Annotated in this window: 216 protein-coding genes, 2 tRNA genes, 1 other RNA gene, 4 pseudogenes and 1 riboswitch (2 of these 224 only partly in view); of the genes and pseudogenes, 127 read left to right on the top strand and 96 right to left on the bottom strand. The window is 66.9% G+C overall.

From position 1 onward, the window contains the following. The 6 genes from NNX35_RS04300 to NNX35_RS04275 form a co-directional block, all read left to right on the top strand. A protein-coding gene (locus NNX35_RS04300) for a fumarylacetoacetate hydrolase family protein (RefSeq protein ID WP_255867071.1) crosses the window boundary here: on the top strand, positions 1-545 show its end. The gene continues 928 nt to the left of window position 1, outside the view; 545 of the gene's 1,473 nt are visible here — the last part of the coding sequence; its start codon lies off the left edge, out of view; it ends in the stop codon at positions 543-545. After that, positions 542-1,258, top strand: coding sequence for a GntR family transcriptional regulator (locus NNX35_RS04295; protein WP_255867070.1), 717 nt, complete (start codon positions 542-544; stop codon positions 1,256-1,258). The genes NNX35_RS04300 and NNX35_RS04295 overlap by 4 nt, the downstream gene beginning before the upstream one ends. Positions 1,259-1,279: 21 nt before the next feature. Beyond that, the gene (hpaE, locus tag NNX35_RS04290; RefSeq protein ID WP_255867069.1) at positions 1,280-2,797 is read left to right on the top strand and encodes a 5-carboxymethyl-2-hydroxymuconate semialdehyde dehydrogenase; all 1,518 of its coding nucleotides are present in this window, start codon (positions 1,280-1,282) and stop codon (positions 2,795-2,797) included. Positions 2,798-2,846: 49 nt separating this feature from the next. Then, positions 2,847-3,944 carry a 3,4-dihydroxyphenylacetate 2,3-dioxygenase gene (gene hpaD, locus NNX35_RS04285; protein ID WP_255867312.1) on the top strand — a complete coding sequence of 366 codons (1,098 nt, stop codon included), beginning with the start codon at positions 2,847-2,849 and terminating at the stop codon, positions 3,942-3,944. Positions 3,945-4,013: 69 nt separating this feature from the next. Next, positions 4,014-4,799, top strand: a complete 786-nt coding sequence (hpaH, locus tag NNX35_RS04280) for a 2-oxo-hept-4-ene-1,7-dioate hydratase (RefSeq protein ID WP_255867068.1) — start codon at positions 4,014-4,016, stop codon at positions 4,797-4,799. Next, the gene (locus NNX35_RS04275) at positions 4,784-5,584 is read left to right on the top strand and encodes an HpcH/HpaI aldolase/citrate lyase family protein (protein ID WP_255867066.1); all 801 of its coding nucleotides are present in this window, start codon (positions 4,784-4,786) and stop codon (positions 5,582-5,584) included. The genes hpaH and NNX35_RS04275 overlap by 16 nt, the downstream gene beginning before the upstream one ends. A 66-nt stretch (positions 5,585-5,650) precedes the next feature. Here the strand turns inward: NNX35_RS04275 and NNX35_RS04270 are convergent, their stop codons facing one another. Next, complete coding sequence (locus NNX35_RS04270; protein ID WP_255867065.1) at positions 5,651-6,337, bottom strand: M23 family metallopeptidase; 687 nt, start codon at positions 6,335-6,337, stop codon at positions 5,651-5,653. A 223-nt stretch (positions 6,338-6,560) separates the two neighbouring features. Between NNX35_RS04270 and bsh the strand changes: the two genes are divergently transcribed. The 3 genes from bsh to NNX35_RS04255 are packed head-to-tail and all read left to right on the top strand — an operon-like array spanning position 6,561 to position 8,905. Next, entirely contained in the window at positions 6,561-7,508 is a 948-nt protein-coding gene (gene bsh / locus NNX35_RS04265) for a choloylglycine hydrolase (RefSeq protein ID WP_255765274.1), read from the top strand. Between the two features lie 48 nt (positions 7,509-7,556). Beyond that, positions 7,557-8,453, top strand: a complete 897-nt coding sequence (locus NNX35_RS04260) for an alpha/beta fold hydrolase (RefSeq protein ID WP_255867064.1) — start codon at positions 7,557-7,559, stop codon at positions 8,451-8,453. Beyond that, positions 8,402-8,905, top strand: a complete 504-nt coding sequence (locus NNX35_RS04255; protein ID WP_255867063.1) for a MarR family transcriptional regulator — start codon at positions 8,402-8,404, stop codon at positions 8,903-8,905. Before NNX35_RS04260 ends, NNX35_RS04255 begins: the two co-directional genes overlap by 52 nt. Here the strand turns inward: NNX35_RS04255 and NNX35_RS04250 are convergent. Next, positions 8,902-9,327, bottom strand: a complete 426-nt coding sequence (locus NNX35_RS04250; protein WP_255867062.1) for a hypothetical protein — start codon at positions 9,325-9,327, stop codon at positions 8,902-8,904. The two genes, NNX35_RS04255 and NNX35_RS04250, sit on opposite strands and share 4 nt — an antisense overlap. 22 nt (positions 9,328-9,349) lie before the next feature. Then, entirely contained in the window at positions 9,350-9,550 is a 201-nt protein-coding gene (locus NNX35_RS04245; RefSeq protein ID WP_255765270.1) for a hypothetical protein, read from the bottom strand. 105 nt (positions 9,551-9,655) lie between these two features. Between NNX35_RS04245 and NNX35_RS04240 the strand changes: the two genes are divergently transcribed. The 5 genes from NNX35_RS04240 to NNX35_RS04220 all read left to right on the top strand — a co-directional run bounded on the left by NNX35_RS04240 (position 9,656) and on the right by NNX35_RS04220 (position 15,404). After that, the gene (locus tag NNX35_RS04240; protein ID WP_255867061.1) at positions 9,656-10,213 is read left to right on the top strand and encodes a GNAT family N-acetyltransferase; all 558 of its coding nucleotides are present in this window, start codon (positions 9,656-9,658) and stop codon (positions 10,211-10,213) included. A 248-nt stretch (positions 10,214-10,461) separates the two neighbouring features. Further along, on the top strand, positions 10,462-11,634 hold the full coding sequence (locus tag NNX35_RS04235; protein WP_255867060.1) for a substrate-binding domain-containing protein: 1,173 nt from the start codon (positions 10,462-10,464) through the stop codon (positions 11,632-11,634). Beyond that, entirely contained in the window at positions 11,634-13,307 is a 1,674-nt protein-coding gene (locus NNX35_RS04230; RefSeq protein WP_255867059.1) for a sugar ABC transporter ATP-binding protein, read from the top strand. The genes NNX35_RS04235 and NNX35_RS04230 overlap by 1 nt, the downstream gene beginning before the upstream one ends. Next, positions 13,307-14,377: an ABC transporter permease gene (locus NNX35_RS04225; RefSeq protein ID WP_255765266.1), complete on the top strand. Its 1,071-nt coding sequence runs from the start codon at positions 13,307-13,309 to the stop codon at positions 14,375-14,377. The genes NNX35_RS04230 and NNX35_RS04225 overlap by 1 nt, the downstream gene beginning before the upstream one ends. Positions 14,378-14,447: 70 nt before the next feature. Then, positions 14,448-15,404 (top strand): LysR family transcriptional regulator, encoded by a 957-nt coding sequence (locus NNX35_RS04220; protein ID WP_255867058.1) that lies wholly within the window; start codon positions 14,448-14,450, stop codon positions 15,402-15,404. A gap of 32 nt (positions 15,405-15,436) precedes the next feature. On the opposite strand, the gene NNX35_RS04215 is transcribed toward NNX35_RS04220, so the two are convergent. The 12 genes from NNX35_RS04215 to NNX35_RS04160 all read right to left on the bottom strand — a co-directional run bounded on the left by NNX35_RS04215 (position 15,437) and on the right by NNX35_RS04160 (position 27,409). Next, a complete protein-coding gene (locus NNX35_RS04215; protein ID WP_255867057.1) occupies positions 15,437-16,441 on the bottom strand; it encodes a fumarylacetoacetate hydrolase family protein in 1,005 nt (334 codons plus the stop codon). Continuing rightward, the gene (locus NNX35_RS04210) at positions 16,434-17,552 is read right to left on the bottom strand and encodes an amidohydrolase family protein (RefSeq protein WP_255867056.1); all 1,119 of its coding nucleotides are present in this window, start codon (positions 17,550-17,552) and stop codon (positions 16,434-16,436) included. The genes NNX35_RS04215 and NNX35_RS04210 overlap by 8 nt, the downstream gene beginning before the upstream one ends. Continuing rightward, complete coding sequence (locus tag NNX35_RS04205; protein WP_255765262.1) at positions 17,549-18,676, bottom strand: FAD-dependent monooxygenase; 1,128 nt, start codon at positions 18,674-18,676, stop codon at positions 17,549-17,551. Before NNX35_RS04205 ends, NNX35_RS04210 begins: the two co-directional genes overlap by 4 nt. Positions 18,677-18,720: 44 nt before the next feature. Then, positions 18,721-19,701, bottom strand: coding sequence for a cyclase family protein (locus NNX35_RS04200; RefSeq protein WP_255765728.1), 981 nt, complete (start codon positions 19,699-19,701; stop codon positions 18,721-18,723). A gap of 26 nt (positions 19,702-19,727) precedes the next feature. Further along, positions 19,728-20,702: a fumarylacetoacetate hydrolase family protein gene (locus NNX35_RS04195; protein WP_255765261.1), complete on the bottom strand. Its 975-nt coding sequence runs from the start codon at positions 20,700-20,702 to the stop codon at positions 19,728-19,730. A gap of 4 nt (positions 20,703-20,706) precedes the next feature. Continuing rightward, positions 20,707-21,726, bottom strand: a complete 1,020-nt coding sequence (locus NNX35_RS04190; protein ID WP_255765726.1) for a VOC family protein — start codon at positions 21,724-21,726, stop codon at positions 20,707-20,709. A gap of 83 nt (positions 21,727-21,809) precedes the next feature. Beyond that, a complete protein-coding gene (locus NNX35_RS04185) occupies positions 21,810-23,069 on the bottom strand; it encodes a glycosyltransferase 87 family protein (RefSeq protein ID WP_255765260.1) in 1,260 nt (419 codons plus the stop codon). Between the two features lie 128 nt (positions 23,070-23,197). Beyond that, positions 23,198-23,989, bottom strand: coding sequence for a GNAT family N-acetyltransferase (locus NNX35_RS16150; protein ID WP_370646947.1), 792 nt, complete (start codon positions 23,987-23,989; stop codon positions 23,198-23,200). Positions 23,990-24,175: 186 nt separating this feature from the next. Then, a complete protein-coding gene (locus NNX35_RS04175; protein WP_255867055.1) occupies positions 24,176-25,141 on the bottom strand; it encodes a hypothetical protein in 966 nt (321 codons plus the stop codon). 138 nt (positions 25,142-25,279) lie between these two features. Continuing rightward, positions 25,280-26,308 (bottom strand): hypothetical protein, encoded by a 1,029-nt coding sequence (locus NNX35_RS04170; protein WP_255867053.1) that lies wholly within the window; start codon positions 26,306-26,308, stop codon positions 25,280-25,282. Next, entirely contained in the window at positions 26,305-26,643 is a 339-nt protein-coding gene (locus NNX35_RS04165) for a PadR family transcriptional regulator (protein WP_227919600.1), read from the bottom strand. Before NNX35_RS04165 ends, NNX35_RS04170 begins: the two co-directional genes overlap by 4 nt. A 289-nt stretch (positions 26,644-26,932) precedes the next feature. Continuing rightward, complete coding sequence (locus NNX35_RS04160; RefSeq protein WP_255862389.1) at positions 26,933-27,409, bottom strand: MarR family winged helix-turn-helix transcriptional regulator; 477 nt, start codon at positions 27,407-27,409, stop codon at positions 26,933-26,935. A gap of 45 nt (positions 27,410-27,454) precedes the next feature. Between NNX35_RS04160 and NNX35_RS04155 the strand changes: the two genes are divergently transcribed. Next, entirely contained in the window at positions 27,455-28,369 is a 915-nt protein-coding gene (locus NNX35_RS04155) for an EamA family transporter (protein WP_255867052.1), read from the top strand. A gap of 11 nt (positions 28,370-28,380) precedes the next feature. Continuing rightward, positions 28,381-29,274 carry a dihydrodipicolinate synthase family protein gene (locus NNX35_RS04150; RefSeq protein WP_255765255.1) on the top strand — a complete coding sequence of 298 codons (894 nt, stop codon included), beginning with the start codon at positions 28,381-28,383 and terminating at the stop codon, positions 29,272-29,274. Positions 29,275-29,598: 324 nt separating this feature from the next. Here the strand turns inward: NNX35_RS04150 and NNX35_RS04145 are convergent, their stop codons facing one another. The 4 genes from NNX35_RS04145 to NNX35_RS04130 all read right to left on the bottom strand — a co-directional run bounded on the left by NNX35_RS04145 (position 29,599) and on the right by NNX35_RS04130 (position 35,405). Beyond that, positions 29,599-32,568, bottom strand: a complete 2,970-nt coding sequence (locus tag NNX35_RS04145) for a molybdopterin cofactor-binding domain-containing protein (RefSeq protein ID WP_255765254.1) — start codon at positions 32,566-32,568, stop codon at positions 29,599-29,601. Further along, positions 32,565-33,431 (bottom strand): xanthine dehydrogenase family protein subunit M, encoded by an 867-nt coding sequence (locus NNX35_RS04140; protein WP_255765253.1) that lies wholly within the window; start codon positions 33,429-33,431, stop codon positions 32,565-32,567. Before NNX35_RS04140 ends, NNX35_RS04145 begins: the two co-directional genes overlap by 4 nt. Positions 33,432-33,440: 9 nt before the next feature. Next, positions 33,441-34,586, bottom strand: a complete 1,146-nt coding sequence (locus NNX35_RS04135; protein ID WP_255765725.1) for an XdhC family protein — start codon at positions 34,584-34,586, stop codon at positions 33,441-33,443. Positions 34,587-34,874: 288 nt separating this feature from the next. Continuing rightward, complete coding sequence (locus NNX35_RS04130; protein WP_255765252.1) at positions 34,875-35,405, bottom strand: DUF3995 domain-containing protein; 531 nt, start codon at positions 35,403-35,405, stop codon at positions 34,875-34,877. Positions 35,406-35,643: 238 nt separating this feature from the next. Between NNX35_RS04130 and uraD the strand changes: the two genes are divergently transcribed. From uraD to NNX35_RS04085, 9 genes and pseudogenes are all read left to right on the top strand, one after another. Beyond that, positions 35,644-36,171 carry a 2-oxo-4-hydroxy-4-carboxy-5-ureidoimidazoline decarboxylase gene (gene uraD, locus NNX35_RS04125; RefSeq protein ID WP_255765251.1) on the top strand — a complete coding sequence of 176 codons (528 nt, stop codon included), beginning with the start codon at positions 35,644-35,646 and terminating at the stop codon, positions 36,169-36,171. Beyond that, on the top strand, positions 36,168-36,509 hold the full coding sequence (gene uraH / locus NNX35_RS04120) for a hydroxyisourate hydrolase (protein WP_255765250.1): 342 nt from the start codon (positions 36,168-36,170) through the stop codon (positions 36,507-36,509). Before uraD ends, uraH begins: the two co-directional genes overlap by 4 nt. Positions 36,510-36,512: 3 nt before the next feature. Then, positions 36,513-37,460: a factor-independent urate hydroxylase gene (pucL, locus tag NNX35_RS04115; protein WP_255765249.1), complete on the top strand. Its 948-nt coding sequence runs from the start codon at positions 36,513-36,515 to the stop codon at positions 37,458-37,460. Then, positions 37,460-38,974: a nucleobase:cation symporter-2 family protein gene (locus tag NNX35_RS04110; protein WP_255867050.1), complete on the top strand. Its 1,515-nt coding sequence runs from the start codon at positions 37,460-37,462 to the stop codon at positions 38,972-38,974. The genes pucL and NNX35_RS04110 overlap by 1 nt, the downstream gene beginning before the upstream one ends. Then, positions 38,958-40,286 carry an aldolase gene (locus NNX35_RS04105; protein WP_255867049.1) on the top strand — a complete coding sequence of 443 codons (1,329 nt, stop codon included), beginning with the start codon at positions 38,958-38,960 and terminating at the stop codon, positions 40,284-40,286. Before NNX35_RS04110 ends, NNX35_RS04105 begins: the two co-directional genes overlap by 17 nt. After that, positions 40,286-41,110 carry a bifunctional allantoicase/(S)-ureidoglycine aminohydrolase gene (locus NNX35_RS04100; protein WP_255867048.1) on the top strand — a complete coding sequence of 275 codons (825 nt, stop codon included), beginning with the start codon at positions 40,286-40,288 and terminating at the stop codon, positions 41,108-41,110. The genes NNX35_RS04105 and NNX35_RS04100 overlap by 1 nt, the downstream gene beginning before the upstream one ends. Beyond that, positions 41,110-41,898: pseudogene (locus NNX35_RS04095) on the top strand (hydroxypyruvate isomerase family protein); the annotation flags it as partial. The gene NNX35_RS04100 and the pseudogene NNX35_RS04095, both read left to right, overlap by 1 nt. Before the next feature lie 33 nt (positions 41,899-41,931). Next, positions 41,932-43,299 (top strand): allantoinase AllB, encoded by a 1,368-nt coding sequence (gene allB / locus NNX35_RS04090; protein ID WP_255867311.1) that lies wholly within the window; start codon positions 41,932-41,934, stop codon positions 43,297-43,299. A gap of 80 nt (positions 43,300-43,379) precedes the next feature. Then, positions 43,380-44,225, top strand: a complete 846-nt coding sequence (locus NNX35_RS04085) for a CoA ester lyase (protein ID WP_227919561.1) — start codon at positions 43,380-43,382, stop codon at positions 44,223-44,225. Here NNX35_RS04085 and NNX35_RS04080 read toward each other — a convergent pair. The 3 genes from NNX35_RS04080 to NNX35_RS04070 form a co-directional block, all read right to left on the bottom strand. Continuing rightward, entirely contained in the window at positions 44,222-44,809 is a 588-nt protein-coding gene (locus NNX35_RS04080; protein WP_255867047.1) for a dienelactone hydrolase family protein, read from the bottom strand. The genes NNX35_RS04085 and NNX35_RS04080 overlap by 4 nt on opposite strands. Positions 44,810-44,817: 8 nt before the next feature. After that, on the bottom strand, positions 44,818-45,285 hold the full coding sequence (rraA, locus tag NNX35_RS04075; RefSeq protein ID WP_255765244.1) for a ribonuclease E activity regulator RraA: 468 nt from the start codon (positions 45,283-45,285) through the stop codon (positions 44,818-44,820). Positions 45,286-45,486: 201 nt separating this feature from the next. Further along, positions 45,487-46,053 carry a TetR/AcrR family transcriptional regulator gene (locus NNX35_RS04070; protein WP_255867046.1) on the bottom strand — a complete coding sequence of 189 codons (567 nt, stop codon included), beginning with the start codon at positions 46,051-46,053 and terminating at the stop codon, positions 45,487-45,489. 115 nt (positions 46,054-46,168) lie between these two features. Between NNX35_RS04070 and NNX35_RS04065 the strand changes: the two genes are divergently transcribed. Then, positions 46,169-47,707: an MFS transporter gene (locus NNX35_RS04065; RefSeq protein WP_370646944.1), complete on the top strand. Its 1,539-nt coding sequence runs from the start codon at positions 46,169-46,171 to the stop codon at positions 47,705-47,707. 95 nt (positions 47,708-47,802) lie between these two features. Here the strand turns inward: NNX35_RS04065 and NNX35_RS04060 are convergent, their stop codons facing one another. Further along, positions 47,803-48,243: a universal stress protein gene (locus NNX35_RS04060; RefSeq protein WP_255765242.1), complete on the bottom strand. Its 441-nt coding sequence runs from the start codon at positions 48,241-48,243 to the stop codon at positions 47,803-47,805. 221 nt (positions 48,244-48,464) lie between these two features. On the opposite strand from NNX35_RS04060, the gene NNX35_RS04055 reads away from it, so the two are divergent. Next, entirely contained in the window at positions 48,465-49,373 is a 909-nt protein-coding gene (locus tag NNX35_RS04055; protein ID WP_255862401.1) for an SDR family oxidoreductase, read from the top strand. Positions 49,374-49,821: 448 nt separating this feature from the next. Here NNX35_RS04055 and NNX35_RS04050 read toward each other — a convergent pair whose 3' ends face one another. Next, complete coding sequence (locus NNX35_RS04050) at positions 49,822-51,015, bottom strand: hypothetical protein (RefSeq protein WP_255867045.1); 1,194 nt, start codon at positions 51,013-51,015, stop codon at positions 49,822-49,824. A gap of 296 nt (positions 51,016-51,311) precedes the next feature. On the opposite strand from NNX35_RS04050, the gene NNX35_RS04045 reads away from it, so the two are divergent. Further along, the gene (locus NNX35_RS04045; protein ID WP_255867044.1) at positions 51,312-51,812 is read left to right on the top strand and encodes a DUF456 domain-containing protein; all 501 of its coding nucleotides are present in this window, start codon (positions 51,312-51,314) and stop codon (positions 51,810-51,812) included. A 62-nt stretch (positions 51,813-51,874) separates the two neighbouring features. Here the strand turns inward: NNX35_RS04045 and NNX35_RS04040 are convergent, their stop codons facing one another. Further along, positions 51,875-53,356 carry a S10 family peptidase gene (locus NNX35_RS04040; protein ID WP_255867043.1) on the bottom strand — a complete coding sequence of 494 codons (1,482 nt, stop codon included), beginning with the start codon at positions 53,354-53,356 and terminating at the stop codon, positions 51,875-51,877. Positions 53,357-53,531: 175 nt separating this feature from the next. Between NNX35_RS04040 and NNX35_RS04035 the strand changes: the two genes are divergently transcribed. Continuing rightward, positions 53,532-54,413 carry a manganese catalase family protein gene (locus NNX35_RS04035; protein WP_255765237.1) on the top strand — a complete coding sequence of 294 codons (882 nt, stop codon included), beginning with the start codon at positions 53,532-53,534 and terminating at the stop codon, positions 54,411-54,413. Positions 54,414-54,478: 65 nt separating this feature from the next. On the opposite strand, the gene NNX35_RS04030 is transcribed toward NNX35_RS04035, so the two are convergent. Continuing rightward, positions 54,479-55,915, bottom strand: a complete 1,437-nt coding sequence (locus tag NNX35_RS04030; RefSeq protein WP_370646977.1) for a DHA2 family efflux MFS transporter permease subunit — start codon at positions 55,913-55,915, stop codon at positions 54,479-54,481. A gap of 311 nt (positions 55,916-56,226) precedes the next feature. On the opposite strand from NNX35_RS04030, the gene NNX35_RS04025 reads away from it, so the two are divergent. Next, positions 56,227-57,588 carry an MFS transporter gene (locus tag NNX35_RS04025; protein WP_255867042.1) on the top strand — a complete coding sequence of 454 codons (1,362 nt, stop codon included), beginning with the start codon at positions 56,227-56,229 and terminating at the stop codon, positions 57,586-57,588. Between the two features lie 4 nt (positions 57,589-57,592). Here the strand turns inward: NNX35_RS04025 and NNX35_RS04020 are convergent, their stop codons facing one another. The 5 genes from NNX35_RS04020 to NNX35_RS04000 form a co-directional block, all read right to left on the bottom strand. Continuing rightward, positions 57,593-57,982 carry an META domain-containing protein gene (locus NNX35_RS04020; protein WP_255867310.1) on the bottom strand — a complete coding sequence of 130 codons (390 nt, stop codon included), beginning with the start codon at positions 57,980-57,982 and terminating at the stop codon, positions 57,593-57,595. After that, on the bottom strand, positions 57,982-58,977 hold the full coding sequence (locus tag NNX35_RS04015) for a magnesium and cobalt transport protein CorA (RefSeq protein ID WP_255862805.1): 996 nt from the start codon (positions 58,975-58,977) through the stop codon (positions 57,982-57,984). The genes NNX35_RS04020 and NNX35_RS04015 overlap by 1 nt, the downstream gene beginning before the upstream one ends. Positions 58,978-59,011: 34 nt before the next feature. Beyond that, a complete protein-coding gene (locus tag NNX35_RS04010; RefSeq protein WP_255867041.1) occupies positions 59,012-60,937 on the bottom strand; it encodes a heavy metal translocating P-type ATPase in 1,926 nt (641 codons plus the stop codon). 74 nt (positions 60,938-61,011) lie between these two features. Continuing rightward, entirely contained in the window at positions 61,012-61,728 is a 717-nt protein-coding gene (locus NNX35_RS04005; protein WP_255765233.1) for an IclR family transcriptional regulator, read from the bottom strand. Between the two features lie 77 nt (positions 61,729-61,805). Then, a complete protein-coding gene (locus NNX35_RS04000; protein WP_255765232.1) occupies positions 61,806-62,030 on the bottom strand; it encodes a hypothetical protein in 225 nt (74 codons plus the stop codon). A gap of 147 nt (positions 62,031-62,177) precedes the next feature. Here NNX35_RS04000 and NNX35_RS03995 point away from each other — a divergent pair, with 147 nt between their 5' ends. Next, a complete protein-coding gene (locus tag NNX35_RS03995; protein ID WP_255765231.1) occupies positions 62,178-62,687 on the top strand; it encodes a DinB family protein in 510 nt (169 codons plus the stop codon). Here the strand turns inward: NNX35_RS03995 and NNX35_RS03990 are convergent. Then, positions 62,684-63,091: a four-helix bundle copper-binding protein gene (locus NNX35_RS03990; protein ID WP_255765230.1), complete on the bottom strand. Its 408-nt coding sequence runs from the start codon at positions 63,089-63,091 to the stop codon at positions 62,684-62,686. The genes NNX35_RS03995 and NNX35_RS03990 overlap by 4 nt on opposite strands. A gap of 222 nt (positions 63,092-63,313) precedes the next feature. Between NNX35_RS03990 and NNX35_RS03985 the strand changes: the two genes are divergently transcribed. From NNX35_RS03985 to NNX35_RS03950, 8 genes are all read left to right on the top strand, one after another. Further along, positions 63,314-63,386, top strand: a tRNA-Ala gene (locus tag NNX35_RS03985). 164 nt (positions 63,387-63,550) lie between these two features. Next, complete coding sequence (locus tag NNX35_RS03980; RefSeq protein ID WP_255867039.1) at positions 63,551-64,105, top strand: hypothetical protein; 555 nt, start codon at positions 63,551-63,553, stop codon at positions 64,103-64,105. 156 nt (positions 64,106-64,261) lie between these two features. Next, complete coding sequence (locus tag NNX35_RS03975) at positions 64,262-64,549, top strand: hypothetical protein (protein WP_255862411.1); 288 nt, start codon at positions 64,262-64,264, stop codon at positions 64,547-64,549. A gap of 125 nt (positions 64,550-64,674) precedes the next feature. Next, entirely contained in the window at positions 64,675-64,815 is a 141-nt protein-coding gene (locus NNX35_RS03970) for a hypothetical protein (RefSeq protein WP_255862412.1), read from the top strand. A 206-nt stretch (positions 64,816-65,021) separates the two neighbouring features. Beyond that, positions 65,022-65,198 carry a hypothetical protein gene (locus NNX35_RS03965; protein ID WP_255765228.1) on the top strand — a complete coding sequence of 59 codons (177 nt, stop codon included), beginning with the start codon at positions 65,022-65,024 and terminating at the stop codon, positions 65,196-65,198. A gap of 24 nt (positions 65,199-65,222) precedes the next feature. After that, positions 65,223-65,768 (top strand): GNAT family N-acetyltransferase, encoded by a 546-nt coding sequence (locus NNX35_RS03960; RefSeq protein ID WP_255862413.1) that lies wholly within the window; start codon positions 65,223-65,225, stop codon positions 65,766-65,768. 25 nt (positions 65,769-65,793) lie between these two features. Beyond that, the gene (locus NNX35_RS03955) at positions 65,794-66,723 is read left to right on the top strand and encodes an ABC transporter ATP-binding protein (protein WP_255867038.1); all 930 of its coding nucleotides are present in this window, start codon (positions 65,794-65,796) and stop codon (positions 66,721-66,723) included. Further along, on the top strand, positions 66,720-67,595 hold the full coding sequence (locus NNX35_RS03950) for an ABC transporter permease (protein ID WP_255867037.1): 876 nt from the start codon (positions 66,720-66,722) through the stop codon (positions 67,593-67,595). The genes NNX35_RS03955 and NNX35_RS03950 overlap by 4 nt, the downstream gene beginning before the upstream one ends. Before the next feature lie 15 nt (positions 67,596-67,610). Here NNX35_RS03950 and NNX35_RS03945 read toward each other — a convergent pair whose 3' ends face one another. From NNX35_RS03945 to NNX35_RS03935, 3 genes are read right to left on the bottom strand one after another with little or no spacing between them, the layout of a single operon-like run. Next, entirely contained in the window at positions 67,611-68,168 is a 558-nt protein-coding gene (locus NNX35_RS03945; protein ID WP_255867036.1) for a GNAT family N-acetyltransferase, read from the bottom strand. Continuing rightward, entirely contained in the window at positions 68,165-68,626 is a 462-nt protein-coding gene (locus NNX35_RS03940) for a hypothetical protein (protein ID WP_255867035.1), read from the bottom strand. Before NNX35_RS03940 ends, NNX35_RS03945 begins: the two co-directional genes overlap by 4 nt. Before the next feature lie 24 nt (positions 68,627-68,650). Beyond that, positions 68,651-69,175 carry a GNAT family N-acetyltransferase gene (locus NNX35_RS03935; RefSeq protein ID WP_255765222.1) on the bottom strand — a complete coding sequence of 175 codons (525 nt, stop codon included), beginning with the start codon at positions 69,173-69,175 and terminating at the stop codon, positions 68,651-68,653. Positions 69,176-69,281: 106 nt separating this feature from the next. Between NNX35_RS03935 and trxB the strand changes: the two genes are divergently transcribed. Beyond that, complete coding sequence (gene trxB, locus NNX35_RS03930) at positions 69,282-70,259, top strand: thioredoxin-disulfide reductase (protein WP_255862419.1); 978 nt, start codon at positions 69,282-69,284, stop codon at positions 70,257-70,259. Positions 70,260-70,261: 2 nt separating this feature from the next. On the opposite strand, the gene NNX35_RS03925 is transcribed toward trxB, so the two are convergent. The 7 genes from NNX35_RS03925 to NNX35_RS03895 all read right to left on the bottom strand — a co-directional run bounded on the left by NNX35_RS03925 (position 70,262) and on the right by NNX35_RS03895 (position 76,625). After that, complete coding sequence (locus tag NNX35_RS03925; RefSeq protein ID WP_255862420.1) at positions 70,262-71,518, bottom strand: Nramp family divalent metal transporter; 1,257 nt, start codon at positions 71,516-71,518, stop codon at positions 70,262-70,264. Positions 71,519-71,679: 161 nt separating this feature from the next. After that, positions 71,680-72,171, bottom strand: a complete 492-nt coding sequence (locus NNX35_RS03920) for a DUF5684 domain-containing protein (protein WP_255765219.1) — start codon at positions 72,169-72,171, stop codon at positions 71,680-71,682. Positions 72,172-72,232: 61 nt separating this feature from the next. Next, positions 72,233-72,595, bottom strand: coding sequence for a DUF1622 domain-containing protein (locus NNX35_RS03915; RefSeq protein ID WP_255765218.1), 363 nt, complete (start codon positions 72,593-72,595; stop codon positions 72,233-72,235). A gap of 161 nt (positions 72,596-72,756) precedes the next feature. Next, complete coding sequence (locus NNX35_RS03910; protein WP_255867034.1) at positions 72,757-73,053, bottom strand: hypothetical protein; 297 nt, start codon at positions 73,051-73,053, stop codon at positions 72,757-72,759. A 62-nt stretch (positions 73,054-73,115) separates the two neighbouring features. Further along, entirely contained in the window at positions 73,116-73,556 is a 441-nt protein-coding gene (locus tag NNX35_RS03905; protein WP_255862422.1) for a hypothetical protein, read from the bottom strand. Between the two features lie 121 nt (positions 73,557-73,677). Further along, on the bottom strand, positions 73,678-75,144 hold the full coding sequence (locus NNX35_RS03900; protein ID WP_255867033.1) for an amino acid permease: 1,467 nt from the start codon (positions 75,142-75,144) through the stop codon (positions 73,678-73,680). Between the two features lie 125 nt (positions 75,145-75,269). Then, positions 75,270-76,625, bottom strand: a complete 1,356-nt coding sequence (locus NNX35_RS03895; protein WP_255765214.1) for a GntP family permease — start codon at positions 76,623-76,625, stop codon at positions 75,270-75,272. A gap of 250 nt (positions 76,626-76,875) precedes the next feature. Between NNX35_RS03895 and NNX35_RS03890 the strand changes: the two genes are divergently transcribed. Further along, positions 76,876-77,895, top strand: coding sequence for a GTP pyrophosphokinase family protein (locus NNX35_RS03890; RefSeq protein ID WP_255867032.1), 1,020 nt, complete (start codon positions 76,876-76,878; stop codon positions 77,893-77,895). 19 nt (positions 77,896-77,914) lie between these two features. On the opposite strand, the gene NNX35_RS03885 is transcribed toward NNX35_RS03890, so the two are convergent. Next, complete coding sequence (locus NNX35_RS03885; protein ID WP_255867031.1) at positions 77,915-78,835, bottom strand: SMP-30/gluconolactonase/LRE family protein; 921 nt, start codon at positions 78,833-78,835, stop codon at positions 77,915-77,917. Between the two features lie 103 nt (positions 78,836-78,938). After that, complete coding sequence (locus NNX35_RS03880; protein WP_255867030.1) at positions 78,939-79,601, bottom strand: nucleoside/nucleotide kinase family protein; 663 nt, start codon at positions 79,599-79,601, stop codon at positions 78,939-78,941. A gap of 249 nt (positions 79,602-79,850) precedes the next feature. Here NNX35_RS03880 and NNX35_RS03875 point away from each other — a divergent pair, with 249 nt between their 5' ends. The 6 genes from NNX35_RS03875 to NNX35_RS03850 all read left to right on the top strand — a co-directional run bounded on the left by NNX35_RS03875 (position 79,851) and on the right by NNX35_RS03850 (position 84,676). Beyond that, a complete protein-coding gene (locus NNX35_RS03875; RefSeq protein WP_255867028.1) occupies positions 79,851-80,147 on the top strand; it encodes a hypothetical protein in 297 nt (98 codons plus the stop codon). Positions 80,148-80,293: 146 nt separating this feature from the next. Then, positions 80,294-80,663: a transfer-messenger RNA gene (gene ssrA, locus NNX35_RS03870) on the top strand. A gap of 140 nt (positions 80,664-80,803) precedes the next feature. Then, positions 80,804-81,856, top strand: coding sequence for a glucose 1-dehydrogenase (locus NNX35_RS03865; RefSeq protein ID WP_255867027.1), 1,053 nt, complete (start codon positions 80,804-80,806; stop codon positions 81,854-81,856). Positions 81,857-81,954: 98 nt separating this feature from the next. Beyond that, entirely contained in the window at positions 81,955-82,242 is a 288-nt protein-coding gene (locus NNX35_RS03860; protein ID WP_255765208.1) for a hypothetical protein, read from the top strand. Positions 82,243-82,410: 168 nt separating this feature from the next. Continuing rightward, a complete protein-coding gene (locus NNX35_RS03855) occupies positions 82,411-83,169 on the top strand; it encodes a trimeric intracellular cation channel family protein (RefSeq protein WP_255862426.1) in 759 nt (252 codons plus the stop codon). Between the two features lie 127 nt (positions 83,170-83,296). Continuing rightward, positions 83,297-84,676: an NAD-dependent succinate-semialdehyde dehydrogenase gene (locus NNX35_RS03850; RefSeq protein WP_255765206.1), complete on the top strand. Its 1,380-nt coding sequence runs from the start codon at positions 83,297-83,299 to the stop codon at positions 84,674-84,676. A gap of 44 nt (positions 84,677-84,720) precedes the next feature. On the opposite strand, the gene NNX35_RS03845 is transcribed toward NNX35_RS03850, so the two are convergent. The 13 genes from NNX35_RS03845 to NNX35_RS03785 form a co-directional block, all read right to left on the bottom strand. Further along, complete coding sequence (locus tag NNX35_RS03845) at positions 84,721-85,764, bottom strand: ABC transporter substrate-binding protein (protein ID WP_255765204.1); 1,044 nt, start codon at positions 85,762-85,764, stop codon at positions 84,721-84,723. Between the two features lie 26 nt (positions 85,765-85,790). Next, the gene (locus NNX35_RS03840) at positions 85,791-86,684 is read right to left on the bottom strand and encodes an ABC transporter permease (protein WP_255862428.1); all 894 of its coding nucleotides are present in this window, start codon (positions 86,682-86,684) and stop codon (positions 85,791-85,793) included. Further along, on the bottom strand, positions 86,681-87,448 hold the full coding sequence (locus NNX35_RS03835; protein ID WP_255765202.1) for an ABC transporter ATP-binding protein: 768 nt from the start codon (positions 87,446-87,448) through the stop codon (positions 86,681-86,683). The genes NNX35_RS03840 and NNX35_RS03835 overlap by 4 nt, the downstream gene beginning before the upstream one ends. Beyond that, positions 87,445-88,410: a DUF6282 family protein gene (locus NNX35_RS03830; protein ID WP_255867025.1), complete on the bottom strand. Its 966-nt coding sequence runs from the start codon at positions 88,408-88,410 to the stop codon at positions 87,445-87,447. Before NNX35_RS03830 ends, NNX35_RS03835 begins: the two co-directional genes overlap by 4 nt. A 164-nt stretch (positions 88,411-88,574) precedes the next feature. After that, entirely contained in the window at positions 88,575-89,051 is a 477-nt protein-coding gene (locus tag NNX35_RS03825) for a GtrA family protein (protein ID WP_255867023.1), read from the bottom strand. A 142-nt stretch (positions 89,052-89,193) separates the two neighbouring features. Further along, a complete protein-coding gene (locus NNX35_RS03820; RefSeq protein WP_255765199.1) occupies positions 89,194-90,756 on the bottom strand; it encodes an ATP-binding protein in 1,563 nt (520 codons plus the stop codon). Between the two features lie 7 nt (positions 90,757-90,763). Further along, positions 90,764-91,579 carry an alpha/beta fold hydrolase gene (locus NNX35_RS03815; RefSeq protein WP_255867022.1) on the bottom strand — a complete coding sequence of 272 codons (816 nt, stop codon included), beginning with the start codon at positions 91,577-91,579 and terminating at the stop codon, positions 90,764-90,766. Between the two features lie 221 nt (positions 91,580-91,800). After that, positions 91,801-92,343, bottom strand: a complete 543-nt coding sequence (locus NNX35_RS03810) for a dihydrofolate reductase family protein (RefSeq protein WP_255862432.1) — start codon at positions 92,341-92,343, stop codon at positions 91,801-91,803. Between the two features lie 77 nt (positions 92,344-92,420). Next, a complete protein-coding gene (locus tag NNX35_RS03805) occupies positions 92,421-93,878 on the bottom strand; it encodes a benzaldehyde dehydrogenase (RefSeq protein ID WP_255862433.1) in 1,458 nt (485 codons plus the stop codon). Between the two features lie 63 nt (positions 93,879-93,941). After that, positions 93,942-94,976: an ABC transporter permease gene (locus tag NNX35_RS03800; RefSeq protein WP_255765195.1), complete on the bottom strand. Its 1,035-nt coding sequence runs from the start codon at positions 94,974-94,976 to the stop codon at positions 93,942-93,944. Between the two features lie 45 nt (positions 94,977-95,021). Then, positions 95,022-96,581: a sugar ABC transporter ATP-binding protein gene (locus tag NNX35_RS03795; protein WP_255765194.1), complete on the bottom strand. Its 1,560-nt coding sequence runs from the start codon at positions 96,579-96,581 to the stop codon at positions 95,022-95,024. Positions 96,582-96,664: 83 nt separating this feature from the next. Further along, positions 96,665-97,783: a sugar ABC transporter substrate-binding protein gene (locus NNX35_RS03790; protein ID WP_255765193.1), complete on the bottom strand. Its 1,119-nt coding sequence runs from the start codon at positions 97,781-97,783 to the stop codon at positions 96,665-96,667. Between the two features lie 143 nt (positions 97,784-97,926). Then, entirely contained in the window at positions 97,927-98,931 is a 1,005-nt protein-coding gene (locus NNX35_RS03785; RefSeq protein ID WP_255765192.1) for a helix-turn-helix domain-containing protein, read from the bottom strand. 205 nt (positions 98,932-99,136) lie between these two features. Between NNX35_RS03785 and NNX35_RS03780 the strand changes: the two genes are divergently transcribed. After that, positions 99,137-100,930 carry a thiamine pyrophosphate-requiring protein gene (locus tag NNX35_RS03780; RefSeq protein ID WP_255867021.1) on the top strand — a complete coding sequence of 598 codons (1,794 nt, stop codon included), beginning with the start codon at positions 99,137-99,139 and terminating at the stop codon, positions 100,928-100,930. 84 nt (positions 100,931-101,014) lie between these two features. Here NNX35_RS03780 and NNX35_RS03775 read toward each other — a convergent pair whose 3' ends face one another. The 3 genes from NNX35_RS03775 to NNX35_RS03765 form a co-directional block, all read right to left on the bottom strand. Beyond that, a complete protein-coding gene (locus NNX35_RS03775; protein ID WP_255862437.1) occupies positions 101,015-102,301 on the bottom strand; it encodes an ammonium transporter in 1,287 nt (428 codons plus the stop codon). A gap of 243 nt (positions 102,302-102,544) precedes the next feature. Further along, the gene (locus NNX35_RS03770) at positions 102,545-103,141 is read right to left on the bottom strand and encodes an HdeD family acid-resistance protein (protein WP_255862438.1); all 597 of its coding nucleotides are present in this window, start codon (positions 103,139-103,141) and stop codon (positions 102,545-102,547) included. A gap of 160 nt (positions 103,142-103,301) precedes the next feature. Continuing rightward, positions 103,302-103,979 (bottom strand): phosphoribosyltransferase, encoded by a 678-nt coding sequence (locus tag NNX35_RS03765; protein ID WP_255867020.1) that lies wholly within the window; start codon positions 103,977-103,979, stop codon positions 103,302-103,304. 136 nt (positions 103,980-104,115) lie between these two features. On the opposite strand from NNX35_RS03765, the gene NNX35_RS03760 reads away from it, so the two are divergent. From NNX35_RS03760 to NNX35_RS03740, 5 genes are all read left to right on the top strand, one after another. Beyond that, positions 104,116-104,868: an SDR family oxidoreductase gene (locus tag NNX35_RS03760; RefSeq protein ID WP_255867019.1), complete on the top strand. Its 753-nt coding sequence runs from the start codon at positions 104,116-104,118 to the stop codon at positions 104,866-104,868. Between the two features lie 117 nt (positions 104,869-104,985). Then, positions 104,986-105,951, top strand: a complete 966-nt coding sequence (locus NNX35_RS03755; protein ID WP_255867018.1) for a RimK family alpha-L-glutamate ligase — start codon at positions 104,986-104,988, stop codon at positions 105,949-105,951. An 81-nt stretch (positions 105,952-106,032) separates the two neighbouring features. Continuing rightward, positions 106,033-107,721, top strand: a complete 1,689-nt coding sequence (locus NNX35_RS03750) for a long-chain-fatty-acid--CoA ligase (RefSeq protein WP_255867017.1) — start codon at positions 106,033-106,035, stop codon at positions 107,719-107,721. 217 nt (positions 107,722-107,938) lie between these two features. Continuing rightward, entirely contained in the window at positions 107,939-108,889 is a 951-nt protein-coding gene (locus NNX35_RS03745) for a DUF2382 domain-containing protein (RefSeq protein ID WP_255867016.1), read from the top strand. Positions 108,890-109,566: 677 nt separating this feature from the next. Next, positions 109,567-110,370, top strand: a complete 804-nt coding sequence (locus NNX35_RS03740; protein WP_255867015.1) for a hypothetical protein — start codon at positions 109,567-109,569, stop codon at positions 110,368-110,370. 37 nt (positions 110,371-110,407) lie between these two features. Here the strand turns inward: NNX35_RS03740 and NNX35_RS03735 are convergent, their stop codons facing one another. Next, positions 110,408-111,304 carry a LysR substrate-binding domain-containing protein gene (locus NNX35_RS03735; protein ID WP_255765182.1) on the bottom strand — a complete coding sequence of 299 codons (897 nt, stop codon included), beginning with the start codon at positions 111,302-111,304 and terminating at the stop codon, positions 110,408-110,410. A gap of 140 nt (positions 111,305-111,444) precedes the next feature. Between NNX35_RS03735 and NNX35_RS03730 the strand changes: the two genes are divergently transcribed. Then, positions 111,445-114,912 carry a bifunctional proline dehydrogenase/L-glutamate gamma-semialdehyde dehydrogenase gene (locus tag NNX35_RS03730; RefSeq protein ID WP_255867014.1) on the top strand — a complete coding sequence of 1,156 codons (3,468 nt, stop codon included), beginning with the start codon at positions 111,445-111,447 and terminating at the stop codon, positions 114,910-114,912. Here the strand turns inward: NNX35_RS03730 and NNX35_RS03725 are convergent. Next, on the bottom strand, positions 114,909-116,579 hold the full coding sequence (locus NNX35_RS03725) for an AMP-binding protein (protein WP_255867013.1): 1,671 nt from the start codon (positions 116,577-116,579) through the stop codon (positions 114,909-114,911). The two genes, NNX35_RS03730 and NNX35_RS03725, sit on opposite strands and share 4 nt — an antisense overlap. A 176-nt stretch (positions 116,580-116,755) precedes the next feature. Here NNX35_RS03725 and NNX35_RS03720 point away from each other — a divergent pair, with 176 nt between their 5' ends. Further along, on the top strand, positions 116,756-117,520 hold the full coding sequence (locus tag NNX35_RS03720; protein WP_255867011.1) for an SDR family NAD(P)-dependent oxidoreductase: 765 nt from the start codon (positions 116,756-116,758) through the stop codon (positions 117,518-117,520). 18 nt (positions 117,521-117,538) lie between these two features. Here NNX35_RS03720 and NNX35_RS03715 read toward each other — a convergent pair whose 3' ends face one another. Next, the gene (locus NNX35_RS03715) at positions 117,539-117,772 is read right to left on the bottom strand and encodes a hypothetical protein (protein ID WP_255862447.1); all 234 of its coding nucleotides are present in this window, start codon (positions 117,770-117,772) and stop codon (positions 117,539-117,541) included. Positions 117,773-117,885: 113 nt separating this feature from the next. Between NNX35_RS03715 and NNX35_RS03710 the strand changes: the two genes are divergently transcribed. The 4 genes from NNX35_RS03710 (at position 117,886) to NNX35_RS03695 (ending at position 123,321) form a co-directional block, all read left to right on the top strand. Next, on the top strand, positions 117,886-118,212 hold the full coding sequence (locus NNX35_RS03710; RefSeq protein ID WP_255867010.1) for a DUF6221 family protein: 327 nt from the start codon (positions 117,886-117,888) through the stop codon (positions 118,210-118,212). A gap of 65 nt (positions 118,213-118,277) precedes the next feature. Next, on the top strand, positions 118,278-120,464 hold the full coding sequence (malQ, locus tag NNX35_RS03705) for a 4-alpha-glucanotransferase (protein ID WP_255867009.1): 2,187 nt from the start codon (positions 118,278-118,280) through the stop codon (positions 120,462-120,464). A gap of 282 nt (positions 120,465-120,746) precedes the next feature. Further along, a complete protein-coding gene (locus tag NNX35_RS03700; protein WP_255862449.1) occupies positions 120,747-121,757 on the top strand; it encodes an ABC transporter substrate-binding protein in 1,011 nt (336 codons plus the stop codon). Positions 121,758-121,761: 4 nt separating this feature from the next. Then, positions 121,762-123,321 (top strand): long-chain fatty acid--CoA ligase, encoded by a 1,560-nt coding sequence (locus NNX35_RS03695; RefSeq protein ID WP_255867008.1) that lies wholly within the window; start codon positions 121,762-121,764, stop codon positions 123,319-123,321. A gap of 81 nt (positions 123,322-123,402) precedes the next feature. On the opposite strand, the gene NNX35_RS03690 is transcribed toward NNX35_RS03695, so the two are convergent. From NNX35_RS03690 to NNX35_RS03675, 4 genes are all read right to left on the bottom strand, one after another. Continuing rightward, complete coding sequence (locus tag NNX35_RS03690; protein WP_255867007.1) at positions 123,403-124,632, bottom strand: ABC transporter permease; 1,230 nt, start codon at positions 124,630-124,632, stop codon at positions 123,403-123,405. Further along, positions 124,629-125,510, bottom strand: a complete 882-nt coding sequence (locus NNX35_RS03685) for an ABC transporter ATP-binding protein (protein WP_255765172.1) — start codon at positions 125,508-125,510, stop codon at positions 124,629-124,631. The genes NNX35_RS03690 and NNX35_RS03685 overlap by 4 nt, the downstream gene beginning before the upstream one ends. A gap of 107 nt (positions 125,511-125,617) precedes the next feature. Then, positions 125,618-126,376, bottom strand: coding sequence for a response regulator transcription factor (locus NNX35_RS03680; RefSeq protein ID WP_255862452.1), 759 nt, complete (start codon positions 126,374-126,376; stop codon positions 125,618-125,620). A gap of 70 nt (positions 126,377-126,446) precedes the next feature. Beyond that, complete coding sequence (locus tag NNX35_RS03675) at positions 126,447-127,850, bottom strand: sensor histidine kinase (protein ID WP_255867006.1); 1,404 nt, start codon at positions 127,848-127,850, stop codon at positions 126,447-126,449. A 233-nt stretch (positions 127,851-128,083) separates the two neighbouring features. Here NNX35_RS03675 and NNX35_RS03670 point away from each other — a divergent pair, with 233 nt between their 5' ends. From NNX35_RS03670 to NNX35_RS03630, 9 genes are all read left to right on the top strand, one after another. Next, complete coding sequence (locus NNX35_RS03670) at positions 128,084-129,259, top strand: M20 family metallopeptidase (RefSeq protein ID WP_255862454.1); 1,176 nt, start codon at positions 128,084-128,086, stop codon at positions 129,257-129,259. 66 nt (positions 129,260-129,325) lie between these two features. Further along, on the top strand, positions 129,326-129,784 hold the full coding sequence (locus NNX35_RS03665) for a hypothetical protein (protein WP_255867005.1): 459 nt from the start codon (positions 129,326-129,328) through the stop codon (positions 129,782-129,784). Between the two features lie 384 nt (positions 129,785-130,168). Continuing rightward, positions 130,169-131,611 (top strand): amino acid permease, encoded by a 1,443-nt coding sequence (locus tag NNX35_RS03660; protein ID WP_255867004.1) that lies wholly within the window; start codon positions 130,169-130,171, stop codon positions 131,609-131,611. Positions 131,612-131,711: 100 nt separating this feature from the next. Beyond that, positions 131,712-132,158 (top strand): hypothetical protein, encoded by a 447-nt coding sequence (locus tag NNX35_RS03655; RefSeq protein ID WP_255765163.1) that lies wholly within the window; start codon positions 131,712-131,714, stop codon positions 132,156-132,158. A gap of 754 nt (positions 132,159-132,912) precedes the next feature. Beyond that, complete coding sequence (locus tag NNX35_RS03650; protein ID WP_255867003.1) at positions 132,913-133,554, top strand: ABC transporter permease; 642 nt, start codon at positions 132,913-132,915, stop codon at positions 133,552-133,554. Beyond that, on the top strand, positions 133,547-134,830 hold the full coding sequence (locus NNX35_RS03645; RefSeq protein WP_255867002.1) for an ATP-binding cassette domain-containing protein: 1,284 nt from the start codon (positions 133,547-133,549) through the stop codon (positions 134,828-134,830). The genes NNX35_RS03650 and NNX35_RS03645 overlap by 8 nt, the downstream gene beginning before the upstream one ends. Further along, entirely contained in the window at positions 134,827-135,606 is a 780-nt protein-coding gene (locus NNX35_RS03640) for an ABC transporter permease (protein WP_370646940.1), read from the top strand. Before NNX35_RS03645 ends, NNX35_RS03640 begins: the two co-directional genes overlap by 4 nt. Then, positions 135,606-136,607 (top strand): glycine betaine ABC transporter substrate-binding protein, encoded by a 1,002-nt coding sequence (locus NNX35_RS03635; protein WP_255867001.1) that lies wholly within the window; start codon positions 135,606-135,608, stop codon positions 136,605-136,607. Before NNX35_RS03640 ends, NNX35_RS03635 begins: the two co-directional genes overlap by 1 nt. A gap of 10 nt (positions 136,608-136,617) precedes the next feature. Next, the gene (locus NNX35_RS03630; RefSeq protein ID WP_255867000.1) at positions 136,618-137,304 is read left to right on the top strand and encodes a DUF6308 family protein; all 687 of its coding nucleotides are present in this window, start codon (positions 136,618-136,620) and stop codon (positions 137,302-137,304) included. 29 nt (positions 137,305-137,333) lie between these two features. Here NNX35_RS03630 and NNX35_RS03625 read toward each other — a convergent pair whose 3' ends face one another. After that, positions 137,334-137,630 carry an EthD family reductase gene (locus tag NNX35_RS03625; RefSeq protein ID WP_229950574.1) on the bottom strand — a complete coding sequence of 99 codons (297 nt, stop codon included), beginning with the start codon at positions 137,628-137,630 and terminating at the stop codon, positions 137,334-137,336. A 140-nt stretch (positions 137,631-137,770) separates the two neighbouring features. Here NNX35_RS03625 and NNX35_RS03620 point away from each other — a divergent pair, with 140 nt between their 5' ends. From NNX35_RS03620 to NNX35_RS03605, 4 genes are all read left to right on the top strand, one after another. After that, the gene (locus NNX35_RS03620; RefSeq protein ID WP_255866999.1) at positions 137,771-138,862 is read left to right on the top strand and encodes an NAD(P)-dependent alcohol dehydrogenase; all 1,092 of its coding nucleotides are present in this window, start codon (positions 137,771-137,773) and stop codon (positions 138,860-138,862) included. A 106-nt stretch (positions 138,863-138,968) separates the two neighbouring features. Then, positions 138,969-139,517 carry a thioesterase family protein gene (locus NNX35_RS03615; RefSeq protein WP_255866998.1) on the top strand — a complete coding sequence of 183 codons (549 nt, stop codon included), beginning with the start codon at positions 138,969-138,971 and terminating at the stop codon, positions 139,515-139,517. Positions 139,518-139,613: 96 nt separating this feature from the next. Beyond that, a complete protein-coding gene (locus tag NNX35_RS03610) occupies positions 139,614-140,243 on the top strand; it encodes a dihydrofolate reductase family protein (RefSeq protein WP_255765157.1) in 630 nt (209 codons plus the stop codon). An 80-nt stretch (positions 140,244-140,323) separates the two neighbouring features. Then, positions 140,324-141,079 (top strand): IclR family transcriptional regulator, encoded by a 756-nt coding sequence (locus NNX35_RS03605; RefSeq protein ID WP_255765156.1) that lies wholly within the window; start codon positions 140,324-140,326, stop codon positions 141,077-141,079. 132 nt (positions 141,080-141,211) lie between these two features. Here the strand turns inward: NNX35_RS03605 and NNX35_RS03600 are convergent, their stop codons facing one another. Then, entirely contained in the window at positions 141,212-142,849 is a 1,638-nt protein-coding gene (locus NNX35_RS03600; protein ID WP_255866996.1) for a hypothetical protein, read from the bottom strand. Positions 142,850-143,166: 317 nt separating this feature from the next. Between NNX35_RS03600 and NNX35_RS03595 the strand changes: the two genes are divergently transcribed. Both NNX35_RS03595 and NNX35_RS03590 read left to right on the top strand, forming a co-directional pair. Then, complete coding sequence (locus NNX35_RS03595) at positions 143,167-144,573, top strand: OFA family MFS transporter (RefSeq protein WP_255866995.1); 1,407 nt, start codon at positions 143,167-143,169, stop codon at positions 144,571-144,573. Between the two features lie 124 nt (positions 144,574-144,697). Then, positions 144,698-145,132: a DUF5956 family protein gene (locus NNX35_RS03590; RefSeq protein ID WP_255866994.1), complete on the top strand. Its 435-nt coding sequence runs from the start codon at positions 144,698-144,700 to the stop codon at positions 145,130-145,132. Here the strand turns inward: NNX35_RS03590 and NNX35_RS03585 are convergent. After that, the gene (locus tag NNX35_RS03585; RefSeq protein WP_255866993.1) at positions 145,126-145,632 is read right to left on the bottom strand and encodes a hypothetical protein; all 507 of its coding nucleotides are present in this window, start codon (positions 145,630-145,632) and stop codon (positions 145,126-145,128) included. The genes NNX35_RS03590 and NNX35_RS03585 overlap by 7 nt on opposite strands. 114 nt (positions 145,633-145,746) lie before the next feature. Between NNX35_RS03585 and NNX35_RS03580 the strand changes: the two genes are divergently transcribed. After that, positions 145,747-146,784 (top strand): NAD(P)-dependent alcohol dehydrogenase, encoded by a 1,038-nt coding sequence (locus tag NNX35_RS03580; RefSeq protein ID WP_227919338.1) that lies wholly within the window; start codon positions 145,747-145,749, stop codon positions 146,782-146,784. 49 nt (positions 146,785-146,833) lie between these two features. On the opposite strand, the gene NNX35_RS03575 is transcribed toward NNX35_RS03580, so the two are convergent. From NNX35_RS03575 to NNX35_RS03565, 3 genes are read right to left on the bottom strand one after another with little or no spacing between them, the layout of a single operon-like run. Beyond that, a complete protein-coding gene (locus NNX35_RS03575) occupies positions 146,834-147,931 on the bottom strand; it encodes a phosphotransferase family protein (RefSeq protein ID WP_255866992.1) in 1,098 nt (365 codons plus the stop codon). 5 nt (positions 147,932-147,936) lie between these two features. Further along, on the bottom strand, positions 147,937-149,202 hold the full coding sequence (locus NNX35_RS03570) for an acyl-CoA dehydrogenase family protein (RefSeq protein WP_255866991.1): 1,266 nt from the start codon (positions 149,200-149,202) through the stop codon (positions 147,937-147,939). 31 nt (positions 149,203-149,233) lie between these two features. Continuing rightward, a complete protein-coding gene (locus NNX35_RS03565; protein ID WP_255866990.1) occupies positions 149,234-150,022 on the bottom strand; it encodes an SDR family oxidoreductase in 789 nt (262 codons plus the stop codon). A gap of 119 nt (positions 150,023-150,141) precedes the next feature. Between NNX35_RS03565 and NNX35_RS03560 the strand changes: the two genes are divergently transcribed. Beyond that, complete coding sequence (locus NNX35_RS03560; protein WP_255866989.1) at positions 150,142-150,753, top strand: TetR/AcrR family transcriptional regulator; 612 nt, start codon at positions 150,142-150,144, stop codon at positions 150,751-150,753. Positions 150,754-150,756: 3 nt separating this feature from the next. Here the strand turns inward: NNX35_RS03560 and NNX35_RS03555 are convergent, their stop codons facing one another. Further along, positions 150,757-152,730: an acyl-CoA dehydrogenase family protein gene (locus NNX35_RS03555; RefSeq protein WP_255866988.1), complete on the bottom strand. Its 1,974-nt coding sequence runs from the start codon at positions 152,728-152,730 to the stop codon at positions 150,757-150,759. A gap of 186 nt (positions 152,731-152,916) precedes the next feature. Here NNX35_RS03555 and NNX35_RS03550 point away from each other — a divergent pair, with 186 nt between their 5' ends. The 13 genes from NNX35_RS03550 to NNX35_RS03490 all read left to right on the top strand — a co-directional run bounded on the left by NNX35_RS03550 (position 152,917) and on the right by NNX35_RS03490 (position 164,775). After that, positions 152,917-153,561, top strand: coding sequence for a TIGR03085 family metal-binding protein (locus tag NNX35_RS03550; RefSeq protein ID WP_255862473.1), 645 nt, complete (start codon positions 152,917-152,919; stop codon positions 153,559-153,561). Positions 153,562-153,670: 109 nt separating this feature from the next. After that, a complete protein-coding gene (locus tag NNX35_RS03545) occupies positions 153,671-154,177 on the top strand; it encodes a MarR family winged helix-turn-helix transcriptional regulator (RefSeq protein ID WP_255866987.1) in 507 nt (168 codons plus the stop codon). 53 nt (positions 154,178-154,230) lie between these two features. Continuing rightward, positions 154,231-154,575 (top strand): bifunctional 3-phenylpropionate/cinnamic acid dioxygenase ferredoxin subunit, encoded by a 345-nt coding sequence (locus tag NNX35_RS03540; RefSeq protein ID WP_255765144.1) that lies wholly within the window; start codon positions 154,231-154,233, stop codon positions 154,573-154,575. Beyond that, the gene (locus NNX35_RS03535) at positions 154,572-155,816 is read left to right on the top strand and encodes an NAD(P)/FAD-dependent oxidoreductase (protein ID WP_255866986.1); all 1,245 of its coding nucleotides are present in this window, start codon (positions 154,572-154,574) and stop codon (positions 155,814-155,816) included. The genes NNX35_RS03540 and NNX35_RS03535 overlap by 4 nt, the downstream gene beginning before the upstream one ends. A gap of 158 nt (positions 155,817-155,974) precedes the next feature. Continuing rightward, on the top strand, positions 155,975-157,024 hold the full coding sequence (locus NNX35_RS03530) for an iron-siderophore ABC transporter substrate-binding protein (RefSeq protein WP_255765142.1): 1,050 nt from the start codon (positions 155,975-155,977) through the stop codon (positions 157,022-157,024). Positions 157,025-157,167: 143 nt separating this feature from the next. Further along, positions 157,168-158,403: a mechanosensitive ion channel family protein gene (locus NNX35_RS03525; RefSeq protein ID WP_255765141.1), complete on the top strand. Its 1,236-nt coding sequence runs from the start codon at positions 157,168-157,170 to the stop codon at positions 158,401-158,403. A gap of 110 nt (positions 158,404-158,513) precedes the next feature. Beyond that, the gene (locus NNX35_RS03520; RefSeq protein ID WP_255866985.1) at positions 158,514-158,825 is read left to right on the top strand and encodes a PRC-barrel domain-containing protein; all 312 of its coding nucleotides are present in this window, start codon (positions 158,514-158,516) and stop codon (positions 158,823-158,825) included. Between the two features lie 60 nt (positions 158,826-158,885). Continuing rightward, on the top strand, positions 158,886-159,995 hold the full coding sequence (locus NNX35_RS03515; protein ID WP_255765139.1) for a YihY/virulence factor BrkB family protein: 1,110 nt from the start codon (positions 158,886-158,888) through the stop codon (positions 159,993-159,995). Between the two features lie 178 nt (positions 159,996-160,173). Then, a complete protein-coding gene (locus tag NNX35_RS03510) occupies positions 160,174-160,728 on the top strand; it encodes a TRAP transporter small permease (RefSeq protein WP_255765138.1) in 555 nt (184 codons plus the stop codon). Further along, positions 160,728-161,999, top strand: coding sequence for a TRAP transporter large permease (locus NNX35_RS03505; RefSeq protein ID WP_255866984.1), 1,272 nt, complete (start codon positions 160,728-160,730; stop codon positions 161,997-161,999). Before NNX35_RS03510 ends, NNX35_RS03505 begins: the two co-directional genes overlap by 1 nt. A 51-nt stretch (positions 162,000-162,050) precedes the next feature. Next, positions 162,051-163,079 carry a DctP family TRAP transporter solute-binding subunit gene (locus tag NNX35_RS03500; protein ID WP_255866983.1) on the top strand — a complete coding sequence of 343 codons (1,029 nt, stop codon included), beginning with the start codon at positions 162,051-162,053 and terminating at the stop codon, positions 163,077-163,079. A gap of 32 nt (positions 163,080-163,111) precedes the next feature. Further along, positions 163,112-164,074 (top strand): phosphotriesterase-related protein, encoded by a 963-nt coding sequence (locus tag NNX35_RS03495; protein ID WP_255866982.1) that lies wholly within the window; start codon positions 163,112-163,114, stop codon positions 164,072-164,074. 5 nt (positions 164,075-164,079) lie between these two features. Beyond that, positions 164,080-164,775 (top strand): TetR/AcrR family transcriptional regulator, encoded by a 696-nt coding sequence (locus tag NNX35_RS03490; RefSeq protein ID WP_255866981.1) that lies wholly within the window; start codon positions 164,080-164,082, stop codon positions 164,773-164,775. An 85-nt stretch (positions 164,776-164,860) separates the two neighbouring features. Here NNX35_RS03490 and NNX35_RS03485 read toward each other — a convergent pair whose 3' ends face one another. Next, complete coding sequence (locus tag NNX35_RS03485; RefSeq protein WP_255862481.1) at positions 164,861-166,243, bottom strand: APC family permease; 1,383 nt, start codon at positions 166,241-166,243, stop codon at positions 164,861-164,863. A gap of 66 nt (positions 166,244-166,309) precedes the next feature. Here NNX35_RS03485 and NNX35_RS03480 point away from each other — a divergent pair, with 66 nt between their 5' ends. Next, positions 166,310-167,284 (top strand): NAD(P)/FAD-dependent oxidoreductase, encoded by a 975-nt coding sequence (locus NNX35_RS03480; protein ID WP_255866980.1) that lies wholly within the window; start codon positions 166,310-166,312, stop codon positions 167,282-167,284. Between the two features lie 7 nt (positions 167,285-167,291). Here NNX35_RS03480 and NNX35_RS03475 read toward each other — a convergent pair whose 3' ends face one another. Further along, entirely contained in the window at positions 167,292-168,338 is a 1,047-nt protein-coding gene (locus NNX35_RS03475) for an NAD-dependent epimerase/dehydratase family protein (protein WP_255862482.1), read from the bottom strand. Positions 168,339-168,499: 161 nt separating this feature from the next. On the opposite strand from NNX35_RS03475, the gene NNX35_RS03470 reads away from it, so the two are divergent. The 9 genes from NNX35_RS03470 (at position 168,500) to NNX35_RS03430 (ending at position 178,425) form a co-directional block, all read left to right on the top strand. Next, positions 168,500-169,558 carry a glutathione S-transferase family protein gene (locus NNX35_RS03470; RefSeq protein ID WP_255866979.1) on the top strand — a complete coding sequence of 353 codons (1,059 nt, stop codon included), beginning with the start codon at positions 168,500-168,502 and terminating at the stop codon, positions 169,556-169,558. A 155-nt stretch (positions 169,559-169,713) separates the two neighbouring features. Then, complete coding sequence (locus tag NNX35_RS03465) at positions 169,714-170,802, top strand: FecCD family ABC transporter permease (protein WP_370646976.1); 1,089 nt, start codon at positions 169,714-169,716, stop codon at positions 170,800-170,802. A 95-nt stretch (positions 170,803-170,897) separates the two neighbouring features. Continuing rightward, positions 170,898-171,872: an iron chelate uptake ABC transporter family permease subunit gene (locus NNX35_RS03460; protein WP_255862806.1), complete on the top strand. Its 975-nt coding sequence runs from the start codon at positions 170,898-170,900 to the stop codon at positions 171,870-171,872. Position 171,873: 1 nt separating this feature from the next. Then, positions 171,874-172,791, top strand: coding sequence for an ABC transporter ATP-binding protein (locus NNX35_RS03455; RefSeq protein WP_255765129.1), 918 nt, complete (start codon positions 171,874-171,876; stop codon positions 172,789-172,791). A gap of 110 nt (positions 172,792-172,901) precedes the next feature. After that, positions 172,902-173,903: a siderophore-interacting protein gene (locus NNX35_RS03450; protein WP_255867308.1), complete on the top strand. Its 1,002-nt coding sequence runs from the start codon at positions 172,902-172,904 to the stop codon at positions 173,901-173,903. Positions 173,904-173,976: 73 nt separating this feature from the next. Beyond that, positions 173,977-175,005, top strand: coding sequence for an iron-siderophore ABC transporter substrate-binding protein (locus NNX35_RS03445; protein WP_255866978.1), 1,029 nt, complete (start codon positions 173,977-173,979; stop codon positions 175,003-175,005). 13 nt (positions 175,006-175,018) lie between these two features. Beyond that, a complete protein-coding gene (locus NNX35_RS03440; protein WP_255866977.1) occupies positions 175,019-176,092 on the top strand; it encodes an iron ABC transporter permease in 1,074 nt (357 codons plus the stop codon). After that, positions 176,089-177,174 carry an iron chelate uptake ABC transporter family permease subunit gene (locus tag NNX35_RS03435; RefSeq protein ID WP_255765126.1) on the top strand — a complete coding sequence of 362 codons (1,086 nt, stop codon included), beginning with the start codon at positions 176,089-176,091 and terminating at the stop codon, positions 177,172-177,174. The genes NNX35_RS03440 and NNX35_RS03435 overlap by 4 nt, the downstream gene beginning before the upstream one ends. Positions 177,175-177,471: 297 nt before the next feature. Next, the gene (locus tag NNX35_RS03430; RefSeq protein ID WP_255866976.1) at positions 177,472-178,425 is read left to right on the top strand and encodes a M23 family metallopeptidase; all 954 of its coding nucleotides are present in this window, start codon (positions 177,472-177,474) and stop codon (positions 178,423-178,425) included. 32 nt (positions 178,426-178,457) lie between these two features. Here the strand turns inward: NNX35_RS03430 and NNX35_RS03425 are convergent, their stop codons facing one another. Then, positions 178,458-179,420, bottom strand: a complete 963-nt coding sequence (locus tag NNX35_RS03425; protein WP_255765124.1) for a diacylglycerol kinase family protein — start codon at positions 179,418-179,420, stop codon at positions 178,458-178,460. A 128-nt stretch (positions 179,421-179,548) separates the two neighbouring features. Between NNX35_RS03425 and NNX35_RS03420 the strand changes: the two genes are divergently transcribed. From NNX35_RS03420 to NNX35_RS03375, 10 genes are all read left to right on the top strand, one after another. After that, the gene (locus NNX35_RS03420; protein ID WP_255765123.1) at positions 179,549-180,325 is read left to right on the top strand and encodes an SGNH/GDSL hydrolase family protein; all 777 of its coding nucleotides are present in this window, start codon (positions 179,549-179,551) and stop codon (positions 180,323-180,325) included. 212 nt (positions 180,326-180,537) lie between these two features. Next, a complete protein-coding gene (locus tag NNX35_RS03415; protein ID WP_255765122.1) occupies positions 180,538-182,124 on the top strand; it encodes an MFS transporter in 1,587 nt (528 codons plus the stop codon). A 136-nt stretch (positions 182,125-182,260) separates the two neighbouring features. Continuing rightward, entirely contained in the window at positions 182,261-182,755 is a 495-nt protein-coding gene (locus tag NNX35_RS03410) for a MarR family winged helix-turn-helix transcriptional regulator (RefSeq protein WP_255765121.1), read from the top strand. A gap of 98 nt (positions 182,756-182,853) precedes the next feature. Beyond that, on the top strand, positions 182,854-183,996 hold the full coding sequence (locus tag NNX35_RS03405; protein ID WP_255866975.1) for a glucose-1-phosphate adenylyltransferase family protein: 1,143 nt from the start codon (positions 182,854-182,856) through the stop codon (positions 183,994-183,996). A 374-nt stretch (positions 183,997-184,370) separates the two neighbouring features. Next, positions 184,371-184,607 carry a 50S ribosomal protein L28 gene (rpmB, locus tag NNX35_RS03400; RefSeq protein ID WP_146360594.1) on the top strand — a complete coding sequence of 79 codons (237 nt, stop codon included), beginning with the start codon at positions 184,371-184,373 and terminating at the stop codon, positions 184,605-184,607. After that, positions 184,607-184,774 carry a 50S ribosomal protein L33 gene (gene rpmG / locus NNX35_RS03395; RefSeq protein WP_255866974.1) on the top strand — a complete coding sequence of 56 codons (168 nt, stop codon included), beginning with the start codon at positions 184,607-184,609 and terminating at the stop codon, positions 184,772-184,774. Before rpmB ends, rpmG begins: the two co-directional genes overlap by 1 nt. A gap of 2 nt (positions 184,775-184,776) precedes the next feature. After that, complete coding sequence (gene rpsN, locus NNX35_RS03390) at positions 184,777-185,082, top strand: 30S ribosomal protein S14 (RefSeq protein ID WP_146360596.1); 306 nt, start codon at positions 184,777-184,779, stop codon at positions 185,080-185,082. Between the two features lie 846 nt (positions 185,083-185,928). Next, a complete protein-coding gene (locus NNX35_RS03385) occupies positions 185,929-186,216 on the top strand; it encodes an HU family DNA-binding protein (protein WP_269440137.1) in 288 nt (95 codons plus the stop codon). A 178-nt stretch (positions 186,217-186,394) separates the two neighbouring features. Then, the gene (locus tag NNX35_RS03380; RefSeq protein ID WP_370646938.1) at positions 186,395-188,605 is read left to right on the top strand and encodes a cytochrome c oxidase assembly protein; all 2,211 of its coding nucleotides are present in this window, start codon (positions 186,395-186,397) and stop codon (positions 188,603-188,605) included. Next, positions 188,605-190,557: an NHL domain-containing thioredoxin family protein gene (locus NNX35_RS03375; protein ID WP_255866973.1), complete on the top strand. Its 1,953-nt coding sequence runs from the start codon at positions 188,605-188,607 to the stop codon at positions 190,555-190,557. The genes NNX35_RS03380 and NNX35_RS03375 overlap by 1 nt, the downstream gene beginning before the upstream one ends. A gap of 99 nt (positions 190,558-190,656) precedes the next feature. On the opposite strand, the gene NNX35_RS03370 is transcribed toward NNX35_RS03375, so the two are convergent. The 11 genes from NNX35_RS03370 to NNX35_RS03320 form a co-directional block, all read right to left on the bottom strand. Beyond that, positions 190,657-191,634 carry a hypothetical protein gene (locus NNX35_RS03370; protein WP_255866972.1) on the bottom strand — a complete coding sequence of 326 codons (978 nt, stop codon included), beginning with the start codon at positions 191,632-191,634 and terminating at the stop codon, positions 190,657-190,659. Between the two features lie 102 nt (positions 191,635-191,736). After that, on the bottom strand, positions 191,737-192,996 hold the full coding sequence (locus NNX35_RS03365; protein WP_255866971.1) for an ABC transporter ATP-binding protein: 1,260 nt from the start codon (positions 192,994-192,996) through the stop codon (positions 191,737-191,739). Between the two features lie 41 nt (positions 192,997-193,037). After that, positions 193,038-193,880, bottom strand: coding sequence for a carbohydrate ABC transporter permease (locus NNX35_RS03360; protein WP_255765114.1), 843 nt, complete (start codon positions 193,878-193,880; stop codon positions 193,038-193,040). Continuing rightward, positions 193,881-194,843 (bottom strand): carbohydrate ABC transporter permease, encoded by a 963-nt coding sequence (locus NNX35_RS03355; protein ID WP_255765113.1) that lies wholly within the window; start codon positions 194,841-194,843, stop codon positions 193,881-193,883. Beyond that, entirely contained in the window at positions 194,840-196,162 is a 1,323-nt protein-coding gene (locus tag NNX35_RS03350) for an extracellular solute-binding protein (RefSeq protein ID WP_370646937.1), read from the bottom strand. The genes NNX35_RS03355 and NNX35_RS03350 overlap by 4 nt, the downstream gene beginning before the upstream one ends. A 140-nt stretch (positions 196,163-196,302) precedes the next feature. Next, complete coding sequence (locus NNX35_RS03345) at positions 196,303-197,229, bottom strand: AEC family transporter (protein ID WP_255866969.1); 927 nt, start codon at positions 197,227-197,229, stop codon at positions 196,303-196,305. 9 nt (positions 197,230-197,238) lie between these two features. Next, on the bottom strand, positions 197,239-197,700 hold the full coding sequence (panD, locus tag NNX35_RS03340) for an aspartate 1-decarboxylase (RefSeq protein WP_227919251.1): 462 nt from the start codon (positions 197,698-197,700) through the stop codon (positions 197,239-197,241). 113 nt (positions 197,701-197,813) lie between these two features. Continuing rightward, a tRNA-Gly gene (locus tag NNX35_RS03335) sits at positions 197,814-197,887 on the bottom strand. A gap of 117 nt (positions 197,888-198,004) precedes the next feature. Beyond that, entirely contained in the window at positions 198,005-198,283 is a 279-nt protein-coding gene (locus tag NNX35_RS03330; protein WP_255765110.1) for a protealysin inhibitor emfourin, read from the bottom strand. Next, a complete protein-coding gene (locus NNX35_RS03325) occupies positions 198,280-199,347 on the bottom strand; it encodes a M4 family metallopeptidase (protein WP_255866968.1) in 1,068 nt (355 codons plus the stop codon). Before NNX35_RS03325 ends, NNX35_RS03330 begins: the two co-directional genes overlap by 4 nt. Positions 199,348-199,484: 137 nt before the next feature. After that, a complete protein-coding gene (locus NNX35_RS03320; protein WP_255866967.1) occupies positions 199,485-199,967 on the bottom strand; it encodes an SseB family protein in 483 nt (160 codons plus the stop codon). 69 nt (positions 199,968-200,036) lie between these two features. On the opposite strand from NNX35_RS03320, the gene NNX35_RS03315 reads away from it, so the two are divergent. Further along, entirely contained in the window at positions 200,037-200,891 is an 855-nt protein-coding gene (locus tag NNX35_RS03315) for a tryptophan 2,3-dioxygenase (protein WP_255765107.1), read from the top strand. A gap of 22 nt (positions 200,892-200,913) precedes the next feature. Further along, the gene (gene dcd, locus NNX35_RS03310; protein ID WP_227919236.1) at positions 200,914-201,534 is read left to right on the top strand and encodes a dCTP deaminase; all 621 of its coding nucleotides are present in this window, start codon (positions 200,914-200,916) and stop codon (positions 201,532-201,534) included. Positions 201,535-201,705: 171 nt separating this feature from the next. On the opposite strand, the gene NNX35_RS03305 is transcribed toward dcd, so the two are convergent. Next, complete coding sequence (locus tag NNX35_RS03305; RefSeq protein WP_255866966.1) at positions 201,706-203,082, bottom strand: MFS transporter; 1,377 nt, start codon at positions 203,080-203,082, stop codon at positions 201,706-201,708. Positions 203,083-203,283: 201 nt separating this feature from the next. Here NNX35_RS03305 and NNX35_RS03300 point away from each other — a divergent pair, with 201 nt between their 5' ends. The 6 genes and pseudogenes from NNX35_RS03300 to mnhG form a co-directional block, all read left to right on the top strand. Further along, positions 203,284-206,310 (top strand): Na+/H+ antiporter subunit A, encoded by a 3,027-nt coding sequence (locus NNX35_RS03300; RefSeq protein WP_255866965.1) that lies wholly within the window; start codon positions 203,284-203,286, stop codon positions 206,308-206,310. Then, the gene (locus tag NNX35_RS03295; RefSeq protein WP_255765104.1) at positions 206,307-206,792 is read left to right on the top strand and encodes a Na(+)/H(+) antiporter subunit C; all 486 of its coding nucleotides are present in this window, start codon (positions 206,307-206,309) and stop codon (positions 206,790-206,792) included. Before NNX35_RS03300 ends, NNX35_RS03295 begins: the two co-directional genes overlap by 4 nt. Beyond that, the gene (locus NNX35_RS03290; RefSeq protein ID WP_255765103.1) at positions 206,789-208,399 is read left to right on the top strand and encodes a Na+/H+ antiporter subunit D; all 1,611 of its coding nucleotides are present in this window, start codon (positions 206,789-206,791) and stop codon (positions 208,397-208,399) included. The genes NNX35_RS03295 and NNX35_RS03290 overlap by 4 nt, the downstream gene beginning before the upstream one ends. Continuing rightward, entirely contained in the window at positions 208,396-208,992 is a 597-nt protein-coding gene (locus NNX35_RS03285; RefSeq protein WP_255765102.1) for a Na+/H+ antiporter subunit E, read from the top strand. The genes NNX35_RS03290 and NNX35_RS03285 overlap by 4 nt, the downstream gene beginning before the upstream one ends. Then, entirely contained in the window at positions 208,989-209,249 is a 261-nt protein-coding gene (locus NNX35_RS03280) for a monovalent cation/H+ antiporter complex subunit F (RefSeq protein ID WP_227919225.1), read from the top strand. Before NNX35_RS03285 ends, NNX35_RS03280 begins: the two co-directional genes overlap by 4 nt. Before the next feature lie 4 nt (positions 209,250-209,253). Beyond that, positions 209,254-209,622, top strand: a pseudogene (gene mnhG, locus NNX35_RS03275) (monovalent cation/H(+) antiporter subunit G); the annotation flags it as partial. A gap of 209 nt (positions 209,623-209,831) precedes the next feature. Here the strand turns inward: mnhG and NNX35_RS03270 are convergent. After that, on the bottom strand, positions 209,832-210,095 hold the full coding sequence (locus tag NNX35_RS03270) for a DUF4235 domain-containing protein (protein ID WP_227919224.1): 264 nt from the start codon (positions 210,093-210,095) through the stop codon (positions 209,832-209,834). Between the two features lie 91 nt (positions 210,096-210,186). Continuing rightward, positions 210,187-210,321: riboswitch (TPP riboswitch) on the top strand. A 90-nt stretch (positions 210,322-210,411) separates the two neighbouring features. Here NNX35_RS03270 and NNX35_RS03265 point away from each other — a divergent pair. The 3 genes from NNX35_RS03265 to NNX35_RS03255 are packed head-to-tail and all read left to right on the top strand — an operon-like array spanning position 210,412 to position 213,445. Continuing rightward, a complete protein-coding gene (locus tag NNX35_RS03265) occupies positions 210,412-211,029 on the top strand; it encodes an ECF transporter S component (protein ID WP_255866964.1) in 618 nt (205 codons plus the stop codon). Positions 211,030-211,031: 2 nt separating this feature from the next. Then, positions 211,032-212,645, top strand: a complete 1,614-nt coding sequence (locus NNX35_RS03260) for an ABC transporter ATP-binding protein (RefSeq protein ID WP_370646935.1) — start codon at positions 211,032-211,034, stop codon at positions 212,643-212,645. Beyond that, complete coding sequence (locus tag NNX35_RS03255) at positions 212,642-213,445, top strand: energy-coupling factor transporter transmembrane protein EcfT (protein ID WP_255866963.1); 804 nt, start codon at positions 212,642-212,644, stop codon at positions 213,443-213,445. Before NNX35_RS03260 ends, NNX35_RS03255 begins: the two co-directional genes overlap by 4 nt. 20 nt (positions 213,446-213,465) lie before the next feature. On the opposite strand, the gene NNX35_RS03250 is transcribed toward NNX35_RS03255, so the two are convergent. After that, entirely contained in the window at positions 213,466-214,353 is an 888-nt protein-coding gene (locus tag NNX35_RS03250) for an aminodeoxychorismate lyase (RefSeq protein WP_255866962.1), read from the bottom strand. Between the two features lie 84 nt (positions 214,354-214,437). Here NNX35_RS03250 and cls point away from each other — a divergent pair, with 84 nt between their 5' ends. Then, entirely contained in the window at positions 214,438-215,913 is a 1,476-nt protein-coding gene (cls, locus tag NNX35_RS03245) for a cardiolipin synthase (RefSeq protein WP_370646934.1), read from the top strand. 3 nt (positions 215,914-215,916) lie between these two features. On the opposite strand, the gene NNX35_RS03240 is transcribed toward cls, so the two are convergent. Continuing rightward, the gene (locus NNX35_RS03240) at positions 215,917-216,507 is read right to left on the bottom strand and encodes a hypothetical protein (RefSeq protein WP_255862499.1); all 591 of its coding nucleotides are present in this window, start codon (positions 216,505-216,507) and stop codon (positions 215,917-215,919) included. A 63-nt stretch (positions 216,508-216,570) separates the two neighbouring features. After that, positions 216,571-217,374, bottom strand: a pseudogene (locus tag NNX35_RS03235) (methyltransferase domain-containing protein). Between the two features lie 256 nt (positions 217,375-217,630). On the opposite strand from NNX35_RS03235, the gene dnaK reads away from it, so the two are divergent. From dnaK to NNX35_RS03210, 5 genes and pseudogenes are all read left to right on the top strand, one after another. Continuing rightward, positions 217,631-219,517 (top strand): molecular chaperone DnaK, encoded by a 1,887-nt coding sequence (gene dnaK, locus NNX35_RS03230; protein ID WP_255765094.1) that lies wholly within the window; start codon positions 217,631-217,633, stop codon positions 219,515-219,517. A gap of 2 nt (positions 219,518-219,519) precedes the next feature. Further along, positions 219,520-220,164, top strand: a complete 645-nt coding sequence (locus NNX35_RS03225; protein WP_255765093.1) for a nucleotide exchange factor GrpE — start codon at positions 219,520-219,522, stop codon at positions 220,162-220,164. A gap of 137 nt (positions 220,165-220,301) precedes the next feature. Continuing rightward, on the top strand, positions 220,302-221,300 hold the full coding sequence (locus tag NNX35_RS03220) for a DnaJ C-terminal domain-containing protein (protein ID WP_255866961.1): 999 nt from the start codon (positions 220,302-220,304) through the stop codon (positions 221,298-221,300). Between the two features lie 69 nt (positions 221,301-221,369). Further along, positions 221,370-221,768 (top strand): annotated as a pseudogene (locus tag NNX35_RS03215) (heat shock protein transcriptional repressor HspR); the annotation flags it as partial. Positions 221,769-221,919: 151 nt separating this feature from the next. Further along, on the top strand, positions 221,920-222,654 hold the full coding sequence (locus NNX35_RS03210; protein WP_255866960.1) for an MOSC domain-containing protein: 735 nt from the start codon (positions 221,920-221,922) through the stop codon (positions 222,652-222,654). 228 nt (positions 222,655-222,882) lie between these two features. Here NNX35_RS03210 and NNX35_RS03205 read toward each other — a convergent pair whose 3' ends face one another. Genes NNX35_RS03205 through trmB form a run of 3 tightly spaced genes read right to left on the bottom strand, consistent with a single transcriptional unit; the run spans position 222,883 to position 225,400 of the window. Continuing rightward, positions 222,883-223,533, bottom strand: a complete 651-nt coding sequence (locus NNX35_RS03205; RefSeq protein WP_255862504.1) for a bifunctional 2-polyprenyl-6-hydroxyphenol methylase/3-demethylubiquinol 3-O-methyltransferase UbiG — start codon at positions 223,531-223,533, stop codon at positions 222,883-222,885. Continuing rightward, a complete protein-coding gene (locus tag NNX35_RS03200) occupies positions 223,530-224,528 on the bottom strand; it encodes an NYN domain-containing protein (protein WP_255866959.1) in 999 nt (332 codons plus the stop codon). Before NNX35_RS03200 ends, NNX35_RS03205 begins: the two co-directional genes overlap by 4 nt. A 5-nt stretch (positions 224,529-224,533) precedes the next feature. After that, positions 224,534-225,400, bottom strand: coding sequence for a tRNA (guanosine(46)-N7)-methyltransferase TrmB (gene trmB / locus NNX35_RS03195; protein ID WP_255862505.1), 867 nt, complete (start codon positions 225,398-225,400; stop codon positions 224,534-224,536). A 287-nt stretch (positions 225,401-225,687) separates the two neighbouring features. Here trmB and NNX35_RS03190 point away from each other — a divergent pair, with 287 nt between their 5' ends. Next, a protein-coding gene (locus tag NNX35_RS03190) for a DEAD/DEAH box helicase (RefSeq protein ID WP_255765086.1) crosses the window boundary here: on the top strand, positions 225,688-226,001 show its beginning. 1,312 nt of this gene lie beyond the right edge of the window; only the first 314 of its 1,626 coding nucleotides appear in the window; it begins with the start codon at positions 225,688-225,690; its stop codon lies beyond the right edge, outside the window.

The following is a 226,001-nucleotide window of genomic DNA, read 5'->3' as shown; positions in this document are numbered from 1 at the left end:
GCTTTGTCCCCAACCGTGAGGACCTCTTCAAGTCCCACGGCGGCGGCTACAACGCGCAGAAACGCGCCATCGACTCCGTGGGCGAGGGCGAAATCCTCGTGATGGAAGCCCGCGGCGAAAAGAGCACCGGCACCCTGGGCGACATCCTCGCCCTGCGCGCCAAGCACAACGGCGCCGCCGCCATCATCACCGACGGCGGCGTCCGCGACTACTCCACCGTCGCCGGCATCGACCTGCCCGTCTACTGCGCCAACCCGCACCCCGCCGTCCTCGGCCGCAAGCACGTCCCCTGGGACACCGACATCACCATCGCCTGCGGCGGTGCCACCGTGCAGCCCGGCGACATCATTGTGGCCGACGACGACGGCATCCTGGTCATCCCGCCGGCCCTCGCCGAGGAGCTGGTGGAGGCGTGCATTCGGCAGGAACACCAGGAAGAGTTCATCGCCGAAATGGTGAAGGCCGGCCACGGTGTGGACGGGCTGTACCCGATGAACGCCGCCTGGAAGGAAAAGTACGAGGCCTGGGCAGCGGAACAGGCATGAGCAGCGTGAGCGGGACCGCCAGCAGCACCGGGCAAGCCTCCAGCACCGCTCCGGGCACCGGTTCCAAATCGGAGCAGGCCTACACCCAGCTCAAGGAGCGCATCCTCGGCGGCGAAATGAGCCCGGGCTACCGCCTGGTGCTCAGCAGCATCGCCACGGAGATGGGCTGCAGCGTGGTCCCCGTCCGGGAGGCCATCCGGCGGCTCGAAGCCGAAGGGCTGGTGCACTTTGTCCGCAACGTCGGCGCCACGGTGGCCGGCATTGACCCGGATCTGTACCTGCACACCATGCAGACCCTCAGCATCATCGAAGGCGCCGCCACCGCCCTGGCGGCCCCGGACATCAGCGCCGAAGAACTGGCGAAAGCCCGGGAACTCAACAACCAAATGCGCGAGGTCCTGGCCAACTTCGACCCGGTCCGCTTCACGCAGCTGAACACCGAGTTCCACGCCCTGCTCTACGCCCGCTGCCCCAATCCGCACATCCTGGAGTTGGTCCACCGCGGCTGGAACCGGCTGGGCCGCATGCGCTCCTCCGTCTTCCGGTACGTCCCGGACCGGGCGCACGCCTCTGTGCAGGAACACGACGCGCTGCTGGACCTGATCGAGACACAAGCAGCACCGGCCGACGTCGAGCACGCCGCCCGCGCGCACCGGACCAACACGCTCAACGCCTTCCTGGGCCAGAGCCACCAGCCGCCCTCCCCGATCTAAAACGCAGAAAGAGGAACACCCATGACGACGCACTTCGTCCCCGAGAACCTCCCCACCCACATCCAGCACTTCATCAACGGCAAGTTCGTGGACTCCGCCAACGGCGCCACCTTCGATGTCCTGGACCCGGTCACCAACAAGACCTACGCCACCGCCGCCGCCGGGCAGAAGGAAGACATCGATGCCGCCGTCGCCGCCGCCCGGGAAGCCTTCGTCAACGGCCCGTGGCCCAAGATGAAGCCGCGCGAACGTGCCCGCATCCTCAATCGGATCGCCGACGCGGTCGAGGCTCAGGAAGACCGCCTGGCCGAAATGGAAACCTTCGACACCGGCCTGCCCATCACCCAGGCCAAGGGCCAGGCCCTGCGCGCCGCGGAGAACTTCCGCTTCTTCGCGGACCTGATCGTCGCCCAGTTCGACGACGCCATGAAGGTCCCCGGCGCCCAGATCAACTACGTGAACCGCAAACCCATCGGCGTCGCCGGGCTCATCACCCCGTGGAACACCCCGTTTATGCTCGAATCCTGGAAGCTCGCCCCGGCCCTGGCCACCGGCAACACCGTGGTGCTCAAGCCGGCCGAATTCACCCCGCTCTCCGCCTCGCTCTGGGCGGACATCTTCACCGACGCCGGCGTTCCGGCCGGTGTGTTCAACCTGGTCAACGGCCTGGGCGAGGAAGCCGGCGACGCGCTGGTGAAGCACCCGCAGGTCCCGCTGATCTCCTTCACCGGCGAAACCACCACCGGGCAGACCATCTTCCGCAACGCCGCGGAAAACCTGAAGGGCCTGTCCATGGAGCTCGGCGGCAAGAGCCCCTGCGTCATCTTCGCCGACGCGGACCTGGACGCCGCCATCGACTCCGCCCTGTTCGGCGTCTTCTCCCTCAACGGTGAACGCTGCACCGCCGGCTCCCGCATCCTGGTCGAACGCCCGGTCTACGACGAGTTCTGCGAACGCTTCGCCGCGCGCGCCAAGACCATCGTCGTCGGCGACCCGCACGATCCGAAGACCCAGGTGGGCGCCCTGGTTCACCCCGAACACTTCGAAAAGGTCGCTTCCTACGTGGAAATCGGCAAGACCGAAGGCCGCCTGCTGGCCGGCGGCGGACGCCCCGAAGGCCTCGAAGAAGGCAACTACATCGCTCCCACCGTCTTTGCCGACGTCGCCCCCGACGCGCGGATCTTCCAGGAGGAAATCTTCGGCCCCGTCGTCGCCATCACCCCCTTCGACACCGAAGCCGAAGCCCTGGACCTGGCCAACAACACCAAATACGGCCTCGCCGCCTACATCTGGACGCAGGACCTCACCCGCGCGCACAACTTCGCGCAGAACACCGAGGCCGGCATGGTCTGGCTCAACAGCCACAACGTCCGCGACCTGCGCACCCCGTTCGGCGGTGTGAAGGCCTCCGGCCTGGGCCACGAGGGCGGCTACCGCTCCATCGACTTCTACACCGACCAGCAGGCTGTGCACATCACCCTGGGCAAGGTCCACACCCCCAAGTTCGGGACCGACGACGCCGCCAAGGTCGACGGCTAACCCTTCCCCGACACTTCCCCGCCTTTTGCAAAGGAGCAAAACCATGGAGATCCAAAACCGCATTCCCACCCCCAGCATCGCCCCGCCGGACATCGTCCGCTGCGCCTACACGGACCTGGTGGTCACCGACCTGGAACGGTCCCGGAAGTTCTACGTGGATGTCCTGGGCCTGCACGTCACCGAAGAAGACGGGGACGCCATTTACCTGCGCTCCCTGGAGGAGTTCATCCACCACAACCTGGTGCTGCGCAAGGGCCCGGTGGCCGCCGTCGCCGCCCTGGCCTACCGCGTCCGCACCCCCGAAGACGTGGACGTGGCCGAGGCGTATTACAAGGAACTGGGCTGCCGCACCGAGCGCCGCAAGGACGGCTTCGTGAAGGGCATCGGCGACTCCGTACGCGTGGAGGACCCGTTGGGCTTCCCCTACGAGTTCTTCTACGAAGTGGACCACGTGGAGCGTCTCACCCAGCGCTACGACCTCTACTCCGCCGGCGAGCTGGTCCGCCTGGACCACTTCAACCAGGTCACCCCGGACGTGCCCCGCGGCCGCGCCTACCTGGAGGACCTGGGCTTCCGCGTCTCCGAGGACATCAAGGATTCCGACGGCGTCACCTACGCCGCCTGGATGCACCGCAAGCACACCGTGCACGACACCGCCCTGACCGGCGGCGACGGCCCGCGCATGCACCACATGGCCTTCGCCACGCACGAAAAGCACAACATCATCCAGATCTGCGACAAGATGGGCGCCCTGCGCATCTCCGACCGGATTGAACGCGGCCCCGGCCGGCACGGCGTCTCCAACGCCTTCTACCTCTACATCCTGGATCCGGACGACCACCGCATCGAGATCTACACGCAGGACTACTACACCGGCGACCCGGACAACCCCACCATCACCTGGGACGTCCACGACAACCAGCGCCGCGACTGGTGGGGCAACCCCGTGGTCCCGTCCTGGTACACCGAGGCCTCCCTGGTCCTGGACCTGGACGGCAACCCGCAGCCGCTCACCGCCCGCACCGAAACCTCCGAAATGGCGGTCACCATCGGCGCCGATGGGTTCTCCTACACCCGCCCCGACGACGACGCCGGCAACTCCTCCGGCGAGCCCGCGAAGGGCTTCAAGATCGGCACCCAGCTCTAGACCGCGCCCGACGACGGCGCTGAAGCCGGCGCCGTCGTCGTCCCACCCTCCGAACCCAAAGGAATCGCCGTGCTAGATAACCAGACTCTCCGGGCGGTGGCCGATGAGCTGCTTGAAGCCCAACGCACCCGCACCCCGGTGCCGCGCCTGACCACGCGCTACCCGGACATGACCATCGATGACTCCTATGCCGTGCAGAACCTGTGGCGGGAACGGATGATCGCCTCCGGGCGGTCCCTGGCCGGCCACAAGATCGGCCTCACCTCCAAGGCCATGCAGGCCGCCACCGGCATCACCGAACCGGACTACGGCGTCATCCTCGACGACATGGTGCTGGAGAACGGCTGCACCCTGGAGTGGGACCGGTACACGCACCCGCGGATCGAGGTGGAGCTGGCGTTCGTGCTGGGCAAGCCGCTCTCCGGGCCGAACTGCACCCTGTTCGACGTCCTGGACGCCACGGACTACGTGGTGCCCGCACTGGAAATCCTGGACTCCCGGATCGAGATGGAGGGCCGCACCATCGTGGATACCATCGCGGACAACGCGGCGATGGGCGCCATGGTGGTCGGCGGGAACCCGGTCCGACCGGCCGACGTCGACCTCCGCTGGGTGTCGGCGCTGCTCTACCGGAACCAGGGCATCGAGGAAACCGGCGTCGCCGCCGGGGTGCTCAACCACCCCGCCGCCGGCGTGTACTGGCTGGCGAACAAGCTCGCCGTGCACGGCACCTCGCTGGAGGCCGGGGAAATCATCCTCGCCGGCTCCTTCACCCGCCCGATGTGGGTATACAAGGGCGATACCGTCTTTGCCGACTACGGACCGTTGGGAACCATCACATGCCGCTTCGAGTAGAAGAAACCTTCGCCGCCCGGCTGGCCGCTGGGGGCCGGCAGACCGGCATGTGGGTCTGCTCCGGCAGCCCGCTGGTCGCCGAAATCTGCGCCGGCTCCGGGCTGGACTGGCTGCTGATCGACGCCGAGCACAGCCCCAACGGGATCGAGTCCCTGTTGGCCCAGCTGCAGGCCGTGCATGGCTATCCGGTCACCGCGGTGGTCCGCCCGCCGATTGGGGACGCGGTGCTGCTCAAGCAGTACCTGGACCTGGGCGCGCAGAACCTGCTGATTCCCATGGTGGACACCCCGGAACAGGCCTCCGAGCTGGTCCGTGCCGTCCGGTATCCGCCGCTGGGTATCCGCGGGGTGGGCAGCGCCCTGGCCCGGGCCTCGCGCTGGAACCGGATCGAGGGGTACCTGGAGAACGCCGCCGAGTCCGTGACGCTGCTGGTGCAGATCGAGACCGCCACCGCTGTCGAAAACGTGGAGGCGATTGCCGCCGTCGACGGGGTGGACGGGCTGTTCATCGGGCCGGCGGACCTCGCTGCGTCCATGGGCCACCTCGGCCAGCAGGAGCATCCCGACGTTATTGCCGCCGTCGAGCACTGCATCCGGATGGTGAAGGCTGCCGGGAAACCGGTGGGCGTGAATGCGTTCGCCGAGGCCACTGCCCGCCGGTATATCGACGCCGGCGTGGATTTCATTCTGGTGGGCGCCGACGTCGCACTTCTGGCCCGCGGCAGCGAGGCCCTGGCCGCGAAGTTCATTTCAGCTGCGGACGACGGCGCCCGGGCGAGTTACTGACAGAAGTCCGGCCCGACAAGTCCGGCGGCGCCGGCCTCGGCGGCTGATCTCGCACGCCCCTGCCCCCTAGGGCGCTTCCACCGTCGAAGCCTCCTGCGGCAGCATGTTCTCGCGGGGGATGAACGTGCGGCCGCGGGCGGGTTTCTCACCGAAGGACCGGAAAACCAGCGGCAGTCCGCGGGCGGTCCACGGATTCGCCCCGTCCATGGCCTGCACATGCACGTGCGGCTGCGTGGAGTTGCCCGAGTTTCCGCAGTCCCCGAGCTGCTGGCCTTCGCGGACCTGCTCACCGGTGCCAACCCGGATCGAGCCGGACCGCAGGTGCATCACCCCGACCACCGGGCCGCCCTCGGACGTCTCGACAAGGACGTAGTTCCCGGCAATCGCCCCGGCGCCCTGTCGCAGCCGGGCCTGCTGGCCGAGCACATACGGGATGAGGGCCAGCTGCGACCGGCGGGCCTCGTGGTCCGCTTCGCCGTCGTGCACGGTAACCACCCGTCCGCTGACCGGAGCCAGGATCGGGCGACCGAAGGCGAAGAACAGCTCCGGAGGCTCGGTGCCGAACGCGGTACGCCAGCTGACCGCGGGAGCCGACCGGCCGGCGTCGTCCACATCCACGAAGTCGATGGCGTAGGTGGTGGCGAGCAGATGCGTGCCGTGGCTGGGCACCCGCCGCAGGGGACTGTTCTGCACCTTCCATTTCCCGGTGAAGGGGAGGGAGACCTCCAGCGGGGCCTCGGGGGTGTTCATCATGGTTCCCTTTATAGGCACGCCGCCCTTCGCGCACGATGACCTGCGCGGTTTCGGGTTCGAGAAGGGCGGGGAGACTGCCGCGGACACGGGGTTCGGACCTAACCTGAAAGCGCACGGAGGGTGCGGGCTGGTTGGCACCGTAACTCCTGGGCAACTTCTCCGGCATAGGTCCACCGAACAGGCGAAGCACCGTCAGGGCTTCGCCGCAACAGGGAGCATCCATATGTGCACAGGAATCAGGTTCTCGGACGGCAGCGGCAACCTCTATTTCGCGCGTAACCTCGACTGGACGTCTGACTTCGGGGAGCGGGTGGTGGTGACGCCCACCGGGTACGCCACGAAGTCGCCCTTCGGGGCGGTGCCGAAGATCCAGCATGCGGTCATCGGCATGGGCATCGTTCAGGAAGACACGCCCCTGTACTTCGACTGCGGCAACGACGCAGGTCTGGCCGTCGGCGGCCTCAACTTTCCGGGGTACGCGGAGTACGCCTCCGAACCGGCCTTCGGCGCGGTGAACGTTGCCGCCTTCGAGTTTCCGCTCTGGGTGGCCTCCCAGTTCTCCACCGTGGACGAGGTCGAGGCCGCACTGGACGACGTCGTGATCGTAGACAAACCGATCAACGAGAAGTACCCGAGCTCGCTGCTGCACTGGCTGATCGGCGACTCGACGCGATCCATCGTGGTGGAGTACACACACGACGGCATGCACGTCTTCCACGACGACGTTGACGTCCTGGCCAACCAGCCCGGCTTCGGCTGGCACCACGAGAACCTGCGCAACTACCTCAATGCCTCGCCCGATTTCCCCGAGGAGGTTGTGCTCAACCAGGCACACTTGGCCCCGTTCGGCTCAGGGTCGCTGATGCGGGGGATCCCCGGCGACTACTACTCGCCGTCGCGGTTTGTGCGCGCGGCCTACGTCCACGCGCACTACCCGCCCAAGACGACCGAAGAGGACAATGTCAGCCGCGCGTTCCACACCCTGCAGGGGGTTGCGATGGTGGACGGCAGTGCGGCCATGGGCTCGGGCGAGTTTGAGAAGACCACCTACACCGGGCTCTTCTCGTCCCGGACAATGACCTACTACTGGAATACCTATGAGGATCCGGCGATCCAGAGCGTCGCGCTGGCCGACCATGCGGCCGACGGAACGGAGCTTGTGGTGGTGTAGGGCTTCGAGGGGTACCCGAAACCCGCTGTCCCGTGTAGATTACTTCGCATGCGAAATAATAGTGTGTCAGCCGTCACGTCCGAACGGATCAGCATCCCCGTCCCTGCGGGCGGCGCGCTCGCCGGCACCCTGCGCCTGCCGGACGACGACGCGCCCCGCGCCGCCGTCGTCATCCACCCCGCCACGGCGGTGGCCGAGCGGCTGTACACCGGCTTCAGCGAGTACCTGGCCGAAAACGGCTACGCCGTCCTGACCTACGACTACCGCGGAACCGGTGCCTCCGGCAGCCCAAAGGCCAACCGGAAGCTGCGGATGCGCGACTGGATGGGCCAGGACGTGCCCGCCGCCGCGGACTGGATGGCCGCGCGGTTCCCGGACCTGCCGCGCCTGGCCGTAGGACACAGCATCGGCGGACATGCGATGGCCCTGAACAACGGCACCGACGGACTGCTGGGGTTCGTGGCCGTGGCTTCGCACGCCGGTGTCACCCGAGCCATCCAGGATCCGAAGGAACGGCTGCGCGTGGGACTGGTCCTCCGGGTCCTCGGTCCGGTCACCGGTCGGCTGCTCGGCGCCGTGCCCGGCCGGAAAATGGGCCTGGGCGAGGACATGCCCGGCGGCGCCATGCTCGAGTGGAGCTCCTGGTCCCGCCGGCCCAACTACTTCTTCGACGATCCCAGCGTGGACGCCGCCGAACGCGCAGCCCGGGTCAAGACCGAGGTGCTGTCCATCGGCTTCACCGACGACCTCTGGGCCACCCCGGGACAGATCAACGCCATCTACAGCCGGCTCACCAACGCCCCGCTGGAGCGGCGTACCTACTCGCCCGACGACGCCGGGGTACCCACCATTGGGCACATGGGCTTCTTCCGACGCGGCGTCAAGGACAAGCTGTGGCCCGAAGTCCTCGCCTGGCTGGACGGGCGGATCGCGAACCGGACATGACCGCGGGCGGCAACGGCGGAACGGGTGGCGCTGGCCGGCGTCCGCCGCGGCTGATCTTCCTGACGCTGACCGCCGAGCGAAGGCTGCGGCGGTGGATCGGACGCCGGGGCGAGGACCGCGGACTGAGCGCACCGGCCGCCGGGGTGCTGCTGTATCTGGCCACCCGTCCCGGCGCGAGCACCGGCGAGGTGGCCGAAGCAGTGGACGCCTCGCCGGCCGGGCTGAGCGGGCTACTGTCCCGGCTGGAAAAGGCCGGACTCATCACCCGTGCACCGGATCCGGCCGACCGCCGGACCATCCGGGTGAACCTGACCGCCGACGGGAAGGCCGCGCTCGGCGTCGTGCAAGCGGCCCTAAGCGAGTTGAACGGGAAGATTACCGACGGGTTCAGCGCCGAGGAGCTGGCCGTCGTCGCGCGCTGGCTGCAGCATGTGGGCCGGGTGCTGGACTAGGCCGGGTCCGCGAGTGACAGCCCGCTGTCTGCAACGTCCTGGGCAAGCCGGATCGTCGCCTTCCACCCCCACACGGAGGTTGTCCTGCCCACATAGAGCGGGCCGTACCACCGCTCCTGCCCTGCATCGTTCGGCTCTGCATTCCCGATCACCTGCAGGTGACCTTCGGTGAAGATCTCGATCCGGGTCAACGCCCGTTCCAGCGGGACGAGTCCCGCCACCTCGGCGGTGCCGGGCGCCGATCCGCCGCGCCAAGGCAGCAGGGCCACGATGAAATTCTTGCGCTTCAGAGGCCGGACTTCCACGACCTGCAGGCACGCCCAATTGCCGGACAGGCCCTGTACGGGGACCAGGTCGCCGACCATGAGCGAGGTGGCGGAATGCGGCGAGAAAGGGAACGTTCTGGGGGTAATTGGGGTCATTGAAGGCTCGGGCCGATCGGGCTCAGACCGCTCCCGGGCGGAAACCCCGGTAGCCAAGTGCCGCGGCGAAACCGAGCCAAATGGCACCGGAAACGTAGTCGAACCATTCGGACGCGTTTCCGAAAGCGAGTATTGAGAACATCAGCATGGCGACCGCACCACAGAAATACGTGACGGCGTCACTTGAGCGGTTGTCGGATTCGGTACCCCCGGGAATTGTCATGCTCGGAAGAATACCTTGCTGCCCATGATCGGGTGACAGGTCAGGGGGTCGATTCCCCTAAGCCTGTTGAACGGAACCGGGGGAGGCCCCGCTTAGGATGGGCGCATGCGCCAAGACCCGAGCGACTGGACTCCCGTGAGCACCGAGCGCCTGCTGCTGCGCAGGCTTGAACGGGCGGACTACGATGCCGCCGTCCGGATCCACACGGACCCCCGGACCAACCGGCACAATCCGCATACCCCCACCGTGGAATCCGTGACAAGGAGCCTGCAGGATTTCCTGGACCACTGGGACCGGGAGGGCTTCGGCTACTGGGCGGTGGCCGAACACGAGGCGCCGGAGACCGTCGTCGGTTTCACCGGACTGCAGCGCGCCGTGGTGGACAGCCGGACCATCCTGAATCTGTACTACCGCTACGACCCGGCGGTCTGGGGCAGGGGCTACGCGAAAGAGGGAGCGGTCGAAGGGGTGCGCCTCGGCCGGAAGCTGATGCCGGAGCTGCCGATCCTGGCCCGCACGACGACGACGAACACCGGCTCCCAGCGAACCGCCCTCGCCGCCGGGCTGGGGCACCTTCCCGGGTTGGACCGGGAGTATGCCGGGGTGCCGGAGATGTACCTGGCCCTGGGCTGGCCTGGGATCTCCGGCGGAGACCCGTCCTAGCGGTTGGGAAGACTGCGGCCGGTCCTGCCTCGGTTCCTGGTTTCCATTCCCGCAGCGTTTCTGGATACCCGCAGAGTTTCTGGTTAACAGCCGGGCCAGGCGTTCCTTTGTTGGGCCCGCACACGTGGTTATCCGTTTCGCAAATACGAGGTATCCCAATTAGTCTCTTCCTCACATAGTCCGGCTCCTTCACAGTGGTTGCAACGTGATGTACGTCACGTTCAACTTTGACTGTCAATGGAGACCCGATGAGAAGCACGAAGCCGAGAACGAAGGTCCCGGGCGCACTCAGCGCCTTGCTGATTGCCAGCCTCGCTCTGGCATCCTGCAGTACGGCAACTGCAGAGAATGAACCCGCTGACACACAATCCGCTTCGGCAGCCACCTCCGGGAACACCGACGCTTTGGCCGCCGCTTATGAAGGTACGGTTGGCACCCCGCCCACCGAATCGGTTCCAGTCCCTGAAGGCCTCACGGCCTGGATTGTCTCCTGCGGGCAGTCACAGGTGACCTGCTCGACACCTGCCCAGGCAGCAGCGGATGCAGCGGAAGCCATCGGCTGGCAAAGCAACATCTGTGACGGCCAACTCAATCCCAACGGCTGGGCCAGCTGCATCCGTCAGGGTGTGGGTGCCAACGCGGACGTCATCCTTGTGATGGGCCAGGACTGCTCCAGTTTCCAGGGACCACTCGAGGAAGCCCGCGCGGCAGGAATCACTACGGTCGGGGTCGGTGCAAACGACTGTGACATCGACGGCGGTGAGCCGCTGTACTCCGGCATAACCCAGAAGCTGGACGGACTGGACAACGAGCAGTGGTGGAACATGGTCGGCCAACTGCAGGCAGACTGGCTGATCGGCCAGACCGACGGCGATCTGAAGCTGCTGGAAGTGACGTTCGCCGACGCCAGGTTCGGGCCCTGGATCAGCGACGGCCTGAACGCCGAACTTGCGGACTGTGACACCTGCGAAGTCGTGGGAACACTGCAGCTGAGCAACCAGGACGCAGCGACCGGCACCATGGCGCAGAAGCTCTCCACCGCCCTGCTCCAGGCGCCGGACGCCAACGCCATCTCCGTTCCGCTGGACGGCTGGTTCCTGGCAGGTCTCTCGCAGGCCATTGTGTCTTCCCAGCGTTCTGACAAGCTGGCCGTCATCGGGACCTTCGGCCAACGCAGCAACCTGGACCTGATTGCGGCAGGCGAAGGCCAGGATGCATCAGTTACCTTCAGTCTGGAGTGGGACGGCTGGTCCGGTGTGGACACCGCTCTGAGACTGCTGGCTGATCAGGAGATTGCCGCCTCCGGCGTCGGGCTCCAGGTGGTGGACGCGGAAACCAATATGCCCGCCGACGGCACCTCCTTCACGTACAACCCGGAAATCGATTTCAAGCAGGCCTATCTGGAGGCTTGGGGCAAGTAGTGGCTGCTCATAACGAAAACCGCCGTTCCGTGCCCGCGGCAGCCGCGGGCACGGAACGTGCGGATGACCAAGCAGGGACCGTTGCCTTGGCCGCACACGGGCTGGTGAAGTCATTCGCCGGCGCCAAAGCGCTCTCGGGTGTGGACCTGACGGTCAACGGCGGAACCATCCATGCGCTGCTCGGGGGCAACGGGTCGGGCAAATCGACACTGATCAAGTGCCTCGCCGGCGTCTACCAGGCCGATGCAGGCACGATCAGCATCCACGGAGAAAACCTTCCGGCCAGGCAGGTGACCCCGCGCCGCGCCCGTGCCGCCGGACTGAGATTTGTTCATCAGGATCTTGGCCTGTTCGACTCCCTGAGCGTGGCGGAGAATTTCGCGCTGGACGCGGGTTTCCCCACCAATCCGCTGCACGGAATCCGTTGGCGCGAATTGCAGAACCGGGTGGACGGGTTGCTGGCGCACTACGCCATAGCGGCCCGGGCAACCGACAGATTGGGTTCGCTGCGGCCCAGCCAAAAAACCATGGTGGCCGTGGCACGAGCCCTCGCCGACCAGCAGGACAGCGAATACACGCTGCTGCTGGACGAGCCGACGGCGTCTCTCGCTGAGGACGAGTCCAGGGAACTGATGGCGGCACTGCGCTCCCGTGCCAACCACGGGCAGACAATCGTGCTGGTGACGCACCGTTTCCGTGAAATCGAGGAAGTTGCAGACCACGTAACAGTGCTCCGCGACGGCATCGTTGCCGGCGGCGGACCCGTGGCCGATACGTCCATCGCTGCCATCGTGGAGATGATGTCGGGCGCCGGACCCGCCGGACCCGCCGGACCCGCCGGACCGGCCAGCGCCGCCAGCGATGAGGCGGTGCTTCGAACTCCCGCGCCGCCGGCCCCGGGTGCCGGCGCGCGGAGCCCCCTCTTCGAAGGCAGGGACCTTTCCCGCTACCCGTTGACAGACGTAAACCTTTCCGTGGCATTCGGTGAAATCGTGGGCCTGGCCGGCCTGGCCGGGTCAGGCCGCTCCACCGTCCTGCGCGCGATTTTCGGAGACACCTCCCTGACCGGAGGAAGCATGAGCCTGGCCGGTGCACCCCATGAACCGTCCTCTCCCGCGGACGCAGTCCGTTCCGGCGTCGTCTTCGTACCGGAAAACCGCCACCGGGACGCAGCCTTCCTGGACCTCGGAGTACGGGAAAATGCCTCCGCCACCGTCATCGGGCGCTACTGGCGCAGGCTCGTGATGAACCTGCGGATGGAACGCGATGAGACCCACCGGCTGCTGGCCGACCATTCGGTTCGCGCTGACGGAATAGAGATCCCGATCAGCAGGCTCTCCGGCGGCAACCAGCAGAAGGTGGTCCTGGCACGCTGGTTGCGGCGAAAACCCCGGCTGCTCCTGCTCGACGAACCAACACAGGGAGTCGATGTGACCTCCCGTCGGGATATCTACCGGTCCCTGCGGGACATCGCGGCACAAGGGTGCGGAGTGCTGGTGGCCTCCAGCGACCTCGACGAACTCGCCGAGCTGTGCGACCGGATCCTGGTCCTGGTGGAAGGCCGTATCGTCGCCGATCTTGACCCCGCGGACACCGGACGCAGCGCGCTTGCCGCTGCCGTGATGGCCGCAAATCACCCCGTCCGTGCCCCTCAAGAAGGATCAGAAGACTAATGGACAGCAGCCACGCACCGGCAGGATCCCTCGAGGCCCGGAAGGCCAAAGTTTCCGGCCAGGCCGGGGCGGAAAGCTCCCGGTCCCGGCCACAACGCAGGGAGGGAAGCCGGCTTCTGGGCGCGCACCTGGAACGTTTCGCCCTGCCGCTGCTGCTGGTCCTGATCATCGCCTTCTTCGGCGTTTTCCCGGCCAGCTCCTCCATCTTTCTCAGCGGAGCCAACGTCTCCGTGGTGCTGGCCAACCAGTCCGTCGTTACCCTCGTCGCCCTCGCCCTGATATTTCCCCTTGTCGCAGGACACTTTGATTTCTCGGTTGGCGGTATCGCGGTCCTGAGCAGCGTAGTTACCGCGGCCTCCATGGCGCATTTTTCGCTGCCGCTGTGGCTGTCCTGCCTGCTCGGAGTGGCAGTCGCTGCGGTGGTGGGAGCGGTAAACGGGCTGCTTGTGGCACGGTTTGGGATGAACGCCTTCGTCTCCACCCTTGGCATGGCCACACTCCTGGGCGGACTCATCCAGTGGTACACCGGCGGGCTGGCCATCATCGGCGTGGATCCGGCGTTCACGACGTTCGGCAGCAGCAGCTGGCTGGGCCTGCCGCGGGTGGTGTTCGTGGTGGCAGTGCTGGCTTTCCTGGCCTGGTATCTCCTGACACATACTCCCTTCGGCCGCGCCCTCTACGCCATTGGGTCCAACAACCGGGCCGCCGTCCTGGTGGGCCTGCCGCTGCGCCGGTACACCCAGACCGCCTTTTGCCTCTCCGGCACTCTGGCCGGGCTGGCAGGAGTCATCCTTGCGGCACGAACGGGCGGGGCCAATGCGGACAATGGAACCTACCTGCTTTTCCCTGCCCTGGCAGCTGTCTTCCTGGGAGCAACCGCCATACTGCCCGGCCGCTTCAACGTGGTTGGAACCGTGTTCGGAGTGCTGTTCGTGGCGGTCAGCGTCAGCGGCCTGACACTGAGCGGCGCTGCCAACTGGGTGGACCAGGTCTTTAACGGCGTGGCGCTTCTTGTCGCCGTCGGGCTGTCCAGTTATCTCGGCCGGCGCCGTTCGGGCCAAGGGACGTAGTGGAAGGACGGCCCAACCGCCCCGATGGGAAGAAGACGAGCCAAGTAGCCGCTCGCCTATGCTGTCCCGCATGAAGTCCATCGATCTGAACCTCCTGCCGACGCTTCAGGCCCTGCTCCGGCTGCGCAACGTCTCGAGGACGGCGGAACACCTGCAGCTGAGTCAACCGGCTGCAAGTGCCGCCCTTTCCCGGCTGCGCCGCTATTTCGACGACGAGCTGCTCGTCCGTTCCGGCAGGCACTTCGAGCTGACCCCGCTGGCGCAGGATCTGGTCCCGCTGGTGGACGAAGCGCTGCAGGGCCTGGACCGGGTCACCGGCATCCGGAGCAGGTTCGATCCCTTCACCAGCGACCGCGAGTTCACCATCGCAGCGTCGGACTACGCAGCAACGGTGATTCTGGAACCGCTGCGCGGCATCCTGCAGGTCGAGGCACCCGGTGTCAGCGTGAACGTTGTCTCGGGGGATGCGATGCCCCTGCATCAGGCCGATTTCACCCGCTGCGACCTGATGGTCGGACCCACCGGGTACTCCCTGCCCGGGGAGAAAAAGGCGGTCTTCCGGGACAGCTTTGTGGCGGTGGTCGATTCCGGGAACCCCATCCTGCAGGCGGACCCCCTCCGTGCGGAGGACCTGGGCCGGCTCCCGCACGCGGTGGGCAACTTCGGCGCATCGATCAAAACCCCTGCGGACCTCTTCTGGGAAACGCTGGGAATTCAACGCCGGGTCGCTGCGCAGGTATCCGGGTTGCTTGCCCTCCCGCTGCTCGTCGAAGGGACGGACCTGGTGGCGGTGGTTCCGAAAATGCTCGCCCTCAAATCGCAGCGGGGAGCAGGGATTTCGATCATCGAATTTCCCGCGGAAACGGAACCTGTGCTGGTGGAGGCCATGTTCTGGCACCCCAGCCGAGCCGAAGACCCGGCGAGCCTGTGGCTCCGTTCCGTGGTCCAGCGCGCCTGCGCCCAGCGGCACCCGGAGAGCACCGTCGTGACCCGCCTGGCGGAGGTCGGCGGTCCACCGCAGCCCTGACGTTCAGCCCCGCGCCGCCGCGGCCCTGACGTTCAGCCCCGCGCCGCCGCGGCGCCGTCGTAACTGCGCGGCAGGCGCTGCCGGGGCCGGGCACGCACCAGGGTGGATGCTTCACGACGGGGTCCCACGGTGTTCGTGATGGTGCCGATGCCCTCCACCGTCATGCTGACGCTGTCCCCCGTCTGCAGGGGAGGCGGAGCCTGATCACCGAGGCGTCCCCACAGTTCGGCAAGACAGCCGCTGCCGCAGGTGCCGGACCCCAGCACGTCGCCCGGAAGCACCCGGGAATCCTGCGACGCGTAGGCAACCAGCTCGGCAAACGGCCAGCCCATATTGGACAGCAGATCCTCTCCGACCCGAGACCCGTTAACGTCCACGCTCATCTGCAGGGCCAGGAAACCGTCGGAGTCGTACCGGTGAGCGAATTCGTCGGCAGTGACAATCCACGGACCCAGGGTGCCGGCGAAGTCCTTTCCCTTGCACGGACCCAGGCTGACCTTCATCTCCCGGCGCTGCAGGTCCCGGGCGGACCAGTCGTTAAAGACGGTGTAACCGAAGATGTGCTGCTGCGCCTGCGCTGCGCTGAGGTTGCTGCCGCTGCTGCCGGGAACCCGCCCGATGACGGCGGCGACCTCCGTCTCGAAATCCAGTTGGCTGCAGCCGGCCGGGATGGGAATCTCCTCACCCGTGGCCCGGATGGTGTGCGGATTGCTGAAGTAGAACGTGGGGGCCTGGTACCACTCCTCCATAACGCCGGGCGCGCCGTCGATGCTGATCCGCATCCCCTCCACGTGTTCCTCGAAGGCAACGAAGTCGCGCAGGGTGGCCGGCACCAGCGGAGCCAGCAGCACCACGGCGGACAGCGGCGCGGACGAGGCGGCTCCGATGACCCGTTCCGCGGTTGCCAGGGTCTCGTCCAACCCGGCCTCGAGCAGGTCGTTGGCAGTCTGTCCTCCGGGAAGCCCGTAGGCCCGGTCCTCATGGATGAAGCCGGAGCGGACCTCACCGCCGTCGTTCCAGCGTGCGAGCTTAACCATCGATTTCAATTCCTTCCCTGGGTGCGGCACTACTGGCGCCGGCCTCGGCACGGCCGGCCCGGATCCCGAGCGCTGCGGCATTGCCGGCGAGGAGTGCCTGTTCCTCCCCGAGGGAAAGACCGGCGGCCCGGACGTCCCCTACGGGGTCTTCCGAGCCCATGTCGAACGGGTAGTCGGAGCCCAGCAGGATCCGGTCCGCCCCGGCGGCCCCGGCCAGTGCGCGCAGTTCAGCAGGACTGTGGGTGAGCGAGTCGAACCACAGGCGGCTGATGTACGACGACGGCGGGGCAGCGCACACGCGTGCGTCCGGCCTGACCCGCCAGGCATGGTCGGACCGGCCGAGCGTGCTGGGCAGGTAGCCGCCGCCGTGCGCCGCGATGATCCGCAGCTCCGGGTAGCGGTCCAGCACCCCGGCGAAGATCAGGTGGGAAAGGGCGACGGCGTTCTCCGCCGGCTGCGAGACGGTATTCGCCAGGTAGAACCGGTCCAGCCGCTCATCCAGCGAGCAGCCGAAAGGGTGCAGGAAAACGAGCGCTCCGAGTTCTTCGGCCCGGGCCCAGAAAGGCTCCAGGCGGGCGTCGGACAGTTCCACGGTCCCGGCGTTCGGTTCCTGCCCGGGGAGACGCCCGAATCCGGGGGCGTAGGACCCGATTTCCACCCCCAGCAGGCCGCAGTCCAGCACCGCATGCTCCAGGGCCGCGACCATGGCCTCCGGGTGCTGCAACGGAACAAGTCCCAGCCCCGCAAGCCGGCCGGGGGCGGACGCCACCAGCTCCATGACCGCGGTGTTGGCGCGGCGGGCGATTTCCCCGCCGAGCTCCAGGCCGGCGAAATAGTAATAGTGCGACGGCGAGGGAGAGACCAGCTGCACGTCGACTCCCGCGGCATCCATGTCCGCGAGCCGCCGGGACAGGTCCACCAGCCGCGGCCAGCGTTCCCGGATCATGGCGCCGGAGATTTTCACCGATTCGGGTCCCTGCCGGCGGGCATCGAGTTCCTGCGCGGCAGCAAACTCCGCCGGAGCGCAGGCCGCCACATACTCCTGCAGCGCCGGCAGGACCACGTGGGCATGGACGTCCACCACCGCGGGCAGGGACTCTTTTCCGGTCATGCGGGCTGGCTCACGGTTGCCGCTACGGTGGCGATCACGCCCGGGACGTCGGCGTCCCGCATCCGTCCTTCGAGCATCCACTGTCCCAGCTGCACCGATCCGCGGATGACGGTGCGGGCCCGTTCCAGCCGTCGCTGCGTGAAGGCCGTCCAGAGGGAGTCATCCAGCGTTTCCCGGCTGGTCAGCAGATCCGCCAGGACGGCTCCGTCTTCCACGGCCATGGCTGCCCCCTGGGCGATGGTGGGCGGGCAGCTGTGGGCGGCATCGCCGATAATCACGGCCCTGCCGCGGTTCCAGGGTCCGTCCACCAAGTGCGCAGTGAACCGGGTGTAGTTGATCCGCGCACTGTGGTCCAGGCCGGCCCGGATCTCCGTCCACGGCCCGCCGTAGGCTGCCGCGAGTCCGGCCATGATCTCCGGTCCGTCCTCCACCCTGCGCTCCTGGGCGTCCTCGACCAGATAGGCGTACATGCTGTCCTGGCCGGTGGGGCAGTACCCGGCAATGTAGCAGGGCCCGCCGTAGGTCAGATCGGTGCGGACCACATCGGCCGGCCGGTCCACGAACGCCCGCCAGATTCCCATTCCGGTGGGCTCCGGTTCGGTGGTGATCCCGATCGCGGCCCGCACCGCCGAGTGCAGTCCGTCGGCGCCGATCAGCAGGTCATAGGGAAGGCGGTCGCCGTCGTCGGTAATGACGGTGACTGAACCCGTGTCCTGTTCCACCCCCTTGAGCCGCCTGCCGTAGCTGATCCGTACTCCGGCATCGGCGGCGCGGCGCCGGAGCGCGTCGGTAAGGTCCGGCCGGTACATGCCCAGGGTGGCGGGCAGGTCCGGCCCGCCGGTCCGGACGTCGTCAACCACGGACAGCACGGTTCCTGCCGGATCCGGTGCGCGGAAGCCGAGCTCGCTGAAGGCGAAGCCCTTGGCGGCAATTTCGTCCCAGATGCCGAGGTGCCGGAAGATCCGCAGGGCGTTGCCCTGCAGGGTGATGCCGGAGCCGAGCGGGGACGGGGCCGCTTCCTTCTCCAGGACTTCCACGTCCACGCCGGCGTCGGCCAGCAGAATCGCCGCCGTTAATCCGGCTGCGCCCGACCCGACAATGCCTACCCTGTTCACAGCTGCCATGATGCAAACTCCTTTGTTTTCATTCCGGCGGATTATGTATCGGCTTATTTCACGGCGATGGGATTGACCGGCGAGCCGACGGCGCCGGTGATGGGCAGCGGGGCCGCCGTCAGCAGAAAGTCATATTGGCCGTCCGCCGCGCAGGACGCGGCAAGCTGCTCCGGATCCCACATTTCGCCCAGATAGAGGCCCAGGTTGGGGATGGCGATCTGGTGCAGCGGCTGGAACGCGGTGTCGAATTCGTTCGGCCGGACCTCGAACCCCCACGTGTCGGTGGCGATTCCGGCGATCTCGCTGCGGTGCAGCCAGGGCGCCATGCTGAAGGACAGTCCCGGCGCCGGCCCGCCTGCGTAGTCCCCCCACCCCTGCCTCAGGGTCCGGGCGTATTGGCCGGTGCGCAGCACCACGATGTCACCGCGCCGGATCTCCGAGCTGGGCCCCTGCTGCTCGATGGTGGCCTCGATATGCTCGGCGGTGATGGCGAATCCGTCCGGCAGCTCCCCGTCGCCGCTGCCCGCGCCGGGTCCCAGTGCCCGGCCGACGTCGAGCAGCACGCCCCGGGTGACGATCCGGGCCGCCGCGGTCTGGATTCCGGTGAGCTGGTCGCCTTCGCTGGTCACCACCGCACCCGCCCGCCGGCCGTTCCAGGCCTTTCCCCGGTCGAAAATGTGGCCGAGCCCGTCCCACTGCGTGGAGCACTGCAGCGGCATCGCGATGAAGTCGTCGGCGCCTCCGATGCCGTGCGGAAAGCCCTGGTTGCCGAACTCCGCTTCCGTGCCGGTGTCGGTCATGGTGTGGACGGGGTTGATCCGGCGGCGCCAGCCCTTCTGCGGACCGTCGGTATTGAACGGCTGGGACAGGGAGAACGTCTGGCCGGTGCGGACCAGCCGGGCTGCCTCCACCCGCTTGGCCTCATCGATGAAGTTCAGGGTGCCCAGGACGTCATCCGGCCCCCAGCGCCCCCAGTTGTTGTGCGCAGCAGCCATCGCCTCGATGCTTCCCAGCGCGTCGTCGCGGCGGATCATCTCCTGGTCTTCGGCATTGATTCCGGTCACGGTGCCACCTCATCCCTGCAGCGCACGAGCTGCGTTCCCAACCCGGTAATCGTGCCTTCCATAACGTCGCCGTCGCGGAGCATCCGTCCCCAGTGGGCCCCGTTGCCGGCGGGGCTGCCGGTCAGGATCAGGTCCCCGGGCAGCAGCGGCATCTGCTGGGAGGCATGCGAAACCAGCTGGGCCACGGTGAAGATCATGTCGGCGGTCGATTCTGCCTGCATGGTTTCGCCGTTGAGCCGCAGCGTCACCATGAGGTCCTGCGGATCGGCCACGAACTTTGCCGGCAGCACCAGCGGTCCCGTCGGCAGGAAACCCGGGGCGTTCTTGGACCGGTACCAGTCACTGCCGATGGCCGGCATGTCCTTGCGGAAGACGAGGTCACGGGTCGTGATGTCGTTGACCATCGTGTAGCCGAAGACGTACTCCAGGGCATCTTCGGGGCTCACGCGGAAGGCCCGCTTGCCGACGACGGCGGCGAGTTCCAGCTCCCAGTCATGGGCCTGGCTGTAGCCGGGGAGCACCAGGTCCTCGGTGGCGGAGGCCATCGCCGTCGGGAGGCCGATGAAAAAGTACGGGGTACCCTCGGCGGCCCGCCGGTCCATCGTGGCGGCGGTCCGTTCCCGGATCTCCTCGTCCGTGCCTTCACCGTCGCGGTGCGCCACTGCCAGGTCAATGACGTGCTGGCGGTAATTGGCCCCGGCCTGCAGGACCTGCTGCGGCCGCAGCGGCGCGAGCACCGTGAGGTCCGCGTAGTCGAGCCAGCCGGCGGCAGCACCGGCGGACTCTTCCGCGAGCCGGTCCAACTGGCCCTCGGCTTTGTCCCAGTGTTCGACCACCGCTTCCAGGGTGACCCTGTTTCCGGGCAGGTCCAGGTTCGCGTCCGTCAGCGGCAGGACGCGGCCGCCGGTTTCCAGTCCGGCCCGGGGCTCGCCGGTGCCCGGGTCCCGAAACGTGATCAGCGAGTAGGTCATCGATTCAGCCCCTGCCGTGCTTGGCGTAGGGGTTGAGCAGCGCTTGTTTCATTTCCTCCGAGGCGCCTTCCTCCGTGGCGGTGAACCCGTCCGCCAACGGGAAGGATTCGGTCAGCGAATGCGGCATGGCCCCGTTGCGGTAGAAATTGTTTGATCCCTGAGAGGGTGTCCAGGTGCGCGGCTCCCAGTCGGGGACGTAGTTGCGGTAGCCGCCCGAGTTCAGTTCCACCCGCAGAGCGCTCGGCTCCCGGAAGTACAGGAAGTTCTGCTCACCGATGCCGTGGATGGAGGGTCCGTATTCCATCGGGGTGCCGTTTTCCATCAACACGTCCGCGGCGCGCAGCAGGTCCTCATGGGTGTCCACCCAGAACGCGATGTGGTTGACGCGTCCGGCCCGGCCCGAGGTGTCCATGACCACCCCCAGATCGTGCGATTTTTCATTGGTGGTAAGCACGGAGAAGACCGTGATCGGTGCTTCGTCCAAGGTGGTGAAAGCCATGATCCGGAAGCCCAGGGCGGCGCTGTACCAGTCGGCGAACCCGGTGACGTCGCTGCTGGCCACGGTCACATGGTCCAGGAATCGCGGTGCCGCGGCGTGGCTGCTCCGGCGTTCGGGCCGGTCCGGGTAGATGGATGTCCAGCCGGGTTCCGCTACGTACGGCTCCACCTCGTAGAACAGTTTCATCGGGTGCCCGTAGGGGCCGGTGAACTGATAGGCCTTGCCGTGCGCGTGCCCGCCCGGAATCCATTCGCCCTGCACCCCGGCGGCTTCCACATTTGCCGCCGCCGCCTCGAGTGCCTCAGCGGACGCCGTGCGCCAGGCCATGTTCGCCAGGGACGGTTCTTCCCCCGGCCGTACCACCAGGCTGTACCGGTAATGGTCGCCCCAGCAGCGCAGATAGGAAACGCCGTCAAGGGAATCAACCAGGCGCATGCCGAAGTTCTCGACATAGAACCGGGTGGAGGCCTCGACGTCGGGGCTGGTGATCTCCAGATGTGCCAGATGGGAGAGGAGTCGTTCCACGGGCATTCTCACATTCGCTAGGTGCTGAGCTTTTCAGAACCTAACTGTGATCGCCATCACGTAGTTGTGGAAGCAGTCTTTTCCTATGGCAGGTATCCATGCAACGAATGGTCACGCGCCGGCACCGGCGCGGTGGCCCAGAACGCCAGTGCCGCGACCGGCAGCACCACGCCCAGGCCCGTGAACAGCTCCAGCGCCGCCGGGCCCTGGCCGCTCACGACGCCGGTCAGCATCATGGTGACGGTGATCGAGGACAGCATAAACACCGGCACCATCACCACCAGCAGGGCGATGCCCGCGCCGCGGACCCCGGCCCGCCGTCGTCGCACCGCCACCCACAGCGCCGGCAGCACCAGCGCAATCCAGACCCAGTGGTGGAACCAGGAAATCGGCGAGATCGCGAGCATCACCACGGCGTTCGCACTGATCGCCGCCACCGTGTCACCGCGGGCGTCCGAGCGGCGGATGGCGAAGAAGCCCAGCACGACGACGGCGGCCGAGGCCAGCAGCCAGAGCGGACGCTGCAGCGCCTCGGGTGTGCCCAGATGCGTGAGCAGCGAGTTCAGCGACACGTTGTACATGTCCGTGGTGTCCCCGACACGGTCGGAATCGAAGAGCGAGTCGAGCCAGAACACGCGGGACTGCTCCGGGGACGCCAGCCAGCCGACGGCAATGGTGGCGGCGAAAGTGAGGCCCATGGTGAGGATGGCCCGCCAGTCCTTCCGGACCAGGAAGATCAGCCCGAACGCCAGCGGGGTGAGCTTGATGCCCGCGGCCAGGCCGATGAGGATGCCGCGCGGAAGCTTTGACGACGGCGGCCGGAGCAGGTCCGCGACGATCAGGAGCATCAGCATCGGGTTGATCTGGCCGAAGCCCAGGCCCTCGCGCCACGGGCCGAGCACGCCGATCAGCAGGGTGGCGAGGACGGCAACGCCTGTGCTGCCGCCCAGGGCGGTGTGCAGCCGCGGCGGCAGCACCTTGTTTTCCGTGAGGTAGCGGGCGACCAGGAAGGCGGTCAGCACCAGGCAGGCGCACGACGTCGCGGTGAGCAGGACCAGCCCCACGGCCTCGGGCAGGACCGCGAACGGTGTCAGCAGCAGGGCGGCGAAGGGCGGATACGTGAACGGCAGGCCGCGGGTGTCCGTTTCGACCAGGCTCGGGTCATACAGGCGATGCTCGCCCAGGCCGAGGAACGCCCGGGCTCCTTCGCGGTACACGGTGAAATCCAGGCCGTGGATCTGGGCGCCGAGGACCACCAGGAGCAGCGCAACCGGAAGGCCGAGCGCGAGCCAGAGGATCCGGGTGCGGGTGCGGGACGCCGGGTCCGCCGTTGATATTGCCATGCCTGCCAGTTTAGACGGCGGAGTTCCGGCGGCTTTGAGTTGGCAGGCTGGTCCGGCCGTGACGATGCGCCCACACAGCGCCCGGCGTCGTCGTACTCCTTATTCTTCGGATGTTTCGCGCGTGCTGATCAGCGGCGTCTCGGGTTCGGGATCGGGGCCGCCGCCAGGGCTCGCTGTGCTGCAAGAATTTCGGTCAGGGTCCCGGGCTTGGCATAGACCTTGCCCTCCGGGGAGGCATCCGGGACGGCGGCGGCTTCCGCCGGTCCCGTCGCGGCGGCCCGCAGGTCCAGGCACATGAAGGTGCTGTTGGGGTCGGCGCGGTAGCTGCCGAACGGCGGGCACGGGGTGAAACCCGAACGCTGATACAGCCGCCTGGACGAGGCAAAGAACTCCTGGGTTCCGGTTTCCAGCAGCAACGCGATGTAGCCGCGGGCGCGGGCGTTCGTGATGATCTGCTGCAGGAGCATCTGGGCAACGCCCCGTCCACGGGCGGACTCGACCGTGCGCATCGAGGTGATTTCGCCGTATTCACCTGCTGCGCCTCCGAACAGGGGAGGAAGTTCCTTCAACGCGCCGCAGCCCAGCAGGGTGCCGTCCTCGCGGACCGTCCAGAAAGTGACGGAGGGGTCCCGCAGGGACGGAGGAGTCAGGCCGGCGGCTACCGTTCCCGCGGGATACAGCAGGTCGCGGTTCTCTGCGAGCAGGGCCCGGACATCCCCTTTGCCCGGATCGTCCCGGATGACGCTCACCCGGTGCGCCTCCAGGGCGCGCGGGCCGGCCTGCCCTCCCCGGACGGCGGGGCGCGTGTCGCGGAGGTCGGGGATAAGGGGTAGGGCCGCCGTCGTCGCCTGGCCCGCTCCGGCGAACGGGACCGGACCCGGAACGCGGATCGGCGGCGGCGTGGGGATGTAACCGGGCATTTCTACTTCTTCCAACTCTGAAACGGAGACGGGCTCCCGAATGTCTTCCGGGACGTCGACTGTTGTCCCGGCAGAACCCGTCCGGCGACGCCGCCGGAGTGCAGCTGCGGGGACCCGCCGCGTCTTCTCAGCCAGAGTCTAACCGGTGCCCGCCGTGACGGCGGACACCGGCATAGCTGGGTCGGGTTAGCGGACCGTGAGCTCCCGCGCGGCGGCGGCAAGCTCGGCGATCCGGGGGTTGGCCTTCTCCAGCTCGGCTGCGTGCTCGGCGACAACCTCTTTCTTGGTCTCAAGGATCAGGGCGTCGAATTCATCCCGCACGCCCGTTTCCACGGAGCAGTTGTAGTACTTCACGGCCAGGGCCGCTTCGGAGGGAGTGGGTGTATACGTGATTTCAACGTCGGCGGGAATGATCTCCACCCCGGAGGCCTGCTTCGGGCCGCTGCGTTCGGGGTATTCCACCGCCGTACCGAGCTCGACGTCCGATGTGAAGCCGTACAGCTCGCCGGACGCCGGCGTCACCGGCACCCCGGCGTCGACCAGGCACTGGACCACTTCCTGCTGGAGGGGGGCCAGGGCCTCAAACGTCCGGTCGGCCAGGCCGCCGGCCAGTTTGCTGCTGAGCCGGTTGTAGTCGATCAGGCTCTGCTCGGCGTCGTCTCCCAGTGCAGCCCAGGCTTTTGTGTTGCAGGCTTCGGATACTGCCTCGAAGGCGTCGTCATGCACAAAGACCTTGGCCGGTGACGGGCCGAACTGTTCACCGCGGAGCCCGCTGGCCGTAGCGTCCTGCACGCTTTCGAAGAACGCGTCATCAACGGTGAGCTGGTCCAGCAGATCGGCGCGCCACTGCACTGCCGGTTCCTCCGGGATGAACGCCTCGTATTCGGGATAGCCGTTGTCCGCGTAGCACTGGAAGCGGAGGGTGTCCTGGGCAAGGTGGATGGCGTCCATATCTTCGGCCAAATAGATTTCGAACGGGTCGGCCGAGGACTCCGAAACCGGTGCCAGGCCGGAATCGGCGGCACAGCCGGCGAGAGCGGCGGCTCCGAGGGCGATGACCCCGAGGCCGGCAAGATAACGACGACGCCGGACCGGTGCGGCGGGGTCGGAGGCCGGTGCAGGCGCAGCGGGGGAGAGTCGGTTGCGGTTCATGGTGTGCCTTTCGAGACTGGATCCAGGGTGCGGTGCCGGACCAGCTCATCGGGAGCATGTCCGTAGAACGACAGCAGTAATCAGGTGGAACAGGCAGTGCTGCTGGGGCGGGTGGTGCAGGGAAGCTGAGGACGCGGGTTAGGCGGTTCGGAGCCGCCGGGACCGGATCTGCCGGTCCGCGGCGGTCAGTGCTGCCGTGGCCAAGGCCAATCCGAGGAACGCCCATTCCCAGTGGGCGGTAACTGGGCCGGGTAAGCCCGAGGCGGCAAGCCAGGTTTCGAGGGAACCTCCGGACCAGAGCCGTACCAGCAACGGCATCGATGCCACGGCCAGGCCAACAGTCCAGGGGATCATCCGGCTTCCGCTGACCAGGACCATTCCGACGGCCAGCATCAGCGCCGCCGCTGCCAGCGTCAGGGACCGGGCATCAACGGCAAGCACGCTCGCCGCGTCGTAGAAGAACAGGGCAGCGCCGCCGGACAACCGGCTGACGGCCAGCCATAGACCCGCCAACGAGACACCGGCCGTGACGGTCCCCAGCAGGACGCGGCGGGAAGCACTGGCCGCGGGATTGCCGATGAGGGCCAGCAGCGCCAGGCCGCTGAGCACGAGCATGGGAGTAAGCGGCGGTGCGAGGATTCCCGCAACGGCGCCGGAGAGGGGAATCAGCGGAGCTGCCACTGCCGCGCTGAGATGCAGTGTCCGGCGCAGGGAGTGCCGACCGGCCAGCGCAGCAACGAATCCGGCGAGCAGTGCCAGGTAAACCGCCGCGGCCGCCGTCGTGAACGGTCCCGCGGCCAGGAACGCCTCACCGAACCCCTCGCCCGTGGGCCGCCAGCGCAGCGTGCCCGGCCGGACCCACGGACCCCATTCGCCCAGCAGTGTCAGGGTGAGCGCAAGGTAGGTGGCCAGCACGGTGGCGGTGAAGGCGATGCCGTTGCGTCGCCGCCGGCCCACGCTGCCAAGCAGTTCCAGGCCGCGGGTAGCCAGGCCGTTGCCTACGAGGTTGAGCAGTTCGGCCGGGGTGGCCTTGGTGCGGTGCTCGGAACGGGCGACGTAGAGCAGTACGCCGATCAGTTCCTCGCCCTGCTCCCGGCGCCAGCGGCGCGGGTAGGCTCCCAGCGCCCGGGTGTAGGTGGCCTCCAGTTTGGAGGCTCCGCCGTTCATGCTCCGGCCTGCGCTGCGCGCAGTCGCAGCTTCGACATGGCCTGCCGGGCGTTGGCTGCCAGGCGGTCCGCTTCCTTGGCGAGGGTGGCGGCGCCGCCGTCGGTAATCCGGTAGTAGCGGCGGGCTCGGCCGTCCACCACGTCCTCGCCGGAAATCTCCACCAATCCGTCTTCCCGCAGCCGGTCCAGCACCCCGTAGAGGGTGCCGGGCTGCAGCTTCACCCGGCCGCCGGAGAGGTCCTTCGTCTCCGCGATCAGGGCGTAGCCGTGCTTGGGTCCGTCAGCCAGGGCCGAGAGGACCAGGAAGGTCGGCTCGCGCATCTCATGCTTGCTCATGCCCTGAACGATAGTCAGAAAAACTGAATATAGGGAAGAAATGAATATAACGGTTAAGTCACGGTTGTTTCAGTGCTGCCTGGGCTATGGGATCCGGGCCGATTTCCTGCGGTTTGTGGCAATCCCTGCGCTTTTGTGGCAATCCCTGCGTCGCGCGCCGCAGGGATCCGGACAAACCGCAGGGATCCGTACAGGCCGCAGGATTTTCCGGGTCCGACGGCCATGCCAGCAGGGAAGTCGTGAATGTGGAAGGGCCTGCAGCAGCCGACCCGCAAGCGGAAGGGAACCGTCAGCTGTCCAGCTTGGCCAGCAGTGCTGCCAGCGCCTCCCGCTCGCCGTCGCCCAGGGCGTTCAACAGCCGGTGTTCGGTGGCCACATGGTCCGGAAGGGCGGCGTCGACGGCGGTCCGGCCGGCGTCGGTCAGGGTCACCTGCTTGCCGCGCCGGTCCGCGGAACTGGGGGAGCGCAGGACGTATCCCTGCGCCTCCAGTCGGTTCAACCGCTGCGCTATGGCGCTGGAGGTGACCATGGACCCTGCGGAGAGGTCCTTGGGGCTGAGCGTGTAGGGCGGACCGGAACGGCGCAGCGTGGCCAGCACGTCGAAGGAGGCCGCATCCAGGCCGTGCTTGGCGAAGGTTGCAGCAAGCTGTTCATCGAACCGGCGGGCCACCCGGGACAGCCGGCCGACCACGGCCATGGGGGAGACGTCCAAGTCCGGCCGTTCCGCTGCCCACTGCCGGAGAACCATGTCCACGTGATCGCTCATGGAAGCACCCTAGCAATTAACTAAGCACTTAGCTATATTGGCTAAGTGCTTAGCAAAACTGGACTTCTGACTATGACGACGGCCCTGGCGCCGATCGTCTGGGGCACCACCTACATCGTGGCCGCCGAGCTGCTGCCGCCGGACCGGCCGCTGCTGGCCGCCCTCCTGCGCTCGCTGCCCGCGGGCCTGCTGCTGCTCCTGCTGGTCCGGCGGTTGCCCCGCGGCAGCTGGTGGTGGCGCTCGGCAGTATTGGGGGTGCTGAACATCGGACTGTTCTTCGCGCTGTTGTTTGTGGCCGCGTACCGGCTGCCCGGCGGCGTCGCTGCCACTGTTGGTGCGGTGCAGCCGCTGCTGGTGGCGCTGTTTGCCTCGCGGTGGATCGGTGAACGCCTCACCGGACGGAAGTTAGCGGCAGGCGTGGCCGGGCTGGCCGGCGTCGGGCTGCTGGTGCTGCAGGCGCAGGCGCGGCTGGATGCGCTGGGAGTGGCCGCCGCGCTCGGAGGAGCGGTGGCCATGGCGGCCGGGGTGGTCCTGACCAAAAAGTGGGGCACCCCGGACACGCTGCTGGCGGCCACATCCTGGCAGCTGGTCGCCGGCGGGTTGTTCCTGCTGCCGGTGGCCCTGCTGGTGGAGGGTCCGCCGCCCGCACTGACCGGCGTCAACCTGGCGGGGTACGCCTACCTCGGCGTGATCGGCACGGCGCTGGCCTACTGCCTCTGGTTCCGCGGCCTGCACCGGCTGCCCGCCTCAAGCACGGCACTGCTGGGGCTGCTTAGCCCGGTGGTTGCGGCGGCCGCAGGCTGGCTGCTCGCCGGGCAATCGCTCAGTCCCGGCCAGTGCCTGGGTGCGGCGATGGTTCTTGCCACCCTGGTGCTGGCGGGGCCGGCCGGACATCGGCGTGCCACGGCCGCGGCGGTGCGCCCGCATGATGTGCTGGACCGGTCGGTTTCCCCACGCTGAAACGAGCTCCCGTGTTCACAGGTCTGTCCGCCTTTCCCCTGACACCCGTTATCCACGACACGGTGGATGAGGACCTCTTTGCCGCGCTGGTCCACCGTGCGGTGGAGGCCGGGGTGGATTCCATCGGTGCGTTGGGGTCCACCGGCAGTTACGCCTATCTGTCCCGGGAGGAACGACGCCGGGTGGCAGCGGCCGCGGTGCAGGCGGCCGGGGAGGTGCCGGTGATCGTGGGGATCGGGGCGCTGCGGACCTCCGATGTCCTGCGCGGAGCCGAGGATGCCCAGAACGCCGGTGCCGCCGGCCTGCTGCTCGCGCCGGTGTCCTACCAGCCGCTGACGGAGGACGAGGTGGCGGGCCTGTTCGAGTCCGTCTCCGCCGCCAGCTCAGTGCCCATCTGCATCTATGACAATCCGACCACCACCCGGTTCACGTTTACGAACGAGCTTTATGCCCGGCTCGGCGCCCTTCCGCAGGTGGAGGCCGTGAAGATTCCGCCCCGGCCGGTGGACGAAGCGGACCAGCGGATCCGTGAGGTGCGGGCCGCGCTGCCGGACCGGATGGCACTGGGGGTCAGCGGCGACGAGTTTGCCGCCCCGGCCCTGCTCGCCGGCGCGGACGTGTGGTTCAGCGTGCTGGGCGGCACCCTCCCGGACCTGGCGCTCGCCATCACCCGCGCCGCTCAGGCCGGGGATGCCGAGACTGCCCTGCGTTTGTCGGCACAGCTGGCACCGGTCTGGGACCTGTTCCGGGATTTCGGCAGCCTGCGCGTGACCTCGGCATTGGCGGCGGAGCTTGGCCTGCTGCCGGTGGAGAACCTGCCCGCCCCGCTGCGGCCCCTGTCCGCGGACGTTCAGCGGAGGATCGGCGGGGTGCTGCGGACGCTTCGGGGCTCAGCGGCCGGTTAGCCCACGGCGCATCCCGCCGCAGGACGCAAAACTCCTCCGCTTCGGGAAAACCCCTCGGTTTGTGACAAATCCTGCCTCGCGCGGCGCAGGGATCCGGACAAACCGCAGGGAATCGGACAGATCGCAGGGATTCGCTCCTGATCTCCGGGCTACAGACGTCGGGCTACACCGTCGGAGCCTCCCGCTCAGCCGGAGCCGCCGCAGGACGCAGAACCCCTCCGGTTTGGGAAAACCCTGCCGGTTTGGGAAATCCCTGCCACGGCGCAGCGGAGGGATTTCCCAAACCGGAGGGAAAATGCACAAACCGTAGGGAAACCAGTCGACCTACACGGCAGGAGCCGGCGCAGCCTCCGGTTCCGCAGGCGCGGCAGGAGCCGGCGCAGTCTCCCGCTCAGCCGCAGCCTCCGGTTCCGCGGCAACCTCGGCCGGAACCCGGACAGCCCGCAGCCCCAAATACACCCGGTCCCGGGCGAACGGTGTCCGGGCGAACCGGATTCCGGTGGCATCCCGAAGCGCATTGGCCAGCGCCGGCGCCACGGGGTTGAACGGGCTTTCGCTCATGGACTTGGCGCCCATCGGTCCCAGCGAATCGTCCGTCTCCGCGAAGAAGATCTCTGTGCGCGGCACGTCGGCGAATGTGGGGACGTGGTATTCGCGCAGGATCCGGGTCTCCACCGTGCCCTCGGCGTCAATGCGCACCTCCTCGAACAATGCCGCCCCGAGAGCCTGGGCAATGCCGCCCTCGATCTGGCCGCGGCACTGCATCGGATTCACGACGACGCCGGCGTCCGCAGCGTGCACGCTCTGCAGGATCCGGATCTCCCCGGTCCCGGCGTGCACCGCCACCCGGAAGCCCTGCACGTTGAAGGCGACCGACCGCGGGGTGCCGCCCCACCGGCCCTCCGCGGACAGGTCGATGCCCTCCTCGCGGGCCCGGACGGCGACGTCGGCCAGCGGGATCCGTTCGCCGCCGCACTCCACGGCGTCCGCCAGCAGATGCACCTGCGCCGAGGTGGAGCTAAACAGGGACGCGGCGAAGCCCTTGAGCAGGGTGGCCAGTTCCTCCGCAGCGGCCAGCGACGCCTTGCCCGCCACCACCGTGCCGGTGGAGCCGTACGCACCGGTGTCGTGGTCCACCAGATCGGTGTCCGCCTGCCGGATCAGCACCCGGTCCGCGGTGGTGTGCAGCGCCGTCGAGGCCAGCTGCGCGTGCACGGTGGTGGTGCCGTTGCCGAACTCAGCAGTGCCGACGTCGAGCCCGTACCGGCCGTCCTCACGCAGGGAAATCTTCGCGTGGCTGATGTGCCCGCGCGGCGGCACGGTGTCGATCATGGCGACGGCGCTGCCCTCACCGATCAGCCACCCGCCGTCGTCGGCCGCGTCGGACGGGTCGGCCGCCCCGGACGGCCCGGCTGAAACAAGCTCCGCCCCGGAGGTCTCCGGCTGCTCCCGCCCCGCAGCCAGCGCACCGGACACCAGCTCCAGGCATTGGTCCAGGCCGTAGCTGCCGTAATGCACGTCTTCGGCAGGTTCGGGGGAGGTGGAGACCATGCGGTCGCCGTGCGCCACCACGTTGCGGCGGCGGAAGTCCAGCGGATCCATGCCCAGGTCCCGGGCCAGCTCATCCATGGCGGATTCGATCGCGTAGATCATCTGGCTCAGCCCGTAGCCGCGGAACGCCCCGGAGGGCAGCGTGTTGGTGTAGACGGAGCGGGCGTCCACTTTCTTGTTGGCGCACCGGTAGACGGCCACGGATTCCCCGCAGCCGTGGAACATCACGCCGGGGGCGTGGTTGCCGTAGGCGCCGGTGTTGGCGGTGACATCAAGGGCCAGCGCGGTCAGGGTGCCGTCCGCGGAGGCTCCGGCGCGGACCTTCACGGCGAAGGGGTGCCGGGTGGTGGTGGCGGTGAACTGCTCCTCGCGGGTCAGTTCCAGCTGCACCGGGCGCTTCAGCTTCAGCGCGGCCAGCGCGGCAAGGTCCTCGGTGAGCACTTCCTGCTTGCCGCCGAACCCGCCGCCCACCCGGCCGGCGAGCACGCGCACCGAGGCAAGCTTCAGCCCGAAGATCCGGCACAGCGTCCGCCGGACGAGGAACGGCACCTGTGTGGAGGTCCGCACCACCAGGCGGCCCAGGTCATCGAAGTACGCGATCGAGCCGTGCGTCTCCAGTGCGACGTGCTGCAGGCGCTGGCTGTAGTAGGTGTTTTCGTGCACGACGTCGGCCGCTGCGAGGCCGGCGGCAACGTCGCCGACCTCGGAGTGCAGTTCCGCCACGACGTTCCCGGCGGTACCGGGGTGGACCTCCGGAGCGCCGGGCGCCAGGGCCGCCTCCGGATCCAGCACCGCGGGCAGCAGCTCATACTCGACCTTCAGCGCACGCACGCCTTCGGCCGCAGCGCCCACGGTGTCGGCGACGACGGCGGCCACCCGCTGGCCGCGGAACCTGACCACATTGTCCAGGACCCGGGTGTCGTCGGGGTCGTCGGTGTGCAGTTCGTGCTGGGCGGTGGAGAAGAGCTGGTCCGGGGCGTCCTCGTGGGTGAGCACCGCTTCAACGCCGGGCACGGCCAGGGCGGCGCTCGCATCAATGGACAGGATCCGGGCATGTGCGTGAGGGGAGCGCAGGATCTTCAGGTGCAGCAGCCCGGGCAGGTCCTTGGCCGGGACATCCAGGGTGTAGCGGGCGCGGCCGGTGACGATGTCCGGTCCCGCCGGAGCGGCCACGTTGACGCCGACAGTCCGTGCATCGCCGGTCTGCGCGGGGGTCGCTCCGCCGGAGGACGGCTCGGCGCCGGCGGTGCTCGTTTCAGTGTGCCGGTGCCCGCAGACAGCATCTTCGATGCTCCGGTAACCGGTGCAGCGGCAGAGGTTTCCCTTGAGGTTCCGGGGCAGGTTCTCCTTCTGCTGATCGTCGAAGGTCGCTGCGGTCATCACCATGCCGGCGGTGCAGAACCCGCACTGGAAGCCCTGCGCGTCCAGGAACTGCTGCTGCATCGGATGCAGGGCAGCGCCGTCGGCCAGCCCCGCGCCGTCGGCCAAGCCCTCGCCGCCAGCCAGCCGCGCCGTGTCGGCCAGCCCCTCGATGGTGGTGATCTCCCGGCCCTCGGCCCGGACCGCGGGGTAGATGCAGCTGTGCACGGGTTTTCCGTCCACATGCACGGTGCACGCGCCGCAGTCGCCGGCGTCGCAGCCCTTTTTGACGCCCAGGTTGCCCTGTTCGCGGAGGAAGGTGCGCAGGCACTGCCCGGGGAAGGGCTGGGCTTCCACCTCGGCGTTGTTGATCCGGTAGGTCACAGGGAGCCGTCCTCGGGTGCGGGTGCGGGTGCGGGTGCAGGTCCGGCAAGTTCGGCGCGGATTTCCTCCGCCAGCCGGTAGGTCATGTCCTGCCGCCATTCGGGCAGCCCGTGCACGTCGTCGTGCCAGAGCCCGGCATCAATCGCATCCTCCAAGCCGGCGCGCAGGTCGGCGGCGTCCGGCACCGCGGAAAAACGCAGCTGGACCGGACGCTTTGTGGCCGCAGTGACGGTCAGGACAAAGCAGTCGTCCTCGTCGACGCGGCCGATCAGGAGCACCCCGGACCGGCCCAGATTGGTCAGCGAGAGCCGCCGGAATGCAGTGCGTGCCCGCAGCGCGGCGGCCGGGAGCGAAATGCTGCGCAGCAGTTCCCCCGGCGCCAGCGCGGTACGCCCGTCGCCGGTCACGAGTTCGGCCACCGGCACCCGGCGGGAAGTGCCGCCGGGGGAGTGGATCAGTCCGACGCCGTCCAGCGCCGCGGTCAGCGAGGTCATGGGCCCGGCGGGCAGGCCGGTGCAGATGTTCCCGCCCACAGTGGACACGTTCCAGACTTTGAAGGAGGCCACGAAGGAGTCGCAGCACGGCTGCACCAGGTCCAGTGCCGGCCAGGCCTGCCGCAGTCCGGGTGCGGCGGCGTCCGGGAATCCATACAGTTCGGCGATGGTGCAGGTGGCGGCGACCTCGAGTCCGTCGTCGTTCAGCACCAGCGGCTCCCAGTCAGCGGCCGTGACATCCAGCAGCCGCTGCAGGGTTTCACTGCCGTAGGAGAACAGCACAGTGCCGCCCGCGAGCCAGGCGTCTCCGGGACGCCAGCGCTGCGGGTCCGCGGTGCGGATCAGCTCGGAAACGGTGGGTAGGTCCATGGGATTTCCTCAGCTGGCGCGGAGCCTGTTGGTCGGATGGATGGGGCCGGAAACATCGCGCAGCGGTTGTCCGCTGGCGGCGGCTCCGGACCGGGCAGCCACGATCTCCGCGAAAACGGATACTGCGGTCTCCTCGGGGGTGGCGGCACCGATGTCGAGCCCGATGGGGGAGTGCAGCTTCGCCAATTCGGGTCCGGCCAGCCCGGCTGCGTGCAGTGCAGCCAGCCGCGCGTCGTGGGTCCGGCGGGACCCCATTGCCCCGACAAAGGCCAGCTCCAGACGCAGGGCCTCGGCCAGGACCGGGACGTCGAACCTGGCGTCGTGGCTGAGTACACAGACCACGCTGCGGGCATCCAGCCGCCCGGCCGACGCCTCCCCGCGCAGGTACGCGTCCGGCCACTGCACGTGCACCTCGTGGGCATCGGGAAACCGCTCCGGCATGGTGAACGCAGGCCGCGCGTCGCAGATGGTCACGTGGTAGCCGAGCATCCGTCCCTGCCGGGCAAGGGCGGCGGAAAAGTCGTTGGACCCGATCAGCACCAGCCGCGGCGGTGCCAGCCGGGACTCCAGGAACAGGACGGCGCTGCCGCCGTCGCACTCCGGACCGCCGGGCTCTCCCAGTTCGACGACGCCGGTGCGGCCGGCCGCCAGCAGCGGAGCGAGGCGGGCTGCGGCACGCGCCGGGTCGAGGCCCAGCATCGCGGCCAGCGCGGGGCCGTGGGCGGAAAGCAGACCTGCAGGCGTGGCCCCTGCCGGGTCCCCGATCAACAGCGGAACGGAAGCCGCGCCGTCGTCGATCCTCCGGAGCAGTGCGCAGGGCTCGCCGGGCGGCGGAACGGCGGGGACCGTGCCGGAGAACACCGGGGAGATGAAGACTTCCAGGGTGCCGCCGCAGCTCAGCCCGACGGCGAACGCGTCGGAGTCGCTGTAACCGAAGGACTCGAGCCGCGGGCGGCCGTCGGCGAGGACCTCCTCGGCAGCGGCGACGACGGCTGCCTCCACGCAGCCGCCCGAAAGGGAACCGGAAATCACCCCGGTGCCACTGACCAGCATGGTGGTGCCGACCGGCCGGGGAACAGAGCCGGAGGCGCGGACGATGGTCGCCGCGGCGCAGGGAATCCCCCCGGCCGTGGCGGCCGCCAACTCTTCCAACATGTCCAGCACTGCGGCCTACCCTCCGGCAACCCGGCGGCAACCGCCACCGGCTAGCCCAGCAACCAAAGCGGTGAGTTCCCCCTGCGGGATAGAACGGGCAGGGGCCTTAATTCCGCAAAACAATGAAACATTTCAAAAGCGCATTACTTTGTACCTGCCGGCCGCAAAAGAATGTTCTTTCCGGCACCGCAAATCCGATCCAAAACCTCCAGGGCTCCGGTAATTGCAGGGAAGCGTACCACGCGGTTCTTTCCGGCGGGATACCCCGCCGGAAATGGCGTGCTGTCCTCAGCGGGCGCGTTCCCGCGGGTTATCCAGTCCGGTACGGGACAGTACGAGATAGCCGAGCAGGGCTCCACCCCACAGCAGGAACAGCGGGTCCCAGAGCCAAGCATGCCCGATCGTCGCCATGCGGTCATACCCGGTGTCCGGGCGGATCAGCCCGGCCAGCACGGCATTGCTCACCACCGTGTTCGCACCCCCGTACAGCACCAGCACCACGGCGCCGATCCAGCTCAGCGTCCGCCAGAGGCCCGGCTTCGGCACCCTGCCGTACGCCGCCGCCGCGGGAATCAGTGCGGCCGCGGCCTTGAAAGCGGCCACGGCTCCCAGCAGCACCCCGGTCCGCAACGGCGCCTCAGTGGATTCCTGTACGGCCCACTGGCCCACGGTATCCAGCAGCCAGCGGCCACCCAGGGCCCAGTAGAAGCTGAAGCCGGCGTGCAGCAGGCCAGCGGCGCACGCCGTCCAAAGACAGGCACGGCCGAGCCCGGTCGGGGCCTGCCGGCGGCCTGCCTTCCGTTCACCGGAGGAGTCCATGGAAGTCATTGTGGAAGCCGGCCGGCCGGACAGGAAGCACCCGCGGAACAGCGCACAAATTAACCTGCAGTAATACTGCAGGTTTAATAACGGGCAGTTCCTTGACAGATACTGCGGGGGCGCACAGACTGTCCCAAATATAAATTCCGTTCCGGAACATCGAATCAAGTCGGCGTCGCCGATGGTCAAGGGTGTCCAGCGCCGGCGGCGGATGAGTTCTGACTGAAAGCTGACACCCGTGCCCCCAGAAGACACGCCTCCAGAAGCAGCGGACTTCCTTGCCGCCTTCAACGCCGCGTCCCGGCCGGATGCCGAAGCGATGCTGCGGCCCTGCGTGGACATTCCCCGCTGGTGCAACGAGGTGGCCGCCGCCCGGCCGTTCGCCACGCCCGGGGAGCTGCTGAGTTTCGCCGAACTGGCCGCCCCGGATTTCACCCAGGCAGAGATCGACGCCGCCCTGGCCCACCACCCGCGCATCGGTGACCGCGCCGACGGCACCGGCGCTGAAGCCCGATTCTCCCGCGGCGAGCAGGCGTCCGTGAGCGGGCTCGAGGGGATCCAGGACCGGCTGCGGGCCGGCAACCGCGCGTACGAAGACCGGTTCGGCCGCGTCTTCCTCATCCGCGCAGCCGGCCGCAGCGCGGAGGAAATCCTGGCCGTCCTCGAAGAACGGCTGCAGAACACCGACGCCGAAGAACTCCCGGTCATTGCAGCCCAGCTGCGCGACATTGCCATCCTCCGACTCGAAGGACTGTTGAACGCATGACCCGCAGCCACGTCACCACCCACATCCTGGACACCGCCGCCGGCAGGCCCGCCGCCGGCGTCGCCGCCTCCCTCTGGTCCCTGCACGACGGCGGCGAGACGCGGGTGGGGGAGGGAACCACGGACGGGGACGGCCGGATCGGCAGCCTCGGCCCGGCGGAATTGGAGCCGGGCACGTACCGGATCGACTTCGCCACCGGCGACTACTTTGACGCCGCCGGAACGGACACGTTTTTCCCCAGCGTCTCCCTGACCTTTAGCCTCACCGACCCGGCCCAGCACTACCACGTGCCGCTGCTGCTGAGCCCGTTTGCCTACTCCACCTACCGAGGAAGCTGAGCCATGACCGAAGCAACGCAGGCCCCCGCGGGGGTCAACACCTCCACCGCCAGCACCGAATCGAAGATCGTGCTCGGCCGCAACCAATACGGCAAGGCCGAAGTCCGGCTGGTGAAGGTCACCCGCGACACCGCCCGGCACTCCCTCGAGGACCTCAGCGTCACCTCCCAGCTGCACGGCGACTTCGAGGCCGCCCACACGCAGGGGGACAACTCCTCCGTGGTGGCCACCGACACGCAGAAAAACACCATCTACGCCTTCGCCCGCGACGGCGTCGGCTCGCCCGAGGCGTTCCTGCTGCGCCTGGAACAGCACTTCACGGGCGGGTTCGGCTGGGTCACCGGTGGACGCTGGGCCGCGGAGCAGTACTTCTGGAACCGGATCAGCGACCATGACCACGCCTTCGCCAAGGACAAATCCGAAATCCGCACCGCCGTCCTGCTGTCCGAAGCCGGCAGGCAGCACCTGGTCTCGGGGATCAGCGGCCTGACGGTGCTCAAATCCACCGGCTCGGAGTTCCACGGTTTCCCGCGGGACCGCTACACCACCCTCGCCGAAACCACGGACCGGATCCTCGCCACGGACGTCACCGCCAAATGGCGCTACGCCCCGGAGACGGACCTGGCCGCCCTGGATTTCAACGCCCTCTACGCCTCCGCACGGACCCTGCTCCTGGACGCCTTCGCCGCCACGCACTCCCTGGCCCTGCAGCAGTCCATGTATGAAATGGGCAAAGCCGTGATTGCTGCCCACCCGGAAATCGTGGAAGTGCGCCTCTCCCTGCCGAACAACCACCACTTCCTGGTGGACCTGGCACCTTTCGGCCTGGACAACCCCAACGAAGTCTTCTTCGCCGCGGACCGGCCCTACGGGCTGATCGAGGCGTCCGTGCTGCGCGAGGGCACGGACCCGGAAGCGCCGGTCTGGAACACCGTAGGCGGGTTCTGCTGATGAGCCGCGCGCACCGCGCCGCGCCGGCGCGGGCCGCCGCCCGCCCCGAGGACGCCCGGCTGCCGCTGGGCAGCACGTTCGCGTATGGCTTCCAGCACGTGCTGACCATGTACGGCGGGATCATCGCCCCGCCGCTGATTGTCGGCACCGCCGCCGGCCTGGATTCCACCGACGTCGGCATGCTGGTGGCCGCCTGCCTGTTTGTCGGCGGCCTGGCAACCCTGCTGCAAACCGTCGGCATTCCCTTCTTCGGCTCCCAGCTGCCCCTGGTCCAGGGCGTGTCCTTCGCCGGAGTGGCCACCATGACCGCCATTCTCGACGGCGGCGGCGGGCTGCAGTCCGTCTTCGGCGCCGTGATCGTCGCGTCCCTGATCGGGCTGCTGATCACCCCGGTGTTCGCCAAGGTGATCCGCTTCTTCCCGCCGGTGGTCACCGGTGTCGTGATCACCACCATCGGACTGACCCTGATGCCCGTGGCGGCGAACTGGGCCATGGGCGGCAGCAGCGCCGCGCCGGACTACGGCAGCGTCTCCAACATCGGCCTGGCCGGGCTGACCCTGCTGCTGGTGCTGCTGCTGAGCAAACTGGGCAGCTCCACCATTTCCCGGCTGTCCATCCTCATCGCCATTGTCCTGGGCACGGTCTTCGCCCTCATCACCGGCAAGGCCGATTTTTCCGGGGTGGGCACCGGCCCCGTGTTCGCGTTCCCGCAGCCCTTCGCTTTCGGGCTGCCCACCTTCGAGGCAGCGGCCATCATTTCCATGGTGATCGTCATCCTGGTGACCCTCACCGAAACCACCGCGGACATCATCGCCGTGGGGGAGATCGTGGACACCAAGGTGGACGCCAAGCGGATCGGCAACGGCCTGCGGGCCGACATGCTTTCCAGCGCCCTGTCCCCGGTGTTCAACTCCTTCACGCAGAGCGCCTTCGCCCAGAACGTGGGCCTGGTGGCCATCACCGGAGTCAAGAGCCGCTTTGTGGTCAGCGCCGGCGGATTGATCCTGGTCATCCTTGGCCTGTTGCCGATCCTCGGGCGGGTAGTGGCAGCCGTGCCGACGCCGGTGCTCGGCGGCGCCGGAATTGTCCTGTTCGGCACGGTGGCGGCCAGCGGTATCCGCACCCTGGCCAAGGTGGACTACCGGGACAACATGAACTTCATCATCGTTGCCACGTCCATCGGCTTCGGCATGATCCCGATTGCCGCCCCTACCTTCTACGACCGGTTCCCCACCTGGTTCGGCACCATTTTCCACTCCGGCATCAGCTCCGCCGCCGTCATGGCCATCCTGATGAACATCCTGTTCAACCACATCCGCTCGGGAAACCCGAAGGACCCCTCCGTCTTCGCCGAAGGCGCCGACCGGATTGTGCGGGTCGAGAACCTGGCGGCGCTGAAGGAGGGCGACCATGTGCAGGGCGGCAAGCTGCTGGACGCCGACGGCCAGGAAATCCCGCTGACCACCACCGGAACCGAACCCCATGAGGATCTCCACCGTGACACCAACCCTTGAGTACGACCCCGTCCTCGGCGCCGAGCACCTGGCCCGGCTGGACGCCGTCCTCGCGGACACCGACCGGCTGCTCGCAACGGCCTACCCCGGCGACGACGGCAGCCGCCAGCCCGTGCACACCGTCTACATCCCGGCAGACCGCTGCGTGCCCGCACTCCCCGGAACCTGGGGCGAGGAGGGGCTGGCCGCGGTGGTGGAGCACGGCAGCCTCGCCGGACTGGCGGACCAACTGGGGATCGGCGCCGGCACGGCCGCCGCCGTCGTCCCGCTGGTCGAGGCGAAGCTGCGCACCGAACCGATCGAGGACCTACGTCTGGATTTCGAGGACGGCTACGGTGTCCGGCCCGACGACGAGGAGGACGGCCATGCCCGGCAGGCGGCCGCCGCCGTCGCCGGGGCGGTGGCTGCCGGGACCGCGCCGCCGTTTGTCGGCATCCGGTTCAAGTCCTTCGAAGCTGCCACCCGCGCCCGCGGCGTCCGCACGCTGGACCTGTTCCTGGCCGGCCTGCTGGCAGCCGGGCCGCTGCCGGACGGACTGGTGCTGACCCTGCCCAAGGTCTCCACCGTGGAACAGGTCGAGGCCATGGTTTTCATCTGCGAACTGCTGGAGGACGCCCACGGGCTGCCCGCAGGACGGCTCCGGTTCGAGGTCCAGGTGGAAACCCCGCAGCTGATCCTGGCCGCCAACGGCACCGTGCCCGCCGCGCAGCTGATCCACCGGGCCAAGGGCCGGGTTAGCGCCCTGCACTACGGCACCTACGACTATTCCGATTCGGTGCAGATCGCCGCCGCCTACCAGTCCATGGAGCATCCGGCCGCGGACTACGCCAAAGCCGTGATGCAGGTGGCCGCCGCCGGCACCGGCGTCCGGCTCTCCGACGGCTCCACCAACATCCTGCCGCTGGGTACACCCGCCGAGATCGTCTCGGCCTGGCAGCGGCACGCCCGGCTGGTGCGCCGATCCCTGGAACGCGGCTTCTACCAGGGCTGGGACCTGCATCCGGCGCAGCTGCCCACCCGCTTCCTGGCCACCTATGCCTTTTACCGGGAGGGGTTCGACGCCGCCGCGGTGCGCCTGCGCAATTACGTGCAGAAACGCGGCGGCAGCGTCCTCGACGAGCCGGCCACGGCCCGTGCGCTGGCCCGGTTTGTCCACCGCGGGCTGCTGTGCGGAGCACTCACCGAAGCCGAGATTGCAGGGGACACCGGGCTCACCGGCGTCGAACTTGCCGCCCTCGCCCATCCAGCCGCCCGGCCCACCCCCACCCCCACGGCCACCCCCGCCGCCACCACCGAAGAAAAGGTCCGATAGTGAACACGCCCCGCTACTACGCCCCCGAGGGCGGCCTGCCCGCACAGACCGATCTGCTCACCGGACGGGCCGTGGTCACCGAGGCCTACACCGTGATTCCCCGCGGCGTGCTGCGGGACATCGTGGTCAGCGTGCTGCCCGAATGGACCGATACCCGCGCCTGGATCCTCAACCGGCCGGTCGCCGGCGGGGCCACCACCTTCGCCCAGTACCTGATGGAGGTGGCCCCGGGCGGCGGCTCCCGCGCCCCCGAGCCGGAACTTGAAGTGCAGTCCTTCCTTTTCGTCCTCGAGGGCACCCTGACCGTCCGCCGCCTGGGCCGGGACCATGTGCTGACTCCGGGCGGGTTCGCTTATCTGCCGCCGGAAACGCTGTGGGGAGCGTTCAACGAGGGGCAGGAAACGGTGAAGTTCGCCTGGATCCGCAAGGCCTACCAGCCGCTGGTCGGGCATACTCCGGCCCCGGTATTCGGCAACGAGGCGGACATTGCGCCGACGCCGATGCCCGGCACGGACAACAAATGGCGCACCACCCGGATGATCCCGGTGGACGACGTCGCCTATGACATGCACGTGAACGTGGTGACCTTTGAACCCGGCGCCGTGATTCCCTTCGCCGAAACCCACGTGATGGAGCACGGGCTGTACGTGCTTGAGGGCAAGGCGGTGTACCGGCTCAACCAGGACTGGGTGGAGGTGGAGGAAGGCGACTACCTGTCCCTGCGCGCGTTCTGCCCGCAGGCCTGTTACGCCGGCGGCCCCTCGAACTTCCGCTACCTCCTTTATAAGGACGTGAACCGCCAGGTCCTGCTGGGGGGCCGGTGATGCACGACGGCGCCCGCTCCGGATACTCGGTGAACTGCTCCATCCTGTTCACCGAACTTCCCCTGCTGGAACGTCCGGCCGCCGCGCGCGCTGCGGGCTTCGACACCGTGGAGTTCTGGTGGCCGTTTCCCGAACCGGTCCCGCCGCAGGCGCAGGTGGCCGAGTTCGAGGCAGCCATCCGCGACGCCGGGGTGCGCCTGGGCGCTTTGAACTTCGACGCCGGGGCAATGCCTGCGGGCGAACGCGGCCTGCTCTCCCTGCCGCACCGGGGAGCTGATTTCCGGGCCAACGTGCAGGTGGTGGCGGGAATCGGGGAACGGCTGGGCTGCCGGCTGTTCAACGCCCTCTACGGCAACCGCAATCCCCGCTTCAGCCCTGAGGAGCAGGATGCCGAAGCCGAGCGGAACCTGCTCGAGGCGGCCCGCGCCGTCGCACCCTTCGGCGGAACCGTGCTGCTGGAACCGCTCAGCGGCGCGCCGGACTATCCCCTGAAAACGGCTGCGGATGTCTTCGCGGTGCTGGACCGGATGCACCGCGCCGGGGCGGCCAACATGGCGCTGCTCGCCGATTTCTACCATCTGGCGGTGAACGGCGACGACGTCGCGGCGCTGGTGGCGGCCGATGCCGGCCGGTTCGGGCACGTCCAGATTGCCGATGCTCCCGGCCGCGGAGCGACCGGAACCGGAAGCCTGCCCCTGGCGGAGTGGGTCCGGGCGAGCCGCAGCGGCGGCTACCGGGGGGATATAGCGCTGGAATACGCGGCACCGGCTTCCGGGGCTTTTGACTGGCTGGATCCGGAGGCGAAGTCAGCGTCGGCCCCCGTGGCGCCGTCGAAGGCATCCGCCGCGACACCGGAGGCAGACCGCTACGACCTGGTGATCCGCGGCCAGGCGGTCCTCACCCCGGAAGGAATTGTCCCGGCGGAAGTGGCCGTGCACAACGGCTCGATTGCCGCCGTCGTCCCGCTGGGCACCGGGCTGGCAGGGGAGCGGCAGCTGGAACTGGCCGAGGACGAAACCCTGCTGCCCGGACTGGTCGATACCCATGTGCACGTGAACGAGCCGGGACGCACCGAGTGGGAGGGATTCGCGTCGGCCACCCGGGCGGCAGCGGCCGGCGGGGTCACCACGCTGATCGACATGCCGCTGAACAGCATCCCACCCACCGTGAACGTGGAGGCGCTGGAGACCAAGCGGGCCTGCGCCGAGCCGCAGGCCGCCGTCGACGTCGGATTCTGGGGCGGAGCCGTCCCCGGGAACGAAACGGACCTGCGTCCCCTGCATGACGCCGGCGTGTTCGGCTTCAAGTGCTTCCTGGTCCACTCCGGCGTCGACGAATTCCCGCACCTGGAACCGGCGGAAATGGAAACCGTCCTCGCCGAACTGAAAACCTTCGACGCCCTGCTGATTGTCCACGCCGAAGACCCGGACAAGATCCAGGACACCCCGGCCGGCTCGCGGTACGCCGGCTTCCTCGCCTCGCGGCCGCCGGAAGCGGAAAACACCGCCGTCGGACAGGTCATCGAGGCCGCACGGCGCACCGGGGCGCGGGCGCACATCCTGCACCTCTCCTCCGCCGAGGCGCTGCCCCTGATCCGCGCGGCGAAGGACGACGGCGTCCGCCTCACCGCCGAGACCTGCCCGCACTACCTGACCCTGACCGCCGAGGAGATCCCCGACGGCGCCACGGCGTTCAAATGCTGCCCGCCCATCCGCGGGGACGCGAACCGGGAACAGCTCTGGGCCGGGCTGGGGGACGGAACCATCGACTGCATCGTCTCGGACCACTCGCCCAGCACCCAGGACCTGAAGGACCTGGTGCGCGGGGACTTCGGCGTGGCCTGGGGAGGGGTGTCCTCGCTGCAGCTGGGCCTGCCGCTGATCTGGACCGAGGCCCGCAGCCGGGGAATCCCGCTGGAACGGGTGCTGCACTGGATGTCCACGGCGCCCGCAGCGTTGGCCGGCCTGGACCGGAAGGGCGGCATTGTTCCGGGCAAGGACGCCGACTTTGCGGTCTTCGCGGCCGGGGATACCTTCACCGTGGATCCTGCCGCCCTGCAGCATAAGAATCCGGTCACGCCGTACGCGGGGAAGCAGCTCAGCGGCGTCGTGCGGCGGACGCTGCTGGCCGGCGTCGACGTCGACCCCGCCGCTCCTGCCGGCCGGCTGCTGCGCCGCGGCGGGGCGTAGCCGGACCGTTTGCGTGACGGTGCCCACATGACGCCCGTCGCATTTACGCAACCGCCGACCCTGAAAGTAATGTCTTCTGTATGGCCCCTTTCCGAAACAGCCGAGCCGCTGCCCTTCCCGCGAAACTGTCCCGTTCCTGGCTGCTGGCGTCCGCCGCAGACGAAGCGAACTTTGCGCCGGCGCTGGCGTCCGAAGCTGATTCGGTGGTCTTCGACATGGAAGACGCCGTTCCGGCCGGCGGCAAGGCCGAAGCCCGTGAACGGGTTGTCGAGGCCCTGTCCACCGGCATGACCGCGTGGGTGCGCGTCAACGGCATCGAAACCGAGTACTGGGCCGATGACCTCGCTGCCCTCTCCAAGGCCCCGGGCCTGCGCGGCGTGATGCTCGCGATGACCGAGAAGCCCGAGCAGGTCACCCACACGGCAATGCGGCTGCAGGCCGGCACCCCGGTGCTCGCCCTCGTGGAATCGGCCCTCGGCATCGAGAACGCCACCGCCATCGCCAGCGCGCCGGGCACGTTCCGCCTCGCGTTCGGCGTCGGCGATTTCCGCCGCGACACCGGCGCCTCGGATGATCCGATGGCCCTGGCCTACGCCCGCTCCAAGCTCGTTGTTGCGTCCCGCGTCGGCCAGCTGCCCGGCCCTATCGACGGTCCCACCGTCGGCGCACTGGGCGAGAAGCTGCTGGACGCCTGCAAGGTCACCCAGAGCATGGGCATGACCGGCAAGCTGTGCCTGATGCCCGAGGCGACGGACTTCATCAACCAGGGGCTCTCGCCGAGCGGCTCGGAAATCACCTGGGCCCACGAGCTGCTGGAAGCGCACGCAGCCGGTGCTGTGGTGGGCGACGGCTCCTACCTGCCGCGCCTGGCCCGCGCCCAGAAGATCTCCTCGCTGGCGGACTCCTACGGACTCTGGAACGCCTAAGCGGGGTTGTCCGCCCGCTCCAGCAGCTGGAGCACCAGCCGGGTGAGCGTGAACGCCGCGTCCATGTCGTAGTCCGGCAGGCTGATGTCAGCGAACAGGTGCGAGGCACCCATATAGAGGAAAAGGTCGGCGTCCGGCGTGGACGCGGCCAGGTTCTCCGCGGCGTCCAGGTCCCCGCTGTCCACGAATTCCTCATCGGCGTCCATGCCGTGGATCTGCACCGGCACACCGGCCGGCCAGGTATCACCGAAGGGACCAAGCGGCACACAGGCGCTGACCAGCACCGCGCCACGTGCGCCGGGGCGGGTCTGCGCCAGCCGCTGGGCCGGGATCACGCCGAGGGAGAAGCCGATATAGACCATGTCCTCCGGGAACCGGTTTGCAATGCTGACACCCAGTTCTTCGATGGTGTCCATGCCGATCTCCTGGGCATAGGCCACTCCGTCCTCCAGGTCGGTGAACGTACGTCCGTCATAGAGATCGGGCACCGTCACCGTGTGGCCGGCCTCGCGCAGGACCTCGGCGAAGGCATCCATGCCGGAGGTCAGGCCGAGCGCGTGGTGGAAGAGCAGGACGTTGGCCATCGGGACTCCTAGGGTTCGACGAGGATCCCGTCCTCATCGGCGTAGAGCACTGCGCCGGGACGGAAGGTGACGCCGCCGAACTCTACGGGCACATCCACCTCGCCGACAGAGTTTTTGGCGCTCTTGCGCGGATTCGAGCCCAGTGCCTTCACGCCCAGGGGCAGCTTGGCGACGGCGGCACGGTCACGGATGGCGCCGTTGATGACGACGCCGGCCCAGCCGTTCTCCACGGCGGCGCCGGCAATCAGATCTCCCATCAGTGCGGTGTTCAGCGACCCGGCGCCGTCGACCACCAATACCGCGCCCTCGCCCGGGGAGTTCAGCAGGGACTTGATGATGCCGTTGTCCTCCAGGCAGCGGACGGTGCGGATGGGGCCGGTGAAGCCCACATGCCCGCCCAGGTCCTGGAACTGCAGGGACACCGAGGCCAGCTCGTCGCCGCGTTCGTCGTACAGGTCAGCTGTGCTTGTGTTCATGGCACCACTGTGGCAGACGGCACAGCAGTGAATCATCCTGCCACGCCGAGGGTTGGCCCTACGCCGGCCCTCGGTTTGTCCGGATCCCTGCAGTTTGTCCGGATCCCTGCGTTGCGCGGCGCAGGGATTGTCACAAACCGCAGGGTTTTTCCCAAACCACGGGGAATTCCGCGCCGGACACTGTCGGGTGTCGCCGGAAGGTTACGTCTGCGCCTGCTGGGCGTGGGATTTCAGGACATCCACGATTTCCAGCAGGTCGGAGACGGAATGCGTGCGGCTGTCGCGGGTGGCCTGCGGCCAGCCGCCGGGCAGGCCCTCGTTGTAATACAAGCCGTCGGCCAGCAGGGTGATGGCACGGGCAATGCCCGGATCGCCCACCTCGTCATGGACCAGGTCGAACCAGCTGCGGTGGATGTCCTGCAGCAGCTCCGAGGCTACGGGATCGGATGCCTGCGCCAGGCGGACGACGCCGATCAGTGCCCGGTCCAGCTCGCTGCCGACGTACACGGAGCTGCGGACCAGGTACCGCGCCGGCCCTTCCGGATCCTCGCGCATGGTCTGCAGGTCTGCCGCGGCGAGGCTGCGGAGCTTTTCGATCAGGGCCCCGGCCATCGCTTCCTTGTTCTTGAAGTGATACAGCAGGCCGCCTTTGGAAACCTCGGCGCGGGCGACGACGGCGTCCAGGGTGGCGCCGCGGGGGCCTTCATTGATGAGGAGCTCCTCATAGGCATCGAGGATGCGGTCCCGGGCGGGACGAGTGTTGGGCATGCTTTTACGCTACGCCATCAGCGGACGAAACAGCCGCAATTTGGCTACCATACAGTCTAGACGGTACAGTACTTCGGTGGGGTTTTCCCTGCCCAGAATCCGTGAAAGATCAACCTTGAAGGAGGAAGCCGTGCTGGCGGTCCAGGAAAAACCCGCAGTTACGCGTGCAGGAACGCGTGAATGGTGGGGACTCGCAGTCCTGATGCTGCCCGTTCTGCTCATCTCCATCGACAACAACGTCCTGAGCTTCGCCATCCCGTCGCTCTCGCAGGCGCTGGCACCCACCGGCGTCGAACTGTTGTGGATCGTGGACGTCTACGCCCTGGTCCTTGCCGGCCTGCTGGTGCCCATGGGCAGCCTCGGTGACCGGATCGGCCGGCTCCGCCTGCTGATGATCGGCAGCGTGGGCTTTGGTGTCTTCTCCCTGGTGGCCGCGTTTGCGCCCTCCGCGGCGCTGCTGATCGTGGCCCGTGCCCTGATGGGCGTGTTCGGTGCCATGCTGATGCCCGCCACCCTGTCGCTGATCCGCAACATCTTCACCGACCCGTCCCAGCGCCGGATCGCGGTGGCCATCTGGGCCGCCGGCTTCTCCGGCGGCGCGGCCCTCGGCCCGATCGTGGGCGGCGTGCTGCTCGAGCACTTCTGGTGGGGTTCGGTGTTCCTGCTGTCCATCCCGGTGCTGCTGCCGCTGCTGATCTTCGCCCCGATACTGCTGCCCGAATCCAAGGACCCCAGCCCCGGCGCCGTCGACATTCTCGGCGTTGTCCTGGTCATGGGCGCCATGCTCTCGGTCACCTACGGCATCAAGGAGTTCGCGCACGACGGCGCCGCGGCCGGCCTGCCGTTCATCGCCGCCGGCCTGGTGTTGGGCTTCTTCTTTGTCCGCCGCCAGCTGTCGCGGGAAAAGCCGATGCTCGACGTCCGGCTGTTCCGGAACCCGGTCTTCAGCGGCTCCATCGCCGCGAACCTGCTCAGCCTGTTCGCCATGGTGGGCTTCATCTTCTTCCTCTCCCAGCACCTGCAGCTGGTGGTGGGACAGACGCCCATCGAAGCCGGCCTGACCATGCTGCCCGGACTGGTGCTCACCATCATCACCGGCCTGGCCGTGGTGCCCCTGGTGAAACGGGTCCGCCCTGCGGTTGTGGTGGCCGGCGGGCTGCTCTTCAACGGAGCCGGCTATGCCCTGGTCTTTGCCGCGGGGGAGTCGGTGACCGTGCTCCAGCTGATCATCGCGTTCCTGCTGCTCGGCGTTGGCGTTGGGGCTGCGGAAACCATTTCCAACGACCTGATCCTGGCCAGCGTTCCGCCGTCCCGTGCCGGATCCGCCTCGGCCATTTCCGAGACGGCCTACGAGATCGGGTCCGTCCTGGGCACTGCCGTGCTGGGCAGCATCCTCACCGCGGCCTACCGCAACGGCGTCCAGGTCCCGGCCGGTTTGACCCCGGAGCAGACGGCTGCCGCCGGGGAAACCCTGGGCGGCGCCGTCGAGGCTGCCCGGGACCTGCCCGCAGATGCTGCCTCGGCGCTGCTGCACTCCGCGCAGACGGCCTTCGACTCCGGCGTCAACATCACCTCGCTGATCGGCCTGGTCACCATGGTGGTGGCCGCCGCGGGTGCGGCCGTGCTGCTGCGCCGGGTTCCGGCTCACCGGTAGTTCTGGTCCGGTAGCTCCGGCCCCGGTCCGCCCCCGGTCCGGGGCCGGGGCCGTCCGGGCGTCCCGCGCCTTCCGTATAGACGATGCTGGCTGGTTTAGTCCCGGTGGGGGCGGGCAATCAGCACCGGGCAGTAGGCGTGCGCGGCCACAGCGGTGCTGACCGAGCCAAGCAGCAGCCCGGCAAAACCGCCGCGTCCTCGGTTGCCCACCACCAGCATCTCCGCCCCGCGGCTGGCTTCCATCAGCACCCGGGCGGTTTGGCCGGCCACCGCTGACTGGGTGAGACCCTCCGGAATGCCCTTCCCTTCGAAGGCTGCTTCCACCGCCTCGGCCAGGCCCCGCTCGGCTTCCACCCGCGGGGACCATTCGGTGGTGGGAAACGGCGTGGCCAGCATTGCCGGAAACTCCCACACCGAGATGGCCTCAATGCGGCATTCCAGCAGGTCCGCCAGTCGACGGGCCAGGCGCAGCGCCTCCAATGACTCCTCTGAGCCGTCCACGCCAACGACAATCCGCTTCCGGGTTCCTTCAGTCATGATGTTCCTTCCAAGGCAGTTGGATATGCAGCAGTTTGCGCCCCCGGCAGCGGGCAGGGCCATAGCAGCGGCGATTTGTGCGGCGGAACCGCAGACTTGAGCAGAAGCGCCAATCGGGCATAGGGTAATAAGCATGCTTACGTTAGCGTGAGCGACCGCCTTTCACGGCGGCCCTAGCCGGACCGCCCGAATGGACTGACCTACCGAAAGTGGGAACTTCTATGACAAACGGCAACAAGTCGGACCAGTACACGTTCCAGAACCCCGTGGACCGCTACCCGTCCATCGCACCGCCCATCCAGGACCAGCCCGAGCCGGGCCTGGACAAGGACATGACCCCGCACGTGGACCACGGCGAGGACACCTACCGCGGCACCGGACGCCTGGAGGGCCGGAAGGCGCTTATCACCGGCGGCGATTCCGGCATCGGTGCGGCTGTGGCCATTGCGTTCGCCCGTGAGGGGGCCGACGTCGCCATCTCCTACCTTCCCGAGGAGGAGCCGGACGCCCAGCACATTGCCGAGGTGGTCGAGAAGACCGGCCGTAAGCTGGTGAGGCTTCCCGGTGACCTCAAGGATCCCGAGTACTGCCGCCAGCTGGTCGAGGATGCCGTTTCGGCCTTGGGTGGGCTGGACATCCTGGTCAACAACGCGGGCAAGCAGATTGCCGTGGAGAACCTTGAAGATCTCTCCGACGAGCAGCTGGACCATACGTTCAAGACCAACATCTACTCGTTCTTCCGGGTCACGAAGGCTGCGCTGAAGCACCTGCCGGCCGGATCGACCATCATCAACACGACCTCGATCCAGGCCTACGAGCCGTCCGCCGACCTGCTGGACTACGCCAGCACCAAGGCGGCCATCAACAACTTCACCAAGGGCCTTGGCCAGCAGCTTGCACCCAAGGGAATCCGTGTGAATGCCGTGGCGCCGGGTCCGTTCTGGACCCCGCTGCAGCCGTCCGACGGACAGCAGAAGGAGGCGCTGACGGAGTTCGGCCAGAGCACCCCGCTGGGCCGTGCGGGCCAGCCCACCGAACTGGCTCCGGCCTACGTCTTCCTGGCGTCGCCGGAATCCAGCTACGTGATCGGCGAAACGCTGAACGTCAACGGCGGCACCCCGTCCCCGTAACGTCTGCGGTTTCATCCCGTTAGAGCTGAGGCCCCGCAGATGCGGGGCCTCAGCGTGTTTAAGTTGTCGGGCATTGATTCCTGCTCGCCTGGCACTGTGGCCCGCACGGCATCCCACTACGTGGCGCCGGTGTTGCTGGCGGGGTCTCAGGCGCCACTTCCGCACCGAAGCGTGGGACGTCCTGCTCGTCGCGGACACAGCATCCCACGACGTGGTGCAGGTGTTGCAGGTGAGGTCACAGGAGCCACTTCCGTACCGGATGGTGGGACGTCTTGATCCTGACGGACACGGCATCCCACGATGTGGTGCAGCTGTTGCTGGTGAGGTCCCAGCCGTCGCTTCCGCACCGGAGCGTGGGACGTCCTGCTGGGTGAGGGGACCAACAAAAAACGGCCGCTGCAATCCCCGGAAACCGGCGGTTGCAGCGGCCGTTAGGACCGACAACGTCTTAGCGGACGACGGACTCTTCCGTGCGGAAGTCTGCACGGTCAATACGGCGGTGGTAACGCATACCGGCCAGGCCGCCCAGGATGGCGCCGAGCAGGGTGGCCAGCAGGCTGGCAGCGACGGCAATCCAGGTGCCGGCCTCCATGCCTTCCAGGTTCTCGGGCAGCGGCGCAACCGAGTTGAGCTGGCTGATGCTGCGGATGTCGTTGCCGAAGATCAGGCCCAGGACGATGACGACGGCGGCCGCCACCAGTGCCCAGAGCCATACGGCCAGGCCCTGCTTGGCGCCGTTGAAGCGGGCCATGCGCCCGGCGACGTATCCACCGGCAAAGTAGGAGAGCAGCAGGACCAGGAGCATGATGATCGCGCCGATGATCCCGGCGGACTGGTTGGCTGCTGCAGATTCCAGCGCCTGGCCGAGGTTGGTTTCAGCCGAGAGGCCCACTGCAGCGCCAATCGCCGCAGCCAGCGCCGAAAGCAGAACCACCATTCCGGTAGCGGTCAGCCAGCCGAAGAACGCCGCACCGAACTTGAAGCCGCCGAAGCGTTCCTTCTCCCGGGCCAGCAGTGCCTCACGGTTGGGCAGGGCGGCCTCGCGGGTGTGCACGGCGTTACGGTCATCAATTCGGCCGTCCCGGTCCTGGTCGCGTACGACGCCGCGGTCATCGTTCCGGTCGTCGCGGGCGTCGCGTCGATCATCTGTCGTGTCGCCGGAGTTCATGGCGTGCCGGTTCTCGGCGTCGCGGTCAGAATCGCGCTCAGTATCTGCGTCACGGTGGTCACGCACGGCAGATACCGATGTTGCGCCGCGGTGCTCGCCGGTGCCGTCGGTATCGGGGGAGCGGGTGGCGGTGACCGGTGCAACCCGGGTGTGCGTATCTTCGGAGCCGGAATCGGCGCCCGAACGGGAATCGGAGACCGGCATCGCGCGGCCGGCGGCGTCGTCGTTTGCGGTGCCCGCTACCGGCTCGGCGGCATGGCTGCCTGCGCGGCGTCCGGTGGCATGCGACGGAGAAGAGGAGGCGGTGTCGGTGTCCATGGCCCGGGTGGCGGTGTCCTCCCGGTGACCGTCCACGGGAATAGCCTGGCTGTCGTCGACGGGCGCCGGCCGATCGGACCGGTCCCGGAACGGGCCGCCGTCAGAGGCTCCGCGTCCGGTGTTGGAAGCGTTTGTGTTCCCTGGTTCGGTGCTCATTTACTGCTCTCCTGTTTTCCGTCCGGTGAATCGGGCTGAAGATGCCACCTTATAAGCATCCTTAGTAGTTTCTCCACCCGGCGGTCCGAGCCACGCCGGGGATTTCGGGCCCGGCGGACCGGGTAAAGGCTCCAGTTTGGGAAAACCCGACCGGTTTGGGAGATCCCTGCCACTGCGCAGCGGAGGGATTTCCCCAACCGGCAGCGGAATCCCCAACCGGCAGCAGAATCGCAAAGGCCGAACCGCCCCGGCGGGCAAATACGAGGGGAGTGGACAGCTGGTGGAACACTGGGGGAATGGATCCGGACCTTCTTGTAACCATTGCCGCAGCCCTGGTGATCGCCGTGGGCCTGATCGGCATTGTGGTGCCCGTGCTGCCGGGCAGCATCCTGATCCTCATTGCCCTGCTGGGCTGGGCCCTCGGAGTGCAGAGCGCACCGGCCTGGTGGTCCTTCGGGATCGGTGCCGTGCTCCTGATCGCCGGAATGCTGTCCAGTGCCTTCCTCACCGGACGGCGGCTCAAGGAACGGGAAATCCCCAAGCGCTCCATCGTGGCGGGCGTGGCTGTGGGCATCGTTGGAATGTTCACCATTCCTGCCGTGGGCCTGTTCATCGGGTTCGCCGTCGGCCTGCTGCTCAGCGAGTGGCTGCGCAAGCGGGACCTGCCCGCCGCCTGGTCATCCAGTGTGGCCACCCTGAAGGCCATGGGCATCGGGATCCTTGCCGAACTGGCGCTGGCGCTGACCGCAGGCGGACTCTGGGGCGGGGCTGTCTGGCTGCACTTCGCCACCCGGTAAGCCGCCCACCCGGTAAGCAGGGATGACGGGGCCGACGGAACACACCGCCAGACCCCTGACCTCTAGGCCCCGGTCACAAACCCCGCGAGGTTCCGCAACTGGTCGGCACGGCAGCCGGGGTTCACGTACATCATGTGCCCGGCCTCGTAGTAGTGGTGCGTGAATCGGGACCGTGCTTCATCGCTCAGCCGCATGTGCGCCCACACGTACTCCGCAGCGAAATGCGGCGTGGCGCCGTCGTAGTAGCCGTAGTCCACGTGCACGCGCAGGGCCGGGTTGTGCACCAGCAGCCGTTCCAGGGTGCCGGTGACATCCACGGGCACACCCTCGAAGGTCTTGTAGCTCCACGGCTGGACCCGGCCGCTGAGGATTTCGTAGGGGAGATCGTTCTCGTAGCCGAGCTCGGCGCGGACGTAATGGTTGATGGCCGCTGAATAGGGCCCGTTGATGGCCACCAGGCTGGGATCGTCCCAGTTGATCCAGTCCTGCTGGTGCGCCGGCGCGGCGGTAAACCGGCCGTCAATGCGCCCCACGGCCAGGTTTTCCTCCCGCAGCAGCTCCGCGGAGAACATCGCGTAGTCCCAGCGCAGGTTGGTACGCCGGATGAAGCCCTCGCTCAAGGTGGTGATGGCGGCGAGGCAGGCGACGACGTCGTCGTACTCCTCCGCGCTCAGCCGGGACCCCTGGGTCAGCGCATATCCGTACTCGCGCGCGGCGTAGGCTTCGGCTTCGCGGACGACGTCGGCCAGCTCGCGGCCCGGAAGCCGGCCGTGGAAGTGCGCGATGGCGGCGTAGGTCGGCAGATGCAGCGCATAGGGAGTGTCCCGCCCGGGTGCGAAATCCAGGGTGGCCAGGTTCAGGACAGTCGAAATCAGGCCCAGACCGTTGACCGCCAGTCCGTAGGCGTCGAACAGCTTCCCGGCCACGGCCACCGCGCGCAGGGTGCCGTAGGACTCACCCACCAGGTACTTCGGGCTCAGCCAGCGGTTATTGCGCGTGGTCCAGAGCCGGATCACCTCGGCCACCAGATCCCGGTCCTCCTCGAACCCGTGGAACTCCGCGGCGTCGTTGCCGTTCACCACCCGGGAGAAGCCCGTGTTCACCGGATCGATCAGCACCAGGTCCGCGTGTTCCAGCAGGGTCTGCGGGTTGTCCACCAGGTCGAACGGGGGAGGAGTCAGGGAACCGGCGTCGCCCGAGTCCACCATCCGCGGGCCCAGCAGTCCCATATGGAGCCAGACGGAGGAGGAACCCGGCCCTCCGTTGAAGGCAAACACCACAGGGCGCCGGTTGGGGCCGGTCTCCGGCGCGTCCGCCGTGTAGGCGACCAGGAAGATCTCCGCCTTGGGCCGGAAGCCGTCCGACTTTCCGTCGCTGACTTCTTCCTTGCGGAAGACCATCCGTCCGGTGGTGGTGGTGTACCCCAGGCCCGAGGGCAGGGTGTGCCGGCGGACCGCGAAGTCGTCGGTGACGTCCGACGCCGGGCTCGCTTCCGGATCGGCGGGGGCGGAGGCAGCGGTGTCGGGGCGTTCCTGGGAGACCATGGCAAGGACACTACCCGTGTCTCGGCCGATTACCCGGGAGGTGGGTCCGGCAAGTGCACTGCCTACTCTTCCGCGGATTCCGGTGCGGGTCTACGTTGGAAACACCGTGACCGGCCACGGCACCCCGCAGAGGGAACGCCGATTCCGGCGCCGGTCCACAAGGTGCGGAGGCATTATGTTTTTCCATAAACAGGAACTCCAGTTCAAGTCCACCCCGGAGAAGCCGGATGCGGTGTTTGCCCGGAAGCTTCAAGAGGCACTGGGCGGCCAGTACGGCGAAATCACGGTAGCCATGCAGTACGGATTCCAGTCCTGGAATGCGCACATTCCGGGTAAATACCGGGACCTGCTGTACGGCATTGCCGCAGAGGAAATGGGCCATGTGGAAATGCTGGCCATCATGATTGCGCAGCTGCTGGAAAAGGCTCCGCTGGGGGTTACCGACGACGCCGTCCAGAACGATCCCACGGTTGCAGCGGTGATGGGCGGCATGGACGTGCAGCACGCCATCGTGGCCGGTGCCGGCGCCCGCCCGGTGGACAGCAACGGCAATCCCTGGACCGGCGGCTACATCACGGCCAGCGGCAATATGCTGGCGGACTTTACGTCCAATGCCAACATCGAAATGCAGGGCCGCATTGCCGTTGCCCGGCTCTACCACATGACCGATGACCACGGGGTGCGGGACCTGCTGGCGTTCCTGCTGGCCCGGGACACCATGCACCAGAACCAGTGGACCACCGCGGCCCTGGAACTTCAGGCGGAGAACATGGAACAGCTACCGGTACCCAGCAACTTCCCGCTCAACAAGGAACACCGCGAGGTGTCCTACCAGTACCTGAACTTCTCCGACGGCGAGCACGCCAAGGAAGGGTCCTGGGCCAAGGGGCCGACGCCGGACGGCAAGGGCGAATTCAGCTACCACGACGGTCCCACCACCCGGGCCCCGATGCCGCCGCCCACCCGCCCGGACGCCCGGTACTACGGGACCACGGACATCCCCAACCCGGTCGAGAAGGCAGCCGGAGCCGTGCAGGACAAGCTGAACAAGGAATAACAACTGCCGGATACAAACCGGGCGGAGCCGCAGAGGCTCCGCCCGGTTTTGCGCTGTCCGGGGGTTTAGCCCTTCGAGGAGGTCCGTGCCGCTTCCCGGGCCCCGCCCGAGGTGAGTTCAGGAGCAGGCTTGGCGTAGAACAGCGAGGCCAGCAGGGCAAGGAGGATGACGGCCGCGGGCAGGTACAGGGACTGCCCCATGGCCTCGGAGTAGCCGGCTTTGAGGGCTTCCGGGAACACACCGCCGGCCGGAGCGGTGCCGCCGTCGGCCGCACTTCCGCCCAGGTGCGCCGTCAGCCGCGACTGCATGACCGCGGCGATGGCGCTGCTGCCGATTACCGCGCCGAACTGCCGGGTGGTGTTGTAAACGCCGGAACCGGCACCGGCGACGTCGGCCGCGAGGTTGCGCGTGGCGGTCAGCGACACCGAGGGCCAGATGCATGCGTTCGCCAGCCCCATGAGGGCCATCGGCAGGAGAAGGTGCCAGTAGGGGACGTCCGGGCTGAGGATGGAACCGAGCCAGATGAGGGATGCCGCCATGGCAGCGAACCCGAACACCGCAATGAACCGGGGGTTCCCGCGCTGGACGATTTTGCCCGCAGCCGGGGCGAGGACTCCGGCCAGGACTGCCATCGGGGCCAGCAGCAGAGCCGCCTGCGTTGGGCTCAGCCCGCGCACGTTCTGCGCAAAGAGGATCACCGGCAGCGAGAACGCGGTGACGGCGAAGCCCATGCCGGTGATGGAGATGTTGGCCAGGGAGAAGTTGCGGTCCCGGAAGAGCTTCAGCGGCAGGAGCGGCTCGGCGCGGTTCAGCCGCTGCCAGAGGACAAAGAGCCCCAGCAGCACCACCCCGGCAATGATCAGGGACCAGACGGACAACGGTCCGGCAATGGTTCCCCAGTTGTAGCTTTCGCCTTCCTGGATGCCGAAGACCAGGCAGAACATCCCCGCCGCGCTGAGCAGCACGCCCAGGTAATCGAAGCGGTGCACGGCGGTGGGGAGCTGCGGCACCAGCCGGTAGGCCAGGATGAAGCCCAGCACGCCCACCGGCACGTTGATGAAGAAGATCCATTCCCAGCCCAGTCCGTCGACCAGCACACCGCCCAGGATCGGACCCACGAGGGTGGCGACGCCGGCGGTTGCGCCCCAGAGGCCCAGTGCGGTGCCGCGCTTGTCCGGCGGGAAGATCCGGGTAATCACGGACATGGTCTGCGGGGTCATCAGCGCAGCGCCGAAGCCCTGGGCCACACGGGCGAGGATCAGCGCGTCCACGCTGTGCGCAAAGCCGCACCAGAGGCTGGAGAGTGTGAAGACCACCAGCCCGATCAGATAGACCCGGCGCGGGCCGAACCGGTCACCGAGCCTGCCGGTAATCAGCAGCGGCACGGCGTAGGCCAGCAGGTAGGCGCTGATCACCCAGATCACCTGGTCGAGTCCTGCGCCCAGGTCCGCCATGATGGCGGGGGTGGCGATGTTTACGATCGTGGAGTCCACCAGGATCATGAAGAACCCGATGACCAGGGACCAGAGCGCCGGCCACGGTTTAAGGTCCGGCTGGGAGGTGTTCAAGATGCGTTGCTGCCGTTCGGTCGAGAAAGCGGTGAGGGCGGAAAAGAGTCGAAGTCTATTGTGGACCTTTCTTCCCTGTGCGGCATACCCCGGGCGGTTCCCCGGGGGAATTCCGTGATGTCCTGAAACTCGCCGGTCCGGGTAAGGTGCCCGACGCCGGGGCGGGCGTACGATGCCAGCATCCGGCTGCGGGGACCGGGTCCGTTTTCCACATCACTGTCCGTCTCAAAACAATGGAGTTTTAGATGAGTGTCAATGCCGCGTCCGCCGTGCCTTCCTCCGGCCGGATGAGCCGGGAGGAACGCAAGGTCCTCGCCGGAACCCTGGTCGGCACCACCATCGAGTGGTACGACTTCTTCATTTACGCCCAGGCTGCCGGCCTGGTGCTGGCCACCCTGTATTTCGGTCCCATCAACGACGGCCCGCTGGGCCAGGTGGTCTCCTTTGCGACCATCGGCATCAGTTTCCTGTTCCGTCCCCTGGGCGCCGTCGTCGCCGGACATCTGGGAGACCGGATCGGCCGGAAGAAAATGCTGGTGTTCACGCTGGTCATGATGGGTATCTCCACCGCCCTGATCGGTGTGGTGCCCACCTACGCGCAGATCGGCGTCGCCGGTCCGATCCTGCTGATTGTGCTGCGCATTCTGCAGGGCTTCTCCGCCGGCGGGGAGTGGGGCGGGGCCGCCCTGCTGTCGGTGGAGCACGCCCCGGCGGGCAAGCGCGGGTTGTTCGGCGCCTACCCGCAGATCGGCGTGCCGGTGGGCATGATCCTGGCGACGTTCGTAATGTACGTGCTGAGCACGAGCCTGAGCGAGGAGGACTTCCTGGCCTGGGGCTGGCGGATCCCGTTCCTGGTCTCGGTGGTACTGATCATCGTCGGCTACTTCATCCGCCGCTCGGTGGCCGAGAGCCCCATTTTCAAGGAGATCCAGGAGCGAAAGAAGGAATCGTCCGCTCCGCTGGGCCAGCTGTTCCGGCACAACAGCCGCGAGGTGATCCTCAGTGCGTTGATTTTCATTGCCAACAATGCGGCCGGGTACCTGGTCATCGCCTTCTTCGCCTCTTACGCCACCGGTAAGCCGGCCGCGGGCGGCCTGGGAATGGACCGGCCCTCGGTACTGCTGGCCACCACGCTGGGATCCTTCGGCTGGCTGATCTTCACGCTCTACGGCGGGATCCTTTCCGACCGGATCGGCCGCGTCCGCACCTTCCAGATCGGCTACGCCTGGGTGTTCCTGTGGTCGGTCCCGATGTTCCTGCTCATCGACACCACCAACATTGTGCTGTTCGCGGTGGCGATTTTCGTCCTGACCATCGGCCTGGGCCTGTCCTACGGTCCGCAGTCAGCGATGTATGCCGAGATGTTCCCGGCCCGGGTGCGGTACTCGGGTGTCTCCATCGGGTACGCCCTCGGGGCCATCCTGGGCGGGGCGTTCGCGCCGACCATTGCCCAGGCGCTGTTGAACGAGACCGGCTGGTCGCCGTCCATCGGCCTCTACATCATGGTGCTGTGCGTGGTGTCCTTTGTGGCCGTGACCATGGTGAAGGAAACCAAGGGCAACGACCTGCACGTGGAGGGCTCGCCGAAGCAGCAGTCCCGGCACTAGCGCCCTACCGTTCCAGGACGCCGATTTCGTTGCCGGCCTGGTCATAGATCCGCAGGGTGCCGCCGTCGACGTCGGCCGCGGCACCCGCGGCGAGCCATGTGTCCATTCCGGGCGGGCAGGCCATCAGGGTAGTGGCCATGTCCCGGAGGGTGACGCGGTTGCCGGAGACGGTCCAGTGCCCCATCAAACGGTTGCAGCCGTCCGTGCCGCTGACCCGCCCGTCGGGGCTGAAGTCCAGGGACGGTGCGTCCGGATTATCGACGTCGCCCCACGGCCCGGTCACATCGGCGGCCGAACTCCCGCCGCTTCCGCCGGGATCCGGGGAAGCACCGGCGTTGTTCCCGCAGGCGCTCAGCAGCAGCGCGCCCGCCAGCACGGGGAGCAGCAGCCGCATCAGAGCCACTTGTTCCGTTTGAAGGTCACGTACAGGATGGCGCCCATCCCGAACATCGCCACGATGGCCAGCGGATAGCCGAACTGCCAGCCGAGTTCGGGCATGTGTTCAAAGTTCATGCCGTAAATGGTGCCCACCAGGGTGGGGGCAAAGAGGATGGCAGCCCACGAGGAAATCCGCTTCACCTGTTCGTTCTGTTCAATGCTCGTCTCCGCGAGGCGGTTGGAGGCAAGTGTCGAGGACAGGGTGAGTGCGTTGTCCAGGATGGCGCGGTATGCGTTGACCCGGTCAATCAGGCGCAGCACATGGTCCAGCACGTCCCCGAGGTTGTCATGCAGGTCCGCCGGGATGCCGTACTGCTCCGCGTTCTGGCGCAGTTCGCCCACCACGTTTTCCAGCGGACTGATGGCCCGGTGGAACTGGATGACTTCGCGGGAGAGCTCGTAGATGCGGCGGGACACCTCGGCGTCGCCGCCGAACAACTGGTCCTCAATCTCGTCAATGTCGTTCTCCAGCCCGGCCGCGACGGGAGCATATTCATCCACCACCTGGTCCAGCACCGCGTAGAGCACGGCCTGCGGGCCAAGTGCCAGCAGGTCCGGCTCCTGTTCCAGCCGCTTGCGGACACGGGTCAGGTCCGGCGATTCGGCGTGCCGGACGGTCACGACGAAGTTGGGGCCCACAAACAGGTGCAGCTCACCGAACTCGACGCGTTCGACGTCGTCCAGGTAGCGGGCGGGCCGGAGCACCAGGAACAGTTGGTCACCGTACTGCTCGAGCTTCGAGCGCTGGTGGCCGGCCAGCGCGTCTTCGACAATAAGCAGGTTCAGGCCGAACTCCTCGGCGACGGCCAGCAGCTCCACCTCGTCCGGGCGGTACAGGCCGATCCACGCCATGCCGCCGGAGCTGCGGGTCAGTTCGAACGTTTCATCAAGGCTGTCCGGGTTATGGTGGCGCTTGCCGTTCACATACACCGCATTGTCGACCAACGTCATGGACATTCCCCTAGCGTCTAAACCAAAAAACCCGTCAACGGCCGGGCACCGGGCGGCGGCCACTGCCCATTATCCCTGCCCGCCGGTCCCCGCGCCGCTCGGCGCCGCGAGCGGGACGGCGTCCAGCCCCGTGCAGTGCGCGCAGGGCATTGAGGATGGCGGCCAAATCCACCAGTTCCTGGGTCAGGGCACCGGCGACCGCCGGAATGTACCCGAAGGCTGCCACCAGCATCAGGGCCACGCTCAGCGCGATGCCGAGCCGGATGCTCTGCAGCGCCACCCGGAGCGTGTGCTGGCCGATGTCGACGGCGACGGCCACGCGGGAGAGGTCGTCAGCGGCAATCACCGCGTCGGCGGACTCGCCCGCCGCGGTGGAACCCCTGGCACCCATGGCAATGCCGACGTCGGCCGCCGCCAGCACCGGTGCGTCATTGACGCCGTCGCCCACCATCAGGACCGGCCGGTCGGGCAGGGCGGCAACCGCCCGGACCTTATCCGCCGGCAGCAAACCGGAGGAGACCTGCGTAATGCCCAGCTCGTGGGCGACGCTGTGCGCGGTTCCGGCGGCGTCACCGGTGAGCATAACCATGGACCGGACTCCCAGCCGCCGCAGGTCCGTGAGCGTGGCCGCGGCATTGGGGCGCACGGTATCGCTAAGCACCAGGGTGCCGGCGAAGCTGCCCTCCACCCCGACATAGACGGCGAGTTCGCCGGGCCGCAGCGGCTGTTCCGACGGGTCCGCGCCCGTGCCGGCAATGAACCGCTGCTTGCCCACCCGGATCCTGCGGCCGCCGATCAGCGCTTCCACCCCGTTGGTCGCCGCCTCCGAGGCGTAGTGGGCCGGCAGCAAAGCCAGCCCCCGCGCGGTGGCCGCGGACTGGACAGCGGCGGCCAGCACATGGGAGGAATACTGCTCCGCGGACGCAGCCAGGGCCAGCAGCTCATCCTCCGTGAACGGCGGCTGCGGATGCACTGCCACCAGTTCCGGCCGGCCGACGGTCAGCGTGCCGGTCTTGTCGAAGGCGGCCGTGCGGATCCGGGCCAGCTGTTCCAGGGTGGCGCCGCCCTTGACGATGATGCCGTGCCGGGCAGCCCGGCTCATGCCGCCCATAAAGGCCACCGGGGCAGCGATCAGCAAGGGGCAGGGGGTGGCCAGGACCAGAACCTCCGCAAAGCGGCCGGGATCGCCGCTGGCCAGCCAGGCAGCGCCGGCAATCAGCAGGGAAAGCCCGGTGAACGGAAGGGCGTACCGGTCCGCCAGCCGCACCAAGGGTGCCCGCGACGCCGCGGCCTCCTGCACCAGGGCCACAATCCGCTGGTACTGGCTGTCCGCCGTCGTCGCCGTGGCACGGATACGGACGGCAGCGGTGCCGTTGACCGACCCGCTGAGCACCGTCTCCCCGGCGCTGCGCAGGGCGGGCAGGGATTCGCCCGTGAGTGAGGATTCATCGAACTCCGCGGCCGGATCCATCAGGATGCCGTCCACAGGCACCAGCTCGGCGGGCCGGACCAGCAGGATGTCGCCGGGCCGGACCTCGGTGGCGGCAAGGTCGACGACGGCGTCCGCTTCCAGCCGGTGGGCCTGCTGGGGTGCGCGTTCCAACAGGGCATCAAGCTCGCTGCGGGCCCGGCCGGCGGCATAATCCTCCAGCGCCTCGCCGCCGGAAAGCATCAGCACGATGATCAGCGCGGCGAGGTATTCGCCAACGGCGATGGTGCTGAGGATGGCAATGACGGCCAGGATGTCCAAACCCCAGTTGCCGGCACGGATGTTCCGGACCATCCCCGCGGCGGTCTGCAGTGCCACGGCGCCCGCGTACAGGCTTGCCGTCCAGGCCGCGGCGGTACCGGCGTCAACGGCGAGCAGGGCAAGGACCGCCAAGCCGACCAGCAGCGTGGCGAACACCAGCGGATAGCGGCGCACCGCGTCCGGGATCCTGGGTATTCTGCTGCTCCTCATGCCTTCAGTTTTAGGCCGGTTGCGGAGCAGTTTCCAGCAAGATAATGCTTACCTAAATTTTCCCGGCGAGGCTCTCAGCGGAGGGCAGCTTCAATCCGCCGGGCGGTTTCGGCCAGCCGCAGTCCCATGGCGTCTTCGTCCTTACCGGAGCCGAAGTACACCACCGACACCGCGGCGGGCAGTTGGCCTGCGGCAGTAACCGGAGCGGCAACGGCGGAAACCCCTTCGATGACCTCGTTGTGGCTGACGGCGTAGCCGCGCTCACGGGCCACACGGCTTTCGCTGCGGTACTTCTGCCCCGGGGCCAGCCGGTCCCACTGCTCTTCCGTCATGGCGGACTGGATCGCGATCCCGGGAGCGCCGGCGGTGAAGGAGTGCCGGGTACCCGGGCGTTGGATGAGGGCGGTGCGGCTGTGGGTGGGTTCCACGGTCATCAGGGTGACGCAGTTCTGCCGGTCCCAGACGGCAACAAAGGCCGTCATGGACAGCTCGTTGGCCAGCACGCCGAGCTCGGGCAGCGCCGCCGACTGCAGGTCCCGCGACACGCCCCGCGCCAGCGCCGCGAGGCCGGGTGCGGCCGAAACCCGGCCGGCGTCGTCGCGCATCACCAGGGAGTGGGATTCCAGAGTCCGCAGGATCCGGTAGGCGATGGAGCGGTGTACCCCAAGTCGTTCGGAGAGTTCGGCAATGCTCAGGGCGCCCTCCGCGTCCGCGAGGAGTTCCAGGGCGCGGATGCCGCGGGAGAGGGTCTGCGACTGGGAGCCGGCTCCGGTTGGCTCAGGGGGTGTCATGGGCCAATCCTAAGCGCACGGCCCTGCGTTGCCGTGCCGTGACGGGAGGCGCCGGATGCCCCGTTACGGGCCGGCCGTTACACGCCGCGGCGGCGGCTGAGCAGCCCGGACATCAGCAGCAGCAGCCCGCCCGTGAGCGGCCAGAGGATGTACATGCTCAGCAGCGCACCGAAGGAAGCGACCACGAGGCTGGCCAGCATGGTGCTGCAGACCAGGATCATTCCCAGAACAATCCGGGCCTGGCCGCGGTGCGGCGAGGGAATGGGCGGAAGCCATGCGGGACGCTCATCAGTCCAGCTCATGCGAGCCATTTTAGGACTGCGCGGCGCGGAAGGAACCGGTCCGCGGCCTGTTTTCTGCGGCGGCCCTCAAACGGCCTCTTCCCGGACGCCGGACCGGCGTGAAACGATGGCAAAATCCTGCCGCCAACCCTGAGGGAGCCTGCCGCGATGGACGAAAGCGATCTCCTTATCGATGCCTTCGGACGGCTCCCCGGCGCAGTCCGGCGGGCAGTGAACAACCTCGACGCCGGTGCACTGAATCACCGCCCCTATCCGGACGGAAACTCCATTGCCTGGCTGATTTGGCACCTGAGCCGGGTGGAGGACCACCAGATTGCCGAGGTGTCGGGGCAGGAGCAGGCCTGGACCGCCGACGGCTGGGCCAAAAGGTTGGGGCTGCCGCTGGCGGTGGAGGACACCGGCTACGGGCATACCTCCGAGCAGGTGGCGCTGGTCCAGGTGCACTCCGCGGAGCTGCTGCTGGGCTATTACGACGACGTGCATTCCCGCACCGAGGCCTTCGTCTCGGGACTGTCGGGTGAGGACCTGGGCCGGATCGTGGACCGGGCCTGGGATCCGCCGGTCACGCTGGGCGTCCGGCTGGTGAGCACCTTCGCGGACTGCCTTGAGCACGTGGGGCAGGCGGCCTATGTCCGGGGAATGGTGCTGGCGCACTAACCGCGTGAGGTCAGCAGTTTTTCGCAGGCGTTGATGCAGCGGCGGCAGGCTTCAGCGCAGATCCGGCAATGCGGGTGCATGGCGGCGTGCTGCTGGCATTCCTCGGCACACGCGGCGCAGGCTGCAATGCAGGCATGCAGCAGGCTGGCGGTCGCCGGCCCCGTGGCACCTGTTCGGGACAGCACTGCGGACGTGGTCGCGCAGATCTCGGCACAGTCCAGGTCGATGCGGATGCAGCTGACCAGCTCGCCCACCATTTCCTCGCTCAGGCAGGCGTCCGCGCAGGCATTGCAGACCTGAGCACATTCACCGCAGGCCAGCAGGCACTCGACCAGGAGGCGGGGATCCGATGTGCGGGGGCCGGCGGCGGGATGGTTTTCGAGCATTTCGGTGATCAGGGCCATGGCATTCTCCTTGGTTCCGGTGTGCTTTGCGCAGGACCGCTCTCCGCGGGCGAACCGTGCCGGTTCCTCGACGGTAGCGAGGGTCCCGAGGCATTCCTAGGGTGCCGGGGGTTTGGTGCGGGCCCGAGCACGTGTTTAGAATCGGTGTAGCCTAGCGGGGTCGGTTGTTCGGCCGTTTCGATCCGTAGTTCGGACCGGGTACGACGCCGCGCGGTGCAGTTTGGGGCTTTAGCTCAGTTGGTAGAGCGTTTCGTTCGCAATGAAAAGGTCAGGGGTTCGATTCCCCTAAGCTCCACTTATTTAGCCGCTAGATCCCGGGGAACTCCCCCCCCGGTGGGACAAAAAGTCAAAATTGTGGGACAAGAACTGCTAGCGTCCAGTCATGGCACCGGATCAGGTTCCCCAAATAACTTCCCAAACTTCCTAGATAACTGCGCGATTAGGCAGTACATTAGAGGTATGACAACTTCCCCTGAAGCCCAGCGCAACGAAGCTAAGAAGACGTTGGGTCGTCTTGTGACCGCTGGTTACAAGGCGAAGGGTGATACACGGCAGTCCGCTGCTAAGGACGTGGGTATGTCGTCCAGGTCGTTGTATGCGATTGAAGTTGGGGATTCTGCGCCGCGGCGTGGAACTCAGCGTGCGTTGGAGGATTATCTGGGCTGGCGGCGCGATTCCATTACGGACTTGTTGAGCCTGGGTCCCGGTGTGGATATTGAGCGGGTGACGCTTGGCTCGATGAAGGCTGCGGCGGAGTGGTTGGCTGAATCGCCGGCGGATGTGGATGGGACGGCTAAGCGGATCCAGGAGGATGCGAAGGCTTTGTCTAATCGTTTGCGGGAGCGTGATCGGACGATCGAGTCGTTGGAGGCTGAGCTCAAGCAGGAGCGCGAGCGGACGGACAAACTACAGGCGGACCTGCACGCGGCTGTCGAAGCGTTGCGGGTCGAGCAGAAACGTAGCGAGGCCCTAGCTAATGGGTATGGTTTGGCCGCGGACGATTCCCCCAATTAGGGTGCGGAGATCCGGAACATGTTGGTTGAGGTTTGCCGAGGGTAACCGGAATGTCGGTGGACCACAGGAAAACCCCCGGGAAACCGGGGGTTTTTGCTTTGTCCGGAGCGGTCCTTCCGTGACGGGGCGTCCCGGAGGGACCGATAGAGTTGGTTCATGAACAACTTCAAGCAGAGTGCAGCGCTCATCTCCTGGGGCGGCGCGATTCTGCTCCTCGGTGCCCTCTTTATCCTCTTTTCGGCCATGGATGTCCTGATGTCATCAGGTGCTTATTCCGATTCGCATAACAGCGTGATGTTCCTGTATCTGGGTGTGGTCGTCGCCATCGCAGGTGTTTCGATGCTCCTCGTAGGCATTCACCGCGTAGTTTCCTCCTTGGGTGTGCCAGGAAATCCCGCCGTGCAGGATCAGCCCGTGCCTAACGAGCCGGCAAACCTCGCCTAGCCGCATTTCCCGGTGACCGGGCGTTCCGCGGCGGAGACCGGTGCCGGGCCATCAGCAGGCCAGGGGTGTTAGACACAACACGCTTCATGCGGGCAGGGGACCCGTACCGCGCCTAGGCTGAAAGCATGAAAGTCACTGGCATCATGCGTCCTATCGAAACCCGGGAATTGGAAGCCGAGGGGGAGGGATTCCTCGAAGCCCGGGAAGCACTCCAGGCCCAGGTTCCGGAAGGCTGGCAATTGATTATGGTAACCACTCATCAGTAAGGGTTGAATTAGCGGTACCGGAAGTCCCTAATATAATTCTTTAGCGATACCGGGAGTCCCTTTTATCTTGAAATACTCCTGAAAAACCGCGGATTGCCGCAGGATCGCGGCACCCACTCGGTCCGTCAATAGCGGAATAAAAGAACGGTGCCGGAAATGTTTGATTTACCGGTGACATAATCCGGGGTGCGTGTCATGATTTGCCAATGCCGACCCGTGAAGAAATAGAAGCAGCACGTACTCCTGCAGGTGGTTTCACCAAACAGCAGCTTGAGTTGTGGGGTATCTCCTGGCCGCCCCCGCGCGGCTGGCGCCTCCGCCTCGAAGAAGAAGCCGAAAAGTCCGCCCTGACCGGAAGCCAGGACCGGATCGGCGCGCTCTAGAACCCCGCACGCTACACTTCCCGCATGTCCACCACCTTCCGCAGGATGACCCCTGACGACGCCAGTGCGGTCACTGCCTTCCTGGCCTCAAACCGGTTCCCCTTCCATGTGAATACGGCGCCCGACGAGTTCCAGGCGAACAAGCGGGTGGCGGAGGGGCACTTCTGGAGCAAGGAATCCCAGGGGTACTGGGTGCAGCACGGCGGCAAAGACATTGGGCTGGTGGTCCTGGAGGACCTTGAGGACGACAACCCTGTCTTTGACCTTCGCCTGGCGGAAAGCCAGCGCGGCCGCGGACTGGGCGTGGAGGTGGTTCGGGCCTTGTGTCGGCTGGCCTTCACCGAATTGCCGGATATTGTCCGGTTTGAAGGCCAGACACGGGAAGACAACATTGCCATGCGTAAAACGTTCCTGCGGGCAGGGTTCGTCAAAGAGGCCCACTACCGGCAGGCGTGGCCGACGGCGGACGGCACCCGGCTTGCCTCCGTGGCCTATGCGATACTTCGCTCGGACTGGGAAAACAACACGGTGACTCCACTGGAATTCGACGACCTGCTCCTGGATGCATAGAACCGCAAAAAGCTAGGGGAGCCAATTGGGAACTACGGATGCCGCAATCTCCGTTCGGGGATTGACCAAACGCTTCGGCCGGGTGGCGGCTGTGGACGATTTGTCCTTTGACGTGGAGCCAGGGAGCGTTTTCGCCTTCCTGGGTGCCAACGGTGCGGGGAAGTCCACCACCATTTCCTGCCTGACCACTGTCCTGCCGTTCGACGCCGGCACTGTCGAGGTAGCCGGGCACGACGTCCGCGGCAGCGGCGGCGGCGTCCGTGAAGCCATTGGGGTGGTGTTCCAGGATTCGATGCTGGATCCGATCCTCACCGGCCGGGAAAACCTTCAAACCCGGGCACGGTTCTATTCACCCGACAAAGCGGCCAATAATGCCCGCATTGATGAGCTGGGCCGGATGGTCGGCCTGGGGGAATTCCTCGACCGGCGCTATGCCACCTATTCCGGCGGAGAACGACGCCGCGTGGACATCGCCCGGGCGCTGCTGCACTCGCCGTCGATCATCTTCCTGGACGAACCCACCGCCGGCCTGGATCCGGCCAGCCGTGCCCTCGTCTGGTCCACCATCCACGACCTGCGGGAAAACCACGGCCTCACCGTTTTCCTGACTACCCATTACATGGAGGAAACCGAGGAAGCGGACCGGGTCTGCGTGATTGAGAAGGGGCAGATCATTGCCGACGGCAGGCCCACCACGCTGCGCGCCGAATACAGCAGCAGCATCCTCTCCATCACCTCCTCCGACCCGCAGGCGCTGACGTCCCTGGCCCGCGACGCCGGGGTCGATGTCGCCGGGGTGGACGGCAACGTGCTGCGGCTGCGGGTAGACCGCTCCGATACCGCCCGCCGTCTCCTCGCGGCGCACGGCGACAGCGTCCTGGACTTCGAATTCCGCCACGGGACCATGGACGACGTCTTCCTGGCCCTGACCGGCCGGCAGGGGGAAGCAGGATGAACGTAGTCCTGGACATCACCGGCCGGAACCTACGCCTGTACTTCCGTGACCGGCTCAACCTGTTCTTTTCCCTCCTCGGCGCACTGGTCCTGTTCCTGCTCTACACCCTGTTCCTGGGCAACCAGCAGACCGAAGGCCTGGCGGAAATGTTTCCGCAGGCCGCCGAGGAGGACATCAAGGGTTTTGTGGACGCGTGGATGTTCGCCGGGATCGTGGGTATCACCGCAATCACCACGGGGCTCGCCGCCGTGAACGTGATCGTGGATGACACCGCCAGCGGGCGTTTCCGGGACTTCCTGGTGTCCCCGATCAGCCGCGGGCAGCTGGTCCTGGGGTATCTGCTCTCCACCGTCGCGATCGCGCTGATCATGACCACAGTGGTGCTGGCCGTGAGCCTGGGATACCTGGCCGCGGTGGACGGCGTGGTGCTCACGGCGGGCCGGCTGGCCCGCACCTACGGTTACCTGGTGCTCAGCTGCATCGCGTTCGGATCATTGAGCGCCTTCATCGTCACCTTCGTCCGTACCCCGGGTTCTTTCGCGGCACTGTCCACACTGGTAGGCACCATCCTCGGCTTCGCTGCCGGCTCCTACATTCCGGTGGGGGCTTTTCCCGAGGGTATAAAAAACTTCGTCAGCGCGCTGCCCTTTATGCAGGCCTCCATGGTGGTGCGCCAGGAAATGACCGCCGGACCCATGGACGCCGTGACGGACCAGCCCGAAGCGGTGGCCGCGGTGCAGGACATTTTCGGCATTACTGCACAGGTGGGGGACTGGTCAGTGCCCACCGGCTACGTTGTGGCTGTACTCGCGGCCATGGTGGTGGTCTTCGTCCTGCTGGCGGCGCTGCGGATCCGTTCCCGTATCCGCTGAGCGCCAGGTTGAGCGTCAGGGGCGGGCGTCGTCGGCAAGGACGGCCATCGAGATCGCGTCCACCCATTCCCCGTCCCAGTGCAGCGCTTCTCGGCGCCGGCCCTCCACCACAAACCCGCACTTTTCATACACATGCCGTGCCCGCGGGTTGAACTCGAAGACCTCCAGTTCAATCCGGTGCAGTCCGAGGTCGTCAAAGGCATGGCCCAGCACCGCGCGGGTGGCTTCCGTGCCGTAGCCCTGTCCGAAGACCTTCGGGGAGGACAAAGCGATGCGGAACCCTATCGACTCGTTGTCCGGGTCCAGGTCATTCAGCACTACCTCGCCCACATAAACACCGTCCTCGGCCCGGATTATTGCCCAGTCCGCCCGGTCTGCTTCACCGGCGCGGGTCTGCAGCCAGCTCCGGATCTGCTCCGGAGTGAAAACCGCGTGGGTGCCGGTCAGCCTGCGGCCCTCCGGATCCTGCAGTGCCGCCCACGCGCCGTCGAAGTGCTCCGGTCCCAGCGGCTCGAGCCGCAGGCGGTTCGTGGTGAGCGTGGATTGCTGCGCGAAGAGGTTCCCGGCAATCATGCGGCGGTCCCGGTACCGGCTGCCGCTTCGATGCGGGTGCCCAGGTTCTGCAGGCCGGAGCGGATCATGGCACCGTAGCCTTCGCTCCCGAGCTCCTCGGCAAGGGCCAGGCCCTGTTCCAGATGGCCGCGCGCACGCCCGGGCTCGCCGCGCCGCAGGTAGCCGTCCCCGAGATTCAAATGCAGCGAAGGAGCGAAACCTCCCGCCGACGGGATGCCCAACGGTGCAAGATCTTCGTTGCTGACCCCGGCATGTTCCGCAAGGGCGGCCTCGTCCCATGAGATCTCCGCGTCGAGGTCCGTTTCCGTGTCCGCGAGGTAGTGCGCCAGGACGCATCGATAGGCGTGCTGGTCCGGCACCGTATCCTCCCAGCACGCCAGCAGTGCCTGCTGTCCTGCGGCCGTGTCTCCGCCCAGAGCCACCGTGACGGCGGCCGTGATCTCTGTCCAGGTTGTCATTCGAGCGATCCTAGCGGACCGGCGTCAGTTGCCTCCCGCCGGGAGTTCATAAACGATCTCCAGCCCGTCCTCGTCATCCCATTGCTCACCTGTGGCCACGAACCCGTACTGTTCCACCAGCCGCCGGGAGGCACCGTTATCCGGGCTGATGGTTGCCCGAACGGTACGGATCGAAGGTTCCCCGGCAGCCACGGCAAGCAGCGCCTCCAGCGCGGCACGGGCGTAGCCCTGCCGCCGGTAGGCCGGGTCCACCGAGTACCCGACTTCCACCATGCCGTTGCCGTCCGGAGGGCCGTGGAACCCGGCCAGGCCCACCGCCCGGCCCAGTCCGGGGTCAAAGATGGCGCGGGTAATCCAGGCCGCGTCCCCGGGATTCTCTTCCAGCTGCGCGCTCCGGATACGCCACAGCGGCTGCCGGTCCTGGGAAAAGTGCTCGGTAAGCTCCAGAGGCGCCTGCCGGTTGGCGCCGGGCAGGTCACCGGCGGCAAGCGCATCAATCACGCCGCGGGGAAGCTGGATCAGTTCAATGGGTTTGAGTGCCGCTGCCACTACTGGCTCCTTTGCCGATTCCGGCACCGCTTAATGCGCCCGGGCTACCGACCCTAGCCTCCTCCCCGACAGACTTGAAGGACCGCTGCAGCGAAGGGAAGAGCAGATGGGTACAGATTCCGTCCTGATCATCGGGTCCGGTCCGGCCGGTTACACCGCAGGGATCTACGCCGCCCGGGCCGGATTGAAACCCCGCATCCTCGCGGGCTCCGTCACCGCCGGCGGCGCCCTGATGAACACCACGGAGGTGGAGAACTTTCCGGGTTTTCCCGACGGTATCCTCGGGCCCGACCTGATGGAGAACCTGCGCAGGCAGGCGGAGAAATTCGGCGCCCTGGTGGAGTACGACGACGCCGTGTCAGTGGAGCTGGGTGCCCACACCAAGCGGGTGGCCACAGGCAGCGGGGAAACCTACAAGGCCCGCAGCGTCATCCTCGCCACCGGCTCCGTCTACAAGGAGCTGGGGCTGCCGGAGGAAAAACAGCTCAACGGCCGGGGCATTTCCTGGTGCGCCACCTGCGACGGCTTTTTCTTCCGCAACCAGGACATCGTGGTGGTCGGCGGCGGGGATTCAGCCATGGAAGAGGCGCTGTTCCTGACCCGTTTCGCGGCGTCGGTGACCGTCGTCGTACGCCGGGACACGCTGCGTGCCTCCCGCATCATGGCCCAGCGGGCCCGGGACCACGCGAAGATCCACTTTGAGTTCAACAGCGAGGTCACTGCGATCCACGGGACGGACAAGGTCACGGGCATGACCCTTACGGACACCGTCACCGGCGCCACGCGGAATCTGCCGGCGCAGGGGGTTTTTGTCGCCATTGGCCATGCCCCGCGTACCGATCTCCTGGCGGGACAAGTGGATCTGGATCCGGAGGGGTACATCAGGGTCGCGGCTCCGAGCACGCAGACCAACCTGGACGGGGTCTTCGCGTGCGGCGACGCCGTGGACCACCGCTACCGGCAGGCGATTACCGCTGCGGGCACCGGCTGCTCCGCTGCGCTGGACGCGGAGCGGTATCTCGCGGCTCAGGCGGATGCCGACAGCATCGCCACCGCACTGGTGGAGGGGTCGCTGAACGGCTAGCCTCAGGCGCCGGTGAAGGTCAGTACCAGCAGGGTGACGTTCAGCCCAACGAGCAGCACCGAAACCAGCACGCCCAGGCCCGTGGTCCACCAATGGTTGCGGTGGCTCCCCATCAGGTCCCGCTGCGCAGTCAGCCAGACCAGCGGAATCAAAGCGAACGGAATGCCGAAGGACAGGATCACCTGGCTGAGGATCAGGGCCCAGGTGGGATCGATGCCGACGGCGAGGATCGCCAGCGCGGGGAGCAGGGTAATCAGGCGGCGCAGCAGCATGGGGATGCGCACCTTCAGCAGGCCCTGCATGATTTCGGCACCCGCATACGCGCCCACCGACGTCGAGGCCAGGCCGGATGCGAGCAGTCCTACAGCGAACAGGGTGGCCACCACCGAGCCCAGCGAGGCGGCAATGGCGGCATGGGCGCCCTCGAGGGTATCGGTCCCTTCCACACCCTGCAGCGAACCGGCGGCGAGCAGCAGGATGGCCAGGTTCACCGAGCCCGCCACGGCCAGGGCAATGGTCACGTCCCATTTGGTGGCCTTGATCAGCCGGGTGGTGGTGAGGGAAGCGGTGCGTCCGGGGAAGCGGTCCCGGGTCAGGGCGGAGTGCGCATAAATGGCGTGCGGCATCACGGTCGCGCCCAGGATGGATGCAGCGAGGAGCACCGATTCGCTGCCTTCGAAGCGAGGCACCAGGCCTTCGACCACGGAGCCGCCGTCGGGCGGGTTGAGGAAGACGCCGGCCGTGAAGCCGACGGCGATCACCAGCATCAGCGTGACGATGACGTACTCGAAGCTCCGGTGCCGGCCGCTGTTCTGCAACTGCAGCACCACCATGGAGATGGCGCCGGTAATGATGCCGCCCAGGAACAGCGGAAGATCAAAGAGCAGCCAGAGCGCGACGGCGCCGCCGATCACCTCCGCGACATCAGTGGCCATCGCGACGAGTTCAGCCTGCAGCCAGTACAGCCGCCGGGCAGGTCTGAGTCCGATGCGTTCCCCGAGGAGTTCGGGCAGGCTGCGGCCGGTGACCAGGCCCAGCTTGGCCGAGAGGTACTGGATCAGCCACGCCATCACGTTGCCCGTCACCACCACCCAGACCAGTAGGTAGCCGAACTTCGCCCCTGCAGTCATGTTGCTGGCAACGTTGCCGGGATCCAGGTAGGCGACCCCGGCTACCAGTGCGGGGCCAAGCAGCCACAGGATATGGCGGGGGCGCGTTGCGGGGCGCGGGGTGTCGGGGAGCTGGACGGTACGGGCCATGACAGCAACCTAACACCTTAAGTTCGGCGTGCCTAACAATTCTTCGGGGGAAGCCTGAGCAGCGGTGAAATCCCGTGTCCCGCCGACTGGTGCCGGTGCAAAGCGCAAAGAAAAGGCGCGCATCCCCGGGGGATGCGCGCCTTGTACGGGCGGGGTGTGGGTTAGTGTCCGGCCGGCGCGTAAGCGGGCTGGTTCGGGTTCTTGGCCAGGTCGAAGGGACCCTTGCTGGCCTGCGGACCGAAGTACCGGGCGGAGCCGTAGGAAAGGTAGAAGTACACAAAGACGCCGAAGAGAATGATCAAGACGGCAATCAGGACGCCCTGGCCGAACACCTTCGCAAGGTTGATCGCCAGGAGCACGGCTGCCACGATGTTCAGGACCGGGACCAGCATGGCCAGGAACCACCAGCCGGACATGCCGGCGATGCGGAAAAGCACCACCTGGGCGTAGACGGGGACAAAAGCCTCCCAGGGCTTGCGGCCGGCCTTCTTGAACATGCCCATCATGGCCAACCCACCGACAACGATGCCGATGATGCCGAACACGAGCATGGAGCCAACGAGGGCGCCGGCCCCAATGGTTGTTTCCTGCGTAGTTGTGCTGAATTCGGAGGCAGAAAGAACAGACGGAAGAATCGAGACTGGATTGATCATGCCGAGAACGATATTTGGTCGAGTGCTTATGTCAAGGCCCGGGACCGTGTTTATTGAACCGTTATTCGTTCTTGTTCTTAAGTTCTCCCACCGGCCGCTTCCACGGCAGGGAACCGGTGACTTCCAGCTGCAGCGAATAACTTAAAAACGTGCGGATAAGCACGATTATGGCAAGTATTCCCACCGACTCGAAGGTAGGGGTCACAGCCACCGTGCGGATAATGTCTGCAGCCACCAATAACTCCAGTCCGAGCAGAATGCTTCGCCCCAGCCGCTGCCGGTATTCCTCATAGACCGGGCCGCGCCGGCGCATCGCAGCGGCGGCAGCAGCGATGGTGGCGGCCACGGCACCCAGGACGATGGCGGCTACTCCCGCCAGGTCCATCAATTCCCCCACGGATTCGATCAAATGCTGAAAGTCCATGCGTCAACGTCCTGCCGCAAACACCGCCGGAACAGAGTTCCGTGTGCGGCGTAACCGCCGCACCCTTCCATCAGTCCCTTTCTGCAGTGAGGGGTCAAGAGGGCACCGGCAGCGCAGCGCTGCTTCCACGCGAATCCAGGGCCGGGCGAATCCGGGGAGGGTCAGGCGGCGGCGGGGGAGGACTGGTAGTAGAACCGGAAATCGTCGTAAGGGTCGCGCCAGGCGGAATCGTCCCGGGCAATCCGGCGCACAGTGGAAGCCGGAGTCCACCGGTTATGGGCCTGGCCGTCGTCGTCAATCCAGTGCAGGAGGACCTCCGTGCGTGTCCAGGCCACGGCCTTTCCATCAACGCTGCCGTTTCCGGTCCGGCAGCGGACGTAGGGTTCCCGGCGGTAGCGGGCGTGGGTGACAGGGCCGGCGGGGGCGGAGGGCATCCGGGTGCCCAGTGAGGAAGTCATGACCTCCACAATGGCAACCGCCTCTGACATTCCTGCCGTTGGGGCTGCCTCGCCGGTGCAGGCTAGGAAGCGCGGTCCCGCCATTTGGCGGCGGCACGGCTGGTGAGGGCAGCGCCACGGACCGCGGCACGGCTGGTCAGGGCGGCACCGTGGACGGCGGCGCGGCGGGGCATCATCCGGATTACGGGCGCCAGGCCGTTGCCGTGTGCCTCCCCGGCCTGCGGTGCAGCAGATGGTGCTGCGTGTCCCTTCGGCCGGTTGAGCACGAGGTACGCAATACAGATCGGGAGGAAAAGCAGCGAAATGAGCGTGAGCGTGCTGAGGGCAAACACGGCAAGAGCAGCATGTATGGGTGAACCGAAAAGGGCGGCGACAAAGTCCGCGGCGCCAAAAAGCATCCATAGCCAGAAAGCCGCAATCAGTACGAGCCCGCTGCGGGCACGGCGGAAAAGCATGGTGGACCGCCTCGGTGCAGAAGGCATGGCCTGAGACTGACTGCCCATTCGGTTATTCTCCCCAACTGAGGGTCCATTTTTTCGGAACCCCTAAGGCAGATAATAGCCGCTATTTATTGAATTGGAAGGAAGGATGCCGCGCCTCGTCCTGTGTTGGCAGCTCCTGCAGTCAGTTTTCCGGCCGGGGATTCATCTTGAGGCTCCGATGCCGCGGACTGTTTGGATTCAGCAGGGAATGCCTGTACCCGTAGAACGCGTAAACCAGTACCCCGATGACCAGCCAAATACCGAAACGCAGCCAGGTTTCCCAGTGCAGCTGCAGCATCAGGAACCCCGAGGCGAGGACGCCGAACGCCGGTATCCACGGCATCAGCGGGAGCCGGAATTCCCGCGGGGCGTCCGGCTGACGGTAGCGCAGCACAATCACTGCCACGCAAACCACCACGAACGCGGCCAGGATGCCGATGTTGGTCAGATCTGCCACGGCACGAATGGGGAAGAATCCGGCCAGCAAAGCCGAGGTGCCGCCGGCGATCCAGGTCACCCGCTGCGGCGTGCCCCGCTTGTCCGTTCCGGCGAACCAGCCCGGAAGCAGCCCGTCCCGGCTCATGGCGAACCACACCCGGGTCACGCCGAGCAGGAACGTAAGCATCACGGTAAGGATGGACAGCACAGCGAAGGCTGAAATGACGGTGGCAATGACGGGCAGCCCGACGGATTGGAACGCGGAGGCGAAACCGGCGGTCGGGCTGATGTCCCGGTAATTCTGCATTCCGGTCAGTACCAGCGTGGCGAGGATGTACAGGACCATCGCGATGGCCAGGGAGAGCAGGATGGCTTTGGGCATGTGTTTCTTGCCGTCCGTGGCTTCCTCGGCGGCGGTGCTCATGGCGTCGTAGCCGAAGACGGCAAAGAAGACGGTGGCTGCCCCGGTGAACACCGCCCCGAAACCGCTGGGCAGGAACGGGGTGTAGTTGTCCGCGTTGATGTAGAAGAACCCCAGTCCCACGATGAACACGATGAGCAGGACTTTCAGGCCCACGGCCACCAGTTCAAAGCGTCCGAAGGTCTTGGTGCCGCGGCTGAGGATCCAGGTAATGAACAGGCAGACGACGGCGGCGGGCAGGTTGATCAGCCCGCCCTCCACCGTGTCCCCGGTTCCCTGCATCCAGATGGGCATCTCGATGCCGAAACCGGCGAGGAACTCGGTGAAGTAACCGGAGATGCCGATGGCCACCACTGCCACGATTGCGGTGTATTCCAGCAGCAGGTCCCAGCCGATGAACCACCCGATCAGTTCACCCAGCGCCACGTACCCGTAGGTGTAGGCGGACCCGGCGCGGGGCACCAGTCCGGCGAACTCGGCGTAGGACAGGGCCGCCGCGGCGCTGGCCAGGCCGGCGACCAGGAAGGAGAGCAGCACGGCCGGGCCCACGGGGGCGGCGTCGGGACCGCCGTTGGCCACCAGTCCGGCGAGGGTGAAGATCCCGACGCCGATGATGCCGCCCACGCCGATGGCCGTCAGCTGCCAGAGGCCAAGGCTCTTGAACAGCTTGTTGCCGGTTTTCTCCTCGTCGATTTCCTCAATGGGCTTGCGGCGAAGGACGGAACCGCCGCTGCTGGGGACTGTGGACATGTCTGCTCCCCTCCGCGCCCGGCGGGACCGCCGGAATCAAGGTCTACGGCTTCAGCTACGGCAGAAGTATGGACCTTCATCGGCCGGCGGGGTACCCCGCCGCCTTCCAGCGGTCGCCGAGCGCCTCAGAGCAGGAACAGGCTCAGGACCCAGACCGCTGCGAAACCTGCAATGCCCTGCACGGCAGTGGCCGGTGTCAGCGTGCGGTACGCGGTGGCAGTCGGGATCCGGCTGAACTGGGAGACCACCCAGAAGTACGAGTCGTTGGCGTGTGACACCACCATGGCGCCGGCGCCGATGGCGAGGACCGCGAGGACGGGCCCGGCTCCGCCGGCCAGTCCCAGCGGTTCCAGCAGCGGCAGAAGCATGGCCGACGTTGTCACCATGGCAACGGTGGAGGAACCCTGGGCCGTCTTCAAGGCAGCTGAAATCACGAACGGCACCGCAATGCCCAGACCCAGCGTGGCCAGGTTGTCGGAGAGGAAAGCGGTGATGGAGCTCTTGCCCAGCACCCCGCCGAATGCAGCCCCGGCACTGGTGATCAGCAGGATGGGTGCCGCCAGCACAATCGAGTCCGAGATCTGGGTGTTGAAGGTGCTGAGCCTGCCTTTGCCGCGCAGCAGGAACACCGCCGCCAGCAGGCCGAGCGCAAGTGCGACCACGGGAGTTCCCACGAAGACGGCGGTTGCGGCCAGGCCGCCCTCGCCCATCGGGGCGCCGGGCAGCTTGGCTATCGAGGACAGGCAGATCAGCGTAATCGGCAGCAGGATCGGCAGGAAGGCCATAAAGCCGCTCGGCAGCGTTCCATACTGTGTCCTCAGGTCCTCGTAGCTGACCTCCACCTCTTCGGCCGGAACGGGCAGCAGTTCAATGTCTTTTTTCAGGAACCGGTTGGCGTAGAGCAGGGCGGCACCCGCCGAAACCGCGGCCACCACCAGGCCGAGGCCGATCAGCAGGCCCAGGCTGTCCACCACATTCAGGTTGGAGGCGGCGGCCAGCGGTCCGGGCGTGGGCGGGACCATCGTGTGCGTGGCATACAGACCGGTCATCAACGCTATGGACATGGCGACCAGGGATACCTTGGCCCGTTCAGCCATGGCCTTCTTCAGCGAATTGAGAATGATGTAGCCGGAGTCGCAGAAGACGGGAATAGAGACGATGTAGCCAATGATGCTCATGGTCAGGGTCGGAAACCGCGTCCCCAGGACCTTGATCAACACATCAGCCATGGCGATGGCGCCGCCGGACCGCTCCAGGATTACGCCGATCATCGTGCCGAAAAGAATCACCAGGCCGATGTTGCCCATGGTGTTGCCGAACGCCGTCGTAATTGTCGGGATGATTTCATCAACCGGCAGGCGAAACGCAAACGCGCCGATAAAGGCGGCGGCGAGGAGGGCGAGGAACGGCGAGATTTTGAGCTTTGCAGTGACGGCGACGATGCCGACGACCAGCAGCAGCAATATCAACAGATCAATCATGGTTTCCTAAAAGTGAAAAACTTCGATGTTTATCAACAGGGCAAATCATGGAATCACGGGTTTTCCCGAAGTCCAAAACGCGGTGCAGCCCGCTGCGTAACGCAACGGCGGCTGGGACTGGGCGGCGGCGTCCGTGGTCGCCCTGCACCTCTGCGAACCCTTGCGGGGCTTGGGAGGTCCGCACAGAATTGAGGCAATCGCTCCACGCCGCACACCCGTGTCGGCGGACCGCCGGGGGAACAGGTTGTCAATGGAACTTCTGCCAACGCACAGCATGCGGATCAATGACTGGTTGGGCGACTATGCAATGAACCTGGGCCGCTACCAGGGCGCGGAGGAGGGCATCCACGGTGCAGTCCTTGCCCGGCTGGCCGACGACGGATTGAACTACCACCACATCCAGCACCGGGTGAAGGCCATCGACTCGCTGGGGAAGAAGCTTGAACGGCGGACCGAGGACGGAGCGCCGCGGTATATCAATGGGCTCAATGACATTGATGACCTGATTGGCGTGCGGATCATCCTCTTCCTGGAATCGGATATCCCTGCTGCCATGGAGGCGTTGTCCGGCACCTTTGAAGAACTGGACCACGTGGACAAGTCCGCCGAGCAGAAAATACGCGGCGATTTCGGCTACTCCGGGCAGCACCTCATCCTCCGGGTCCCCGCCGGCAATCCGCCGTCGGGCTGTGAATTGTTCGGCGGGCAGCGGTTCGAAGTGCAGTTCCGCACCATCCTCCAGCACGCCTGGGCCGAGTTCGAGCACGAAATCCGCTACAAAGGCATCGGCCCGGTGCCGCCGGAGGTGAACCGGGCGTTCACGCTCGCGTCCGGACTGATCGAACTGGCGGACCGCGAGTTTGATGCCATCAACCACGTGGTTGCGCTCCAGCGGGTGCGCGGGGAAGCCCGCAGCGCCGGAGCTTCGAGCGGAGATGAACTGACCGCTGCCGCGCTCCGCGAGGTGCTTGAGCAGGAACTGCCGGAACATCCGCGCAGCCGTGCCGACCACTATGACTGGCTGGTGCAGGCGCTGGAAGCCAACACCGTCTATTCACTGGCCGAGGCCACCGCGCTGCTGCGCTCGGCGGACTGGCCGTCCCTGGCGTCCCGGCTGCGGTACCGGTTTCCGCCGGGCCATGTCCGGGCCGCCGATGACTTCCTGCTGGAGCAGTGGGGCCGGGGTTACATCCAGCGCACGGCGCACCTGAGCGATGACGGCACCCGGCGCGGAAAACTGGAATACCGGCTGCGGCGGCTGCTTGCCTGAGCCGCAGCCGCAGCCGTCGTTACCGCTGCGTACGCAGGGCCGCCGCGGCGTCGCTGGCCGTAGTACGGATCCGGTACAGGCTGGTGGTTGCCGTCATATACAGCGTCCGGCCGTCCTGCCCGCCGAAGCAGACGTTGCTGACGGTTTCGGGCACCGGGATGTGTTCGAGCAGCTCGCCGGCCGGTGAAAACACCCGCACGCCGTCGCCGCCGGAGGACCAGATGTTCCCGTCCGTATCCACCCGGAACCCGTCGGGCACACCGGGGGCAACGCGCACGAACACCCGGCCGTTCTTCGCCTGCCGGCCCTCGATGACGTCGTAGGCACGGATCGGGTTGCCCTCGGACTGCGCCGGGCCGTACGGCGAGACGGCCTCTTCGGCGGTGTCGGAAACGTAGAGGACGGACTCGTCCGGGGAGAACGCCAGCCCGTTGGGGGCCATGATGTCGGTGATCACCGCGGTGAGTTCGCCGCTGGCCGGATCAAAGCGGAACACGTACCGGTCTCCGTACTCCAGCTCGCCGGGGTGGCCTTCGGCCGGGTTGTCGATCCCGTAGGAGGGATCCGAGAACCAGATGGTGCCGTCGGACTTCACGACGACGTCGTTGGGCGAGTTGAAGCGGACCTCGCCGAAGCGGTCCACCAGGGTTTCCACGGTGCCGTTGCGGTCCCGTTCCACGGCCCTGCGCCCGTGCGAGCACTGCACCACGGAGCCGTCCGCGTCCAGCGCCCGGCCGTTGGTGAACTCGATGTCGGAGCCGTATACGCTGAGCTCGCCGGTGGTTTCGCTGTACTCCAGGATCCGGTTGGACCGCACGTCGCTGTAGCGCACCGCGTTGCGCTGAGGGACCCAGACGGGACCCTCCGCCCAGACCGCGCCCGTACCCACCTGCTCCAGCGAGGCTCCGTCTTCCAGCAGTGTCGAGGGGCGTGCGTCCATTGCGTTGTCTCCTTCTGAAGGTCCGGCCGGGCCTGCTTTTCGTGCGGGTGGTCTGCGTCCTTTTATACGCGAGGCTGCGGCGCCCGCCCAAAGGCACCCCTCGTCACGTCCAGGCCGGCCGGATGACGACGTCGGCCCGGTGTTTGGACTCCTGGACCAGCTGCGCATTGGGGCCGTCGACGTCCCGGACCCAGGCGGCGGCCGCTTCCGGCGTCTTCCCGAACCGGACATGCCGCTCCACCAGGCGCTGCACGCGTTGGTCTTCGTCGGGCTGGCAGTACCAGACCTCGGTGCACCGGGAGCGGACCTCACGCCATTCCGGGCGGTCCAGCAACAGATAGTTCCCCTCCGTCAGGATCACCTTCGCTGCCGGAAACACCGGAATGTCGCCGGCCAGCGGCTGTTCCAGCGTCCGCTCGAAACCGGGCGCGTAGACCACGGCGGTCCGCGGTGACCGGAGGCGTTCCAGGAGCGCCGCATAGCCGTAGGCGTCGAAGGTTTCCGGGGCGCCCTTGCGCCCCAGCAGCCCGAGACGGGTCAGCTCCCGGTCCGAGAGGTGGAAGCCGTCCATGGGAATGTGGGCAAAGCGCTGCGACTCGACGTCGTCGACGGCGCCGTTCAGCTCGCGGACCAGGGATTCCACGAGGGTGGTCTTTCCTGCTCCGGGGGCACCGGCGACGCCGATGACCACGGTTCCAGCCGAAGCCGAGGCCAGCGCCGAGATCCGGTTTTCCAGCTCCGTGAGTAGGGTTCGGGAATCTGCCACGGTCCTCCGCTCGTGCTCCGCTGTTGGCGGGCACCAGTCTACGACGGCGGCTGTGGTCCCCGCGGGTGCCGTCCCGCGCAGAGGGTCCCACGCTGTGGTGCTGGTGGTACGGGAGTGGTCACACTAGGTGTCAGGCGTACCACCGGCTGGGATCTCGTGCCGTCCGCCGCCCGGTTGGTCCGACGCAGGAAGCGGGCGGCACGGACCCCGGCATAAGCTGGAGGTGTTGCCTATTTCGAGGAGAAAACCTTGTCCCTGCTGACCCCTTTGATCACCTCCGCCGGCCTGATCGGCGGCTACCAGACCGCACGTTCCACCGGTAACCGCCAGCTGGGCGGAGCCGTGCTCGCCGCCGCCGGAGCCGGTGCATTTGCCCTCTGGAAGCGAGACGCCGGAACGGGCACCGCCGCGGCACTGACCGCAGGCTATGTAGCCGCCTTCGGCCTCTCCCATCCGCTCGCCAAGAAGATGGGCGCCTGGCCTGCCGTCTACACCGTCACGGGTGCCGTGGCCGCAGCTTCGCTGATTTTCGGCCGACGCCGCTAGCCGCCTGGCCGGTCCGCGCCTCCTCACATCCCGCACCGCATCAAAAAGGTGCGGCCGAGCGGGAATGATCCGCGGGCCGGCGTCGTTAAAATCTGTGGACGGCCCGGGAGGGTCGCCGCCGGAAACGGTGCTTGGTAACTCAATACGGGGATGATCGGTTTCGACGATGTTTGTTGAGCCAGGGGAAGCGGGCCGAGAACGCAGAGTTATCTCGTTAACGCTCTCTGCAAAACAATAAGTGCCAAACCTATGCGCACTGACTTCGCTCTCGCTGCCTAAGCAGCCGGAGTAGTCCGTCAGCCCGGAGTCGCTCTCGCTCCGGATCCTGGCGTCGTTTAGAGGGCCACTGCCGAACACTCCCGCCGTCGGGGTGTTCGGGACATTTTGACGGCTGGGCCCGGATCAGCCACCTGTATGCAGGATGGCTGGGGCCGAGAAAATCCGACGCATACTGCGCCCGGAGAAGCCCTGACAAAACAACACCGGACGGGGGTTCGATTCCCCCCATCTCCACCATATTTTGAAGGCCTGCCCCCATGGGGCGGGCCTTCATTGTTTCCGCGGCCGTTTCGGCTCTGCCTGTGCCGAGTCTTACCGGCGCGGCCGCGGCGCTAATCTGGGATACAGACAGCAAGCAGCCGCGGGAAGGAAACCACATGCAGGCATTGATAATCACCCCCGGGCAGAAGGACTCGCTGGAGTTGCGGGATCTTCCCGAGCCGGAAGCCGGTGAAGGCAGCGTGCTGGTGGAGACGCTCGCGGTGGGCCTGTGCGCCACCGACCGCGAAGTCATTGCCGCCGAATTCGGCACCGCACCCGAGGACCGGGACTACCTGGTGATGGGACACGAGAACCTGGGCCGCGTCGTCGAGGCACCCGAGGGCTCGGACCTTGCCGCCGGGGACCTGGTGGTCGGGATTGTCCGCCGACCCTGTGCGGAAAACTGCCGGGCCTGCGCCGCCGGCGAGTGGGACATGTGCCTGACCGGAACCTACACCGAACACGGTATTGAAGGACTCGACGGTTTCGCGCGCGAATATTGGCGCGGGGACCCCGATGACATGGTGAAGCTCGAACCCTCCCTGGAACGCGTAGGGGTCCTGCTGGAACCCGCCACCATCCTGGCCAAGGCCTGGGAACAGATCGACCGGATCGGCGGCCGCGCCTACTTCCGGCCGCAGGTTGTCGCCGTGACCGGCGCCGGGCCCGTGGGACTGCTCGGTGCCTTGTTCGGGGTGCAGCGCGGACTCGAAGTGCACGTCTTCGACCTGGAAGAGGACGGACCGAAGGAGAAGCTGACCAAGGAACTTGGCGCCGTCTTCCACACCGACACCCTCCCCGAATCCGGCATCAACCCGGACATCATCATCGAATGCACCGGGGTGCCCACGGTGATCAATGACGTGCTGCAGCACGGCGCCAAAAACTCGGTCACCTGCCTCACCGGGGTCTCCGAGCCCGATGGCGAGCAGCCCGTGGACCTGGGTGCCCTGAACCTGAACCTGGTGATGGACAACCGCGTGGTCTTCGGCACCGTCAACGCCAACCGCCGCCACTACCTCAAGGCGGCCGCGGCCCTGGCCAAGAGCGATGCACGGTGGCTTGAGCAGCTGATCTCCCGCCGGGTTCCGCTGGCGGACTATGCACAGGCCTTCGAGGACCGCGACGGGGACATCAAGGTGGTGCTGGACCTGCGGGACGACGCCTGACCCGTCCGCAGGCTATTTCTACTGGGCGGCTTCGGTGATAGACAGAAGGGACGGAAGCCGCCCCGGCGGCCACGGCAACCTGCATTGGAGGCACGCATATGCGTAAGGACGCTGACCAACCGGTAATTCCCGACGGTTCGGAGGGTGACCGGGCCGAGCAGTCACTGCCCGCGGTTCCCGGTGCAGGCGACGCCGGACCGGAAGGTGAAATCCACCGGGACGGTTCCGAGGCGGACGGCATTGAGCAGGACATTCCCGCAGTTCCGGGCGCAGGCGACGCCGGACCGGAAGGTGAAATCCACCCGGACGGGTCCGAGGCCGACATCCTGGAACAGAAAGCAGACGTACCGGGGAGTGACGAGGACTATCCCCCGGGGGACGGCTGATCCCGTTTAGCCCCGTTAATATTTGTCACGGTGGCTTCAGGTTCATTCCGCCGCCGGCTGTAAAACCCCCGGTTTGTCTGAATCCCTGCGGTTTGGGTGAATTCCTCCGCTGCGCAGCGGAGGGATTTGCACAAACCGCAGGATTTTCCGGGCCCGCAGCCACGTAGAATGAACGGCGGCAGAACGGGCAACGGAAACAGCAGGAGCGGCGTGGATCTTTTCGACCCGAGGGCGGTGTTCGACGCCGTCGATCTCGCCGGGGTGCTGGCGAACGGAGTCCTCGGCGGCGCGGTCGCGCGGCAGCTGCGGATGGACCCGGTGGGTTTCCTGGTCCTGGCGCTCACCTCGGCGTTGGGCGGCGGCGTGTTGCGTGACACCCTCCTGCAGGCCGGCACCCCCGTAGCGCTGACAAACCCCGCTTATCTCTTTGCAGCAATCGCCGGAGCCGTCATTGCCTATGCCATTGAGCTCAAGGGCAAATGGGCCAACCGGTTCCTCATCGTGATCGACGCCTTCGCGCTGGGCTGCTGGGCCGCCACCGGCACGGCCAAGGCGCTGGGGCTGGGGCTGGAATGGCTGCCGGCCATCCTGATCGGCGTTGTCACCGCCGTGGGCGGCGGCATGATCCGCGACATCGTGGTGGGCCGCGTGCCGGCCATTTTCGGCGGCAACACGCTGTACGCCACCGGTGCCCTCGTGGCCGCCGTCGAAATGGTGATCCTCTATCAGCTGGGCTTGCAGAACGTGGGCATGGGCGTGGCCATCGGCACCTGCGCCGTGCTGTGCACGGTGGCCCGCCGCCGCGGGTGGCGGCTGCCCGGACCGGGGGAGTTCAGCGTCCGGCTGAGCCGTCGTCCGCGCACGGAGGACCGGAGAAGCTCGGGCCAGGGCTGGCCGCGGCCTAAGTTCTGGAAACTCCGCCGCTGACGCGCAGCCGCGGCTCCGCTTTGCGGTAATTCGCGCCGCAAAGCCCCTGAAACAAGAACCGACGCGGATTTAGTCCCGGAAATCCAGGCTTTCGCAGACTGGATTTGCAGGGAGTAGCGTGGCAAATATGAGTGCTTACAAGAGCGTAAATCCAGCCACCGGAGAAACCCTTCAGGAATTCGCTGAAGCCACCGACGCCGAAATCAACCAGGCCGTCACTGCAGCACATGAGGCCTTCGCCAGCTGGCGGAACGAGCCCGTGGAGAACCGCACCAAGGTCATCACCCGCGTTGCGGAACTGTACCGGGAACGCGCCGAGGAGCTCGCCAAGCTGATTGCCCTCGAAATGGGCAAGCCGCTGCGCGAGGCGAAGAATGAGGTTGCCCTCTCCGCCAACATCTACGAGTACTACGCCACCCAGGGCCCCGGCTTCATGGCTGACGAGCAGCTCGACGTCAAGGGCGGCGGCAACGCCGTGGTCCGCACCGAGCCCGTGGGCGCGCTTCTGGGCATCATGCCGTGGAACTACCCGTACTACCAGGTGGCCCGCTTTGCCGGCCCCAATCTGATGCTCGGCAACACCGTGCTGCTCAAGCATGCGAACAACTGCCCGCAGTCCGCCCTGGCGATGGCACAGATCTTCGCCGACGCCGGCGTACCCGAGGGTGCCTACGTCAACCTGTTCGCCACCAACGAGCAGGCCGCGGACATCATCGCGGATGCCCGGATCCAGGGCGTGTCCCTGACCGGCTCCGAGCGGGCAGGCTCCGCCGTCGCCGAGGTGGCCGGCCGGAACCTGAAGAAGTACGTCCTCGAACTCGGCGGCAGCGATCCGTTCATCGTCCTCGACACCGAGGACCTCGACACCACCGTCAAGGCCGCCGTCGCCGGCCGGATGGGCAACGGCGGGCAGGCCTGCAACGCCGCCAAGCGCTTCATTGTGATGGAGGACCTCTACGACGATTTCGTGGAGAAGTTCACCGCCCGGATGGCCGCCATTGAACCCGGCGATCCGCTGCAGCCGGAAACCCGTTTCGGCCCGCTCTCCACGCAGGCTGCCGCAGACGGCCTGGTGGAGCAGATCCGCGACGCCGTGGACAAGGGTGCAACCCTGCACACCGGCGGCAGCCTGATCGACGGCCCGGGTGCCTTCGTGCAGCCGACCGTGCTGACCGATGTCACGCCGGAAATGCGGGCGTTCTCCGAGGAGCTGTTCGGTCCCGCCGCCGTCATCTACAAGGTGTCCAGCGAGGAAGAAGCCATTGAACTGGCCAACAACTCCCCGTTCGGCCTGGGCGGAGCGGTGTTCAGCGCCGACGAAGACCGCGCCCTGAACGTCGCCGACCAGCTGGAAAGCGGCATGGTCTGGATCAACGGCACCTCCGGCACGCAGGAAGACCTGCCCTTCGGCGGCGTCAAGCGCTCCGGTGTGGGCCGCGAGCTGGGACGGTTCGGCATGGCCGAATTCGTCAACAAGAAGCTGATCCGCACCCCGCAGAAGAAGTAGTAGGTCCAGCAGAAAACCCGGGGCGGCCTACCGCCCCGGGTTTTTTATGCCTGCGAGGTTTCGAGGACGAAACCGGCGTAGTCCGGTGCCTCGTCCACCAACCCGGATTCGGTGTGGAAGGCCGATGCCACTTTGTAGGACTCCTCGGTGACCTTCGTGGAGGTGGCGATTTCCTTGGGCAGCAGGGCCACCAGCGCATCGACGGTCTGCGGTTGGGTGTCCTTCAGGTACTCGCCCAAGAGGGTCCGGGCCTTTTCCGGGTTTTCCTGGATCAGTGCCAGCGACTTATCCAGTGCACGGTTGAATCCGTCCACGAGATCCTGTTTGGCCTCGATCTGGGCGCCCGTGCTGAACACTGCGCCGTGGATAGGCGACCGCAGCGTTTCGATATCGCCGCGGGTCGGGGAGATGTAGATGCTGCCCTCACCCGCGGTTTCAACCTGCTGTCCGATCGGCTGGAAGAAACACAGCGCGTCCACCCTGCCGGCGGTCAGCGCGCCGATTGCGGCGGTGGCGGCACTGCCGATGTTGACCATCGTGGAATCTGTCTGGGCGTTCTTGCCGATCTGCTTGAACAGGTACGTCATGAGCGCTTCCGTGCCGCTGCCCGGTCCGGTGATGCCGATCTGCTTACCGACCAGCGCCTGGATCCGTTCCTCGAGCGGTGCGTCAGCGGAGGGCCCGTCAAAGTTGTTCCCCACCACCACGTCCACGTAGTACTCGGTGACCAGGCCGCTGACCAGTTTCGCGTCGTCGTCGATCTTGTACAGGTTGAACGCGTCGGTGATGACGCCGGCGCCGAGATCGATGCTGCCCGATTTCAGGGCGGCGGCCACCTTGGCACCCGTTCCGAGCCGGGGGCGTTCTCCCATGGTCACTCCTTCGGCGGTGAAGAAGCCCTCCTGCTCGGCTACGAACAGTGGGAAAAACGCGATCGAGTCGCTGATCTGGCCCACATTCAGCACTCCCGGATCGGAGCTGCCCGCGTTGTTGGCGCAGGAGGCCAGGGCGGGCACGGCGGCGATGGCGGGAAGGACGAGCATCGACTTGAGCATGCTGCGCCTGGAGGGGGTAACCGTTTCAAACATTGGAGTTCCAATCTGTGGAGGAAGAGTTAGTGCTCGTCCAGCGGCTTCCAGCGGTTGATCCGCTTGCTGAGGACGGCGACGCCGGAGTTCAGGATGGTGGCAACGATGGTGAGCACCACCAGGGTGGCGAAGACGCCGGCAGTGTCGAACTGGGCGGCTGAGGCGTTGATCAGGTAGCCGAGTCCCTGGTTGGACGCGACCAGCTCGCCGATGACCGCACCGATCAGTGCGTACGGGATGGCTACCTTCAAGCCGGTGAGGAAGCCGGTCATGGAGGAGGGGAGTACGACCTTGAAGGCGACATGGCGGCGGTTGCCGCCCATCAGCCGGACTGCGTCGATCAGGCCGCGGTCCACTTCGCGGACCCCGGCGGCGGTGTTGAGGAAGACGAGGAAGAATACCGTGGCGGCTGCCAGCAGCACCTTCATGTCCATGCCGATGCCGAACCACACGATGAACAGCGGTGCCAGGGCAACCTTGGGGATGGAATACAGGGCGAGCATAAACGGATCCAGCACCTGGTAGAGCAGGTTGAAGGAGGCCAGCAGGTATCCCACCAGGGCGCCGGCAAGGGCTCCGAAGAAGAACCCGAGCAAGATCTCCTGCAGGGTGATCCAGGTGTGTGTCCAGAGCGTGCCGTCAGCGATCCAGTCCACCAGCCGTTCCAGGATCAGGCTGGGCTTGCTGATGAAGGTGATATCGATGACCGGTCCTGCGGTGATCTGCCACAGGGCCAGGAAGGCCACCAGTACTGCCGCGCGCAGGCCCCAGACGATGGTTGAGTGGCCGAACTTGTCCCACCAGGTGCGGTTCAGGTTTTCCTTGACGGGACCGGATCCGGCCGCCAGCGGCGGTACCCGGCCTGTTCCCGGTGCGGTTGCCGCCGGCAGCGCCGGCTCGGCCGCGGATGCAGCGCTCATGCCGTGGATCCTTCCTTGAGGGCGGCAGCAAGCTTCTTGTGCAGCGCCACGAATGTGGGGTCGATCCGGGTTTCATCCACCGATCGGGGACGCGGAATATTGATCGGCTCATCCAGCAGGATCCGGCCGAGCTGGCCCAGGACCACCACGCGGTCGCCGAGGAGGAGGGCCTCCTCGATGTCATGGGTGACAAAAACCACCGTCTGCCCGGAGCCCTGCCACAACCGCAGCAGCTCTTCCTGGAGTTCGTTGCGCAGCTGTGCATCCAGCGCTCCGAAGGGTTCGTCCATCAGGAGGGTCTTCGGTGCCCCTGCCAGCATTCGGGCCAGGCTGGCCCGGCGCCGCATTCCGCCGGAGAGTTCCCGGGGGTAGTGGTTCTCGAATCCGGTCAGTCCGACCTTGGCGATGAGTGACTGCGCCACCTCCCGGCGCTTCTCCTTGGATTCACCGCGGATTTCCAGCGGCATTTCGACGTTGCGAACGACGTCGCGCCACGGCATAAGCGTGTCCGACTGGGTCAGGTAGCCAATGTCCACGTTGGGGCCGTTCAGCACCGCGCCCTGGTAATGGACGGTTCCCGAACTGGGCCGGGTAAGCCCGGAGAGCAGGTTCAGCATGGTGGATTTCCCGCAGCCGCTGCGGCCGAGGATGCTGACGAATGTGCCTTCCTCGATGGAGAGGTCAAAGTCCCGCAGGGCAACGGTGGCGGTGTCATCGCGCTCGAACTGCTTGCTCAGCCCGGAGATTTCCAGCAGGGAGCTCATACGGCCTGCACCTTGCCCCGGTGGTGGGACGGGGCATCCGGCAGCGGGTCCGCACCGGCCAGCCAGCGGCTGTTATGCACAGTCATCAGCCGGACCTCTTCCTCCGTGAAATCCTGCGCCAGCAAAAGGTCCGCGGCGATGGCCAACCCGTCCTCCACAGGAGGGTTGAAGGGCTGGCCGAGGTCACTGCTGATAACCGAGTTTTCCGGGCCGGCATGGCGGATGTTGGAGAACCAGAGGTCCCAGGACACTTTGCCGGTGAGGGGAGTGGTGAGGCACCGCTCCAGCAGTGCACCCTGCTCGGCCAGCTCCCGCTGCTGATCCAGCAACATGCGCTGGGAGGTGAACTCCGGGTGGGTAATCACCATCCGGCGCACGCCCAACTCCACGGCTGCCGGAATCAGGCTGCCGGATTCGTCGGCGTGCAGGTGGCCGGTGGCAAGCGTCATGTCATGCTTTGCGATCAGCTCCAGGACCTGGCGGGCCTCCGGGACCAGCCCGCCGCCGGATTCCACCTCCACGGCGGGTGCGGCCATTCCGGCGGTGCGCAGGTCCTCCTGCAGCTGGGCCCACATGGGCGGGGTGGCGCCTTCGGGTTCTTCGGCGAGGCAGGACCGCTGGTTTGAGCTGTCCACGGTGGGCAGCCAGACAAACTGGGCTCCGCCACGCGCAGCAATCTCCACGGCGATAGGGTTCAGGCCCCCCACGGAGGCATTGAGTGTGATGGCTCCGAGGACATCCACGCCCGGGTGGACCTTGCGGACGACGGCGGCGCGCTCTGCGGTGGGCGTGTAGTGGGACTTCAGCACAAATCCGGCCATTCCGAGCTCTGCGAAACGGGCGGCTAGATCAATGTCGTCAATTCGGCGGCGCATAACGTCCGGCGCAATGTGCACATGGACGTCATAGGCGTCCCGGACTAGGTCCCGTGCGCGGGCTGAGGGCTGGTGATGGTCGGACATAAGGCTCCCTTGCCTGATGAGCGGTTGGTGCCCAAATTGTCGCCAATAATGTCAACGGTTGTCAATCCGGAAAAGTGAGCTGCTTCACAATCCGGGCAGGACAACAAATAACGCCGACGCGAAATGCGCCGGCGTAGGAACTTCAGTGGGGGAAAAGGGGGCAGCTAGACCGAGCGGGAGTTTTCCGGTTCCGCTGCCGGTTGCCCCGCGCGGTCGCTGGGACCGTTGAACACCACATACCGGTACGCGAAGTAGCGGAAGATATTGCCCAGGCCGATGCCCACCACGTTGCCCGAAATGTTGTCCGCAAAGGTGCTGCGGAAATCCAGCACGTAGTGGGAGATGAACAGGCAGCCGGTGGAAATAAGCAGCCCCACCAGATTGGTCAGGGCGAAAAGCAGCGTTTCACTGCGGATGCTCCGGGTGCGCAGCTTCCGGAAGGTCACGTAACGGCTGCCCAGCCACGAAACGGTGGTGGCCGCCGCTACCGAGATGGTCTTGGCGGCGATGGGGCTGTCCGGCACGAGGGTGGCAGAGAGAATATTGAACAGGACTACGTCAACCACGAAGGCGACGGCGCCCACTGCTGAAAACGAGCCCAGACGGCGGACGATTGCGCGCACCTTGCTGGTTTCTGCCATTACCGAAAAATCCATTCAACGCATTGCTGCGGGACGCAGCTTCCTGCCCTGGCCGGTGCACACACGCGGGGAGGGACTTTTACCTTTCGGATGATGGCACAAAGTGCATTTGGCCTCAAAATCCGTGCCGACGCAAGCCGGATCAGGGCAGTGTGACCGTAAAGACAGTGCCCTTGCCTGCCTCGCTTTCCATGGCGATGGTGCCCCCGTGCTCTTCCACAATCCGCTTGGTGATTACCAGTCCCAGCCCGACGCCGGGGATCTGCGCCCGGCGTGCGGTGCCGGAGCGGAAGAACTTAGTGAAGACCTCCGCCTGCTCGGCCTCGGTCATGCCGATGCCGGAGTCCGCTACCCGAAGGACGGTGGCACCGGTTTCGGCGCGCCAGGCGCTGACCGTCACCCGGCCGCCGTCGGGCGAGTATTTCACCGCGTTGGAGAGCAGGTTGTCCAGCACCTGGGAAATGCGCTTGGGATCGACCATGGCCGGCAGGGTCTCGGGAACCTCGGCAACGATGGTTACCGCGTTGATTTCGGCACGCGGTGCGGCGGAGGTGATGCCGGAGCGGACCAGTTCGCTGAGGTCCGTGACTTCCTGCTGGACATTGGCGGAGCCGGCCGCGGCGGTCAGCAGGTCCGAGACCAGGTGCAGGAGCTTCTCGGAATTCCGCTGCGCCACCTTCAGCGAGGAGGCCACATACGCCGGGATGGCATCTTCTTCGTCCAGCGCCAGTTCCAGGTAGCCCATGATCGAGGTCAGCGGGGTGCGCAGCTCATGGGACACATTCGCCACGAAGTCGTCCTTCGCCGCCACGGCGTTCACCAGGCCGGTGACGTCGCTGTAGGCGATCACGGAACCGCGGAAGGCGTCGTCGTCGCCCTTGACGGAGCGGGCCGAGACGCTCAGCGCCTTCTGCTCCTCACCGTTCCCGTACCAGACGAGTTGGTCCGAGAAGGACTGGCCGAGGGCTGCCCGCTTCACCGGGCGCTGGTCCACGGGGATCGGTGTGGTGCGGTCCGGCCCGAAAATGTACATCTCCGCTTCGGTGGGGCGGGTGGTGAAGGACGGGGCCGCGAGGCGCTCGTGGAGCTGCTGGCGGGAATTGGTAAGGATGCGGCGGCCGTCCTCGTCAATGACCGCCACGCCCACCCGGATGGTGTTCAGGATGGTTTCCAGCATCGACTCCTTGCGCAGGCTTTCCATCAGAGAGGCCTGCAGCACCACATCCTTTTCCTGCAGCACCACTGCCTGGGCGGTGAGGCTGGCCTCGGCCTCGGCGCGGGCGGCCTCGGCGTCCTCGGCGGTGCGCAGGGCCGAAATGAGGTCACGCTCGTACAGCCGGCGCTCGTGCGCATAGAAGGCAACCACCTGGTCCAGGGCGGGCCTCCCGCCGGCAGCGGGGGAACGGGTGGCGGAGAGCAGGACCGGGATGCGCTGGCCGTCGGGTCCCAGGAGGTCGACGGCGAGTTCGGCAAACGCGGCGTTCAAGGCCAACTGCGGCATGGCGTGGGTGGTGTAGACAATCCGGTCACCCACGGGCAGCAGCTTCAGGAAGCTGGTGCCGCGGACGTCCTCCAACGCCTTGCCGATCCATTTCTGCGCCGTGCCGTTGGCGTCCACCACGGTACCGTCCGCCAGGGTGATGAAGTACCCGGCCGGAGCGGTTTGGGACAGGGCGCGGTAGTCAAGCCGGAAATCCAGGTCCATGATGCTCCTACTTTGCCTGTTGCAGGTAGGCGAGGATGATGTCCGCGGTTTCGTCGGGAGCGCTGACATGGGGGAGGTGGCCGGTGGCTTCCATCTGCACCAGCGTGCTTTGCGGGAGGTGTTCCTGCAGGTAGCGGCCCACATGGTCCGGGGCGAGCAGGTCCGCGGAGGCCTGCATGATCAGCGCGGGGACTGAGACCCGGGGCAGCAGGCTGCGGACGTCGCTCAGGAAAGCCACGCGGGCAAACTGGCGGGCAATGCCCGGGTTGACCCGGCAGAAACTGCCTTCGAGTTCGGCGCCCAAAGCCGGAGCTGCCGGGTTGCCCATGATCACCGGCGCCATGGTGGCGGCCCAGACGAGGTAATTGGTGTCCAGGGATTCGAGGAGCTCATCGAGGTCGGCCCGGCTGAAGCCGCCTTCGTAGCCGTCCTCGGGGTAGTCCATGTAGCTGGGTGACGGTGCAACCAGGATGATGCGGGCAAGACGCTCGGCGGCGGTGGCGCCGGCGGCAATGGCCATCATGGCGCTGACGCTGTGGCCGATGAAGGTGACGTCCTGCAGGTCCAGGTCTTCGCACAGTTCCAGGACATCGGCGACGTAGCCGTCCAAGGTGGCGTACTTGGCCGGGGTGTAGGCGGCGAGATCGGAACCGCCGGCACCGACGTGGTCGAAGAGAACCACTTTGTATTCATCGGTGAAACGCGGCAGTACCCGGGACCACATGCCCTGGTCGCAGCCGAAACCGTGGGCGAAAAGCAGTACCGGTCCGTCCGCTCGTCCCAGGACGCGAACATTGTTCCGGGTGCGGATATCTGTCTTCATTTACCTGTACGCCTGCTTTTCTTCTTATGCCGTGCCCGCATTGCCGTGAGCGGAGTCTCAGCAAACATTACAGGTGTAATACCGCTTAAACGGCCAGCCGGGCCGCGGACGGAAATGCTGTTCGGCGGGGCTGTCGGTAATGCAGGGAAAACGGGTTGGCCTGGGCCGCATTCACCGACCGAACGTGCCGTGGTTACCGTTTATTTCTAGACAAACGGTCTTTACGGCACTTGCGCCACGGCATAGCGGAGCTCGGCAGCGCCGCCGTTGAACTGCGTGCTGGCGATCAGCCGCATGGGTGCGGTGGGGCCGGCCACCGGAAGCAGGCGCCGCCCGCTGCCCAATGCCACCGGCATGTAGGTGACCCACAGTTCGTCCAGCAGCCCCGCCTCGGCGAACTGTGCCGCCACATTGCCGCCGCCCACCACCCAGATGTTCCCTTCTCCCGCCGCGTCCCGAGCCTCCCGGAGCACCTCGCGGACGTCGCCGGAGGCAAACCGGACGTCCCCCTCCGCCGGGCCGGACTCTTCCCCGTGCGTGAGTACCCAGCACGGCTGGGCGTACTCCCAGCTGTCCGGTTGCTCCGCCCGGACCCAGCGGTAGGTTTCCGCCCCCATGACCACCGCGCCGACGTCGGCCATAAACCGGTCGTAGTGGTCCTGGAACGCCTCGAAACCGAACTGGAGCAGCCAGTCCAAACGGTTGTCATCGGTGGCAATAAAACCGTCAAGGGAGGACGCGACGTAATAGATGACCTTGGGCATGGGATGAGGATAGCCCGTGGTATCCGGAGGGACGTAGGGTCAGGCGGAGCTGGCCGGCCGCAATAAACGGATTCCGCCTAGAAGGGATATCCGGCAATTCCGGGCCGCATGGTCAGCCACTGCGTTTCGGTAAACGCTTCGATGTTGGCGCCCGCCCCGCCGAAACGGGAACCCGTGCCGGAGGCGCCCATCCCGCCGAACGGTGAATTGGCTTCATCGGAGACGGTTTGTTCGTTGATGTGCACTTTTCCCGAGATCATGCGGTCTGCCACCTCCATCGCCAACCCCACCTCACCCAGCACGCCCACGGAAAGGCCGTATTCGGAGGCATTGGCCAGCTCGACCGCCTCATCGACGGTCGAGAACCCCAGCACGGGGGCCACCGGACCGAAGATCTCCTCCGTCCAGGCGGGGTTGTCCGGCGTCAGCTCCGTCAAGACAGTGGGCTGGTAGAAGAGGCCCTCATAGTTTCCACCTGCCGCAATCCGGGCACCGGCGTCCTTGGCCGCCCGTACCAGGCGATCAATGTTGTCGCGCTGGCGCTCGTCGATGATCGGGCCCAGCGCCACGCTGCCGGTGTGCGGATCACCGACCGGCAGCGCCCTGGCTTTGGCCGAGAGCCTGTCGATGTACTCCTCCAGCAGGGATTCGTGGACCAGGTGGCGTCCGGTGGTCATGCAGATCTGTCCCTGGTGCATGAAGGAACCGAAGGCGCCGGCAGACGCGGCCAGTTCAATGTCGGCGCCGGGCAGCACGATCAAGGCGTTGTTGCCGCCCAGCTCCAGGTGGGCGCGCTTGAGCAGGCGGCCCGCAGTCTCGCCGACCTTGCGCCCGGCCGCCGTGGAACCCGTGAAGGAGATGATGCGTACCTCCGGCGCTTCCACCAGGGCCTGCCCAACGTCGGCACCCCCGGGGAGCAGCTGCAGGACGCCGGCAGGAAGGCCGGCCAGTTCGAAGATGCGCATGATGGACACGCCGCCGGAGACGCTGGTGCGGGGGTCCGGCTTCAGCAGTACGGCGTTGCCGAGCGCCAGGGCCGGCGCCACCGACCGGATGGAGAGGATCAGGGGGAAGTTGAAGGGGGAAATCACCGAAACGACGCCGGCAGCCCGGCGCCGCGCGAAGGACCAGCGGTTTTCATTGGAGGTCAGCACTTCCCCGGCAGGGTGGGCGGGAAGCGCAGCCGCTTCGAAACATTCGTTGGCGGCAATGTGGGTCTCCAGCGCCGCCTTTGCCTCGATTCCGCCGGTTTCGCGAATGATCCATCCTTGGATCTCCTTGGCGTGGTCCTCGAAAAGCATCCCCGCCCGCCGCAGCACCGCGGCACGCTCCTCCGGCTTGGTCTGTGCCCATGCCTGCTGCGCGGCAGCCGCCCGGGTTGCGGCGGCAAGGGCATCGGCGCGGTCCGCTGCCCCAACGGCACCCAGGACAAGCCCGGTGGAGGGTTCGACGACGTCGATAACGCCGCCGGACCCGGCCGTCCAGGAATCGGTGTGGATTTTTCCGTGCCAGGCGGATGTGGCGAGGATGGACATGGCTGCTCCTAGATTGCGGTGAAACAAGATGGCTGCGAAGGATTGGTTCCCTTGCGGGAGGGATCAGGCCGGGGTGGAGGCACCTTGACCGGGTGGTGTTTCTGCCGGGGTGGAACCCGCTGCCGCAGAGGCCGGACGCACGGCCCGCGTCTTGCGGCGCTGCACCAGCGTGGCGGCTGAGACGGCGATCAGCAAAGCTACCCCGTTGAAGACGTTCGTAACCCAGGTCTTGGCGCCCAGGATGACCAGCCCGTTGGCTCCGACGGCAAGCAGGTACACGCCCGTTACAGTGCCCCAGACGTTGAAGTAGCCGGCACGGATGGCCGTGGCGCCCAGGAACGCAGCGGCGTAGGCCGGCAGCAGGAATTCCGGGCCAAGGTCCGGCGTCGCATTTCCAGCGCGGGAAGCCTGCAGCGTTCCGGCAAGTCCGCCGAGCAGTCCGGCGCCGATGAAGGCCGCGGCCAGGTATCTCTTGGTGCGCACCCCGGACAGTTCGGCGGCGTCGCGCCCCAAACCGGTGGCCCGCAGGTATCGGCCGAAGGGAGTGCGTTCCAGGACAAACCAGAGGATGAGGGCCGCGGCGAGGAAATAGAACACAACTACCTGCAGCCCGCCGGGCAGGCGGAGCCCGGTCAGGGCCGAGAACGCATCCGAGGAATGGGTGATCAGCGTGGAATTGGTCAGCAGCAGGTTCAAACCGGCCAGGATGGTGGCCATGCCCAAGGTCGCAATAAAGGCGTTGACGCCGACGACGATGGTCATGAACGCGTTGATGGCGCCGATCAGCATTCCCAGGGCAAGCGTGGCGAGCAGGATCAGCGGCAGCGGCAGGCCGGTACCGGCCAGGACTATTCCGGTGATGGTGCAGATACCGAGGTTGGCACCCACGGAAAGATCGAACTCTCCGGCGGCCAGCGGCAGGATGACGGCCAGTGCCAGGATGCCCGGGACCGCCTGGTCGGCGAGGATTTGCCGGAAGTTGCCGGACGTCGCGAAGGTATCCGGCATAAGCAGCGCGAAGACGGCGATCATCAGTACCAGGAAGACCACGATGCCGTAGTTCTTCATGAGGATGCCGGGGTTGAGGCGGAGGTTCACTGTAGAGGCTCCTTGGTGGGGTGTGCGTAGTAGGTGGGGCGGGGCCTAAGCCGGTGCGCCGGTCTGGCAGGCGAGGGCGATTCCGTCCTCGGTGATTTCCGGCCCGGAGAGCTCGGCGGCGATCCGGCCGCGGTCCAGGACCACCACGCGGTCGGCCAGGCCGACGAAGTCGTCGTAGTCGGTGCTGGCAACCAGGACCGCCACGCCGTCGTCGGCAAGTTCCTTGAGCAGCCGGCTGATCTCCTGCCGGGCCAGTGCGTCAACGCCCTGGGAGGGTTCATCCAGCAGCAGCAGCAACGGCGTGCCGCTCGCTGCGCGTGCGACAACCACTTTCTGCTGGTTGCCGCCGGAGAGGCTGCGCACAGGTGCGGCGAGGGACGCGGTCTTCACCAGGAAGCGGCGGGAGAGGTCCTCCGCGGCGGCCTTCTCCGCAGCGCGGTTTATGACCGGTCCGCGGGTATACCGGCGGAGGCGCCCGAGCGTCAGGTTTTCCCCGACCCCCAGGTCCAGGACGACGCCGTCCCGCCGGCGGTTTTGCGGAACGCAGGCCACCCCTGTCGTGATTGCGGCTGCAGGGGAATCCGGTGCGTACGGCTTGCCGGCCAAGGTCATGGACCCGGCGGAGGGCTGTTGGGCACCGGCGATCAGGCGGACCAGTTCGCTGCGGCCGCAGCCGACCAGGCCCGTAACCCCCACGATCTCGCCGGCGTGCACATCGAGGTCGATGCCGTCCAGCCGGGGTCCGCTGAGTGCACGGGTGCTCAGCAGCACCGGGCCTTCGCGTTCCTCGGCGCTGCGGACGGCGGGGGACTCCAATTCGCGGCCGATGACCAGGGAAACGACCGCGGCAGCGTCACGTTCGCCCAGCGGCTCGTCCGCAACGAGCAGGCCGTCGCGGAGCACGGCGACGTTGTCCGCGATGCGGCGGACCTCCTCGATCCGGTGGCTGACATAGACGGCGGTTCCGCCGTGGCCGCGCAGCATGTCCAACAGGGCCAGCACGCGGTCTGCCTCGTGCGCGGGCAGCGAGGCGGTGGGCTCGTCCAGGATCAGGATGTTGCGGCGGAGCGCGTCGACGTCGGCGGGGGCGCCGTCGTCGACGCTGCCGGAGCGGTGCTGGAAGGCACGGGCGATCCCCACCATGGTGCGGGTGGAGGGGGTGAGGTCACCGACCAGCCTGCCGGGATGTTCGTCGATGCCCAGAAGTTCCAACGTGGCTGCCACGTGGGCGTGTTCCTTCCGGAGCTTCACCGGGGAAAAAGCGGTGCGGGTAAAGAACCCGTCGGAAAGCGCAAAGTTGTCGGCGATGGTCAGCGCGTCCACGAGTCCCAGGTCCTGGTGAAGGAACCGCAGGCCTGCGGCGTGTGCGGCCGCGGGTGTAAGCGGCAGTTGCAGGTCCTTGCCGCGGACCGAAAGGCTTCCGCCCGGATCCGGCGCGTAGACCCCGGCCAGGATCTTGATCAGCGTCGACTTTCCGGAGCCGTTCATGCCCAACAGCGCGGTCACTTTGCCGGTCTGGATGTCGAGGCTGACGCCGTCGAGGGCCCGTTGTCCGGTAAAGGTCTTGCTGATTCCGCGGATGCTCAGGGCTGCGGTGTGCTCCATGGGTACTCCTGAATGTGTGGCAGCGGGAAAGCGGTATACGGCCGGCCCGGATAACCGGGCCGGCCGCGTGGGTTCCGCGGAAACTACCCCGCGTTCTCCCACAGAGCCGTGAAGGCTGACTTCCAGTCGGAGTCACCCGTCCACGGCAGCTCGGGCAGGGTCTCCTGCAGCACCATGCGTTTGGGCATTTCGATGACCTGGTGCCCGCTGGCACCGTTGGCGAAGAGATTGTTCATCTCATGCACGGACAGGTAGCCCGTGTGCTCCATCGGCTTGATGACGTCCGCGAACTGGCTCTTGCCGTCCTTGATCAGGTTCAGGTTGGCGGAGTTGCCGTCGTAGGAAACCATCTTGATCTTCTCGCCGTTGGCACTGCGCTCCACGGTGGCCTGGGTGGAGACGACGGCGGCACCGGTGTGGGTCCAGATGTAGTCGATGTCCGGGTTGGCGGTCAGGGTGGCCTGGATCTGCGGCGGCAGTCCGGACTGCAGCTGGGACATCTGCGTTTCGATGGTCTCGACGATCTCGCAGCCGGAGCAAAGCTCGGGGAGCCACTTCTCGAACGCCTCGGTGCGCGCCGTGATGGACGGGAATGCCGGGTCGGTGGTGAGCAGGATCTTCGCGTCTCCGCCGCTGTCCTGGGCGATGGCAGCAGCCATCATCTTGCCCGAGACCTCCTCATCCGGCACAACCTCGACATCGAAGCGGTCATCGGCAGGGGACATGCTGTTGACCAGGAAAATGCCTGCTTCCCGGGCCTGCTTCAGCGAAGCATCGATCTGGTCACCTACGGCGGCGGTGAAGATGATGCCGTCGGCACCGAGCTGGATCGCCTGGTCGATGGCCTGGCGGGCTTTTTCCGGATTGCCGGCCGGATCGATCATGCGGGTTTCCCAGCCAAGGGATTCAGCCGCTTCCATGGCAGCGTCGGCTCCGCGGGCGCAGGCTTCCGACGAATAGGTGCAGGGAATGACCACGATGCTCTTGTCTTTCGCGATGGCCGCGGACTCCGTCGGTACCTCTTCTTCGAGGGGCTTCTGGAAGTCGGTGAGCATGGTCTCGAGCGCCGCTGTGTCCACGGACGAGGAACCGGTCTCGGCGGCGTCGGACGCAGTGCCGGCATCGTCACCGCAGGCGGCAAGGGACAGGACCAGTGCCGGGACAGCGAGCAGCCCGAGCAGGTGGCGGGGAGAGGTTTTCATAGGGTCCGGAGCCTTTCGGAAATGACACTGGGTGTGATGTAGCTCCCACTGTCACCGGCAGGGCAGGCCCGCTGAAGGCCTGGTCCGGAACAGACAAGCCGATGTCCGGATTCGGCAAGGTTCACATTCCGGAAAAGGCCGGCTTAGTCCGCCTGGCGTGCCGCCGCTGAAACGCGGGCGTCGCGGGGAGTGCAGCCGTACTCCAGGCGGAACGCCCGGGAGAAGTGGGCGGCCGAAACGAATCCGACGGACGCCGCGACTGCTGCGATGGAGGTGGCGGCGTGGGCCGGATCTGCCAGCAGCTCCTGGGCGCGGGTCAGCCGGGTCTCCAGTACATACCGAGCCGGGCTGGTACCTGCCTCGGCGAAGACCCGGGTCAGGTGGCGTTCGCTGATCCCCACCGCACGGGCTATCTGGGCCAGGGACAGGGCCGGCCGGCCCAGATGTGCACCGATGTAACCGCGGGCGGCTGCGAGATAGGCCAGCGAAGGCGCGGCCCCGGGCTCGCCGGTAATGATGGAGAACATTTCCAGCACGCTCCGTTCCAGCTCGTCCGTATCTTCAACCGGATCCCGGAAAGCCCCTAGTACAGCGTTGGCCGTGGTGTTTGCGTGCGTGGCGGCGGGTGACCCGGCGATGCGGAGTACCCGCGGACGGAAGTACTCCTCGCGGGCCGACTGCTCTCGCAGCACCGTGCGGGGTACCTCCACGATGACCTGGCGCATATCCGTGGAAAAGCCGTACATAAAAGGCCGGTTGGCGTCATAAACGACGGCTTCGCCCGCGGCCAGGGTTTCGCAGCCGGCGTCGTGGTAGAAAAACGCCTTCCCCTCGAGCAGCAGGCAGAGCATTACGGCGTCGACCGGGTTCCTGCGGATATTCTCCGGCGCGCGTTCAATCACATGGTCATTCCCAATGATGTGCGTCAGCCGGATCCGGGGCAGCGCAAGGTTGTTCTGGGTGGCCAGGAGGCTGCGTTCCGAGAGGGTGCTGCAGCGCAGCCCGAACAGCGCCTGCTCGTTGTACTCCTCCCACAAATCCAGCCGTTGGCGCAGCGGCGCCTGTGCGGTGGAAAACCGGCTGGTCCGGCGGGCTCCTTCAAGGGGGTCGAGAGGTGCGGAATCGTTCATCGGAACGGGAATCGGCACGGCCGGAGCCTCCAATCGGGCATCTTTGTCACGAATCAGGAGCAATGCACCCAAGGGTACGTGGATGTGGTGCACGTCACTATACGGAAGTATGCGGTGGAGATGGCGCACCTGGTGCCTGCTGTGTCGCCCCCGGGTTCCCGGGGCAAGCACTCAATGCAATAGTGTGGCCGTATCGTAAGCATGCTGATTACAGGAGGCTTCCATGAGTGAGCGGCTCGTAGCGGATCTGATTGTCGAACGCCTGAAGGCCTGGAATGTGGACCGGGTGTTCGGCTACAGCGGAGACGGCATCAACACGGTCCTGGGTGCGATGCGCCGCAGCGGCGACCCCGAGTTCATCCAGGTCCGGCACGAGGAAAATGCGGCCTTCATGGCGGTGGGGCATGCAAAGTACACCGGCGGGGTAGGGGTGATGATGTCCACCCAGGGGCCCGGTGCCATCCATCTGCTCAACGGCCTGTATGACGCCCGGCTGGACGGGGCACCCGTGGTGGCCATCGTCGGGCAGCAGTCCCGCAGCGTGCTGGGGTCCTCCTACATGCAGGAAGTGGACCTGATGAACCTGACGCGGGATGTTGCCTCGGCGTTCCGCCAGCAGATCAATTCCCCCGAGCAGGTCCCGCTGGTGCTGGACCGCGCGTTTAAGAAGGCGCTGGCCACCGGCACGCCCGCCGTCGTCATCATCCCGCATGACGTGCAGCAGGCCCCGGCCCCGGAACTGGAACAGGAGCACGGCATCCTCAACACCGTTCCGGTGTTCAGCCCCGCGCGGACCTCGCCGGACCCGGCGGACATCCGGGCCGCCGCGGACCTGATCAATTCCGGCGAGCGGGTGGCCCTGCTCGTGGGGCAGGGCGCACGGGACGCCCGCGCCCAGGTAGCCGCCCTGGCCGAGAAGATCGGTGCGGGCATCACCACCAGCCTGCTCGGCAAGCCGTACGTGGATGAAACCCTGCCGCTGGCCGCCGGAACCATGGGACACCTTGGCACCAGTTCCGCCGGCTACGTGATGGACAACTGCGACACCCTGCTGATCATCGGGTCCAGCGACCCATGGACCGAGTTCTACCCGAAGCCGGGGACGGCGCGCGGGGTGCAGATTGACCGGGACGCTTCCGCGATCGGGAACCGTTACCCGGTGGAGGTCGGCATCACCGGAGACACCGTAGCCAGCCTGGACGCCCTGATCCCGTTGCTGGAAGCTAAACCGGAGGCTCCCTGGCGGCGGCAGGTGGAGGAAAGCGTGCGCCGCTGGCACGAACTGGCCCGGGTGCGGGCCATGACGCCCGCCGATCCGGTGAACCCCGAACGCGTGGTCTACGAGCTGAACCGGCGCCTGCCGGACAACGCGCAGGTGGCGGTCGACGTCGGCAGCTCCGTGTACTGGTACGCGCGGCAGCTGCACCTTCCGGAGGGCGTGCCGGCGCACCTGTCCAGCACGCTGGCCAGCATGGGCTGCGCCGTGCCGTACGGACTGGCCGCGAAGCTGGCGTATCCGGACCGGCCGGTGGTGGCGCTCTCCGGGGACGGTGCCATGCAGATGGCCGGGGTGACCGAACTGATCACCCTGAGCCGGCTCTGGCAGAAGTGGGAGGATCCGCGGTTCGTTCTCTGCGTGCTGAACAACCGCGAGCTGGCCGAGGTCACCTGGGAGCAGCGCGAAATGGAGGGCGATCCGCGGTTCGAGGACAGCCAGTCGCTGCCGGACTTCAAGTACGCCGAGTACGCCAAGCTGCTGGGACTGGAAAGCATCCGGGTGGAGGATCCGGAGCTCCTGGGGGAGGCCTGGGACGTGGCGCTCGCCGCCACCCGGCCGTTCCTGATCGAAGTGGTCACCGATCCCGCGGTGCCGCTGCTTCCTCCCTTCCCCAGCGGTGCGGCACAGGCCGAAACCATGAAGGACGGCCTGGCGCAGGAGGGCGCCGCGGGCGAGCATTCACGCCGGCTGCTGGACGTCTACCTCGAGCAGGAAGAGGGCCTGTACCGGGACCTCTGAGCCGGCCGGGGCCGGAAACAACCCGGCATACCGGAACGGGCGCACCCGCGGTGGGTGCGCCCGTTCCTCCTTTCGGTGCCCGTCCTAGGTGCGGGTCGGTGCGCCGAGCTCCACGGGTTCTTCATCATTCAGGTACGCGGATTCGGAGTGCGCCATGAGGTCGATGCCCTTGAGTTCACTCTCTTCGGGGATGCGCAGGCCGATGGTCAGCTGCAGCACCTTGGCAATCAGCCAGGTCACCACGAAGGAGTAGACCAGTACGGCTCCGCAGGCGACTGCCTGGCTGCCGAGCAGGGAGAAGCCGCCGCCGTAGAAGAGGCCGCTGACCCCGTTGGGTGCAGCCTCGGTGGCGAACAGGCCAATCAGGAGGGTGCCCAGCAGGCCGCCGACGGCGTGTACCGCCACCACGTCCAGCGAGTCATCGAAGCCAAGGCGGAACTTCAATTCGATGGCCAGGGAGCAGACCAGCCCGGCGATCGCACCGATGGCGACGGCACCCAGGGGGCTTACCGCCCCGCAGGCCGGAGTAATGGCCACCAGGGCGGCGATCAGGCCCGACGCCGCGCCAAGGCTCGAGGAGCGTCCCAGCCGCAGGCGTTCCATCAGCATCCAGCCAAGCATGCCCGCAGCTGCCGCGACTGCCGTGTTGAGGAAGACGACGGCTGCTGAGTGCCCGGCGCTGAGGGCGGACCCGGCGTTGAAGCCGTACCACCCGATCCAGAGCAGGCTTGCTCCCAGCAGGATCAGCGGCCGGCTGTGCGGCTGGCCGTGCGAGTGCGGCCAGCCTTTGCTGCGGCCCAGGACCAGTGCCAGGGCCAGGGCGGCAACGCCGGCGTTCAGGTGCACCGCGGTGCCGCCGGCGAAGTCGATGGCGCCCAGCTGGTTGGCGATCCAGCCGCCGACGACGGTGCCTTCCGCGTTGTCGAAGGCGAACACCCAGTGTGCCACCGGGAAGTAGACCAGCGTGGCCCAGAGTCCGGCGAAGACCATCCAGGCGCCGAACTTCATCCGTCCGGCCGCGGACCCGGCAACCAGGGCGGTGGTTACGCACGCGAACATCAACTGGAAGGCAGCGAACAGGGCCACCGGGATGGCCGCGGCCGGATCTTCAGTAAGGAGTGCGGAGAGGCCGAGGTATTCCAGCGGGTCGCCCAGCAGGCCCATGCCGCCCAGCGAGTCGCCGAACGCTGCGGAGTAGCCGTAAAGCACCCAAAGGACGGCCACGAGGCTGGCCCCGCCAAAGCACATCATCATCATGTTCAGGATCCGCCGTGAGCCCACCATGCCGCCGTAGAAGAAGGCGATCCCGGGGATCATCAGGCAGACCAATGCGGAACTGGCCAGCAGCCAGGCCGTGTTTCCAGAGTCCATGGAGGTACTCCCGTTCGGGTTGTGCGCCCGTTCCTGCCTCTGCCGATGCAGCCGGGCGGAGAATATGGACGGGCCAGCCCCCCGCGGCTGGCCGGCACCCCGGTACCGGCGGCGCTGGTTTAAGCATGGGGCCGGTATGTTACGGCCGGGAGCGCCTCCAGGTTAGCGCTGCGTTAACGCGGTCTGGATGTCTGCTGGGAGGTTTCTGGACGTGCACGGCGGGTTGCGGGCGCGGCTGGCGGACTACGCGGTGCGGGGCATGCCGCGGCCGAAGGCGAAGGCACGGACAATCTGGAGCACACCCAGGACCACAAGGAAGATCCCGCCGTAAATCACCAGGACCGCGAGGCTTTCCAGGGGGAGGAAGAGCACCACTATCCCGGCGAGGATGCTCAGGATCCCCAACACAATGGCGAACCAGCGGGACCCGCCGCGGTCCGATTCGGCCAGGGCCATCACGCCCTCCACGATCCACGCAATCCCGATGATCAGCCCCAGCGCCGTCAGGGTTTCGGCGGGGTTCCGCATGGCAATGACGCCCACCACCAGGAGCGCCAGGCCCACCAGGATATTGAGGATTTTCAATCCCGCACCCAGCCCGGTGAAGATGCCCAGCAGGATGCGGACGGCACCGGCAATGACGAAATACAGGCCGAAGAGGGCCGCCAGCACCTCAAGCGTCGCTCCGGGCCAGAAGAGGATCAGCAGCCCAAGGACCACGGAAACCACCCCGGTGATGCACAGTCCGAGGCGGATACCGCGGACGACGGATTTGGCCAGGTTCATGGCGTCCAACGCAAACCCGCCCTCTTGCTGGAACTCGCTGCCTGATGCGGACATCCTCAAGACCTCCAAAGATATTCCCCCATCGGCCCGGCTGGCCTGTCTCCCCAGTATCCGGTGCCAACGCCCGGCTTCTCTAGGGAACAGCCGCGGAACCAGCCGTTTGGACCCGGATCGTCGCTGCGGCCGGCCTGTGCCGGAGGGGTGGGTGCGCCCGTCAGGCGCCCAGCAGGTCCCGGACCTCGGCGTCGGTGGTCTGGCCGAACCGGCGGTACGCCAGTCCCACGGCGTCCAATCCGCTGCGCGGCCAGGGCACCACGACGTCGTCGGCCGACGGGCTGAGCAGCTCCGCCGCACTGCCGCACGCCACCGGCGCAGCGGCGACCAGGCGGGCCGGGTCCAGCTGCCGGACCGCGCCAAGGGCCGCACGCATGGTCGCTCCGGTGGCCAACCCGTCATCCACCGCAATGACGGTGCAGCCGGCAATGCGCCGTTCCGGCGATCCTTGGCGGAACAGCTCCTCCCGGCTCCGGACCTCGCCGAGCTGCTGTTCGACGGCGGCCGCGAACAGGGCCTCCGCGTCCTGCGTGCGGCTGCGCCAATACCGGAGCACGTCCTCGTTGCGGACAATGCAGACCGTTCCAGCGATGCCGGCGACTGCGCCGGCCGCCAGTTCGGGCTGTTCCGGATAGCCGATCTTCCGCACCACCACCACATCCAGCGGGGCGGACAGCGTGCGGGCCACCTCGGCTGCCACGGGAACCCCGCCGCGGGGGAGGCCCAGGACCAGCAGGTCCGGTGCACCCGCGTAGGGGAACAGCCCGACGGCGAGCGCGCGGCCGGCGTCGGCGCGGTCCTGCCAGCGCGGGGAGGGGGCGGAGTTCGAGAAAAACATGGGATGGGCGGATCCGGTGGGACGGAAAATCGGGTTCGGGTGCTCCTCCCAAGCTAGGGACCGCCGCAGGCACCGGCAAGGGGTCCACCCAACCCGCTGCGTTGCCAAACCGGGGCCGGCATAGAAAGGTGTCCTTATGACGCAGACAGCAGTTGTTACAGGAGCCACTTCCGGAATCGGCGCGGAGTTCGCCCGCCAGCTGGCGCAGCGAGGCTATGACCTGGTGCTCACCGGCCGGAACACCGAGCGGCTGGAATCCACCGCGGCGGAACTCGCCCGGGACTACTCTGTGAAGACCGAGTGGATCGCGGCCGACCTCGCCACCTCCGAGGGAGTGGACGCCGTCGCCGACCGTGTGCAGAAGCCCGACGTCGGACTGCTGGTCAATAACGCCGGATACGGTCTGAAAAACGACTTTGCCCGGAACGAACTGCAGGCCGAGATCGACCACCTGAATGTGCTGGTGGGTGCGCCGCTGCAGCTGAGCCACGCCGCACTGAACGCGATGCAGTCCAACGGCGGCGGCCGGATCATCAACGTGGCCTCCGTAGCCGGCTTCATCCCGCGGGGAACCTACAGTGCCGCCAAGGCATGGGTGATCAACTTCAGCCGCTGGGCCAACCTCTACTACCGGGGCCGCGGCATCACCGTGACCGCCGTATGCCCGGGGTTTGTGCACACGGATTTCCATGCGCGCATGGAAATGGACAAGAGCGTTTACCCCAAGTGGATGTGGCTCAGTGCGGACCGCGTGGTGCGTGAAGCCCTGGCCGACGCCTTTGCGGGCAAGGGCATTTCCATTCCGTCCAAGCGGTACCGGGTGCTGGCCACGGTGGGCAGCCGGGCACCGCAGGCGCTGGTGGCCCGGCTGGCGGGCCGGGGGCGGTAGGGGGCCGCCGACGTCGGGCGTCACGGAAGCTGGCGGAGCCGTGGCAGCGGGCCTAGGGTTGCCCTGCACCCCTTGCCCTGCCCGGGGCCGACGACGAAACCGGTGAAAGCGAGTTCCATGAGCACCCCCACGGTCTATGCCCTGCATGAGAATCCCGAATGGTTCCCTCCCTTTGCCCGCGCCTTCGAGGCCGAAGGCGTGCACGTGGAGGAATGGCTGCTGACGGACGGCGTCCTGGACCTGGACTCGGTCCCGCCGGAGGGGATTTTCTGGTCCCGGATCAGCGCCTCCTCGCACACCAGGGACCACGGCCTGTCCAAGGACTACGCCCGGGCGGTGCTGTCCTGGCTGGAAGCCCACGGACGGCGCACGGTCAACGGCCGCCGGGTGCTGGAACTGGAAATGAGCAAGGTGGACCAGCTGACCGCTCTGCGCGCCGCGGGCATCGACACCCCGCGTACCGTGGCCGCCGTCGGACGCCACCGGATCCTGACCGCGGCCAAGGAATTCCCCGCACCGTTCATCACCAAGCACAACCAGGGCGGCAAGGGGCTCGGGGTGCGGAAGTTCGAATCCCACGGGGAACTGGCGGACTACGTGGCGTCGGCGGACTTCGAGGAGCCTGCGGACGGCATCACCCTGATCCAGGAATACATTGTCGCGGCCGAGCCCTTCATCACCCGGGCGGAGATTGTGGGCGGGGAATTCGTCTACGCCATCAAGGCGGACACGGCCCGCGGCGGGTTCCAGCTCTGCCCGGCGGATGCCTGCGCCATCGACCCGTCCACCGGCAAGCCGATCATGCCTCCCGGCGCCACCATTGCACCGGATGCGGACACCCAGCTGTTCAGCCTGCGCGAAGATTTCGACCATCCGGTGATCGGCAAGTACCTCGAGTTCGCCCGCCGGAACCGGCTGGAGGTCTGCGGCATAGAGTTCATCGAGGCCGCCGACGGCCGCCTGCTGACCTATGACGTAAACACGAACACCAACTACAACGCCGCCGTCGAAGCCGTGGCGCCGCGGTCCGCACCCCGGGCCCTGGCCCGGTACCTGGCGTCCCTGGCGCCGGCCGCGGAATAGCGTGGTGCGGCTCAAGTTTTTTATCCACAGGGCTGCGGCCTCGATATAGTCGTGGTATCGCCCAACCTGAAGGAGACCTCCATGTCCGCTGCCCTGGAACCGCATTGGGTCAAGAACTACCAGCCCGGCGTTCCCGCGCAGATTGAGCTGCCCACCGAATCCCTTACCGCCATGATGGAAGACGCCGTGGAGCGGTTCGGCAGCAAGGTGGCCCTGGAATTCTTCGGCGCCGAAACCACGTATCGGGACCTGGGGGACCGGATCAACCGGGCCGCCGAGGGCCTGCGCAAGCTGGGGGTGCGGAAGGGCCACCGGGTGGCAATCATCCTGCCCAACTGCCCGCAGTACCTCATCGCTTTCTACGCCGTGCTCCGGCTCGGCGCCGTCGTCGTGGGCCATAACCCGCTCTACACCGAGCGCGAGCTGCGCCACCAGTTCGAGAACCACGGCGCCAAGGTGGCCATCGTCTGGGACAAGGCAGTGGAGAAGGTACAGGAATTCCCCGGTGACGTAGCCGTGGAAACCATCGTGGCCGTGAACATCACCAAGGCGATGCCCCGGATCAAGCGGATGGCCCTGGCTCTTCCGGTCCCCTCCCTGCGGCGCACCCGTGCGGGCCTGACCGCCAAGACCGAGCGCACCATGTCCTGGGAGGAACTGCTCGACAACGCTCCGCTGTCCGCGGACCACCCCCGCCCGGTTGTTTCCGACCTGGCGGCCCTGCAGTACACCTCGGGCACCACCGGCATCCCCAAGGGCGTCATGCTCACGCATTACAACCTGCGGTCCAACGCCCTGCAGGGCAAAGCCTGGATGCACGGTGCGCAGGAGGGCAAGGAAGTCATTTACGGCGTGCTGCCCATGTTCCACGCCTTCGGCCTCACCCTGTACCTGACCTTCTCCGTCCTCACCGGGTCGCGGCTCGTATTGTTCCCCAAGTTCGATGTGGACCTGGTCCTGACCGCCGCGAAGAAATCCAAGCCCACCGTCTTCTGCGCCGTCCCGCCGATCTACGAAAAGACCGCGCACGAGTCCAAGAAGCGCGGCGTGGACCTGTCCACCATCCGCTACGCCATTTCCGGGGCCATGACCCTGCCGGCAGCCACGGTGAAGCTCTGGGAAGAGGTCTCCGGCGGCCTGCTGGTGGAGGGCTACGGCCTCACCGAATCCTCTCCCGTGGCCCTGGGCAACCCGTTTGCCGAGTCGCGCCGCAACGGCACCATCGGTGTTCCCTTCCCCAGCACCGAGATGCGCGTGGTGGACCCGGAGAACCCCGTGAACGACGTCGAACCCGGTGCCGCCGGTGAGCTCCTGGTTCGCGGGCCGCAGGTCTTCGCCGGCTACTGGAACAACCCCGAGGACACCGCCGAGGTGCTGCTCGACGGCGGCTGGCTGCGCACCGGCGACATTGTCACCGTGGACGAAGACGGCTTCGTGAAGGTGGTGGACCGCCGCAAGGAACTCATCATCACCGGCGGCTTCAACGTCTCGCCGTCGGAGGTCGAGGACGTGCTGCGCACCCACCAGTACATCCTCGACGCCGCCGTGGTGGGCCTGCCCCGGGCCGACGGCGGCGAGCAGGTGGTGGCCGCCGTCGTCCTGCAGGAGGGCGCCGAGCTTGATGAAGCCGCCCTGCGCGCCTACTGCCGCGAGCGGCTGACCCCCTACAAGGTGCCGCGGAAGATCGTGGTTATCGAGGACCTGCCCAAGTCCATGTTGGGCAAGGTGCTGCGCCGCCAGGTGCGGGACTCCCTGCTGCAGGACGCGTAGTCCCCTCCTCGCAGCAAGTACCTATTGACGGGTCCGGAGGCGGGGGGCTGGAATTGTAAGTGGGCTTGGTATGTATGCCAGGTTCCTCACCAGTCAACCAGCCGGCCCGGAGCCGCAGGCGGATACCGACCGCCGTGTCCTCTGTCTCCGATCAGGCCAGTGGTGAATTGCCGCCGGTCAACCGATTCGGCGGATTCGCTGTCGCGAGGAGAACAAGATGATCACGAATCAGCAGGTCGAAGGACTCATGAGCGGTTCGGGCAACGTAGTTGGCTCGAACGGTGACCGTATCGGTTCCGTTGGTACCTTCTACCTGGATGACCAGACCGACGAACCGGCATGGGTCACCGTGAACACCGGCCTCTTCGGCACGTCGGAAACGTTTATCCCCCTCAGTGAGGCAACCGTCGAAGGTGTCGACGTCCTGGTGCCCTACTCCAAGGAAGAGGTCAAGAACGCGCCGCACATCGAAAGCGACGGTTCGATCAGCCCCGAGGAGGAAGTCACGCTCTACCGGTACTACGGCTTCAGCTACGACGACGGTTCTTCGGAATCCGTCTCTGAAACCGACACGATTACCGAGACGCGGGACAGCGGCATGCGGGGCAGCGACATGAGCAGCGGTACCTCCACGGTGTCGGAGAGCCAGAGGTCCGGGACGTCCAGCAGCAGCGGGACGTCCGACCTTTCCTCCAGTTCCTCCAGTTCGGGATCCAGCGGGGACGACTCCATGACCCGTTCGGAGGAGCGCCTCAACGTCGGCACCGAGAACCGGGCGGTGGGCAAGGCCCGGCTGCGCAAGTACATCGTGACGGAGACCGTCACCAAGCAGGTGCCGGTCAGCCACGAGGAAGTGCGGATCGAGCGTGAGCCCATTACGGATGCCAATGCGGGGGATGCCCTGTCAGGTGCCGAACTCACGGAAGACGAGCACGAGGTGACGCTCCATGCCGAGGAGGCTGTGGTTTCCAAGCACACCGAGCCGGTAGAACGCGTCCGCCTGGACACCGAGACGGTGACCGGCACGGAGAGCGTCTCCGAAGAGATCCGCAAGGAGCAGATCGACACGGATGTCAATGATTCCTCCTCCCACGGGAAAAAGTCCGGCGGGTCGGGGTCGGGGTCCGGTTCGGGTTCCTCCGGGTCCGGGTCCGGCGGCAGCCGCTAGGTCCTGGCTCTCCTAACACGCACGACGCTTCATCAGCACGACGGCGGGTCCCGGGTTTCCGGGGTCCGCCGTTTTGCTGTTTGGGGTCGACTGTTGTGTTGCCCGCTGGGACGGGGCTACTGAGCAGACGAAGGTTTTGCGCGGGCGGCCCGGGGGCACCTGCATCTAGTGAGCAGATAACGGGGTTATCGGGCGGCCATAACCCCATTAACTGCTCAGTCGATGAGTTGTGCAGGCTGGAGCATCCGCAGTGCCAGCACGGCGTCCCACAGGGTGGTGCTGCTGTTGCCTTGGGGCACCCCATTTGCCACAACAGCACAACCTGGTGGGATCCTCTGTCCGGCCCCGATTCCGGGCGGATCTGCTGAGCAGATAACGGGCTTGTGGGCAGGGGTCCCGGATCTACTGAGCAGATAACGGGGTTATCGGGCGGCCATAACCCCATTAACTGCTCAGTCGATGAGTTGTGCAGGCTGGAGCATCCGCAGCGCCAGCACAGCGTCCCACAGGGTGGTGCTGCTGTTGCTTGTGGGAAATCATCCGCCACAACGGCACCACCGGATGGGATGTCCTGTCCGGCCCCGGCCCGAGCCCGGCTCCGGAGCGGCACCAAAAGCCCTGGCGGCCCGGTGCAGGTGCTAGGTTGGGGCAACTGTCTACGAAGTCCCGGGGGAACCATGAGAAAAACCGCAGCCATTCCGGTCCTGGCCCTGCTGTTCGTCACCGGCTGCAGCGCGGAAGCAACGGAGCCCGAAGCCTCCTCCGCCCCTGCCGCCGCCGCGCCGGCTGCCGGGTCAACAGCCGAAACGGTGGCTCTGGACTCAGCAGAGGAAACGTGCCGCAAGCTCCTCGGGACCGACGGTAACGGCTCCCTCTACCGGGCGATCTACTTCGTGAAAGACAACGGTTCAACGTTCGGCTTCGAGGGCTCCGACGGTGCGGGTGCAAGCGCGCTCAACACGGAAGTCCGCAGTATTGCCGACAGCGCCCCGGAGGGTATGGATGCCCTTTTGAAGGAGTTGTCAGCTCCGATTACAAGCGCCATGCCGGTGGCCGGGGACTCCGGTTCAGCCCTGCACTTCGATATCTATGCCTGGAGAAACGCTGTTTCGGAGATCCTGGTCCAGTGCGCGCCCTATGAGGCCGCGGCCGGCGACGCCGGGGCAGCACCCGATGTGTCAGCTCCGTCCAAAGCGGGCGAGGCCAGCGCGGCGTTCCCGGGCTACCCACTGATCGTGAACGCCGCCTCCGTGGATTACCGGGTGGCCGCCTGGTTCGACAGCAAGCTCGTCGACGGGCTGGTGGTTGCGCTGGCGCCGGGGCTGTATGCGGCGTTCGACCCCAACGTTCCTGACCTGTCGTCCTACTACGTTCCGGGCGGCGTGGCCGGGGACCGGGCCATGAAGGCAACCGTCTTTCCCAACTCAGGCGGCGCCGCCAGCTGGTCCGGAGTGAACCCCGGCCCTGAGGAACCGCAGTAGGGCGGGCAGGAGAACCCGCCCGGCAGGGACCGCGCACCTAGGACACCAGCCGGGCCGTCCGCTCCAGAACCTCACGGCACGCGAGAATGGCCGGACGCCGGCTCCCCGCCTCCCGGACGGATGTGAAGATGGTCCGCCGCGGCCGGCCCGGCAGATCCAGCAGTCGGACCGTCGGGGTGCGGCCGGTCCACACAAGCTCCGGCATGAGGCCGACGGCGTTGCCGGACTCGATCAGCCGGATCTGCGCCTGCAGGTCAGCCGTTTCATACCGGACGTCCGGCTCGAACCCGGCCTGCCGGCACGCCTGCTCCGCCCAGTGCCGGGAGGCGGCGCCGCGCGGTTCCATGACCCAGGCCCGGGAAGCGGTGTCCGCGATGGAGCGGATGTCCCCGCCGTCCGGGGAATCGGGCACTGCCAGCTGGATGGCGTCCGTGGTGAGCTGCACGCGGTCAAGGCCGGGATGCCGGGGTGCGGCATGCCCGGGGTACTGTTCGGCGATCACCAGGTCGAAATCCCGGGCCCAGGTTTCATACAGGGCGGTTTCGGGTTCGCGCTGGGTCATTTCGATCCGCACCTCGGGATAGTCCCGCCCCAGGATGGTGAGGGCGTCCGGCATCAGGGCCAGTGCCGCCGACTGGAAGACGGCCACCCGGACCGTTCCCGCCACGGTGGTCAGGGACTCGGCCAGATCCGCTTCCGCCCGCTCCATGGCGTCCAGGATCCCGGCGGCGTGGTCCACCAGGATCTCGGCCTGCGGAGTGAGGGTGACCCGGCGTCCGGTCTTCCGCAGCAGGGGCACCCCTACCTCGCTCTCCAGCAGGGCCAACTGCTGCGACACCGAGGAGGGACTGAAGTTCAGGGCCGCGGCAACAGAGGCCAGCGTGCCCCGGACCTTGAGTTCGCGCAGCAGCCGCAGCCGGCGGATATCGAGCACGCGGGCACCTTTCTGATTAGTAAGCAGAGCCAAAGTGTATCGGTCGGAAAAGATCGCTTTATCTAATTGAACAACGGGCGGATACTTGGTCAGTACCTTCGGGGGGATAACTACCTGTTAGATGAAAAGAGCACCGACTAATGACCGATACCTTTGAGGACCGCGCCAGCGCCGACGCCGCCCCCAGCGCCGGGCTGGCAGAGCAGTCCGTAGCCCTCGTCCGCCGCTGGCTGACCGAGGCCTCGGCCGTCCCCGTGGACGCCTCCGCCGCGCAGCTGGCCGGCGTGCTGAAGGACCCGGACGGCCTGGGCTTCACCGTGGGCTTCGTCGACGGCGTCGTGCGCCCCGAAGACATCCGCGTCGCAGCCCGCAACCTCGCCGCCCTGGCCCCCCGCGTCCCCGGCTTCCTGCCCTGGTACATGCGCGCGGCCGTGCGTGCCGGCGGCATCCTCGGCCCGGTGGTGCCGCAGATTGTCATTCCCGCCGCCCGCAAGGTGCTGCGCGAAATGGTCGGGCACCTGATCGTGGATGCCACGGACGCGAAGCTGGGCAAGGCCATCGCCGGCATCCGCAAGGACAACACCCGGTTGAACATGAACCTCCTCGGCGAGGCCGTCCTCGGCCAGCACGAAGCAGCCCGCCGGCTCGAAGGCACCCATGCCCTCCTGGCCCGCGACGACGTCGACTACGTCTCCATCAAGGTTTCCTCCACCGTGGCCCCGCACTCCCCGTGGGCGTTCAACGAGGCCGTGCAGCACGTCATCGAATCCCTGACCCCGCTCTTCCGCCGGGCCGCGCAGTCCCCGGTGAAGAAGTTCATCAACCTGGACATGGAGGAGTACAAGGACCTGGAGATGACCATGGCGGTCTTCACCGGAATCCTCTCGCAGCCCGAGTTCAAGGACCTGGAAGCCGGCATCGTGCTCCAGGCCTACCTCCCGGACGCCCTCTCGGCCATGATGCGCCTGCAGGAATTCGCTGCCGCCCGCCGCGCCGACGGCGGTGCCGCCATCAAGGTCCGCGTGGTCAAGGGCGCCAACCTGCCCATGGAACAGGTGGAAGCCTCCCTGCACGGCTGGCCGCTGGCCACCTGGCACACCAAGGCGGACAGCGACACCAACTACAAGCGCGTCATCAACTACGCCCTGCACCCGGACCGCATCAAGAACGTGCGGATCGGCGTCGCCGGACACAACCTGTTCGACGTCGCGTTCGCCTGGCTGCTGGCCGGGGAACGCGGCGTGCGGGACGGCATCGAATTCGAAATGCTGCTCGGCATGGCCGCCGGCCAGGCCGAGGTGGTGCGCCGCGACGTCGGCAGCCTGCTGCTCTACACCCCGGTAGTGCACCCCGCGGAATTCGACGTCGCCATCGCCTACCTGATCCGCCGGCTGGAGGAAGGCGCCAGCTCGGAGAACTTCATGTCCGCCGTGTTCGAACTGGCCGACAACGAGGCGTTGTTCGAACGCGAGAAGCTGCGCTTCCTGGCCTCGCTGGAGAACCTGGACACCGCCGTTCCCGCTCCGCACCGCGTGCAGGACCGCAACCTTCCCGCCGTGGCTGCTGCTACGGACAGCTTCGACAACACCCCGGACAGCGACCCGTCGCTGCCCGCCAACCAGGCCTGGGGCCGGGGCATCCTCGCCCGCGTCCCCGGTTCCGAACTGGGCAAGGCCGCCGTGGCCGCTGCCGCCGTCGGCACCGAGGCGGAGCTCGACGCCGTCATCAACACCGCCGTCGCCAAGGGCAAGGCATGGGGTGCACTCAGCGGTGCCGAACGCGCCGAGGTCCTGCACCGCGCCGGCGAAGTCCTCGAGGCACGCCGTGCCGATCTGATGGAGGTCATGGCCGCCGAAACCGGCAAGACCCTGGACCAGTCGGACCCCGAGGTTTCCGAAGCCATCGACTTCGCGCATTACTACGCCGAGCTCGCCCGCGAACTCGACAACGTGGAGGGCGCCCGCTTCGTACCGGCCCGCCTGACCGTGGTCACCCCGCCGTGGAACTTCCCGGTAGCCATCCCGGCCGGTTCAACCCTCGCCGCCCTGGCCGCCGGGTCAGCCGTCGTCATTAAGCCCGCCCGCCAGTCCGCGCGAAGCGGTGCCGTCATGGTGGAAGCGCTCTGGGAAGCCGGCGTTCCGCGCGACGTCCTGCAGCTCGTCCAGCTGGGTGAAAACGAACTCGGCCGCCAGCTGATCTCCAACCCGGCCGTGGACCGTGTGATCCTGACCGGCGGCTACGAGACCGCCGAACTGTTCCGCTCCTTCCGCCCCGACCTGCCGCTGCTGGCCGAAACCTCGGGCAAGAACACCGTGATCGTCACCCCGAGCGCGGACTTCGACCTCGCCGCCCGCGACGTCGCCGCGTCCGCCTTCGGGCACGCCGGGCAGAAGTGCTCCGCCGCTTCGCTGGTGATCCTGGTCGGTTCCGTGGCCAAGTCACCGCGCTTCCGGAACCAGCTCGTGGACGCCGTCCAGTCACTGAAGGTCGGCTACCCCGAAGATCCCACCACGCAGATGGGCCCGGTGATCGAGCCCGCCGCCGGCAAGCTCCTCAAGGGCCTCACCGAGCTGGGCGAAGGCGAAACCTGGCTGCTGAAGCCGGAACAGCTCGATGAGAGCGGCCGGCTGTGGAGCCCGGGCATCCGCACCGGTGTCCGCCGCGGCTCCGAGTACCACCGCACCGAGTACTTCGGCCCGATCCTGGGCGTTATGACCGCAGCCACCCTCGAAGAGGCCATCGACATGGCCAATGACATCGACTACGGCCTCACCGCCGGGCTGCATTCCCTCGAGCCGGCGGAAATGGACGTCTGGCTGAACCGCATCCAGGCGGGCAACCTGTACGTGAACCGCGGCATCACCGGCGCCATCGTCCGGCGCCAGCCGTTCGGCGGCTGGAAGAAGTCCGCCGTGGGCGCGGGCACCAAGGCCGGCGGCCCGAACTACCTGATCGGCCTGGGCAACTGGGAAGCCGTCAACGGCACCTCCGACGAGGCAGCCGCCGAGCTGCCCGCCGCCGCGCCGGCAGCACGCCTTGTCGCTGCCGCCGAATCCGCAGGCTCGGCGTTCACCGCCGACGACGCCGCGTTCCTCCGTCGCGCCGCGAACAGCGACGCCCGCGCCTGGAACGGCGAGTTCGGCACCGCCAAGGACGTGTCCGCCCTGTCCGCGGAGCGGAATGTCTTCCGCTACGTACCCGTTCCGGTGACTGTCCGCCTCGCCGAAGGCCAGCCGGCGGCCATGCTGGTCCGGGTCCTGGCCGCAGCGCTGACCGCCGGATCGGCAGTCACCGTGTCCACCGCCGTCGACCTCCCGGCCGGCCTGCGGGCCGTCCTGACCGAACTCGGACTGCAGTTCCGGGTTCAGGACGACGCCGCGTGGCTGGCTTCCGCTGCTTCGCTGACGTCCGGGCGGATCCGGCTGATCGGCGGCTCCGTGCAGGCGCTGGCCGAAGCCACCGGCGGAACCCCGGACATTGCCGTCTATGCCCAGCCCGTCACCGAGTCCGGCCGCCTGGAGCTGCTGCCCTTCCTGCATGAGCAGGCCGTCAGCATCACCGCGCACCGCTTCGGAACGCCGAACTTCCTCTCGGACGCCCTGATCTAGGCGTTCACCGGAGGTTCGGAATCCGACGCCGAGCGGGAAGCACGCAGCAGGAAACGTTGCAGCTTCCCGCTCGGCGTTTTTGGCAGCTCCTCCACGAAGTGCACCGCCCGCGGATACGCATGGGCGGCATACTGCGTCTTGACCAGCTGCTGCAGTTCCGCCGCCAGCTCGGGGGAGCCGGAGCCGGAGCGGAGCACCACGTAGGCTTCGAGCCTTTCTCCGCGCAGCTCGTCCGGAACCCCGATGACGGCGCTCTCCGCTACCTCCGGATGCGTGGCCAGCACGGATTCGACCTCGAACGGGCCGATCCGGTAGCCGGCCATGATGATCACATCGTCATCCCGGGCGGAGAAGTAGGTGTACCCGTCGGCATCGCGTGAACCGGTGTCTCCGGTGTAATACCAGCGGCCGTCGCTGCTGTAGCGTTCGGCGGTTTTCTCCGGGTTGTCCGTGTACCCGCTGAACCACATCAGCGGGCTGGCCGGAACGTCGATGGCCACCCGCCCCTTCTCGCCGGACGCGGCCGGGGAGTCTTCTTCCAGCGACAGCACTTCGGTGCGGTAGCCGGGCAGGGCGTGGCCCATCGAGCCGGGCCGGATCTCGCGGGACACCGAGTCCTCCCAGCCGTTCACAATGCACATCCCCATTTCCGTCTGCCCGTAGTGGTCCCGCACGGCGGTACCCAGGCAGCGCGTGGCCCAGCTGATGGTTTCCGCGTCCAGGGGCTCGCCCGCACTGGAGGCGCGCTGCAGCGCCAGGGGGCCGACGCCGTCGGGCGCCTCGGCCCGGAGCGAGCGGAAAATGGTGGGCGCCGCGGCGAAGTTCGTGACGCGGAACCGGTCCAGCACCTCCCAGCACAGCTTCGCGCTGAAGCTTCCGCGCAGCAGCAGGTTCCGGCGGCCCGCCGCCAGCGGAGCGAGGATCCCGTAATACAGGCCGTAGGCCCAGCCCGGATCGGCGGCGTTCCAGAACACGTCCCCTTCCTGCACGTCCAGTCCGTAGTGGAAGTAGGCGGAGAACGCTTCGAGCGCCGAAACCGGCACCGTCACGCCCTTCGGTGCGCCGGTGGTGCCCGACGTGAAGATTTCCACGAGCACCTCCTGCGGGTCCAGGACTGCCGCCGGCATTCCCGGCTGTTCGGCGGAGAGCAGCTGTGTCCAGTCCAGGGCATCCGCGGCGCCCGCGGTGTCCAATCCGCCCGCGCCTGTGCCGGTGTCCAATCCGCCGACGTCCGCGCCGGCGCCAGTACCGGCCGCCAGGACCGTAAGGCCCAGTTCCGGCACCAGGGGTGCCACCTTGGCCAGCTGGTTTTCGTCGGCCACCACCAGCCGGGCACCGCTGGCGGCCAGGCGTACGGAAATGGCCGGCGTGGCAAATGCCGTGAACAGCGGCACATGGACGGCGCCCAGGCGCCACAGACCCAGCAGCACCGTCACCAGGTCACCGCTCTTGCCCATCAGGGTTGCCACCCGGTCCCCGCGGCGTACCCCCAGCCGGGCGAAGGCTGCAGCGGCCCGCTCGGAGCCCGCCTGGAGTTCTCCGTAGGTGAGGTCGGTGGCGGAAAGGTCCTGCTCAATGACGGTGAAGGCAACAGAGTCAGCGCGATGCCGGTCGCACAGCAGTGCGGCGGGCGCCACCGGTTCCTGGACAGTGAGGGGGTTGAACATCTTATGCGGCTCCGTTCCATCAAATGTGCCGTGGATCACTCCCCGGCCGTAATCTCCATGCTAGGCCGACGCCGGCTTCGCCGGAGACATTGTGTCCTCACCGGGCAGCGGCCCATGATGGGGATCGAACGCCATGGGGCCGGCGGGGACCGGCAGGACAACCGGAAGGCGGAACCATGGAGCAGCTGCTCATCGGGAAGAACGCGGTGATCTACGGCGGCGGGGGAGGCATCGGCGGCGCCGCGGCGCAGGCCTTCGCCCGGGAAGGGGCGCGGGTCTTCCTCGCAGGGCGGACGCCGGAGCCGCTCGAGGCCGTGGCGGATAGGATCCGGCATGCCGGGGGAACGGTGGACACGGCACTGCTGGATGCCACTAATGAGCGGGCGGTTCGCGAACATGCGGACGACGTCGCGGCCGCGGCCGGCAGCCTCGATATCTCCATGAACGTGCTCCAGCACGGGGACGTGCAGGGAACGCCCATGGCCGAAATGTCCGTCGCCGACTATCTGCGGCCGGTCGCCACCGCCGTCCAGACCTTTTTCCTGACCTCGCAGGCGGCCGCGAGGCACATGATGCGCCAGCGCTCCGGGGTGATCCTGGTGTTCGGCGGCTCGGGCGACCCGGTGCCAGGCCTGTGCCTGGGCGGACTGCAGACCGCCTTTGAGGCGATGGAGTCCATGCGCCGCCAGCTTTCCAGCGAACTGGGGGCCTACGGGATCCGGGTGGTGACCCTGCGCAGCGGCGGCGTTCCGGAAACCCTGCCGGAAAACATGGAAGGCGCCGGCAAGATTGCCGACGCCATGATTCGCTCCACCATGCTGGGCCGCGCTGCCACGCTGGAGGATGTGGGCTACGCAGCGGCCTTCGCTGCTTCGGACCGGGCCGCCAGCATGACCGCCGCAACGCTGAATATCAGCGCCGGCGCCCTGATCGACCGGTGACCGCAGCAGGGGGTGCGGCTACAGCTTCCAGAGGCTGAAATCGTCCATGCTGGCCGCAGTCCGTTGACCGGTGGACTCATCGCGGATCCAGACGGTGGACAGGCCCGGGGCCGTGTCCTGGACCTCGCCGTGGAAATAGGTGGTGCCGCCGCTGCGTGCTTCAACGATGTCTCCGCGGCGGAGGGAACGGATGCTGCGCACACGCCTGGCACGTGCTGTCTTTTTGGGGGAGTGGGTATCGGCTACCGGCAAAAGGCATCTCCTCAATTAGTTGATACTTACACTAACGAGCGCTTGGCCGTTAAATATTCCCGTTCGCGCATGGACCACTGACCGGCGGGCGGTCCGCCGGGTAGGATTCGGCCATGGATATCGTGGATTTCCTGGTCATCCGCTTCCAAGAAGACATCTCCGAGGCCCGCAAACTACTGGCATCTTCCGACGTTTCGCTCTCGGACCGCTGGTATGAGGAGCGGCTGCTGAAGGAATGCGAAACCAAGCTCATGCTCATCGAGATCATCGGAGGTGCCCGCCGCCATGCACTTTCACGCATGGTCGTGGACCCCGACGACGATCCCCAGTTCCGTGAGGAGCTGGAGTGGACCAGGTTGGCGCTGTCCGCCCTCGCCGCCGTGCACGAGGACCATCCGGAGTTCCAGGACAACTGGCGCCTGACGCAGGAACGCCCTTAGCGGTACGTTCGCTGCCAGCGATGGAAGAACGTGCGGCGTTGTCCTGCGGGCCATAGATTGGTTCCATGAGTGAAAAGCCAAAAGCCCCGTCCGCCCGCCCTGATCCGGACGCCGCCGGCCTCCTCCGCCAGCTTGCCGACTTTCACAAGGTAGCCACCACCTTCACCGGCTGGGACGGTTCCGAGCAGCAGGTATCCGACTCCACGCTGCGCAGCGTCCTCGCCGCACTGGGCCTGGCTGTCGAATCGGAACAGGACCTGGAACGGTCCCTCGCAGAGTCAAAGGCAGCCGCCTGGAAGCGCCCGCTGCCGCCGACCGCCGTCGTGCGCCAGGGCAAGCCCGGCAGCGTGCCCGTCCACCTGCCGCCGGGCAGCACCGCGAAACTGACCCTGCGGCTGGAAGACGGTTCAGAGCAGGAACTCGCCTGGCCGGAGCAGCCCGAGGAGGAACGGGACATCGACGGCTCGGCCGTGGCGCGCACCGTGGTTCCCCTGCCCGAGGGGCTGGAGCTGGGCTGGCACACGCTCGAAGCGGCAAGCGGCGACATCTCCGCCACTGCCGTTCTGGTGGTCACCCCTGACCGGCTCGACACCGCGGACAAGCTGGAAACCGAGCGCGCCTGGGGTGTGCAGGCCCAGCTTTACTCGGTCCGCTCCTCCCGGTCCTGGGGGATCGGGGACCTCACCGACCTGGCGGATCTCGCCGCCGTCGCCGGCACGGATTACGACGCCGGGTTTGTCCTGATCAACCCGCTGCACGCCGCGGAACCCGTCCCGCCGATTGAGCCGTCCCCGTACCTGCCCACCACCCGGCGGTTCTTCAACCCGCTGTACATCCGGGTGGAAGCCGTGCCGGAATACGCGTACCTGACCGACGGCCAGCGGCAGGCCGCTGAAGAGGCGGCCCGATCCCTGTACCCGGCCAATACCTCCGCAGCGGAACTGGACCGCGACGCCAGCTACGCGGCCAAGCTGCGCGTGCTGCAGGACGTGTACCAGGTGGAACGCAGCCCGAGCCGGCAGAAACAGTTCGACGCCTTCAAGGACGACGCCGGGCAGGGCCTGGAGAACTTCGCCCGCTGGTGTGCCCTGGCCGAGGAACTGGCCCCCGGCGCACCGGAATGGGCCGAGGCCACGGGCCCGGACAGCGACTACGTGATCCGCCGGCTGCCCCGGCTGCAGGAACGCATCGACTTCTTCAAGTGGCTGCAGTGGATCTGCGACGAACAGCTGGAGGGCGTGCAGCTGGCAGCGAAGAAGGCAGGCATGGGGATCGGCGTGATCCACGACCTTGCCGTGGGCGTGCACCCCAGCGGCGCCGATGCGTGGATGCTCCGCGACGTGCTGACCTCCGGCATCTCCGTCGGCGCGCCGCCGGACATGTTCAACCAGCGCGGCCAGGACTGGAGCCAGCCGCCGTGGCACCCCGGACGGCTGGCCGACTCCGGCTATGCCGCCTACCGGGACATGATCCGGACCATCCTCCGGCACGCCGGCGGCATCCGGGTTGACCACATCCTGGGCCTGTTCCGGCTCTGGTGGATCCCGCAGGGTGCCGGATCCCCGGGCGAGGGCGCGTATGTCTACTACGACCATGAGGCGATGATCGGCATCCTCGCGCTGGAAGCGCAGCGGGCCGGCGCCGTCGTTATCGGTGAGGACCTGGGCGTCTTTGAGCCGTGGGTCCAGGAGTACCTCGGGGAGCGCGGGGTGCTGGGCACCTCCATCCTGTGGTTCGAGCAGACCGAGGACGGTCCGCGCGATCCGGAGGAATACCGGGTGGGCGCCCTGACCAGCGTGAACACCCATGACCTCCCGCCGACCGCCGGCTACCTGGCCGGTGAACACGTGAACCTGCGCGAATCCCTCGGCCTGCTCAACCGTCCGGTGGAGGAAGAGCGGAAGGCAGACAGCGAGGGGCAGGAAGCTGTCCTGAATGCGCTCCGCCAGCGCGGGCTGCTGCCCGAATCCGCCTCCGACCAGGTGGCCGGCCAGATGCACGGCGAGGAAGTGCAGCAGACGGTGGAGGCGCTGCACGAATTTATCCTGCAGACGCCGTCGGTGCTTCTCGGCGTGGCCCTGGCCGACCTGGTGGGAGAGAAAAAGACCCAGAACCAGCCGGGGACCGCCGACGAGTATCCGAACTGGCGGATTCCCCTCTGCGGTCCCGACGGCGAGGCGGTGCTGCTGGACGACCTGGAACAGAACGAAAGGTTCCGCTCCCTGGCGGCCCTGATGCAAAAGGGGATCTAGGCTTACACCCCGCCCCCGCCCCTTTCCTCCGCCTCGCCGGCGGGCGTTGCGGCGGGCGTTGCGGTGGCCACGGTCAAGCGCCGGTGCGGTGGTCTGCTTTGCGGGCCACCGCACCGGTTTTTTGTGCGCTCCCTGGGCCGCTGCCGGTATGCGGGACCAAATACTGTTGACATTCTCAACGATCCGGGGTGACATGGAGCCAGCCACCGGCACGGGTTCAGGGAACCCGGCCCGGGTAACGGCCAGGGCACCACTCTTACCACCACAATGAAGAGGTAGGTCATGAGGAACACGATCACCAGGAAACTGTCCACTGCTGCGGCAGGCGGAGTTCTGCTGGCACTGGCACTGACCGGCTGCTCCGGTTCGACCGCCGGATCCGACGCCGAGTCGTCGCCGTCGGGCAGCGAAAGTTCCGGCAGCGGTGAACTTCAGCAGGTAGTGGTGGGGGTGTTGTCCATCGCGCCGTCCTCGGCCATGCAGTACGGCATCGATGAAGGCATTTTCGAGAAGCACGGGCTGGAGATCGAGCTCCAGCGCGGCACCGGCGGGGCAGCCATGCTGCCGGCGGTCTCCACCGGCGACATCCATTTTGCCGTGGGTAACCCGCTGTCGGTCATGGTGGCCAAGGACAAGGGCCTGGATATGAAGATCGTGTCCGGGTACTCCAATTCCCTCGCCGAAGGCGATGACATCAACGGTGTGGTGGCCCGCGCGGACTCCGGGATCACGTCCTTCGCCGACCTGGAAGGCAAAACCACCACCGTCAACGCGGTCAATACCCAGGGCGATCTGACCATCATGGAAAGCGCGGCCCTGGCCGGCGCCGATCCGGAGCAGCTCAACTTCAACGAGCTGCCCTTCCAGGATATGGAAGCCGCGCTCGAGCGAGGCAATACGGACGCGGTCTGGCTGCCCGAGCCTTTCCTGAGCCGCGCCCTGGCCAATCCCGACTACGTCCTGGTTGGCTATCCGAACCAGGAAGCGGTCGCCGGGATGCCTACGATGGTCACGTTTACCTCCGGCCGGTATGCGGACGAAAATGCGGAAACCGTCACGGCCTTCAAGGATGCCGTCACCGAAACGCTCACCTCTGCGCAGGCCAACGTCGACGACGTCCGCGCCACCCTTCCGACGTTCATGGGGATGGACGCGGCAGTCGCCGAGAACCTGAAGATGGAGGAGTTCGACGGCGAACTCCGAAGCGACGAGCTGGATGACCTGGGCGCACTCATGCTGAAGTACGAGTTTGTGGCAAAGGAACCGGACGTCGATGCCATGACGGTGCAGTAGCACCATGGAGAATCAGGGGCTGGGATCATGGATACACCGCCGGCGCCTGAAGTCCGCCGGCCGGACGGCACTGGTCTTCCAGGGCCGGAACATCAGCTACACGGAGCTGGACGAGCGGATCAACCGGCTGGCACAGGCACTGCGTGCCTCCGGCGTGGACCACGGCTCCCGGGTGGCTTTCCTCGGGGATAACCATCCCGCATTCCTGGAGACGTTTTTTGCGGCCGGAACGCTGGGTGCTGTCTTCGTTCCGTTGAACACCCGGCTGGCGCCGCCCGAAATCCAGTTTGCGCTGCAGGATTCGGGCAGCTCGGTACTGGTGTACACCGGTGCGCTCGCCCGGCTGGCGCAGCTGGGGTCGGCCGGCACCGCGGTGGCCGTGCGGCTGGAAGTGGCCGACGGCGCCGCCCCGGCCCACGGTCCGGCAGCGGACGAGGCGGGCGGAGAAAGTGTGTCCGATTTCGACGCCGTGATCGCCGCGGCGTCGCCGGACCGGCTGGACCTGCCGGTCGCGGGAGACGACGGGGCGATGATCCTCTACACCTCCGGCACCACCGGCCGGCCCAAAGGCGCCCTGCTGTCCCACGCGAACCTGGCCTGGAACTGCTACAACGTGCTGGTCGACTACGACGTGTCCGGGACGGAGGTCGCACTGATGATCTCCCCGATGTTCCACGTCGCATCCCTGGACATGGGCGTGCTGCCGGTGCTCCTCAAGGGCGGCACCGTGGTGCTGGAAACCCGGTTCGAACCGGGCCGCACACTTGCCGCGATTGAACAGTATGCAGCTACCTACATCAGCGGCGTGCCCACCACCTACCAGATGCTGTGCGAACATCCGGACTGGGACAAGCGGGACATCAGCTCGCTGACCACCATCACCTGCGGCGGATCCGCAGTGCCGCTCCGGGTGCTGGAGGCCTATGAAGCCCGCGGCCTGTCCTTCTCCAACGGTTACGGAATGACTGAAACGGCCCCGGGCGCCACGGCGCTTCCGGCCGCCCGGTCGAGGGAAAAGGCCGGTTCCGCCGGATTGCCGCACTTCTTCACCGACGTTCGGATCACGGGTCCGGACGGCGGGGTGCTCCCGGCGGGAGAGGTGGGGGAGATCCAGATTTCCGGACCCAACGTCATCCGCTCCTATTGGAACCGGCCCGACGCCACCGCGGAAGCCTATGCCGACGACGCATGGTTCCGGTCAGGGGACATGGGCTATTTCGACGACGACGGGTACCTGTTCATTTCCGACCGGCTGAAGGACATGATCATTTCCGGCGGGGAGAACATTTATCCGGCCGAGGTCGAGCAGGTTATTGCGGAGCTGGAGGCCGTGGCTGCCGTTGCCGTGATCGGGGTGCCGGACAGCAGATGGGGCGAAGTCCCCCGCGCGGTCATCAGCCTGCGGGAGGGATACGCGCTGACGGCCGAGGAAGTGCAGGAACACCTCTTCGGACGCCTGGCCCGGTACAAAGTGCCGCGCACGGTGACGATGGTCGAGGACTTTCCCCGGACGGCGAGCGGAAAGATCCGCAAAGCCGAACTGCGCCGGCAATATCCGGACTGACTGCCGCACAAATGAAAGCACAAATGAAACAGGCGGGGAGCCGATGCTCCCCGCCTGCCGCTGTGATGCTCCCCGCCGGGGCTACTGCTCCAGCTTCATGGCCTTGCGCAGCGTCAGCGAGCCGCCGCTCTGCAGAACGGCCCGCCGGTAGATCTTGGCGCCAAAGCCCAGCAGCGCGTAGGCCGCGGCCAGCGCAATGGCCAGCGAGGCGAAGGTCTGCCACAGCGGCACCTCCGAGCTGAGCATCCGGACGGGCATCGCCACGGAGGAAATCACCGGCACGAATGAGGCGATGACCAGCAGCTGGCCCTTGGCAAACATCCCGGCAAACAGGGCGGCGAAGATGATTGCCATGACCGGGGTGGAACTGCTGTTCAGGTCCTCGGACCGGCTGGCCATGGCCCCGAGCATTGCCCAGCCGGCGGCCAGGATCAGGAACCCGACGAGGAAGAAGACCAGGAACCAGCCGGACACCGGAATGATGGAGCCCACCATGTCCGCCGTTCCGGTCAGGTTCAGCGCCAGCAGGGCTGCCCCGCCGTACAGTGCCAGCTGCACCACGGCCAGGACGGTGTTGCCGATCACCTTGCCGTAAAGGAGCTGGCGGATGGGAATGGCGGTAGCCAGGATTTCCACCACCCGGTTCTGCTTCTCCTCCAGCACGGAGGTGGCAATCGCCATGCCGAAAATGATGGTGGCCATATAGAAGAGGAAGCTGAACGCGAAGCCGACGACGGCGGCGATTCCGGCCTGCTCGGCGTTGCCTTCCAGCAGCGCTTCTTCCAGCTCGCTGCCGGCGGTCAGTTCCGCCGCCGTCGTGCCGGCCGCTGCGGCGTTGGCACTGAGGACATAGCTTGTCAGGGCCTCGGAGACCGGCCCGCGGATCCCGGAACCGATCTCGTCCTTTCCGGTCAGGGTCCAGCTGCCGTTCTCCGCTTGGATCAGTGCGGCATCGGCCTCCTCATCGCGGACCAGCTGCAGGGCAGCCTCGGGGGAGTCTGCCGTTACGGCTTCGAAGGAGGTGTTCCCGTCGCCTTCCTGTCCGGCGGCATCCGCAGCGGAGACGATTTCGGCGGCGGCGGAATCTGCCACGGCCACCGTATGGTCCGAACCGCGCGAGGACATGTAGGCGTTGAAGAGGACGCCGCCCACGATCAGCAGCAGGGTCACCAGCGTGGAGAGCAGGTAGGTGCGGTCGCGCATCTTGACCATGACTTCGCGCAGGGTCACGATGGCCCAGGCGGGCGTGTTGTCAGGGGTTTCCGGAGCTTGCCCGGGCTTGGCCACGGGGGTTCGGGTTGCGGTGCTCATGCTGTCACCTCACGGTAGATGTCGCTCAGGGACGGACGGATGGGGGCAAATTCCTGTACCGTGCCGCGGGAGAGGGCGGCGGCCAGGGTGCGCTGGGCATGGGCGTCGTCGTCGAACTCCACGAGTGCGGAGGGGCCGGCGACGTCGATGACGGTGAGCCCGGTTTCCTCGCGCAGCCAGCCGGCGTCGGGGGAGACAGTGATGCGGTGCCGGCGGGGTGCCGTGGCGCGCAGCTCGTCGCCGGTGCCGGCGGCCATGAGGCGGCCGCCCTGCAGGACCACCAGGTTGTCGCAGAGCCGGTCCACCAGGTCCAGCTGGTGGCTGGAGAACAGGACCGGCACACCGGCGGCGGTGCGTTCGCGCAGCAGCTCCACCATGGAGTCGACGGCGACGGGGTCCAGCCCGGAGAACGGCTCGTCCAGGATCAGGGCGGTGGGCCGGTGCAGCAGCGAGGCGGCGATCTGCACGCGCTGCTGGTTGCCCAGGGAGAGCGATTCGAGCTTGTCCTTGCTCCTGTCGGCCAGGTTAAACCGGTCCAGCAGTTCCATTGCCTCGCGGCGGGCAGAGGACTGGCTCATCCGGTGCAGCTGGCCGAGGTAGACCAGCTGGTCGATGATTGGCTGCTTGGGGTAGAGGCCGCGTTCTTCGGGCATGTACCCGAACTGGGCGCGCTGGGCGGCGGTCACGGGGGACCCGTCCAGCAGCACTTCGCCGGACGTGGCGGTCAGGACTCCCATGACCATGCGCATGGTGGTGGTCTTGCCGGCGCCGTTTGCACCCACGAAGCCGGTCATACGGCCGGACGGAATGTCGAACGTGACGTCGTCGACGGCGGTTTTGTCCCCGAAGCGTCGGGTGAGATTGCGGACCTGCAGCATGTGCTGCTCCTTCCCCGGAAGAGGCCGGGCCTAGTGATGAACTTCTGCTTCGAGCTTAGGCAAAAGAGCAGCACGGCGGATCGGCCGCGGGATGGAACCTTCCCGGGTCAGCCGGCGGCAGGTTTGTCCCCCGGGAGGATGAGGCCGGACTCGTAGGCGAACACCACTGCCTGCACCCGGTCCCGGACCTGGATCTTGCCCAGCAGGTTGGAGACATGGGTCTTGACGGTCGCCTCGGCCACGAACATCCCCGCGGCGATCTCGGCATTGCTCCGGCCCGCGGCAACATTCACGAGCACTTCGCGCTCGCGGGAGGTCAGCGAGTCCAGCAGTTTCTGCTGCTGGGCGGACCCCGAGGGCGGGCGGGTTCCGACGGCGGTGGCCGGGGCAGCGGTTGGGTGGCCGGTTGGCAGGGCAGCGGCACCGGCGGCCTCGGCATGCAGCTGCCGGGCGAAGCGTTCGATGACCCGCACCGTCATTTCCGGTGCCAGCAGCGCGTGTCCGCCGGCGACGGCATGCACCGCCGCCACCAGGTCATCCGGATCGGAGTTCTTCAGCAGGAAGCCGCTGGCGCCGGCGCTGATGGCATCAAAAAGGTAGTCGTCGCGTTCAAAGGTGGTGAGGATGATGACCTTCGCGGTGCCGGCCTGCACTACCTGCTCGGTGGCCCGGATCCCGTCCAGGACCGGCATCTGCACGTCCATGAGGATGATGTCCACGGGGTGTGCCGCAGCAAATGCCACCGCTTCGGCGCCGTTGGCGGCCTGGCCCACCACCTCGATTTCGTCCTCCACGGAGAGCATCATGGCAAAGCCTGCCCGCAGCAGGGCCTGGTCATCAGCCAGCAGGACCCGGATCGGTTCCATTGCTTACGTTTTCCCTTTCGAAGGAGTTCTGCCGGTCGCAGCATGCGGCCTTCGGCAACCACGGTAACGGTCAATGGAGCGGAAACCGGACCCGGACGCGCCAGCCGCCGCCGGACCGCGGTCCGATTTCGGTGGTGCCGCCGTGCAGGTCTGCCCGTTCCCGGATGCCCCGGATGCCGAACCCGGAGCCGGCGGTGCTGCCGGTGCGCGGCCTGCCGTTGTCCACGGTCTCCACCTCCACCCAGCTCTTGCCGGTCCCCGTGGTTCCCGTGCGGAGGGCGACGACGGCGGAGCCTGCGGTGGAGTGCCGGCGGACGTTGGCGAGGGACTCCTGGACGGTGCGGTAAATCGAGAGGCCCAGCGGTGCGGGGACCCGGTCCAGCGAGCCGGGTACATCTTCGGACCGGTGATACGACACGGACAGGCCCAACTGCTCGTGCTCCGCCACCAGGGCCGGGAGGTCCGCCAGACCGGGCTCCGGGGTGCGCCGCGCGCCGCCGTCGGACTCCGACCCCGGTTCCTCACCGGCGCGGAGTACGCCCAGCAGGGACCGCATCTGTTCCACTGCTTCGCGGGAGGAGGCTTCAATGGTCTGCAGGGCGCCCGCGGTGGCCTCGGGTTTCTTCTCCAGCACCCGCCGGGCCGCGCCGGCCTGGACGCCGATCACCGCGATGTGGTGCGCGACGACGTCGTGCAGCTCCCGGGCGATGCGCAGCCGTTCATCCAGCACCGCCTGCCGGGCCAGTTCCGTCGCCTGGAGTTCCAGCTGGGCGGACTGTTTGACCAGCAGTTCGCGCTGGTGCGCACTGCGCCAGGCACTCATGCCGAACATGATGGCCCCGCCGAAGAAGGCGGCGTTGATTGCCAGGTTGTAGAGGGCCAGGGACGCCAGCGGCGGCAGGAAACCGCGGTAGGAGTCATCGCCCTCCATGATCCGTTCCAGCATGCCGTCATAGGCGGAGGAGACGGTGAAGGAAAGGATCACCCACAGTGCCATCACGGCAATAACCACGGTGGTGCCGAGCCAGAGTATCCGGCGGTCCTTCGCCCAGGCCACAGCGGTGTAGAGCGAGGCGAAATAGGCCGCCTGGAAGCTCGTCTGTGTGGCGACCATGGGCACCAGCAGCCCCAGGCCCAGGAACACGGCGCTGCAGATCAGCATGACGGCCACCGGGTATCGTCGGCGCACCACCAGGGGCAGGATGATCAGGGCCAGCGCCAGATGCTGGAACCAGATGGGCCCGGTTTCCCCGGCCAGGGCACCGATGCCGCGGCTCACCTCCATAACGAGCGCGGAGACCAGCAGCAGGATGATCGTTCCGATGACGTCGTGGCGCTGCTGCGTGCGGGTGGGTCCCGGGCGTTCCCAGTCCTCCCCGGTGCGCCAGGGGAGCCGGGCGAGCCAGCCGGGCCGGGTCCGTGCGTTCCGTGCCGGGCCGGCGGCGGCCGTGTCGAAGGCCATGGTCTCGATCATGGTGCCCAGTCTAGGAGCTGCACCGCGGGCAGGGGGTCCGCCGCAGGGATGAACGACCTGCGGCGGATGAAGCGCACTCCTTGCCAGGAGCCCCGTTCACCGCCGTCGTCGGGCCGGAACCGGTGCGGTTGGGGCCGTCCCCCCTGTGCTGGAGCGAAAGGAGTGATTTACTGCGTAGGTAGCGGCAGTCCGAACGGCAGCCGGCCATCAGCGTAGATGACAGGACTTCAAGCATGTTTGTACAGGAAGCACAGGCGATCCTGCCTGATCTGGTGGCCCTGCGGCGGGAGCTGCACCTGGATCCGGAGACCGGGATCAACCTGCCCCGGACGCAGGAAAAGGTCCTCGCCGCCCTCGAAGGGCTGGACCTGGAAATCACCCTGGGAGTGAAGACCACCTCCGTGGTCGCCGTGCTGCGCGGCGCCGAGCCCGGTCCGACCGTCCTGCTGCGCGGGGACATGGACGCGCTGCCGGTGAGCGAACTGACCGATCTGGACTATGCCTCCACCAACGGATCCATGCATGCCTGCGGGCATGACCTGCACGTCGCGGGCCTGGTGGGGGCCGCCCGGCTGCTCTGCGCCCAGCAGCAGGACCTCTCCGGCAACGTGATCTTTATGTTCCAGCCGGGGGAGGAGGGCCACGACGGTGCAAGTCTGATGCTCGACGAGGGGGTGCTCGACGCCGCCGGGGATCGTCCCGTAGCCGCCTACGGCATCCACGTCCGGCCCGGACCGCTGGGAGTCTTCCGCACCAAGCCCGGCACGCTGATGGCCGGCGCGAATGAACTGAGAATCACCGTGAAGGGCTCCGGCGGGCACAGCTCCCAGCCGCAGACAGCCATTGATCCGGTGCCCGCGCTGACCGAAATCGCCACGGCGCTGCAGACCATGGCCACGCGCCGGTTTTCCGCCTTCGACCCGATCGTGCTCACCGTGACCCAGCTTTCCGCCGGCGAGGCAATCAACGTCATTCCCGATACCGCCAGCCTCGGCGCCTCGGTCCGCACCCTCTCGGAGGAATCCCTGGACCGGGTGATCGTGGAGTCCAAGGCGCTCGCCGAGGGCATTGCCGCCGCGCACGGCTGCAGCGCGGAGGTGGACTTCACCATCCGCTACCCCGTTACCTGCAACGATCCGGACCGGACGCGGGAAGCCGTCACCGGCCTGCGGGAGATCTTCGGCGAGGACCGGGTGCTGGAATCCCGTGACCCGCTGATGGGATCGGAGGACTTCTCCCTGGTGCTCAACGAGGTCCCCGGGACCTTCATCTTCCTCGGTGCGACGCCGCCGGCGGTCAATCCGGTCACCGCTGCCTGGAACCATTCACCGCGCGTGGTCTTTGACGACTCGGTGCTGGGGGACCAGGCCGCCGCTCTGGCGCAGCTGGCATACAACCGGCTGACTTGAGCTGGGCTGAGCTGCCGTTGACTGCACCCCTGCCCCGGCCCGGGCAGGGGTGTTAGCGTCGGGACCATGTCTGCCATCTCGAAGGTCCTTGCCCTTGCTTCCCGCCCCGCGCCGCCGACGTCGAAACCCCGCCGCATCGGCGCCGTTGCCCTCGGTTCGTTCCTGGCCTTCGCCGGGACCTCGCACCTGACCTTCGCCCGGCAGGAGTTCCAGGCGCAGGTGCCGGACTGGGTTCCGCTGAACGAGGATGCCGTGGTGCTGCTCTCCGGCGTGGCCGAAATCAGCCTGGGTGCGGCGCTGATCCTGCTGCGGAAACGCCGGGTGCCGGTTGGGCTTGCCGCGGCGGCGTTCTTTATCGGGATCTTCCCGGGCAACATTTCCCAGTACGTCACCCACACGGACGCGTTCGGCCTGGATTCGGACCGCGCCCGGCTGGTGCGGCTGTTCTTCCAGCCGCCGCTGGTGCTGTGGGCGCTGTGGTCCACCGGGGCGTGGAAGGAACTGCGGGCGGCGCTGAAGGGCTAACCCGGCGGGTCAGGGCGCGGCCTGTTGCATCCTGGCGCGGCGTTTCTCTTCCCGAGCCGCCGCCTTCGCCTGCAGCAGCCGGGCCTTCTCCTTCTCCCGCCGCCGTGCCCGGCGTCGTCCCCGCACAACCTCCATCACAGTGAGCGGGAAATCCTGCAGGAACACCCCGCAGGGCGCCGCCTTCTGTACAGGTGACGCCGCCTGGAACCAGGTCAAGCAGCATCACCTGTACACAAGGTGAGCCCCCGTGACGTATAGATGTGACCGCGAACACAAAGTGCATTAGCGTTGTTCTTCCGTCAACGCAGCCGGAGCCACTCTCCGTGTCCACACTGCGTCATCACTTGCCCCTTTAGGGCGGCACGACATGGAAAGGGGTGCCGGGTGGGAACCTCGCTCCACGAAACCGAGCCCTCGCTCAAGAAAGTCCTCGGCCGGATCGACGTCCTGGCCCTAGGGTTCGGCGCAATGATCGGTTTCGGCTGGGTGGTGCTCACCGGCGACTGGCTGATCAATGCCGGCACGCTCGGCTCGGTGCTGGCCATGCTGACCGGCGGCGTCATTATGGCGGTGGTCGGACTGACCTACGCCGAGCTGTGCGCGGCGATGCCCAAGGCCGGCGGCGAGCACAACTACATCATGCGCGCCATGGGCCCGCGGACGTCCTTCATCGGATCCTGGGCCATCATCGGCGGCTATGTGACCATCGTGGCCTTCGAAGCCGTTGCCCTGCCCCGCACGGTGCAGTACATCTTCCCGGACCTGAGCCAGATTCACCTGTGGACCGTGGCGGGCTTCGATGTGCACCTGACTTGGGCGCTGGTAGGGGCGGTTGCCGCCGTCGTCATCACCTGGATCAACATCCGCGGCGTGAAGGAAGCGGGCGTGGTGCAGACCTTCGTGGTGCTGTTCCTGCTGGCCATCGGGCTGGTGATGATTGCCGGGTCCTTCACCGGAGGGTCCGTGGCCAACATGGAGCCGTGGATCAACAACGGCATGACCGGGTTCTTCGCGGTCCTGGTGGTGGTGCCCTTCCTGTTCATCGGCTTCGACGTTATTCCGCAGTCCGCCGAGGAAGTGAACATCCCCGCCAAGCAGATCGGCAAGCTCGTGGTGGTCTCCGTGGTGCTCGCCACCATCTGGTACCTCATGGTGGTGCTGACCACCTCGTCGGCAATGTCCGCCGGCGACTTGGCGCAGACGGACATTGCGACGGCGGACGCCGTCGGAGCCATGTTCGGATCGGACATCATGGCCAAGATCCTGATTGCCGGCGGCATCGCAGGCATCCTCACCTCGTGGAACTCGCTGCTGATGGGTGCGTCCCGGCTGATGTATTCGCTCGCCCGTTCAGGCATGCTCCCCGCCTGGTTCGGCCGGCTGCATCCGAAGTATCACACCCCGCACAACGCTCTGCTGTTCATCGGGGCTCTGAGTTTCCTCGCGCCGTTCGGCGGCGCGGAGATGCTCGGCTGGCTGGTGGACTCCGGGGCGCCCAGCATCGTGCTGGCCTACACCCTGGTGGCGATTTCATTCCTCATCCTGCGCCGCCGCGAACCGGCCATGGACCGTCCGCTGCGGATCGGCGGACGCGGCAACGGCGGCATCATCATCGGTATTGCCGCCGCCGTCTTCGGCCTGGCCCTGTTCAGCCTCTACATGCCCGGCATGCCGGCGGCGTTGGGGCTTGAGCCTTGGGCGCTGTTCGCTGCGTGGTGGGTGGTCGGCCTGGTCTTCTTCTTCCGGGTGCCGGCGGGCATCAAGGCAGGGCCCGACGCCGAGGAGCACGTCCTTGCCCGGCTTCGGTCCCGCGTGCGGCAGGGCTGATCTGGACGTGCCCTTATCAACGTCCTCAAGATGCTTTCCTTTGCCGGCGGAAATCCGGATCGAATAACTTCACGCAGACAACGATGGGGGACGAATGACAATGAACAGGCTGCTCACCGACGAGGAAGTCTTCGCAGAGCACCGGCGGCTCCTGGCCCGGGGGGAGAAGCGATTCCTTCATCGGACGGAGTTTGGCAATCTGCAGAGTTACGCCTCGGATGAACTCGGGTTCCGACCCGACGGTGCTCCGCCGTCGGATCACCCCACTTCCTGGGTGCGGGGGGTGATCCTCCTCATCATGTATGCCGTATTCATTCTCTTTTTCGCCGGTGTTGGCCTTTTCCCGTCAGACGACTGGATCTTGAGAGTCCTCGCGGCGATTCTCGTGGCGGTGATGCTCGGTTGTTCTTTCCGGCTCGCCGCGGCGACGCGAAAGGAATTCCGGGCCGCGAAAGTGCGGAAGCAGCGCGGGCTTCCGAGGCCCGGCCGCCAGGGTGTGGTTGCCCTGCCGGACGTTGTCGATGGGCGTTTCGGTTTCCGGCACTGACCGGACGTCGCCCGCTGCGCAGGGATCCTCGTCGCCGGGGGCGCGAAGAATCGGTTGCCGTAAATCCGGTGTACAGATAACGGGCTTATGCCGGCCGAATAACCCCGTTATCTGTACACCGGACGAGGCTTAGCCCCGTTATCTGTACAACCGACGCCGCCCGCACGTTCATAGTGCAGTAGATGCTGCCTCTGGACCGGCCAGAGGACGCCAACTGCACTATGAACCGGTCCAACCGCTGAACCGCCACAGAGAAGATCCCATCCAGCGGGGCTGGTGTTCCTGGAACGACAACCGCAGCCACAAGGGTCCCAGAGAGTGTGGGAATCCAGTTGGGCTGGCCCATCGGTGCTGCCTTCTGTACAGCTGATGCGGCCTGGGGCCTCGGCGGACAGCATCAGCTGTACAGAAGGTGAGGCCTATTGGGAAGCCGGCACTCCGAAGGCCCCCACCCCGGCCCACCCGGCCCACTCGAAGGCCCCCACCCCGGTCCACCACTCCCACCCGAAGGCCCCCACCCCGGCCCACTCGAAGGCCCCCACCCCGGTCAGCCCCCCGCCCGCCCGTTGCAAAAACATCACGTTGTACGGGTTTGGAGCTTCTCGGAGCGCTTTGTGAAGCAGGTAACGGTAAGGTTGCTGGGTAGTTTTCGCTCGGACACCAAACTCGGACACCAAACTCCGACACCAAACACGGACACCAAATGCCGGGCGGCGACAAGAAACATACGTAACCAAAGTGAAGAGGTCTTGATGTGTGGGAATTCGTGGCGGACCGGTATCAGCAGATCCTGTTCGCCGGATGGCAGCACTTCAGCCTAGTTGTCCAGTGCCTGATCCTGGCCACGGTCATTGCCGTGGTTGTTGCGGCCCTGGTTTACCGCAATAAGACCCTCAGCGGAGTGGCCAACGGCGTCTCCGCGGTGGGCCTGACGTTGCCGTCCTTCGCCCTGATCGGCCTGCTGATCGCACCCTTCGGGTTCGGTGCCGTGCCGGCCGTGATCGTGGTGGCGTTCTATGCCACCCTGCCCATCCTGCGCAACGCGGTGGTGGGCCTGGCCGGGATTTCCCCGACCGTCGTGGAATCCGCCCGCGGTGTCGGCATGAGCCGGATGCGCACGCTGCTGCGCATCGAACTGCCGCTGGCCTGGCCGGTCATCCTTGCCGGCGTGCGGGTGTCCGCCCAGATGGTGATGGGTATTGCCGCCATCGCGGCTTACGCCCTCGGCCCGGGACTGGGCGGCTTCATCTTCACCGGCCTGTCCCGCCTGGGCGGGGCCAACTCCCTCGAGTCCGTGGTGGTCGGCGTCGTCGGCGTCATCCTGCTGGCCCTGATCCTTGACCTTCTCCTGGTCGGCCTCGGCCGGCTCACAACCCCGCGAGGTATCCGTGTCTGAGACTCTTTCCCCAACCACCGGCGCCAAAGCCACCGCCACCGGCATCCTGCTGGAAGACGTCACCAAGCGCTTCCCCGGGCAGGACAAGCCGGCGGTCGGCGGCCTGACCATGGAGATTCCGCGGGGCAGCATCGTGATGCTGGTTGGCCCGTCGGGCTGCGGCAAGACCACCACGCTGAAGATGATCAACCGGCTCATCGAGCCCACCAGCGGACGGATTATCCTCGACGGCGAAGACGTCACCGGGATCGACGGCGACCAGCTGCGCCGCGGGATCGGCTACGTCATCCAGGCCGGCGGGCTCTTTCCGCACATGACCGTGGCGGCGAACATCGCCGTCGTCCCCAAGATGCTCAACTGGGAAAAGGACCGCATCCAGGCCCGGGTGGACGAACTGCTCGAACTGGTCTCCCTGGATCCGGCCCTGTACCGGAACCGGTACCCGAAGGAGCTGTCCGGCGGGCAGCAGCAGCGCGTGGGGGTGGCCCGCGCGCTGGCCGCCGATCCGCCCGTGCTGCTGATGGATGAACCGTTCGGTGCCGTGGACCCGATCACCCGCCAGCGGCTGCAGGACGAACTGCTTCACATCCAGTCCGAGCTGCACAAGACCATCGTCTGCGTCACCCATGACTTCGACGAAGCGGTGAAGCTGGGGGACTGGATCGCCATCTTCGACGAGGGCGCCCAGCTGGTCCAGTACGACTCCCCGGAACGGATCCTGGCCAACCCGGCCAACGAGTTCGTGGAGAACTTCATCGGCTCCGGCGCGGGCCTGAAGCAGCTCACCCTGACCCGCGTGAACGAGGTGGAGCTGGCGTCCCCGATTACGGCCGTCGTCGGTGACCTTGCCAGTGACACGCTCTCCCGCCTGCAGGGCGCCGGCGAGCAGAACGCCGTGTTGCTGGACGAACGGGAGCGGCCCATCCAGTGGCTCTCCCGTCGCCAGCTCAGCCGCCTGGACCGGCACACGGACGCCGTTGATGCCAAGCTTCCGGTGATCAGCGAGCATTCCACGCTCAATGACGCGCTGGACACCATGCTGGTCTCCAGCACGGGCGCCGCTCTGGTGACGGGTCCGCGGGACCGGTTCCTCGGCCTGGTCACCGTCCAGACCGTGATGGAAGCGATCACGGCAGCGAACGACGCCGCGCAGCAGGGCTCCTCCGGCGCACCGGTGGGCCTCAACAGCGGCGGCATCCGACGCGGCACAGAGACAGACGCGCAGGCGGCGGTGCAGGACGACGCCGGTGCTGCCGCCGGCCAGGGCACCCGATGACCGCCGTTTCGACGGCCGCGCAGGCCCGGACCGAAGCCGAAAGCGGTGCCGGCCCGACATCCTGGCGGCCGCTGCTGCTGCAGCTGGCCGGCATCGCGGTGGCCTTCGGGCTCCTGATGCTCTGGCTGACCACCGCCGAGCTCAGCGTCACCGAGCGCACCACCCTGGCCCCTGCAGCACTGTGGGACTACACCGTCCAGCACCTCCTGCTCACCGGGGTGTCCGCGGTGATCGTGCTGGTGATCGCCATCCCGCTGGGCGTGCTGCTCACCCGCGGACGGATGCGCCGGGTCACCGGACCGATCATGGCGCTGGCCAACATCGGCCAGGCGGCGCCGGCCATCGGGCTGCTGGTGCTGCTGGCCTTCTGGGTCGGGTTCGGCTTCCGGGCTGCCATCGGTGCGCTGGTGGTCTACGCCCTGCTGCCGGTCATGCGGAACACGATGGTGGGCCTGCAGCAGGTGGACCCGCGCATCGTGGAGGCCGGCCGCGGCGTCGGCATGAGCAACGCCCAGGTGCTGTTCCGGGTGGAACTGCCGCTCGCGGTGCCCGTGATGCTCTCCGGCGTCCGGACCGCCCTGGTGCTCCTGGTGGGCACCGCCACCCTGGCCACGTTCGTCAACGGCGGCGGGCTGGGGATCCTCATCACCACCGGCGTGAACCTGAACCTGACCACGGTGCTGGTGGCCGGTGCCCTGCTGGTGGCGCTGCTGGCCCTGGTGGTCGACTGGATCGGGCGCCTGGTCGAGCACGTCGCCCGGCCGAAGGGACTCTAATGAAAAAGCAGCCAAACGCACGCGTCCGCCTCGCTGCTGCAGGAGCCGCCGCCGTCGGCCTGTTGCTTGCAGGCTGCGGACTGCAGCCTGCAGCCTCCTATGTGCCGGAGGCGGACCCCGGGCTGATCCAGCCCGTCGAGGGCCTGCCCGACGACGCGAAACTCACCGTTACCAGCAAGAACTTCACCGAACAGCTCATCCTGGGCAAGATCGCGGTGCTGGCCACCAAGGTAGCCGGCTTCGACGTCACCGACCTGACCAACGTGCCCGGCAGCCAGCCGGCCCGGGAGCTGCTCCTGTCCGGGCAGGCCGGCATGACGTGGGAATACACCGGCACCGGATGGATCGCCTACCTCGGCCAGAGCGAAGGCATCCCGGACAAGCAGGAACAATGGCAGGCCGTGCATGACGCGGACCTTGCCAACGGCGTCACCTGGGGCGATCCGGCGCCGCTGAACAACACCTACGCCATGGCCATCCGCAGCGAAGCGGCCGAGGAACTGGGCGTGGACAGCATCTCCGATATCGCCAACCTGCCGGTGGAGGAGCGCACGTTCTGCCTCGAGGCCGAGTTCAACTCGCGTCCGGACGGCATGAACCCGCTGCTGGAAAAGTACGGCATACCCCGCGGGGCGCCCAACGGCGTGCCGGACGCCAATATCGGCATCTATGACACCGGTGCCGTGTATTCGGCCACCGACGCCGGGGAGTGCAACTTCGGCGAGGTCTTTGCCACGGACGGACGGATCGATTCGCTGGGACTGACCGTGCTCGAGGATGATCTGGCCTACTTCCCCGCCTACAACGCGGCGCCGGTCTTCAATACCGAGGCGCTGGAGGAATATCCGGAGCTGGTAGACATCTTCGCGCAGGTGTCCCCTTTGCTTACGGACGAGGAACTGCGCAAGATGAACCTTGCCGTAGACGTCTACGGCCAGGAGCCCGCCGACGTCGCCTTCGACTGGATGGTCGAGAAGGGCCTGATTACCGCTCCCGAGTGAGGTGGACCCCGTGGACCTTCCAGCCATCCTCGACGCCGGCCACGTCGACGACGCCGCCGGCCTGCTGCACCGCTACTACACGCAGAAACTGACCTCCGGGCATGTGCGGACCGGGGCAAGGTTCGACACGTGGGCCGGCGGGGGAGACTCCCCGGGGTCCGCCAACCGGATCACCGCCGATGACCTGGTTGCCCTGGCCCTGCTCGGCGAGGAAATCAAGGGGCCGGCGGTGGTGGGGCTGCTCGAGACCAAGGCCCCGGAGATCGGCGAGCTGTTGGAACTAATTCCGGTGAACCTGGAGCTGGCGGACGTTACCGGCGTCGAATACGTCCACGTCCTCGGCAAGGACAGCCCGGCATGGCTGCTCTGGGAAGTGTTCCGGGGCTACCGGGGCGGGCAATGGAAGATGGGCCCCATGAAAACCAGCAAGCTGCTGGCCCGCAAGCGGCCGAAACTGATCCCGATCTGGGATTCGATGGTCGCCCGCAGCATCGGAGCGGGTACTTCCCTCACGCAGTGGGAGGAGTGGCATGCGCTGCTCACCGACAATGACCGGGAACTGGCCCGGCGACTCGACGCTGTCCAGGACCGGGCGGCCCTGCCGGTCCGGGTTTCCCGGCTGCGGGCCATGGACGTGGTGCTGTGGATGGACGCCAAGCAGCGCGGTTTCCGGGCGGCGCCGGGCGACGACGACTGAATTGCCGGGCCGGTGGAAGACACCGCCGGCTAGTTCCGGTAGGTGAACACGGTCAGCCCGCCGGTCGCGAAACGGGGGATGTCGGCGTTGGCGGCCTGCCCCTCGGCGGTGGTCAGGGACTCCTGCATGGCCGATTCGTCGTCGAAATCGGCTTCAAACAGTGCAAAATACGGCGGCTGCTCCTCCGCCGACCTCAGCTCCTCGGAAGCCCGCAGCTCGCGGAGGCCGGGAATGTTGCGCACCAGCGGCAGGTGTACGTTGCGGTAGTGCCGGCGGAAGGCAGCCGGGTCCCGCGGCTGCCGGAACAAAACAACGAGGGTGTGCATGCAGAAAAGGTAACGCGGCCGGCGGCAACGGGACAGGGGGTTGGTCCGGCGCCGTTAAGGACAGGTAGTGCCGCGCCGGACTAGAGTCCTCAGTACGCCGGGACGCCATGCCCGCGGACCCGCAACGAAGAGGAACCCTTATGTCACTTTCCACCAGCCCAGCCGCGACGCCGACGCCGGAGCTTCCGGACAGCATGCGCGTCTCGGTCCTGCGCGTCCCGGCCGCGGGGGGTGAAGGTGCCGACGGCCACGCCTCCAACCAGCTCTCCGTCGATGACCGCCCGCTTCCGCAGTTGGCGCCGAACGAGGTGCTGGTCCGGGTGGCCGCCGTCGGTGTCTGCGGCAGCGACGTGCACTACTTCCGGCACGGGCGGATCGGGCAGTTTGTCGTGGAGGAGCCGCTGGTGCTCGGGCACGAAGCGTCCGGGACCATTGCCGCCGTCGGCACCGCCGTGGATCCGGTCCGGATCGGCCAGCGCGTGTCCATCGAGCCGCAGAAACCCTGCCGCCGCTGCGGGCAGTGCAAGCAGGGCCGCTACAACCTGTGCCCGGACATGGCCTTCTATGCCACCCCGCCGGTCGACGGTGCCTTTGCCGAATACGTGGCGATCGAGTCCGATTTCGCCCACGCCGTTCCGGACACCGTCTCGGACGAAGCCGCGGCCCTGATGGAGCCGCTGTCGGTGGGGATCTGGGCCTGCCAAAAGGCCGGCGTCGGGCCCGGACAGCGGGTCCTGATAGCCGGGGCCGGGCCGATCGGCGTGATCATTGCCCAGGTGGCGCGCGCTTTCGGTGCCAGCGCCGTGTACATCAGCGACATCGCGCAGGAACGGCTGGACTTCGCCGCCCGGCACGGAGCCACGCACACCGTGCATGCCTCCCAGCAGGTGGACGGGCTGGGCGTGGATGCGTTCATTGACGCGTCCGGAGCTCCCAGCGCGGTCCGCGCAGGCATCCGGGCGGTGGCTCCGGGCGGCCGGGCCGTGTTGGTAGGCATGGGCGCCGAGGACGTCGAACTGCCGGTCGGCGTCATCCAGAACCGCGAAATCTGGCTCACCGGCGTCTTCCGCTACGCCAACACCTGGCCGACGGCGATCTCGCTGGTGGCAGAGGGCAAGGTGGACCTGGACGTGCTGGTCACCCATGAGTTCGGGCTCGACCAGGTGCGGGAGGCGCTCGACGCCGGGCAGGAATCGGGCGCACTCAAGGCCATGGTCCAGCCCTGGCGCTGACGGACGGTGCCGCGGAGTCCGGCACCGGTCCGCGCGGCGCGGACCGGGAAAAGAAAACTCCGCGGCGCACCTCGACACTAAGTTACTGAGCGGTAATATAGCGGGCATGCACCTCATTCTGCGCACCATCCTGACCCTGTTCCGCGCCCGACGCCGGCCCAAGCTGGGCTTCTTCGAGACCTCCTCAGTGCCCGCGAAGGTCCTGGTCACCGACATCGACTTTGCGATGCACCTGAACAACGGCATGTACTTCTCGATGATGGACCTGGGCCGCTTCGACCTGCTGGTCCGCAGCGGCGTCTGGGACATCATGAAAAAGCGCGGCTGGAACCCGGTGGCGAACAACGAAACCATCAGCTTCCGAAAATCCCTGCAGCTGCACCAGCAGTACAGCATTGAAACCCGGGTCATCGGGTTTGATGAACGGGCCATCTACATTGAGCAGCGCATGGTCGCGGACGGCGAGATCTATGCCAGCGCGGTCATCTGCACCCGTCTGGTATCCAAGAGCGGCCCGGTGAGCAACGAGGAGATCTTCGAGGCCGTGGGTGCCGTCCCGCCGTCGGACCTGGAACTGCCGGAGTGGATCAACGACTGGCGTGCCGCCGTCGCGCTGCCGAGCACCCGCCGCCCCGCTCCGCACACCTGGGCCTAAGCGGTGCTCCGGTCCCGGGCGTTGCCCGGGACCGTTGACACCCCCGGATGCCGGGCCGAACCTAGAAGCAGGGGGGACCTAGGAACGGGGTGCTCGGTGAAGCTGACGGTCAACACTTTTCTGACGTTGAACGGCGTGATGCAGGCTCCGGGCAGCGTGGAGGAAGACCCGTCCGGCGGTTTCACCGGCGGCGGGTGGCTGACTCCGCTTGCTGATCCCGACCTGGAGCAGATTGTCTCCGAGTGGTACGCCATGGCCGATGCACTGCTGCTCGGGCGCAACACGTACGACATGATGCAGCCCTACTGGGAGGCCGCGAACCAACCCGGGGACTTCATTGCCACAGCACTGAACCGACTGCCGAAGTATCTGGTCTCCACCGCAATGCCGTCGGCGCCCTGGCACAACACCCATCTGCTCGAAGGGGAGCTGGTCTCGAGCGTGGAACGGCTGAAGTCCCGGCGCAGCGGCGAACTCCAGGTCCATGGCAGCTATCAGCTGGTGCAGGCGCTGGCGGCGGCCGGGCTGGTGGACGCGTACCGGCTGCTGATTTTCCCGGTGGTGGTGGGCCAGGGCAAGCGGCTCTTCGAAGACATCCGCGAGGCCGCCTCCTACAGCGTCTCCCGGCCGCAGACCACCCGCTCCGGAGCCATCTGCGTCACGCTGCACCCCGCCGCGCTGCCGGCTGAAACGGGGTCCGACGCCGGATCCGGAATGTCCGCCTGACGCCGTTCAGTCAGGCCCAAATAAGGAAGAAGTTTTCCGCTCTGCGATAAAGTGGGGGCAATTCGTGGGGAGGGGCAATCATGGCTGAACGGGCCGCCGGATCCGGCGTGCAGTCAGTGGAACGGGTCTTTGAACTGCTGGAGCTGATTGCCGACGCCGGCGGGGCAGTGACGCTGAGCGAACTTGCCGCCTCCACCTCCCTGCCCCTGCCCACCATCCACCGGCTGCTGCGCACCCTTGTGGGCCGGGGGTATGCCCGGCAGCTGCCCAACCGGCGTTACGCCCTCGGGCCGAAGCTGATCCGGCTCGGGGAAGGCGCCAACCTGCAGCTCGGTGCGCTGGCGATGCCGCAGCTCAAGGGCCTCGCGGACGATCTGGGCGAGACCTCAAACATGGCAGTGCTCGACGCCGACATGGTGGTTTATGTGGCCCAGGTTCCCTCGCGGCATTCCATGCGGATGTTCACGGAAGTCGGCCGCCGGGTGCATACCCATGACACCGGCGTCGGCAAGGCGATCCTGGCGCAGCTGCCGGATGAACAGGTCCGCAGCATCGTGGGCAGGGCGGGCATGCCCACCCCCACCGGTCACAGCCTGGGCAGCGTCGATGCGCTGCTGGCAGATCTGGCAGGCATCCGGGAGCGCGGGTACTCCGTGGACGAGCAGGAACAGGAACTCGGGGTGCGCTGCTTCGCCATGGCTGTCCCCAACGCGCCCACGCCGTCGGCGGTTTCCGTCTCGGGGCCGGTCTCGCGGGTGGATGAAGCCTTCGCGGACCGTGCGGTGCCGCTGCTGCGCGCAGCCGTGGAGCGGATCTCCGCCGAGCTGAACCGCTAGGACATTTCCCGGGAGCCTTTTCGGGCAGCCTTCCCGGGCATGGAAAAGGGCAGGTGCCGCGGCTGCGGTACCTGCCCTTTTCTCAGTGATGCGAGGTGATGCGGTGCTGCCTAACTGTGTGCTGCCCGGACCTTAGTGCTGGTTGCCGCGGCGGGTGCCGGCGATCAGCATGCCGATCGGAACCAGCAGCAGGAGCAGCGGGATGAGTACGGCCAGGATCTTCGGGGAGGTGAAGATTTCGCCCGGGGTCAGCGCCGTGGTGCTGGCCCGCATGGTGTCTGCACCTTCGGAGATCTTGCCGTTGCCGTCTGCCAGGGTCTTGCTGCCTTCGGCCAGTTCGGTGTTGCCGTCGGCCAGCTTCTTCGCGCCATCCTTCAGGTCGCTCGTGCCAGCGGTCAGCGTCTTGCCGCCGTCGTCGAGCTTCACAACACCCTCGTCCAGGGACTCGGTGCCGGTGACCAGGCGGCTGGTGCCGTCGGAGAGGCTGATGGTGCCGTCGTAGATCTTGTAGTTGCCGTCGGCCAGCGTGTAAGCGCCGGTTTCCAGGGTGTCCAGGCCGGTGGCGAGGGTTCCTGCGCCGGTGGCGAGCTTGCCGTTGCCTTCGGCCAGCGTGTACGCGCCGGTCTCGAGGGTCTTCAGGCCGGTGTTCAGCTCGGCGGCACCTCCGGAAAGCGTTCCGGCACCGTCATAGGCCGTCTTGACCCCATTAGCTGCGGTCTGAGCGCCTTCAGAGAGTGCGGGAGCCTTGGTGTTGAGTTCCGTCAGCCCGGCGGAGACGGCTCCGGTGCCGTACAACAGGCCTTGCGCATCGACCTGGGGGGTTCCGTTAGCGGTCAGGTGGTACGGTGTAGGGCCGTCGACGGCGGGGTCATAGCCCGTGATTCCGTTATCGAGACCCGCTACCAGCCATTCGAGTCCTTCGAGTTTGTCAGCTGCCTGAGTAAAGGCTCCGCTTGCAATTGGGTCAAGAGCGTACAGCTTGGCGAGCCCGCGGAGCTGTTCGACACCCTTGGACGTTGCACCGGGCTGGTAGGAAACCAGGTCATTACGAATGTTCGTGTACGCGGTATTCCCGTCCTTGCCCGGAGTCGCGTGGATAGCGTTCCACATCTTGAGAGCTCCGCCGTTGACACTCTCCGCACCGGGAGCGAGCTGTCCGATGCCGGCTACGGCCTCTTTGGACTTGTCAGCGAGGAGCTGAGACCCGCTCACCAGCGGCTCCATCCCCGTGTGCAGATCGTTCGCACCGGTGGCCAGCCTGTCGGAGCCCTCACGCGCCGTCGTCGCACCGGCAGCCAGCGTGTTGGCGCCGTCGGCAGCGCTGTAGGCGCCGGCGGTCAGCGTGCCCGCACCCGTACGGGCGTTGGTGGCACCGGCAGCAAGCTTGTTGGCACCTTCGTTGGCGGCCTCGGCGCCGGTGAGGAGCTTGACGGCTCCTTCATCCAGCGTGGTGGCGCCTTCCTTGAGGGTGGTCACGCCGGCCTTGGCGGAGCCGATGCCCTTGGCCAGGGTGTTGGCGCCCGCGTCAACCTTTTCGGTACCTTCCGAGAGGTCCTTGGCGCCGGTCTGCGCCTTCTCGGCGCCGGCCTTCAGGTCTCCTGCGCCGGTGGAGGCGCGCTCGGCGCCGTCGCTCAGCTCCGTTGCGCCGCTGGCAACCTTGCCCGTAAAGAGCACGAAGAAGGCGAGGAGGAGGACCAGGAACAACGCCAAAAGTACGGTTAAAAGTGTGTGTGGGCGGCTGGAGGCGCGCCCGGACGTGGAACTCGTCATTGAATATCCTTCTTCTGCTTCTTACGATTCGAGACTGACTAAGCGGCGAGCGGCAAGGACGCAGCCTCCGCGGATGCAAGGTGACCGGGCCCGTCGCTACGTTGAGACGTAATCAGCCAAGACCAGTGTGATGTCTGTTACATCTAAGCTACCCGCGGGTAACAAAGCAAGGCTTTTTCGAAATTAGTTACCGATGAGTAGGTTGCGCGGTATGTTTTGCTGCGCTAGTGGTACTCAGCGTGTCGAATCCATGTAACCCAGCTCACACCGGGCATCGTTGAGTGCAGACAGGATCGGCGCGAGATAAGGGAGTCTGTATGAGCTGGCTGGACCGCGACCGCACAATCGCCCCGCCCGGGTTCAATCGATGGCTGATTCCGCCGGCTGCGCTGGCCGTACACCTGTGCATCGGACAGGTCTACGCCACCAGCGTCTACAAGACGGCGCTCGTGGAATACTTCGGCGCCAGCCTCACCCAGATCGGCATCATCTTCTCCATCGCCATCGTGATGCTCGGGCTCTCCGCCGCCGTGATGGGCACTTGGGTGGATGCCAACGGACCCCGCAAGGCCATGTTCGTTTCGGCCATGTTCTGGGTAAGCGGCTTCCTCATTGGTGCCTTGGGCATCTTCACCGGGCAGCTCTGGCTGCTGTACCTCGGCTACGGCTTCATCGGCGGCATCGGCCTGGGCATTGGCTACATTTCCCCGGTCTCCACCCTGATCAAATGGTTCCCCGACCGGCCCGGCCTCGCCACGGGCATGGCCATCATGGGCTTCGGCGGCGGTGCGCTGATCGCCAGCCCGCTCTCCTCGGCACTGCTCACCTTCTTTGACCCTGAATCCGGCACCCCCGGATGGGTGGCCAGCGGCGACGCCGTGGGCAAGCTGTTCCTCACCCTGGGCGCCCTCTACCTGGTGTACATGCTCTACGGCGCCTGGAGCATCCGGGTGCCGGCAGCGGACTGGAAGCCCGAGGGCTTTGACCCCTCCACCGTCGCCTCCAAGTCCCTGGTCACCACCAACCACGTCTCGGCCGCCAACGCCATCAAGACCCGACAGTTCTGGCTGGTCTGGATTGTGCTCTTCTGCAACGTCACCGCAGGCATCGGCATCCTGGAACAGGCAGCGCCCATGATCCAGGACTTCTTCCGCCAGCCCGACGGCGCCTCGCTGGTGACGGCCGCCGTCGCCGGCGGTTTTGTCGGCCTGCTCTCGATCGGCAACATGGGCGGGCGCTTTGTCTGGTCCGCCACCTCCGACCTGATCGGCCGCAAGCGCATCTACATGATCTACCTCGGTGCCGGAGCTGTCCTGTACGCCCTGCTGTCCTTCTTCGGAGACACGTCCACCATCCTCTACGTGGCCCTGGCGTTCGTGATCCTGTCCTTCTACGGCGGCGGGTTTGCCACGGTTCCCGCCTACCTGCGGGACCTCTTCGGCACGTTCCAGGTCGGTGCCATCCATGGCCGGCTCCTCACGGCCTGGTCCGCTGCCGGCATTGCCGGTCCGCTGATCGTCAACTCCTTCCTGGATGCCCAGGGCACCCCGGGGGAGCTGACCGCGGCGGCGTACTATCCGGCGCTGCTGACCATGGTGGGACTGCTGGTGGTTGGCTTCATCGCCAACCTGCTGGTGACGCCGGTTGCGTCCCGCTACCATGAACCCGCGAAATCCGAGCCGGCGGCCCCGGCCCAGACCGCCACCCAGGACGGAGAACGCTGATGACCAAGGCAAAGTTGACGGTGAGCTGGCTGCTGGTGGGGGTCCCCCTGGCCTACGGGGTGTTCCAGACCCTGACCCGGGCCGCGGCGCTCTTCGGCTGACCGAGGTACCGCGGATCACGGGTATGGGGCAGGACATGGCCGGCAGTTGGAATGAGGTTCGGATCCTGCCGCCGGAAGCGCGGCCGGACGCCCATACCCAGCTGCCGTTCACGGGCTGGTTCCTCATGATGGGATGGGCGGCGAGGGCGCAGCACACCTACCGCCATCCCGGCACACTCTATGAAACCCTGCCCACCCAGGAGCTGTTTGCCCCCGAGGACGAGGAATGGGTCTACCAAATGACCAATGACTATCTGGCGCTGGTCGGCGTTCCGCCTGTCCCGCGCGGATACGTCTGGTTCCTGGCCCGGCCTGCAGGGATCACCTCGGATGAAGCCCTGTGGCGGCGGCTGAACGAAAAGATCGATGAGGTGGGAGGTATACCCCACTTCGACGGCCCCGCCTACGTCACGGGGGCCTATCCGGTCATCGCGGAGGCGGTGCGGCGGCTCTACTGACGGGGCTTCGAAACCTTGGCGTCCTTCGAGTCCATCACCTGGTCCATGACCAGGGAATAGAGCACCGCTGCCATTGCCATGACGGGACGGGGCCGGGCCACTCGGCGTCGGACCAGCCACGCTTCGACAGCCTCATCCAGTACGAGGCTCAGTGCCGTGATTCCGCTGACGGCTGCGCCCATCAGCACAGCCAGACCCGTCAGCGCAATTCCCGGCATCCGCGTCTGGGGCCCGGCTGCACGCACGTAGGAAGGGGTGGTTGCGGAATCACCCCCGGCCCCGACCGTGAACGGGGTGACGAGGTCAACCGTTCCGGCGGCGGCCAGCTCCGTCCCTTTTCGCATGCCCCTGCTGAGGGCCACGACGCCGATGGCGCCCACGGCTGCGCCCGGTACAAGAACATAGGCGCGGCGCAGTCCCGGGGACCAGTCGGCCGGCCGTGACAGGGTAAAACCGCCGACGGCAGCGGCAATCGTGAGTGACAGCGGAAGATTCTTCATGGCCCACACGGTACCTGCCGCCGGAGGGGCTGTGGAACCGGGAACGCGGTGCAACGATTGAAGTGCAAAATCCATCCATCGCGCCGCTGCCGGTGCGGAGAGCAGGAGTATGCCATGAAGGCCCTTCAATACCGCGCCATCGGCCAGCCGCCCGAAGTGGTGGAGATTGATACCCCCGAACCCGGCCCCGGGCAGGTCCGCCTGAAGGTCACCGCCGCCGGGGTCTGCCACTCGGACGAATTCATCATGAGCCTCCCGGAGGAGGAGTACATCTACGGTCTGCCCCTGACGCTGGGGCACGAGGGTGCCGGCGTGGTGGACCGGGTGGGCGACGGCGTGCAGTACATCGAGGAGGGCACGTCCATGGCCGTCTACGGGCCGTGGGGCTGCGGGATTTGCTACGAGTGCTCCAGCGGCCGGGAGAACTACTGCCGCAACGCCGCGAAGTTCGGCATTGTCCCGCCCGGGCTCGGCGCACCCGGGGCCATGGCCGAATACCTGATTGTGGACAGCCCACGCCATCTGCTTCCCCTCGGGGACCTGGATCCGGTGCAGAATGTGTCCCTGACCGACGCCGGGCTCACCCCGTACCACGCGATCAAAGGCTCCCTGGAGAAGCTGCCCTCCGGTGCCACCGCCGTCGTCATCGGAGTGGGCGGGCTGGGGCACGTGGCCGTACAGATCCTGCGCGCCATGACCGCAGCCACCGTGGTGGCGCTGGACATCGACGAGGCGAAACTGAACCTCGCCACCGACGTTGGCGCGCACTACACCTTCCCGTCCGAGCCGGGCGCAGCGGACCTGGTCCGGGACCTGACCGGCGGCAGGGGAGTGGACGCCGTCTTTGACTTCGTGACCAACCAGGCCACCCTGGACCTGGGCCAGGCGATGGTGGGATCGCAGGGCGACCAGGTGCTGGTGGGGGTCGGCTCGGGCACCGTGTCGGTGGGCCTGGCTGCCACAGCCGCCTGGGAAACCTCCATCCGTGCCCCGTACTGGGGTTCGCGGTCGGAGCTGTTCGAGGTGCTGGACCTGGCCCGGGGCGAAGGCATCAACGTGCATACCGAGGTCTTCAGCCTGGACGAGGCCCCGGCGGCCTACGAGAAGCTGAAGAACAACCAGCTGATCGGCCGCGCCGTCGTCGTGCCGTAACTCCGGCGCGGAAGCTACAGCGGCGCGGAAGCTACAGCGCCGCCGGGAGTTACAGCGGCGCCGGTGCCAGCCCGGCGAACCCGGCGGCGGACCGCAGCAGCTGCGGCACGCCGGCCTCCAGTGACGGGGCGAATATCCGGTCATTGGGGCGCTCGCCCTTGAGCCAGCGGGTATAAATGGCCTCGCAGAAGATCGATGCCTTCCACAGGGCCAGGGCCTGGTACCAGGGCAGCGCGGCCAGATCCAGGTCCATCCGCTGCCGGTACGCCTCAATGACGTCCTCCCGGGTGTAATAGCCCGGGTTGCGGGTCACTCCGGTGAGCTCCAGCGGCGTAGCGACGCTGCCCGGCTCGGAGTAGGTGGCGGTGAGGTAGCCCAGATCGGCCAGCGGATCGCCGATGGCGGACATTTCCCAGTCCAGGACGGCAATCACCCGGGCGGGGGACTGCGGGGCGAACATCAGGTTCCCGGGCCGGTAATCTCCGTGCAGCACCGAGGCGGCCTGGCTGTCCGGCACGTTGTCCGCCAGCCAGCTGCCGATCCGGGCCACCTCGGGAAGGTTGCGCATGGTGTTGACCTCCCACAGCCCGGAGAACCGCGCCACCTGCCGCTGCAGGTACCCCTCCGGCTTGCCGAAGGAGGCCAGGTCCCCGCTGCTGACATCCACGGAATGGATGCGGACCAGGGCGTCGACGACGGCGGCGCTGGTGGCCCGGCGGTCCTCCATGGCGGACAGCGCGGTCGGGATGGTGTTGGTGATGACCAGTCCGTCGAGGAAGCCCATCACGTAGAACGGCACCCCGAGCACCGACTCGTCTTCGCAGAGGGCCAGGATTTCCGGCACCGGCACACCCTGCACGCGCAGCAGCTGCTGGATCCGGGCTTCGCGGACCATGTCATGCGTGGAGCGGGGCAGCGGCGGGCGGGGGCCGCGCCGCAGCACAAAGTCATCATTCCCGCGCCGGATCCGGTAGGTGATGTTGGACTGCCCGTCCCCGATCTGCGCCCAGGACAGCGGCCCCGAACCCAGTCCGTGTGCGTCGAAGAACGCCGTCACTTCATCCAGGATCAGCAGCGGAGGGGAGGCCAAGGCCTCGGCCTGGGAACGGGTGGCTACAACTTCGGTGCCGTCGGCAATGGTGTGCATGGGGTTCAGGCTTTCGCTTCGGCGGGGAATCCGGCGTCGTCCGCGGACGCCGGGCGGGACACATCGGCAAGATCCTGAGCGCCGCGCTCCGTTTCCCGGCGGCGGCCGGCGGAAGCGCGGCGGGCAATGGCCCACTTGTGCGTCTCGTTGGAGCCGTCATAGATGCGGAAGGCGCGGACCTCGTTGAGGTAGGAGGCCAGCGGCAGCCGGTCGGTGACGCCGTCGCCCCCGCACAGCTGCAGGCTCCGGTCGATCACCCGGTACACCGCCTCCGAGGTATGGGCCTTGGCCACCGAGGACAGCGCCGAACCCGCCTTGGCATCGGTTTCCAGCAGGGCGGCGGTCTTGGTGATGATGGCGTCGGAAGTCTCAATATCGATGACGGACTGCGCGATCATTTCCTGGGCCAGGCCGAGTTCGTTCATCACCGAGCCGAAGATCTCCCGCCGGTTGGTGCGGTCCAACGCGATGTCCAGGGACCGCCGGGCCAGGCCGAGCCAGCGCATGCAGTGGGTCAGCCGGGCCGGACCGAGCCGGACCTGGGCGTACCGGAAGCCTTCCCCGGGTGCGCCAAGCACGGCGGCGTCCGGAACAAACACGTCCTCGAAGTGCACGTGCGGATGCCCGCCGCCGATCGCCCGGTCCATGGTGTGCAGCTGCTCGCCGATCCGCACTCCGGGGGCGTCCATGTCCACCAGGAGCATGGTGGCACCGGCGGGCGCACCGTCCACCGCGTCGGTGCGCACCATGGCAATGCAGAACGTGGCGTTGTTGGCGCCGCTGGTGAAGCGCTTGTGCCCGTTGATCAGCCAACCGCCGTCCACCTTCGCGGCGCTGCTGCGCAGGGCGGCGGGGTCCGATCCGGCGCCCGGGTGCGGCTCGGTCATGCCGAAGCAGGAGCGGGCCTCGCCGGAGACCAGCGGGGCGAGGTAGCGGCGCTTCTGCTCCTCGCTGCCGATCAGGTGCAGCATGTGCATATTCCCCTCATCCGGGGCCATGCAGTTCAGTACCGAGGGGCCGATCAGCGAATAGCCGGCCTCCTGGAAGACGGGGGACCAGTACGCCAGCGGCACCCCCTGCCCGCCGTACTCGCGCGGTGCGTGCGGGGCGAAGACCCCGGCGGCCTTCGCGGCGGCACGCAGTTCCTCCAGCAGCGCCTCCGGAACGACGGCGCCCGGCCGCGGTTCTGCGGGCATTACCGTGCCGCGGATGAACTCGCGGGTGCGCAGGCGGAGGTCTTCGATTTCCGGAGGCAGGGAAACAGTGCTCATGAGTGGTCCTTAGGGGATGCGGTGGGAGCGGTCAGGCCGAGCCGCCGGCCACGAGCAGGCCGCCGTCGAGGTTGATGATCTGCCCGGTGATCCAGGCGGCGTCGTCGGAAGCCAGGAAGGCGGCCGCGCCGGCGACGTCCTCCGGGGTGCCGAGCCGCTTCAGCGGGTAGGTGGAGCTGACTTTCTCTTCGCGGCCCTCATACAGGGCGCGCGCAAACTGGGTCTTGACGACGGCGGGCGCCAGCGCGTTCACGCGCACCGTGGGGGCCAGCTCGACGGCGAGGGTGCGGGTGAGCTGTTCCACGGCGGCCTTGCTGATGCCGTAGAAGCCGATGCCGGCGGCCGGGGTCTGCGCCGAGACCGAGGAAAGGTTCAGCACCGATCCGCCGCGGCCGAGGAAATCCAGTGCCTCGTGCGCGCAGACGGCGGAAACCCAGGCGAGGGTGCCCAGCACGTTGACGTCCAGGATCCGGCGGGCGGCCTCCGGGTCCAGCTTGCTCAGGGGGCCGTACACGGGGTTCACGCCGGCGTTGTTGACGAGAATGTCCAGCCGGCCCCAGGTCTCGGCCACGGTGTCCAGCACCTCGGCGCGGTGGTCCGGATCATCGGACTTGCCGGCTATCGCCAGGACGCTGCCTTCGGGGAACTCTGCGGCGGCTTCCTTCAGCGGTCCGATGTTGCGGGCAGTGATGCAGACCTTCGCCCCTTCGGCCGCCAGGCGGTGTGCGATCGCCAGCCCGATACCGCGGCTGGCCCCGGTGACAACGGCTGTTTTGCCCTCGAGGCGCCGCCCGCCTGCAGACTGCTCCGGTTCGGTCATGTGCTCCGCCAACTTCCGTCTCCAACCACTACCGAGCGACCGCTCGGTACGGTTAGTCTGGTGCAGGCCCCGTAAAGTGTCAAGGATCACACCGGGTATTCGACCATCGAGGGGACGCCATGACCGCAGTCCGTACGCAGCCCGACTGGCGCGACTTTTCCGTGCCCGCCCTGCCGCCGCTGCTGCGCAACGCGCTGGACTGCTTTGTGGAGCACGGCTACCACGGGACCAGCATCCGCACCGTGGCCACCCGGGCCGGCTTGTCGGTGCCCGGGCTCTACCACCACTATCCGTCCAAGCAGGCGCTGCTGGTGGGGATAGCCGAATCCGCGATGGCGGATCTCTACGCCCGGAGCACCGCCGCCCTCGCCGAGGCGGGCGAGGACGTTGAGGACCGCTTTGCCCTGCTGATCGAATGCCTTGTCCTGGTCCATGCCTACCGCTGGGAACACGCGTTCATCGCGGCCAGCGAGATCCGCAGCCTGGAGGGCACGGCCCGGGCCGCGCACATCGCGGCCCGGGACCGGCAGCAGAAACTCCTCGACGACGTGGTGACAGCAGGCGTCCGCAGCGGCCGCTTCGCCACCGGACATCCCAAGGACGCCAGCCGGGCGGTCACCACCATGTGCACCGGAGTGTCCCAGTGGTACCGCGCCGGAGGTCCGCTCAGCCCGGAGGAACTGGCGGTGCGCTATGTGCAGATCTGCCGCGGTGCGGTGGGAGCAACGTAAGGCTCACCGGTACCGGCGGTGCAGGTTCTCCTTCGGTTCGTCGCCGAGGGCCGTCTCCGAAATCCACGGACCCGTCCCCTCGGAGGCATCCAGCACACCGTTTTCCTGCCAGGTGAAGCGACCGTCCAGGACTCCCTTGGACAGCCGCCGGTCGGACTCGTCGGAGTTGTGCCACAGCCCGTCGAACAGGGACTCGATCCGCACCCGGGACTGCCGGCTGAAGGCGTCCGCAAGCTCGAACGCGCTTTCACCCTCCGCCGGATCCTCGCGCCGGATGTTCAGCGCGCGGACGCACGAGGCCGAGATCGCAAAGATTTCCGCGCCGATGTCCACAATCCGGCCCAGGAAGACCTGGTGGTGTTCCAGTCCCGCCTGCCAGCGGGCCATGCCGAGGAACGTGGAACGGGCCAGCCGGCGGGAGGCCCGCTCGGCGTAGCGCAGGTGCCGGGCCAACAGGCCGAACTCGGCGTAGGACGTGGGGACGTTGCCCTTGCCCGCGGCGAGCGTCGGCAGCCACTTGCCGTAAAAGCCGCTGGCCTTCAATGCAGCCCGCGCCTTGGCTCCCACCGGGGCGTCCGCCACCGCCAGGTCCCCTGCCGCGGACAGATGCGCGTCCACGGCTTCCCGCGCAATGAACAGGTGCATGATCTCGGTGGAGCCCTCGAATACCCGGTTGATGCGGAGGTCCCGCAGCTGCTGTTCGGCCGGGACCGCGCGCTCGCCGCGGGCGGCGAGGGAATCTGCGGTCTCGAAACCGCGTCCGCCGCGCACCTGCACCAGCTCGTCGGCAACGTTGTAGGCCATTTCACTGGCCCAGAGCTTCGCCAGTGCCGCCTCGATGCGGATGTCCTTGGTGCCGGCGTCGGCGAGCTGGGCGGAGAGTTCGAAGACCGCCTCCAGCGCGAAGCTGGTAGCCGCAATGTAGGCGAGTTTCTTGGCCACAGCCTCGTGCCGGCCGATGGGCCGGCCCCACTGTTCCCTGGCACCGGACCAGCCGCGGGCAATCTTCAGCGACCACTTCCCGGAGGCCGCGCACATGGCCGGGATGGAGAGGCGGCCGGTGTTCAGCGTGGTCAGGGCAATCTTCAGGCCCTGGCCTTCGCGGCCCAGCCGGTTGGCCGCCGGAACGCGGACATTGGTGAAGCGGGTGACCCCGTTCTCGATGCCGCGCAGGCCCATGAAGTTGTTGCGGTTCTCCACCGTGATGCCGGGGGAGGACATTTCCACCACGAACGCGCTGATGCCGCCCTTGGAACCGCCGTGCGGCGGAACGGCGGCCATCACCACCACCAGTTCGGCAATCACGCCGTTGGTGGTCCACAGCTTGACGCCGTCAATCACGTATTCGCTGCCGTCTTCGGAGGGGATGGCCGTGGTGCGCAGCCGCGCCGGGTCCGATCCGACGTCGGGCTCGGTGAGCAGGAACGCGGTCACCGCCCCGGCGGCGCAGCGCGGCAGGTACTCTTCCTTCTGCTCCTCGGTGCCGAAGACCTTCACCGGCTCCGGCACGCCGATGGACTGGTGGGCCGAGACCAGTGCCCCCAGGCTGGGGTGCACGCTGCCCAGGAGCATCAGGGCGCGTCCGTAGTTCAGCAGGGACAGTCCGAGCCCGCCGTAGTGCTGGGGGATCTTGATGCCGAACACCCCCAGATCCGCGAGTCCGCGCAGGTTCTCGTCCGGAATCACCCCGGTGCGTTCAATGGCCAGTCCGTCCATGGTCCGGCAGTACTCGGTCAAGGCTTCCAGGAACAGCTGGGCGCGGGCCTCCTCGTCGAGGTCCGCCGGCGGCAGGGAGCCGACCAGGTCCAGGTTGTAATTGCCGAGGTAGATCCCCTTGGCGAAACTCGGGCGGGATTCCCCGGTATCGCGTGCTGCTTCAGTTGCGTTGCGGGCGTCCTGTTCGGTGACCACGCGCTCTTTGATTCTGCTGGCACTTCGGTTGCGGCCAGCGTCTTGGGAAAGATCAGTGGTGCTCATGGGATTTCTCCTCCGTCATGGCTGCACCGTGGATCCGGCACCGTGTCCGGCCTCGCAGCCCACTGTGGGGACCATGCTACGCGTCAGTAGGTAGGGGTAAAGGGGGTGCGGTGGCTAATGTTGGCCGCAGGCCGTAAAGCCGGAGGGAAGCTCCCGGAAAAGGGAGAAAACCGGCAGGGGTTCAACGTGAAGGAGATCGACATGGCATGGGTGGAGACGGAACGCGCGGAATTGGTCCGGACGCTGCGGGAGGCGGATCCGCTGGCGCCGACGCTGTGTGAGGGATGGGATGTGCGCCGGCTGCTGGCCCATCTGGTGCTTCGTGAGCACGCGCCCTGGAAGATTGCCGCCGATGCGGTGCAACGGTCCAAGCCGGGGCAGGAAAAGCAGCTGGGGATCGAGGCCGCCGCCGCAGGCACCCCCGAAGGCTATGCCGCATTGGTGGACCGGTTCGCCGCCGGTCCGGCCCGTTTTTCACCCTTCCGGCTGGATGCGGCGAACCTGGTGGAATACGTCATCCACCACGAGGACATCCGCCGCGGGGGAGCAGCGGCAGCGCCGCGGGAACTTCCCGCAGGGGAGCAGCAGGCCCTGTGGAAGCAGCTGGGCCTCATGGCCCGGATGGGCTATCGCGGCAGCCCGGTGGGCGTGGAGCTGGCAGCGCCCGGTTCCGGCCGGCGCCGGGTCAAGGGCGGCACCCCGTCGGTGCTTATTTCCGGAGACGTGGTGGATCTCGCCCTGCATGCCATGGGAAGGCGCGCGGCGGCCAATGTGAGCATCGAAGGCGGGGGTGACACGGTCCGGGCGTTCCGCCAGTGGGCCGCCCGCTAACTTCGCCCGGCTTGACAAGCACCCCCTCTTTGCCGTTGAAATAGTAAGCACACTGATTGTTTCAGCGGAGCAGGACCGCCTACCAATGACGTATCAGGGAAGCAGGAAGATGCAGAACGAGGGGGACTGGGAACCCGTGCGGCTGCTCTCAACGGCTGCAAGACTGGTAAGACGAGAAGTAGATAACAAGCTCCGCGCCGTGGGGCTGACCCAGGAGCGCGTGACGGTGCTGCGCGTGCTCCTGGCAGAGGGGCCCATGCGGCGCGCGGAGCTGGCCAGACGCCTGCGCGTCACCGCGCAGACCCTGGGCACGGCGCTGGTGAGCATGGCCGCGCAAGGTCTCGTGGAAGAGGTGTCGGCGGAGACCGTCGGCCGCTCCGGACGATGGATGGCCATCTCCGAGCGCGGACAGAAACTGCTGGCCGACGCCGAAAACCTGGAGCAGGACGATTCCACGGCCGGAATCGGTCCGGAGCTGCGATCGGAGCTGATTGCGCTCATCCGCGGCCTGGAGCATGGCAAGCAGCAGCGGCCTTCCGGCACGCCGCCCCTGGCCGGGGTGCAGCAGAACGGCTCCCCACTGGCGGCGGCCTCCGAGCCTCCGCTGCCGGGGTAACGTGTTGACCTAAGAGCAGCACGTTATTGGCCTGGTGCCGGGGAAGGAAGGGCATGAGCGAGGGTATCCGCGTTGCCGATGTTGACGAGATAGACGAGGGCGAAGCCCTGACCGTGGACGCCGAAACGGCGGGCACCTCGGACGATATCGCCGTGTTCCACAGCGACAACGGACGCTTTTATGCGCTCAACGACACCTGCACGCATGAGGATGCCTCCCTTGCCGACGGATGGATCGAAGGGGACGAGGTGGAATGCCCCGTCCACTCCGCGCGGTTCTGCCTCCGCACCGGTGAAGCCCTGTGCCTGCCGGCCCTCATCAACACCAAGGCGCACCGCGTTGACGTGCGCGACGGAGCCGTGTGGCTCTACCCGAACGAGAGCCCCCTCAACGTTTGACGGCCCCTGCAGCCCCCGCGTCCATTGCCGTAGTGGGCGGCGGAATCGCCGGCTTCAGCGCCGTCCGTGAACTCCGGCGGCGCGGCTACGCCGGCGCCCTCTTCCTGGTGGACCCCGCCGGGCTGCCCTATGACCGGCCGCCGCTGAGCAAGGCCTTCCTCGCCGGAACCCTGGACCGGCTCCGCCTGCAGCTTGCCCCGGAACAGTGGTACGAAGACAACGGCATTACGGTGCTCGCCGACACCGTGGACAAGCTCGACGCCGGGAACGGCACCGAGGCGCCCGTCCTCGCGCTGGCCTCGGGCAGGGACCTCGCCGCCGACGTCGTCCTGCTCGCCACCGGCGCCCGGGCCCGCCGGCTGCCGCTGCCCGGCATGGACCTGCCCGGCGTCTTCACCCTGCGCAGTGCCGACGATGCCCGGGCCCTGCAGGGGCACCTGGCGGCCGGCGCCCACCTGGTGATCCTCGGCGCGGGACTGGTCGGCGCCGAGGTGGCGGGAACGGCCCGCGCGCTGGGAGCCGGCGTCACGTTGGTGGATCCCGCCGAACTCCCGTTCGCACAGGCCGTGGGCCCCGCCATGGCCGGTTACCTGCACCACCTCCACGCTGTGCACGGGACAGGGCATGTGCGGGGTGCGGCGGCAGCGATCTTCCCGGACGGAAACTCCCTGCGGGTGGAACTGGCGGACGGAGGCAGCCGGGCCGGCACCGCCGTCCTGGTCGCCGCGGGCAGCGAGCCCGAAACGGCGCTCGCCGAAGCCGCAGGACTCGCCGTGGACGGCGGCCTGCTGGTGGATGCATCCGGCCGCACCTCCCATCCGCGTATTTTCGCCGCCGGTGATTCCTCCCGCCGCCTCGGCCCCGACGGCGTGCCCGGCCGCCGCTATGAACACTGGGATGCCGCCCGCCGCACCGGCGAAGCGGCCGCTGCCGGAATGCTCGGCGCCGAACCTCCGGCCGGCGCCGCGGACTGGTTCTGGTCCGACCGCTACGGCGTGCACCTGGAAGTGGCCGGCAGCATGGCCGTCCCGGGGCGGACCGTGCTCCGCGGCGAGCCCGGCTCCGGATTTATGGTGTTCCGGCTGGGCCTGGACGGAGCGCTGGCGGGAGCGGCCGCCGTTGACGGTGGAACCGCTGTCCGGGCGGCCCGGAAGCTCATTGAATCCGGCCGGATCCTCGACCCGGCGCAGCTGCAGAACCCGGCCGTCGACCTGCGCCGGCTGGCCCGCGCGAAGCCCTGACACAGGCGGCGGACACCGGGCCCGGAGGCATTTCCAGACCCCCGGATGGATTACGAAAGGTTAGCGTTGCGTAATTAGGGAAAACCTAGGCTAACCTTACTTTTGGATCCGCGACCGCTGGGTCCGTTCCGTTCGTTTAGTGATCCAAGGAGCCCCACATGGCCCTGTCCCGGATGCGCCGCGTTGCCGCTGCGGCCGCCGTCGCCGTTCTGTCCCTTTCCGCCTGCTCCACCGGTGCCGCGGGGGAAAACGAATCCTCCGGCAGTGCTGCAGCTGCGGAAGACCAGTTTCCCGTGACCATCAAGCATGCCTTCGGCGAGACCACCATTGAAGGGGTTCCCGAGCGGGTAGCCGCCGTGGCCTGGGCCAACGCCGAAACCGCGCTGGCACTGGACGTGGTTCCCGTGGGGATGCCGCTGATCGAATTCGGCGGCAATGACCAGGGCACCACTCCTTGGATTGACGAGGCACTCGAAGACCTGGATGCATCCATCGGATCGGAAAACGCTCCGGTGCAGTACTCCGAGGCTGACGGCATTGCCTTCGACGACGTCGCCGCCACCGACCCCGACGTCATCCTCGCCGCGTACTCCGGCTTGTCCCAGGAGGACTACGACAAGCTGAGCAAGATCGCTCCCGTGGTGGCCTACCCCGAAACCGCCTGGGGCACCTCGTGGCAGGACACCGCCACCATGATCGGCGAAGCGCTCGGCAAGAGCGACGAAGCCGAGCAGCTGGTGGCAGACACCGAGCAGGCCATCACCGACAAGGCGGCCGAATACCCGCAGCTCGAGGGCAAGTCCTTCATCTACGGCAACCTCGCCCCGGGTGCGGAGAACTCCGTCTACACCGCGCTGGACAACCGCCCCAAGTTCATGGAATCCCTGGGCCTCACCATGGCACCGGTGGTAGCGGAGAACACCAAGGGCGACGAGTTCTACATCCCCTGGTCGGATGAAAACCTCAACCAGCTGGATTCCGACATCTTTGTCAGCTGGGTGGCCAGCGAAGAGGTAGCCGACAGCATTGCCTCCGACCCGCTGCTAGGGCAGATCCCCGCTGTGAAGAACGGCGGCCTCGTGGCCGACGCCGACCCGACGCGCGTCTTCTCCACCTCGGCCATCAACGTGCTCAGCATCCCCTACGCCCTGGACAACGTGGTGCCGATGATCGCCGACGCCGCAACGGCGGCCGACGAGGCAAAGTAGGACCCGTTACCTCCGCCTTCCCCGGAAGGCGCAGCGGACACCCCGGAATCCTCCGGGGTGTCCGCTGTTTAACCGCCCGGCGGGCAGGCTCCGCCCGATCCCGCCGCGGGGCCTGATTGGACAGCGACCCACGGCTGTTTGCAATGATCGAAGGTATGGAAGACCTGCTCTCGCTTGCTGTCAGCTTTAAACCGCTCTTTGCCGTGCTGGTGGCAGTGGGTGTGGCCCTGATCGTGGCCCGGATCCTGCGGGAAGTGGTCCACCGGGCCTTCCGCAAGACGCCGGGTATCCGGGAGATCTCCGTCAACGCCCGGAACCCGCTGCGGCTGGGGCTCTCGCTGATCGGCGCGCGGATTGCCCTCGGAGCGACCGCTGCCGGTGCCTCGTGGCTGCCGGCTGTGGATTACGTGCTGGTGCTGGGACTGATCGGCGCCGTGGCGTGGCTGGGTGTGGTCCTGCTGCTGGTGATCGAGGCCATGATCCTCACGAAGTACAGCACGGACACCCGGGACAACCGCCGGCTGCGGCGCTTGAAGACCCAGGTGATCCTGGGCCGGCGGGTGGGCATAGCCGTGCTGATCACCATTGGCGTTGCCTGTGTGCTGCTGACTATCCCCGAGGTCCGCGCACTCGGTGCCGGCATCCTCGCCTCCGCCGGCGTGCTGTCCATTGTGGCCGGCCTCGCCGTGCAGGGGACGTTGACCAATGTCTTTGCCGGCATGCAGCTGGCCTTCACCGACGCGATCCGGGTGGACGACGTCGTCGTGGTGGAAGGCGAGTGGGGCACCATCGAGGAAATCACCATGACGTACGTGGTGCTCCACATCTGGGACGACCGACGCCTGATCCTGCCCTCCACCTACTTCACCACCACGCCGTTCCAGAACTGGACCCGCCGCCAGTCGGACATCCTGGGCACGGTGGAACTGGACCTGGACTGGCGTGTGCCGGTGGGGGACCTGCGCACCCTGCTGAAGGAAATCCTCGCGGACACCGATCTGTGGGACCAGCGCACCAGCGTGCTGCAGGTGACGGACGCCGTGAAGGGCCTGGTGCGGATCCGCATCCTCGTCAGCGCCGTGGACAGCGGCACCCTGTTCGACCTGCGTTGCCTCATCCGCGAAAGCATGGTCGCCTATCTCCAGGAATGGCATCCGGATGCCCTGCCGCGCCAGCGCTGGGAAGAAGTCCGTCCCGCCGGCAGCGCGGTGCACAGCGGCCCGCGTGCCGCGTCGGTTCCCCGCAACGAGGACACCAGCGACTCGCAGTTCTTCACCGGAAGCATCGATGCCGTGGAGCGCCGGGTGAACTTCTCCGGCCCCGGTGAAGAGGTCTTCGCCGAACGGGAGGAAAACGCCGTCGACGGCGAGCCGCGCTGACTTCCCCGTTCCCCGCCGGACGGTCCGCCCGCAGGTGTTGACAGCAGGGCTTGCCCCGGGCGGCAATAAGAACCCCGGCAGTTCGGCCGGGCCGGCGAAGGGACGAGAAGATGGCGGATGCATTCACGCTCCACGAAATCCAGGGCTCCAGCGTTTGGGCGAAAGACGGCGAGCGGCTGGGGCTGGTGGGTGAAGTGCACCTGGACCGCGCCACCGCAGAGCCGGTCTGGATCTCGGTTGACCTGGGCCTGTTCGAACCCCAGGAACACTATGTTCCGCTGGCCGGTGCCCGCCGCGACGGCCAGGACATCTTCGTGAACTACTCCAGGGACCAGGTGGCGCACTCGCCCGGTGCCAATCCGGAGAACCCGCTCAGCCCCGGCGAAGAGGCCGTCCTGATGGACTATTACCGGATCCGCTGAGTTCCGCGGATCCGGGGGCGGAGCGGGATCCCTTTGTTGGTAAGAACGCTTACTAATACGATGGGGGCTGAACATCCATCCCAGCAGGAGGCCGCAGTGGCACAGGACACCAACAGCAAAGCCGAGACCGCACCCAGTCCGGACGATGCCAGTAAGCCCGATAAACCCACCGAGGTATCCAAGCCCAGTTGGAAATACATCCTCAAGAAGACGCTCCGTGAATTCTCCAAGGACCAGTGCACCGACCTTGCCGCGGCCCTGACCTATTACACCGTCCTGGCGATCTTCCCGGCGCTGCTGGCCATGGTCTCCATCCTGGGGATCGTGGGACAGGGCGAAAGCACCACCAATGCCCTGCTGGACTTCGTTAAGCAGTTTGCGCCCGAAGACGCCGCCAAGGTCATCGAAGGACCCATTGAGCAGCTGACCTCCTCCAGCGCTGCCGGCCTCACGCTGATTATCGGTATTTTGGGCGCCCTCTGGTCCGCCTCCGGCTTCGTGAAGGCGTTTGGCCGTTCCCTGAACCGGATTTACGAAGTCGAGGAAGGCCGGCCCGCCTGGAAGCTGCTTCCCACGCAGCTGCTCGTGACCCTGGTCCTGGTCCTGATGGCGGCCGCGCTGCTGCTGATGCTGGTGATTTCCGGCCCGATCGCCGAAGCCATCGGCAATGTCATCGGCCTGGGCAGTGAAGCGGTAACCATCTGGAACATCGCCAAGTGGCCGGTCATGGTGATCTTCGCCGTGCTGATCATCGCAGTCCTCTACTACGCCACCCCGAACGTCAAGCAGCCCAAGTTCCGCTGGATGAGCATGGGCTCGCTGATTGCCCTCGTGATCCTGGCGATCGTGACCCTTGGCTTCAGCTTCTACGTTGCAAACTTCGGCAACTACAACGCGACCTACGGTGCCATCGGCGGCGTGATCGTGCTGCTGCTGTGGATCTGGCTGGCCAACCTGTCCCTGCTCTTCGGTGCGGAGTTCGACGCCGAGGTGGAGCGCGGCCGTGAGCTGCAGGCCGGCATCCAGGCCGAGGAATCCGTGCAGCTTCCGCCGCGTGACACCCGCCAGACGGAGAAGCGCCAGGAGCAGGAAGAGAAGGACATTGCGGAGGGCCGGAAGCTGCGCCAGCAGCACGCCGGCAAGGACTACGACGACGACCTGCACGAGTAACCGTTAGCGCTCTGTAGAGCCACGCACACCGGAAGCGCCCCGGACCAATTGGTCCGGGGCGCTTCTGCGTGCCGGGGTGGTGCCGGTGGTTACCAAAACGTGAGTTGTCTCACAATGTATTAACTAGTAAGTTACAAACGATCGGCAGGGCTGCCGACGTTGTTGACGAAGGAGTCAAGTGCCGGACAAGCAGAAGCCACCACCCGGAGAACAGGGGCGGTGGGGAAGAATCGCGGCGGTCATCACCCGCATTGAAGTAGTTATCGGAGCAGTCTCGCTCATCACCATCCTGGCCATGGTGTTCCTGCAGGCGCTGCAGCGCTACCTGCCCGGAGGGGGTTTCGCCTGGACCGGCGAACTGGCCCGCTTTGCGCTCATCTGGCTGACCTTCGCGGCAGCGGGCGTTCTGGTCAGCACCAACGGGCATATCGCACTGGAAATCGTGGACGCCATCCCCAACCAGATGGTGGTGCGCTGGGCCCAGGTCGTTGCGCTGCTGGTAGTTGCAGCTACCGGAATCGGACTGACCATCGAGGCATTCGCACTCATTGACTCGCAGCAGATCATCAAATCTCCTGTGCTGGGTGTTCCCATGTCATGGGTCTACATCCCGGTGCTTATCGGAGTCATAAGCCTCGCGATCAGGGCATTGATTGCCGCCGTACTCGTCGCCAGGAACGGGCCGATGCTCACGGAATACGACACCGACGAGGGTACGGAGGCAGTCCTGTGATGCTCGCCTTCCTCGGTCTCGCCATTGCCGTACTCCTCATCATCCGTGTCCCCGTGGCAATCGCGTTCCTCGGCCCCTCACTGGTGTACATGATGATGAACGGCCGCTCTCCGGGGAGTGCGCTGCGCGAGGTAGCCAACGCTGCCGACAGCTTCCCGCTGCTGGCCGTGCCCCTCTTTATCCTGCTCGGAGCCCTTGCCAACCACGCCGGAATAGCCGACCGCCTGTTCCGCTTCGCGATGGCCGCTTTTGCCTCCGTGCGCGGCAACCTCGGCTACGTGAGTGTGGGCGTCAGCCTCGGCTTCTCCTGGATGAGCGGATCAGCCGTCGCAGACGCCGCAGCGCTGGGCAAGGTGGAAATCCCGGCCATGCTCCGCAACGGGTACAGCCGCCGCTTCGCTACCGGTGTCGTGGCGTCGTCGTCGCTCATCGCGCCGGTTATGCCGCCGAGCATTCCGGCGGTCATCTTCTCGGGGCTGGCTGCCGTTTCCACCGGTGCGCTGTTCGCAGCCTCCGTGCTGCCGGCATTGGCCATGACCCTCGGGCTCTGCGTCGTTGTCTTTGTCCTGGTGCGGCGGCAGCCCAACATCGTCCGGGGTACCTTCGACAAGGCCGAGTTCACCGCCTCGCTCAAAGGCGTGGCGCTGCCCCTGCTGGCGCCGATCATCATCCTCGGCGGCATCCTCGGCGGCGTCTTCACCCCCACCGAAGCCGCCGCCGTGGGCGTGATGTACATGCTCCTGCTGGGAATCGTTCAGCGCAGCCTTTCGCTGGCGGGACTGCTGGCCGCCATCCGGGAAACCGTCCTCACCACCTCGGGCATCATGCTGATTGTCGCCAGCGCGTCCCTCCTGGGCTACATCCTTGCGCGGGAGCGGCTGCCGCAGATGCTGACGGAGGCGATGTTCGGCTTCACCGACAACCCTACGGTCTTCCTGATCCTGGTGGTCCTGCTGGCACTGGTGCTCGGCACCGTCATTGACGCCACCGCAATCCTGGTACTCGTGGTCCCCATCCTGATGCCGATTGCGGTGCAGTACGGGGTGGACCCGATTTCCTTCGGTGTGCTGCTCATCATCGCCCTCATGATCGGCCTGCTGACACCGCCGGTGGGAACGGTACTTTTCGTGGTCTCGGCGGTGTCCAGGACCCGGATCGGCGAAGTCTTCCGCGGATCCCTGCCGTTCACCATCCCGTTCCTGGTGATCCTGGCGCTGATTATCGCGTTCCCGCAGGCACTGCAGGTACTTCCAGGCTTGTTGGGTCTCTAAACCGATGAACCCCAAAGCAACAGTCACGCACAACCGATGAGAGGAACAACCATGAAAGTACAACGAAGCAAGCACCTGGCCCTGGCCGCCCTGGCTGTGTTGCCGGCAATGATGCTGGTGGGCTGCTCGGGCGGCAATACGGAATCCGACGGGGGAGGCGGGGGCGGAGAGGAAATCGAGCTCACCCTTGCCCACAGCTATAACGAGGACCAGCCGCAGCACCGCTGCGGAGCCCAGGTCATCGCTGACGAGGTAGCGGCGGCAGACGTCGGGGTGTCGGTGGAAATCTTCCCGTCCAGCCAGCTTGGCGGCGACGCGGACCGTATCTCCTCAGTCGCCTCCGGGGACGTCGACATCGATATCCAGGGGGCTTCCGCCCTGGGATCGGTCTACGAGCCCATCAGTGTCCTTGACGCCGCCTACGTCTTCGAGGACGCGGACCACCTTGCCGCCTTTATGGCCAGCGACGAATCGCAGACCGTGATTGACGGTTTCGCGGATGCCGCAGGGGTCCAGACCCTGGGCGCGTGGTCCGCCGGGGCCCGGCAGTTCACTGCCAACAAGCCCGTCACCGAACCTGCCGACCTTGAGGGACTGCGGATCCGTTTCCCCGGTTCACCCCAGTTCCTGATGAACGCAGAAGCCCTGGGTGCATCCGCCACCGAGGTGGCCTATGAAGAGCTGTACCTCGCGCTCCAGCAGGGCACCGTGGACGGTCAGGAAAACCCGATCACCAACATCAAGGCGCAGAACCTTGCCGAGGTGCAGGATTACTTGAGCATGACCAACCACCAGCTCAACACGAACCTCATTATTGCGGGGCCGGTCTGGAACGAGCTCTCGGAAGAACAGCAGGAGGCAGTGAACGCCGCCGTGGAGAAGGCCGTCACGGAGGTTACGGCCTGCGTTGAGGAGGACGAAGCCGAAACACTGGCCCAGTGGAAGGCCGACGGCGCCTGGGAAATCGTCGAGGACGTTGACGTGGACTCCTTCCGCAGTGAAGCCCTTGAGTACCTGGAAGGGGAGTACAGCGGAGACTCCCTGGCAGTGTTCGAGGCAATCCGCGCTACGGCTGACTAACCGGCGTGGGGTCGACGACGGCGGCGCGCACCGTGCCAACCTTCACCGGGGACATCCCAGCGGATGAGCTCGGGACAACCCTCATCCACGAGCACGTTTTTGTAGGGCATCCCGAACTCGACCTCAACCTGCCCCATCCCGAATGGGATGAGGAGCAGGCGGTTGAGAAGGCCGTAGCGGGTTTCGAGCGGCTTTACGCGCTCGGGGTGCGCACCGTCGTCGACCTCACAGTGCCCGGGCTGGGCCGCGACGTTGCACGCGTGCTGCGTGTGGCTCGGCGCAGCCCGGTGCGGCTGGTGGCAGCCACGGGTTACTACACCGCCGACGGGTTGCCGCAGTTCTTCCGGACCCATGGTCCCGGCGGGCTGGTGGACTCGGCAGATCCGCTTGTTGAGCTCTTCCTTCGGGATATCCGGGAGGGAATAGCCGGCACGGACATTCGGGCGGGCATGCTGAAAGTCTTCTCCGACGCAGAGGGGATCACCCCCGACGTGGAACGTGTGTTCGCGGCGGCTGCTCAGGCACATCTCGAGACCGGGGTGCCGGTGACCACGCACTCACATGCACCATCCCGCGGCGGCCTGGACCAGCAGAGGGTGCTGGCCCGGCTGGGAGTGCCGCTGGACCGCGTGGTGATTGGCCACGCAGGGGATTCCGGGGACCTGGACTATCTGATGGCCCTTGCCGATTCCGGATCCTTCCTGGGATTCGACCGGTTCGGGATGGATCACGTGGTCTCCGACGCGCAACGGTTCCGGGTGCTCTGGGCGCTCCTTAGCCGCGGGTACGCTGATCAGATTGTGCTCTCGCATGACGCGGCTTTCTTCAGCAGGATTACCCCGCCGTCATGGCGCGAGCGCGCCGTGCCGAACTGGCACATGGAAAACGTGCATACCCGGGTGTTGCCGCGGCTGCGGGAACTGGGGCTGGATGAAACGGTCCTCGCAACCATGATGATCGATAATCCACGCCACCTATTGGCACACGGGCCATAATTGAGATGAAAGACGGTGAACTTATCACCAGCCATTCCGTGCAGCAGCACGAGACACTGCGAAAGCGCGACCCCGAGCGCACACGAGCCGAGATCCTCGCGGTATCGACCGAGGTTTTCGCCGCCCAGGGATACTCCGGGGCGCGCGTGGATGAAATTGCGGACCGGACCCGCACCACGAAGCGGATGATTTACTACTACTTCGGCAGCAAGGAACAGCTCTACCTCGCGGTGCTTAAGAAGGCGTACAGCGGTATCCGTGAGGCCGAGCGCGCCATCCAGGTTTGCAGCCTGGAACCTACCGAGGCCATCCGCCAACTCGCCGAACTGACCTATGACCACCATGTCCGCAACAGCGATTTCATTCGCCTGGTCATGATTGAGAACATCCACCGGGGCGTCTTCATTCGGCAGATTGAATCAATGCGCGAGATTGTGGAGCCGGCCGTCGGCATGCTGGACGAGATCCTCACCCGAGGGCAAAATGAGGGAGTGTTCCGCCATGACGTGGACGCCTTTGACGTGCACCTGCTCATTAGTGCGTACTGCGTTTTCCAGGTGGCGAACCAGTACACCTTCGGCTATCTCTTCGGCAGGGACCTGCACGCCGCACCGCTGAGCGGGCATCTCCGGTCCATGCTCGGCGACGTGGTCGTGTCGTGGCTGCTGGCACCGGAGGGAACGGCCCGGCCGGTCACCTGAAGTGAAACCGCCCCGGACCAGCTGGTCCGGGGCGGTTTTTGCGTGCGGGGTGCGGCCGGGGCGTCCCGGATCGAGAGTTTGGCGCCTACCGCTCCTGCGTGGTTTCGGTGCTGCTTTCGTTCGACTTGCCCGCACCGCGGCGGCCCTTGGCGCCGAGGTTCTTGCCCTTGGCCAGGAACCGGGCTCCGAACAACAGCAGCCCGATGGCCATCAGCGCGCCGGCCCGCAGCCAGACGGTGCCGTCCTGCTGGGTCAGGAGCAGCAGGCAGGAGGCGATAGCGAGGTACGGCATCACAATCGGAGCCTGGAAGTGCTTCTCCTCCACCTTGTCCTTGCGCAGCACAATCACGGCGACGTTGGTGCTGAGGAAGACGAAGAGCAGCAGGAGGACCACGGTCTCGGCCAGCGAGGCCAGTCCGCCGGTCATGGTCAGGATCATGGCGACGGCGGTGGTGGCGATGATGGCCACCCACGGGGTCTTCCGGTTGGGCAGCACCCGGCCGAAGACGGCGGGAAGCAGGCCCTGTTCCGACATGCCGTAGGTCAGCCGCGAGGACATGATCATGGTCAGCAGGGCGCCGTTGGCCACGGCGACCAGGGCCACCAAGCTGAAGAGCCAGTCCGGAATGCCGAAGCCGGTGGCGCTGACGACGTCGAGCAGTGGACCCGAGGACCCCGCGAGGTCCTCAGTGGGCAGGGCAATGGATGCAGCCAGTCCGATCAGGACGTAGACGAAGCCTGCGGTGAGCATCGCCGCGAAGATGGCCTTCGGGTACACCCGGCGGACATCCCGGACTTCCTCGGCGATGTTGGCGGAAACTTCGAAGCCCACGAAGGAGTAGTAGGCAATCACCGACGCGGCGAGGACCGCCGTGCCCGGATTCACGCCTGCCGGGAACTGGGTGATCTGCTCCGTGAAGCCTTCGCCCTTACCCAGCATGAGGCCCACCAGCACGATCACCAGGACCAGCCCGGAGAGCTCGATAATGGTCATGACCACGTTGCTGCGCACCGATTCCGTAATGCCGCGGGCGTTCAGCAGCGCCACCAGCAAAAGGAACACGATGGCGGCGGGGACAGGCGGGACGTCCAGGAACGGACTCAGGTAGTCGCCGGTGAATGCCAGTGCCAGTCCGGCCGCACTGGTCACGCCGGCGGCGAGCATGGCGAAACCGACCAGGAACGAAATGGCCGGCACTTTGAAGGCACGCTGGGCGAACACCGCGGCGCCGCCGGCCTTCGGGTACTTCGTCACCAGCTCGGCGTAGGAGGCGGCGGTCAGCAGCGCAAGCACCAGGGCAACCAGCAGCGGCACCCAGATGGCACCGCCCACCTGGCCCGAAACCTCGCCCACCAGCGCATAGATACCCGCACCAAGTACGTCGCCGAGGATGAACAGATACAGCATGGGGCCGGTGATGCCCTGCTTGAGTTTGGAGGCAGGCTTTTCCTGCGTGGTTTCTTCCATGGAGAAAAGTCTAGACAACATAGTAAGAATGCTGATGATTTACGCCGGATCCTGTAAAAAGTAGCTATGAGTTCTGAATCTTCCCCTGCTGCTCCCGAATACGACGTGGTGATCGTGGGCGGCGGCATAGCCGGCCTCACCGCTGCGCTGGTCCTGGGGCGCGCTCGCCGGCGGGTGGTGGTGCTCGACGCCGGGTCCCCGCGTAACGCTCCCGCCGGCCATGTGCATGGTTTCCCCACGCGAGACGGCATGCCGCCGGCCGAACTGCTTGAGCTCGCCCGCGCCGAGGTCCGCGGCTACGGCGTGGAACTGGCGGAGGCCACCGTGGCCGCCGTGGAACCCTCCGGCACGGTCAGGACCGGCGACGGCGGCGAGTTCCGCGGCCGGCAGTTGATCCTGGCCACCGGGCTGCGGGACGTCCTGCCGGACATCGAGGGCCTGCACTCGCGCTGGGGCCGCGACGTGCTGCAGTGCCCCTACTGCCACGGCTACGAAACAATCGACAAAAAGCTGGCCGTGCTGGGAACCGGGGAAACCTCCATCCAGCAGGCACAGCTGGTCCGCAGTTTCTCGGAGCATGTGGTGCTGGTGCTGCACGGGGACATTTCCCTCAGTGAAGAGGACGCGTCCGGCCTGGCCGCCATGGGGATCCGGGTGGTGGACGGCACAGTGGCGGAGCTGAGCGTCGAGAACGATGCCCTGGCGGCCCTGGTGCTGGCCGACGGGCAGACCGTTCCCTGCGAAGCGCTGTTCCTGGAGCCCGCCGCGGAGATGGACACCGGGCTGACCGAGTATCTGGAAGTGGACGACGACGGCTGCATTGTCACCGACGAAATGGGACGCACCAGCCAGGAGCGGATCTGGGCCGTGGGCAATGCCACCGATCCGTCCGCCCAGGTGGTCGCCGCCGCCGGCGACGCGTACCGGCTGGCAGTGGTGGTCAACGCCAAGCTGCTCGAAGAGGATCTCGGGCTGGCGGTGGCCGCCGCACGCCCGGCAGCAGGCATGGTGGAAGCAGCGGACCTGCGCGAAGCGGTCTAGGTACCGGCTAGCGGCGCACCTGGCTGCGGGGTGCCAGCAGCGGAGAGCCGGCCACGCCGTCGCCGTCGCTCATCCCGTCCAACACGAACTGCAGGGCTTCCAGCGAGGTGCGCCGCGGCTGCCAGCCCAGCTCTTCGCGCGCCCGGGCGGTGTCCATTACCGGCACACCGGCGGCCAAGTCGATCCAGCCCGGATCCGAGGCCTGCAGGTGCGCCGCCCAGGTCAGGCCGACGACGGCGCGCACCAGTTTCACCGGCACGTTCAGGACCCGCTTGGCGCCCAGCACCCCGGCCAGGAGCTCGGGCGTGATGACCGGATCGGCGGCAATGTTGAAGGCACCCTCCGCGCGCTGGTCCACCACGCGCCAGTAGGCGTCGGCCATGTCATCGGCGTGGACCGCCTGGAAAACAAACTCGCTGGGCAGCGGGATCAACGGCAAGCGGAGCTTGTTGAGGATGAACTTGGGGATCACCCGGCCCACAAAGTAGACGCCGATCTCGCTTCCGGCGTCGGAGGAGAAGACCAGCCCCTGCCGCAGCCGGGCCACGGCGATCTCCGGGTACTCCAGTTCGAACCGGTCCAGGAGCGCTTCCTGCTCGCCCTTGTGCCTGCTGTAGTGCGAGCTGGCAATGCCGCGCGCCGGCCAGGATTCATCCGTCAGCCGGTCCTTGGGAGCCGGGCTGTACGCTCCCACCGAGGAGGCGCAGACAAACTGCCGGACCCCGGCGGCGGCCGCCGCGGCCAGCGCATTTTCCGTGCCCTTGACGTTGACCCGGTGCAGCTCGGCTTCGTCGCGGTTGGGCTGGATCAGCCAGGCAAGGTGGATGACCGCATCGGACCCGCGCAGCGCCTCGGTCAACTTGTCCACGTTGGCGGCGTCGCCGACGTCGATGCTGTGCCACTCGACATCGTTGTACGGAGGCAGCGAGGTATCCGGAATCCGGCGGGCAATCCCCACCACCTCCAGATCGCCGCGTTCGCTGCGGGCCTCGGCAAGCCGGCGCAGGATCGCCGTTCCAACGTTTCCGGTTGCTCCGATAACCGCTACTCGCATGTCCAGATCCTTCCGTTGAACTGCTGCCGGCGTTGGGTTCGACTCTACCGCCGCGCCCGTTTTCCGGCAGCCCCGAACGCAGCCCCGAACGCAGCCCGGAACGCATCGCAGACCGCCGGCCGACCGCCCGCGGCCGGGCGCAACGCGTTAGTCTGGTGGGCATGACAGCTCAGGGATCAGCTCCGGCGGACAGCTCCGCGCACAGCACCAAAGGCGCCTATGTCACCGGCGGCACCGAATACACGCGGGACACGAACTACATCGAAACCCGGATCACCAGGGACGGCCGGGACGGCTACCCGGTGGAGGCCGGACGCTACCGGCTGGTCGCGGCGCGCGCCTGCCCGTGGGCCAACCGGACCATCATTGTCCGGCGGCTGCTGGGCCTGGAGGATGCCATCTCGCTGGGCACCCCCGGGCCCACCCATGACGCCCGCAGCTGGACCTTCGACCTGGATCCGGACGGAAAGGACCCGGTGCTCGGCATTGAACGGCTGCAGGAGGCCTTCTTCAAGCGGGTGCCGGATTACTCGCGCGGCATCACCGTGCCCGCCGTCGTGGACATCCCCACCGGCGCCGTGGTGACCAACAACTTCCCGCAGATCACCCTGGACTTCTCCACCGAGTGGAAGGAGTTCCACCGCGAAGGTGCTCCGGACCTGCTGCCCGCCGAGCACCTGGAGGAGATGGAGGCCGTCAACAAGCGGATCTTCACCGAGGTGAACAACGGCGTCTACCGCTGCGGCTTCGCCGGCTCGCAGGAGGCCTACAACGCGGCTTATGACCGGCTCTGGGCTGCGATGGACTGGCTGGAGGACCGGCTTTCGACACAGCGCTACCTGGTGGGGGACACCATCACCGAGGCGGACGTCCGGCTGTTCACCACCCTGGTGCGCTTCGATCCCGTCTATCACGGGCACTTCAAATGCAACCGGAACAAGCTCACCGAGATGCCCGCCCTGTGGGGATACGCGCGGGACCTGTTCCAGACACCCGGCTTCGGCGACACCGTGGACTTCGAGCAGATCAAGGCGCACTACTACATCGTCCACGAGGACATTAACCCCACCGGGATTGTGCCCAAAGGACCGGACCTGTCCAACTGGCTTTCGGAGCACGGCCGCGAGGAGCTGGGAGGCCGGCCCTTCGGCGACGGAACCGCACCCGGACCGGTGCGGGAATCGGAACGGGTTGCCCCCGGACACGGCGCCGGCAACTAACCCGCGGCAGGCGTCCTAATACGCAACATAAACGTTTCTTAAAGGCAGTAACCATAGGCTAGCCTTACTTAAGAAATTGCCTGTTGCTCTAGGGAGGTGCCTACGTGAGCGTTGCCGCACGCCCGTCAGGCGTTCCCCGCCAGCGCGGCTCCCGCGTGCACCTCACCGAAGCGGCTTCCTCCGCGGGCACGACCACCGGTCCCGGCACCGAACCTGTTAGTTCCCGCCCGGACACCGCTGGAAACCGCCGATCCGGACGACGTTTCGGCCTGCTCCTCCTGACCCTTGCGGTCCTTGCCGTGGCATGTGCCGCGTCCGTCGCCGTCGGCGCCCGGCCGGTCGCCCCCGGCACCGTCTGGGAGGCCTTTACCGCCTTCGACCCGGCCAACGGAGACCATGCCGTGGTCCACGCACGCGTTCCGCGCACGGTCCTGGGCCTGGTCACCGGCGCGGCCCTCGGCCTGGCAGGTGCGGCCATGCAGGGCGTGGCCCGCAATCCGCTGGCAGACCCCGGTATCCTGGGCGTCAACGCCGGCGCGGCGTTCGCCGTGGTGCTGGGCATCTACATCTTCGGCGTCACCAGCCTCAACGGCTACATCTGGTTTGCCCTGGCCGGCGCCGCCGGAGCCGCCGTCGTCGTTTACCTGGTGGCGAGCCTCGGCCGGGAAGGCGCCACGCCGGTCAAGCTGGCACTGGCCGGCGCAGCGCTCAGCGCCGGACTGATGTCCCTGCTCAGCGCCGTGCTGGTTTCCAGCCAGCAGACCCTGGACACCTTCCGCTTCTGGCAGGTGGGCAGCGTGTCCGGACGCAACTGGGACACCATCGTCGCGGTGCTGCCGTTCCTGGTGGCCGGCGCCCTGATCACAGTCTTCGCCGGCCGGGCCCTGAACGGCCTGAGCCTGGGTGACGACGTTGCCCGCGGGCTCGGCCAGCGCGTGGGACTCACACGGGGGATCACGGCGCTGGGCGTGGTGCTGCTGTGCGGTGCTGCCACCGCCGCGGCCGGCCCTATCGCGTTCATCGGCCTGGTCATCCCGCACGTGGTGCGCAGTTTCACCGGCCCGGATTACCGCTGGATCCTGCCCTTCTCCATGCTCCTCGCCCCGGCACTGCTGGTCACCGCCGACGTGGTGGGCCGGGTCCTGCTGCCGCCGGGGGAAATCCCCGTCGGGGTTACTACCGCGGTGATCGGCGCGCCGGTCTTCATCTGGCTCGTGCGGCGGCGGAAGCTGGCCGAACTGTGAGCACCGCCGTCGAGACTCCCCGCGGACCCCGCACCGCACCGGCCGGTGCGGCAGAAGCGGTCCGGGCGGCCCGGCGACAGGGACGCCGACGCCGGGTGCTGGTGCCGTCGCTGCTGGGCGCCGCGGTGTTCGTGCTGTTCGCTGTCTACGTCCTGCTGGGCACCTATACCTTCACCATCCCGGATTTCTTCCGGATCCTGTTCGGGGAGCAAATCCCCGGCGCAAGCTACATCCTGATGGAGAGCAAGCTTCCCCGGGCCGTCATCGGCACCTTGATCGGGGTGGGGTTCGGGATAGCCGGGGCGGTATTCCAGACGCTGCTGCGCAATCCCCTGGCCAGCCCCGACATCATCGGCATCAGCTACGGCGCCAGTGCCAGCGCGGTGGGTGCAATCGTGCTGTTCGGTGCCGCCGGGACCACGGTGTCCGTCGTCGCGCTGGTAGGAGCACTGGTGGTGGCCCTGGCCATCTACCTGCTTTCCCGCCGCGGCGGTGCGGCGGGTTACCGGCTGGTGCTGGTGGGCATCGGCTTCGCCGCCGTGATGCAGGCACTGGTGAGTTTCCTGCTGACCCGGACGGACATCCGCACCGCCTCCGAAGCGCTGGTGTGGCTGAACGGTTCCCTGAACAACAGCAGCTGGGACCGTGCAGCGGTCCTGGCCGCCTTCCTGCTGGTGCTGCTTCCCGCCGCGGCCGTGCTCTCCCGCAGCCTGCGCGGACTGGAACTCGGCGACGACGCCGCTGCCGGCCTCGGTATCCGCGTTGAAACAGCACGGCTGGCCCTGATCATCGTCGGCGTAGGCCTGGCCGCCGTCGCCACCGCGGCAGCCGGCCCGGTGGCCTTCATCGCGTTCCTCTCCGGACCCATCGCCCGCCGGCTGATGGGCGGGGAAGGCACGCTGCTCACCGCCGGACTGGTCGGCGCCTGCATTGTCCTGGCAGCGGACTTCGTCGGTGCCAACCTCGTCCCCGGCGTCACCCTGCCCGTGGGCGTGGTGACCGGCGCCCTCGGGGCCCCTTTCCTTCTGTGGCTGCTGGTCACGTCAAACCGCGTAGGCCAAGGAGGCTGACATGGAGAACCTGCTTTCCGCTGAAAAGCTGGAGCTCGGCTACGACGAGCGCAAAGTGGTGGACTCGCTTTCGCTCACCCTCCCCGCCGGGAAAATCACGATCATCGTCGGTGCCAATGCCTGCGGAAAGTCCACCCTGCTGCGGGGCCTGGCCCGGCTGCTGAAGCCCACCGCCGGCACCGTCTACCTGAACGGCAAGGACATCTCCGCCGTGCCCAGCCGGCAGGTGGCGCGCACGCTCGGACTGCTTCCGCAGACCCCCACCGCCCCCGAGGGGATCACGGTGGCGGACCTGGTGGGCCGCGGCCGCTACCCCCACCAGGGCTGGTTCCGGCAGTGGACCTCCGCCGACGACGACGCGGTGGCCGCCGCACTGGCCGCCACGGACACGGTGGACCTGGCCGGACGCAGCGTGGATGAGCTTTCCGGCGGCCAGCGCCAGCGGGTCTGGATTGCCATGGCCCTGGCACAGGAAACGGACATCCTGCTGCTGGACGAACCCACCACCTTCCTGGACGTCACCCACCAGATCGAAGTCCTGGACCTGATTACCGACCTCAACCGGCGGGCCGGCACCACCGTGGCCATCGTGCTGCACGATTTGAACCTGGCCGCCCGTTACGCGGACCACCTGGTGGCCATGAAGGACGGGAAGATTGCCGCGGAAGGCGCCCCGGCCGACGTCGTGACCGAGGAACTGGTGGGCACCGTCTTCGGGCTGGCCTCCCGCGTTATCCCGGACCCGGTCTCCGGCACGCCGATGGTCGTCCCGCTTGGCCGCCACCACAGCGCCGCGCCGGAAACGGAATCGGAGCCGGAACCCGAACCGGAGCCGGAAAAACCACGGGGCTACCTGCCCAATCCGGGGGACGGCCAGCGCCGGTCCGGCATCAACGAGCCCATGGAGGCCGCATCATGACGCACGTCCGCTCCGCCAACGGGGCAACTGCGGCTTCCGCCGCAACCGCCGCACCCGCCGCACCCGTTCCGGCCCGCCACGGCCGCCGGGCCCGAAGCGCCGGCGCCGTGATGTCCTTCGACGTTGAGGTCAAACGGATTGCCCGGGTGGGTACCAACTTCCAGCGCGTCACCTTCGCCGGTCCCTGCCTGGCCGACTTCGGCGTGCAGGGACTGACCCACGACCTGCGGATCAAGGTGATTGTTCCCTGCGTCGACGCGGAAGGCACCTCCCTGCCGCTGCCGGACCTGTCCACGCTGGACGCCGGCTGGTACCAGGACTGGCTGAAGCTGGATCCGGCCACCCGCGGCTGCATGCGCACCTACACCGTCCGCGATGCACGCTGCTCCGGACCCGAACCGGAGATCGACGTCGACTTCGTGATGCACTTCGACGAGGACGGCAAGGGCGGGCCGGCTTCCAGCTGGGCGGCCTCCGCGGAACCGGGGGACCGGGTCTGCATCATTGGACCGAACGTTGCCCAGTGCGTCACCGCCGAGTCCTACGGCGGCATCGAATGGCGTCCCGGCATGGCCCGGCACGTGCTGCTCGCCGGGGATGAAACCGCCGTACCGGCCATCACCGCAATCCTGGAGTCGCTGCCCGAAGACGTCACCGGCCACGCCCTGATGGAAATTCCGTCCAGCGGCGACCGCCAGGAGGTCAGCACCAACTCCGGTGTGCAGATGATCTGGTTGGCCCGCGGCACCCGGCCGCACGGCGAACTGCTCGACGCCGCGGTGCGGCAGGTCGTGGCGCTGCCGGGCTGGGCATCGGTGGAGACGGCCGACGGCGCACCGTTCCGTCCCAGCCCCACCCTGCGGGAACCCGAGGAAGTCAACGTGGACGAGGCCATCCTGTGGGAAACCCCGCAGCGGCTGGATCCTGCCGTGGTGGAAGCCTCACGGAATCCGCATGCCCCGTCCGGTGCCCTTCCCTTCTATGCCTGGATTGCCGGCGAGGCCGCCGTGGTGCGCGGCCTGCGCCGCTACCTGGTGCGCGACGTCGGGATCGACCGCAAGCAGGTGGCCTTTATGGGCTACTGGCGCAAGGGCCGCGCCGAGCTTTCCTAGCGGATTCCCCATCTGATTTTTTCATTCGACGGGCCTGCCACACGGCGGGCCCGTCCTCCTGAGAGGAAGAACCATGAAAAGAACTCCGATTGCCGCTGCGCTGGTGGTCCCTGCGGTCCTGCTGGCCCTGAGCGGCTGCGGTGCAGACGCGGGGGACAGCCCGGAGTCCGGGGCAAGCACCGCAGGGTCGGAGCACTTTCCGGTAACCATCGACTCCGCCCTGGGGCAGGCCGTGGTTGAGGAAAAGCCCGAACGCGTGGTCACCATCGGCTGGGGCTCCGCGGACACCGCCGTCGCGCTGGGCACCACGCCGGTGGGCGTCGAAGAAGTCACCTGGGGCAACGACGAACACGGCAACTACCCGTGGGTCAGCGAAGCCATCGAGGAGCGCGGCGACGATTTCCCGGCCACCTTCACCGGAGGACAGGACATTGACATTGATGCCATTGTTGCCCTGGAACCGGACCTGATCCTGGCCCCGAACTCCGGCATCACCCAGGAGGACTTCGACATCCTCAACGATCTCGCTCCCACAGTGGCCTACCCGGAGCAGGCCTGGAACATCAGCTGGGATGACCAGATTTCGCTCATCGGCAAAGCCCTCGGCGAACCGGAGGCAGCACAGGACGCAGTTGACGGCATCGGACAGTCCCTTGCGGACAGCGCCGCCGAGCATCCCGAGTTTGCCGGAAAGACCTTCGCCTATGTCTGGGGCGGCGGCGCCCCCGGCTCCCTGGTGCTTTACAACGAGGGTGACGCACGCGTGGATATCCTCACCGCGCTGGGCATGACCGTGGCCCCCGAGGTGCGGGACATTCCCTCGAGCGAGGGAAGCTTCACCTCGGACCTGGGGCTGGAGAACGCAGGCAAGCTGAACGACGTCGACGTGCTGTTCACCTGGTACAACGACGAAGCAGAGCAGCAGCGCACCGAAGAACAGCGGCTTTTCGCGCAGATCCCCGCGGTTGAACGCGACTCCGTGGTGCGCAGCCTGGACCGCCAGGTCGGCATGGCCTCCAGCTTCCTGACGCCGTTGAGCGTTCCGTGGGTCCTGGATCGGTTCGAGCCGATGATTGAAGAAGCAGTTGCCAAGGTCGACTAATTCGACGCCTGGCTTGGTTCCGGCGCAGGCCGGAAACCCGGGAGCGGCCGGTGCAGGTGCGCAGGCCGCTCCCCGGCGTCCGCTGCTGGGCGCCGGGCGCGGGACGGCACTGCTGGCCGCAGGGCTGGGCATGTTGTTCCTCGCGGTCATCACCAGCCTCGCCGTCGGCGCCCACCAGCTGAGCCCGGCGGAGGTCGCGGCCTCGCTGTGGACGGAAATCAGCGGCACCGGCAGCACCTATGCAGATGACGTGGTAGCCAGCCGGATGCCGCGGACCGTCCTGGGCATGGTGGCCGGAGCCGCCCTGGCCGTGGCCGGGGTAATCATGCAGGGCCTGACCCGCAATCCGCTCGCGGATCCCGGCATCCTGGGCGTCAACGCTGGAGCCGCAGCCGCGATGGTCACGGGCATGGCGTTCTTCGGCCTCGGCGCCACGAGCGCGAATGTCTGGGTAGCCCTGCCCGGTGCGCTGCTCACCGTACTGGTGGTGTACGGCCTGGCCTCCGGCCGGCGCGGTTCGACGCCGGTCCGGCTGGTGCTGGCCGGCACCGTGATCTCTGCGGTGCTGCTCTCCTACATCCAGGCCATTGCCCTGACCCGGCCGGATGTGTTCACCATGTACCGGTTCTGGGCAGTGGGGTCCCTTAGCGGCCGGACCATGGAACAGGCCTATGACGTGCTGCCGTTCTTCCTGGTGGGACTGGTTGCCGCCCTCGCCACCGGCCGGACCCTGAATGCCCTGGCACTGGGCGAGGAAGCGGCGGCATCACTCGGGCTGCGGCCGCAGACCGCCAAGGTCACCGGTGCCCTGGCCGCCGCTCTCCTGTGCGCCTCGGCGACCGCAGCCGTCGGGCCCATCGGCTTTGTCGGCCTCGCGGTGCCCCACATCGTGCGCAGCTTTACCGGCCCGGACCACCGCTGGCTGCTGGTCCTGAGCGCCGTTGTCGGGCCTGCCCTGCTCCTGTTTGCGGATGTCGCCGGCCGCCTCGTGGCACAGCCCGGGGAAATGCTTACCGGCGTCATCACCGCCCTGCTGGGCGCACCGCTGCTGATCCTGGCCGTCCGCCGGATGCGGGCAGTGGCATGAGCGGCGTCCGCACCGTGCCGGGGAACCGCACCACGCGCGGCGTTCGCACGGCACCCGGAACCCGCACCTTCCGCCTGGGGAAGCGCGTGAGCTTCCAGTACCGCAGGCGCAGCCTCCTGATCTGCCTCCTCCTGACCAGCGCACTGATCCTGGTGGGAGCATTCACGCTGACCGCAGGGGAGCTGGGGCTGACCTGGCGCGAGTTGTTCGGACTTGCCGTCTCGCCGCCGGAGGGAAGTGCTTCCTTTGTGCTCGAACGGCTGCGCGGGCCGCGGTTCCTGACCGCAGTGGGCGCAGGCATCGCGTTCGGTGTGGCCGGATCCCTCTTCCAAACGGTCACCCGCAACCCGCTGGGCAGTCCCGAGGTGGTTGGTTTGACCAGCGGTGCGGCTGCCGGAGCCGCCGCCACCACGCTTTGGCCGGGCTACCTGCCCGTACCCGTCGCCGCGATCCTGGGCGGTGCCGTGGCAGTGGGACTGGTCTGGCTCAGTACCGGCCGCGGATTCGCGCGGCCCGGGAAGCTGATTGTGGCCGGTATCGGCATTTCCGCCGTAGCAACCGCCCTGACCTCGCTGGCGATGACGACTGTGGGGGAACAGCAGGCGCAGACACTGGCCTTCTACCTCAACGGGTCCCTGGCTTCCCGGTCCTGGTCCCATGTGGCCACGATCGCCGTCGCCGTCGTCCTTGTACTGCCCGCCGCGGCAGCACTGCAGCGGCAGTTGAACCTGGTGTCCCTCGGCGATGACATAGCCGCCGGGCTCGGCGTCCGGGTGGTGCGTACCCGTACGGTCGCCGTCCTACTGGCGGTGGTGTTGGCTGCAGCGGCCGTCAGCGTGTGCGGGCCCGTGGCGTTCGTGGCCCTGGTTGCCCCGCAGATCGCGCTGCGCCTGCTCGGGGTTTCCTCACCCGGTGTTGTCGCACCGGCGCTGGTAGGTGCGCTGGTACTGACGCTGTCCGACTTCGCCGTCCAGCAGATCGACGTCGGTGCGGCCCTTCCCGTGGGCATCTTCACCGCGGCCCTGGGCAGCCTCTACCTGGGCTACCTGTTGTTCGGGGAAGCACGCAAGGGCGTGCTCTGAGCCGGACCGGCCGTGGGCCCGGCGTTGGCGAGAGCCCTGACACGGGGGTGCCGGACACGGGTCACGGGGTGTGTTGGGATTGGCCACAAAAGGGGGACCGGCGGCCTCCCGGTTCCTAAAATTAAAAGCGGGCCGGATTGCCATGCGGAGGACCGGGATGGTCCCGCAGGTACGTTCCAATCCGGCTTGAGTGCTCCAGGGAACCCGGTGAAGGCTACCCGGGCCCGGAGAACGCAACGGACGGCAGAAAGTCCGGATCACAGAAGAGTCCTTGACCAACGCACACTGAGGTGATTGTTGACCGAGCACTTTTTAGACTCCGCACATTCAAAGAACTCCGATTCCTTCCCGGCGGGCGAACAGGCTCCCAAGCGAAATCCCCTTGATCTCCGGATCTCCGCCGAACGCGTGCGGGCCCGCGCAAAGGACCTGCGCACCCAGGCAGGGACGCTCCGTACGCGGGCTGAAGACCTGAGCGGCCGTGCGGCCAAGGAGGCGGGGGCCCGGGCAAAGGAACTGGGGGCCCAGGCCAAGGTGCTGGGCGCACGGACCAGGAACTGGATCCAGGAGAACGATGCCCCTAACCGGCGGACCGGCGCACTGTCCATCGCCGCCGCCGTCGCTATCGGCGGGCTCGTCACCGGAACGGCCGGAGCAGTCGAACCGGACCTGCGGATTGAACGCCAGGTTGTGGTGTCCGAGGTGCCCACAGTCCACCGCACGGACGGCGGAGACGGTACGGACGGCGCGGACGCCGGTGCCCCGGCAGCGGAGGCGCCCGAACCGGCACCTGCGGCGGAACCGGCTGCAGCGGAACCGGCCGCCGAGCCTGCTCCGGAACCGGTTGCCGAACCGGACCCGGGACCTGTCCCGCCCGTGGACGACATGGTGGTCACGTCTCCGTTCGGCAACCGGAACAACCCGCTGGCCCCGGGCGCCTTGGAATTCCACACCGGAACGGACTTCGGCGCGGTGACCGGAACCCCGGTGAAGGCCATGCTCGGCGGCACCGTCACCGAAGCCGGCTGGCATACCACCGGCGGCGGCGGGCTGCGCGTGGTTGTTGACCACGGCGACGGCCTGCAGACCACCTACAACCACCTCAACAGCATTGACGTGAGCGTGGGGCAGGCCGTGGACGCCGGCGCGGTGGTGGGTGGGGTCGGCAGCACCGGCAACTCCACCGGGCCGCACCTGCACTTCGAAGTGCTGCGCCACGGGGACTACGAAGACCCGATGGGCTGGTTGTAACCGGGCCGTCCGGAGACGGCCCGGTTCACGGGTTACGGCACCGGGTTGGTGAGGACCGCAGGGTCCTTCTTGCCGTGGGGCATCCGGATGCGCAGGGCGCTGGCATCCATCTCGAACAGGATATGGGTGGCGTTGCCCAGATGGTCGCCGTCCATCTCGAAGTCCAGCGGCGACTCGGCCCACACCTCGGCACGCTTGCACTGGTAGTACTCCACTGCGGTGCTGCTGCCCTTGCCGCGGCGCAGCAGCCCGGTCACCACGCCAACCCAGCCCAGCTTGCCCTTGGGCGCCAGGGTCAGGATGTCGAGCAGGCCGTCATCGAGTTTGGCACCCGGGAAAATCTCCAGGCCGCCGGTGATCTTGCCGCAGTTGCCACCCATGACGCTGCGGAGACGGCGGTGGACCGGCTTGCCGCCGTCAATCGAAATGGTGGTCTTCACGGGCTTGCCGGGAAGGTTCCGGATGCCGGCGTCGACGTACGCCAGCCAGCCGATCTTGTCCTTGAGCGTGTCCTTGGTGTCCGCCATCATGCCGGCGTCGTAGCCCAGCCCCGCCATCACCAGGAAAGTGTCGCTGTCCACGGCTTCGTCAACGGTGACGTGGACGACGTCGATGCGCCGCTCCGTGCCGTTGAGGGCGGCGCGGACCGCCTGCTCCGGGTCATCGACGCCGATGTCAAGGTTGCGGGCCAGGAGGTTGCCGGTGCCCAGCGGCAGGAGGCCCATGGGGAAGGAGGTGCCGGCCAGCTCCGCGGCGACGCAGCGCACGGTACCGTCTCCGCCGGCGGCAATCACCAGGTCGACGCCGGCTTCCATGGCCTTGCGCGCCATGGAGTGCCCCGGGTCCGCTTCCTCGGTGTCGAAGAACAACGGCTCATCCCAGCCTTCGTCGGCGCAGATTTCCGCAACCCGAACCCGGACGTCAAAATCCGTCTTCTTGATGGGGTTCACAATGACGGCGGCACGGGGACGCGACTGGGTGTCTGGGCTGGTCATGGTGTCCTTATCGTAAGCATGCGAACTATGGTCCGGCTCTGAGTCTAGCCCGGCACGGAGCCGTCGGCGGCGTGCGCGGCATCCTGCTTGGAACGGGAGTTTCCCGAGGAAGCTTGTAATCTGTGGTGGTGACTTTCAAGCAGCGATACGTGGCCCTGGGTGATTCGTTTACGGAAGGCGTGGGGGACGAGGATGAGACCCGTCCCAACGGCGTGCGTGGCTGGGCGGACCGCGTGGCCGAGCAACTGGTGCTCGCGGACAGCTCCTGGGGGTATGCGAACCTCGCCATCCGCGGCAAGAAGCTGCACCAGGTCCTGAACGAGCAGGTGGATGCCGCCATCGCGCTGTCGCCCACGCTGGTGACCATCTATGCCGGGGGCAATGACATCCTGCGTCCCAAGGTGGACATTGACGCCATAGTTGCCGCCTACGACGCCGGGATTGCGAAGCTGTGCTCCAGCGGTGCCGCGGTGCTTGTCTTCACGGGATTCGATTCGGGCAACTCCCCGGTCTTCGGCCGCACCCGCGGACGCACGGCGATCTACAACGAACTGGTCCGCGAGGCGGTGGAGAAGAACGACGCCGTGCTGGTGGACTACTGGCGCATGAAGAACCTCCAGGACGAACGGTACTGGGCCGTGGACCGCCTGCACATGTCCCCGGCCGGTCACATGCTGACCGCCAAGAAGGTGCTGGAAGTGCTCCGCGGAACGGACGCCATTAGCACTCCGGAGCTGGAGGAGCTGCCCGCGCGCAACCGGGTGGAGCAGCTCCGCCGGGATGCCCAGTGGGCGCGCGAATACCTCGGTCCGTGGGTGAGCCGCAGGCTCCGCGGAGTGTCTTCCGGGGACAACCTCAGCCCCCGTTATCCGGACCTGACGCACCCGCCGCTGCCCGCTTCGTAGCCGCCCGTGCGGGAAATCACATATGCGGCGATAAGTACGCTGTTTGTCTACCGAAACCGCCCCCGGCCCCTGCCCTGACAAGGGAAATTACGTTCCTCGATTCGGTGGATGCACCGCATTTTTCCTAAACTTGTAGGCCTGCCCGGCACCGTGTGGTGTTCGGGTGGTTGCTTCTGTCTCCAGCAGCCGACTTCGATCGAGGGAAGGCCCACATGCCGAAAGATGCACCCCCCCACGTCTCCGGAACCCCGGATTCACCGTCCAGACCGACGGCCCGCAAGACCCGCAGGTCCCCCCTGCGGCGCCGCCGTCTTGAGGTAGACGACGTAAATGTCGTCGACAAGTCCATGATGAAAAAGGCTGTCGGCGGCACGGTTGTCGGCAACACCATGGAATGGTTCGACGTCGGTGTCTACGGCTACCTCGCCGTCACCATGGGTGCCGTCTTCCTGTCCGACGCCGACAAGGACGCGCAGCTGCTCTTCAGCCTCGGCGTCTTCGCTGCCACCTTCATCGCCCGTCCGCTGGGCGGCGTCGTCTTCGGGCGCCTCGGCGACCGTATGGGTCGGCAGAAGACCCTGGCCATCACGCTGATCATGATGGCCGGTTCCACTTTCGTCATCGGCCTGCTGCCCAGCTACGGCACCATCGGCATCTGGGCTCCGATCCTGCTGGTGCTCATGAAGCTGCTGCAGGGCTTCTCCACCGGCGGCGAGTACGCCGGTGCCACCACCTTTGTTACCGAATACGCCTCCGACAAGAGGCGCGGCTTCCTCGCCAGCATCCTGGACCTGGGCAGCTACCTGGGCTTCGCCCTGGGTGCAGCAGTCGTATCGGTGATGCAGCTGCTGCTCTCCGACGCCGACATGGTGGACTGGGGCTGGCGCATCCCGTTCCTGGTTGCGGGGCCGATGGGCGCCGTCGCCATTTACTTCCGGCTCAAGATCGAAGAGTCCCCGGCCTTCCAGGCCACCCTGGATGCACAGGAAGCCGGCGCCAAAGCCGGCGACGAAACCGAGTCGCTGGGCACCATGGGCATTTTCCGTGCCTACTGGCGTCCGATCGTGCTGGCCATGGTCCTCGTGGCCGCCGCCAACACCGTGGGCTACGCGCTGACGTCCTACATGCCCTCCTATCTGACGGATTCCAAGGGCTACGATCCGGTCCACGGCACCATGCTGACCATCCCCGTGCTGGTTCTGATGGCACTGTGCATTCCGCTCACCGGCAAGCTCTCCGACCGCATCGGACGCCGTCCGGTGCTGTGGATGGGTGCCGGCTCCACCATCGTCCTGGCCGTTCCGTCCTTCTGGCTGATTGGCCAGGGTCCGGTTGCCACCACCCTGCTTGGCCTGGCGCTGCTCGCCGTCCCGGTGACCTTCTACGTGTCCAACCTGGCCTCCGCACTGCCGGCGCTCTTCCCGACCGCCAGCCGCTACGGTGCCATGGGCATCTCCTACAACTTCGCCGTTGCCATCTTCGGCGGCACCGCGCCGCTGATCATGCAGGGCCTCATCACCCTCACGGACAACGACATGATGCCGGCCTACTGGCTGATGTTCACCTCCGTGGCCGGTGCCATTGCCGTGGGCGTTATGAAGGAATCGGCCAACCGGCCGATGCCCGGTTCCATGCCGAGCGTGGACACCCACGCCGAGGCACACGAACTGGTGGCCGGCCAGGACGAGAACCCGCTGCTCGACGTCGATTCGCTGCCGTTCGACACCCTGGGAAGCCAGCAGGCGCCCTCCACTGCACAGCCCGCTGACAACCGCGCGGAGCCCGGCGTCAGCCGCTAACCGCAATACCGCCAGCCACAGGAGCCGGCTGGACGCCCCGCGCGTCCGGCCGGCTCCTGCCGTTGGGCACCGGTTGGAGCGCAGCCCCAACCCTGCGATCATTGAAACGTAAAGCTTTGACGAGAGGAACGCCGGGATGACTGAGAGCACCCCCCGCTGGCTAAGCGCGCCGGAACGGCAGGCCTGGCTGGCCCTGTACGCGGTATCGGGCCTTCTCCCGGCCGCGCTCGACGCCGATCTGTTCCGCCGTGCGCGGATCACCCTCTTCGATTACCACGTCCTGGCCATGGTCTCCGAGGCCGAAGGCAGGTCCCTGCCGATGAGCGAGCTGGCCGCGCGCTCCAACGCTTCGCTGTCCCGGCTTTCCCATGTGGTGAAGAAACTGGAGCAGCGCGGCTGGATGTCCCGGACTCCCTCGCCTGCGGATGCCCGGGTGACGACGGCGGCACTGACGGATGAAGGCATGGCCGCCCTCGAAGGACTCGCGCCGGAACATGTTGAATCCGTCCGGAAGGCGGTCTTCGATGCCCTCTCCGACGAAGACGTCGCGGATCTGGAACGGGTGGGAAAGAAGATACTCGCCCGCCTCGACCCCGGCAACGGCATTCTCGGGCCGAATCAGGCACCGTAGCGCCAAAGTCAACTTGTTGCCCGGGTGCCTGCCCTTGTTAACGTGGTTAGTACTGAGCTAACGCTCGATATCCACGGCACGATGAGAGGCACCACAGCATGCGCGTACCCCGAATCCTGACCGTAGTCCTCGCCGGCGGTGCCGGCGGACGGTTGGGCAGCTTAACGGACCACCGAGCGAAACCGGCCATCCCGGTTGCCGGGTCCTACAACCTCATCGACATTTCCCTCTCCAACCTGCACAACAGCGGCTTCGGCGATGTCTGGATTGTGGAGCAGTACAAGCCCCAGTCGCTCAATGACCAGATGGTCAGCGGGCGGCCCTGGGACCTTGACCGCACCCAGGGCGGGCTGCGGGTGCTTCCGCCCTTCCAGGGCGGCGACGGCGAAGGCTTCGCCCAGGGCAACGCGGACGCGCTGTACCGCCAGGCGGAGTACATCCGCGAATTTGATCCGGACCTCGTGCTGGTGCTCAGCGCCGACCATCTCTACCGCCTGGACTACCGCGACGTCGTCGAAACGCATCAGGCAAACGGGGCGGCCCTGACCCTGGTCACCACGAAGATCAACAACAACCCGGGAGACCACGGGGTGGTCGAGGTAACCGACGGGCTGGTCACCGGATTCGAGTACAAGCCCCAGGACCCGAAGACGGACCTGGTGGCGGCGGAGATCTTCCTCTATGACACCGATGTCCTCCTGAACGCACTGGACACCCTGGTGAAGCGGGACGGCCAGCTCGAGGATTACGGCGACCAGCTCATTCCCTACCTGGTGGAGCAGGAAAAGGTCGTGGAATACCGGCTGCCGGGGTACTGGCGGGACATGGGCACGCCGCGCAGTTACCACCAGGCGCACCTGGACCTGATCGAGGGCAACGGCCTGGATTTTGATGATCCGCAGTGGCCGATCCTCTCCGCCAGCCCGCGGCGGCTGCCGGCCTATGTCGGGCCGAACGGTGTCGCCGCGGAGAGCCTGCTGTCTCCCGGTGCCCGGGTCGAAGGCACCGTCCGCCGCAGCGTTCTCAGCGCCGGTGCAGTAGTGGAAGCCGGTGCCGAAGTGGATTCCTGCGTGCTGCTGGACGGCGTGGTGGTCCGGTCCGGAGCGCGGATCGCAAACCTGATCGTGGACTCCACGACGGTGATCGGCGGAGGGCGGAAACTGGACGGCGCGGAGCTGGATCCCGAAAACGGCGTGGCCGTGGTGGGACGCGATTCAAAGGCGGACGCGCCGTCGTCGTGATACCCGGCACGCAGGTACCTCCGAGTTTGAACGAAACGCCCGTTGCCCCTAGGATAGAGAGGCGTTAAGTCGTGTGTGTGTTAACCTGTTCCGCTCCGCGCGGGCAGGGGAGTATTTGCACGGCCACCCGTATAAACCTAGAATTGAAGGCTGTCGAGCCGGGTTCTCCCGTTCGGCTGCCTGAACTTCACCGTCTTCCCCGCGGCGAGGCACTTCGGCTGGATCTCACCCCGCCAGGTTAACCTCCGGAAAGTCGCAGTAATAACGGTGTCAAAACTGGTGGCGGGACGCTCTTTATGGCAGGTGCTTAGGCGCTTCCGCCTTGTGTCTGTTTTTTGAGGACCGTCATATTTACTACAACTGGAGGAGAGATCATGGCAGCTTACTGCCAGGTAACCGGAGCCATCCCCGGCTTTGGTCACAGCATTTCGCACTCGCACCGCCGCAACAAGCGTCGGTTCGACCCGAATATTCAGAAGAAGCGCTACTGGGTTCCGTCCCTGCGCCGCAACGTGACGCTGCAGGTTTCTGCACGCGGCATCAAGACGATTGACATCCGCGGCATCGACGCTGTTGTTACCGATCTGATCGCGAAGGGTGTGAAGCTGTAGTGGCTAAGGACAAGGACGTACGTCCGATCATCAAGCTGAAGTCCACTGCGGGCACCGGCTACACCTACGTAACTCGCAAGAACCGTCGTAACGATCCGGATCGTATGGTTCTGAAGAAGTACGATCCCAAGGTCCGCCAGCACGTCGATTTCCGTGAGGAGCGCTAAGAATGGCAAAGAAGTCCAAGATTGCCCGCAATGAGCAGCGCAAGGTTGTTGTTGAGCGCTACGCTGCCAAGCGCCTCGAACTGAAGAAGACCCTGGTAGACGCTAACGCTACCGACGAAGCCCGCGAAGCTGCACGCCTCGGCCTGCAGAAGCTTCCGCGCAACGCTTCCCCGGTCCGCCTTCGTAACCGCGACCAGATTGACGGCCGCCCCCGCGGTACCCTCCAGAAGTTCGGTATCTCGCGTGTGCGTTTCCGCAACATGGCCCACGCAGGCGAACTGCCGGGCATCAAGAAGTCCAGCTGGTAAGCACTGCCTACCGCTTTAGAAGGACGGTCCCTCAAAGGGGCCGTCCTTCTTGCTGTTAACGACCCTTTTGCGGGCCGGCCTGCTCAGCCGTTGCCGATGCAGCGCGAGTCCGCCATGCGCCGTCCTGCCCTGGCGCCTGCCTGCCGTCCTGTGCCTGGTGTCGCTGCGGTGTCTGCCTCGACTGGGAACATTCCTTTTGCTTCGGGAGAGCATCAGGAGGACATCGGTCGGTTGTGGGTGAAGCAGATGCTGTCTGTGGACCGGCCAGGCAGCATTTACTGCACTACGGACGACGAATCCGGGGCTTTGATGCCGTGAGGGGCGGATTCCCGCCCCATGGTGCTGCTGTTACTGACGTGGTCACTTCTACCGTCACGGCATCCCCAGATGGGATTTCCGGACAGGTTTTGCGCTATCCCAGTCCGGACCGGAGTCCTGGGCCGGCACTGATAGTACAGATATCGGGGTTATGGGCGCCGGATAAGCCCGTTATCTGCACAGCGGGTGCGGGGTGGCGCCGGATAAGCCCGTTATCTGCACAACGAGTGCCGGGCGGCGGAGGACACCGAGACCCGCCGCGGAGGTCCGAGGCCCGCCCGGGGTCAGCGGGTGCAGAGGCGTACGCACGCCTGCGCACGGGCAACCACCTATCACGGGACCAGCTTCCACGCGAGTTGACTGCTTATTGAGGGCAAAAAGCCACTTTTCGGCCGGATTATCGGGAAAAATCCGCTAAATGCAGGGGTTTTTGCCGGAGTTGGGGGTCCAAGCTGGTAAGTTTTCGAACAGCGGCGGTTTCGCATCCGCGTTCCGCTCGAGTTACCCCAGAGTCCAGGAGGACATAAATTGGCTATGAACCGCAGTGAACTTGTTGCCGCAGTTGCAGAAAAGTCCGGCAACAGCCAGACCGCAGTCAACGGCGTGCTGGATGCCGTCTTCGACATCTTCGTAGATTCCGTTGCCAAGGGCGAGAAGATCACCATCCCGGGTTGGCTGGCAGTTGAGCGCACCGACCGCGCTGCACGTACGGGCCGCAACCCGCAGACCGGCGAAACCATTCAGATCCCGGCAGGCCACAGCGTCAAGCTGACCGCCGGCTCCAAGCTGAAGGCTGCCGTCTCCACCAAGAAGTAGCAACACCAGCGGCAACCTGCCGCAGCATTTGAGAGGGCCGGCATCGCGAAGATGCCGGCCCTCCCGTGTTTTCGGGTGCAGGCCCGGGAGCCCAGCCGAAATGCCGCCGCGGCCGCACCGGCTGCAAACCCGTGACAGCCGCGACAATGATTGGCCCTATTTTTACAGCGGGTAGAGAATGGGTACTGTGCCAAAATCCGTCAAAACCCAGACCGATCGCCCCGCCGGCAGTTCGCGGCTTCCGCAGCACGGCAACGGGGGCGACCCAAGCGCAGCAGGGGAGAGCAGCAGCGCTGTTCCCGGCGTGCGCACCGGCTGGCTTGCAGCCGCCGGCGCCCTCGCCTTCATCGCCCTGGCAGCGGCCATGCTTTTCACCGGTGCCGCCGGAGCAACGCAGCTGGGGGATCCCGGATCGCTGACCCGCTGGGCACTCCCCGCAGCGAAGGCCGTGCAGAATATTTCCATGGCTGCCGTCATCGGCTCGCTTGTTTTCGCCGTGACGATCCTGCCCAAAAGCCTGAATTTTCGACGCGTGCGGAAAAACGCGTCCGGCCGGCCTGCACCTGCTGAGCCCGAGCATCCTGCGTTCACCCGTGCGCTGACCCTGACCTCGGTTGCCGCGGTCATCTGGACCCTCTCCGCGCTGGCGGTGATGGTGTTTACGTACTCGGATGTTTCCGGGCTGCCGCTCGGCACCGACTCCACTTACACGGCGGGCCTGGCGTCCTTCCTGACTGACTTTTCCACCGGCCGGGCCTGGCTGGCAGTGAGCATCATCGCCGCCGTAGTCACCGCACTGTCCTTCGGCGTGCGGTCCCTCGGCATGCTGGCCTTCACGCTGGTCCTCGCCGTCGGCGCCCTGCTCCCCACCGCCCTGATCGGGCACTCCGCCGGCGGGGACGATCATGCCGCAGCGGTGAACTCGATCGGGCTGCACCTGCTGGGCGTATGCCTTTGGATCGGCGGAATCATTGTCCTGGCCGTCGTATCCAGGCAGCTGGGTTCCATCACCGGCGTAGTCCTTGCCCGGTTCTCGGCCCTTGCCGGCTTCGCCTTCGCGCTGGTGTTCCTCTCCGGCGTCGTCAATGCGTCCCTGCGGATCAATTCGCTGGACCAGCTGGGGACGCCCTGGGGCGGCCTGGTCCTCACCAAAGCCGGGCTCACGCTGCTCCTGGGCGTTCTGGGGCTGATGCACCGCAACTGGATCATTCCGCGCCTCGCCGGTTCCCACCCGTCCCGTACCCCGGTGCCCGCCGGCACGGCAGTCCCCAACGGCGGGCTTTCGGCCCAACGGGTGCTCTGGCAGCTCATTGCCGTGGAACTGGCCGTCATGGGTGCCGTGTCCGGCGTGGCCGTGGCACTGGGCCGCACCGCGCCGCCGCGTTCCGAAGAGCTTCCCCAGGATGCCTCCCCGGCTCGTATCCTGACCGGCTACGACCTTCCGCCCGAGCTGACGCCGGAACGCTACCTCACCGAGTGGCGGCCGGACTGGCTCTGGGTTGCCGTCATCCTGACGCTGGCGACGTCCTATCTCATCGGCGCGGTGCGGCTGCGCCGCCGCGGAGACAAATGGCCGGTCCGGCGCACGGCCTGCTGGCTGGTTGGCCTGCTGGCCCTCGGCTACATCACCTGCGGCGCGCCGCAGGTTTACGGCATGGTCCTGTTCAGCACGCACATGCTGGCGCACATGGCCCTGACCATGGTGGTGCCGCTGTTCCTCGTCCTGGGGGCACCGGTCACCCTGGCGCTCAAGGCACTGACGCCCCGCACCGACGGTACCCGCGGGATCCGGGAATGGATCCTCATCGGAGTGCATTCACGCTTCTCGAAGATCATCACCAACCCGATCGTGGCCGCCGTGAACTTTGCCGGCTCCATCGTGGTCTTCTACTATTCGGACCTCTTCGGGCTGGCCCTGCGCGAACACGTTGGGCACGAGCTGATGGTGGTGCACTTCCTGCTGACCGGTTACATCTTCATCCTGACGATGATCGGGATCGACCCGTTGCCCGGCCGCGCGCCGTACCCGCTGCGCCTGGTGATCCTGCTCGCCACCATGGCCTTCCACGCCTTCTTCGGAGTGGCGGTGATGGGCGGAACGGCACTGATCCAGGCTTCCTACTTCGGGAACATGGGCCGGGAATGGGGACTGTCGGCCCTGGCGGACCAGCAGCTGGGCGGTTCGTTGATGTGGGGAATCGGTGAAATTCCGACCCTGTTCGTGGCCATCGGGGTGGCTTATCAGTGGTCCAAGAGCGACGCCCGGGAAACCCGGCGGCTGGACCGCGCAGCAGAGCGGAATAATGACGCCGATCTGACTGCTTACAACAACATGTTTGCAAACCTGGCACAGCGTGATGCCGGGACCCCGGATCAAGGAGATCGTTAATGACTGAAACCGTGCGCGCCGGATACCGGGTGCGGGCCTCGGAGCTTGAGGGCCGCAACTGGCTGAACACCGGCGGCCGGCAGCTGAACCTGGAGGATCTCCGCGGCAAGATCGTGTTGCTGGATTTCTGGACTTTCTGCTGCATCAACTGCCTGCACGTGCTGGACGAGCTCCGGCCCCTGGAGGAAAAGTTCTCCGACGTGCTGGTCACGGTGGGAGTCCATTCCCCGAAGTTCGAGCACGAAGCGGACCCGGTGGCCCTCGCCGCCGCCGTGGAGCGCTACGAAATCCACCACCCCGTGCTGGATGACCCGGAGCTGCTCACCTGGCAGGCCTACACCGCCCGTGCCTGGCCCACCCTGGTGGTCCTGGACCCCGAGGGGTACATCGTGGCGCATCTGTCCGGTGAAGGGCACGCAGCGGGCCTGGAATCGCTTGTGGCCGAGCTTGTGGAGGAACACGAGGCCAAGGGGACACTGCACCGCGGCGACGGCCCCTACGTCCCGGCAGAACCCACCGCCGGGGACCTGCGGTTCCCGGGAAAGGTGACCGCCCTGCCCGGGGGCACCTTCCTGGTTGCCGATACGGGCCACCACCGCCTCGTAGAGCTGGAAGCGGACCTGACGGGCGTCCGCCGGACCATCGGCGACGGCACCAAGGGCTGGCGGGACGGCGACGCCGGGACGGCACGCTTCAACGAACCCCAGGGTGTGGCCCTGCTGCCTGCCGACGTGGCGGAAAAGGCAGGGTACGACGTCGTAGTGGCGGACACGGTCAACCACCGCCTGCGCTCGGTGAACCTCGCTACCGGTGCCGTCCAGACCATCGCCGGCAACGGCGTGCAGCGGCTGCTGGACGCCGGGAACCAGACCAAGGCGGGTGCGGCATCCGCCGGATCCGGTGAAGCCGCGGGGGACAGTGCCCCCTCCGATTCCTCCGATCTGCTGGGCGCCGACCCGCTCAACATTTCGCTGTCCTCACCGTGGGACCTGGTCTGGTCCTCGAAGCTGCAGCGGCTGGTCATCGCCATGGCCGGCACCCACCAGATCTTCAGCTTTGATCCGGTAACCGGGGCCGTAGCCGTCCTGGCCGGCACGGGACTGGAAGGCCTGCTCAACGGCGCCGCCTCCGCGGCCTGGTTCGCCCAGTCCTCCGGCCTCGCCGAAGACAACGAGGGAAACCTCTGGGTGGCGGACTCCGAGACGTCCGCCCTGCGCAAGCTGTCCCTGGACGGCACCGGCATCCAGGTGGAAACCGCCGTCGGCACCGGCCTGTTCGACTTTGGCTTCCGCGACGGCGCCGCCTCCCAGGCCCGGCTGCAGCACCCGCTGGGCGTAGCCGTGCTGCCGGACGGTTCCGTGGCCGTTGCCGACACCTACAACGGTGCGGTGCGGCGCTACGATCCGGTCACGGGCACCGTCTCCACCCTGGCCCGCGGACTCTCCGAGCCTTCGGACGTGCTGGTGGACAACAGCGCCGCCGAACCGCTGCTGATTGTGGTCGAGTCCAACCGGCACCAGCTGGTCCGCCTGCCCATCCCGAAGGAAGCCCAGTCCGTGGATGAAGGCGCCCGGCAGACGCAGCGGCCGAAGACCCCCGTGGAAGCCGGACCAATGTCCCTGACGGTGCGCTTTGCCGCTCCCAAGGGCCAGAAGCTCGATGACCGCTGGGGCGATCCCACGCAGTTGAAGATCTCCGCCTCCCCGGAGGCACTGCTCGTTTCCGGCGGCGGTACGGCCACGGGGCTGACCCGTGAGCTCGTGCTCTCCGACACGGTGACGGATGGAGTACTGCACATCACCGCCCGTGCTGCCGCCTGCGACGGAGAGCCGGGCGGGGAGATCCCGGACCACGCGGCCTGCCACATGTACCAGCAGGACTGGGGCATTCCGGTAGTGCTGCAGGCCGGCGGCGAGTCCGAGCTGGTCCTGGACCTGCGCGGACTGGACTGAGCACCTCTTCCCTGACAGGGCGGCCCGGACCGGGCCCGCTTAACGGCGCAGGCGGCGGCATGGGAATCCATGCCGCCGCCTGCGCTTTGTTGAGGGCTGCTAGTCGACCTGCGGGCTCAGCGTGACGTTTTCGCCGTCCACGCGGAGGGAAGCGCTGAAGGTGAAGGGCTCATCGGCCACCAGCGGGCTCTTGTCGCCGCTGAAGAGGTCCACCTGGGTGGCGGTGACCTGCGCGGTGCCGCTCAGCGGGCTGAGCACCCAGGCGCCCTCAGCCTGGGTCAGTTCAACGTCGGGGTAGTCGGTGATGCTCCACCTGATTGGCTGGTCCACCCGGTTGTTGGTGAGGTGGTAGAACGGGCAGCCCGGAGGCGCCAGACGGTCAGCGGCCGTGCAGCCGTCGAGGAACTCGCGGATACCGGCATCAATCTTGGAAACCAGTTCCTTGGTTGCCTCCGGCACGAGGGTGAGCTGCGGCTCGGCGTCGTCCGACACCAGGACCTCCCGCTCTGCGGCGGCCAGGTACTGGCTGTCATAGGAGGCCGTCACCCGCGACGCCGGGAAGGCGGCGAACGTATTGGCGCCCTCCGGGAGCGTTACCCGGACCCCGTTGAGGGTTGCTTCCCGCAGCGCCGGAGCATTTACCTGAACGGTCGGCAGCGTGGCCGGCACAAAGTCCCAGGTGTCGAAGAAGAGCCAGCGTTTGCCGGTGTTTTCCAGCACGAACCTGGTTGTTCCCTCGGCCTCGCCGTAGGCGTAGTCCACCGCAACCTCGACGCGGTTCCCGCCGATCTCCTCGGCGTCGCCGATTTCACGCACCTGCTGCCCCTTCACGGAGGCACGGAGGGCATCGCCGTCCAGCAGTGCGGCGTTGGCCTCGGGGACCTGCGCGTTGAGCATCCCGAGTGCCTGTTCGCCCTCGCCGTCGGCCAGCTTCTGCAGATAGCTCTCGACGTGTTTCTCGGGGCCGTACGTCTTGGCGTTGACGAAGTAGATCACGACGACGGCGGCCGCGATGGTGAGCATGAGGGCAAGCAGCCAGGCGGCTACTGCCTTGATTACCGGTGATGTTCCCTGCACTGCTCTTACGTTACCTGCCCGGACGGACGAAGGCCGGATCGGTTTCCCGTCCGGCCTTCGTGTCAGCTGCCCTGGAGGAGGGCTGTGCCAGTTGTCCCGCTGCTAGGACGCTGCCGCCGGGACGGTCTCGTGTGCAGCGGCGATCTCCTCGGCACGGGCAGCATTGGCTTCCTCGGTCAGCTCGGCGCCCGCTGCGGCGTCGCGTGTGAGGTTTTCACCGGTTTCCGGGTCGAAGAGGTGCACTTTGCGGGTGTCCAGCCACAGCTCGGCGTCGCGTCCGCCGCGGATCCGGCTGGCGGCGTCGAGCGTCACCACCACCTGGGGGCGCAGCTCGTCGGCGTCCATGTCCCGGGCCAGGTTGTTCAGCAGCTCGCGTACCTCGGGGGTGGGGTCGAAGTGGATGTACCCGTACTGCTCGTTGCCCAGCCACTCCGTGTGCGTGATCGGTGCCGTGAACGTGGAACCGTGCTGCAGCTTGCTTTCCTCCACCAGGGAGGCATCCTCGAAGAACTCCGGGCGGATGCCCACCAGCACAACCTGCTTGCCGGCGGCCTTTGCGGCCTTGTCTTCGGGGACGCGGATGTCGCCGACGGCGGTCTTCAGCACCCCGTTCTCCAGCGTTGCAGGCAGGAAGTTCATGGAGGGGGATCCGATGAAGCCGGCCACGAACAGGTTGATGGGCTGTTCGTAGAGCTCGCGCGGGGAGGCGACCTGCTGCAGGATGCCCTTCTTCAGCACCGCCACACGGTCACCGAGCGTCATGGCCTCGGTCTGGTCGTGGGTCACGTAGACGCTGGTGGTGCCCAGGCGGCGCTGCATCTGCGCAATCTCCGAACGCATCTGGCCGCGCAGCTTCGCGTCCAGGTTCGAGAGCGGCTCGTCGAAGAGGAACGCATCGGCCTGCCGGACGATGGCGCGGCCCATGGCCACCCGCTGCCGCTGGCCGCCCGAGAGGTTGGCCGGCTTGCGGTCCAGGTGGTCCGTCAGTTCCAGCGTTGCGGCGGCATCGGTCACGAGCTTGCGGACCTGCTCGTCGTTGTACTTTCCCTTGTTCAGGCGCAGCGGGAACGCGATGTTCTCGTAGACCGTGAGGTGCGGGTAGAGCGCGTAGTTCTGGAACACCATGGCCAGGTTGCGGTCACGCGGTGCCTTGTCATTGACGCGCTCTCCGTTGATGAGCAGATCACCGGAGGTGATGTCCTCCAGCCCTACGATCATGCGCAGCAACGTCGATTTTCCGCAGCCCGACGGGCCCACCAGGATGATGAACTCGCCGTCGGCAATGTCCAGGCTGACATCGTTGACGGCCGGAAAACCGTCGCCGTACTTCTTGACGAGGTTCTTGAGGGTGATAGATGCCATGGTTAGGGATCCTTTTCTTCAGTCCGGGTGCCGAAAGGGAACTAGCCCTTGACGGCGCCCTGGGTTAGGCCGGAGACGATTTGGCGCTGGAACGCGAGCACCAGGACAACTACGGGAATGGTGACGATGATCGCCGCGGCGGAGATGGCACCGGTGGGCTCCTCGAACTGTGAAGCGCCGGTGAAGAACGCCAGGGCTGCCGGTACCGGCCGCGCCGCCTCGGTGGAGGTCAGCGATATGCCGTACACGAAGTCATTCCAGGCGATGAAGAACGCAATGATCGCGGTGGTGAAGACGCCGGGGGCGGCCAGGGGAACGATGGCCTTGCGGAACGCCTGCCACGTGGTGGCGCCGTCAACCTGGGCTGCCTGCTCCAGCTCCCACGGGATCTGCCGGAAGAATGCCGCCAGGGTCCAGATGGAGATCGGCAGCGTCAGGGACAGGTAGGGGATGATGAGTCCGGGCCACGTGTCGTAGAGCCCGATGTTGCGCCAGAGGTTGAACAGCGGGGTCACGATGGAGATCACCGGGAAGATCGAGACACCCAGCGCCGTGGTCAGCACCAGTTTCTTGCCCGGGAAGTCCAGGCGGGCAATTGCATAGGCGCACAGGGTGGCCAGGATGACCGCGATGAAGGTGGCGATCAGGCAGATGCCGATGGAGTTGCGCAGGCTGCTCAGGAACAGCCCCTGCGCGTCGCCGACGAGGATCTGCTCGTAGTTGCTCCATGACCAGTTGGTCGGGAGGAAGGTCCCGGAAGTCAGGTCGCTGGGCAGCTTGAACGAGGTGGCCAGGATCGATGCCACGGGGAACAGCGCGTACAGGACAACCAGAACCGAAATAATGGTCCAAATTGTCCGCCGTTTGGCAGGTGAGGACTTCACTTATTTACCCCCTCGTGCGCCGGAAAGGTCTACTTTGAACAGTTTGATGGCGATGAAACAGATGATGATGACGCAGATGAACAGCAGCACCGACACGGCCGAGCCCATGCCGATTTCCAGGCGGGTAATCGAAGTCCGGTAGGCCAGCAGCGAAAGCACCTCGGTGCCGTACGCGCCGTTGGTCATGATGTAGACGTTGTCGAAGATGCGGAAGGCGTCCAGTGCGCGGAACAGGACGGCGACCATGATGGCGGCCTTCATGTTCGGGATGATCACCTTGGACATCCGCTGCCACCAGGACGCACCGTCAACCTCTGCCGCTTCCGTCAGCTCGCCCGGAACCTGGGCCAGGCCCGCCAGCAGCAGCAGGGAGATGAACGGGGTGGTCTTCCAGATTTCCGAGGCCATGATGACGGACAGTGCCGTCCAGGTGTCGGCGAACCAGTTCAGGTCCGAGTCGATACCGGGCACCCAGTTGAACCAGCTGTTGATGTAGCCGGAGTTGATGTCGAAGGCATAGAACCAGGCGAAGGCGGAAACCACGGTGATGATGCCGTACGGCACGAGGATCGCGGTGCGCAGCCAGCCGCGGACGGCCTTCAGCGCGCTGTTCATCACCAGGGCCAGTGCAAAGCCGAGAATCAGCTCGACGACGACGGTGATGACCGTGATCAGCACCGTCACCCCCAGGTCCCGCCAGAACAGGCCGTCCGAAAGGATGGTCGCGTAGTTGCCCAGTCCCACGAACTCCCGGTCCGCCGGGGCGGTCAGGCGGTACTTGAACAGCGATTCCCAGAGCGCCAGGAGGATCGGATAGGCGGTGACCGCGAGCATGATGATGAAGGCGGGCCCGGCGAGCCAGAAACCCAGCCGCCGCTCCGCTTTGGCGCGGTCACTGAGGGGCTGTTTGGACGGAGTGGGCTTGGCCGGGGCGTCCCGGACCGCTTCGACGGAAGTGCTCACAGCAGTTTCTCCCCTCTAAGGACTGCGAGAATGAATTCCTGGCTCTCGGCCGGGGTGGTATCGGGGTTGACGTCGCTCGGCGGAGTCCAGGTCTGCTGGATGCCGGTGGAGATCTCGTTGTAGTAGGGGGTCTGCGGCCGGGGCACGGCCAGTTCCAGCGAGTCCCGGATGACCGGGGCCATCGGGAATGTCTCTTCGATCCCCGGAGCGTTGTAGGCCTCTTCGTTCGACGGCGGGTTGCCGTTGGTGGTGAAGTACTGGGCCTGGTTCTCGGGCGAGACGATGCATTCGATGGCCTCGAACGCCAGGTCGGGGTGCTCGCTGTTGGAGCCCACACCGAGGTTGATGCCGCCCAGCGGGGGAGCCGTATCCTCGCCCTCGTTCATGGCCGGGTAGAGGGCCCAGCCGATGTCGTCGATGAGGGACGCAGGCAAGGCACCCTCCTCGACCGACGCGTTGGTGGCCGGCCAGACGAAGGGATAGTTGACCATGAACGAACCCTGGTCACCCTGGAACTGGATCATGGAGGTGTTTTCCGTCTGGGTGGGCAGTCCGGGACCGCCCAGGCCCTCCTTGCCGATCGTGGAGACAACCTCTGCTGCCTGCTTTCCGGCCTCGGTGTCGAGACCCAGCTGCAGGTCATCCGCCGACGCGTCCGGATTCTGCACGATTTCACCGCCGGCAGACGCCACCAGGGCGTTCACCCACACGGTCATGGACTCCGCGCGGGCGCCCTGGACGCCGATGTATTTATCCTGGCTCTGCGCGGCATCGATGATCTGGTCCCAGGTCACCGGCTTGGTCATGTCCAGTTGTGCAGCCTCGGCCACGGATTTGCGGTACCAGAGGATCTGGGTGTTGGCCCAGAACGGTACGGCCACCACTTTGTCTTTCCACTTTGCGCCGGCCAGGGCGCCTTCCAGCACACCCTCCGTGGTCCGCTCCGCTACGTCATCGGGTACGGGTGCCAGGTAACCCGGCTCCGCGTACTCGGGAACGTTGGGTGGATCCAGGCTCATGATGTCCATGCTCTTGTCCCCGGCAGCGAGGCGCCGGGCCAGCTGTTCGCGCTGGGAGGCGGCATCGTTCGGCAGCAGGGAGGTCTCGATGGTGTACGCGCCCCCGGAGGCATCGCTGCACTGCTTCGCCAGTTCGGCCTGCCCGCCGGCATCCGGATTGATGTACCAGGTCAAGGTGGGTGCTGCGCCCTCGTCGGATCCGCAGCCGGTCAGGAGGGTTGCGCCCAAGGCCAGAGCAACGCCGGCCGCAGCCCGTGCCCCTTTCCGGGTACGACCCCAGTATCTTGCGTCGTTTGGCATCGGTACTGTGCCTCCACCTCGTCGTAAGTGTCCCCTGCGGCGTTGCCTGAGACGGGCCACACACTAAGCAGCCTTCAGTTTGACCATATGCCTTGAACGTAATTTACGCCACATTCCTGCCGGTCAAACCGGGCGTTTCATCAGGTCAGCAGGGCTGCGGCCAGGACCAGCACGGGCAGCGAGGCAATGGTGGTGAGCAGCACGGTGTCCTTGGCCACCAGCACGCCTTCTTCGTAGCGGGCAGCAGCAACGAAGACATTCTGGGCGGTGGGAAGGGCAGCGGTGACCACGACGGCGAAAAGCAGGTGTCCTTCCATCCCCAGGATGAAGCGGGCCAGCAGGAAAGCCAGCAGCGGTTGGACAAGGAGCTTGAAGGCAGAGGCGAGAATGACGTCGGCCCGCCTGCCGCCGTCGGCATTCAGGGGCCGCGACCCCACCAGTGAAAGCCCGAAGGCAAGCAGCATGGCGGGAACCGCTGCACCGCCGATCAGGGACACCGGTTCATGGATGATTTCGGGCAGCTGCGTGCCGGTGGCGGCCAGGAGCAGGCCGATCAGCGAGCCGACGATTATCGGGTTGCGGACCACCTGTACGGCGAAAACCCGGACTGAGGTCCGCCTGCCGCTGGTGGCCGAATCCATCATCATCAGGAAGAGCGGGGTGAAGAAAGCGAGCTGGAAAATCAGCACGGGTGCGATATAGGCGGCGTCCCCGAGGACGTACACGCAGATGGGCAACCCAAGATTGGCGGCATTGACCAGGGACGAAGACATGGCCGAAATAAGCATTTCCGGCAGCGGCCGGCGCAGCCACCAGCGGGTAATGAGCACATAGAGGACCGCCGTGGCCCCGGCGCTGGCGGCGGCCACCAGCAGCGGAAACGAGAAGACAGTGGGCAGGTCCGCATCGCTGAGGGTAACGAGCAGGAGCGCGGGCGATGCAACGAAGAACGCCAGGCGGCTCAGTACGGTCTGGGCGTTTTCCCCAAGTATGCCGAGCCGGCCGATGGCATACCCGGTAAGGATGATGATCCAGACAACGGCGAATCCGGTGAGTACCCCCAGCACCGGATGCTGCTATCTGGCTTCGGCTGCGGCGCCCGGGTTGCCGGCCATGACCTGGGTGTTGTCCAGGGCCAGCGGAGGACGCTCGGTGCCTTCCGTCACGGCCTCGGCCGGGTCCGTCCCCAGTTCCAGGATCCGGTTGGCGGAATCAACGTGGACAACCGTCGGCACGAAGGAGCGGGCCTCATCGGTGGTCATATCGGCATAGGTAATGAGGATGACCGTGTCGCCCACATGCACCAGGTGGGCCGCTGCACCGTTGATGCCCAGCACCCCCGAGCCGCGTTCGCCGGCGATGGTGTACGTCTCAAGCCGGGCGCCGTTGTCGACGTCGACGATCGAGACGAGCTCGCCGGGCAGGATGTCCGCGGCTTCAAGGAGGTCAAGGTCAACCGTCACGGACCCCACGTAGTGCAGGTCGGCATGGGTCACCGTGGCGCGGTGGATTTTGGACTTAAACATTTTCCGGTTCATCGCGGCTAAGTCTACGCCGAATACCCCGGACTTTGAGCCGGGGGTTGACACGCTGACAGCGAAAGTGCTGGTGCAGCACAGCGCAGGGGGAGGGGTGGAGTCTTGCCCCGAAGTGGAGCGGGCGACGGGAATCGAACCCGCGTATCAAGCTTGGGAAGCTAGCGCTCTACCATTGAGCTACGCCCGCAGTGTCCGGAAGGAATCCGGCACAGCTCCTAACTTTACATGGAACCCGCCGGTTGCCTAATTCGTTTGCCGGTGCTGCCGAAAGGTTTCCGGACGGGTTGCCCAAACACCGGCCGGCCTAGTCTTCGGAGCCCTCGCCGGGTTCGGAATCGGCGCCGGCGCGGGCCCGCTCCACGAGTTCGCGCCACCTGCCCTTGACCTGCCGCTCCGGGATGGTGACGGCGGCCGGGCCCACGGAGATCTCATACGTGAACCGGTCCGGTTCGCTGTCCGGGGCTTCGGGCGGATCGCTGAGGAGCGGCAGCCACCGCTCCTGTGCCTCTTCGGAGCTGACCTGCGTGCTCCAGGTGCGCTGCATGCCCGCAAAGCCGCCGCTGCGCACTACAACCAGTCTCATACCAAGACGTTAACCTCTTTCCATGCGGCCTGCACAGCAGTACTTTCCTCCGTCCCCGCTCCGTACCGTTTTTCCGCTGCGGTGACCGTGGCGGCGGCGAAGACGGCGAAGGTGGCGTCGGAGGGAAAATTCCGTTCGGTGATGGTGTCGTACCAGATCTGGCCGGCGCGTTCCCAGGCATACCCGCCCAGGGCTTCAGCCACCAGGTAGAAGGCGCGGTTGGGGATTCCGGAGTTGATGTGGACACCGCCGTTGTCCGCCGCGGTCTTCACGAAGTCAGCCATGGACGCCGGCTGCGGATCCTTGCCAAGCACGTCGTCGTCGTAGGCAGTGCCCGGTGCCTTCAGGGACCGCAGTCCCTGCCCCTGCACCAGGTCCGTGAACAGGCCCTCGCCAACCAGCCAGCCGGCCTGGTCCGCTGTCTGTCGCAGCAGTTTCTGCTCGACCAGGACGCCGAAGACATCCGCTACTGATTCGTTGAGTGCCCCGGACTGGTCACGGTAGTCCAGCTGCGCGGTGTACTGGATGATTCCGTGGGCCAGCTCGTGGCCGATCACGGTGAGGGATTTGCTGAAGCGTTCAAACACCTCGCCGTCGCCGTCTCCGAGCACCATCCGGGAACCGTCCCAGAAAGCGTTGTCGTAGGCGTGTCCATAGTGGACGGTGGCCTCCAAGGCCCGCCCCGCGCCGTCGAGCGAGGAACGTCCATAGGCATCGCTGAAGAGACGGTACGTGGCGCCGAGGCCGGCATAGGTTTCGTCCACCGCCGGGTCGCCCGTGTCCGGTTCGCCCTCGGTCCGCACTACCGTGCCGGGCAGTTCCTCCAGGCCCAGGGCATCGGAGATGGTGCGGCGCAGGGACGGGGTAAACGCCGTGCCTGATCCGCGGGACGGCGCAGAACGCGGCGCCGAGCGCGCGGATTCCACGCTGTTGATCCCGGTCAGGGCGCGGCGGGCCGCCTTCGCTGCCGTTGCCTTTGCAGGGTCTTCGGCGGCGGCCAGGCGGGCAAGCAGATACGGCGGAACGATGGAACAGATCGAAGAAGCAACGCTTGAGTTGGTCACGGTACAGCCCTCCCTCTGTTGTGAGGTTCCCCAGCGTAGGCCCCGGCACTGACACTGCAAGCGCTAGGCCTGCAAAAACGGCATCAAATGGCCATAACGCAACCTAATCGGCTGTTTTCGAGCCTTCTACGGCTGGATCAGTCCTGTTCCGTGCCGGCCGGGTCCTGTGCCTGCGCGGCGGCCTTTTCGGACGCCTCGACAAGTGAAGCCACAACGTCCGGGCCGATCTCCAGCCCTACTTCGTGTCCCGGGTTGACGGACATGCCGTATCCCGGGGCAATGCTGCGGATGGTGGCTTCGCCGCTGGCCTTGACGACCACCGGTGCTGCTTCGCGCAGCTGCGCGGGGATGCGGTCCGCGGAGGTGAAGGTGGCAGCCACGGAGTAGTCGGCGTCCGGGGCCTTCAGGACCACTGCCTGGAAGGTGGAGGGATCGTCGGCCTTCGTCAGGCGCCCCACGCTCAGCAGTTCCGACGTCCAGATGACGGACATGACCTCGCGGTTGGTGAGCCTGCCCTCACGGCCGGCGGTGATGGCTTCTTCAAGCGCGGCGCCGGGCGTTTCGACGTCGTCCTGGGCCAGCGGCATTGTCGGGATCTCGGGGGTGTTGTCCGGTTCCATGGGGACTCCTTCTCAGGGCTCGGTGCCAAAACCCCAAGTCTGGCATATGGAGCGGATACCGTGGTGGGCATGAGTCCGAACGAGAACACCCGCAGCCTCGAAGCAGGCATCGAGCGGGACTTCAGCGACAAGATGAGCTACGGGTCCTACCTTGCCCTGGATGAACTGCTATCCGCACAGCATCCGGTGAGCAGCCCGGAGCACCACGACGAGATGCTGTTCATCATCCAGCACCAGACCTCGGAACTGTGGCTGAAGCTCGTCCTGCATGAGTTGCTGGCCGTGCGTGCACGCCTGGCGGCGGATGACCTGCGTTCGGCCATGAAGGGAATTGCCCGGATCAAGCACATCCAGCGCTCGCTGACTGAACAGTGGTCCGTGCTGGCGACGCTGACCCCGTCCGAGTACTCCGAATTCCGCGATGACCTGGGCGCCTCGAGCGGCTTCCAGTCCTACCAGTACCGTGCCGTCGAGTTCCTGCTGGGCAACAAGAACGAGGCAATGATTGCGGTGTTTGCGGCAGACCCCGCCGCTCAGGAGCTGCTGTCCGGCCTGCTTTCCGAAACCAGCATCTACGACGAGTTCATCCGCTATCTTGCCCGCCGCGGCTATGCCGTGGCGCCGGAGCTCCTGGACCGCGACGTGACGCAGGCACATGTGTATGACGAGTCACTGCTGGCGGTCTACAAGTACGTCTACGAAAACGCCGCCGGGAACTGGGACGTCTATGAGGCCTGTGAAGAGCTGGTGGACCTCGAGGACAATTTCCAGCTGTGGCGTTTCCGACACCTGAAAACCGTGGAACGCACCATCGGCATGAAGCGGGGCACGGGCGGTTCCAGCGGTGCCGGCTTCCTGCGGCGTGCCCTCGAACTGACGTTCTTCCCCGAGCTCTATGCGGTGCGGACCGAAATCGGCCGCTAGGGGCATGCGCTATTTTTGAAGAGTGCTGATTTCTGACCGCGACATCCGAGCCGAGATTGCCGACAACCGGATTGCCCTGGACCCCTATGACCCCGCCATGGTCCAGCCTTCCAGCGTCGATGTGCGCATCGACCGCTTCTTCCGGCTATTCGACAACCATAAGTACGCCCACATCGACCCCTCGCAGGACCAACCTGAGCTGACCCGCCTGGTGGAAGTGGATCCGGATGAGCCGTTCATCCTCCACCCCGGGGAGTTTGTCCTGGGTTCCACCTACGAGCAGGTGACCCTGCCGGACGATATCGCCGCGCGGCTGGAGGGCAAGTCCTCGCTGGGCCGGCTTGGGCTGCTGACGCACTCCACGGCTGGCTTCATTGATCCCGGCTTCTCCGGCCACGTCACGCTGGAGCTTTCCAACATGGCAACGCTGCCCATCAAGCTGTGGCCCGGCTCCAAGATCGGCCAGCTGTGCTTCTTCCGGCTCAGCTCCCCGGCGGAGCACGCGTACGGCTCGGGCCGCTACGGCAACCGGTACCAGGGCCAGCGGGGCCCGACGGCGTCGCGCAGCCACCTGAACTTCCACCGCACCGATGTCACTGCTGCGTCGAATGACGAGGACACGGCGGGCGTCAGCGCCTCCTAAGGGCTGGCGAGGAGGGGGCGGCACCGTCCGGCTGTAGGGCCTGGCGGAGGCGGCTTTAATATTCCAAGCGAGCTCTGCGAGCGAAGGAATTTCGTTGCCGCCGGAGCCAGGCCCGTAGGCCGGTCCCGGAGCCAGGCCCGTAGGCCGGTCCCGGAGCCAGGCCCGCGAGCCCTACTCCTTACCGACGGGCAGAGCGGTCCGTGCAGCGGGGGACCGGACCGGGAGCAGCACCAGCAGGCCGATCAGCAGCACGGCCATGATGCCGATGATGCCGTACCGCTGGGAGCCGAAGATCACGATGCAGGTGGAGAACAGCATGGGGGCCAGGAAGCTGACCGCCCGTCCGGTGGTGGCATAGAGGCCGAACAGCTCGCCTTCCTTCCCTTCGGGGGCGAGCCTGGCGAGGAACGCCCGGGACGCGGACTGGGCCGGGCCCACGAACAGGCACAGCAGCAGGCCGAAGATCCAGAACGTGGTGTCGCCGGTCCACTGCAGTCCAAACAGGTCCTGGTCATCCGGGCCCAGGACCACAATGGCCGTGCCGGCAAGGATCAGTCCGATCAGCGAACCGACGATCACGGCCTTGGGGCCGGAGCGGTCATCGAGGAAGCCGCCGACCACGGACCCGGCGGCGGCGACCACGTTGCCGAAGATGGCGAACATAATCACCTCTGACAGTTCCCAGTCGAAAGTGCCGGACGCGATAACGCCGCCGAAGGTGAACACTGCCGCCAGGCCGTCGCGGAAGACGGCGCTGGCGAGCAGGAAGTAAATGGTGTGGGGGTCGGTCCGGAAGAGGGCCTTGATGCGCTGGAAGAGGAGCTTGTAGGACGCAAGAATCCCCAGCCGTGCCAGCGCCTCCTGCCGGGGAACCTCGGGCACGGTGAACATCAGCGGCAGGGCGAACAGCAGGAACCAGACGGCGGAAAACAGTGCAACGAAGCGGATGTTCATTCCGTCTTCGGAGGTGACGCCGAACCAGCCGACGTCGGGCTGCACAAAGCCCACGAGTACCAGCGCCAGGGCAGCGATTCCGCCTACATAGCCCATGGCCCAGCCCAGGCCGCTGATTTTGCCGACGGTAGCCGGTGTGGAGATCTGGCTGAGCATGGCGTTGTAGTTCACGCCCGCAAATTCGAAGAACAGGTTTGCCGCGGCGATCAGTGCCACACCCAGGATCAGATAGTCGGGCGACGGGAAGACGAACCAGCACGACGCGACCAGGGCGCAGGTCAGCAGGGTGTTGACGGTGAGCCAAGTGCGGCGGCGTCCACCCGCGTCCGACCGTTGGCCGGTGACCGGCGCGAGGACGGCCACGGCGACGCCGGCAAGGGCGAGGCCGGCGCCGAGGACGGCGGAGTTCTCGTCTTTATCCCCGAATTGGGCGGACGTCAGGTAGACGGTGAACACAAAAGTGGTCATCACTGCATTGAAGGAAGCGGACCCCCAGTCCCAGGCAGCCCAGGCCGCCACCTGTTTCCAGCGTGCAGGTGCGGAGGCGCGCGGCGCGGGGACACCCGGAGACGTATTTTTTGTGCTGAGACTCATGCCGCTGAGCCTAGCGGCTGCCGCGGCCCGGAACGGTATTCAACCCCCAAAACGCCGGTGGCCGGTTCCGGTGCAGAACCGCCCGAATAGGAGGGCGTAGGTATGCCATGGGTAGAATGTACATACGACCTTGACCGCCCCCCTTGATAACTGCAGCCAAAATCAGGCTGAAACATCGACGAAAAAGCCCGGGAGATCATAGTGCTGTTTGTGCTCACCGTTTTGTTTACGGTGGCATTGGTTGCGCCCTTGGTGTTCCGCAAAGTCGGCCGGTCGGCGTTCTACATCCTCGCGGCCTTCCCTGCCGCCGCGTTCATTTGGCTGATAGCCACTTTCCCCCGGTACACCGGTGCAGACCAGACGCTGGCCTCCGGCGCCCCGAACGCGCCGCCGTCGGTCACCATTGCCTGGATTCCCGACCTCCGGGTGGAACTGGCCTTCCGGATGGACACCCTTGCGGCCGTGCTGTCCATCCTGATCCTCGGCGTAGGCGCCCTGGTCCTCTTCTACTGCGCCCGGTACTTCCGGCCGAATGACCCGAAAATGGGCAGCTTCGGTGCCCAGCTGCTGGCGTTCGCCGCCGCCATGTTCGGCTTGGTTACGGCGGATGACCTCATCCTGCTGTTCATTTTCTGGGAACTGACCACCATCCTTTCCTACCTGCTGATCGGGTACTCGGCGCACCGGCTCTCTGCCCGCCGCGCGGCCCTGCAGGCACTGATCGTCACCACCTTCGGCGGCCTGGCGATGCTGGTCGGCATGATCATGCTCGGCACCGCCGCAGGGACGTACCGGATTTCGGAAATCCTGGCGCAGGCACCGGAACTGGTGAACGCCGGGACGATGGTCAACGTTGCCATCGCCCTGCTGCTGGTCGGCGCCGTCTCCAAATCCGCCCTTGTGCCCTTCCACTTCTGGCTGCCCGCCGCCATGGCGGCACCCACCCCGGTCAGCGCCTATCTGCATGCCGCCGCGATGGTGAAGGCCGGCATCTACCTCATCGCCCGGCTGGCCCCCGGCTTCTCCGAGACGCTGCTGTGGCACCCCATCGTGCTGCTCCTGGGCCTGACAACCATGCTGCTGGGCGGCTGGCGCGCCCTGCGCCAGTACGACATCAAACTGATCCTCGCCTACGGCACGGTCAGCCAGCTCGGTTTCCTTACCCTGGTGGTGGGCCTCGGCAGCCGGGAGGCCGCAGTCGCCGGGATGGGCCTGCTCCTGGCGCACGGCTTCTTCAAGGCGACCCTGTTCCTGGTGGTCGGGATTATCGACCACCAGGCCGGCACCCGGGACATCCGCAAACTCTCGGGAATCTTCCGGGCAGCACCGAAACTGGCCGTCGTCGCCGTCATCGGTGCGGCATCCATGGCAGGCGTGCCGCCGCTGCTGGGCTTCGTGGCCAAGGAATCGGTCTATGAGACCTTCGTGCATTACGGCGAGCAGCAGGGCACCATCGCCGCCTGGCTCCTGCTGGCCGGCGTGGTGACCGGTTCCATCCTCACCTTCGCCTACAGTGCCCGCTTCATCTGGGGCGCCTTTGCAGCCAAGGAGGGCCGCACACCTACCCCGTTCAAGGCGGTGTCCTGGTCCTTCCTCGCCGCTCCGGCGATCCTGGCCGGTGTCACAGTACTGTTCGGGCTCTGGCCTGCACCGCTGGATTCTGCGATTGCGTCCTACGCGGATCTCTTCCCTGCCGAAGGCAAGCCCACCCACCTGGCCCTCTGGCACGGCCTGACCCCGGCGCTGGGCCTGACCGTGCTCACCCTCGGGGTCGGCGTCGTCCTGTTCCTGCTGGCCCGGCAGGTAGAGGACCTCCAGCGGGATGTCGCCTTCCCGGTCGACGCCGAGCGGTCCTACCGAGGCGCCATCGGGGTACTCGACGACGTCGCCGTGTGGGTTACCGGGCGCACGCAGCGCGGTTCGCTGCTGTTCTACCTGTTCGTCATCCTGACCATGGCGATCCTGACGCCGCTGACGGCACTGATCCTGCGGTCCGCGCCCCTGCCGCAGGACTTCCGCTGGTTCGATACTCCGCTGCAGGCCGTGATCGGCGCCGCAGTGGTCCTGGGCGCGGTTGCCGCTGCCCGCGCGACGAAGCGTTTCCTGGCCGTGCTGATGGTGTCCGTAAGCGGTTACGGCATTGCGCTGATCTTCGCGCTGCAGGGAGCCCCGGACCTGGCCCTCACCCAGATGCTCGTCGAAACCATCGTCCTGGTGGCGTTCGTGCTGGCCCTGCGGTCCCTGCCGGCCCGCTTGTGGAAGCGCGAGCCCAAGCGCCACCGCTTCCTGAGGGCCATGCTGGGCATCGCCTTCGGCGCCAGCATGGTCGTGTTCGCCATGACCGCGATGGCTTCCCGCGTGGCCACGCCCGTATCCCTCGACTTCCCGCAGCTGGCCTACGACGGCGGCGGTGGTTCCAACATTGTCAACGTCACCCTGGTGGATATCCGTGCCTGGGATACGTTCGGTGAAATCACCGTGCTGGCCATCGCGGCCACGGGCCTTGCCTCCCTGATCTTCGTCCGCGGACGCGGCGACAAGCGGCGCCGGGCCGAGGGCGTGGCCAGCGGTTCCGTGGACCGGGGGCGGGAGCAGTTTGCCCCCACTGCCCGGCGACAGGCCACCCTCGTTATGGCCCGCAGGTTCTCCAGCGTGGGCCGTGACGCCTGGCTGGTGGCCGGCCGGACGCTGGCGCCCGAGCGCCGGTCCATCATCTTCGAGGTGATTACCCGGCTGCTGTTCCACTCCGTCATCCTGTTCTCCGTCTACCTGCTGATTGCCGGCCACAACCTGCCCGGCGGCGGGTTCGCCGGCGGGCTGATGGCCGGGCTGGCGCTGACCATCCGTTACCTGGCCGGCGGCCGCTTCGAGCTGGCCGAAGCCAGCCCGGTCAGCGCCGGAGCGCTGCTGGGCGGCGGCTTGGGCGTGATTGCCCTGTCCGCTGCGGCGCCGCTGTTCTTCGGCGGGCAGATCCTGCAAAGCGCAATCCTCAAGTTCACCTGGCCGATCTTCGGGGAGGTCAAATTCGTCACCTCCACGATCTTCGACATCGGCGTGTACCTGGTGGTGGTGGGGCTGGTGCTGGATGTCCTGCGCAGCCTGGGCTCGGAGATCGACGAGCGCAGCGAGGGTGATGCCGACGATGAGGACGACGACGAAAACACTGTGGAGGAACCGGAAATCATCGACGTTGCCGCCCGTCCCGAAGAGGAAGAGGTGTCACGGTGACTGTTAACCTCACCCTCCTCGTGGTCATGGGGTGCCTGTATGCAGCCGGCATCTACCTGCTGCTTGAGCGGAGCCTGACCCGGGTGGTGCTCGGCCTGGCCATGCTCACCAATGCAACGAACATCCTGCTGCTCGCCACCGGCGGGCCGGCGGGGCTCGCACCGATCTTCAACAAGGACATTGCCGCGGATGCCTACAACGATCCGCTGCCGCAGGCCTTCATCCTGACCTCGATCGTCATTTCCTTCTCGGTCACCGCCTTTATGCTCGGCATCATTTACCGGTCCTGGGTGCTGGGCCGGCAGGACGAGGTCCAGGACGACGTTGAGGACCGGCGCGTGGCGAGCCAGAGCAGCTTCGACGCCGAAGATGACGCAGACGTCCCGGAGGACACCACGGAATTCACACCGCCGGAGGAAGCCGAAGAGGCTCCCGGCTCCCAGCGCGGCAACACACCAAACGAACCGGAGGTGAACCGATGAACACAGCCAGCCTTGCACCGCTGGCGGTGGTGCTCCCGGTCTTCGGTGCCGCCCTCGCGTTCATCCTGATCCGGCACCAGCGCGCCCAGCGGGTAGTCAGCATCAGCATCCTCAGCGGAACCCTGATCCTGGAAATCGTCCTGCTGGGCTCCGTCTGGACGGCAGGCGCGCAGGCCGTGAACCTGGGTGCCTGGCTTCCACCGTTCGGCATCACCATGGTGGTGGACCAGTTCTCCGCGTTGATGCTGGTGGTCTCTTCGGCGATCAGCCTCTCCGTGCTGATCTATGCCGCCGGCCAGGGCATGGCCGACGGCGACGAAGACGGACCCATTTCGATCTTCCACCCGACCTACCTCATCCTGGTGGCAGGCGTTTCCAATGCCTTCCTCGCCGGGGACCTGTTCAACCTGTACGTGGGCTTCGAAATCCTGCTGACCGCCAGCTATGTCCTGATGACCCTCGGCGGGACAACGCCGCGGATCCGCGCCGGCGTGACGTATGTAGTGGTCAGCGTGGTGTCGTCGCTGCTGTTCCTGATTTCCATTGCCATGGTCTACGCGGCCACCGGCACCGTGAACATGGCCGACCTGGCCCTGAAGCTCGGCGAGCTGGATCCGGCGACCCAGCTGATGCTGCACCTCATGCTCCTGGTGGCATTCGGCATCAAGGCCGCCATTTTCCCGTTGTCCTTCTGGCTGCCGGACTCCTATCCCACCGCACCGGCCCCGGTCACCGCTGTGTTCGCCGGCCTGCTGACCAAGGTGGGTGTGTATGCCATGGTCCGCACCGAGACCCTGCTCTTCCCCGGGGACAGGATCAACACGCTGCTGATGGTGGTGGCGGGGCTGACCATGCTGGTGGGCATCCTGGGTGCCCTGGCGCAGACCGACATCAAACGTATGCTCTCCTTCACCCTGGTCAGCCACATCGGCTACATGGTGTTCGGCCTGGCGATTGCCTCCGTGATGGGCATCGGTTCCACCGTGTTCTACGTGGTGCACCACATTACGGTGCAGACTTCGCTGTTCCTGGTGACGGGCCTGATCGAACGCCGCGGCGGAACCGCCAACATGGACCGGCTCGGCGGGCTGGCACGGCTGTCGCCGCTGCTGGCGGTGCTGTACTTCATTCCCGCCATCAACCTGGCCGGCATCCCGCCGTTCTCCGGCTTCCTGGGCAAGCTCGGCCTGATGCAGGCGGGCGTGGACCTCGGCACTCCGCTGGCCTACGTCCTGGTGGGTGCAGGAGCCGCCACCAGCCTGCTGACCCTGCTGGTCATGGCCCGGGTCTGGAACCGCGCATTCTGGCGTACCCCCGAGGATGCCGTGCACCCGGATCCCATCCTGCTGGCCACCAGCACCGACGGCTCCAGCCTGCGCAGCTCCGAGCATGTCATCGAGCATGCCACGGGACGGTTCTCCGGCAGGGAGTCCGTGGACCTGCTGCCCCGGACCATGGTGTACCCGACCGTGGGCCTGGTTGCCCTCGGCGTCGCCCTGACCGTGGCAGCCGGACCGCTGTTTTCCCTCAGCGACGACGCCGCCCGGGACCTGCTGGACCGCACCCCGTACATTGAAGCGGTACTGGGCGAGGGGGCAGCACAATGACCAAGGAAGCACGCATGCGCAGCCGGTCCCGCGTTCCGCTGCTGCAGGAACTGCCCCTGCTGATCTGGCTGGTGTTCCTGTGGGGGGCGCTGTGGCAGGACTTCAGTGCCGGGAACCTGGTCTTCGGGGCGGTGATCGCCTTCTTCGTGGCGAACATCTTCTACCTCCCGCCCGTGGAACTCAGCGGCAGGTTCAACCCGCTCTACGGGCTGCTCTTCGCCGGACGCTTCCTCTACAAGCTGGTGCAGGCCAGCTTCCACGTGCTCTGGCTCGCGCTAGTCCGCGGCCCGCGGATCCGCAACGGGGTCATCGGGGTGAAGCTGCGCAGCCGCTCGGACCTGCTGGTCACGGCCACCGGCCACGTGCTCTCCCTGATCCCCGGCTCGTTGATTGTCGACGTCGACCGTTCCACCTCGACCCTGTACCTGCACGCGCTGAACGTGTCCACAGCGGAACAGGCCGAAAAGGTGCGGGCCGATGCCCTGGACGCCGAGGCCTGGTTGATCCGCACCCTGGGAACCAAAGAGGAGCTGGCCGCCCTGCGCGCCGAAACCGCTGAAACACGGAAACGAAAGATTGGAGGCCGGGCATGATGAGCGCAGCTGTGGTGGCCGTGTCCGTCATGTTGGCAGTAGCCGGCGCCGGCGCCATTTACCGGATTGCCCGGGGCCCCTCGATCCTGGACCGGGTACTGGCCTCGGACGTGCTGCTGGCCATTGTGGGTGCGGCCCTGATCACGGACATGATCGTTTACCGCAACCTGGACTACCTGGCCCTGGTGGTCGCTATCTCCCTGATCGGCTTCATCGGCTCCGTGACCGTTGCCCGATTCGTAACGGACAGGCGGTAGCACCATGGAAGAGACCGTCTATGACGTGATCACAGCCGTGCTGATGCTCGGCGGCGCCCTGATGTCCCTGGCCGCCGCCATCGGCCTGATCCGATTCCCCGACCTGCTCAGCCGCATGCACGCAGCCACCAAACCCCAGGTGCTCGGGCTCCTGCTGTTCCTGCTGGCCATGGCCGTGGAATTCCGCAGCTGGAAGCTGCTGCCGATCCTGTTCGTGGCCTGGATCTTTATGCTCCTGACCGCACCGGTCTCGGCCCACATGGTGGGCCGCGCCGGTTACCGGACCAAGCACCTGCGGCCCGAACTGCTGGTCATCGACGAACTGGACGACGTCGTCGAGCGTGCCCAGCGACTGCTCCGGGAAGCGGAAGAGGAAGTGCTCGAAGACGAGGATGACGATCCGCGCGTGGACGACGATCCGGGGCACAGCTACACCGGGGAGCTCGACGACGACGAGATGCTGCGCGCCCGCGGAACCGGCGCAGGCGGGGCGTTAAACAGCGACGCCCAGCGCCCGGGGAAAAACCCCGAGGGCTGAGCGCGGCTCCTCCGCCAAAGGCGGAGGCTTCGATAATCGAAGGCTTAGACGATTTCCGGCGTCTTCTGGTAGCGCTGGATGGCCCGCTGCGTGCCGCGGTTGGTCAGCACGCGGATGACCTGGCTGACGGCACCCGAAACCACGGCGAACGCCACGGCGGAACGGAGGCTGTTTTCCAGGCTGCCCTCGGCATCCTTCGGCGGCTCGTTGCCGGTGGCCTTGGTCCAGGCGAAGTCCAGCACCTTGGCGGCGACGATTCCGGAGAGGATGCTCGCTCCGGTTCCGAGCAGTTTGAGGATCAGGTTCATGAATACTCCTAGCTTCGGGCGTTTTTCCTAACCCTACGGTACCTGTTTGCCCGTCGCCGGATCAGGAACACGTGTGTAGAGTGGAACCGCAAACATACGACAGGGGAGCGCCGTCCCGCAGCAGGTCTTCGGACCGCGAAGGACAAGGCGCTGAGAGTGCGGATATCCGCAGACCCTCGAACCTGATCCGGTTAGTACCGGCGAAGGGAGTCGAGAACTCAGGGAAATTCCCCGTTGGCCGGCAACGGCCCGCGGGGAAGCGCGCCGGTTTACCGGTGCAGCATCACCCTCCCCTCCTGACCTCAGGAGGATATTCATGAAAGACCAATCCGCAGCACCCGACCGCACCCGGCCCGCAGCCCCAAGGCGTTCCTGGCGGGTGGTGGACATTGTTGTTGCCTCCGTGCTCGCGGTGGCCGTGGGCGTGATTTTCTGGGCCTGGTCCCTGGGCTACGCCGGGATCAGCGTACTCACCGCGGCGTTTCCGCCGCTCGCCGGGCTTTACACCGGCGGCTGGCTGATTGCCGGGGTGCTGGGCGGGCTCATCATCCGTAAACCCGGCGCGGCGATCTACTGCGAGATGCTGGCATCCGCCGTGTCAGGCGTGCTGGGCACGCAGTTCGGCCTCTCCGTGCTGCTTTCGGGCTTCCTGCAGGGCCTGGGCGCCGAGCTGGTGTTCCTGCTGTTCCTGTACCGGCGGTTCTCCCTTCCCGTGGCACTGCTGGCCGGGCTGGGGTCCGGCCTGTTCCTCGGCCTGAGCGAAAACGTCCTGTACAACGTGGAATGGGCTGCACAGTGGCAGCTGCTGTACATGCTGCTCACCTGCGTCTCGGGAGCGGTCATTGCCGGCGGGCTGTCCTGGCTGGCGGTCCGCGCGCTGGCACGGACGGGTGCCCTTGCACCCTTCGCGTCGGGTCGGACAGGAACGGCGTAACGGTGCTGTTCGGAAAGAAGGGCGGGAGACGTCCGCCTGCAGCAGCGGCTTCCATTCCGTTGCGGGACGCCGCCCCGGGCTCCCGACGCCGGCCCCGCCCGGCCGCCGTCGCAGCCCGCGGCTGGGGCTGGCAGCACGGGGGACGGACCGGCTCGGCGGTGTCGGGCCTGGACCTGGTGATTTCCCCGGGTGAGCGGGTGCTGCTGCTGGGTGCGTCCGGCGCCGGAAAATCCACGTTCCTGCACGCCCTTGCCGGTGTCCTCGGCCCGGATACCGGCGGGGAGGAACAGGGGTTCCTGACGCTCGACGGCGTCCATCCCGCGAACGCCCGCGGACGGACCGGGCTGGTCCTGCAGGACCCCGACTCCCAGACCGTCCTGTCCCGGGTCGGAGACGAAGTGGCCTTCGGCGCGGAGAACCTGGCCGTTCCGGCGGCGGAAATCTGGCCGCGGGTGCATGCGGCACTGGCCGACGTCGGACTGGAGGTTCCGCTGGACCGCTCCACGGCCGCGCTCTCCGGCGGACAGAAGCAACGCCTGGCCCTCGCGTCAGTGATGGCCATGGAACCGGGCCTGCTGCTGCTCGATGAGCCGACGGCCAACCTGGACCCGGACGGCGTGGTGGAAATCCGCGACGCCGTGACCCGGGTGTTGGACCGCACGGGTGCCACGCTCATCGTGGTGGAGCACCGGGTGGATGTCTGGGCCGGCGTTGTGGACCGCGTTGTTGTCCTCGCCGCCGGCGGCGGCGTGCTGGCGGACGGTTCCCCGGAACAGGTACTGGGCAATCCCGCGCACCGCAGCACCCTGGCGGAGTCGGGTGTCTGGCTGCCCGGTACCAGGCCGGAAATTCCTGGCGGACCCTGGGCGCCGGCTGCGGCCGGTCCCCGGCTGCTGGAGGCCCGCGGGCTGGCCGTTGCGCGTTCGCTCCGCGGTCCCGCCGTGCTCACCGGAGCGGACCTGAGCCTGGACGCCGGCACCGCCGTCGGGATCACCGGACCGAACGGTGCAGGCAAATCCACGCTTGCCCTGACTCTCGGCGGCCTGCTCCGGCCAAGGGAAGGAACTCTCACCGCGGCCCCGGCCCTGGCCGGCGCGGCCCGCCCGGAACCCGGCCGCTGGACCTCCGCGCAGCTGGTGGACCGCATCGGCACCGTCTTCCAGGAACCCGAGCACCAGTTCCTGGCCAACACCGTGCTGGACGAACTGGCCTTCGGACCGCGGCGGCTGGGCCGGGAGACGGACGCGCAGGTGCTGGCACGGGTGCACCACCTGGCGGAACGGCTCCGGCTGGACAAGCTGCTCGAGGCCAACCCGTTCACGCTTTCGGGCGGGGAGAAACGCCGGCTGTCCGTGGCAACCATGCTTGCCACGGAGCCGTCCATCCTGCTGCTGGATGAGCCGACCTTCGGACAGGACGCCCGCACCTGGGCAGAACTGGTGGCCCTGCTGCGCGGCCAGTTGTCGGAAGGGCGCTGCGTGGTTTCCGTGACGCATGACGCCGAGTTCATCGAGGCGCTTGCCTCCCGGAACCTCCGGGCGGCGGGCGGGGTGCTCACCCCTGGTGTTCCGGCCGGTGACGCCGGAACGGCACGCGACGTCCGGGTGCGGCGATGAGCGCTGCAGCTGCCGCGGCTCCAATCCGCCCCGCCGGCACGTTCCTGGCCCGCGCCAACCCGCTCTCCAAGCTTGCCGCGGCTGTGCTGCTGACCCTGGCAGTACTGGTGACGGTGGACTGGGTGAGTGCCGCCGTCGTCCTCACCGCCGAACTGGCCCTGCTGCCGCTGCTGCACATCCGGATCGGAACGCTGGTCCGGCGGATCTGGCCGCTGCTGGCCGCGGCGCTGATCGGTGCGTGGGGCACGGCGCTGCTGGCGGAAAAGACCGGGACGGTGCTGCTCGAGGCCGGGCCGCTGGTGTTCACCTCCGGCTCCGTAGCGGCGGGCATCGCCATCGGGCTGCGAGGCCTGGCGATAGCCCTGCCGGGAATCTACCTGCTGGCCACCACTGATCCCACGGACCTGGCCGATGCCCTGGCCCAGAAACTGGGGCTGCCGCACCGCTTTGTCCTGGGCGCGTTGGCGGCCATGCGGCTGGTGGGGCTGCTGGTGGAGGAATGGCGCACCATCGGACTGGCCCGGCACGCCCGCGGTGCGGGACCGGATGCCGGGGGAGCGGCCCGGCTGCGCGGGTTCGCGGGGCAGTCCCTCGCGCTGCTGGTGCAGGCGATCCGCCGGGCCACCCGCCTTGCGACGGCAATGGAAGCGCGCGGCTTCGGGGCCGCGGAACGGACCTGGGCTCGAACGTCGACCTTCAGCAGGGTGGACGCCGCGGTGTTCGGGGTGGGGGTGGCCGTGTCCGCCGCTGCCGTGGCAGGCGCGGTGGCGGCCGGCACGTTCAACTTCATCCTGACCTGAGGCCTCCCGGCCCGGCCGGCTCAGAGGGCCGCGTCCGCCAGCTTGGTGAGTTCGGCGTTCAGGACCTCGGAGAAGGGCAGTTCCCTGCCGTCGATGGAGCGCACCGGCACCAGCAGCCGGATGCTGGACGCCAGCCAGACGCCGTCGGCCGCGAACAGGTCTTCGGGCACCAGCGGCCCGTATCCCAGTTCCCAGCCGGCGGCTTCGGCCGCACGGAAGAGGGCATCCTGCGTGGTTCCGGCCAGGATGCCGCTCCTGCGCTCCGGAGTGAGCAGGGTGCGCACGCCGTTGCGTTCGCGGGCCAGCACCACGGTGGACGTGGGCCCTTCGAGGACCTTGCCGTCGGAGGAGGTGAAGATTGCGTCATCGGCGCCGTTCGCGCGGACGTGGCGCAGGGCCGCCATGTTCACCGCGTAGGAGAGTGTCTTGGCGCCGAGCAGCAGCCACGGAGCCCGGGCCGCCGCCAGGCTGTCATAACCGCGGTCCAGGAGCAGGACCTTGATGCCCTCCATACGCTGCCGTGAGGCATCGGCGGCAGGGGTGACCTGCACCCACGCCGTGGGCGTGCCGGCGCCCTCGACGCCGCGGGTCACCACAAGCTTCACCGCCGCCCGGGCAGGGGACCCGGTGCCGGCGGTTTCCGCCTCCGCGTGCAGGGCGAGCGCGGTGGCAATGGCCCGTTCCCAGGCGCCGCGCGGGGGAATCTCCAGTTCCAGCAGCCGCGCAGAGGACGCCAGCCGGTCCAGATGGGCATCCGGCTTGCGGGGCACGGAATCCACGGCCAGCAGCGATTCGAAGATCCCGTCTCCGCGGGTCACGCCCAGATCATTGATCATCAGCTGGGGGACTCCGGCGTCGGCCGGGCGTCCGTCGGGAAAGGCGGAATCCAGGAAAACCAGAACAGTCATGGGCCCAGCCTAGCCGCGGCGGGCCCGACCAGCGCGGCCGGACCGATAGGCTGTCTGGAAGGCGGCGTCGGGGAGGAGCAGGGTGTGTGGTGGTCTGTGTCGGGTTTTGACGTGTCCGGGTGGACCGCCGTCGTCCTGACCACGGTGGATTATGCGATCCGGATCATTGCCCTGGGCGTTGTACCCGGCAACCGCCGTCCCACCACCGCTATGGCCTGGCTGTTGTGCATCTTCTTCCTGCCGATTCCCGGGATCATCCTTTTTTCCTTCTTCGGCAACCACCGGCTGTCCGAGCACCGGGTGAAACGGCAGGCCGAAATCAGCCGCCTGGTCCGTGAAAACACCAAGGAACTGGAAACCGAGGGCACCAATTACGACGGCCCCGAGTGGGTGCTGAATGCGGCGGAACTCAACCGCCGGCTGGGATCCTTCCCCACCCTGGACGGCAACAAGGTGGACCTGCAACGTGACTACCACGAGTCCGTTTCCGAAATGACCGAGGCCGTGGGGAAGGCTACGCGGTACGTCCATGTGGAGTTCTACATCATGGGGTACGACGCCGTCACCCGCGACTTCTTCCGGGCCCTGAATGACGCTGCCGCCCGCGGCGTCACCGTCCGGCTCCTGTTTGACCACATCGGCACCCTCCGCATCCCCGGTTACCGGAAGCTGCTGCGCGAACTGCGCGGCAGCGACATCCAGTGGCGGCGGATGCTGCCGGTCAATCCCTTCCGCGGGCGCTGGCGCCGGCCGGATCTGCGCAACCACCGCAAGATCCTGGTGGTGGACGGGGATGTGGGCTTCACCGGCTCCCAGAACCTGGTGGAACCGGCCTACAACAAACGCCGCAACCGCCGGTCCGGACGCAAATGGGTCGAACTGATGGCCCGGATGGAAGGGCCGGTGGTGGATGAACTCAACGTCGTCTTCGCCACGGACTGGAACGCCGAGACCGACGAAAACCTGGAACGGGAACTGAGCCTGTACGAATCATCGTCCAATCCGGGCGGCGTCACGTGCCAGGTGGTGCCCAGCGGTCCCGGCTTCAGCACCGAAAACAACCTGCGCCTCTTCGCGTCCCTCATTTACTCGGCGAGCGACCGCATTTCCATCACCAGTCCGTACTTCGTCCCCGATGACACGCTGCTTTACGCAGTGACGACGGCGGCGCAGCGAGGCGTGGAAGTGGAGCTGTTCGTCTCCGAGAAAGGCGACCAGTTCCTCGTGGACCACGCGCAGCGCTCCTATTATGAGGCGCTGCTGCGGGCGGGGGTGCGGATTTACCAGTACCCCAAACCGCTGGTACTGCATGCGAAGCACTTCACCATCGACAATGAGGTGGCGGTGCTGGGGTCCAGCAACATGGACATGCGCTCCTTCTCGCTGAACCTCGAGGTCTCCGTGATGATGTTCGACGGCACCATCGTCGAGCAGATGCGCCGCATCGAGGACACCTACCGCGCACTGTCCAAGGAGCTCATCCTGGACAACTGGGTGGGCCGGCCGCTGTGGCAGCGGTACATCGACAACGTGGCCAGGCTGACGGCGACCCTGCAGTAGTCCCTAGCCGGGAATGTTCCGCGGTTCCGGCTGCAGCCGGGAAAGGACGGTCCCCAGCGCTGCCGCGGCGTTCCCCTGCGGGCCCACGAGCCGTACGGTGAGATCCGCGGCGGAGGCGGCGTCGTCGTCGGCCGCCCAGCGCCGTTCCTGCGCCGCCCACCGTTCCCAGTGCGGAGCATAGGTTCCGCCGTCGCGCTCCAGCGCGACCCGGCGGCGGACGCTTTCCTCACCCGCCACCCAGATGGTGGTGTCCAGCAGCTGCCGGGCAGCGCGGTGGGCGGCGCCGACGCCTTCGAAGACCACGGCGTCGGCCGGTTCGGTTCTCTGCCAGCCGCCGCAGCGTCCGGCGGCCCAGTCCCAGGACTGCCAGCGGGCCGCCCGTCCCTGGGCGAGCGGGCGCAGGATGTGCTCGCGGTAGTAGGTCATTCCCGCTTCCAGCCCGTCCCAGCCGGGGTAGACATCCTCCAGGTGGAACACCCGCACGGAACCGGAGCGGGACAGGGCAGCGGCAATTCCGGCGGCCAGGGTCGTTTTTCCGGCGCCGGAGAAGCCGTCCACCGCAATGAGCAGGGGTGCGGCGGGGCTAACCGGCATCGGGGGAGTTCCCGGTGCACACGGTCATGATGGCGGACATTCCTTAACCCTAGCCAGAAACGGTCAGGCCCTGAGGAGCAGTTCACCGCAGGGGATCAGGAACCAGCCGTCCGGGGCTCCGGCCCACTCCTGCCAGCCGGCGGCAAGCTGCGCCAGCAGGTGGCTGTCCGCCAGCCCGCGTTCCTGCGCCTGCTCCGCGAAGGCGGAGTGCAGTACGCGTTCGGACCAGGAGTCCGCGTGCCCGCGCCGCTCTTCCGGTGTTGCGTAGAGTCAGTTGGAGGATGAGGGTGTGACGTCGGTGAAGCCGGCCTCCAGTGCCCAGGCCAGCAGGTGCCGGCCGGCATCGGGCTCAGCGGAGTTGCCGCGGGCAATCTCCTGGTAGATCCGCATCCACTGCGCCAGCGCGGGCGTGGGCGGATGCCAGATCATGCCGGAGAAATCGGCGTCGCGCACCGCCACCAGTCCGCCCGGTTTGGCGACCCGGCGCATTTCCCGAAGTGCGGCCACCGGGTCCATCAGGTGCTGGAGCACCTGGTGGGCATGGACAACGTCGAACGTTTCGTCCGGAAAATCCAGGTCATAGACGTTCCCGGCAATAAAGGAGGCGTTGGCCAGTCCGCGTTCGGCCGCCCGTGCCCGGGCCTGGACCAGGACGTCTTCGGAGGAGTCCAGGCCCACCGCCGGGCCCGGAGCCGCAAGCGCGGCGAAGTCGGCGGTGATGCTGCCCGGGCCGCAGCCGACGTCGAGAATGCTCACTCCCGGCTGCAGCTCCGGCAGCAGATACGCGGCGCAGTCCCGTGCCGTGCGGAGGGCATGGGCGTCCACCACGCTGCGGTGATGGCCGTGGGAATAGGTTTCGGAAGCCATGGCAGGACCCTACCGCCCGGCCCGCCGGAGAAGGGGAAGGTTCCGCTGCCGTGTTCCGCAACCTCCGGGCGCAAAGTTGAGCCCGAGACGCTCAAGTTTGTTGACAAAGAAGTACTGCTGAGTAAAGTTGAGTGCAGAACGCTCAATTGCTCTACGTGGCGATCCGCGGACCCTTGCCTGGCAGATTCGACTACAGGTTTGGTCCGGGCGGTGTCGTCACGAGATGCGGGTTTCTCCAAGGAAAGAGGAAGCAAATATGTCACGTGCAGTAGGTATTGACCTCGGTACTACCAACTCGGTTGTCTCGGTCCTGGAAGGCGGCGAGCCCACGGTTATCGCCAACGCCGAAGGCGGCCGCACCACGCCGTCCGTCGTAGCCTTCGCCAAGTCCGGCGAAGTCCTGGTCGGCGAGATCGCCAAGCGCCAGGCAGTCAACAACATTGACCGCACCATCGCTTCCGTCAAGCGCCACATGGGCACCGACTGGAACGTGGACGTGGACGGCAAGAAGTACACCGCCCAGGAGATCTCCGCCCGCATCCTGATGAAGCTGAAGAACGACGCCGAGGCGTACCTCGGCGAGAAGGTCACGGACGCCGTGGTCACCGTTCCCGCCTACTTCAATGACGCCGAGCGCCAGGCCACCAAGGAAGCCGGCGAGATTGCCGGCCTGAACGTGCTGCGCATCGTCAACGAGCCCACCGCTGCTGCCCTGGCCTACGGCCTGGACAAGGGCAAGGAAGACGAACTCATCCTGGTCTTCGACCTCGGCGGCGGCACCTTCGACGTTTCCCTGCTGGAAGTCGGCAAGGACGAAGACGAGTTCTCCACCATCCAGGTCCGTGCCACGGCCGGCGACAACCGCCTCGGCGGCGACGACTGGGACCAGCGGATTGTCGATTACCTGCTGAGCCAGGCCAAGGCCAAGGGTGCTGATCTGTCCAAGGACAAGATCGCCCTGCAGCGCCTGAAGGAAGCAGCGGAGCAGGCCAAGAAGGAACTCTCCTCGGCTACCTCCACCAACATCTCCCTGCAGTACCTCTCGGTCACCCCCGAAGGCCCGGTCCACCTGGACGAGCACCTGTCGCGTGCCAAGTTCCAGGACCTGACCAAGGACCTGCTGGACCGCACCAAGAAGCCGTTCAACGACGTCATCAGCGAAGCCGGCATCAAGGTTTCGGACATCGACCACATCATCCTCGTGGGCGGTTCCACCCGTATGCCCGCCGTCTCCGAACTGGTGAAGGAACTGGCCGGCGGCCAGGAGCCCAACAAGGGCGTGAACCCGGACGAGGTTGTGGCCGTGGGCGCTGCCCTGCAGGCCGGCGTGCTGAAGGGTGAGCGCAAGGACGTCCTCCTCATCGACGTCACGCCGCTGTCCCTGGGCATCGAAACCAAGGGCGGTGTGATGACCAAGCTGATCGAGCGCAACACGGCCATCCCCACCAAGCGCAGCGAGACCTTCACCACCGCGGATGACAACCAGCCGTCCGTGGCCATCCAGGTCTTCCAGGGTGAACGCGAGTTCACCCGCGACAACAAGCCGCTGGGCACGTTCGAGCTGACCGGCATTGCGCCGGCTCCGCGCGGCGTTCCGCAGATCGAGGTCACCTTCGACATCGACGCCAACGGCATTGTGCACGTGTCCGCCAAGGACAAGGGCACCGGCGCCGAGCAGTCCATGACCATCACCGGCGGGTCCTCCCTCAACAAGGAAGACATCGACCGGATGGTCCGCGAGGCCGAAGAGCACGCCGCGGAGGATAAGAAGCGCCGCGAGGCCGCCGACATCCGCAACTCGGCCGAGCAGCTCGCCTACTCGGTGGACAAGCTCCTCGCCGACAATGACGACAAGCTGCCCGAAGACGTCAAGACCGAGGTCAAGGGCGACGTCGACGCGCTGAAGAAGGCGCTCGAAGGCACGGACAACGACGACGAGGTCAAGACTGCGTTTGAGAAGCTGCAGGCTTCCCAGACCAAGCTGGGCGAAGCTATCTACGCCCAGGCCTCCGCCGCCGGTGCTGACAGCACCCCCGGTGCCGCTGACGGTGCTCCGTCCGGTGACGGCTCTGCCGCAGGCAGCGCTGCCGGTGACGAAGACATCGTTGACGCCGAAGTTGTCGACGACGAAGAAAAGAAGTAATCATGCCGGCGGAAAACGAGCACGGGAACACTCCCGAAGGTGAAGAGCCCGTAAAGGGCCAGGAAACGCCCGGCTCGGGCGAGACTGCGGATTCCGCCAACGGTGGCGCGGCAGGGGAGGAAGCTTCGGCTTCCGCCCCGGCCGCCGGGGCCGACGGAGATGCACTCTCCCAGGCGGAGCAGATCCTGAACAACGCCGACGTACCGGCCCAGCCTGCCGCATCCGGTTCACCGGAGGCCGCTGAACTGCGCAACGACCTGCTGCGCCTGCAGGCCGAGTACGTGAACTACCGCAAGCGGGTGGAACGCGACCGCGACGTCGCCCGGGACATGGCTGTCATCGGAGTGCTGAACTCCCTGATGCCCGTCCTGGACGACATTGACGCCGCGCGCCAGCACGGCGACCTGGCGGAGGGACCCTTCGCCGCGATCGCTACCAAGCTGGAAAACTCGCTGAAGACGTACGGACTCAGCCGCATCGATGAGACCGGGGTGGAGTTCGATCCGAACATCCACGAGGCACTCATCCAGCAGCAGAGCGCGGACGTCACGTTCGATACGGTGACGCAGATCCTGAGGGCCGGCTACAAGTCCGGCGACCGGGTCCTGCGAGCCGCGCAGGTGATTGTTTCGGTTCCGGAACAGTAGTTGCACCGTGTCCGGGGCCGCCGTAAAGCGGCCCCGGACATTTTTCCATCGGCAGGTCCCGCAGCAGGGGCAGCAGGCCCGGCAGCCGTGTTTTCGCGGCAATGCAGCGGGATTCGCATATGAGGAAGGGACACCAATTGGCTAGTCAGGATTGGGTCGATAAGGACTTTTACAAGATTCTGGGTGTTCCCAAGGATGCGTCCGACGCCGACATCAAGAAGGCGTACCGCAAACTGGCGCGGAAGTACCATCCCGATCAGAACCAGGGCGACGCCAACTCCGAGCGTATGTTCAAGGACCTCTCCGAGGCGTATTCGGTCCTGTCCGACGCCGAGGAACGCCAGCAGTATGATGCCATCCGTGCCATGGGCAGCGGCGCCCGGTTTACTGCCGGCGGCCCCCAGGGCGGCGGCGGCGGCGCCGGCGGAGCCGGCTTCGAGGACATCTTCGGTGACCTGTTCGGCCAGACCGCACGCGGCGGCGGCCGGCGGACCACCTTCAACGCGGGCGGCAGCAACATCCCGCCCGAATTCGCCGACCTTTTCGGCGGCGGCGGCTTCGGCGGCGGCGGTTTCGGCGCCCCGCCGCCCACCAAGGGTGCCGACCGCACGGCCAGCACCACCATTTCCTTCGCCGGGTCCATTAACGGAACCGTGATCGGCCTGCGCGAACCCAGCGGCGAAGTGGTGGAGGTCCGGGTGCCGGCCGGCGTCAAGGACGGCCAGAAGATCCGGGTGCGCGGCAAGGGCCAGCCCGGCGCCGCAGGCGCGGGGGACCTGATGGTCACCGTCCACGTCACGCCGCACGATTTCTTCACCCGCGAGGGCAACAACATCCGGATCCATGTTCCGGTCTCGTTCCCCGAGGCCGCCCTCGGTGCGACCATCGAGGTGCCCACCCTCACCTCCGACACCGTCCGGCTCAAGGTACCCGCCGGAACACCGTCGGGACGCACCCTGCGGGTCAAGGGCCGCGGCGTGCACACCTCCAAGGGCAACGGGGACCTGTTGGTGACTATCGACGTCGCCGTTCCCACCCACCTGAACAAGGACGCCCGGGAAGCCGTCGAGGCATTCGCCGACGCGACCAAGGGCGAGGACCCCAGGGTCGGATTGGCAGCAAAAGCACGGCTGTAATTCCGGCGCTCCGCTCCCCGGAGGGTGAACTTCCCGCGTTACCATTTCAACAGCAGTGAAGGAGGAACAATGGGCATAGACGTCAATGCGCCTATCTTCGTGATCTCCGTTGCCGCTGAGCTCGCGGAGATGCATCCGCAGACCCTCCGGCAATACGACCGGCTCGGGATTGTCCGTCCCAGCCGGGCTCCGGGGCGGTCCCGCCGTTACTCCCAGCGCGACATCGAACTGCTGCGCGAGGTCCAGAAGCTCTCCCAGGAGGGGGTCTCCCTCGAAGGCATCAAACGGATCATGGAGCTGCAGAACCAAGTCACCGGCCTGCGCCAGCGGATCGTGGAACTCTCCACCGAACTGGACGAGGCCCAGCGGCGCGCCCCCGACCGCAGCCGCGTCTTCGCTGCCGGGCTCGCCGGCGACGTCGTCACCCTCAGCCGCGGGCAGCGCCCGCCGGCCGCCGCCACCGCCGTGCAGCAGCTGGGCCTGGTCTCGCTGATGGAACGCCGGAGCCGGCTGCGCGCGCTTCCCGCCGGCAAGTCCGCCGAACGGAACTACGCCGACGACGGCTACATCCAGTCGCTCTAAGCGCCGGCCTGCAGGGCCTTTATGACACAATGCCGGGATGCCATATGAGGAAACCCCCGTAGGTAGCGTCCAGGCGTTGTACCGCTATCCGGTCAAGTCGACCGCGGGCCAGGCGCTGCGCGCCTCCACCGTGACCGACCGGGGATTGCAGCATGACCGCCGGTGGGCGGTTTACACCTACGACGGCGGCATCGCCAGCGGCAAACGGACCCGGCGCTTCCGCCCCGTGCCCGGGTTAATGCAGTGGTCCTCCAGCATCGAGGACAGTGAAACTGCGCCGTTGCTGCTGAGCCCCGAGGGCCGTCAATATCGAGTCGATGATCCGGCCGCCTCCCGGGCGCTGAGCGCGGCCTTCGGCCGGGAACTGACGCTGCGGCCCGAAACCGCTGTCAGGCACCATGACGAGACACCCCTGCACCTGGTGACCACATCCTCACTTGCCGCACTCGAGGTCCTGGCCGGTGCGGTGGATGAGCGCCGTTTCCGTGCCAATATCGTCATCGACACCGGTTCCCGGCCGGCGTTCTGCGAGGACGGCTGGGTCGGCGCCGAACTGGTTCTCGGCGGCGAGGTCATCCTGCGTCTGGGGGAGGGGATGCCCCGCTGCGTGATGATCGACCAGGCGCAGGCCGGTGTCCCGGCGGAGCGCAAGGCGTTGAAGCTCCTCGGCGCGCACCACTCCGCTGAATTCGGGCTCCAGGCGTATGCCGTGCAGACCGGGAAGCTGCGGGTCGGAGACGTCGTCACCCTTCGCCGCAACCGAACCGCGTAACGGCTAGGTGCCGTCGCTCCGGTCAGGACCCGACGAGTCCGGTTCCGGGGGTCCGCCGTCCAGCGTCATAAACAGATCGATGGAAACACGGCCGGACATGGTGCCCTCCCCGTTTTGATGACGGCACTGGGTAACCGTGCCAGACACCATGCTCGCGACGCCGCGTTGCACCTGTCAATGAGCGGGAGGCGGGCAGGCGGTCCCCCGGGAGGGAAAGCAGCCGGAGGGCTAGCGCAGCCGCCGTGCGCGCAGCACAACATCCTCGGTGTGGTGGGCGCCCGCACCGCTGGCAACGTGCCGTGGGCGGGTTTCGTCGACCTCTGTCCGCCAATCGTCATCGAGCAGTGCGGCCACGTCGGCGACTCCCACGTACTCGTGAAGGTCAATTCCGCGGGCCTTCGCTTCCTCCGCAGTGGGCGGCGGATGGTGCACCCACAGGAGAACCCCGCCCGGCGCGACGGCGCGAAGCAGCGCGTGTTCCGCTTCGTTCCCGTCAGTCCGCAGGAGTACGGGGTACTGCGCCGAAACCAGGTCAAAGGACGCCGGCGGCAGGGCAGCCTCGACCAGACCGGCATGCACCCACTCCACCCGGACCGAACGCAGCCCGGCCTGGCGGGCCGCCCGGGCGAGGGCTACCCCCGAGACGTCCAGTGCAGTGACGTCCCACCCCTGTTCCGCCAGCCACAGGGCGTCTGCACCCTCACCGCAGCCCACATCCAAGGCGCGGGCAGGCCGGAGCCCCCGGGCCTCGCTGACCAGCACGGCATTCGGCTGCCCGCTCCACAGTTCGCTGCTGCCGGCGTAGCGCCGGTCCCACAGCTCCTCGACGGCTGCTGGATCCCGCGGCTGGAAATCGGAGGGCTCGGCGCTGCGTGTCACCGGCGGGTGTCAGCCTCCGGGCGAAGACGGATAAGGCGCTGGGGTCCGTCGTCGTCCAGCTCCACCAGGTCGCCGTGCGAGGAGAGGAAATCGGTGAAGGACCGGAAGCCCAGCGGCTTCTCGTTGAAGGCCGGGTCCATCCGGCGCATCTGGTTCTTGACCGTGCCCGTGTTGAGCCACTCGTCGGCGTCGCCCTTGGCGTGGCCGATCTGCAGGGCCCGTACGAGGAGTTCCGTGGCGAGGACACCCGGGTCGACGTCGTCGGCGGGTTCCGGCTCCTCAAACCCGGCCTGTCCCGTGTGCGAGAACATGGGGACCGTTGTGAGCCTGCGGGCAGGGGCGGGATCGGGCTGGGAATCCGTCGGGGCCGCGGTTTTCCCGGCCGAGGTATCCGCCGCGGCCGGAGCGGCGGCTGCGGCTTCGATGCCGGGAAGCGAGTCGTAATCCTCGAACTCATCGCAGGCCGCAGCGAGGGACGTGCTGGTCGACCCGGCGACGCCGATGCCGACGACGAAGCGGCCGAGCCGCTTGGACTTCTGTGCGAGGGCAATGTAATCGCTGTCGCCGGCCACGATGATGACATGGGTCAGGTCGGGCAGGCGGAAGAGGTCTTCGACGACGTCCACGGCGAGGCGGATATCCGCCCCGTTCTTGGTTCCGCGCGTCGTGGTGGTGAACAGCTGCGTGAGGTCCACTGCCCGGGACATCAGCTGGCGCTGGTAACTCGCGTTCACGGGCACCGACCAGTCGGCATAGGCGCGGTTGACCACGAGGGTTCCGAAGGAAGCGGCGAAATCGATAATGGCGTTGAAATCCACCGTGGCGGCGGTGAGCTTGGCGGCAACTTCGGGGTCGGCCTCGCGGTTCGTCCGGTCGAAATTGCGGATCCCGTCGCGCTGGAACGCGTTGCGGCCATGCAACTGCTGATAGCGCGAGATGACAATGTTGTCGAAATCGATGTAGAGGCCGACGCGTGCGTCGTTCGGTTCAGTCATTTCAGTTAGATCCTTCGGTAAGCAAGGTCGAAAATCAGTCGGCCGGCCTCGTGGGCCTTGTTCTCGAAGCTGGTCAGGGTCCGGCCTTCGAAGCGCGGGGCCCAGCCGCCGCGGGTATCGACGTCGTCTTCCGGGGCCTTGTTCTCCAGGCCCTCCCGGTGCACGCGCGTCAGCGGGCTTTCTTCACCGGCACGCTCGCCGGCGTGCAGATTCTCGAACCGCGCCGATGCATCCAGCACCTCGCGCATCTGCACGGCGTAGTCGGACCAGTCGGTTGCCAGGCGCCACGTGCCGCCGGGCTCCAGCACCCGGGCCACCAGCTCCGCGAAGGATTCCTTGACCAGGCGGCGCTTGTGGTGGCGGGTCTTGTGCCAGGGGTCGGGGAAGAACACCCAAACCTCCGCCACGGACCCGGCCGGGAGCATGCTGGCCAGCACCTCCGGGGCATTTGCCTGGACCACGCGGATATTCGTCAGGCCCTTCTGGCCGATCCGCTGCAGCGTCTGCGCCAGGCCGGGAAGATAGACCTCCACGGCAAGGAAGTCCTTGTCCGGATTCTGCTCGGCGGCATGGGCAACGGCCTCGCCCAGGCCGGAGCCGATTTCGACGACGAGGGGAGCGGTGCGCCCGAACTCGGCGGCGGCGTCGAACACATACCCGGGGTGCACCGAGGTGTCCGCTTCGTCACGCGGGACATCAACCACGAAGCGGTCGGAGAGTTCGTCCCAGGCCTGCTGGCGGCGGCCCTGCAGGCGCGAGCCGCGCCGGACAAAGGACACCGGAGAGCGGAAATGCTGCTCCTCGTCGGTGCCGGCGGCGGGATCCACCGGCCCGGTTTCGGCGGCGTCGGGCAGGGCTGGTTCAGTAGTCATTACTGTTAATGCTATCGGCTGCCGCGGGTCCGGATTTCACCGCAGCCCCCGCCCCCGATTAGGAAAGTTTCCGCATTGCGGTAAACTGGAGGCAGATGTTGGTCCTGCCACTGTTGAACCGTGCTTAAAATCCAAGGTTTAAACAGTGTGTGTAAGCAGTCCAGCCTGCGTCGATGAACGCTTTCTTTTGTCCCGCTTCAGTGCGGTAGACACTGTCTGACTTTTCTTCGGCGAACCCCCGGCCCAAACGGCGTTGGGGGCCTCTTACCGAAAGTTGCCTGTCTTTAATGACCACTTTTGCTGCCCTTGGTGTGCCCAAGGCACTTGTTTCCTCCCTCGCCGCCGCCGGAATTGACGAGGCCTTCCCCATCCAGGTGGAAACCCTTCCGGACACCCTCAAGGGCCGCGACGTCCTGGGCCGCGGCCGCACCGGCTCGGGCAAGACCCTCGCCTTCTCCCTCCCGCTGGTCACCCGGCTGGCCGAGAACGAGGCAGCCTACCGCCGCCGCCCGAACCGCCCGCTGGGCCTGGTCCTGGCGCCGACCCGCGAACTGGCCACGCAGATCAACAACGTGATTGAGCCGCTCGCGAAGGAACTGGG

The organism is Arthrobacter sp. zg-Y844, assembly GCF_024385465.1.
GTDB lineage: Bacteria > Actinomycetota > Actinomycetes > Actinomycetales > Micrococcaceae > Arthrobacter_B.
This window is presented reverse-complemented; position numbering and strand designations above follow the sequence as displayed.

Excerpts from the sequence above, each read along its gene's own strand:
- NNX35_RS04175 (WP_255867055.1), bottom strand. The coding sequence starts at position 25,141 with ATGAACCGCAACCGACTCTCCCCCGCTGCGCCTGCACCGGCCTCCGAC.
- NNX35_RS04110 (WP_255867050.1), top strand. The coding sequence starts at position 37,460 with ATGAGCCGCGCGCACCGCGCCGCGCCGGCGCGGGCCGCCGCCCGCCCC.
- NNX35_RS03685 (WP_255765172.1), bottom strand. The coding sequence starts at position 125,510 with ATGCTGCAGGTCCGCAATCTCACCCGACGCTTCGGGGACAAAACCGCC.
- NNX35_RS03910 (WP_255867034.1), bottom strand. The coding sequence starts at position 73,053 with ATGACTTCCTCACTGGGCACCCGGATGCCCTCCGCCCCCGCCGGCCCT.
- NNX35_RS03635 (WP_255867001.1), top strand. The coding sequence starts at position 135,606 with ATGAAAAAGCAGCCAAACGCACGCGTCCGCCTCGCTGCTGCAGGAGCC.
- NNX35_RS03475 (WP_255862482.1), bottom strand. The coding sequence starts at position 168,338 with ATGCGAGTAGCGGTTATCGGAGCAACCGGAAACGTTGGAACGGCGATC.
- NNX35_RS03305 (WP_255866966.1), bottom strand. The coding sequence starts at position 203,082 with ATGAGTCTCAGCACAAAAAATACGTCTCCGGGTGTCCCCGCGCCGCGC.
- NNX35_RS03840 (WP_255862428.1), bottom strand. The coding sequence starts at position 86,684 with ATGAGCGCTGCATCCGCGGCCGAGCCGGCGCTGCCGGCGGCAACCGCA.
- NNX35_RS03920 (WP_255765219.1), bottom strand. The coding sequence starts at position 72,171 with ATGATCAATCCAGTCTCGATTCTTCCGTCTGTTCTTTCTGCCTCCGAA.
- NNX35_RS03280 (WP_227919225.1), top strand. The coding sequence starts at position 208,989 with ATGATGAGCGCAGCTGTGGTGGCCGTGTCCGTCATGTTGGCAGTAGCC.
- NNX35_RS03315 (WP_255765107.1), top strand. The coding sequence starts at position 200,037 with ATGAGTCCGAACGAGAACACCCGCAGCCTCGAAGCAGGCATCGAGCGG.
- NNX35_RS03675 (WP_255867006.1), bottom strand. The coding sequence starts at position 127,850 with ATGATCGAGACCATGGCCTTCGACACGGCCGCCGCCGGCCCGGCACGG.
- NNX35_RS03815 (WP_255867022.1), bottom strand. The coding sequence starts at position 91,579 with ATGAAGACAGATATCCGCACCCGGAACAATGTTCGCGTCCTGGGACGA.
- NNX35_RS04010 (WP_255867041.1), bottom strand. The coding sequence starts at position 60,937 with ATGAGGAGCAGCAGAATACCCAGGATCCCGGACGCGGTGCGCCGCTAT.
- NNX35_RS03455 (WP_255765129.1), top strand. The coding sequence starts at position 171,874 with ATGGAGAACCTGCTTTCCGCTGAAAAGCTGGAGCTCGGCTACGACGAG.
- NNX35_RS03845 (WP_255765204.1), bottom strand. The coding sequence starts at position 85,764 with ATGTTTGAAACGGTTACCCCCTCCAGGCGCAGCATGCTCAAGTCGATG.
- NNX35_RS03885 (WP_255867031.1), bottom strand. The coding sequence starts at position 78,835 with ATGGACGCACGCCCCTCGACACTGCTGGAAGACGGAGCCTCGCTGGAG.
- NNX35_RS03760 (WP_255867019.1), top strand. The coding sequence starts at position 104,116 with ATGACGCAGACAGCAGTTGTTACAGGAGCCACTTCCGGAATCGGCGCG.
- NNX35_RS03445 (WP_255866978.1), top strand. The coding sequence starts at position 173,977 with ATGAAAAGAACTCCGATTGCCGCTGCGCTGGTGGTCCCTGCGGTCCTG.
- NNX35_RS03655 (WP_255765163.1), top strand. The coding sequence starts at position 131,712 with ATGAACAGGCTGCTCACCGACGAGGAAGTCTTCGCAGAGCACCGGCGG.
- NNX35_RS03605 (WP_255765156.1), top strand. The coding sequence starts at position 140,324 with ATGGCTGAACGGGCCGCCGGATCCGGCGTGCAGTCAGTGGAACGGGTC.
- NNX35_RS03965 (WP_255765228.1), top strand. The coding sequence starts at position 65,022 with ATGCCGACCCGTGAAGAAATAGAAGCAGCACGTACTCCTGCAGGTGGT.
- NNX35_RS03710 (WP_255867010.1), top strand. The coding sequence starts at position 117,886 with ATGGATATCGTGGATTTCCTGGTCATCCGCTTCCAAGAAGACATCTCC.
- NNX35_RS03200 (WP_255866959.1), bottom strand. The coding sequence starts at position 224,528 with ATGACTGAACCGAACGACGCACGCGTCGGCCTCTACATCGATTTCGAC.
- NNX35_RS03405 (WP_255866975.1), top strand. The coding sequence starts at position 182,854 with ATGCGCGTACCCCGAATCCTGACCGTAGTCCTCGCCGGCGGTGCCGGC.
- NNX35_RS03580 (WP_227919338.1), top strand. The coding sequence starts at position 145,747 with ATGAAGGCCCTTCAATACCGCGCCATCGGCCAGCCGCCCGAAGTGGTG.
- dnaK (WP_255765094.1), top strand. The coding sequence starts at position 217,631 with ATGTCACGTGCAGTAGGTATTGACCTCGGTACTACCAACTCGGTTGTC.
- NNX35_RS03545 (WP_255866987.1), top strand. The coding sequence starts at position 153,671 with ATGCAGAACGAGGGGGACTGGGAACCCGTGCGGCTGCTCTCAACGGCT.
- NNX35_RS03670 (WP_255862454.1), top strand. The coding sequence starts at position 128,084 with ATGTTTGTACAGGAAGCACAGGCGATCCTGCCTGATCTGGTGGCCCTG.
- NNX35_RS03240 (WP_255862499.1), bottom strand. The coding sequence starts at position 216,507 with ATGCCGGTTAGCCCCGCCGCACCCCTGCTCATTGCGGTGGACGGCTTC.
- NNX35_RS16150 (WP_370646947.1), bottom strand. The coding sequence starts at position 23,989 with ATGCCCGGTTACATCCCCACGCCGCCGCCGATCCGCGTTCCGGGTCCG.
- NNX35_RS03975 (WP_255862411.1), top strand. The coding sequence starts at position 64,262 with ATGAACAACTTCAAGCAGAGTGCAGCGCTCATCTCCTGGGGCGGCGCG.
- NNX35_RS03795 (WP_255765194.1), bottom strand. The coding sequence starts at position 96,581 with ATGGAGCACACCGCAGCCCTGAGCATCCGCGGAATCAGCAAGACCTTT.
- NNX35_RS03265 (WP_255866964.1), top strand. The coding sequence starts at position 210,412 with ATGAAAGACCAATCCGCAGCACCCGACCGCACCCGGCCCGCAGCCCCA.
- NNX35_RS03330 (WP_255765110.1), bottom strand. The coding sequence starts at position 198,283 with ATGAGACTGGTTGTAGTGCGCAGCGGCGGCTTTGCGGGCATGCAGCGC.
- NNX35_RS04250 (WP_255867062.1), bottom strand. The coding sequence starts at position 9,327 with ATGACCCCAATTACCCCCAGAACGTTCCCTTTCTCGCCGCATTCCGCC.
- NNX35_RS03950 (WP_255867037.1), top strand. The coding sequence starts at position 66,720 with ATGAACGTAGTCCTGGACATCACCGGCCGGAACCTACGCCTGTACTTC.
- NNX35_RS03775 (WP_255862437.1), bottom strand. The coding sequence starts at position 102,301 with ATGGACTCTGGAAACACGGCCTGGCTGCTGGCCAGTTCCGCATTGGTC.
- NNX35_RS03250 (WP_255866962.1), bottom strand. The coding sequence starts at position 214,353 with ATGACTGTTCTGGTTTTCCTGGATTCCGCCTTTCCCGACGGACGCCCG.
- NNX35_RS03490 (WP_255866981.1), top strand. The coding sequence starts at position 164,080 with ATGAAAGACGGTGAACTTATCACCAGCCATTCCGTGCAGCAGCACGAG.
- NNX35_RS04275 (WP_255867066.1), top strand. The coding sequence starts at position 4,784 with ATGCCGCTTCGAGTAGAAGAAACCTTCGCCGCCCGGCTGGCCGCTGGG.
- rpsN (WP_146360596.1), top strand. The coding sequence starts at position 184,777 with ATGGCAAAGAAGTCCAAGATTGCCCGCAATGAGCAGCGCAAGGTTGTT.
- NNX35_RS03515 (WP_255765139.1), top strand. The coding sequence starts at position 158,886 with ATGGGGGCTGAACATCCATCCCAGCAGGAGGCCGCAGTGGCACAGGAC.
- NNX35_RS03770 (WP_255862438.1), bottom strand. The coding sequence starts at position 103,141 with ATGTCCGCATCAGGCAGCGAGTTCCAGCAAGAGGGCGGGTTTGCGTTG.
- NNX35_RS03555 (WP_255866988.1), bottom strand. The coding sequence starts at position 152,730 with ATGAGCACCACTGATCTTTCCCAAGACGCTGGCCGCAACCGAAGTGCC.
- NNX35_RS03790 (WP_255765193.1), bottom strand. The coding sequence starts at position 97,783 with ATGAAAACCTCTCCCCGCCACCTGCTCGGGCTGCTCGCTGTCCCGGCA.
- NNX35_RS03425 (WP_255765124.1), bottom strand. The coding sequence starts at position 179,420 with ATGACCAGCCCAGACACCCAGTCGCGTCCCCGTGCCGCCGTCATTGTG.
- NNX35_RS04195 (WP_255765261.1), bottom strand. The coding sequence starts at position 20,702 with ATGACCTACTCGCTGATCACGTTTCGGGACCCGGGCACCGGCGAGCCC.
- NNX35_RS03725 (WP_255867013.1), bottom strand. The coding sequence starts at position 116,579 with ATGTTCAACCCCCTCACTGTCCAGGAACCGGTGGCGCCCGCCGCACTG.
- NNX35_RS04235 (WP_255867060.1), top strand. The coding sequence starts at position 10,462 with ATGAGAAGCACGAAGCCGAGAACGAAGGTCCCGGGCGCACTCAGCGCC.
- NNX35_RS03850 (WP_255765206.1), top strand. The coding sequence starts at position 83,297 with ATGAGTGCTTACAAGAGCGTAAATCCAGCCACCGGAGAAACCCTTCAG.
- NNX35_RS04240 (WP_255867061.1), top strand. The coding sequence starts at position 9,656 with ATGCGCCAAGACCCGAGCGACTGGACTCCCGTGAGCACCGAGCGCCTG.
- NNX35_RS04260 (WP_255867064.1), top strand. The coding sequence starts at position 7,557 with ATGCGAAATAATAGTGTGTCAGCCGTCACGTCCGAACGGATCAGCATC.
- NNX35_RS03700 (WP_255862449.1), top strand. The coding sequence starts at position 120,747 with ATGAGGAACACGATCACCAGGAAACTGTCCACTGCTGCGGCAGGCGGA.
- NNX35_RS03980 (WP_255867039.1), top strand. The coding sequence starts at position 63,551 with ATGACAACTTCCCCTGAAGCCCAGCGCAACGAAGCTAAGAAGACGTTG.
- rraA (WP_255765244.1), bottom strand. The coding sequence starts at position 45,285 with ATGAACACAAGCACAGCTGACCTGTACGACGAACGCGGCGACGAGCTG.
- NNX35_RS04185 (WP_255765260.1), bottom strand. The coding sequence starts at position 23,069 with ATGGCAATATCAACGGCGGACCCGGCGTCCCGCACCCGCACCCGGATC.
- NNX35_RS03945 (WP_255867036.1), bottom strand. The coding sequence starts at position 68,168 with ATGATTGCCGGGAACCTCTTCGCGCAGCAATCCACGCTCACCACGAAC.
- uraH (WP_255765250.1), top strand. The coding sequence starts at position 36,168 with ATGACCCGCAGCCACGTCACCACCCACATCCTGGACACCGCCGCCGGC.
- NNX35_RS03750 (WP_255867017.1), top strand. The coding sequence starts at position 106,033 with ATGTCCGCTGCCCTGGAACCGCATTGGGTCAAGAACTACCAGCCCGGC.
- NNX35_RS03415 (WP_255765122.1), top strand. The coding sequence starts at position 180,538 with ATGCCGAAAGATGCACCCCCCCACGTCTCCGGAACCCCGGATTCACCG.
- NNX35_RS03560 (WP_255866989.1), top strand. The coding sequence starts at position 150,142 with ATGACCGCAGTCCGTACGCAGCCCGACTGGCGCGACTTTTCCGTGCCC.
- pucL (WP_255765249.1), top strand. The coding sequence starts at position 36,513 with ATGACCGAAGCAACGCAGGCCCCCGCGGGGGTCAACACCTCCACCGCC.
- NNX35_RS04070 (WP_255867046.1), bottom strand. The coding sequence starts at position 46,053 with ATGCCCAACACTCGTCCCGCCCGGGACCGCATCCTCGATGCCTATGAG.
- NNX35_RS03860 (WP_255765208.1), top strand. The coding sequence starts at position 81,955 with ATGCGTAAGGACGCTGACCAACCGGTAATTCCCGACGGTTCGGAGGGT.
- NNX35_RS04295 (WP_255867070.1), top strand. The coding sequence starts at position 542 with ATGAGCAGCGTGAGCGGGACCGCCAGCAGCACCGGGCAAGCCTCCAGC.
- NNX35_RS03765 (WP_255867020.1), bottom strand. The coding sequence starts at position 103,979 with ATGTTTTTCTCGAACTCCGCCCCCTCCCCGCGCTGGCAGGACCGCGCC.
- NNX35_RS04005 (WP_255765233.1), bottom strand. The coding sequence starts at position 61,728 with ATGACACCCCCTGAGCCAACCGGAGCCGGCTCCCAGTCGCAGACCCTC.
- NNX35_RS04200 (WP_255765728.1), bottom strand. The coding sequence starts at position 19,701 with ATGATCCGCCGCGACGACGCGCTGGGAAGCATCGAGGCGATGGCTGCT.
- NNX35_RS04210 (WP_255867056.1), bottom strand. The coding sequence starts at position 17,552 with ATGACCGGAAAAGAGTCCCTGCCCGCGGTGGTGGACGTCCATGCCCAC.
- NNX35_RS04140 (WP_255765253.1), bottom strand. The coding sequence starts at position 33,431 with ATGGACCTACCCACCGTTTCCGAGCTGATCCGCACCGCGGACCCGCAG.
- NNX35_RS03720 (WP_255867011.1), top strand. The coding sequence starts at position 116,756 with ATGGAGCAGCTGCTCATCGGGAAGAACGCGGTGATCTACGGCGGCGGG.
- NNX35_RS03960 (WP_255862413.1), top strand. The coding sequence starts at position 65,223 with ATGTCCACCACCTTCCGCAGGATGACCCCTGACGACGCCAGTGCGGTC.
- NNX35_RS04245 (WP_255765270.1), bottom strand. The coding sequence starts at position 9,550 with ATGACAATTCCCGGGGGTACCGAATCCGACAACCGCTCAAGTGACGCC.
- NNX35_RS03285 (WP_255765102.1), top strand. The coding sequence starts at position 208,396 with ATGACCAAGGAAGCACGCATGCGCAGCCGGTCCCGCGTTCCGCTGCTG.
- NNX35_RS03505 (WP_255866984.1), top strand. The coding sequence starts at position 160,728 with ATGCTCGCCTTCCTCGGTCTCGCCATTGCCGTACTCCTCATCATCCGT.
- NNX35_RS03620 (WP_255866999.1), top strand. The coding sequence starts at position 137,771 with ATGTCACTTTCCACCAGCCCAGCCGCGACGCCGACGCCGGAGCTTCCG.
- NNX35_RS03210 (WP_255866960.1), top strand. The coding sequence starts at position 221,920 with ATGCCATATGAGGAAACCCCCGTAGGTAGCGTCCAGGCGTTGTACCGC.
- rpmB (WP_146360594.1), top strand. The coding sequence starts at position 184,371 with ATGGCAGCTTACTGCCAGGTAACCGGAGCCATCCCCGGCTTTGGTCAC.
- hpaE (WP_255867069.1), top strand. The coding sequence starts at position 1,280 with ATGACGACGCACTTCGTCCCCGAGAACCTCCCCACCCACATCCAGCAC.
- NNX35_RS03225 (WP_255765093.1), top strand. The coding sequence starts at position 219,520 with ATGCCGGCGGAAAACGAGCACGGGAACACTCCCGAAGGTGAAGAGCCC.
- NNX35_RS04135 (WP_255765725.1), bottom strand. The coding sequence starts at position 34,586 with ATGTTGGAAGAGTTGGCGGCCGCCACGGCCGGGGGGATTCCCTGCGCC.
- NNX35_RS03255 (WP_255866963.1), top strand. The coding sequence starts at position 212,642 with ATGAGCGCTGCAGCTGCCGCGGCTCCAATCCGCCCCGCCGGCACGTTC.
- NNX35_RS03480 (WP_255866980.1), top strand. The coding sequence starts at position 166,310 with ATGAGTTCTGAATCTTCCCCTGCTGCTCCCGAATACGACGTGGTGATC.
- NNX35_RS03600 (WP_255866996.1), bottom strand. The coding sequence starts at position 142,849 with ATGACGAGTTCCACGTCCGGGCGCGCCTCCAGCCGCCCACACACACTT.
- NNX35_RS03820 (WP_255765199.1), bottom strand. The coding sequence starts at position 90,756 with ATGGACCTGGATTTCCGGCTTGACTACCGCGCCCTGTCCCAAACCGCT.
- NNX35_RS04020 (WP_255867310.1), bottom strand. The coding sequence starts at position 57,982 with ATGCGGCTGCTGCTCCCCGTGCTGGCGGGCGCGCTGCTGCTGAGCGCC.
- NNX35_RS03835 (WP_255765202.1), bottom strand. The coding sequence starts at position 87,448 with ATGAGCTCCCTGCTGGAAATCTCCGGGCTGAGCAAGCAGTTCGAGCGC.
- NNX35_RS03890 (WP_255867032.1), top strand. The coding sequence starts at position 76,876 with ATGGAACTTCTGCCAACGCACAGCATGCGGATCAATGACTGGTTGGGC.
- NNX35_RS03350 (WP_370646937.1), bottom strand. The coding sequence starts at position 196,162 with ATGCCAAACGACGCAAGATACTGGGGTCGTACCCGGAAAGGGGCACGG.
- NNX35_RS03740 (WP_255867015.1), top strand. The coding sequence starts at position 109,567 with ATGAGAAAAACCGCAGCCATTCCGGTCCTGGCCCTGCTGTTCGTCACC.
- panD (WP_227919251.1), bottom strand. The coding sequence starts at position 197,700 with ATGAACCGGAAAATGTTTAAGTCCAAAATCCACCGCGCCACGGTGACC.
- NNX35_RS04085 (WP_227919561.1), top strand. The coding sequence starts at position 43,380 with ATGGCCCCTTTCCGAAACAGCCGAGCCGCTGCCCTTCCCGCGAAACTG.
- NNX35_RS04030 (WP_370646977.1), bottom strand. The coding sequence starts at position 55,915 with ATGATCCTGGTGGACTCCACGATCGTAAACATCGCCACCCCCGCCATC.
- NNX35_RS03855 (WP_255862426.1), top strand. The coding sequence starts at position 82,411 with ATGAACGGCGGCAGAACGGGCAACGGAAACAGCAGGAGCGGCGTGGAT.
- malQ (WP_255867009.1), top strand. The coding sequence starts at position 118,278 with ATGAGTGAAAAGCCAAAAGCCCCGTCCGCCCGCCCTGATCCGGACGCC.
- NNX35_RS04040 (WP_255867043.1), bottom strand. The coding sequence starts at position 53,356 with ATGGTCTCCCAGGAACGCCCCGACACCGCTGCCTCCGCCCCCGCCGAT.
- NNX35_RS04215 (WP_255867057.1), bottom strand. The coding sequence starts at position 16,441 with ATGGTTAAGCTCGCACGCTGGAACGACGGCGGTGAGGTCCGCTCCGGC.
- NNX35_RS03810 (WP_255862432.1), bottom strand. The coding sequence starts at position 92,343 with ATGCCCAAGGTCATCTATTACGTCGCGTCCTCCCTTGACGGTTTTATT.
- NNX35_RS03915 (WP_255765218.1), bottom strand. The coding sequence starts at position 72,595 with ATGGACTTTCAGCATTTGATCGAATCCGTGGGGGAATTGATGGACCTG.
- NNX35_RS03970 (WP_255862412.1), top strand. The coding sequence starts at position 64,675 with ATGAAAGTCACTGGCATCATGCGTCCTATCGAAACCCGGGAATTGGAA.
- NNX35_RS03665 (WP_255867005.1), top strand. The coding sequence starts at position 129,326 with ATGTCTGCCATCTCGAAGGTCCTTGCCCTTGCTTCCCGCCCCGCGCCG.
- NNX35_RS04270 (WP_255867065.1), bottom strand. The coding sequence starts at position 6,337 with ATGATGAACACCCCCGAGGCCCCGCTGGAGGTCTCCCTCCCCTTCACC.
- NNX35_RS03575 (WP_255866992.1), bottom strand. The coding sequence starts at position 147,931 with ATGCACACCATTGCCGACGGCACCGAAGTTGTAGCCACCCGTTCCCAG.
- NNX35_RS03485 (WP_255862481.1), bottom strand. The coding sequence starts at position 166,243 with ATGGAAGAAACCACGCAGGAAAAGCCTGCCTCCAAACTCAAGCAGGGC.
- NNX35_RS04000 (WP_255765232.1), bottom strand. The coding sequence starts at position 62,030 with ATGAGCTGGACTGATGAGCGTCCCGCATGGCTTCCGCCCATTCCCTCG.
- NNX35_RS03525 (WP_255765141.1), top strand. The coding sequence starts at position 157,168 with ATGATCGAAGGTATGGAAGACCTGCTCTCGCTTGCTGTCAGCTTTAAA.
- NNX35_RS03680 (WP_255862452.1), bottom strand. The coding sequence starts at position 126,376 with ATGGAACCGATCCGGGTCCTGCTGGCTGATGACCAGGCCCTGCTGCGG.
- NNX35_RS04080 (WP_255867047.1), bottom strand. The coding sequence starts at position 44,809 with ATGGCCAACGTCCTGCTCTTCCACCACGCGCTCGGCCTGACCTCCGGC.
- NNX35_RS04220 (WP_255867058.1), top strand. The coding sequence starts at position 14,448 with ATGAAGTCCATCGATCTGAACCTCCTGCCGACGCTTCAGGCCCTGCTC.
- NNX35_RS03270 (WP_227919224.1), bottom strand. The coding sequence starts at position 210,095 with ATGAACCTGATCCTCAAACTGCTCGGAACCGGAGCGAGCATCCTCTCC.
- NNX35_RS03825 (WP_255867023.1), bottom strand. The coding sequence starts at position 89,051 with ATGGCAGAAACCAGCAAGGTGCGCGCAATCGTCCGCCGTCTGGGCTCG.
- NNX35_RS04045 (WP_255867044.1), top strand. The coding sequence starts at position 51,312 with ATGGATCCGGACCTTCTTGTAACCATTGCCGCAGCCCTGGTGATCGCC.
- NNX35_RS03995 (WP_255765231.1), top strand. The coding sequence starts at position 62,178 with ATGGACGAAAGCGATCTCCTTATCGATGCCTTCGGACGGCTCCCCGGC.
- NNX35_RS03450 (WP_255867308.1), top strand. The coding sequence starts at position 172,902 with ATGTCCTTCGACGTTGAGGTCAAACGGATTGCCCGGGTGGGTACCAAC.
- NNX35_RS04015 (WP_255862805.1), bottom strand. The coding sequence starts at position 58,977 with ATGACGTTGGTCGACAATGCGGTGTATGTGAACGGCAAGCGCCACCAT.
- NNX35_RS03865 (WP_255867027.1), top strand. The coding sequence starts at position 80,804 with ATGCAGGCATTGATAATCACCCCCGGGCAGAAGGACTCGCTGGAGTTG.
- NNX35_RS03900 (WP_255867033.1), bottom strand. The coding sequence starts at position 75,144 with ATGTCCACAGTCCCCAGCAGCGGCGGTTCCGTCCTTCGCCGCAAGCCC.
- NNX35_RS04035 (WP_255765237.1), top strand. The coding sequence starts at position 53,532 with ATGTTTTTCCATAAACAGGAACTCCAGTTCAAGTCCACCCCGGAGAAG.
- NNX35_RS03730 (WP_255867014.1), top strand. The coding sequence starts at position 111,445 with ATGACCGATACCTTTGAGGACCGCGCCAGCGCCGACGCCGCCCCCAGC.
- NNX35_RS03565 (WP_255866990.1), bottom strand. The coding sequence starts at position 150,022 with ATGACCGAACCGGAGCAGTCTGCAGGCGGGCGGCGCCTCGAGGGCAAA.
- NNX35_RS03470 (WP_255866979.1), top strand. The coding sequence starts at position 168,500 with ATGACAGCTCAGGGATCAGCTCCGGCGGACAGCTCCGCGCACAGCACC.
- NNX35_RS03695 (WP_255867008.1), top strand. The coding sequence starts at position 121,762 with ATGGAGAATCAGGGGCTGGGATCATGGATACACCGCCGGCGCCTGAAG.
- NNX35_RS03755 (WP_255867018.1), top strand. The coding sequence starts at position 104,986 with ATGAGCACCCCCACGGTCTATGCCCTGCATGAGAATCCCGAATGGTTC.
- NNX35_RS04165 (WP_227919600.1), bottom strand. The coding sequence starts at position 26,643 with ATGAGCAAGCATGAGATGCGCGAGCCGACCTTCCTGGTCCTCTCGGCC.
- NNX35_RS03895 (WP_255765214.1), bottom strand. The coding sequence starts at position 76,625 with ATGATTGATCTGTTGATATTGCTGCTGCTGGTCGTCGGCATCGTCGCC.
- NNX35_RS03905 (WP_255862422.1), bottom strand. The coding sequence starts at position 73,556 with ATGGGCAGTCAGTCTCAGGCCATGCCTTCTGCACCGAGGCGGTCCACC.
- NNX35_RS03925 (WP_255862420.1), bottom strand. The coding sequence starts at position 71,518 with ATGGCCCGTACCGTCCAGCTCCCCGACACCCCGCGCCCCGCAACGCGC.
- bsh (WP_255765274.1), top strand. The coding sequence starts at position 6,561 with ATGTGCACAGGAATCAGGTTCTCGGACGGCAGCGGCAACCTCTATTTC.
- NNX35_RS03940 (WP_255867035.1), bottom strand. The coding sequence starts at position 68,626 with ATGACAACCTGGACAGAGATCACGGCCGCCGTCACGGTGGCTCTGGGC.
- NNX35_RS03570 (WP_255866991.1), bottom strand. The coding sequence starts at position 149,202 with ATGAGCACTGTTTCCCTGCCTCCGGAAATCGAAGACCTCCGCCTGCGC.
- NNX35_RS03380 (WP_370646938.1), top strand. The coding sequence starts at position 186,395 with ATGGGTACTGTGCCAAAATCCGTCAAAACCCAGACCGATCGCCCCGCC.
- NNX35_RS04225 (WP_255765266.1), top strand. The coding sequence starts at position 13,307 with ATGGACAGCAGCCACGCACCGGCAGGATCCCTCGAGGCCCGGAAGGCC.
- NNX35_RS03590 (WP_255866994.1), top strand. The coding sequence starts at position 144,698 with ATGGGGCAGGACATGGCCGGCAGTTGGAATGAGGTTCGGATCCTGCCG.
- NNX35_RS03625 (WP_229950574.1), bottom strand. The coding sequence starts at position 137,630 with ATGCACACCCTCGTTGTTTTGTTCCGGCAGCCGCGGGACCCGGCTGCC.
- NNX35_RS04055 (WP_255862401.1), top strand. The coding sequence starts at position 48,465 with ATGACAAACGGCAACAAGTCGGACCAGTACACGTTCCAGAACCCCGTG.
- NNX35_RS04050 (WP_255867045.1), bottom strand. The coding sequence starts at position 51,015 with ATGAGCACCGAACCAGGGAACACAAACGCTTCCAACACCGGACGCGGA.
- NNX35_RS03990 (WP_255765230.1), bottom strand. The coding sequence starts at position 63,091 with ATGGCCCTGATCACCGAAATGCTCGAAAACCATCCCGCCGCCGGCCCC.
- NNX35_RS03520 (WP_255866985.1), top strand. The coding sequence starts at position 158,514 with ATGGCGGATGCATTCACGCTCCACGAAATCCAGGGCTCCAGCGTTTGG.
- NNX35_RS03530 (WP_255765142.1), top strand. The coding sequence starts at position 155,975 with ATGGCCCTGTCCCGGATGCGCCGCGTTGCCGCTGCGGCCGCCGTCGCC.
- NNX35_RS04130 (WP_255765252.1), bottom strand. The coding sequence starts at position 35,405 with ATGGACTCCTCCGGTGAACGGAAGGCAGGCCGCCGGCAGGCCCCGACC.
- NNX35_RS04160 (WP_255862389.1), bottom strand. The coding sequence starts at position 27,409 with ATGAGCGATCACGTGGACATGGTTCTCCGGCAGTGGGCAGCGGAACGG.
- NNX35_RS03320 (WP_255866967.1), bottom strand. The coding sequence starts at position 199,967 with ATGGAACCGGACAACACCCCCGAGATCCCGACAATGCCGCTGGCCCAG.
- trxB (WP_255862419.1), top strand. The coding sequence starts at position 69,282 with ATGGGTACAGATTCCGTCCTGATCATCGGGTCCGGTCCGGCCGGTTAC.
- NNX35_RS03595 (WP_255866995.1), top strand. The coding sequence starts at position 143,167 with ATGAGCTGGCTGGACCGCGACCGCACAATCGCCCCGCCCGGGTTCAAT.
- NNX35_RS03365 (WP_255866971.1), bottom strand. The coding sequence starts at position 192,996 with ATGGCATCTATCACCCTCAAGAACCTCGTCAAGAAGTACGGCGACGGT.
- NNX35_RS03290 (WP_255765103.1), top strand. The coding sequence starts at position 206,789 with ATGAACACAGCCAGCCTTGCACCGCTGGCGGTGGTGCTCCCGGTCTTC.
- trmB (WP_255862505.1), bottom strand. The coding sequence starts at position 225,400 with ATGACTACTGAACCAGCCCTGCCCGACGCCGCCGAAACCGGGCCGGTG.
- NNX35_RS03375 (WP_255866973.1), top strand. The coding sequence starts at position 188,605 with ATGACTGAAACCGTGCGCGCCGGATACCGGGTGCGGGCCTCGGAGCTT.
- NNX35_RS03640 (WP_370646940.1), top strand. The coding sequence starts at position 134,827 with ATGACCGCCGTTTCGACGGCCGCGCAGGCCCGGACCGAAGCCGAAAGC.
- NNX35_RS03435 (WP_255765126.1), top strand. The coding sequence starts at position 176,089 with ATGAGCGGCGTCCGCACCGTGCCGGGGAACCGCACCACGCGCGGCGTT.
- NNX35_RS03585 (WP_255866993.1), bottom strand. The coding sequence starts at position 145,632 with ATGAAGAATCTTCCGCTGTCACTCACGATTGCCGCTGCCGTCGGCGGT.
- NNX35_RS03805 (WP_255862433.1), bottom strand. The coding sequence starts at position 93,878 with ATGTCCATCCTCGCCACATCCGCCTGGCACGGAAAAATCCACACCGAT.
- NNX35_RS03830 (WP_255867025.1), bottom strand. The coding sequence starts at position 88,410 with ATGTCCGACCATCACCAGCCCTCAGCCCGCGCACGGGACCTAGTCCGG.
- NNX35_RS03410 (WP_255765121.1), top strand. The coding sequence starts at position 182,261 with ATGACTGAGAGCACCCCCCGCTGGCTAAGCGCGCCGGAACGGCAGGCC.
- NNX35_RS04060 (WP_255765242.1), bottom strand. The coding sequence starts at position 48,243 with ATGACTGAAGGAACCCGGAAGCGGATTGTCGTTGGCGTGGACGGCTCA.
- NNX35_RS03690 (WP_255867007.1), bottom strand. The coding sequence starts at position 124,632 with ATGAGCACCGCAACCCGAACCCCCGTGGCCAAGCCCGGGCAAGCTCCG.
- NNX35_RS04205 (WP_255765262.1), bottom strand. The coding sequence starts at position 18,676 with ATGGCAGCTGTGAACAGGGTAGGCATTGTCGGGTCGGGCGCAGCCGGA.
- NNX35_RS03615 (WP_255866998.1), top strand. The coding sequence starts at position 138,969 with ATGCACCTCATTCTGCGCACCATCCTGACCCTGTTCCGCGCCCGACGC.
- NNX35_RS03500 (WP_255866983.1), top strand. The coding sequence starts at position 162,051 with ATGAAAGTACAACGAAGCAAGCACCTGGCCCTGGCCGCCCTGGCTGTG.
- NNX35_RS04025 (WP_255867042.1), top strand. The coding sequence starts at position 56,227 with ATGAGTGTCAATGCCGCGTCCGCCGTGCCTTCCTCCGGCCGGATGAGC.
- NNX35_RS03745 (WP_255867016.1), top strand. The coding sequence starts at position 107,939 with ATGATCACGAATCAGCAGGTCGAAGGACTCATGAGCGGTTCGGGCAAC.
- NNX35_RS04170 (WP_255867053.1), bottom strand. The coding sequence starts at position 26,308 with ATGAACGGCGGAGCCTCCAAACTGGAGGCCACCTACACCCGGGCGCTG.
- NNX35_RS03780 (WP_255867021.1), top strand. The coding sequence starts at position 99,137 with ATGAGTGAGCGGCTCGTAGCGGATCTGATTGTCGAACGCCTGAAGGCC.
- NNX35_RS03540 (WP_255765144.1), top strand. The coding sequence starts at position 154,231 with ATGAGCGAGGGTATCCGCGTTGCCGATGTTGACGAGATAGACGAGGGC.